We start from the raw sequence: 228,560 nt of genomic DNA, 5'->3' as shown, positions 1-228,560 counted from the left end.
CCGCAATGGGAGGGCCCCGCAGTGTTTTCGTCCTTGGTGGGCGGTTCCGGGGTGTTTGCTGTGACTCCCGTCAACCCGCGGTATGTCTGGGGAGGACACTACGACGACGGCACGCTGATCTGGAACAGCCGCTGGGTCACGACGGACGGAATCGTCGAATGCCGCGAAGCCCTCGCAATGCCCGGCGAGCGTGAAAGGGCTGTGCTGATGCGCCACATCCGGCTCATCTCCGGGACCGCTCCGGTCCGCGTCCTTCTTCAACCCCGGCCCGGCTTCGGCTCGCAGAGGGTGGATTTCTCCAGATCCGACGACGGCGTGTGGTCAGGTGACGGGGGTGGATTGACGCTGCGGGTCAGCGGGATGGGCCACGCAAACGTGCTGGACGGCATGCTGCAGCAGGATATTAGGCCGGAGCCGGGAGGGGAACACCACCTTGTCCTTGAGCTCTCCAGCAAACCGCTACCGGCCGCGCCACCTGCACCGGCCGATCTCTGGGCTGTCACCGAGCGGGCCTGGGCCGCATCGGTCCCTGCCATGGACGCGACTGTCGCGCCGGCCGACGCGCGCCGGGCGTACGCAGTCCTGCGCGCAATGACGAGCTCGACAGGAGCCATGGTCGCTGCCGCCACCCTGGGCCTGCCGGAGCGTGCCGAGGCAAAACGCAACTACGACTACCGTTACGCCTGGATCCGGGACCAGTGCTTTGCGGGCCAGGCTGCGGGAGCAGGCGGAGCCACCGGGATACTTGACAGCTCGGTCCATTTCGTCAGTGAGCGGTTGTTGACCGACGGGATCAGCCTCAAGCCGGCTTACACGGTCGACGGCGGCACGGTACCCGACGAGCACACCATCGACCTGCCGGGATACCCGGGCGGGACCGACACAGTGGGCAACTGGGTGAACAAACAGTTTCAACTCGACAGCTTCGGTGAAGCCCTGTTGCTCTTAGCCGCAGCCGCCCGCCAGGACCACCTCGACAAGGAGCACTGGCTGGCCGCCGAACAGGCGGTGGCGGCCATAGAGGCAAAATGGGACACTCCAGACGCCGGCATCTGGGAACTCGGGAACGAACGATGGACCCATTCCCGGCTGAGCTGCGTCGCCGGCCTCAAAGCGATCTCCCGTTATGCCCCTGCCGCCCAAGCCTCTGCCTGGAGCCAACTGGCCGAGCTCATCCTGCGGCACACTGCGGCCACGTGCACGCACCCCAGCGGCAGGTGGCAACGATCACCCGCCGACGGCAGGATCGACGCCGCACTTCTTCTTCCCGCCATCCGCGGAGCCCTGCCCGCCCGCGACCCCCGCTCCCTCGCCACCGCAGAGGCGGTGCGAAAAGAACTCCTCGACGACGGATACGTCTACAGATTCAGGCACGGGCCCGGCCCCCTGGCGGATTCCGAAGGCGCCTTCCTCTTGTGCGGCTTCAACCTGGCCCTGACGGAACACCAGCAAGGAAACACCACGGAAGCATTCAGGATCTTTGAACGCAACCGCTCCGCTTGTGGCTCCCCGGGACTCTTCACCGAAGAATACGACATCCAACAACGCCAGCTTCGCGGGAACTTCCCGCAGGCTTTCGTCCATGCCGCCATGCTCGAAACAGCCCATCGGCTCGCGGGGCCGCCTACGCCCTGAACACCAAGAGGCAGCAGATAGACCAGGACGGCCCGGGGGCTTGCTTCGGCAATCAGTCCCGCGCCCAACCGCGGAATTCTCCAAGTGCCAGCGGTGCGCCGCCGGGTTGCGGTGGAATTCCCGGTCCAATTCCCCTGCTCCCTCGCCGCGGACGCCGGCGAGACCTACTGTTGAGCTATGGACGCCACAGCAGCTCATGCCTTTGCGACCCCGCCGGTATCAGTCCGCCGCCCCACGACCGCCCTGGAAGATGTCATCACTCTCGTGGCCGGCATCTGGCTCCTCGCCGGAACTTATGTTGACGGCTGGGCGCACAACAACCTCCGCGACCTCGAGACGTTCTTCACTCCATGGCACGCGATCCTCTACTCAGGCTTCGCGGCCTGCGCCCTCTGGATCGCCGCCCTGACCTGGCGCCGGCACGCCCCCGGCATGCGGTGGACCGAAGCGATCCCCTTCGGCTATGGGGCCGCTGCCGCCGGCGTCGTCCTGTTCCTCATCTCCGGTGCGGCCGACCTCGCCTGGCACTCCGTGTTCGGCATCGAGCAGGGCATCAAGGCACTCTTCAGCCCGTCCCATCTCGGGCTCGCCACCGGCGGCTTCCTCATCCTCGGCGCGCCGTTCTCCGCAGCCTGGCACTCACCCGAACGGCCATGGCCGCGGATGACGCCCGCCGTCGTGAGCGCGATGCTCTCGGGCATGGTTGCGGCGTTCATCCTGCAGGAGTTCGCGGTCTTCGCGCGCCACGGACTCATCCAGACATATAGCGGCTCTGCGGGGGCGCAGCCCGCCGTGACGATTCCGACGTCGTCGAGCATCATCGTCTCTTTGGCGTCGTTCGTCGTCTCAACGGCCGCGCTCTTTGTGCCCGTCCTCTTGCTGTCGCTGCGTTGGCGCCTGCACGCCGCCGTGCCCGCGGCCATGGCACTGCTGCCCTCCGTAGCCATGCAAATGATGGTCGGGCTGCGGGACGCCTGGCTCGTGCCCGCGGCCCTCGTCGGTGCGGTCTTCGTTGGGGTGGTGTGGGCGGTGGCGCGACCCGACCCCGACCGTCCCGCAAGGCTCCTCACCGCGGTCTGCCTCTCCCCCGTCGTGTTCTGGGCCCCGTACTTCGCCGCTGTGGCGCTCCACGACGGTGCACTCAGCTTCTCCCCTGAACTTTGGGGCGGGACGCTCGCATGGACCGGACTCGAAATGCTCGCGATCGCCGCGCTCACGCTGCGAACGGGGTCAGAAGGAGGGAACCGTGAAACCCAGGCCCAGCAAGCCGCGGCCCGCCTGCTCGAGAATCGGATCCATGCTGAGGGTCGGGTGGTTGAGGAGGACATTCACGTCGCGTTGGATTCGCTGAAGGGGGTGCGAAAGCCTGTGGACGCTTCCGCCCGATCCTGAGGTGATGAGACGAACCGCTTCTTCCGATGCCTCGCCGCTGAGGGCCAGGGAGAGCCGGTAGCCGGCTCGCTCGTCGTCTGTCAGGGTTGAGGGCCGGCGTTCGTATGACCCGGCGACAACGCGGACCGCTTCTTGCCAGTGCAAGCGTGCCGTGGCGACCATCCCATAGGCCTTCGAGAAGCGGGCTTGCGCGAGCGGAGAATCCGCTTGGCGGTTCTCGACCGTGTTTTTGACCTTTCGTCCCATGATCCGTTCCCGGAATATGTCGACGGCGTACTCGGCGGCTCCCAAGGCGGTGGTGGGTGCCACCAGATTCAGCAGGGCGGCCATGGGAGTGTGGATCATCGGGTCTTGGTGGATCCGGCTGCCGGGGTTGTCCGCTGTGCTGAGGAGCGCCCAGTCCATCGCCCTGTGCTCTGGAACAAACACGCTCTCGGCCCGGAGGTCATTGCTGCCTGTCCCCCGCAATCCGGCTGTTTGCCAAACGTCCAGCAAATCGAGTTCAGCGATCGGGACGAGGCACTGTAGGCGGACGTTGTCGCACTGCACTGCCAGGAGCGCCCAATCGGAATGCATCACTCCGGAAGCAAAGCTCCAATTTCCTGTGATCGAGAACCCTCCCGGGACCTTCCTCGCCATACCCACGGGAGCCCCGGTGGCGGCCGCCAAGGGAGTATGCCCGTTCGCGAAGACTTCTTCCTGGACCCGTTGGGGCCAGCGCGCAAGCATCCAGACATGCTCGATCAGGTGCCCGGCGGTCCAGGCGGTGGACGCGCATCCGCGGGCAAGCCGCCGAATGACGTGAACGTAAGTCTCCACTCCCATGCCGTAGCCGCCAAGGGCTTTCGGAGCCAGGATACGGAAGACCCCGATTTCCTCCAGCTCCGCCATGGTGGAATCCGGAATGCGGCGAAGCCGCTCAGTTTCCTCCGCCCGCTCCCGCAGACGGGGAATCAGCGCATCCACGCGCGCGAGCATGTCCTCGTGGCCGGGTACGGTTCCGGGGGTTGCGGCGATCGGACCGCGCCCGACGACGAGTGGCGGAAGCTCCAGCGTGTGTCCGGTACGGTCACGCTTCGAGGACAGATAGCGATGGTTGTCCGCAGACAGATGGACCCCGGTGGGGACCTGTTCGGTGACGTCGATGCCGAGTGCTGTGAGCTGCGCGGCCTTGTCCGGGTTGTTGCTGAGCAGGCGGATCCTCCTGGCGCCGACGGTCTCCAGCATCTGAGCGGCGGCCGTATAGTTGCGCTCATCCTCCCCATGGCCAAGGGCCAGATTGGCCTCGTACGTATCGAGGCCGGTGTCCTGCAATGCGTAGGCGTCCAGCTTTGAATAAAGACCAATGCCACGGCCTTCCTGACGGAGATAGAGCAGGAAACCGCCGACGGCGGCAATCTGCTCGACTGCTTCACGCAGTTGCGGACCGCAATCGCAGCGCTCGCTTCCGAACACGTCCCCTGTCAGGCATTCGCTGTGCAGCCGGACCAGGGGCGCTCCGTCTCCTGACTCCCGGCCTGGATAAGCATGCTGCCACTGACCCAAGGCGAGCAGCAGGTGTTCCTTGCCGTCGGCCAGGCCACGGAACGTCAGCACCTCGGCTGTTGTGCGGAATCCGTCCGGAAAGCGCAGTGGAACTGTGACCTGGCTGCGCACGGTGGCCGTGGGCACAACCTCGGCCGGCGGGGCGGTCTCAACAACAGCGGTCATTTGAGGTCCTCGACATTCGACGTGAGAGGCGGAATTACTTGAAGATTGAAGTTAACCGTACGGGCGGTTAGTTCAAGATGCAAGTAATGTGACTCCCCGTATAGGTTCATGCATGGATTTCAGGAGCCATGGTTGGCAAGAAAGGGCCCGACGCGGAATTTTGCTCGGGGATCCTGCTGACGTCGAGGCCAGGCTTGGCCAACGCCAAGAAGAAGTCGGAACCGCCCACAGCTTCATATATCGTTTGCGCGCTACAACGATCCGTTGTCCTTGCGTGCCCGGCTCGGCTGAACCCGAGGCGGTTCCCCCGGCATCTTCGGGAAGTCCGGCGGGAAAGGCAGCTCCCCGAGCCCAGAGCCGACGTCGCGCTCCCACCATTCCAGCAGCGTGTCGATGACACCAGGCTCCGCATTCATGTCCGCCCACGGATCACCAACGGTCCTGAGTCGCTCCGGAACCGTGAGGATCGTGAAGTCCTGGGGACGGACGCTTTCCAGTTCGTCCCACGTGATCGGGCAGGAAACGGTGGCGAGCGGCAGGGCGCGCGGACTGTAGGCACCGGCCATCGTGCGGTCGCGGTTGGCCTGGTTGAAGTCCAGGAACACGCGCTTACCGCGCTCCTCCTTCCACCAGTTGGTGGTCACTTTGTCCGGCATACGCCGCTCAAGCTCCCGGGCAGCCGCGATCACGGCGTGGCGCACGTCCAGGAACTCATACGTCGGCTTGATCGGGGCGTAGACGTGCAGCCCCCGGTTGCCGGACGTCTTGATAAAGCCGCTCAGCCCGGCCTCGTCCAGCACCTTTCTCAGCTCCAGGGCGGTGGGGATGGCGTCGTCGAAGTCCGTGCCGGCCTGAGGGTCAAGATCAATGCGCAACTGATCCGGATTGTCCGGGTTTTCCGCGCGCGAAGGCCATGGATGGAAAACCACGGTGTTCATCTGCACAGCCCATACAGCCGCCGCAGGCTCATCAAGAACAAGTTGAGGGTGCGAACGTGCACTCGGATAGATCACCGTCACGGAGCGAACGAAGTCGGGCGTCCCTTTCGGCGGATTCTTGGAAAAGAACTGTTCGCCGTCGATGTTCCCCGAAAAGCGCTGCAGCGAGACCGGCCGGTCACCATTAGCGGAGATAAACGCATCGCCGACTTCGGCGACGTAGCGCGCCAGATCCAGCTTCGTCAGGCCTTGGTCCGGCCAGAGGACCCGGCTCGGGCTCGAGATCCGCACCTCACGGGGGCCGTTAGGTCCGTCAACGGTGAGGGTGGTTGCTTCGCTGACCATGAGGACAAGGTACCCCCGCATGGCCCGATCCGTCAGCAACGCGTTGACTCATAAAAAACCTCCGCGTAGCCGCATACGTTGCCTCATGGGAAAAGGTCCGGGAAGGGTGGCCGCGGAGATCCTTGAGGGATGGGATTGACGATGGGTGAACGCAAAGCCGTGACGAAGCACCTGGCCGAGTCCTACCGGGCCGGTGACCGGGCCAGGAAGGGGCGGATCCTGGATGAGCTTGTCGAGCTGACCGGCTGGCACCGGGACCATGCGCGGGCGGTTTTGCGGCATGCGCTCGATCCGCCGCGGCCACGGCCCGTCAGGCCGGGACGCGCCCCGGTGTATGGGGCCGACCTGCAGGACGGTCTCGTGCTGTGCTGGGCGGTGCTACGGGGCCCTGCGGGCAAGCTGCTGGCCCCCATGCTGCCGGATCTCGTGCCGATGCTGCGGGCAGAGAAGGTCCTGGACATTACCGACGGGCAGGCAGCGATGCTCGCCCGCATGAGTGCGGCGACCATTGACCGGCGGCTGGCCGGTCAGCGGGCGAAGCTCCTGCCGCATGGCCGGTCCCATACCAAGCCCGGATCTTTGCTGAAGTCCCAGATCCCGATCCGCACCTGGGCCCAGTGGGACAACGCTGTGCCGGGTTTCGTCGAGATCGATCTGGTCGGCCACGAGGGCGGCGCCGCGTCCGGGCAGTACTGCTTCACCCTCACGGTCACCGATATCGCTACCGGGTGGACGGTGAACCGGTCCGTGCCGAACAAGGCACAGAAGCACGTCTTCGCGGCCCTGCGGCACGTCCTGGCGGTCTTCCCTTTTCCCGTCATCGGCATCGATTCGGACAACGGCAGTGAGTTCATCAACAACGAACTCTTCGAGTTCTGCCTCGAGCACCGCATCACCTTCACCCGGTCCCGCCCGAGCAACAAGAACGACGGCGCCCACGTCGAACAGAAGAACTGGTCCAGGGTCCGTGAGCTTGTCGGCTACCTGCGCTATGACACCGCCGCGGAACTGGAGCTCCTCAACGAGATCTGGGAGCTGGACCGGATTTTCACCAACTACCTGCTGCCCCAGCAAAAGCTCATCGCCAAGGTCCGCCACGGAGCCAAGGTCAGCAAAACCCACGACCGGGCGACGACCCCGCACAGGCGCGCCGTAGCAGACCCCGCCGTGGCACGGATGCCCGTGATCCGCATGAACGCCCAATACAAGAAGATCAGGCCGGCCGCGCTCTCACGGCAGATACTGGCCCTCACCGGCCGGCTTGAAGCCATCGCCACCGCCAAACAACCGGCACCGATCAAACCCGCTGTGAACGAACGATGGAACCACACCAGCCGGAGGTTTTCACATGAGGCAACGAATCAACCTTCCCGGAGGTATTGACGTGAGGCAACAGGAGCAATTCCAGACGACCAAGGTGCACCAATGACTTTGCTATTTCCACCGGCACGACGCCGCGAGCCAGCCGGGGGGCATCGTTGCGGACTTCCAGAAACGCGGCGTGGCGCAGTCCGGCGGGAAAGGATGCCGCCTCGGTAGGCCGCAAGTCTGCGTGGAAAGTGGAAAATCCGGGTCCCGTCAAGTGTCGGGCGCATGGTATCCCGGACCGTTATTGAGACTTCCCGGGCGTCGATGCCGTGCCTGCCAGATCCTCGTCCTGGCCGTTACATTCACCCGGACGTCGCCGTGATGCTTTGGGCCGTCCGGGCCTGATGTGAAGAAGGCCACGCTCTCATCGTCGTCACGCTCCGCCGTTACGGAACTAACACCTAAATATGAAAAGAACTGCAGCAGCTATCACAGGTATCACCTTGTCCGTCGGCGCCGCTCTTCTATTGAGCGCCTGCAACCCTGGCGTCAACGGCAACGAAAACGACAAGCAAGAAGCCAAGACCTTTGCTACCGCTAAGGACGGCTCAGGGGTACTACCCAGCTGGATTCCAGAACAGGCCACTGACATTAAAGAGGTGCTCCGCAGCACCGGCTTTGAACGAATTATCGTGATGAAGAACGTCACGCTCCCCAATAGCTGCAAAACAATCCCGGCCGGTCAAAAGCCCGCTCCCGTTGACGATGCTGACGGCAAATTCAAGGCCTCGGACTACAACAGCGGCGAGGCAACTTTGAAAGCCGACTGGTGGCCCGCCGGGACAGAGCAGAAGGCGAGCTCGCTCTGCGGCAAGTGGTGGGTGACGGTCGACGGAGAATCCACGTACGCCTACTCCCCCGAGACAAAAGCCGTGCTCAAGACTATCGACGGATCGAAGAAGTAACCCCAACCCGACAACACCTCCGGCGGATACAGGCTGCCTCTACTCCCGCAAACCCTAGTGCCGGATTTTTCACTTTTCGCACATCACCCCCAAGGGCTCGGAATCAGGACTCCGGGGCCTTCTTCGTGAAGCAGATACGGCTCCAGTACGCCGGGGCCGTATCTGGAGCGCGGTGCCGGAGGCAACCAGAGCAGGGGACTTTTAGTCCTCGGCTCGTGGGTTCGAACCCCGCCGGATGCACCATTGCCAGGGCAACAGTCATCCTCTCCTGACCGGGGACCGCGAGGCGCTCGCGGCCTTGAGCTCCCCTTCGAGGCGCCGGTTGTCGGCCTCCAGGAGCAGGACCATCCGGATGCCCGCGAGATTCAATCCCAAGTCCAGAAGCTCGCCGATCCGCCGCAAAGTCACCAGATCGTCCTCGCTGTACTGGCGGGTCCCACCCAGGGTCCTGCCCGGTTCCAGCAGGCCCCTGCGTTCATACAGGCGCAGGTTCTGCTGCCCCGTCCCCACCAGTTCGGCCGCAACGGAAATCGCGTATACACCCCTCCTCCGGTCCTCGGCCTGGCCCATCGGATTCCTCCAAATCTTCCAAAATCAGGCTTGCCCTGACCCCTTTGCAGTGCTATAAGAAATATATACCAGCCACTATAGATCGGCTGGGTTGGCAACAAAAAGCTGCGATCTGCAAGGAGTGACACACCATGCTGATGCGAACGGATCCGTTCCGTGAATTCGACCGACTGGCAGAACAAGTGCTCGGCACCACGGCAAGGCCGGCGGCCATGCCGATGGACGCCTGGCGGGAAGGCGAGGACTTCGTGGTCGCCTTCGACCTCCCCGGAGTCACCGTCGACTCGGTGGACATCGACGTCGAACGCAACGTGCTGACCGTCAAGGCCGAGCGCCCGGACCCCGTGGGCGAGGGCACGGAAATGATTGCCTCCGAACGCCCCCGCGGCGTCTTCAGCCGCCAGCTCATCCTCGGGGATGCGCTGGACACGAACGGCGTCAAGGCAAGCTACGACGCCGGAGTCCTGACCCTGCGGATCCCCGTGGCGGAGAAAGCAAAGCCGCGCCGCATCGAAATTGAAACCGCCGGAAAACAGCGCCAGGAAATCAGCGCCTGACCATCGGCGCGGCCTCCCGGACCGGGAGCACCTCAGCGGCCCATGATGCGAAGAGGGCGGTCGAGTTCACAGACCACGCCACAGCGCAGCCAGCGCAAGGATGATGAGGCCCCGAGGATGACTCCCGCAACGATGGTCCCCGGTTTAACGGACCGGGGACCATCCCCGTCCCCCGCCCAAGAGAACACAGCACGGCCATGACGACGAGCAACGGCCCCGATCCTTACGACATCCTTCATATCGCCACCACCGCCACGGCGCGTGAGGTGGCCCACGCTTACCGCACGCTCATCCGCGGCCGGCACCCGGACACCCGGCCGGCCCGCGAACACCACGCCGGCCCCGGCCCATCGGCGCCGGAGCTGCAGGAAGAGCTCCAGCAGCTCCGGGACATCATGGCCGCCTACGCCATCCTCGGCAACCCGGAAAAGCGGGCGGCCTACGACCGGGAGCACCCGCGTCCGGCCGCACGCTCCAAGTCCCAGCGGCTGGACGACATCCCCACGCTGACACCAGGGCAGCTTCTTCCCGCCGCCTCGCTGCTGATCGGACCGGTCATCTGGGAGCCGCCCGGCGGACGGTCACCTGGAATGCCGGACTGGCAAGGGTCATATCCTCCAACCCGCTACACGCTGATCCGCCGGATCCGGCGATGAGAGCCTAAATCACGCAATCGCAAGGAGCCTCCATGAGTGCCTGGCGCCCGTACGACAACCAATTGATGCCCGCGTTCTACGAACGCTTCGAAAAACGATGGGGCAAAGGAACAGCGCCGTTCCTGGACCCCGAAACCCACGAACAACCCATGCCCCGGGCCCAATGGATCAACGCCGACACCGGCGCCGCCCTGGCGGTCGTGCCCATCTGGACCGAGGACCCCCAGCACCGCTCGTTCGGGGTCTTCTACCTGCCCCCGGCCGGCGACATCTGGGTCCTGCGGCCCGGGTACACAAACTACCTCGAAACCGACCTCAGGAATGCAGAGCAAGCCACCCTGCGCAACGACGCATTCCGAAAAGCCGTCGCTCACGCCAAAGAATTCATCTACGGAACCCAGCCCTGAACACCGGGCCCGGACCAGCCGGACAACTCAGCAAGCCGGGCACGACCCCATCCTCCGGATCCACCGCGGATCCTACCCGTTCCCCCTATGGTCCGCGGACCCGATAGACAATACCGGACTACAAAACCCATTACCGGACTACGCCATGACCTCTCTACAGATTAGCCAGTTCCTCCAGGACAGCATCATCAAAGATGACACGAACGATCCAGGACTCGACGCCGACGCGTTCTACGGGCTCTACGTGAGCTGGTGCTCGCTCAACCGCAAAGTCCCCCTCCCCGACCATGCCTTCCGTACCGCCCTGCGCCTCGCGGGCCTTCGTACGGAAAAGAACGGGAAGGGCAAGAAGGGAGTCTTCCAAGGCCTTCGCATGACGGGACCAGCCGCTGTGGACTACATCCTTAACAGCAGCGACTAAACCCTGGCGCAGCTACCGCCGCGGCCATCTTCCTGGCGGATTCCGAGCTCGAAACAGCCCACCAGCTCGCGGGGCCGTCTACGCCTCGGGAGGAAACGCGCCGGTCCTAGGGCGCTCCGTCGTCTTCATAGTGTGTGGCGTCTGCGAGGTCGCGTCCGGCGATGTAGCCGAAGGTAAGGGCGGGGCCAAGATTGATTCCGCCGGCGGGGTAGTGCCCACCCATCACTGAGGCCTGGTCATTGCCTGCGGCGTAGAGGCCGCTGATCGGGTGGCCGTCGGTATTTAGAACCCGGGCTCGTGAATCGGCCGCAAGTCCAGCAAAGGTACCGAAGGATCCGGGGACAATTTTTACTGCGTAGAACGGCCCCTTTTCCAGGGCGCGCAGTGAGGGATTGGGCGTGTGGGTAGGGTCGCCGCCGTACCTGTTGAACTCAGTGCTGCCGCGGTTGAAGCAGGGGTCGATGCCCTTGCGTGCATTGTCATTGAACTCTGCGACCGTCGCGGCAAGTCCCTGTGGGTCGATGCCGCAGGCTGCGGCCAATTCTTCGAGGGTGTTGCCCTTCTTGAGGTAGCCGGACCGCAAGTACGGGAAGAGCGGCACGGGCAGCGGTTTGGCCATGCCCAGCGGGAATTTCCGCACGAACGCGGCATCGGCAATCTGCCAGGCTTCGACAGGTTCGCCCTCAGGGGTGGCAGCTAGAAGACCTTCGACGTAGTCGTAGTAGCCATTGGCCTCGTTGACAAAGCGCTTTCCGTCCCGGCGGACCCCGATGCTGCCGGGCTTGGCACGGTCCATGATGTGCGGGAACGTTCCGGTGCGTCCGTTCCGGTAAGGGACCAGGGAGACCGGGCACCATGCGGCCGGGGATGCCACATCGGTCTCGAAGCGGGCACCCACGGCCTGCGCCATGGCGATGCCGTCGCCGGTGGTTTCCTTTGGGGCCAGCGTCCAGTGCTCCCGGCCGGTGGGCGTCTTGGGGAACAGCTCCTTCCCGCGGGAGACGTCATGGGGAAAGCCTCCGGCAGCCAGGACGACGCCGCGGGAGGCGTTGATCTGCAGTTCGCCTTCCGGGGAACTCACGACGGCGCCCCTCACCTTCCCGGCCCCGTCGGTCAGCAGGTGCTTGGCCGGTGTGGAGACGAGGATCTGCACGCCCAGGTCATCGGCGGACTTCAGCAGCCTGCCGGTCAGCGCGGTCCCGTTGACCAGCTGCATGTTGCGGCGGTGCGTGAGGAGGTCCAAGAGGTGAAAGCCCACCCGCCAGCCTGCGTGGAAGATGCCCCGGATGTTTCCCTGGGAGGCGGAAAGAAACTTTGTCAGGTCCGGACCGGCCATGATGCCCATACCCAGGAATGAGGTTTCGTAAAGCTGATGGCGCATCTTGGCACGCAGTTCGGGCTTGATCCGGCGGGCGTTCAGCGGCTTTGGTCCTACCGAGCGGTGCCCTGTGCCCGCACCAGGAGTGCCGCCGTAGATGTCCTTGATCTTGGCCCCCGGAACAAACTGGAGGCTGGTTTTGTCCTGGAAGAAGCCCACCATGTGAGGCACCGCTTCGAGGAACGCTTCCACCCTTTCTTCCTGGTAGTTCCTGCCGAGGCAGTGGCGCAGGTAGGTGCGGAACAATTCGCGGTCCTCGTTGACTCCGTCGGCTTTGGCCAGCGGGTTGCCAGGAGTCCATGCCCAGCCGCCGGACCACGACGTGGCACCCCCACAGACTTCTGCTTTTTCAACAACCACTACCTTCAGTCCGTGGTATGCAGCGGTCACGGCGGAGGATAAACCGCCCGCCCCGGAGCCGACCACCAAGACATCGCAGTCCAGGCTCGGGAGGACAGGTGAAGGACTTACTGGTGCAGTCATTTTCGGTGCTTTCTCAGTGGAAGTAGGTGTCGGAGTCCAGGCGTGGCGGTGCGCCGGTTTCGAGTGCATCAATTGCAGCCATCTGCTGCTGGGTCAGGGCGAAACTGAAGACGTCCAGGTTCTCCCGTTGGCGATGGCTGTCCGCAGACTTCGGCACAGCCACACGGCCGTGCTGGACATGCCAGCGCAGCGCGATCTGGGCCTTCGTCTTGCCCAGTTCCCTGGCCGGACCGCTGACCGCCGGATGGTTGAGGAAGCCGCCGTTGCGGCCGAGCGGGCTATAGGCACCGGTCAAGATCCCGTGCTCGCGGTGGTAAGCAAGCTGCCCTGCTTGGCCGTGCTCGGGATCGAGCTGTATCTGGTTCAGTGGGACAGCCAGGCCGGCGTCCTGGACAAGGCGCAGGTGCGCCGGCTTGAAGTTCGAGACACCCCATGCCCTGATGGAGCCGTTGTCAACGAGGTCCTGTAGTCCTTCACAGGCTTCGACGAACCGGCCTTGCTGCGGGTTGGGCCAGTGAACCAGGAACAGATCCAGGTAGTCGGATCCGAGCCGCTTCACCGCTGCACCGAAGGCATCGCGCACTCCGCTGCGGCTGTGCCAACGGGTATTGAACTTGGTGGTGAGGAAAAGGTCCTCCCGGTCGATCCCGCTGCGGCGGATGCCTTCCCGCACCGCGGCCTCGTTGCGGTAGTTCTCGGCCGTGTCGATGTGCCGATACCCATTGTTAATGGCCTGGACCACCGCCGCTGTGGCGTTCTCATCCATGAGGGGCCAGGTTCCCAGGCCAAGGAGCGGAATGCGCACCCCTGGAGTGACTTCTGCTGTCGTGATCTCGTCTGTGATGCCGCTCATCTGGTTCCCATCCCCTGGGGATTTGCTGTGGCCTGGACAGTTCCGGCCGTTGCCAGCACGGCGTCCACGCCGGACTTGAGCAGGCGCGCCCACCCCAGTTCGCCGAGTTCAGCCACCCGCCGGTCCGACGGCGCCTCCGCGCTGACAGGAAGCCCGTCGGGTAGAGCGGCCACCGCATCCGCAAGCCTGAAATCGCCCTCTCCGGGAACTCCCCGCTCAGACCGCGACTCGACGACGAGCGCCTCCCGGGTGACTGGCCGTTCCGCCGGGCCATCGCACAGCTGCAGGAGCGGCACGAGTTCTGCGTTGGCGCGCAGCTCCTCCCACTGGGCGGCTGCACCGGAACCGTTGTAGCGGTTGAAATGCAGGGTATCCACCACGATCCGGCAGCCGGCCTGGCGGGCGATATCTGCGGTCTGGGCGATCGAGGCGACGGGCTGGTAGGAGATCGCTTCAAGGGTGGGAGTGATTCCGAAGCCGCGCCCGTCCTCGGTCATCCGGGCCAACGTGCGGACCAACCGGGCGCTGTCCGGATCAGCTCCTGCGACTGTGAGGGAACTTGCCCCCAGTGCCTGGCCCGCCTCCATCATGCGCAGCCATGCTTCGCGCTGGTCGCTGCCGTCCAGCAGCAGGAATTCGATATCCCGCACGGTGACGCCGGTGTCCCGCATTCGGAGAAGGGTTTCGCGCAGCATCGGTGTCCCTGGCTGGAGGTCGTAAGGCCGTTCCGTTACCGTCACCGGGCGCACGCGGACGCCGATGAAATCAAAGCCTGCCTGGGCTGCGACCCCCACCAGTTCAGGCGGCGCGGTGTTCAACAGGGACAACTGGGCAAGGCCGACAGGCCTGCGCGCGTTTCCGGTCATGACTGTGCTCCGTTCAGGCTCAGTTCGTTGTTTGCAGTGGCGTCGGCCGTCAGGAGAGGGGCGATCCGCTGGGCTGCGTCGTAACCGCTCTTGACGGCGTTGGAGGCAATGGCAGGGGTCTGGTCCACCACGGTTCCGGCAAGGGTCACGGGCACTCCGGTCTGGCGGCTCAGCTCAGCGTCGCGAATCTTCGCAGGGATCGAGCCGTCCAGAGGTACCACGGAGCGTGAGACCAGAAGTGGTCCCGGCGCGTCCAGCCACTCTCCTCCAGGGGCAAGGCCCGGACTACTGATCCGGACCCGGCCGCCGTCGTATTCCTCGATGGTTGATTCGAGGCGGATTCGCACTCGGGGGTTGGCCTCGAGCCGGGGCACGGCCAGAATTTTGGCGCGGCGGCCGGACTCGGGGGCAATCCCCTCCTGCGGCCCGATGAGCAGGACGGCAGTCCCCCGGTCAGCAAGCGTGTCAGCAACGCTCATGGCAACGGAGTCGGCCCCCCAGATTGTCACGGCCTCAGGCGCGACGGCGCGGTCTCGCAAATCGACGTCGAGCACTTCCGGATGATTGGCGAGCCATTCGCGCACATCGACGACGTTCGCGGAGTTTGCCCCACGAAAGCGGACGTCGGGCCGGAGGCCTCCTGTTGCGATCACGACGGCGTCTGCCGCAGTGTCGCGGACCAGGCTGTCGAGGTGCTCAGTGTCCACGTGCGAACCCAGCTGGACGTCAATGCCAAGCCGTGTGTTCTCCCCGGCAGACCATTCGGCGAAGCGGTGGAAGTCCGGGGTGGACTTCATCCGCTCGGCGAAGCCGAACTGACCGCCGGCGCGGGCGCCGTCGTCGATCACTGTCACTTTAGCCCCTGCTTCGGCAAGTTCCCGGGCGGCGGTGAGGCCGGCGGGGCCGGCACCCACCACCACCACGCGGGCACCGTCACGGACGGCTGGTGTCGGGACCGGGACCCGGGAACGGCCCACCGCGGGGTTGACGGTGCAGGTGACTTGGCCGAGTCCGAGGTTGTCGATACAAACATTGCAGGCGATGCAGGGGCGGTAGCTCTCATCACGGAGGACTCCGCCCACAAAAGCAGGATCGGCGTGGATTGCGCGGGCGAGGCTGACGAAATCGCAGGTCCCCTGGCTGAGGACCTCCTCGATGATTTCCGGTGAGTTCAGCCGGCCGGCCATCCCCAGCGGAAGCCCGAACTGGTGGTAGGCCTTGGCATAGTCAGCGAGGATGCCGGGCTTCCATTCGCCAGACTGCACAATCCATTCGCCGGCCTCGTAACTGCCGGCGGAAATGTCCAGGAAGTCCAGCTGGTCCAGGCTGGCTTTGGCGACGATGGCCACCTGTTGCTCGGCGGTGATGCCGTCCGCGGGGCCCTCCACTACGGAGACGCGCATACCCACGATGGTGTCCGGGACGGCAGCCCGGACAGCGTCGATGACCAGGTTCATGAAATGCTCCGGTGCAGCGAACTCGTCGGTGCGGTGGTTGGAGATGGGTGACATGAACTGGTGGATCAGGTAGCCGTGGGCGCCGTGGATGTTGATGACATCGAACCCCGCCTTCACCGCACGGCGGGCGGCCTGGGCGTAGGCCTCCACCAGCTCGTAGCACTCCGCGACGGTGAGTTCACGGGGAACCTCGCCGCCGGCCACTTCGCACGCCACGGGTGACGGCGCCAGGTTTTTGTACCCGGAGACCGCAGACTGCGCGGTTCGCCCGCCGTGGTTAATTTCGACGGCGGCCAGCGCGCCTTCGGCGTGCAAGGCGTCCGTGAGCCTGCGCAGGCCCGGGATCATGGCATCGCTGTGCAGGCCCAACTGATGGCTCCGGCCCTTGCCGTCCGCCCGGACGTAGGTGGCTTCCGTGGTGACCATGCCCAAGCCCGCCTTGGCGCGGGTGACCAGGTAATCGATGTACTGCTCGGTGATGCGGCCGTCCGCGGTCCCGTAGTTACGTTCCATGGGGGCTGAGGCGAGCCGGTTGCGAAGGGTCTTCGGTGTGCGGCCGTTACGGCCCAGCGTCAGTGGTCGGGCGGCGTAGCGTGAGTTCTCTTCCATTGCTGTTCCTTAGCCTGCAATCCGAGCGAGCGGCGATGTGCTTTCAGGCAGCGGGGCGAAGCGGACCGGGAGACCTGTCCGGGACGATTCGTAAACCGCCAGCAGTATCCGCAAAGCCTTCGTCGCGTCTCCGCCTGTGACAGCCGGTTCACCGCCTCCGCGGATACTCCGGACAAAGTCGCGAACCTGGGCCGTGTGGTGCGGGATGAGCTGGCCGTTGATCGTGGACAAGCTCACGTTCGGGTCAACTCCCGCGGGGTAGACAGGCTCGGCACTAATCGAACCGGATACGGCCCATAGGTCCACGCGTCCGTCGCTGCCCTCCGGGAATTCGCTCAGGCAAGCGGAAGCTCCGGTCTCCCCCGTGACGCGGATCTGCACGCCCAGGCTCGGGGACACCGCCGTCGACGCTTCGAGGGTAGCCATGGCGCCGGAGGTGAACGTAATGATGGCCGTTGCTGAGTCCTCCACTTCGATGTGATCGCCGTGTTTGTAGGTGTTGATTTTGCCGTAGACCTCGGCCACCTCGCCCATGAACCACTGGAGCAGGTCGATGTAGTGGATGGCCTGGGTCATGAGGACCCCACCGCCGTCGTTGGCCCATGTCCCGCGCCAGGCGTCGCGGGAGTAATACTCCGCCTCGCGGTGAAGCATCACCGAGCATTGGCCCATGATGGGACGCCCCAGCGTGCCGTCCTCGATCGCAGCGCGGATGCGCTGGGCTGCCGGCCAGAACCGGCGCTGGAAGAGGACACCCAGCTGCACGCCGGCATCCTCGCAGGCCTTCACCATGCGCTCTGCGGAGGCCAAATCAGTGGCGATGGGCTTTTCGCAGAGCACGTGGGCTCCTGCCGCAGCGGCTTGGAGCACCACATCCTCGTGGGTGGGGTGCGGTGTGCAGACCGAGACGATGTCCAATTCAAGGTCCAGGAGTTCCCGGACTGTGTTGACCGCTGCAGGAATTCCCCACGCTTCCGCGGTGTCCTTGGCGCGCTGGAGGTCGATGTCGCAGACGCCCACGATTTCGACGTCTTTAAGGGAGCGGAATGCTTCCAAGTGGTTGGCGGAGATCGCCCCGCACCCTGCGATTCCGATGCGAAGGGAGCGGGCGGTGACAGATGATGGAGTGATCATCAACAGGTGCCATCTTTCTGGTGCTGGTAGGAAAGTGTGATGCGGTGCGGCAGGAGGTTGGGCCCGGTTAGTACGTGGCCCGGCCGCCGGACAGGTCGAAGACCGAACCGGTGGTGTAGGAGGCCGCCGGGGAGATGATGAATTCGATCAGGGCGGCCGCTTCGGCGGGTGTCCCGAACCTGCCCATCGGTATTTTGGCCGCCTGGGCCGCCTGCTGTTCCGCCGGAACTTCCGCGAAAAGCGGGGTCACCACATTGCCCGGGGCGAGGGCATTGACAGTGACGCCGGTGAGCGCGAATTCCTTGGCGAGGGACTTAACAAGGCCTAGAATCCCGGCCTTGCTGGCAGAGTAGGCGGGCATATTGACCACGCCTTCCTTGCCCGCCGTCGAGGAGATATGGAGCAGCCGTCCGTAGCCTGCCTCGGCCATCGTCGGCAGAACAGCCTGCGAGACGATGAAGGCCCCTGTCAGGTTGATCTTCATGATGCGCTCGAAGTCTTCGATCGATGTAGCGGCCGCCGGGGCCACGGGCCCCAGGATGCCGGCGCAGTTCACCACCGCGTCGAGCCCGCCCATCTCCAACGCCGCTGCAGAGACGGCAGCGGCAACCGACGCCGGGTCGGTGACGTCCATGGCGAGTGATGAGGTGCCTGGTTCTGTGGGCCAGGTGTCCGAGGGCAGGTCAGCACCAACCACCGCGGCGCCCGACGCCCTGAGTTGTGTCGCCGTCGCACGACCGATGCCGCTGGCTGCCCCCACCACCAGGCAGCGGGACTCGGCGATGGTGCCGGGTTTCCGAGGAGCCATTCTTAGCTGACCGCCTGTCGAAACGTGGCCAGCATCTTGTCGGCGTCAGCGGGGATTCCGGTGAAGAGTTCGAAGGCCGCGGCGGCCTGACCCACCACCATGCGTCCGCCGTCGAGTACGGCGCAGCCCTTGCCGCGCGCTGCCTTAATCAGTTGGGTTTCGAGCGGCCGGTAGATGACGTCAGCCACCCACAGCCCCGGGTGAATCAGCTCGATATCCACGGGAACACCGGGGTAGCCGACCATGCCGATGGGCGTTGAGTTCACCAATCCATCGGCCTCCCGGATGTCTCCGGAGACAGAGTCCGTCCGGGTCGCCGACACCTCGCTGTCGGGAAAGTGCGGGCTCAGCCTGGCCGCGAGGCTTTCGGCCCGGGCTGGTTCGATGTCTGCAATGACCAGGTGTTTGGTTCCGGCGCGAAGGAGCCCGAAGGCTACCGCCGCGCCGGCTCCTCCGGCACCGATCTGCACGACCGAGTTGGCAGCGGCAGACGGTAGGCCGGCCCGGAATCCGCCTATGAAGCCGGTGTGGTCGGTGTTATGGCCTACTGCTTTGCCATCATGAAAAGTGATGGTATTCACCGCACCGAGGATGCGGGCATCCGGGGAAAGCGCGTCCAGACCGTCCTGCACCAGTTGCTTGCTTGGATAGGTGACGTTGAGCCCGTCGTATCCGAGGTCAGCTGCGCCTTGGACCAGGGCTGCGGACTTGTCAGCCTGCTCGCCTATGGCGTCGAGATCGATGATCCGGTAGGTGTAGGAGAGGCCCAATCTGGCCGCCTCCGCTTCGTGGAGGCGCGGGGTGAGTGACCCGCCGATGCCGGCGCCGAGCAGCCCCACAACAAACCGGTGGTTGGTTTCGGCTCGACGCGGCTGGAACGCCCATGTGCTCGCCAGGGCTTGCTGGTTCACGCCTGCACCCTGGAGATGGCGTCGTTGGGCTCAGTGGCACGCGAAGCCACGGAAGCCGCCGCGTGGAGGCGGGGATCGGTTTTTTTCAGTCCCAGGAGGGCCGTAGGAGTCTTGAACGTCTCAGGTGCTGTAAGCGCCGCGATGGCGGAGATGGCACAGGCCGCGGCGGCAAAAGTTGCGACGGGAACCCAGAGGGCCTTGTCGCCGCCAATCAGCAGCTCGGAAATCACCGGGGCGAATCCGGCCAAAAGCAGGCCGAACATGAGGCTGATGGCCATACCCGAGTAACGGACCTTGACCGGGAACTGCTCCGGGAAATAGGCGGGGTAGATGGCGTTCGAACCGCTGTAGGCGACACCGATCAGCAGAATGCCGGTGAGGAATATCAGCGGAACGTTGCCGGCGGACAGGGCCGCGAAGAACACGTAGATCATCCCGATCTGCAGCACGAGACCGGTCAGGAAGACGGGTTTACGGCCGATCCGGTCGGCTAACATGCCTGCCAGCGGTCCCATGGCGACTGCCGCCAGGTTGGCCACGGCTATGACTGTCAGCATCAGCCCCTTTTCCACGCCCACAACCGATGTGGCATACGAGAGTGCGAAGACATTGATGATGGTGTTGATGATGGTGAACAGCGACATCGCGGTGACACGGATGACCGTGACCCAGTGGTACCGGAACAACGTGGCGAGCGGCACCTTGACTACTGCGTCGTGCTCCTTGACTTCCGCGAACACGGGGGGCTCCTCGAGGAGGCGCCGGAGCACAAAGGCGATGACGGTAACCACTGCGCTGGCGAGGAACGGGATACGCCAGCCCCAGGCAAGGAGTTGATCCTCGGGCATCGACGCCACCGGAATGAAGACGAGGGTGGAAAGCACGATGCCGAACATGATGCCGCTCATCGTCCAGCTGGTGTAGAAAGCGCGCTTCCGTTCGGGCGCGTGCTCAAGGGTGAGAGAGCTGGAACCGGGCGATTCGCCGCCGGCCGACAGTCCCTGAAGAAGCCGAAGTGCCACGATGAGGATCGGCGCTGCCATTCCGATCTGGCCGTAGGTGGGCAGGCAGCCGATCAGGAAGGTCGATGAGCCCATCAGGATCAGGGTGAGGAGCAACACGCGTTTCCGGCCGAATTTGTCCCCGAGGTGACCGCAGATGACCGCCCCGAGCGGGCGGGCGATGTACGCCACGCCGACCGTGGCGAAAGACAATAGCATCGAGGACGGGCCGGAGGCGAAGAACAGCTTGCCGAAGATCAGCGCCGCCGCTGATCCGAAGATGAAAAAGTCGTAGTACTCAAGTGCGCTGCCCACAAACCCCGAAACCGCTGCGATCTTCGCATTGTTCTTGGGCCGTGCTGGCGCCGATGTCGACACTGACATGGTGTTCCCTTCAGGTAACGGGACCGTCTCGGGGGCTCCTGGGGTGGGCCGGCTGCGAAACGGTTTGCCGCGCTATACGGCTTCTCCATCCAGTGTGGCTGTCATCACTTAGTTAGTCCACGACTAAAATGATCTATCACTATGTTGAAATTCAACTATATACGGCAGGGTCAGCTCGGGACCTCAGGAAAGACCTCTTCGACAATGGCGAGCACAGCCGCCAACACGGCGGAGTCATTTTCCTCGGACCACGCGATGGCATGATTCATGAAGTGCTGCGGGTGTTCCAGGGCCACGTATGTTGCGCCGGAGGGTATGATCCCGACTATCCCGCTGCTCATCAGAGTGACTCCCACACCGGCGGCCACGAAGGTCAGCACCATGTAAGGGTCCGATAACTCCTGAACAATGCGCGGGCGGAAGCCGGCTGCCATGCAGGATGCCAGCATCACTTCGGTCATGGAGGACGAGCCGTCGAGCGGCGGAGAGATGAAGTCATCGGCCGCCAGCGCCTGCAAGGGTATGGATCTTTCCTGCGCCAGGGGATGATCCAGCGGCAGCACCGCGCCGATTTCTTCGCTTGCGACCAACCGCGTCCTCACCGAGGGGACCGGGGTCTCGGGAAGACCCACGAAGGCAAGGTCCAGGGTGCCGTTAGCGACACTGGCCAATCCGTCCGCCGTGCGCACGCGGCTGGTGAGGTCCATTTTGATGTCGGGGTGACGACGGCGCACAGCACGGGTTAGCGGCGGCAGGGTCAGGTGGTTCACCGCTCCGGAGAACCCGATTCTGATGTTGCCCCTGACGCCCTCAATCTCGGCTTGTGCCGCCTCGCGGGCCAGCCGCATCTCCTGAAGCACACGATACGCCCGCGGCAGGAGGGCAGCTCCCGCCGGCGTGAGGGCCACACTTCGGGTGTTGCGCTCAAAGAGGCGGGTCCCCAGATCCGCCTCAAGCTTCCGAATGGTCTGGCTCAGAGGGGATTGCGAGGTGTGCAGGCGAAGTGCCGCGCGTCCAAAGTGGAGTTCCTCGGCAACCGCAACGAAAGCTTCAAGCCATCGGATTTCGGTCATTCGCCTGCCCTCGCCGGCACCCCGCCTGCGGGTGCTTACCCGGATCCTTGGGGCGCAAAAAGTGTTAGGAATCAACAATAACTTGCAATTAGCTTTGCTCTAAGACACCAGGCGACCACTGCGTGATCCAGACGCCGCTGTCGAGAAAGACCACCCCTACACGAACCTCCGACTACACCCAGCCTGTTCTCGGACCGAACCGCCACGGAAACGTCCCAGGCATGGACCCAGCTATTTAGAAGTTAGCATTGAGCCGCTCGAATAACGCATCTCGTTGATCCAACATACTGGCGGCCTGGCCAATGGCCACCTGAAAAATATTACTTTCCAGAGCCTTCATCGCTTCATCAATAAATTCATTCACCGACATCCCACCATGCGTTTGATCCTTATCCTTGCGCCGTTCGTGGCCAAGTTCGGTATCCACTGACGGGGGCGCTATCTCATAGACACTGATGCCCGTTCTTTCAAGCTGTTTGCGTAATGAGAGTGACCACGAATGAATGGCAGCTTTGGATGCACAGTAGACCGGCATAAAAGCGATTGGTGTATATGCCAGCCCGGAGGAAATATTTACAATACCCGGCTCCGGCCTGCCTCTTAATTGCTCCACCACAAGCGATGAGAGATGAATCGGCGCAATCAGGTTTGTCGAAATTTCCCGCTCCAGTGCCGATAAATCGATCGGATTGGTCAGGTCACCCGTCAGTTGTATGCCAGCGTTATTAACAAGAATGTTCAGGTCGGGACACTCGTGAATCGCCTGCCGAACCAGGTTCTCCCGAGACGCCGCCGCCGTCAGATCGCACTGGATGGTTACGAGGTCCGGGTACTGCGCTTTGAGTTCCTCTAATCGATCGTTTCGCCTGCCACAGATGATGACTGTATTGCCAAGGCCCAGGAAATGCTGCGCCAAGCCTTTGCCAATACCGGACGTGCCACCCGTTATGAGTATGGTGTTACCGGTCAACTTCATGGCTCCTCCTAAGCAGCAAGGCGGCCTTGCCGCAGTGATCTTCTTATTTTAAGAATCTGTATGCTTCACGAACTTCGGTTGAGGAACACGGCGCGGACTGAAAGCCCGTGGCCACGCTCTTGGAAATATCGCGGGTACCCAGGGTGTCCTGCCTGCATTGTTCCAAAAGCGCAATGGTCCTGCTCAAGCAACGGGCTACTGATGAGCTGAGACAGGGCCGTCAGGAGGACCACGCTGTTTGCTGCCGTTTCCGGTCCCAGACACTCCAGGCGATGAGGGCCGCGAAAACGATCACTGCCAGGGCCGCGGAGACCCCCACCATGACATCAATAGGCAGCAGATAGACCAGAACGGCCCGCGCGCTGGCTTCAGCAATCAGTCCCGCGCCCCAAACCGCGGAAATCTTCAGGTGCCAACGGTGCGCCGCCGGGTTGTGGTGGAATTCCCGATCCATTTCCCCGGCGCGCTCCGGTCTCCACGTCTTGGCTGCGTCCAACGTCAGGGGATGCCCCAGGGCGGCAAAAGCAAGAAAGGAAATGCCCATGTCACCGGTGATGGCCGAATCCTTGAGCAGCAGAAACCGCGGGTCACCAGTGAGGAAAGACAGAACCAAGCCGAGTCCAAAGACGATCACCATCAGCATCGCAAACGGATTGAGGGAATGTCGCCTGAACGCGGTCCACAACAGTCGGCAGCCAGCGGCCCCCGTCGCCGCGAGCAGTGCGGCCCAGTCCGTGGCACCGGCGACGTGAAGGACGTAATAGGCAGCCAGAGGGAGGCCGACGTCCCAAGCCAGCCCGCGGACCAGCGCGCGGGTCATCAACCCAAGACGCTGCTGTCCCGAAGCCTGCTCAGCGTTCATCGGGGTGCTCCACCCCTCTTCCGGATGCGGGCTCATTCAGCAGCTTCAAGCCCCGGCAACGCCATGCTAGGTCCGGGCAGGAAGCCTCGTCAACAGGCACCGCAACCGGGTTGAATCGTCCCGGAATGCTCGTAAATCACTGCCCACCCGCTGGTCAATGCCAAGGCCTCTGCCGCACCCGGGATGACCCTCTCACCGGTAACCCTGGCACCGCGCCGGTCGACGTGCCATCGAAAGCGGATACCGCACGCACCGGCTCTCCCCGGCAGTGTCAGCGGCCAAACACGTGCGCGTCCAGGAGCAGGCCAGGACAGGGAGTTGCTGCTAGTGGAAGACGAAGCGCCGCTGTGCATGACGTGCGCCGATCTCGACCACCTCACTTACCTGCCCGCCGGTAATACCACCCTGACGCGCCGGGCGCGCAAGGCCGGCGGCTTGTCGGCCGTAGCAGTGCGCTTCAGCCGGTCCCGACGGCGTTACGAGCGACAAGGCATCCTCGTCGAGGAGCAGGCCCTGGCGGACGCGGAGGCGCCCACCCGCCGTCGAGCTCGCGATGAGGAGCGGCGCCGCGAGGCTGACAGCCAGCTCGTCTATGCTCTTGTTATACTGGATGATGGATCCATAAAGTAGTCAAGCAAGAGATCGTCAAGCAAGGGATCGTGTTGGGCAGGGAGGCAGGCATGGAAGAGTTCGCGGATTTCCGGGCACCGTTGTACGAGGTGAAGGCCAATCTGTTCAAGGGGCTGGCCCACCCCGTGAGGATCCGGGTGCTGGAGCTGCTGTCCGCGGCCCCCGAGGTGTCCGTGACCGAGCTTCTGGCCGCAACGGGACTGGAGGCCTCGCACCTGTCCCAGCACCTGGCAGTGCTGCGCCGGTATCATCTGGTCAAGGGAGAACGGCGGGCGCTGCAGATGTTCTACACCCTGGCGTACCCGCAGGTCGCGGAACTCCTCTCCGTGGCAAGACTGCTGCTCAAGGACATGCTGCACACCACCCGGGCCCAGCTTGAGTCCTCGGAAGCGACCGCGCCCGCCCCAGCCGCAGCCGCAACGGGCAGCACCCGGTGAAGGCCCTGACCGCGGCCCGGGCCTTGCTGCCCGGCCGGCAGGACTACGCACTCTTGCCCCGTACCTGGAAAGGGGACCTGGTCGCCGGGATCACGGTCGGCATCGTCGCGCTGCCGCTGGCCTTGGCATTCGGTGTCAGCTCCGGCGCGGGCGCGGCCAGCGGACTGATCACCGCGGTGATCGCCGGCGTGATCGCAGCCGTCTTCGGTGGCTCCAACATCCAGGTCTCCGGACCCACCGGAGCCATGGTGGTGGTCCTGGGCCCGGTCATCGCCGCCCACGGGCTCGGCGCACTGGCCGCAGTCTCGGTCCTAGCCGGAGTGATCGTGGCCGCCGCCGGAGTCCTCAAGCTCGGGCGCGTCGTCACCCTCCTGCCCTGGCCGGTGATCGAAGGCTTCACCGTCGGAATCGCGGCGATCATCTTCCTGCAACAAGTCCCCGCCGCGTTCGGCACCAAACCCGGGCCCGCCAGCAACGCCGTCATCTCAGCCATCCAAGCCCTCGGCACCGCGTCCCCGGCCTCGCTCATCGCCCCGCTCGCCCTGGTAGCACTCGTAGCAATAATCATGATTGCCGCGCCGCGGATCCACCCCCGCATCCCGGGCTCCCTCATCGCCATCATCATCGCCAGCATGGCCGCACAACTACTTGACCTACCGGTGACACGGATCGGGACCCTGCCCGATTCCCTACCAGCCCCGACCATGCCCTCCCTGGACCCGGCAACAATCACCACCCTGGCCGGATCCGCAGCCACGATCGCGGCCCTTGCCGCGATCGAATCACTGCTCTCGGCACGCGTCGGCTCTTCAATCTCCGATACCGGCCCCTACGACGCGGACCGCGAACTCCTGGGCCAAGGCCTCGCATCCATCGCATCCGGATTCTTCGGCGGCATGCCCGCCACCGGCGCCATCGCCCGCACCGCAGTGAACATCCGCTCCGGCGGCCAGACCCGCCTGGCCGCCATCACCCACGCACTGGTCCTGCTCGCCGTCGTCTACCTCGCCACCGGCCCGGTCTCCCGCATCCCCCTCGCCGCCCTCGCCGGAGTACTCATGATCACCGCCACACGCATGGTCTCCCTTAAAACCCTACGCAGCGTGATCGGATCAACCCGGGCCGACACCACCGTGTTCTTCGTCACCGCACTCATCACCGTATCCTTCGACCTGATCCAGGCCGTGGAAATCGGAATCGCCGCCGCCGCGTTCTTCGCCCTGCGCGCCCTGGTCCGCTCCAGCGGCGTCCACCGCGAAGAAATCCCCGGCCCCGTCCACGAAGGCGACGAACACATCGCCGTCTTCCGACTCGACGGAGCCCTCTTCTTCGCCGCCGCCGAACGCGTCCTGGAACGAGTCAACGCCATCCGCAACGTCGACGTCGTCATCATCCGCATGTCACAACTACAAATCCTGGACGCCACCGGAGCCAAAACCATCACAGACATCGTCCAAACCCTCGAACGCCGCGGAATCACCGTCCTCATCAAAGGAATCCAGGACCGCCACCTCCGACTCGTCACCCAAGTCGGCGTCCTGGACTCCCTACGCCACCACAAACACCTCTTCACCGAACTAACCCCCGCCATCGAACACGCCCGAAGCCACGTAACCCGCGCCAAGCACGGCCGGAGCACGGAGTCGGCTCCGGCCGTAACCGAGCCCACCGACAAATGAATCCAATGGAAAAACACCTCAAAACCATCCGCACCGCCATCTCAGACGCGGAAAGGCAGCCCACCCGGCAGGATCGCGCCCATGCCGACCTGGTCCAGGCCCTGTGCGAGGCCATGGCAGCACAAGTCCCGCCAGCCGATGCCGCGGCGGCTGCCAACATGAGCCTCAGCGAATTGTTCAACACGCTACGCAAGTGCAGCTGAGAAACGGTTCCTCCCTTCCTCGGATCGACACCATTTCCAACGCCCGCCAGAAGCACAACACTGCCCTATCCCAAGGAGCGACATGACTGCCTCCCAGCAAAACATCGCCGACACCGAATCGGAACCGGACCAGGCCAACCGGGCCGGATCCGCCGAAACGGCCCTGGTCATCGGGGCGGAAAGCACAGCACCTTCACCGACTGGACCGAGCGGAGCACCTGTGTGCTGGTCGGCGACGACGTCGGCGCGTTCGTCCTGCAGGCCTCGGATCCGCCCGGGGTCGGGCCAGTCCACTGGGGCTCGGTTCCAGAGCAGTCCCACGCGGTCAGGATCGAACAACCAAACCTTCAATTCCAGCAAGTTGGGATGTCCGTCTTCCGCTGGGCCATCTCCCAAGCCGCGAAGCCAGCCAGACGTACCTGCGAGATGGCCGGCATTCTTCCGGAAGAGCTGGCCGGCTTCGTCCCGCACCAGGCAAATCTGCGCGTCATCGAACCTCTCGCCGAGCAACTCGGCATCCCCCATCCGCACGCCGAGCACCGCAGACACGTCCCGTTAACCGACTCCCGCCGTTGAAAGAAAACAAATGCCTTCCTTGAACGAAACCAGCGCCCGTGTCCGGGCCGCCCATCTGCTCGTGCGCTCCGCCGAAGAGTGGGACACCCTCTCGGAAAAGTTGCTCCGGGCCTACGACCTCAAAGACAACGACAAAGTCGAAATGCTCCACGAATCTGTCCTTGCCGCCTGGAAATCGGTCACCCGCAACCTCCTTACCGACCCGTTGAACGCAATCGGCATTGCTGTCACCCCGGCCACCACCTACTGGGGCATCGCAACCCTGACCGCCGGCAAACGCAGCCGCCAGCCACAACTCACCCAAACGGACACCCCCGGGACCAGCGGCACCCAGCCCCGCCTACGGAATTTCGAGGAAGTCATGGCCGACTACAACGCCTGCCTTGAGTATCTGGCCGGTAACGAACAGCTGACAACAGCAGTAAACACGCCAAGTCGGAAACTGCAGTAATCCGCAGGCTCCGCCCGATGTTGCGAACTCCGCTTGGATTCTTCCTTGCACCCACAGCCCCGCCCGCCGTCCGTCGTCCGCCGTCGACCTGTTCACGAAAGTCCGCTTGTGTTGAAGCCCCGCTACGTCAAAGACTGGACCACCCTTGCAGGTGCCAGCGTCGAGATCCGGCTGCAAGGACAGCTGGTAGACAGCGGCTGCGTCGATTCTGTCACTGATGACGGCGCCATCCTGTGGCTCGTGAACCCGGCACAGATCCGGAAGCTCTACGAAAAAACCGAATACCACGAAGCCTGGCTGATCGAGGAGCCCGCCGCGTCCCGGGAACTCCCGAAAACCTAGGCAATGGGTGACAGATCTGTATCAGCACATTTTTCAAGGAGACGAATGTCCCCTACGGCAGATGCGGTCTGTCCGACCAACCGGGGAAACGTCTGAATCGATCTGTCCTCCCCCTTGCGACATCCAGTAGTCGTTGATCGCTTGAACGGCCTGCTCTTTCGTCATGCGGGCAACATCTCGCTCATTCATTCCAACGGTGTGGGTGAGTTGCCAGACCAGCGCCAGGGGAATAGCCGAAGCGCGAGGGGCTGCCATCCCGCGGGCAGGCAAGGCTCCGTCATCGACGCATGCCCAAAACTCATCCTCACCGACCTCGAGCTGGTCTTGGAGAACATGGTTCCAGATCGAACTCGAATACGTGGTGCGATCCACCGGGCGGGAAATCCGGGTCCGCAAGATCCGTCCATCTTGCAGACCCAACCGGTAGGTCGCGTAATGGCGCCCTGGTTGCCCGCGGGCATTCGTCACCAGCTCCCAGCGCTCGGTTAGACAGAACTTTTCATGGTCGTCCCGTCCGCCCGCGCGTCGGACGCTCATGCCACCGAGCCGGTGAGCCAGGCGGTCAATTGCTGATCGGTGGACAGGTCAATGAGCTGAACCAAGGCCCAGTTCTCGCGGTGATTGGACGCCGCGTTCAAATGGTCCTCCCAATCCTCCGCGTAGTCCCGCAAAGCATCGACAAAGTCCGCCAAGGCTTCAGCCAGGTCCGTAGCCTCAGCAGCAAAAGGCTGCCCCGGCATGAAGACAGCCCATGCTCCGTCCTCATTCACGACCTGGACATTGGCGACGACCGTCAGCTCCAGATACCGACGCAAGCTCTCTCCGTTGACCACAGCGGCTGTGGCCCGGTCGGGCCGCCGTATCGTGGACAGCCCTCCCCGCTCGCTGAAATCCAGGATCGTCTTCAACGAATCCCGTGCTTGGGTAAACCCGTAGACGTGTCCACCGACTGCCTCATGTGCGGGGGTGCGTCCCCGCGGGGGTGCCGGCCTTGAATACATTCGGCAGTCCCGAAAACCTGAGCAGTACGGGCCAGTCCGGCCGATTTACGGAGCGTAGACCCCTCGAGGGGCCGACCCCTTCGACCGTAATGGCGGGCTTGTTCATGCCGCGAATGCCGCCTTAATGATCCGCACCGTGTCCTCGACGTCCTCCGGTTTGACCAGCACCCCGGGGTCCAAGGTTTCGCCTATGACCGCACCCTGGATGACGCGTTTGAGGGGAATTTCCAGCCGCTTCCCGGAAGGGTTGCGGGGAATGCTAGGGACAAATACGACGTCGTCGGGCACGTGCCGGGGGGACAGCTCTGTCCGCAGTGCGCGGCGGACAGCCGTCTCGAGATGGACAGTATCGGCGCCTTCCTGCGGTTCGATGAGCAGGACGAGCCGGCCCATGCCGCCGGCCGGGTCCTCGAAGTGCAACACCATGCTGTCGCTGACCTGTGGCAGGCCATCGAGGATGGCGTAAAACTCTGCCGTGCCCAGTCGTACGCCGCCACGGTTCAGGGTGGCGTCCGACCGGCCGGAAATCACCCAGGTCCCACGCGCGGTCTCGATAAGCCAGTCGCCGTGTCGCCAGACGCCCGGATATGCACTGAAATAGCTGTCGGTGTAACGCGCGTTGTCTTTATCCCCCCAGAAGAAAACCGGCATCGAGGGCATAGGCTTGGTTGCCACGAGTTCGCCCGCCACGCCGTGCAGCGGGTGTCCGTCGCGGTCCCACGACTCGACTGAGACGCCCAACGGCCGGCAGGACATTTCGCCCGCGTAGACTCCCGTGAGCGGGCTGGCACCCAGGAAGGCGGCACAGATATCAGTACCTCCGGAGGTGGGGGCCAGCACCAGATCCGGACTGACGGCGTCGTACACCCAGGCCGCGACGTCCGCCGCAAGGGGCGAACCCGAGCATTGGATTTCCCGCAGCCGGCTGAGATCCCACGTGGCACCGGGCGCGAGACCGGAGTGCGCGCACGCAGCAAGGTAGGCGGAGCCGGTGCCGAGGTAGGTGGCCTTGGTTTCGGCAGCTACGGCCCACTGGGACCATTCGCCGTCGAGCCTGGGCCAGTTGGGGTCGCCGTCCATGAGAACGACGGCGGCGCCGGTCAACAGGGTTGAAATGCCGAGGGTCCACACCATCCATCCGGTGGTGGTAAACCAGAACGCAGTGTCCTTTGGCCCCATGTCGAAGTGCAGCCCCATGGCCTTGAAGTGCTCCAGCAGCAGCCCGCCGTGGGAGTGCACAATTGCCTTGGGTCTGCCGGTGGTTCCCGAGGAGAACAGGACCGTCAGCGGGTGCGCGAAAGGCACGGCCTCAAAACGGATCTCCGAACCGTCCCCGGTGAAGTCGCTATAAGCAATGGTGTCGGCGGGTAGCGCGCAGTCCTGATTCAGGTACGGCAGCAGTACCACCTGGGTCTCGGGAAGTTCCAGCCGGATCCGGGCGATGTCGTCAGCGCGGGACAGTTCTTTTTTCCCCCAGCGGTAGCCATCGATCGCGATGAGTAGCCTCGGTTCGAGTTGGGTGATCCTGTCCACCACAGACTTCGGTCCCATTTCCGGTGGCACTGAGCACCAGATCGCTCCCAGCGCTGTGGTGGCCAGGTAGGCGGCCAGCGTCTGCGGGATGTTCGGCAGGTATCCGGCCACGCGGTCCCCCATCTTGACGCCCTGCCGGATCAGCCCCTGCTGAATCCGGCCGATTTCGTCCAGCAGCCGGGCGCCGGTCCAGTCGGAACTGCCGGTGGTCTGGCTCCGGGCCTTGACCATGACATCGTCCGGGCGGCCCCGAAGCGCGCGGACGATGTGCTCGGTGTAATTGATCGTCGCACCCGGGAACCACTCGGCCCCGGGCATCTTGTGATCCCGCAGTACGGTTTCGTAGGGGGTGTGCGTGATGATTTCGAAGTGGTCCCAGACTTCCGCCCAGAACTCCTCGAGATTGTCCACGGACCACTGCCAGGCGTCTTCGTACCCGGCGAACGTTCTGCCCGTCTTCCGCTCGATGTCCGCAAGGAAGCGGCCCATCCGGAAGCCGGACCATTCCTCCGGCTGGGGGGCTGCTCGCAGCAGGGTGCCGGTTTCAACAGAACGCATGAGATTTCCTTCTGGATAATTCGGGGGAAGAACGGGGGGACGGACTAGATGGCGGGGGCGCTTCGTGCCACGGATTCGGTGGCAGGAGCCGGTGACTGTGCACGTTTCAGCGATACACCCAGCGCAACAATGCAGAGCGCTGCTGCGGCCAACGGGATCGCGAAGAGGAAGAAGATCTTCTCGGGCTGCCACCCGCCGGAGATGAGGTATCCCACCATGATCGGAGCAATGATGGAGACCAATCGGCCAAGGCCGATCATCCATCCGATGCCGGTAGCGCGGGCCCTGGCGGTGTAGATGTCGGGTGCGACCGCGTAGAAGCCGGCAATCCCGGCGGTGGTGAGGATGCCCAGGAACAACGCGACGACGACGGCGACGCCGATCTGGGTGAAGACCACGCCAAAGAGCAGGTAGGCTACGGCGGCGGCGCCCAGCGCCCAGACAAGCAGAGGGCGGCTGCGGTACTTGATGGCCAGGCCGCTGAAGATGAAACAGCCGAGGATGCCCCCGGCGTTGGCGATGACGCCGATGGTCACCCCGAGGGTGTCATTTCCTGAGGCGGCCGCCACAATCTTCGGCGTCCACGTGTTAGCAAAGTAGTAGGCCGCGACGAGGCAGGCGTAGCCGATCCACAGCGCAACGGTCCTGAAGCAGGTGGCGCGGCTCAGGATCTCTGCGACCGCGCTCTGTTGGCGGACCGCCGCCGGGAGTGCCGGCAGCTCGCTCAGGGACGGGCGGCCGATCTTGGCGAGGATGCCGTTGATCTTCAGCAGAGCCCCCTCCGGTCGCCGGGTCAGGAGGTAGTCGAGGGACTCGGGGAGGAAGCGCCAGGAAATCGTCAGCATCAGGACCGTCAGGGCCGCGCCCACGACGAACACGGAATGCCAGCCGAAGGGCGGAATCAACGGGGCCGCGACCAGACCGCCGACCGTGGCGCCGATGGGATAGCCGGCCGCGTAGATGCCGATGATGGTGCCGCGCCGCTTGTCAGAGGCGTACTCGGAGACGAGCACGTTCAGGTTGGCCATCATGCCACCGACGCCCAGTCCGGTGATGATCCGGAACGCCATGAGCTGCATCGCATCGGCGCTGAAAATCGAAAGCACCATGCCGATGCTGATGATGATCAGCGAAATCAGGGCCAGCCGGCGGCGGCCAATCCGGTCGGCAAGCGGGGTCAGGAATATCGATCCCGCTGCCATGCCGAAAAGGCTGGCGCTGAGCAGGAATCCCAGGGTGACCGGGTCAAGGGCCCAGGCCTTGGAGAGACTCGGTGCCGCGTAGGCCATCACGGCCACATCGAACCCGTCGATCAGGATGAGGGTCAGCGCGATTGCGATCGCCATTACCTGGAACCGGGTCATCCTTGAGTGCCGTATTTGGGCTAAGACGTCCATGTCCACTTTCTTGTTGTGTAAAGCTCAGGGTGCGTCCAGTGATCGTAGTCACACAAAATTGCAAGCGTCCATAACTCTGTTGAACATTTCGCCTAGCGAAATTTGCCTCCGAGTGCCCGTTTAGCGCCTTCCAAAGTCTTGAAGGGAACCTAGCCGTCGGATCGTCCCTAGCCGGAGCGTGTGGGATATGCCAAGATTCTGCTATGCGAAATCAAGAGAATCCTGTGAAGCTGGAATCCGTGGACCGAGCCCTCCAGCTGCTCGTCCTCTTGCGAGAGGGGGAGGTCTTAAGCGTCAAGTCCGCCGGGGAGCGGTTAGGGGTGGCTCCCTCTACGGCGCACCGGCTACTGGGCACGCTAGTGGCCAGGGACTTTGCCACCCAGGACCGGGAACGGCGCTACCGCGCGGGATCCCAACTGGTCCCCCAGGGCGAGAGCCGGTTCTCGGTGAACCAGCTGCGCCAAGTGGCGCGCCCGGCACTGCAGAAGCTCTATGGCGACGTCGCCGATACCGTCCAACTCATGGTCCTGGCCGGTTCGCATGTGCGGTTCATTGACGGCATTGAGTCTGAAGCGGCGCTGCATGTGAAAGCAAGGATGGGGGATCTGATGCCTGCGTACTGCTCCGCCGGGGGCAAGGCGATCCTGGCCGAACTCAGCAATGTGGAACTGGAGCAGCTCTACCGCGGCGGCCTGACGCCGTGGCCAACCGCGAGAGTTCATACTCTCCCCGCACTAAAGCGGCAACTGGCTGCGGTCCGCAAGACCGGGTACGCAGTCAATACTGAAGAGACGGAGCAGGGCGTCAGTGGCCTTGGCGTCTGCATCAGAGACGCCACGGGCAAGCCCATGGCAGCCTTCACCACCGCGATCCCCACAGCCCGATACCAGAAGGGCAAAGTCCCGGATCATGTCAAGGCGCTTAGGGAGGCCGCGTCCGCAACGGAGGCCGAGCTGCTGACGGGGGCAAGCGAGCCTCACTAAGATCACCAAATTACGCACAGCGGAATCTCTTCAGAAATCATTGCGGAGAGCGGTACGCCCTTCGTACGCTCACAATGTGGCACGGACCACATTCCGGCCTGTTCAACAGCGACAGGCATGAACGAAGGAAGTTTCCCGCATATGGACGTCGACCTGGAAGAGCTCGCCGCGATCATCGAGCAGCTCGACAAAACAGAGTTCACTGATTTCTTGTACGAGAAGGGTGCACTGCGCCTGCATGTCCGTCGAGGGGGCCACATTCCGGATGTTGCCGGTCCAGGCAACCCGGTGGCCGTGTCTACGCCGGCTCCCGGCCCCGCACCGGCGCCCGTTCCAGCACCGGCCGCAGTGCCCGTTCCAGTGCCGGCCGCAGCGCCCGTTCCAGTGCCGGCCGCCGTGAACGGGCACTCCCCCGTCGTCAGCCCCGAGTCGCTGCGGGAGGGCCACATCCTGGTCACCGCACCAATGCTGGGAACATACTACGGCGCCCCGAAGCCCGGCGAGCCGGCCTTCGTCCAGGTCGGGGACTCGGTGGCCGCCGACGCCGTGCTGTGCATTGTTGAGGTCATGAAGTTGATGAACTCGGTGACCGCCGGCGCCGCAGGTGAGATCACCGACGTCTTCGTCAAAGACGGGGACCTGGTGGAGTTCGAACAGCCTCTGTTCGCCATCCGGGCCGCCTCATGACCCACCGCATCTTCATAGCAAACCGGGGCGAAATCGCCGTCCGCCTCATTGAGGCCTGCGACCGGCTGGGTTACGACACAGTCCTCGGAGTCTCATCTGCGGATCGGGACACCCTGGCAGCCCGGAGGGCCGGCCGCGTGCTAACCCTCGGCGGGCCCCGTCCTTCTGACAGCTACCTGAACATGAACGCCGTCGTTCAGGCTGCGATTTCCACCGGCTGCACGGCAGTGCACCCGGGTTACGGTTTCCTCTCCGAACGCCCGGCCTTTGCCGAACTGTGTGCAGAGAACGGGCTGACCTTCATTGGCCCGTCTCCGGAGGCGCTGCGCGCCCTGGGCGACAAGCTGACGGCCCGGCGGCTGGCAGAATCCGTGGCAGTCCCGGTCTCCGCCGGCGGCACCGCCCAGACGGCCGAGGAAGTGCAGCAGCTGGCCGAACGCATCGGCTACCCGGTGCTCATCAAGGCAGCGCACGGCGGCGGCGGCCGCGGCATGAAACTCGTCGCGAGCACCACGGAATTGGCCGAGGCCTGGCAGCTGGCCTCCTCCGAGGCGGAAGCTTCCTTCGGTGACGGCACCGTATTCCTGGAACGGTTCGTCCAGGACGCCAAGCACGTGGAGGTCCAGATCCTTGGCGACCGCCACGGCCACCGCGTCCACCTCGGCGAACGGGAGTGTTCGGTACAGTACCGCTACCAGAAGGTCGTGGAGGAGGCACCGTGCACTGTACTCCCCGAAGCTACCCGGGCGCTCCTTTACCAAAGCGCCCTGCGCATCGCCGAGGCCCTGGACTATGTGGGCCTGGGAACCGTGGAGTTCCTCTACGACGTGCAGCGTGATTCGCTGGCCTTTCTCGAGGTGAATCCGCGCGTGCAGGTGGAGCACCCGGTCACCGAGGCGATCACCGGCGTCGACCTTGTCCGTGAACAGCTGCTGGCCGCGCTTGGCGAGCCACTGTCCTTCACCCAGTCAGACATCGCCCTGACTGGCAATGCCATCGAATGCCGCATCACGGCCCAAGACCCGGAGAACGAGCTGCGGCCCTCGCCGGGAACCGTCACGCGCTGGCGCCCGTCCGCCGCCGGAGGGCTCAGGCTCGACACGCATATCTACGAGGGCTACCGCTTCCCGCCGTTCTACGACGCCCTGATGGCCAAACAAATCGCCTGGGCACCGGACCGCGCCGCCGCCATCAAACGCATGGAACAGGCCCTGGCAGCATTCGAGATCGAAGGAGTCACCACCTCGCTGCCTCTGTTGCGCAAGATCCTGGCCCATCCAGACTTCCAGGACAACACGGTCACCACCCACTGGCTGAACGAACTGATGACCGAAAAGGTGAACTCATGACTGACGTCAAACTCGTCGATGTCTCCTTGCGGGACGGCAACCAAAGCATCTGGGGCGCCACCGGCGTCACCACGCGGATGGTCAAGGGCGTCGCTCCGCTGCTGGACCAGGTCGGGTACCACGCCATCGAGCTGGTCTCGAGCACCCTCATGGCCACCGCCGTGCGGTACCACCAGGAGGATCCGTGGGAACGGCTGCGGACCGCCCGCGAGCTGATGCCCAACACGCAACTCGGCTTCCTCACTACCGGCAAACGGTTCATCACCTTCCACCGCACTCCGGACGCCGTCTTCGAACTGGCCTTCCGGCTGCTGGTCCGCAACGGCGTCAAGCGTCTCTGGGTGATCGATCCAATGCATGACATGGACGGCGCCAAGCGCACCGCCGAAATGGCTAAGCGGGTCGGCTTCGAAGAAGTCATCGGCGGAATCTGCTACACCACCAGCCCGGTCCACACCGACGAATACTTCGCCACCAAGGCCAAGGAACTCGACGACTGCGACGCGATCGACAGCGTCTACCTGAAGGACCCGGCAGGGCTGCTGACCCCGGACCGGGTGAAAAGCCTGGTGCCGGTGCTGCGGTCCAGCCTCAACACCACCCGGCTGAACGAAATCCATTCGCACAGCACCACCGGACTGTCCCCCATCACCGTTCTCGACGCCGCGGACCTCGGCATCGAGACCATCCACTGCGCCTTGCCGCCTCTGGCCAACGGAAGCTCACACCCGGAAGCCCAGCGGCTGGTCCATAACCTTCGGGCCCGCGGCCACAGTGTCAACGTCGATCTGGATGCCATGGCCAAGGCGTCGGCCTTCTTGCAGCGTCAGGGTCGGATCAAGAACCTGCCCGCCGGCAGCCCCAACGAGTACGACGAGGCCTACTACCGGCACACCATTCCCGGCGGCGTGCAGTCCACCACTCGCCGGCAGCTAGCTGAAATCCGGCGGGCGGACCTTTTCGACCAAGTGATCGAGGAGTCCGTCCAGGTCCGCGAGGACCTCGGCTGGCCGATCGTCATGACGCCGTTTGCGCAGTACATCGTCACGCAGGCGACCCTCAACGTCATCACCGGAGAGCGCTACAAGCAGATCTCCGACGAAGTCATCGACCTGCTGCGCGGCGACTTCGGCCCCTTGCCCGGTGCCGTCAACCCCGAACTGATGGACCGGGCCATGGCCACCAAACGCGGACAACAGCCGGTCAACGACGGCGGCGACGTCACCATCGCGGATCTGCGGCGGCGCTTCGGCGCCACGATCAGCGAGGAGGAGCTGCTGCTCCGGGCAGTGATGCCGGCCGAGCAGGTGGACACCATGTATGCCGCGAAGAAGAATTCCGCCGCGTCAACGCTGCAACGGCTGCTCGCAGCGGTGAATGGCCGGCCGTCCACCTCGGTTTCCGTCACCGACGGCGGCACCACATTTTCGATCCAACGCGCCCCCGCCGAAGATGGGGTCGCTACCCAGGGGGTTACGGCATGAGCGACGCAGTAAGAAAGTCCCACGGCTGGGTACTGGATGTAGACGGTTGCCTGATGCGCACAAAGCGCGCCGGCGGTGCCGGCGGGGAAGCCATGCCGGGCGCCGCGGAGCTGGTGACAGCGCTCTACGCTGCCGGCCACGCCGTCGTTGTCTGCACGAACGCCTCGGAGAAGACCCCAGCCGAGTATGCCGCCCATCTCCGCTCGCAGGGAATCGATATCCGCGACGAGGATTTCGTTACTGCCGGCAGCGCAGCCGCCGAGTACATTGGACACCGCCACCCGGGGTCCCGGGTGCTGGCCCTCGGCGCGGAGGGTTTGACTGCTCCCCTGCGCAGCCTGGGCGTCGCCCTTGCCGATCCCGGAGAACCTGAACTTCCCGACGTCGTGGTCGTCGGGGCCGCGAAGGGGTACAGCACCGAACAGATCAACGCGGCCAGCCTGGCGGTGGACGCCGGCGCCCCGCTGTACACCACCGTGGACGTGCCATGGTTCCATGGCGGCCTCGGCAAATCGGTCTGCGTGTCGGCAGCCATCGCGAACGCCATCGGCTGGGCTGCCGGCGCCGAGCCGCAGGTCGTTGGAAAACCCTCTGCCGCCCTGGGCGAAACCCTGCTCCGCAGGCTGGGCCTTCCCGCCGCAGAGGTTACCGTGGTCGGCGATGCAACCGTCGAAATCGACCTCGCCCGGTCCATGGGTGCCAACAGTGCCCTGGTCCTCTCCGGCGCAAGCTCTCCCGGCTTGCTTGCCACGCTCGAAGGCGCCGCCCGGCCGGATCTCGCGCTGGCAGACGTCGCGGAACTGCTTAGATTCCTTACCCCCTCCCTTTCACTGTCGCAAGGAGCCACATCATGACCGAAACCACCCCGGGCAGCGCAGCACGCTTCCCCTTCTTCAACGAATCCATCACCCCGGCCGGAGGTGAAGGCTGGGAGTCGATGTACCCCTACTACCTCGTCCCCTCCGAGGAAACCACAGAGCACGAGAACGCCCAGTTCTGGTTCGCAGACACCATGCACTGGTCCCGCGGCTGCCACCCGTTCGACAGCATCGGCGCCGAGGCCGTGTACCTCGGCGTGGGAACGTTCAGCACCCGAATATTCGCCCTGCCCGTTTCCCTAGGCCTGGACGTCCGCGTGGTCAACGGGTACGTCTACATCTCGCCGCTGGGCGTTGAAGACCCGGCGCGGATCCAGGAGCGCGTCGCCATCTTCCAGGAACGCGCCGGCTACTACTACGCCAACTGGGACGAACTCTACGGAAAATGGAAAACCAAGATGGAAGGCGCCATCGATTCCCTGCGCACCATCGAATTCCCCCGCTTGACCGAGTACGACCCCGCAGAAGTCGTCATGGAAGCCCGCGGGCGTTCCTCGGCCATGGCCGTCATTGAGAACTACCACCGGCTGATCGATGAATTCTTCTCCATCTGGCAGTACCACTTCGAGTTCCTCAACCTGGGCTACGGCGGCTACATCACCTTCTTCCAGTTCTGCAAGCAGGCGTTCCCGCTCATCAGCGAACAATCCATCTCCCGCATGGTGGCCGGCGTCGACGTCCTGGCCTTCCGGCCGGACGACGAACTGCGCAAGCTCGCCGCACTCTCCCACGAGCTGGACCTGAACCCCATCATCACCGGCGACGGCGCCCCTGACGCCATCCTGGCTGCCTTGGCCGAGACGAGCAACGGCCGGACCTGGCTTGCCGCGTTCGAAGCGGCCAAGGATCCCTGGTTCAATTACTTTGCCGAATACGGATTCACCCACGACCAGGAGACCTGGGCAAGCGATCTCTCCATCCCCCTGCAGGGCATCTCCCGCTACGCGGTCAAGATTGCCAACGGCGAAGACATCTCCCGGCCCATCGAGCGGCTTCGCGAGGAACGCGACGAGATCGTGGACGAATACCGCGCCCTCCTTACCGGCGATGAGGCACGCCAGTTTGACGAACTGCTCGGCCTCGCCCGGAAGGTCTTCCCGTACATCGAAGAACACAACATCTACGTGGAGCACTGGTCCCACAAAGTGTTCTGGGAAAAGGCCTGGGACCTGGCACGCTTCCTCGTTGATGCCGGCTTCCTCGAGACCGCCGGGGACATGTTCTACCTGAACCGCTTCGAACTGGACACCGCTCTCTTCGACGTGGTGGATTCATGGGCCATCGGCGTCCCTGCCCGGGGAAAGAAGCGTTGGCAGGCCGAAATCGCCCGCCGCCGTCCCATTGTCGCGGCACTTCAGGCCGCCAGCGCCCCGCCTGCCTACGGGATTCCGCCCCAGCAGGTGACGGACCCGTTCGCGGTGATGAACTACGGCGTCACCACCGAACGGGTGCAGGACTGGCTCGGCGCCTCCGACGGCGCCACGGACAAGCTCAACGGCATCCCGGGATCGCTCGGCATCGTCGAAGGCCCCGTCCGGGTTCTGCGCTCCGAAAAGGACCTGCCTCTGCTCCAGCCCGGCGAAATCCTGGTGGCTCCGATCACGGCACCGTCGTGGGCTGCGGCCTTCGCCGTCGCCACCGGCGTCATCACCGACATCGGCGGGATGATGTGCCACGCCGCCATCGTGTGCCGCGAATACGGCATTCCAGCGGTGGTGGGCACGGGCTTTGCCACAGCCCGCCTCACCACAGGCCAAAGGGTCCGGATCGACGGCAAGGCAGGGACCGTCGTCGTCCTCGAACCGGCGCTCGAAACCGAAACCGCAACTGAAGCCGCCCCCGCGGTCCGCTAGGAGAGCCCATGTACATCCACGAATTCAGTGACCCCGGTTGCCAGGACGTCCGCGAAGTCGGCGGCAAAGCCGCCGGGCTCGCCCAGATGACCGCCGCAGGCCTGCCGGTCGCGCCCGGCTTTGCGATTACCGCGGCAGCCTACCGCAGCTATCTCCAGACTGACGGCCTGCAGGAATTCACCCGCGGCGTGCTCGACCAGCTGGGCAGCAACCGCGACCAGACCGCGTTCGACGACGCCGACCGCACCATCAGCGAACGGCTCACCGGAGTGCCCCTTCCCCAAGAGATCGCGAACGCGGTCCGTGCCGCGTACGCCAAGCTCTGCGTCGACACCGGAGTGGACAACATCGCGGTGGCAGTGCGTTCCAGTGCCACCGCGGAAGACTCCGTGGGCGCCAGCTTTGCCGGGGAGTTCGAGACGTGGGTGGACATTGTCGGGGCCGAGGCCGTCCTCGAGTACGTGCACAAATGCTATGTCAGCGTGTTCGCCGGACGGGTCCTCTCCTATCTGGCCGAGAAGGATATAGATCCACATGCCATCGAGATGGCAGTGGTGATCCAGAAGACGGTGCGGGCCCGCGCCGCCGGAGTGATGTTCACGCTCAGCCCCACCAGCGGGGATCGCTCCAAGATCGTCATGGAAGCCAGCTGGGGCCTCGGCCTTTCAGTGGTCGGCGGAGAGGTGACACCGGACCGCTTTGTCGTGGACAAAGTGGGCCTCGGCATCGCAGACCGGACACTGGGAAACAAGATCATCGAGTATCGCCGCGGGGACGCGCCGGTGGAGGTTCCTGCCGAACGCCGCGAGCTATTGTGCCTGCAGGACGATGAAGTCGTCGCCCTGGCCACGCTCGGCAAGAAGCTGGAGCGCATGCACCAGGCGCCACAGGACATCGAGTTCGCGGTGGACGAGGAACTTCCCGCCGGGAGCAACCTGATCCTGCTCCAGTGCCGTCCGGAGACGGTCTGGTCCAATGCCGTCCGGAAGCCGGCCTTCGATGCCGGTGCGGGCATGATGTCCTGGATCACGGGCAGTATCTCCGGGGCGACGGCCGTTCCTGCCCATACGCACGATGCCTCACACCAGCACTGAACGTTTCGCCGCTCCTAAAGCGACAAAAGCTGGCCCGGCCATCCATAGGACGGCCGGACCAGCTTTGTTCAGGGCCGGACGGGCGGGTCATATTCGGCCCGCCCGGATTCATGTGCCCCCGGGACCGAGACGGGCGTGTTTGGAGATCGCCGGCGTCACCTTTGTGGTCTACCGCTCCGCCGCTTCGACGTGAGTCAGGAGGCTGCGGAGCAGCGTGGTCAGGTCGATCCGGTCCTGTGGGGACATGAAGGCGGTGAGCTTTGCTTCAAAGTCGGAGACAGAGCGGAGCACTGGAAGGATGGTTTCCTGGCCCCTCGAGGTCAAACTAATCAAAGCCCCGCGACCGTCCTCCGGGTTGCTTTCCCGGGTCACCAGCCTGGCGTCCACCAGTTTGTTGATCCTTTTAGTGGTGCCCGCCGGAGAGGTGAGGAGATCGGAGGCCAGTTCCGACGGCGTCATGGCCCGGCCCGTCCGGGTCAGCAAAGCGAGGATATCGAACTCCGCCCGGCCGATGCCGCAGCTCATCAGGACGCTATCGCTTTGAAGCTGGATGAGCTGGGCAAGCCTGCGGACCCGGCCGATGATCCCCGCCGGTTCACTGCTGACATCAGGAAAGATACCCTGCCACTGATCCTGTACCCTGTCGATGTAGTCGCCCTGATTGCCGTCTACGTAACCGCCGGGTGCCATCATTTTTCTCCCTCTCTCGACTTCTGGCCGTCGCAACGTGCCCGTTCGACGGCGTAGGCGTCACCGGATTTCCGGGTGGGCCTTTGCCCCGGATCGGCGTTCTATTTCAGCGCGGCCGTTGTTGCGGGCGTGAATTTGTCTTCCAGGAAATGGTTGCGCGGAGTCATCATCCACCCACCGGCCAACATGACCAAACCCGTGAGAGCGAAGATGATCAGGGCCGTGGTCCAGCCACCGGTCGCCGCGAACAGGGTCCCGCCCAGCAGCGGCCCGAGTGTGCCGAAGAGGTAACCGACGCCCATGGCGAATCCAGCCAGGGCAGCGGAGCCGGCGGCGGTGCGGGTGCGGCGGTTGAACATCGTGATGGCCAGCGGGAACGCCCCGCCGCCAAGGCCCATGATGAACGCCCAAAGCATGGGGGTCCCGGGATTGAGGATCAATCCGATATAGCCCACGGGGTAGACGAGGGCGAGGACTGCCGCGAGCGGGTAAACGCGCTTTATCTTCGTGGCCAGGAGCGGGACGATGAAGGCCATCGGCAGTGTCATGAAGGTGAAGACGGAGAATGCCGCGCCTGCGGTGTTCAGGTCCATGCCGTAGCCCTTGAAGATGGTCGGCAGCCACGCGAGCATGCCGTAGGTGTTCAGCGACGCCATCGCGTAGAACAAGGCAGTGCCGACCGCGATCCGGCTGGTGACCAGCTGGGCCAGGCCGAGCCGCGGGCCGGAAGCGCCGGGAGCAGCGGCCACTGTCCCGGGGGTGCCAGCGGTGGAACCCGCCCGGCGCATGCGGACCAGTTGGATGAGCCAGGGCAGCGCGGCAGCCAGTGAAAGGACGGACCAGGATGCGATGGACACCCGCCAGCCGGCGGCGTTATTCAACGGCACCGCGGTCATGGCTGGCAGTGTCGCGCCGGCCTGCATCAGCAGGGCGAACGTGGTCAGCATGGCGGCCTGGCGGTCCGGGAAGTACTTCTTGACCAGCGGCGCCCCGACGACGTTGCCGAAGCCCATACCGAACAGGGCCACCACGCTGAGCAGGAAGAACAACGGGACGCTGTCGGTCAGGGACCTGCCGAAGGTGCCGGCGGCGGCCAGCAGCATGGCTGCGGCCGCAGTCAGCTCGGGTCCGCGGCGGCGGATCAGCACCGGCGCCAGGAAACCGGCGACGCCGAAGCTCAGGGTGGGCAGCATGCCCAGCAGGCTCGCGCCGCTGACGCCGATGCCCAACTGTTCCCGCACCACTGGTAGCAGCGGGGAAAGGCCGGTGACGGCGTGCCGCAGGGTGATCCCCATTAGCACGATGCCCAGGATGAGTATGACGCGCCCGCGCCAGAGGCCCCCGTTACGGGGCGCGGCCGTGGTGCTGCCGGCGGCCGTAGTGGTTGAGGTCGGCTGCGGGGCCATGGTTTCGGCGGCCATCAGACGGCGGCTTTGGAATCGGCGTCGATGGGGAACATCTGGCCGGAGATGGTGCGAGCGTGCGGGCCGGCCAGGAACAGGACCAGGGCGGCAATATCCTCGGGATTGATGAACTTTTTAACGGACTGATTGGCCATAGCGGAATCGATTTCCTCCTGGACCGTGCGGCCGGAGACGGAAGCGCGGCCTTCGAAGACGCTCATGATCCTTGGGCCGTCCACGGCGCCGGGATGGATCGTATTCGAGGTGATGCCGAACGTGCCCAGTTCCATGGCCAGGGTCTTCGCGAAGCCGACCAGGCCCCACTTGGTGGTGGAGTAACCCACGCGGTTTGGGTAGCCGAAGCGTCCGGCCAGCGAGGACATCGTGACGATCGTGGCGGCGTCGGATTCCTTCAGGAGCGGGATGGCCCGCTGGGTGACATTGAAGGTGCCCTGCAGGTTGACGCCGATGACGGCGGCGAAAGCACCGGCGTCGTAGTCTTCGACCGGGGCGGTGGGGCCCGCTATACCGGCATTGTTGATGAGGACGTCGAGGCCCCCGAGCTCGCTCTGGACATCCGCGAAGAGGGCGGCGACGGCGTCGGGGTTGCTCACGTCGGTGACGGAGCCGGTGATGTTGGCGTCGCTGCCGGTCACGGCGCTGACCGCCTCGGCGTTGATGTCCGCGATATGGACCCTGGCCCCACTGGCGGCGAAGGCACGGGCGATGGCCAGGCCGATTCCGTTGGCTCCTGCAGTGATGAGGACGCGTTGTGACATTGCGGTTTTCCTTAGTCGATGCGCCGGGGCAGCGAACTTAGGGCTGTCAGGGCGGAATTTCTTTTACATGCAAAATCATATACCTATTTCGCTAGCGAACTATCTATGATTTCGATCACCGTGGCGCCCTGGTAGCGAGACGCTGCGTCAGCGGCCTGGGGCTCAGGTTCGAGGAGGTCACGCCGAGCATGCGCAGCATGTCTGGGTATTGGGCCTTCCGTCGGAAGGACCACGGCGTTCCGGACCAAGTGAAATGCTCCCTCTTCATCTTCGCCAGTTTCCCTGACGTGCACTACTTGAGGCTAAGCACGTCGTCGATCGAGCGGCCGTTGACGAAAACTCGGGCGTTCGTGGCCCCGGACGCAGCCATGGCGGTGAACTCCAACTGCGCCTTCGCGCGCGGGATATCGCACACGCCCGACAGCATGAACTGCCCGGAGAGGGAGATCGTGATTGTGCTGCCGTCCAACTCCCCACCGAGATAGGTGAGGTTCGATTGGTATAGGACGTTCACGAGCCCGGACATGCCGACGGCGCGGCTCTTGTTCGCGAGCAAGGTCCTGATGCTGGGGCCGACCTGGTCCGTGAAGCGGACCGGGGCCGTGGTCGTGGCGACGAGACTGTCGCCACAGCCGATCATCGGCCCGGAAGTGCCGTTGTCGCCGATCGCGACGTAGTAGACCGTCAACGGCGCGACCTGCTCCGGGAGCCCCGTGGGGGTAGTCGCTGCCGGACTCGTGGGGGTCGGTTCAATCGACGGGCTGCTCGGCGCGGACGGGCTGCTCGGCGCGGACGAGCTGCTCGGCGCGGACGGGCTCGCCGTCGCGCTTGAGGTGGGGACGGGAGTTGCCGTAGCACTCGGCGTGGAAGAGCTACTCGTGGGCGCCGGGGCGGAAGGGCCGAAACAGGCTGAGAGCGCAAAGATGGCACAGCCCCCCAGAATGCTGAATGCCGTAAGCCTGCGTCTGGCCATGATGCCCCCTTTGGTATGGGCTCCCGATTTTCAGGACTCCACGGCCAACCTACGCCGGAGCCGTCCTCCGGAACAGGGACTAAAGTCCGGCGTCGACGTCGACGCCGGCTATTGCAGTGGGTTCGACCCGCTTGGATGTTGCGGGGCCTCGTCCATTGAGTTTCGGGACGTTTCCCAATGGAGGACCAGCATTTTCACCGCCGTGTCCTCGTGTTTGATCTGCCGTTGATGCGGTTGGCCGGGTCCGTCGGGCTGCGGGAGCTGGCTGATGCGTGGTTGTCGGTCTCCACGGACAAGGGAGCGAATGCCGGGTTCAAGATCGCTTCCCTCGTGGCCGGAATGCTCGCCGGGGCGGACTCGATTGTTGACATGGCCCGGTTGCGCCACGGCGGAACCGGCAAACTGTTCGCCAACGCGTATGCGCCCTCGACGCTGGGTTCGTTCCTTACGGGCATTCACGTTCCGGGCATGTCCGCCAGCGCGGTGCTGTGGCGTGCCGCCTGCTGGCCACGGCGTCCACCGCGGACTGCCCGCCGGTGGTTCTGGGCCAGCAGCTGCCCAAGGGTGCGGCGAACACGGCCCGCGCTGCCAACCGGCTGATCACTGACGCGTGCTCCACGCTTAAACGCACCGGCAACACCGCTTGTGTGCTCGTCCGTGCCGAAGTCGCCGAGGTCCCTTCACAGCGTTCAGCTCCCGGGAGAAAGCCGAACAGATGCCGGGCCGGCTCGTGGTGCGCAGGATCCTGGACCTGAACCCGGGAACCGGTGAAGGGCAGTTCCCTGGCTCACCTGCCTTCCGGGAAATTCACCGCCAATCGCACATGGCTGGTGCTCGCAAGCATCGCGTTCAACCTCACCCGCACCGCAGGGATCCTCCGCAAGGGTCCTTCGCGAAAGCCAGGACCGGCAGGATCCGGCGACCCACCGTCGATCGGTGGATCATGGCTTGGCAGCCACCATTCGCCGGGGACCACCCAGTAGTTCCTTGCCTTCTGGGATTGTTCAGTTAGAGACCGAGTGGCAGCATAGTGGAGTCCGAGTGGCGGGTGTGGTAGGCGATACCGCGCGGCGACAGGACTTGTTCTATGCCGGATATCATTCCCCCTACGAGGCCAGCCTCGTTTCCGAGTGTGCTGTGCATCAGAGATAGATTGCGTGTGGCCAGCGGCTGGGCCTGTTGGTAAACGACGCTTCTAATCTGGGCAAGAATGTCTTCCGTGCACTGCGTGATCGCACCCGCCAGAACGATGCGGGCTGGGTTACAGAAATTGACTAGGTCTGCAACTGCCTGGCCCACTATTGTGGCGCTTTCACGCACCACGCTCACGGTGGTGGGATCCCCCCGCACGAGCAGATCAAAGAGTTCGCCTTCACTTACCGGCTTCTTGCGAAGTCCTGAAACCCGTTCCGCCATGGCGCCAAGGGATGCAACCGCTTCCAGGCAGCCATGATTTCCGCAGCGACAAAGGGTGTCGAACATTACGTCCACCTTAGTGTGCCCAATGTCGGCGGCTGCCCCGTCGGCGCCATGGAGCAGAAGCCCGCTCTCGCTGACGAACCCGCCGCCTACCCCGGTGCCGATGCTGATCATTAGCAGGGGAAGGAACTCTCCGCGGTAGGAGCGAGCTTCTCCTAAAGCCATTAGGTTCACGTCATTATCGACGATGACGTCGCAGCCGAAGCGCTGAGCAAAGTAACGGCAGACCCCAACCCCGTCCCACCCCGGCATGAGCGGGGGGCGGACGGCGATGCCGAGTTTGGCGTCGACAGGTCCTGGGAGACCAACGGAAATGACAAGGGCATCTTTTTCGCTCAGCGCGTTGTTGGTTAGCATCGATTCGAAGGACCTGGCGATAGCATCCAGAACCTGGTCCGGGCCGTCGTCGACGGACGCGAAGATCTCATCTCTCGCGACAATCTGCTTGTCAAGCGTCGTAACCGCCAGCCTCGTCGTGCGGCTGGACACGTCTGCGACCAGGATGACGCCTTTGCCTGCACTTATCCTGAACGCCTGCGCCGGGCGCCCCCGGTTGCTTTGGGGCCCAAGTCCTGCGTCTTCGATCAGGTCATGGTCGAGCAGGACATTGAGGTGGTTTTCGATAGTGGAGCGGGCCAGACCTGTTGCTTTCACCAGATCCGTGCGGGTGGTGTCGGTACCGTCCGCGATGAGCCGCGCTACCACGCTTCTGGCTACTACCGCATCAGGAGCCAGATTTTGCTCCTGATGCAGCAACCCGACTTCCGTCCACAACGAACCCATGTGACGCTCCTAGCGCATTCGAAGGCCTTATTTATGTCGAAAAAATAATAAATCAGGCACATTTTGCTTGATTGTTGGCTCTTTTAGAGTAACTGTATTGGCTAATTCAGCGGTAGACACAGAGGTCTACAGATGCCAACTATGCATGGAGGCATGATGGTAGCCCGTCTCGAGGTGAAAAACCTTTCAAAGCACTTCCTGGGTGTTCAAGCGCTGCAGGACGTCAGCTTTGACCTGCACGCGGGGCAGGTCCTGGCGTTGATCGGCGAAAACGGAGCCGGAAAGTCGACGCTGATCCGGATACTGTCTGGAGCGCATCAGCCGGACAGCGGTGAGGTCACGATTAATGGCAACCCGGTTCAGATTCACAGCCCCAAGGACTCCGAAGCCCACGGGATCGCCACGGTCTATCAGGAGTTGAATCTTTTCCCAGACCTCAGCGTCGCGGAAAACCTGGTATTCGGCGCCTACCCTGGCAAGGGTGTGATTGATTGGAAGGCCGCCAAGCGCGAGGCGCGCGATTTTCTAGGAAGCCTTGGTCTCAACGTCGATGTCAACCGCAAGGTCCGTGAGTTGAGCGTGGCCGAAAAGCAGATGCTCGAGATCGCGAAGTCGTTGCACCGCAACGCGCAGGTTCTGATCCTCGACGAGCCGACAGCAGTTCTAGGCGGTGAGGATGTTGATCACCTGCTGGAGCTCGTGCACGGTCTGAAAGAACGAGGCGTTAGCATCATCTTCGTTTCCCACCGGCTCGAGGAGGTCTTCGGTCTCGCCGATCGATACATCGTTCTGAAGGATGGAAAGCTGACGGGCGCTGGCAGGATCTCCGAGACGAGCCACGATGATCTTGTTTCCAAGATGGTGGGAAGGGAATTCACTAGAGGTGAACGTGAAGTCAACGCCACCCTCGGAGAAACGGTTCTTGAAGTCAGACACCTCACGCGCGAGGGCGTGCTCAACGATATTTCATTCGATGTCCGGGCCGGCGAAGTGCTCGGAGTGGCCGGCTTGCGAGGCGCAGGTCGCACCGAACTTGCGCGAGCAATCTACGGAGCAGACACGTACACCAGCGGTGAGGTTCTGTTAAAGGGGAAGAGCCTGAAAGCCGGGAATCCGCTCAAAGCCATCGACGCCGGCCTCGGGCTGGTTCCGGAGGAGCGGAAGACCCAAGGATTATTCACGTCGCTTTCGACGGCCATGAATATCCCCCTGGTCAGCATGTTGAAGGACCGGAGGACGAGTGTATCGCCGGGACGCGATCGCAGGCTGGCCGCCCGGTATGCGCAGACGCTACGCATCAAGCTTTCCGACGTTTCTGCCCCGGTGGCTACCCTCTCGGGTGGCAACCAGCAGAAAGTGGTCCTGGCCAAATGGCTGGAAGCGGGAGTCGATGTCCTGATCCTTGATGAACCCACGCGTGGGATTGACATCGGCGCCAAACAGGAAATCTACGAATTGATCCACGAACTATGCCGACGGGGCCTGGCCATCATCGTGATCTCCTCGGAACTGCCCGAGGTCCTGGCTCTCAGCCACCGAATCCTCGTGATGTACCACGGGGAGGTCGCAGCCGAACTTGAAGGCGCCGTCGCCACTGAAGAAGAAATCATGTTCCACGCCGTTGGAGGTAAGTGAAGTGTCCACTCAGACAACCGGGCAGTCGTCGAACAGCTTGTCCCTGAAGCTACGCAATAACTGGCTACCGATTCTTTCCCTGGTGATTGTGGTAATCGTCGTCGCGGTGGCCGTCCCTTCGTTCTTCCAGCCCAGCAACCTCCTGAATGTCGGGCGGCAGTCAGCGATCGTCGGAGTCATTGCCATCGGCATGACCTTCGTGGTCCTCACCGGAGGCATCGATCTTTCCGTCGGGTCCATCCTTGCTCTTTCCGGAGTCACCACCGCTCTCCTCATTAACAACGGTCTGATCGTTCCCCTGGCAGTTGTGGCCGGTTTGCTCGTGGGCGTGGCCGCTGGAGTGGTCAACGGAATCGGCGTTGCCGTCCTGAAGGTCCAACCGTTCATCATGACGCTGGCCACGATGGTGGCAATCCAAGGTGTTTCCCTCCGTCTTACCGATGGCGGCCCCAAACAGTTCGAAAATCTGAACGCGTTCTTCGACTTCATCGGAAGCGGAAGCGTCTTGGGTATACCGGGGCCATTCCTCGTCTTCCTCCTGGTCGCCGTAATGGGAATCCTTGCCCTGCGATACCTCGCTTTTGGCCGGTTCATCTACGCAATTGGCGGCAGCATGGAAGCAGCCAGACTCTCCGGTGTTCAAACCACCAGAACCGTGATCATTGCCTACTCCATCAGCGGGCTGTGTGCCGCGCTGGCCGGTGTAATGACGGCAGCACGGCTTGGAGTCGGTGATCCAACTGCAGGCAGCCTTTCCAATCTCGACGCCATCACCGCTGTTGTCATCGGAGGCACGAGCCTGATGGGAGGCATCGGCGGGGCCGTCGGAACGGTCTTCGGCGCCATCCTGCTAGCCATCCTCTCGAACATCATGAACCTGCTGGGAATTTCGCCATTCGACCAACAAATAGTCAAAGGCGCAGTCATTGTGATCGCCGTTCTGATCGCCGCACGCGCAGGAGTCCGTCGCTTCCGCGAACGCCGAACGGATGCCCCGAAAGCCGCAACGACTCACGCACCAACAGTGTCAACACCCGTTTCCAAGTAATTCCCGCCGATTCCAACTCACCCCCACACCGAAAAGTGAAGGATGCAATGATGCACACCCAAAAACGCCGGATCAAGCCATTCGCCGGCATAGCCGCAGCAGGATTCGCTGTGACCTTGCTCGCCACAGGCTGCACCGGACAGAGCACCGCCGCTTCCTCAAACGAGGCCGTAGGAACCAAGCTCGCCCCGAGTATCTACTGCGGTTCCACATGCACGGCCCAGCTTCAGCTCAAAGCCGATCCAGCGAGCGTCGACTGCAAGGTAGGAGTCTCCTGGAGCAGCGCCTCCTTCCCCTACGGGGCGAAATCCACCCAGCAGATCCCCGAATTCGCCAAAGCCTTCTTCCCGAAAATGAAGGTCACCGTCAGCGACGGTCGGGGGGACGCCACCACACAGTCCAGCCAGGTTTCCGAAATGATCGCGCAGGGAATCAAGGTCCTGATCATCTCCCCCCAAGATGCGGATGCACTGGCCGGTGTGGTTAAGCAGGCCACCGCAGCCGGTATCAAGGTGATCTCCGCCGACCGTCAGGTAAATGCCGATGTTTCGACCTACATCGGCTCAGACAACACCGAGGCCGGCGTCGCCGACGGCAAAGCCATGGTTGCTGCACTGAACGGCACCGGTGACATTGTCGAGCTTTCCGGCAGCCTCGGTGCTTCCCCGACGATCGCCCGTGCCGCAGGATTCCGCCAGGGAATCCAAGGATCAACCCTTCAGATCATCGCCAGCCAGACCGCCAACTACGACCGCGCAACCGGCCTGAAAGTCATGGAAGACATGTTGCAGCGATTCGGAAAAGGCAAAATCCAAGCTGTCTACGCGCACAATGACGAGATGGCATTCGGCGCCATCCAAGCAATCAAAGAAGCCGGCCGGGAAAGTGAAATCAAGGTCTTCGGAATCGACGGCGAGGCCGACGCGCTCACGATGGTTAAGAACGGAAGCTACGCCGCCACCGTCGGGTACCCGCTAGTCGTCAAGGAATCCACCATCGCCGCTGCAAAGCTGTGCGCAGGAGAACCAGTCGATGCCCGCATAAAGCTCGACTCAACACTGATCGATCAGAAAAGCGTCGACCAGTATCTTGGCAAGGCCCCCCAGTAGACCCTCGACTGACAAAAGGAAACATCATGAAAATCTCTTACAACACCTGGGCCTACTCGAGCTTCTTTGTCTGGGTGCCCTCGTACACGCTTGAGGAGACCATCAAGCGGATCGCCAAGCTGGGGTACGACGGCATCGAGATCGGTGGCGCAGCTCCGCATGCCTACCCGGCCTACCTTGGAGCTGAACGGCGGGCCGAGATCAAGGACCTCCTTGATGAACATGGTCTTTCGCTTTCCAGCATGCTTCCGGCTCCCTCCGGCGGCCCCGGAAACAACCCGGCTTCGCCGTACATTGAAGAGCGCCGAGCGACTATAGAGCATTATGTCGAGTTGGCCGAGCTTACCGCCCAGTGGGGCGGCAAGACACTGATCTACCTGCCCGGATGGATGATCTTCGGCACGAGCCGGCGGCAGGCCTGGGCATGGACCCGTGAATGCCTCACGGAAATCGCAGACCGGATCGCCCACACCGGGGTGACCCTTGTGATCGAGCCCACCTCGCACGACACGAACCTGTGTGAAAGCGCCGACGATGCCATCGAACTTATGGAAGATGTCAACCGCGAGAACGTCAAACTCATGTTCGACACCTTCCACGTTATGTACCGCCGCGAGGTCAACACGGACTATGTCTACAAGATGGGCGAAAACCTGAAGCACATCCACATTTCCGACAACGACCGGCTGCCTCCCGGTAAAGGCATCGGTGACTGGCCGGCCTTGGTGGACGCCATGCTGGACATCAAGTTCGACGGGTACCTGACGATGGAAACCGGCTTCCACCAGCGCGGGATTGAGCCGGACGAGGACGCGCGGTCAGGGATCGAGTTCCTGCGCCCGCTCGTGGAGGAACGCAAGAAGCTGCGCCTGGGCGCGCAGGTATAAGGAGGACGACGTAGATGGCGTCGAAATTTGTGCTCGACTTTCCCCTGATGTTCCTCAACCGCGAGGAAGCCGCAGTCATTGATGCCCTCGTAGGGCAGATCATCCCGTCCGAGCCAGGCTCGCCGGGTGCCAGGGAGGCGGGGGTAACGGAATACATCGATAAGGCTCTGGCGGGATTCCTCCGCGAGCTGCAGCCCGTGTACCGCAGCGGTCTCATCGCGCTGGCCGAGTTCACGGCAGGCATCACCGAGGGACGCTTCCACGATCTGTCGGACGGCCAGCAGGAAGAGGTTGTCCGGCAACTGGCTGAGCTGAGCGAACGGGATCCTTCGGACTTCGCTGGCCAGTTCTTCCGCATCGTCCGCGAACACACGGTGCAGGGTTTCTTCGGGGATCCTGCATATGGCGGAAACCGGGAGCTGGTGGGCTGGGAGCTCGTCGGGTTTCCCGGAGCCCAGTGGGGGTACACGGCCGCGCAGATGGCTCCGGACTTCAATACCCGCACCATTCCGATGCTGACCATAAAGGATCTTTACTCCCGTATTGGAGGAGCACAATGAGCGAAAACTTCGACGCCATCATCGTTGGCATGGGGTCCACCGGCGGAATTCTGGCCGAGCAACTGACCAAAGCCGGTCTGAAGGTGCTTGGCCTGGATAAGGGCCAGGACTACACCGAGGAAGATTTCGCCATCAAGCAGGACGAAATCAGGTACTACCAGCGGGGCGCCATAGTCGCCGGGGTGAACGTCGACCCGGTGACCTGGCGCGCCTCCGACAGCGAAACGGCCCGCATCCTTCCGTGGTCCGCCGGTGCATTGGGCAATGATGAGCCTCTATACGGCCTGCCGTCCATTGGAACCGGAGGCGGCACCCTGCACTGGGGTGCTGCTGCCTACCGGTTTAGGGAAGCCGACTTCCGGATGAAGAGCGCCATCGCTGAACGTTTCGGTGCCGAGGCACTGCCGGAGGGCTCCACCTTGGAGGACTGGCCCATCAGCTACGCTGACCTGGAGCCGTACTACGACCGGGTCGAATACGAGCAGGGCATCTCCGGCTTGGGCAACACCGGCGGGGTGACGCCCGAAGGCGGCAACCCGTTCGAGCCGCCGCGCAGCAGGGACTATCCGATGCCGCCGGTCGCGCAGGGACCCGGGGACGTACCCTTCGTGGCGGCAACTAAGCGGATGGGCCTGCACCCCTTCCGCCAGCCGCTGGCCATCAACTCGCAGGAATACAAGGGCCGGCCCGCCTGCGTGAACTGCGGTTTCTGCCACGGCTACCCGTGCCACGTCAAGGCAAAGTCCACCACCCAGGTCACCTCGGTGCCGGCAGCCAAGGCGACCGGCAATTTGGATCTCCGGCCCCTCAGCCGGGTTTTGAGGATCAACCGGAGCGCGGACGGCAAGCGCGCCACGGGGGTGAGCTACCTGGACAGCACAGGCACGTACCGGGAGGCGACTGCCGACACGGTCATCTTGACGGCCTATTCCCTGGAGAACGTCCGGCTGCTGCTGCTCTCGGACATCAACAGCAACGGCCAAGTGGGCCAACACTTCATGACCCACAATTTCGGCTGGTTCACTTCCATCCTCCCCGAGCCAACCAACCCGTTTCTGGGCACGTTCAACGCCTCCAGCGCGGTGGACGACTTTACGTCCGAACTTGTGCCGAACAACGACCTAGGGGTCCTGTGGGGATCTCCCATCATCAGCGTCGTCGGGGACCTTCAGCCCATCGAGGCGTACCACAACATGGATCCCCGGACCCGCAAGTGGGGCCTGGACCTCAAGCATTGGCTGCGGGACAACTACACGCACATGCACCGCATGTACTCGCAGACCACCAACTTCCCGTACGCGCGCCATTACGCCGATCTGGATCCGACCATCAAAGACCGCTGGGGCCAGCCGGCGCTGCGCATCACCCATGACTGGGACGACCACGACGCGAACTCGGTCACGCTGATGGGCCGCTACAAGGAGAAAATCGCCCGTGAGATGGGGGCGAAGGACTACTGGATGGATTCTCCCCGGCCGCCGTACCACCTCTCAACGCACGACGTCGGGGTTCACCGGATGGGCGAGGACCCCACCAAGTCAGTGACGGACATCTACGGCCAGGTGCACGAGTGCGAGGGCTTGTATGCCATTGGCGGCGGCCAGTTCGTCAGCTACGGCGGCTACAACCCGAACCAGACCATCCAGGCATTGGCCTACTTCAGCGCGGAACACCTGCTCAAGAAGCTGGGCGTAGACGGCGCTCACATGGGGGTCCTCCGTGCCTCATGACTTCTCTACCGGGCCATTGGATCCATCGACTCCACCCAGATTCGCCCACAAGGTGGCGTTTGTCACTGGCGGGGCACGCGGACAGGGTCGCAGCCATGCACTGCGCCTTGCACGTGAGGGAGCGGATATCGCCCTGGTGGATCTAGGGTCCGCGGGCCATGTGGACGATCCGCGCTACAACACCGCCACCAGCGCCGACCTTAAACAGACCCGGGAAGACGTACTTGCCCTCGGCCGGCGTTGTGTGTCCTACGAAGTCGACGTGCGCGACTACGACGGTCTCGCACGCGCCGCGGCAGACACCGCCGCCCGGCTGGGCGGAATTGATTTTGTCATTGCCAACGCGGGCATCACTGACGGGTTCCACCGCACGTGGGAACTGCCTGTCAAGAACTGGCAAACGATGATCGATATCAACCTCACCGGCGTTTTCTACACCTGCAAGGCAACCGTGCCGCACCTGATTGACCGCGGAGCGGGTTCTGCCATGGTGCTTATCAGCTCCGGGGTAGGTTTGAAGGCCGTGCCGCGGCTTCCCCACTACGTAGCCGCGAAGATGGCTCTCCGAGGCCTGGGCACCTCACTGGCCCAGGAACTGGGGGAATACGGCATTCGATGCAACATCGTCCTTCCCGGCGGCATCAACACGGAAATGACGACCGCCATGGTGGAACTGAACAACGTCCCTCGGGAGCAACTGCTGGCAGGCTTCCGCGCCGGGCAATTGATCAACGCCGACCTAGAAGTCGCGGACACCACTGCCGCCGTCCTGTGGCTGCTGTCCGACGAAGCACGCCTGGTCACCGGTCTTGAAATGCCCGTTGACGCCGGCGAGAGCAAGAAATAACTACTCGTACCATCAGAAAGGGGCACCCTGTGCCATCCTCAAAGGTCCTCAAGGTCGGCATCGTCGGACTGGAATTCGGCGCTGAATTCATCCCTATTTACCAGCAGCACCCGAACGCCGAAATGTACGCGATCTGCCAGCGGACGGAATCCAAGCTGAACGAGGTCGGTGACCAGTACGGCGTCGAGATCAGATACACCGACTACGACAAGATGCTGGCCGATCCCAACATCGACGTCATCCATATCAACACACCTCTGCAGCTGCACGCCGATCAGGTTGTGGCGGCCCTCGACGCCGGCAAGCATGTTGGCTGCACCATACCAATGGCGACTTCGGTCGAAGACTGCAAACGCATCGTCGATGCCCAGCAACGGACCGGGCTCACGTACATGATGATGGAGACCACCCTCTACAGCAGGGAATTCCTCTACCTCCAGGAGCTCTACCGGGATGGCGCCCTCGGAAAAGTCCAGTTCTTGCGTGCGTCCCACCATCAGGACATGACGGGCTGGCCCTCGTACTGGGATGGCATGCCGCCCATGTATAACGGCACCCACGCCATCGGGCCCACTCTCGGGCTGGCCGGAAACCAGGCCGAGTATGTCCAGTGCCTTGGTTCGGGCAGCGTCTTCGAACGGATGAAGGGCCAGTACGGCTCCCCATTCGCTATTGAATCCACCCATATCAAGTTCCTTGACAGTGATACAGGTGCGGAAGTGACCAGGCACCTGTGGGCCGTGGCACGCGAATACCGCGAAAGTTTCGATGTATACGGGTCCATCCGGTCTTTCGAATGGGCACAGACCGAGGACGCGGCCCACGTTCTCTATCTTGGCGAGACTCCGGAACGGATTCAGGTCCCGGACTTCGCCGACCGTCTGCCCGAACCAATCCGACACTTCACAGCTGCAGGGGTCTACACTGCGGGAGGCGAATCGGAACACCGCTCCTTCGTTCAAGGAGGGGGGCATGGCGGTTCTCACCCGCACCTGGCCCACCGTCTTTTGCAAGCCGTCCTCGGCGATGCCGAGCCGTTCCCGAACGCCGTCCAGGCAGCGAACATTACCTGTTCGGGCATCCTCTCCCACGAATCGGCCATGCGTGGCGGGGAACGGGTCTATCTCCCGGAGTGGACCCTAACGGACAAGAAACCAATAGTCGTCGAACTTGACCAGGACGTCCAGCCCCCGTGGGCCAAGGAATACGCGCGGACCCCCTAGCGGGCGGCTGCCGCAACTGCCGGCAGATCTGAAGCCTAGGCGCCTTTTCCTTCGGATCTGCCGACCACCGGTTATCCACGATTCGACGGATGGTGGCGGCAGCGACGTGATCGTTTCGGGGAGGTGCAGGGCACCACGGGGCGGGATAGGAGAACAGTAATGATGAATTTGGCCGGCGACGCGGTGATTCCACAGCTTGTGACAAACAGCGAATTCCGCGTCGGGGAGCACTTTCCGGGAGGCCGTCAACCCCCGCGGGCGGGACTGAACGATCCGGCTGCTGGCAACGACGGACGGGCACCGACATTCAGACCCCTTCCGCTGTGCATGGAGCTGAACTTGGGCGCAGTGGCCATGCTCAGGCACCACGTCGAGAATCTGTTGTCGTTCTGGTGCTCCGCCGCCGACGCTGGTGACTGCGGTTTGCTCGGTGTGCTACTCGGAGACGCTTCACTGTATATGGATGACGAATGCTTCACATCCGGTTCACCAGGCATGTCGGAATTCCTCCGGCTCTATACGCAGGAAAAGGCCCAGGCCACGCGGGTCTTTACGAATCTCAGCGTGTGGTGCGACAGCGATTTTGGATACTACTCGTGCTCTGTCCAAACATGGACGCTCGATTCCGAATGGACCTGCAAGGAGGTTAGCTCCTGTGAGGGGCGCCTCAAATCCGGCCCGCAAGTCTGGAAGTGGGACCAACATCGGGTCAGAACACTCGGAAAAGGAGAGGATGCTCCACTGTGACCCCACGGATAACGCGACTGCAGCAGAACGATGGGCGGACAATACCGCAAATCGGCCTCGGCATTGACGGTCCCGGAAACGAGGAGACGACCGAAGCTGTAATGACCGCATTAGAACTCGGATACAGAAGCATCGATACCGCCGCATTTTACGGCAACGAATCCGGAGTCGGTGAAGGCATTCGACGCTCAGGTGTGGCTCGAGAGGATGTCCACGTCACGACCAAGATTTGGGGTGATGACCATGGCTCCGAAAGTGCGGTGGCAGCTTTTGAAAGGAGTATGGCCACCCTAGGGCTCGACTACGTGGATCTGTATCTCATTCACTGGCCCCATCCCGGGAAAGACAAGTACGTAGAGACGTGGCTGGCATTGGAAGAGCTTCTTGCCGAGGGCCGGGTGAAGTCGATTGGCGTGTCGAATTTCCAGCCACATCACCTGTCCCGCCTTTTCAGGGAGACGACCGTCCGTCCCGTGGTCAACCAGATTGAGCTCCACCCCGGATTCCAAAACGAGCAGACGCGCCAGTTCAATACCGAACACAACATCCTCACGCAGGCTTGGTCACCTCTCGGCCGGGGCAGAGTCTTTGGAAACTCCAAACTAGAGGCAATCGCGCGGAAACACTCCAGAAGTCCGGCCCAGGTGGTTCTCCGGTGGCACGTGGAACTTGGCAACGTAGTGATCCCGAAATCCATCACGCCGGAAAGAATGAAGGAAAACCTGGACGTTTATGACTTCAGACTCGACGCTGAGGATTACTCCGCGATCCGGTCTCTCGAGGATGGGAAACGCACCGGCGACAACCCCGACGACTTCGGCTAGCCTCTTCGAGGTTTGCGAAGTATCGTGCACTGCTGCTTCCCGGCAATCCCCTCCGGATCAGGTTGATCGGGGCAAGGAAATGCGTCAATGCCCGGTGTCACCCGATGCCGGGCATTGACGCAGCTACCGTCGAGAGCAGTTTCCAGGAAACGCCCTCGTCCAGATCGTACGCCGCGGAAGCGGCCCGCAGCCTGAGTACCGGCTACCTGTTCTAAGGGCCGGTACGAGGATGAGGTGTCCGAGGTGCTTGGCGCCGGTCCCCGGAACTCGGCCCCGCTCCCGGGGAACGGGAACGGCACGCGGCTTGTCCATAGCTTCGATGCCATCTACCGCTGAACGCTTGTCCGGAAAATCCTTGAAGCGGGCCATCCCGGCTCAGGAGACGTTGCACCAGTTCCTCATCGTCGGCACTTGGCTGCAGGACCATGTGGGAGAGGCGTTCTGAAATCGGCTGCGCCTGCGTTCCTCTTCCCGAGCCGGAGGTCCATTAACCGGCATTCTCGTCATCGCAAAGCCCTTCGTGGTGAGCTTGTGAAAATATGTAGTGTTCAGTGCGCAAATTGCTTCCGTAGCTCCCCCTTGAGGATTTTTCCGCTTGCTGTCCGTGGCATGTCGTCCATGAAGGTCACTGACTTTGGAATCTTGTAGCGGGCGAGCCGGCCGTCCAAGTGGGCACGAAGCTGGGCTACGGTAAGACGGGCCCCCGCACGGAGCGTGACGATAGCGCGCGGAACTTCACCCCACTTCTCGTCTTCGACGCCGATGACGGCTACCGAAGCTACCTCGCTCAGCTCCGAGATGACCGCTTCTATTTCTGCGGGGTAGACGTTCTCGCCACCGGAAATGATCATGTCTTTGATCCGGTCCGAGACGAACAGGAACCCGTCCTCGTCCAGATGGCCCACGTCGCCCGAACGGAACCAGATAGAGTCGGCGTAGCTTGCGGCGGTGGCGTCGGATCGGTTCCAGTATTCCTTGATGACGTTCGGACCGGAGATCTGGATTTCGCCGGTCTCCCCCATCCCACCCTTCTCCCCTGATTCACTCACGATGCGGATGTCGGTGAAGAAGTGTGAAAGGCCGGCCGAGCCTGTCTTCTCCCGGGACCTGTCCGAGGGCAGCATCGTGGCGCCGGGAGCTGTTTCGGTCATCCCGTAACAGTTGGAGAAGCCGATACCGCGCGCCTCGTAGGCGTCGAGGACCCGGATCGGCACTACCGATCCGCCGCAGGTGAGTTTCGCGAGGGATGTGAGGTCGGCCGCTGCCCAGCCCGGGTCTTCAGAGAGCATCTGGAAGGTGGTTGGCACTCCGCTGAGCGTAGTGACCTTGTATCGTCCGATCAGCTCAAGAACCCTGCCGGGAACGAACTTGGCCTCCAAGACGGCGGTTCCGCCCTTGAGGATGATCGGGAGCAGTCCCATGTCCAAGGCAGCCACATGGAACAGGGGCGCGATGAGCAGCACCACGTCATTGCGGCTCGTGTCCATGTCAATTATTGCGTTAATGCAGTTCCATGTGATGTTGCCGTGCGTGAGTAGGGCGCCCTTGGGTTGGCCTGTGGTGCCTGAGGTGTAGAGGATCATCGCGCCATCGTCGAGACTTACTGCCTCATCGATTGGTGTAGCAGCCGCCGCGTCGATCACCGCATCATAATGTTCGACGCCGGTTGGCAACTTTTGAGCCGGCGCTTCAGGACCACCGTTGTCGTCCACTATTAGCCGGGTGCCGACGGAGGTGCCGTCGACGGCGGCCGCAGCCAATGGCTCCAGGCTGTCTGCGTTGATGAGGTAACGAGCGCCCGAGTCCTGCAGCTGGAACCGCAGCTCAGGGGCGGCCAGCCTTGTATTCAGGGGGACGAAGATGGCGCCAAGCAGACCGCAGGCAAAGAAAGTCTCGACAAAAGAAGGATCGTTCTCGCCGAGGTACGCCACACGGTCCCGCTTGGCTACGCCACGGGTCCGAAGGGCGTTGGCCAGCCGGTCAGCGCGTTCGGAGAGCCCGTCATAGCTCAATACACGGTCTGCGCAGATGAGTGCGGGCTTCGGTCCTGACTTCGGGCGGCGGCGTTGCAGCCAGGATCCAACACCGTTGTTGTCCATGTGTACGGCTCTCCTATCGGAGCGAAACTGAGGCGAATGAGTGGATTGCCGCGCCGAGGCGGCTCGTCTTCCGGATAGGAGCGGCTGGACGGTCGCCAGCCGCCGCTCACCCGGAGACGGTCTATTTGTAGAAGCGGGCGAGGAATTCGGCGACGACGGCGGGGCGTTCCTGGTCTTCGATGTTGATGGTGGCGTTGACTTTGATCTGGGCGCCGCCTTTGACTTCGGTGACCTCAGCGATGGTGGCTTGCATGCGGACTTTGGAGCCGGCCTTGACTGGTGAGGTGAAGCGGACTTTGTCCAGTCCGTAGTTGACTTTGGTGGTGACGCCCTCGACGTCGAAGAGCTCGCCCCAGAAGGGGATGATGAGGGAGAGGGTGAGGAAGCCGTGGGCGATGGGGGCTCCGAAGGGGCCGTCCTTGGCGCGTTCGGGGTCGGTGTGGATCCATTGTTGGTCGTCGGTGGCGTCGGCGAACAGGTTGATTTGTTCCTGGGTGATTTGGCGGTAGTCGGTGGTGCCGAGGTCCTTGCCGGTCAGGGTGAGCAGGGTGTCGAAGTCGACGACGAGACGGGGCATGGCGGTCTCCTGTGGTTGGTGGTGGGTGAAGGGGGGGTGGTTTAGCGGGTGAAGGCGCTGTTGCCGGTGAGGGCGCGGCCGATGATGAGGGCGTTGATGTCGTGGGTTCCTTCGTAGGAGTACACGGCTTCGGCGTCGGCGTGGAAGCGGGCGACGTCGGTGGCCAGGGTGATGCCGTTGCCGCCGGCCACTTCGCGGGCGAGGGCGACGGTTTCGCGCATCAGCAGGGACGTCTGCATTTTGGCCAGGGCGGAGTCCTGGTCGCGGTAGGTGCCGCTGGCTTGCTGTTCGGTCAGCCGGATTACGAGGGAGAGGGAGGCGGTGAGGTTGCCGAGCATGCGGGCGAGTTTTTCCTGGACGAGCTGGAAGGATCCCAGCGGGCGGCCGAATTGCTGACGCTCGGTGACATAGGACAGGGCGGCTTCGAAGGCGCCGGCCTGGATGCCGGTGGCGATCCAGGCGACGTCCGAGCGCATGGCCCGCAGCATCGCGGCGACGTCTTTGAAGGAGTTCACGTTGTGCAGGCGCATGGATTCGGGGACGCGGACGCCGGTGAGGGTGATGTGCGCGTTCTGCATCATCCGCAGGGCGGTTTTGCCGTGGATCTTCTCCAGGCTCACCCCGGCCGCCTGACGGTCCACGAGGAATGCTTTGACCTGGCCGTCGGCGGTGTCGCGGGCGAACACGGCCAGCACGTCGGCGGTGGAGGCGCCGCCGATCCAGCGTTTGGCGCCGTCCAGGACCCAGGTGCCGCCGTCGGGGTCTGCTTCGAAGCGTGCTGTCGTGGAGAGGCCGCCGGCGATGTCCGAGCCGTGTTCGGGTTCGGTCAGGGAGAAGACGCCTTTGAGGGAGAAATCGATGACGCGCGGCATCCACCGGGCCTGCTGTTCGGCCGAGGCACCGACGCGGATGGCGGTGCGGAAGAGGCCTGCCTGGGCGGTGTACCAGGTGGCCAGGGAGGCGTCCGTGCGGGCGAGTTCGAAGACCCGGAAGCCCTGGTAGATCCCGCGGGCCGGGGTACGTTCTGCACCTTCGGCGCCGGGTCCGGTGAGTTCGGCCGGTTCCATGAGGTCCAGGTCGATCAGGGGCCGGGCGAGTTGTTCGGGGAATTCGCCCCGTTCCCAGTACTCGGCCAGCAGCGGCTTGGCCTCGGCGTCCAGGAAGTCCCGGAGCCGGGCCAGGACCCGGCGCTCGTCCGTGGTGAGGAGGGACTCGGCGTCGTACCAGTCCGCAACGGAGTAGAGCCGCTCCTGGACGGTGGTTTCCCTGGCGGTGTCCGTGCCCATTTCAGGCTCCCAGTCCGAGGAGGCGGACGGCGTTGTGCTTGAGGATCTTGGGCCGGACCTCGTCCTTCAGGGGCAGCTCGGCGAAGGCTCCGAGCCATTTCTGCGGGGTGATGAGCGGGAAGTCCGTGCCGAACAGGACTTTGTCCTGCAGGACCGAGTTGGACATGCGCACCAGGGACTCGGGGAAGTATTTCGGGGACCAGCCGGAGAGGTCGATGAACACGTTGGCTTTGTGGGTCGCGATGGAGTTCGCTTCGTCCTGCCAGGGCACCGAGGGGTGGGCCATGATGATCTGCAGGCCCGGGAAGTCCGCGGCCACCGCGTCCAGCAGCAGCGGGTTGGAGTAGCCCAGCTTGATCCCGTACCCGCCGGGCAGCCCGGCGCCCATGCCGTTTTGGCCGGTGTGGAAGATCGCGGGGAGTCCGAGTTCCTGCAGGGTGTCCCAGAGCGGGTAGAACGCCTCGTTGGAGGGATCGAAGCCCTGCAGGGAGGGGTGGAACTTGAAACCGCGGGCACCGAGTTCGACGGCCTGGTGCTTGGCGCCCGCGATGGCCTCTTCCCCGGTGCGGGGGTCCACGCTGCCGAAGGGGATCAACACGTCGTTGTTCCTCGCGGCTCCGGCGATCAGCTCCGGGATGCTGTTGGGTTCGTGCTTGAGCTGGGTGCGGGCGTCCACGGTGAAGACGACCGCGGCCATGTTCAGCCCGCGGTAGATCTCGGCGATCCGGTCCAGCGAGGGTGTGCGGTCCCCGGCTTTGAAGTACTTCGCCGAGGCTTCCGTGAGGGCCTCCGGGAGGGATCCGTGGCCGTGGCCGTCCACTTCGAGGTGGACGTGCATGTCGATCGCATCGAGTTTGGCGGCATCGATGCCCGGTTCATAACGCATATCGATTTCCTTAGCAGTCAGTGGCCAGAGCGCGGTGGGCTAGCGGGCGGGCGTTGCCGAGGCGCCGGCAGCTTCGGGCTTGAGCTCGGCCGGCAGCGGCAGGAATTCCTCGCCGTAGCCCTGGAGTGTGTCCTGGTTGAACAGTTCACCGGCGTTCCCGCGCAGGGCCTCGTAGTCCCAGCCTCCCTCGCGGTATTCGGTGGTGGCCGGTTCCGGGTGCGTCCAGACCTGCAGGCGGTCCCCGCCCGCGCCGATCGCCTGGCCGGTAATGTTCGCGGCTTCGTCGGAGGCGAGGAACGCGACCAGGCCCGCGACGTCCTCTGCCGTGCCGAATCCGAGCTCGTGGCGGAAGAAGGACGGCATGGCCTCCCCGCGCTCCTCGGCTTCCACGGCCTTCTGGAAGTACGGGACGGTCTTGGTCATTGCCGTGGCCGCCACCGGGATGACCGCATTGACGGTGACCCCGGCCTTCTTCATCTCCAAAGCCCAGGTCCGGACCATGCCCACAATGCCGGCCTTGGCCGCGGCGTAGTTGCTCTGGCCGAAGTTCCCGCGCTGGCCCGTCGGGGAACCGATCGTGATGATCCGGCCCGGGATGCTGTTTTCCTTGAAGTACCCGAACACCTCCCGGACGCAGGTGAAGGTGCCCTTCAGGTGCACGTTGATCACCAGGTCGAAATCCTCATCAGTCATCTTCAACAGCGACTTATCGCGCAGGATCCCCGCGTTGGTCACCAGGATATCCAAACGGCCGAACGCCTCGAGAGCACCGGACACGAGCGCCTTCGCGGCCTCCGTGGCGCCCACCGGAACCACGACGGCGGTGGCCTTGCCGCCGTCGGCCTCGATCCGCGCGACGGCCTGCGCCGCGGTCCCGGCGTTCACGTCATTGATCACGACGGCGGCACCCCGGCGGGCGAGTTCCCTCGCGTAAGCCAGGCCCAGACCCTGCCCGCTGCCGGTGACGATTGCTACTTTGCCGTTCAAGCTCATGCCGCGCTCCTTTGCCCGTTCCCTGTGCATCCGGCCGTTCGGCATGGGATGCTGTTCTTCTTCCATGAGAATACGTATAGTTGAAAATGTCAACGATTGATTTTGAGGATTATTGGAGTTTGTTATGACGATCGAAGCGAAGGCCGAGCAGCACCCGGCCGCGAAGGACCGGCTGGCAGACGCTCCGATCAGCCAGGACGCGGGTTTCCTGCTGGCCAAACTCCACGCGGGCGGCTCGGTCGTGAACAACCGGGCGCTTGCGGAGTTCGACCTCAAGGAACGCTCGTACTCGGTGCTGATCCTTGCCGACAGCGGACTGGAGCCCACCCAGCGGGAGCTCGCGGACTTCCTCAGCCTCGATCCCAGCCAGATCGTTGCCCTGGTGGACGAACTGGAAAAACGCAAGCTCGTGACCAGGGCGCCGGGCAAACAGGACCGCCGCGCCAAGACCGTGACAGCCACCGCCAAAGGCAACCAGCTCCTGGCCCAAGCCGCCATCGCTGCCCGCCACGCCGAGTCCGAAGTCCTCTCCGCACTGGACACCAACGAAACCGCGCAACTCAAAGCCCTCCTGCGAAAAGCACTATGGGGCTGAATCCTCCGGGCCCGAGCCGTAATATGAGACCTGCGAGCCGCCGTCCCGCACTTTAGTGTCCAGCGAGACCCTTGACAGTTTGAGCTGCCATCGGATGTATTCTGTATTGCATGGTCATGCCAAAGAAGGTCCAGAACGAGCTCTCCCGGCTAACCGAAGCAGAGCCGGGTCCGTTCGCCAGGGACCTCATGGTCACATTGTTCGGATTTGTATGGCGCAACCCGGGCGCCTTTCTTCCCTCAGCAGCCCTCGTCGAGATGATGGGTGGCTTTGAAGTTGGACCGGCTAACGCCCGGGCAACGTTGAGTCGCATGGCCCGGGATGGGATTTTGGAACTACGCCGGACCGGGCGCTATACCCTCTATCGAATTGGCGATGAGACAGTTGCCCGTGTTGAACCCGGCACCAAGCGGGTGCTGTCGTTCGGAGCCTCGGACTCCTGGGATGGCAATTGGACCATGGTGGCGTTTTCCATACCCGAGGAGCACCGCGAGATCCGGGCAGCCTTCCGCACGCAACTAAGGTTTGAAGGTTTTGCCCCTTACTACGATGGCATGTGGATAACCCCCGGCTGCCGCACCGAGGGAATTTTGGGGCAAATTCGAGCCCTCAACGTGGACCATGCAGCCGTCTTCACAGTCCCACACGCGGGCATCGAGATCATCGGCAGGCAGCCCCTGGATGCATGGGACTTGGATCCCGTGCGCGAGAGGTACCTCGACCTCAAGGAACGTTCTGATGCTCTTTACGCGCTGTCAATGCAGGGTGACATGAATCCCGCCTCCGCGCTCAGGCGAAGGACTGAGCTCCTTATCAGCTTCAGAAGGACTGTCCGCATGGATCCCGAACTACCGCTGAGCATGATGCCCTCCGGCTGGCCGAGAACCGTTGCACGGGACGCGTTTATGCAGGCTTTCGATGAGCTCGCCGTCCTTGCCGCCATCCGGGTTCGCCAGGTATTCAGCCGCTATGATTCCGAACTCGGCGAGCACATGGCGGCTCTTACCGCAGTCCCCTTCGCTGAGCTTGGTCGAGCGAACCCCGCGCGGGAGACCGTCAGCGCTTAGTGCCGACCCCGACCACGCCCCGGGAGCAATTGTTTGGTACCCTTCAAGGGATATAAGGCTTTTTTTAGTGCTGTCGCATCAAATAATGTCTCATATTCATTGCGGATGGCTGCCCCACAATTTAGGTGTCATTACATGGACGAAATCTCCCTCATCAACGACCATGCGCACGCTCTCGGCGTCGCTGTCCCCACAGTCGAAAGACGCTTGGTGCCCGACGAGCCGGCGAACGTGAGCGGCGTGTACTGGGGAACGGATCCGGGGCTCGTAGTCCTTCACGGCGCCCGCCTGGACGCGCACACCTGGAACGGGGTCCTGCTCCGCCTCGGCGTGCCCGCCGTGGCTTACGACCTGCCAGGCCACGGCCATTCCCGGCATTTAGCGCCGGATGAATACACCGTTTCCACCATGGCCGGTATCCTCGCTCATGCCATCCGCCATGATGTGCTGCAGGATTTCACACTCGTCGGGCACTCACTTGGCGCCATGGTCTCCATAGCCTTGGCGGCTCGACACCAGCTTCCCGTCAAGCGCCTGGTATTGCTGGATGCAACACCCCATGGGTTAGGTGGCTTGCCAGGAGATCCGGTCATCCCGATTCAGCACGTCGGAACCCTCGACGAATTGGTAGACGCTGTGCACGCCGAGGCCCCGGGACGGGATCGGCAGTCGTTGCTCAGAGGCGTCTCACGGAACGTGCGGGAACGCAGCGACGGCTTGGTGGAGTGGCGGTGGGATCCAAGGTTCCGCGACTCAGCGCAACTGCGCCGGACAGAGAAATTTGAGGTATGGAAGTCGCTGGCTTCGCTTGACGTACCCATTACGTTGATTCGGGGGGACCGTTCAAAGCTGGTTACCAACGCGATGACCGAAGAATTCCTGCAATTCGTGCCGCAAGCAACTGTTGAAGTGGCCCCGCAGAGTGGACACAACGTTCACACGGACGCTGCGGCTTGGATGGCAGCTTGGCTCTCGGCGCTCCCCGAAATGTAGCGCCAGTGCCCGCATTGCGCGGATTCCTCGGCTGTTATCGGAAGCCCCGTTCTACTCAGACCGCGGTAAGCCCACCATCGGCCGCGATAGCCTGCCCGGTGATGAAGGATGCCCTCTCGGAGAGCAGGAATGTGACTGGCCCCGCGATTTCCGCTGGATCAGCCCGCCGCCCAATGGGTGCGGTGATCGGTTGGTGTCCTATGGCCTGTTCCCCAAGGATGCTTTCGCCGAAATTCGTTATCGTGGATCCGGGGTGGACGCAATTGGCGCGCACACCCTCACTGCCATACCTGGCCGCGACATGCCGGGTTAACTGGGCCAATCCCGCCTTGGAAGCACCGTATACCGCTGCGGAGCCTGCATGGCGTGACATGATCGCGCCAGTTGAACCGATGGTCACAATCGACCCGCCACCGGCTTCCACCATGGGCCGGATGAAATGCTTAAGGAAGAGAAAATTTCCGTCCAAATTAACCGACATGACCTTGCGCCACGTTGTCAGGTCCATGTCTTCGATTGAGCCGCTGGCCCCGATGCCGGCAGCCAGGCACATGGCCGTAACGGGACCGCGCCAGGCCCTTGCTTCCTGAGCGCAAGCCAGCACGTGCTCCTCGTTCGACGCGTCGCAGGGGATCCCGCGGGCAGATCCACCCGCTTCTTCGATCGCCTTCGCCGTAGCTTCGGCACGTACCGGATCTATGTCTACGACAATGACATGCGCGCCCTCGCCGGCGAGCTCAAGGGCGACCGCGCGGCCGATGCCGCTGCCGGCTCCGGAGACAAGAGCCACACGATCTTTAAGTCCGAGATCCATTTTTTCTCATTCCTTCTTCGTTCTGGGTTGTGCCCGCGGTCTGCAGGGCTGAATGCGGGCCTGGATTTCAGTACCGGCCGGGTCGACGAAGGCCCCGCACTTCCGTCAGGCCACGTGCTCCCGCAGCAAGTCGCGTACAGAAAGCCGCAGCAGCTTGCCGGTCTCGTTGTAGGGCAGCTGCTCCACCTCTATGATGCGTCCGGGTACGCGCGAGGACCGAAGCTTGCTGCGGACCAACGCCTTGAGCGCCTCGTGGTCAATGGCAGATCCCTCAGCGACCACGATCACTGCAACGGGCACCTCACCCCAGGTCTCGTCCGGTTCGGCGACGATCGCGACGTCGGCAACTCGTGGGTCTGTGCGGAGCACGTCCTCGATTTCGCCCGGAGAAATGTTCTCTCCACCGCGGACGATGACGTCGTCGACGCGTCCCAGCAGGAACAAGTAGCCTTCTTCGTCAAGCCAGCCCTCGTCCCGGGTGCAGAACCAGCCATCCAGCAGCTGCGAACCCTTGCCCCTGTATTCGCCGGAAACCTGCGGGCCGCGGACCCAAATCTCGCCCTGAACCCGGGCTCCGACCGGCAACCCGTCGGCGCCGCGAACTTCAAGCTCCAGTCCCGGAATCGGACGTCCCACGGACCCAAGCCTGGCCCGGACGGCGGGATCGTCGCTCTCCAGTGCAGCCCGGTGATCGTCGGGCCCTAGCAAAGTAATCGTCGAGCTGGTCTCAGTCAGTCCATACGCGTTCGTGAATCCAACATGTGGCAGCTGCGCCAAGGCGGACTCAATGAGTTCGAGGGGCATGCGTCCGCCACCGTAGGAAAGATTACGCAGCCGGGGCAAGGTCGCCCCTTCATCGGAGAGCACGGAAAGGATCCGCTGAAGCATGGTGGGAACCACCATTGCCTGGGTGACTCCCTCGCGGGTTGCAGCAGCAACCCAGCCGGCGGCGTCGAAGGATTCCAGGTAGACCATCCGCCGTCCAGCGAACATGGACGTCAGGACCGATGCGAGCCCGGCGATGTGATACGGGGGAACGCTGACCAGCACGGCTTCGGTTTCATCGGCAGAAACGGCGTCTACGGTGCCGAGCACGTAGGACGCAAGGCTGTCATGCTTGAGGACAACGATTTTCGGTTCGCCGGTGGTGCCACTGGTGAAGAGCCAGGACGCGGCGGTCCCGCTCTGGTCATCGTCGCTGTCCACGACCGGTTCCTCGGCGGGATGCAGCGCGGATTCCAGGACGTCGGAGCGAAGGCGGATGGTCGGATTCGTTAGGCCCTCAAGGCGGCTTGCGCCGGTGGCGTCCGTTACCAGCAGGGTGTTTTCGAGCCGCTCCACTTGGCGCCGCAACTGCTCATCCGCGAGCCGGTAGTTCAGCGGCACAAAGGGGATTCCGGCCTTGGCGGCCGCGAAGAACAGCAGCGGGAAGACCACCGAGTTGGTGTCCACCATGGACACGTTCCCGTAGCCGGCCGCCTTGAGCTGCGCTCCGAGGACGGACGAGGCACGGTTCAGCCCCTCGTAACTCAGCGCGGTGGTGGCGTCGCGCACCGCCAGGCGATCCGGCACGGTTTCGGCGACGATGGAGAGGAGGACGGAAATATTCATGGCATTCAGTCCGAAGAGGGAAGAGCTTGGGTCTGGAGTTCGTTCATCACGCGACCGTCCGCCAGCAAGGGCCCGGCGCCCCCTTTGGTGCATAGAACCAGCAGGCCGCTCTCCTCATCCGTGTAGCGCTTTCCCACCAATACTGGAGCTTCGGTCCCGGATGCAGGCGCGGTCTCCGGACGGGTGGCCAGCATGGACTCGCCTGCGCAGGCCAGGTCAACGGATGCAGCTTTGACGACGATGACCTCAGCGGTTGACGCTGCGCTGTACAGCCGCTGTCCGGGGGTGATGGTGGACATGATGTTCTCCTTGCTTAATTCTTTGGCGGAAAGAGGCTGGTTAATTGCGGAACTGCTCTGCCCGGAGACGGAGGGCGCCGCCGTCGACGAGCATCATGTCGGATGTGACGTACTTCGATTCATCCGATGCGAGGTAGAGCGCCGCGTAGGCAATGTCCTCCGGCTGGCCCTTGCGGTCAATGGCGAGGTCCACGATGCCAGTCGGTTTGTAGATACCGCTTGCCCTTGAGGCGCGGCTCATCGGGGTATCAACCGGGCCCGGGCAAATTGCATTGGCGCGGATGTTGTACTCGCCGTATTGGAACGCGATGCTGCGGGTCAGCGAAGCCACGCCGCCCTTCGACGCCGCGTACGCGGCGCGGGGTCCCATGCCGACCGCAGCTGCGGACGCAATGTTGACGATGGACCCGCCACCACGCTCCAACATTGCTGGCAGGACGTACTTGCAGCAGAAAAAGACGCCCTTGAGGTTCACATTCATGATGCGATCCCAGTTTTCTTCGGTCACTTCGTGGATCCGAAGGGTGTCTCCCGAGGAAATCCCGGCATTGTTCACCAAGACAGATATTTCTCCGTGGCGCTCCACCGTGTCTTTGGCAAGCCGCTCAACGTCCGCGGCATTGGTGACGTCAACCTGCTGGAAGTTGGCCGTACCGCCTGCTTGCCGGATCAATTCCACCGTTTCTTCGCCGCCGGCCGGGAACGCGTCAGCAACAACGACGGCGGAACCCTCCTCAGCGAATTTCTGCGCGATGCCGCGACCGATGCCGCTGCCGGCACCGGTGATGATGCTGACTTTGCCCTGGAGCCTGTTCATTCAATCCCTCACTTAGCTTTCTTGCTGCACAAACTATGGATGTGGCGACGACGCTAGTCTGTGCGCGTCCGGGTGGTACCGCCGTCGACGGGGAGGACGGTGGCAGTGACGTAGGCCGATTCATCGGATGCCAGGTACACCGCGGCGTAGGCGATGTCATCCGGTTCCCCGAAGCCGGGCAGGACGCGGTTGATGATCTCCACGCTGCCGGCGGCCTCATCTTCGGAGGTATGGGCCAGGAAGTCGTTCTTGTACTGGGCAGATTTCGCCAACTCGGTACGGCGATCCGTTTCAATCGTGCTCGGAGTGATCACGTTCGCGCGGATGTTGAACTCGGCCACCTGGGCGGCGATGCCTTTGGTGAAGGCGTTCACCGCGCCTTTTGAAGCCGCGTACGCAGGCTGCGCGGACTTCGCCAGCGCCGCAATCGAGGAGATATTGACGATCGACCCGCCGCCTGCCGCACGCATGGCCGGTACGGCGTATTTGGTGGTGAGGAACACGCCTTTGGCGTTCGTGTCCATCATGAGGTCCCAGTCCGCTTCGGGCAGGTCGGTAATTTCTCGTGTATCCAGGCCGTAGACGCCGTGGTTGTTGCAGAGCACGTCGAGTTTGCCGTAGGTGGCGACCGTCTGTTCGATCAGCCGCTTCACATCCTCCGTATCGGTGACATCCGTGCGGATGAAGGTGGCCTCACCGCCCGCGTCCTTGATCAGCTCTACGGTCTCTTTGCCCTTCGTCTCGTTGCGGTTAGCGACAACAACTTGTGCTCCTTCGCGGGCGAACATCCGGGCGATGGCGCGGCCGATACCCTCGCCGGCTCCGGTGACGATGCTGGTTTTTCCAGTCAGACGATCCATGGTCTTGTTTCCCTTCATTAAAAGTTCAGTGGGTTCCGTGTCAGCGGAAGACGTCCTCGAGCAGCAGATCGATGTACTCGGAATCGGACACGCCGAGCAGTTCGGTGCAGATGTACTCGTTGTGCTCGCCCATGTTCGGAGCCGGTCGTAGCTGAGCCGGCGTCGCACTGAGCCTGAACGGGGGCACTTGGTGACCGAAGGGGCCAAGGACCGAGTGCTCGACGGTCTGCAGGAATCCCCGCTCCCGAAGCTGCGGATCGTTGTCGATAATGTCCGCCGGCCCTTGCACGGCGGACGCGCGGACACCGTACTGCTGCAGGTACCTCATCACTTCGTGCGGATCGCGGGCGGACGTCCATTCCGCCACGAGCCGCTCAAGCTCGTCCTCATTTGCCTTCCTGGCCTCCAAAGTGGCGAACCGGCTATCGGCGGCCCAGTCGGGCTTGCCGAGGGCGGCTACGAAGTCTGCCCACTCCTGATCGGAGAAAACGGCGATCGCGCACCAGCGGTCTTCGCCGGAGCACGGGAACACGCCGTGCGGGGAAGCGTTTGCCACGCGGTTGCCGGTCCGTCCCTCAAGCCGGCCGTTGGACTGCCAATCGAGCACGGCCGGGGTGATCTCCTGTGCCGTGACTTCGAACATGCTCGCTTCCATGTACTGGCCCAACCCCGTCTTCTCGCGGTGTGCCAGCGCCGCGACCACGGCCGTGGCATTCATCAGCGGAACGATGTAGTCCCCATAGATGCCCGAACTTGGTGTGACGGGGGTGCGGTCCGGCCAGCCTGTCAGGTTGAGGCGGCCCGAAATGGCGGCGCCCGTCCCGTCGATACCCCATTCCTCAGCAAGGGGGCCGGTCTGTCCGAAGAGGCTGCCACTGATGAAGATGATGTCTGGATTGATGGTGGTCATGTAGTCGTAGTCCAGTCCGAGGCGTTGCAACGTCCCCGGTGTGAAGTTCTCGTTGACCACATCGGCCCAGGCGATCAGGCGGTCGAGCACGTCGCGCGATCGGGGGTTTTTCAGGTCGAGCGACAGGCTGTACTTGGACGTGTTGAAGTGGGCGAACCAGGGCTTGTCGTCGAGATTGGACTGCGATGACTTGGAGTATCGACGGTCGACCCGTGTCATGTCCGGTCGGGAGGCCGATTCGACGCGGATTACCTCGGCGCCGTGATCGGCCAGGAATTTTCCGGTCAGCGAACCCACGATGGCCCAGCCGAAGTCGAGCACCTTGACGCCGGCTAAGGCACCCTTGGGTGCCGGTGGCTGGGTTGGAGCTTCAGATGGCATGGGATTTCCTTAGTTCGTCGATCTTCTCGGACGTCAGGCCGAGTTCGTTCAGGTAGATGTCCTCGTTGTGCTCGCCGAGCTGCGGTGCGGCCGTGCGGCTGAAGTTCTCGGTGTCGCGGGATTGGAAGAAGTATTTGGGGAATTTCAGGTCGCCCAGGACAGGGTCGTCCAGATCGGTCCAGTAACCGCGTGACCTCAGTTGCTCGCTCTCAAGCAGATCGTGAGGATCGTTGGCAACGGTGGCGTTGGTACCGCGTTTCAGGCTCTGTTCCCGGATTTCGTCCTTGGTGAAACGCAGGAAGAAGGGACGGATTGCCGCGGCGAAGCGATCCCATTGCTCTTGGGAGATTCCGGCCTTGTCAAACTTCATCCATTCCTGCACTTCTCGTAGCGGGTTGTCCTCGAGGTACTCGTCCATCCAGTCCGAGAGGGCCTTGTTGGCGGGGGCACCGAACGCGCCGCCGAGCATGTGCCAGAACAGGTGGCCGTCCTTGCAGGCCCAGAACCAGTCGGTGGATGTTGGTCCCATCTGCGACTTGTGACCGTCGCGGACCAACGTCACGCGTTCCAGGTCCCATGCGAGGATGGAGGAGGTGAGCCGGCTTGCGGCGACTTCCTGAACGGAGACGTCAACCTGCTGGCCTTCGCCGGCAAGCATGGCGTGGTAGTAGGCGGTGACGGCTCCCATGGCTCCCGCGACCCCTGCATGGAAGAGCCCGGAGTCCAGCGACTCCTTTACGGGTGCCCGGTCCGGGTCCCCGGTGTTGTTCAGCACGCCGCTCATGGCGATAGCGATCAGTTCCGAGCCCTTGTACTGGCTGTAAGGGCCGGTCTGCCCGAAGGGGGTGATGGAGACAAGGACGATCTTCGGGTTGATGGCACGGAGGACCTCAAATCCCAGGCCAATCCGCTCGAGATAGCCAGGTTCAAAGGACTCGATGACAAAATCGACCCGGCGGACCAATTCGCGGAAGATCTCCTGGCCCCGGGGGTTCTCGATGTCGAGTGTCACCCCGCGCTTTCCGGTGTTGAAAGCTTTCCAGTAGAGGCTGCGTTCCACGCCTGGAATGTCCTGGTGGAACGGCGGGATGAGTCGTGAAGGGTCACCGCCAGGCCGCTCCACCTTGACGACGTCAACGCCGAGCTCGCCGAGTACCTTGCCGCAGACAAACCCGGTCTCGTCCGTCAAGTCGAGAGCCCGAGCTCCGTTCAGGAGTCCCTTATTCATGCCAAAACCTTCTTAGTGATGTTGTGTTCTTCCTTGGACTGGGAGAAGAAGTCCGCCAGCTTGTCCGAAACGGCCTGAGCATCGTCCAAGACATAGTCCTGGTCAGCGAGTGCAATGACGGGAATGCCGTGTTCCTGGAGTGAGTTCCGTTGATCGGGGAAGTCCCATCCGACGGATGTGTCGTTCGCCAGATGCAGGAAGACCTCGACGTCGGCGCGCGCGGCGACTGCGGCATCCACCTTCATCCCGATGCGGCGTTTCATGCCGAACGCCCAAGGCTCCGGGGCCTTGAACGTGTAGCGGTCTGCGATCGCCTCCATCGGATCGATGGACTCGTTGATGGGGGTTTCGGCATACCGTGCACCGAACTCGGTGTCCTCCCCTACCACCACCGCTGGAAGCGATTCCACGATTTCATGCAGGCGGTGGTGGTCCAGCGAGCTGCCGGACGCGAAGACCCGTGCGGTTCCCTTGGCCACCACCGATGCCGTTGGTACTTCATGGGCAAGGAAGTGACGCAATTCCGAGTTGAAGGCCTTCTTCGGCATCAGCATCGAGGCCATGGTGATCGTGTGTGAATCCACGCCGGAGATCCGCGGCTCATCACCTGTCCGTAAGGCTGTGACTTCGCGAAGGAGTGAGCGCGTCTCGTTGGTGAGCCTGATCGCGGCAGCCAGGTCGCCGTCGTCGATCACCTTACCGGAGCGGTCCTCCAGGTAGGACCGGAAGTCCCGCTGCAACCGCAGGTTGTACTCCCGGTGCTCCCGGTAGGTGCCTCGCGGTCGCTCCAGGTAGTAGACATCACCGAAATCGGGAGTGGCAGAGATTTGCCGGTAAGCCTCCAGGAACCCGTGGGTATTGGCGAGCCAACGGTCGCCACCGGTTACACACAGGACATCGACCGAATTGTACCGGCCAGTAACCATCGCTTCGGTGAGATGCCGCACGCGGGCGGGAGCCGAGAGGTCGAGGTAGGGGTCGGCGGTACCTGTGCCCGACGTCGGGTCCCCGGTCAGGAGCATGGGCTGGTAGCCGGCCGCGATGGCCAACTCCTCGGGGAAACCGGTATCCAGGAAACCAATCACAGGACGACCGTCAAAAGAGGAGAGCGCGTCCACGGCACGGGGATCGAAGCGGTTCGCCACGACCTCGCGGAAATGACTGAGGACGCTCATCGGGCCAGGTCCAATCCGGGAACAGTGAAAGCTTGATTCATCGGGATCCCTCGATTTGTTCAATGAATTCGGTGACTTGGGCGCGCATGGCTTCTTCGTCCCAGGCCGCGTTGTCGAAAGGTGAATAGTCCACCAGCAGGACAGGAATCCCCTCGCGGCGAAGGGTATCGGCCATGAACCTTGAGCTTGCTGCCGCTTCGCGGGTGGCTCCCCTTGCGGGCAGGACAACGCCGTCGATGCGGTATTCGCGCGATTGCGCGACGACGAGTTCTGCCGCCGACCGCGGGCTGGGCCCCGTGTACTTCATGTGCCGGCGCAAGTAGGCCGCCCGGAGCGCGTTGCTCCGGTCGGGCTGGATCATGCGCTGGGCCCGGGGAAGGTACATTGTCTCCACGAAGATCGCTCCATGGCTTTCTTCCCAGGCGTTGTAGAAGCCCAGGTTGAACCAGAGCGGGGTGCCGGCCCAGAGCAGCCGCATCTTCTCACCCTCGACGGCCGCGTCGCGGTTCTCGACCTTTTCCTTGACCTCGCGATACATGCCCTTGACATGGTCCAGAGCCCACTCGTGCCCGAAGTGGGTCTCATAGATGCCCACCTCCGTATAGGCATCCGTTGCGGTGTAAGGCGCCGGCCCAGGCGACTTGTAGGCCAGGTCCGTGATCTTCCAGTAGTACTCGGCCATCTCGTCCGCACGCTGCAGATATTCGCGCAGCCGCGTCTCGCTGTAGGGCTTTCCGGTAACGGATTCAAGGAACCGGACGCAACCCTCAAACTCGCGAACGTTGAAATCGATCATGTCCTCGTTGCGCCACTCGGGGCCCTCCCACCAACGGGGAGGAACGGACGCCTGTCGGTGGGGGTCATCCATCAAGTAGAGGGGAGAGCCGAATTCGTGCGCGTACAACTCATAGATGGCCGGTTCCGTCATGTAGCCGCCCACAATTGCCGCGGGCTTTGGCAAGCCGCCATAGGGGGCCGTCTCGGGATCCGGGCTGAAGCAGTACCCCAGGGGAAGGCTCTCGTAGTTTGCCAAGGACCGGAAATAGCCCCTGTCATCGATCGCACCCTGGTAGTGCTCGAAGAGCTGCTTTGCTGCCATGACCGAGCCGTACTGGACGGGCAGCACCAGGTACAGATCCATGGCGTTGAAGAGCTCCATGGGGCCGTAGCCGAACACAAAGGACTCACCTTTTGCGATGTCTTCCCACATGCGGGTGGTGTAGGCGCGGTTCAGGGCGGTGGCCTCGGCCGAAGACGCGAGGCGCTTCTTGCTGCGGGCACCCTTCCACGCCGGTGCGGCTTTGGTCTCGGTGATGGGATTCTCCTTCAGGCGGGTCATAGTGAGGACTCCGGGGTGCCGGACACGATGGCGGCGGGCAGTGCTGATTCGGGGGTCCCGTCGTCGGCGCCGGTTCCGGTTCCGGTCCCGGCTGCCGTCAAGGAGCTGATCGGGCGTCCGGCCAACACCGGTCCGCTCGTGTGAAGGTGGCATTTGGCGACGCCGCCACCCGGGATCTCCACCTTGGGCGGCGCTTTCTGCGCGCAGATCTCCATGGCGAACGGGCACCTTTGGTGGAAGGCACAACCGCTGGGCGGGTTCGTGGGATCGGGAATGTCGCCGCGCAGCAGGAGCTTCGTCGTGGCCCGCTGCGCCACCGGATCCGGTACCGGTACAGCATTCAGGAGGACCTGCGTGTAAGGGTGGGCCGCGGCGCCAAAGATCCGGTCCACCGGTCCTTCCTCGACGATCTCGCCAAGGTACATGACCGCGACGTAGTCCGAGATGTGGCGGACCACTGCAAGATCGTGCGAAATGAAGAGGTAGGACAAACCGATCTTGTCGCGGAGTTCCTCGAGAAGGTTGATGACCTGGTTCTGGGTCGATACGTCCAGGGCACTGACTGCTTCATCACACACCAAAACCTCGGGGTTGAGCACGATCGCCCGGGCGATCGCCACCCGCTGCCGCTGGCCGCCGGAGAACTCGTCCGGGTAGCGGTCCGCGTAATCGGCGTTCAGGCCCACGAGGGTGAGCACCTCGCCGACGCGCTCTGCGCGCTCTGCGGCGTTCAGCTTCGTGTGGACCTTCAGCGGTTCAGCGATGCTCGCCCCCACCGTGAGCGATGGGTTCAATGAAGAGTACGGGTCCTGGAAGACCATCTGAATCCTCTTACGCTCCTTCCGGAACGCGGCGGGCTTCAGACCCGAGACGTCCCGGCCGTCCAGCCTGACGATCCCCTCAGAGGGGATGAGCCGCATCAGGGCCCGTGCCAGCGTCGACTTCCCGGAGCCGGACTCCCCTACCAGCCCCAGTGTCTCACCGGCGCGAAGAGTAATATCGACGCCGCGGACCGCCTGCACGATGGTCGCGTGTCCGGCCCGCCGGACGGGAAAGGAGACCCTGAGGTCTTCGGTCTGCATCACGACAATATCGGTGCTCATGACTCGCTCTCCTGCATCCAAGTATTTCCGAGCAAACAACGATTCGAACGCCCCGGCGAGATCTCCAGCAGCGTCGTAGGCTGTTCGCACGAGTCCAGACGGTGCCGGCAGCGCGGCGCAAACCTGCACCCGGCAGGGAAGTCCGTGGGCCGTGGCGGGGATCCCGGAATCCATTCAAGGCTCCCCCGCCGGCTGGCGATACTCGGCATGGCTGCCAGCAGGCGCTCCGTGTACGGATGTTGGGGGGCCTGGAACGTTTCGAAGACGTCCCCTTCCTCGACGATCTGGCCCGCATACATCACGGCCAGGCGGTCGCAAATGTCCGCGACCACGCCCATGTTGTGGGTAATGAAGATCATCGCCAGCCCCAGATCCTCCTTCATCTCGGTCAGGAGGGCCAGGATTTGCGCCTGAACACTGACATCCAGGGCAGTCGTGGGTTCATCGGCAATGAGCATTGACGGGTTGTTCGCTATCGCCATGGCGATCAGCACACGCTGGCGCATGCCCCCGGAGAACTCGTGCGGGTAACTGTCAGCCCGGACGCGCGCACTGGGGATACGCACCTTGTCCATGGCCTCGATGGCCATCTCCTTGGCCCGGGCCGCGGTCACGTCCTGGTGAACCCGGATGCCGGCCGCGATCTGGTGGCCCACCTTGAAAGCAGGATCCAGGCTGGTCATGGGTTCCTGGAACACCATGGCGATCTCATTCCCGCGCATGCTCTCCAGTTCGCGGTCATTGAGGCGAAGCAGGTCCCTGCCTTGGAAGTGGGCGCTTCCGGAAAGCCGCTGGCCACGCTGGCGCCCAATGAACCCCATGAGCGACATCGCAGAGACACTCTTCCCGGAACCGGACTCCCCCACCAGGCCCAGGGTCTCCCCGGGCTTGACCGAAAAGGACACATCGTCCACCAAGGGCACCCACGCGCCGTTAAAGTCGATTTCAACACGGAGGTTCTCGACGCTCAGCAGCGCTTCTTTGGCGTCGCTCATCGACGCACCTTCTTTCCAATCGAATCCCGGACGCCGTCACCCAGGACATTCAGGGCCAAAACGCTGACTGCGATGCAGATGCCGGGGAATACCGCCAACCACGGAGAACGGGAGATGTAAGTGAACGCGCTGCCAAGCATCGCTCCCCAACTCGCTTCCGGCGGCTGGACTCCGAGGCCGATGAAGCTCAGCCCGGCCTCGATCAGCATGACGGTGCCTGCCAGGATCGCAGCGAAGACCACCAGCGGTGCCAGGACATTCGGCAGGATATGCCGGAACACGATTTGGTAGGAGGGAGTGCCGATGCTCCTTGCGGCCTCAATATAGGTCTCTTCGCGGATACCCAAAACGGATCCACGCACGAGCCTGATGGCCCTGGGTGCGGTGCTGAGGCCGATGGCTGTCATCGCGTTCGTGAGGTTTGGACCGAGAATTCCTGCGATCGCCATGGCCAGCAACAGGGCCGGGAAACTCATGACGGCGTCTGTGACGAACATGATTACTTTGTCGACCCAGGCGCCGAAGAATCCTGACACCAATCCCAGCGGTACCCCGATGACCAAGGCAATACCGGTTCCTTGGAGCGCCGCTACCAGGGACACCCGCCCTCCCACCAGGAGCCGGCTTGCCACGTCACGCCCAAGTTCATCGGTTCCCAACAGATGCCCTGGTGCTCCGGGCTGTAGCAACACCGAGTTGAGGTCCGTTGCATTGGGGTCGTAAGGGGTAATCCACGGGGCCACAATGGCTACGACCGCCAAAATGCACAGGACGGCCAGACCAGCCATTGCCATCGGTTGCTTCTTCAGCCGGGCTGAGAAGCGGTTGGGATTCACGCCGCGCGGCGCCTTCCGCGCTGATTGTTTCGCCGGGACGCTCACTAGACACGCACCTTTGGGTTGAGGACGGTGTAAATGAGGTCCGTCGCGAAGTTGATGATGATCACGAAGCAGGCGTTGAGAAGCACCACGGCCTGGAGAATGGGCAGGTCCTTCAGGGTGACGGAATCGATGGCCAAGGTTCCAAGGCCCGGCAAGCTGAATACTTTCTCCACGACCACGCTGCCGCCAAGGAGGACAGCCGTCTGGAACCCCACCACGGTGGCCAGCGGCGGCGCGCCGTTCTTGAGAGCCCTCTGCCAGAGGACCTTCCGCCGGGTCAGCCCTTGGGCCCTTGCCGTCCGGATGTAGTCCTGCGAAAGAATTTCGGAAACGCTGCTTCGGGTCTGGCGTTGCAGCTCAGCGCCGGCGGCCGCCGCCAGGGCGATGGCGGGAAGAACGAGGTGCATGAACCATGACCCCGCGTTCTTGGTGATAGGGGTATATCCGACCGCCGGGAATATGTGCCAGTTCAGGGAGAACAGGATCAGCAGGATCATTCCGACCCAGAAGTTCGGAGTGGCGATCCCCACAGTGGAGATGACCGTGGTGATCTTGTCCGTGAGACGGCCGCGCCTGGTGGCTGACAGCAGTCCCATGAGGATGCCGAAGACGACGGCGGCGATGATCGCGAAGAGAGCAAGGGACAAGGTCACAGGGAGCCTGCTCATCACAAGGTCCGAGACCGGCGTGTGGTAGAAGAAGGAGGTTCCCAGATCGCCGTGGAGCACGCCGTTTATCCACGAGAAGTACTGCTCGTACCACGGCTTGCCGAGCCCCAGCTGGGTACGGATGGCCGCAATTGCTTCAGGCGTGGCGCCTTCCCCGGCCAGGGAAACGGCCGGATCGCCCGGGATCAGTGCGGACAACCCGAAGACCGTAACGGTGACGGCCACGAACAGCAGCAGGGACCTTAGAACGCGGGAGCCCACGCTGCGCAGCAGGCCCGAGACCGGACTGCGGCGTTTGGCCGGTGCCGGACGTTTCTTCGGCTCCTGTAGGGCCGGGCTTACGGATATGCCTGTCGGTGTCATGGCGTCAGCACCACTTCTCGATCTCGAACACGGTAGTCTCTCTTCATTGATGCGGTGTGCCGGCCCGGGAACCTTGGGAACTCTCGTTTCCAAAGGGGTTTCCGGGCCGGGCGCCGTTACTTATTCGCTGCTACGCCCACACCGGTGAGGATGGGGTACCCGCTCTCCGACGGCTTCACGCCGACCAGGGATTTGGAGTAAGCCACTACCTGGTACACCCAGGCCACGGGCGTGTTCGCTTGCGTGGATGCCGACGTGATCTCGGCAAGCTGGTCAAAGACCTTCGCGCGGGCTGCCGGATCTGCCGTCGCGGCGGACTGCTTGATCAGATCGGTCACCTTCGGGTCGGCGACCTTGCCCGGGTTGTAAGCGGCGCTCGGAAGCAGCATCTGCTGGTAGGCGTTGGACAGATCGTTCCGTCCATCGAAGGACCAGAACCCGACTGCTACAGAGGGCTTGTACCACAGGGCATCGGCGGGTCCCGAACCGGGAGGGGTGGTGACCTTGACATTGACTCCGATCGCAGCCCAGTTGGCCTGGACCGCTTCGGCCTCCTTCGCGAACTTCACCGGGGCTACCATCGAGAAGGACAGCCCGTTCGCGTATCCCGCCTCGGCGAGCAACTTCTTGGCCTGCTCCGGGTCATACGGAATAGGCTTCGCCGTGCTGCTGAAGCCGGATGCGCCTTCGGCGCGGAACTGGGAAGCCGCCTCGCCTTGGCCAAGGAACACGCCCTTGACGATGCCCTGACGATCGATCGCCATGTTGAGCGCATCGCGGACCCGCTGGTCCGCTAGCGGCTTGTAGAGATCCGGGTTCCAGGTGATGCCGCTGAGCTGCCGCCCCTTGATGGGGTAGGTACCCAGGGTGTCGCCAGCGGCCTGAAGATCCGAGGCCTGGGCTGCACCCACAACACCCATGTCAACGCTGCCCGATCGGATCGCGTTCGCCATGGCAACCGGGTCCTGGATCTGGGAGATGGTCACGCCCGCGACCCGTACGGTGTCCGGCGACCAGTATTTCGGCTGCTTCGTCAGGGTGATGGACACACCCGCCTGGGCACTCTGGAGCGTGAAGGGTCCGGTGCCCACCGGCTTCGTGAAGTCACCAGCGGCAATCACCTTGGCATCCATCATGATGCCGGCACGGTCGCTCAGGACCGCAGGGAGCGAGACATCCGCCTGCTTCTGCAGGAACCGCAGCTTGCTCGGACTGACGATCTCCACCTCCTGAAGATTCGCCAACTGACCCGCTACGGTCGACCCCGGAGCCGTGAGGTAGTGGTCAATGGTTGCCTTGGCACTGCTCGCATCGAAGGCGTCGCCGTTGCTGAAGGTGACCCCCGTACGAAGTGTGAAATCGTAGCTCTTGCCGCCGTCGGGGGTGCTCCACGACTCGGCGAGGCCCGGAACGACGTTGTTCTTCTCATCCAGTCCGGTAAGTCCGTCATAGACCATCTTCTGAATGGGAACTTCCAGTGATCCGGCGGTCTTCGCGATGTCCCACGAGGACTGGAGGTTGGTGACACCGACTTTGAGGGTGGCATCGGGATTTACCTGAACGTCCGCGGACGTCGAGTTCCCTGACGAAGCGCTGCAACCGGCCAGCAACACTGCCGTGATCCCTGCTGCTGCGCCGCCGAGCAATATACGAGCTCTCATTTCACTCCTTCGTGATTGGCTTCCTGGCGATCAGGGTCGCACCCTTGTCGACTGATTTTTGACGATCGCTCGATCAACTGTCGCATGTTGGATGAATCACGTCAAGTGGCTCACTTCACAGCTCGGGCATCATGAGTGCGAAGTCCCCGGATAACGCGAATAGTAGCCACCAATCCAGCGTACCGCTGGATTGGTGGGGCTAATGGTGTGCCTGAGATCAGCCCAAACCGGCGCAGCAGTTCACGCGACTTCGCGTTGTAAGAATGCATATAATCAGTAATCACACATCTTTTTGCATTCTATTCTGCCGATCACCCACCACGGGAAGCTTCGGCGCATCCACCACAGACACCGGAGTCCAAACATGCGAACGTCCAGCGCCGGGCACGCCATTCAAGAGGCCGAGAACCACATGCCTGGCTTTCCGAGATGGCAGTCCGGCAAGAATCCCCAGCACCTGGCCGTCACCCTCTTTGGAGACTTTTGGCTTGCCCGGCCGGAGTTCCTTCCTTCCGCCGCGCTCATCCGTTTACTGGGAGATCTCAACGTCAGCCTGCCGAGTGCACGCGCCTCCCTGGGACGGCTTTCACGGAGGGGGGTCACCGAATCACGTAGACAAGGAAGGCACACCTATTACCGCCTCACTCCGCTCGTAGCCCGCGACGCTGTGGAGGTGGGTTCAGGCATCATGAACTTGGGGTCTTCACAGCCATGGACCGGGCAATGGACCATGTGTATGTTCTCGTTGCCAGCAAGCCGCCGCGACACTCGCAACCAGCTGCGGGCACGCCTCAGAATGCTCGGGTTTGCGGCTATCCATGACGGCGTGTGGGCATCTCCAGTTCAACAGGTCGAGAGGGCCTCTTCGGTCCTGGATGAACTCGAAGTGGATGGAGGGTCCGTCTTCACATCCATTGAGCATCCTGCGCCAGGGCGCATCGAGGTAAGCTCCGCATGGGATCTCGACGAGCTCCGGGAGCACTACTCAGGGTTTCTCCGAGAGTGGGCATGGGTCACCGACGTCCTTGACGGCGGTCTGCTCTCAACCAAGGAAGCCTTCGTGATCCGGACGCTCATGACCGACAGCTACCGCAGGTTCCTGAAACTCGACCCGGGGCTGCCCGACGAAACTCTGCCGGAAGGATGGCCGCGGGCAAGAGCCCGCGACCTTTTCTGGTCATGCTATGACGGCTTGGCTGGCTTGGCAGCCCTTCGTGTTCAGCAAGTAGTCGCAGATCAATCGCAGGAACTTGCGGCCTTGGTGCACACGCACACAACGGAGCAGTTCGTGCTCGGTGACGAAACCGTACGTACTTGCACGAGATGCGTTCACTTCGACCACTGGAATTTTCCCTGTCCGCCCGTTTCAGATCGGTAGTATTTCGAGATGACATCCCCGTTAGTGGGCCGCACCGCAGACAGCGCTCCACTCCCGGTTCCGGCCCTCTCGGTGTCCGAACTCGCATTGCGCGCCGCGGCGCGGGACCCCGAGCTGGTTGCACCCGGCGCGCACGTCCTCGTCGAACTCATTCCCGACGAAAACAGTGACCGCGACACGGTGGACCACGACCTGCCGTTCATAACCTTCGTGCGGGAATCCCGGGCGCCCGCCGGGCGGCATATCCGTGGCCGTGCAGCCGACAACGCTTTTCCCTGCGCTGACCTTGTGGTTCCCGATGCCCTCCTGCCGGACGTCATCCGCGGCGTTCGCTCCAACCCCGAGGCCTCGCTGGTTCTCGCGCAATTGATGCGGGCTACCCACAGCGTGCCCATCCCTGATGCCATAAGAGCCGAATCGCTCGCCTACTCCCTCCTGCAAACGGGCTCGGAGTTTACCCGATGGCTGGCGGACCAGCCTGCACGTACCCCCGGCGTAGACGTCGAACCGACCGTCCTGGTCCATCAAGGCGCGCAAGCCTCGGAGATCCAGCTCAACCGACCCTCCTCGGCCAACGCCGTCAATACACGGATGCGGACCGAACTCGTCGGAATCCTTTCGGCCTTAGCCCTCACCACGGGGCCATTGGAGCTCACAGGAAACGGCCGGCATTTCTGCGCCGGTGGCGATCTCCGGGAATTCGGGATGGCGCCATACCCCCTGGGCGCCCATGTGGAACGCATCAGCCAGAACGTGCCCGGCTGCGTTGCTCGGGTCGCCGGCCGGCTTACGGCCCGCGTGCACGGAGCATGCGTGGGAGCCGGCATGGAAATCGCCTCTTTCGCAGGACACGTCACAGCTGCGCCCGACACGTCCTGGCGTTTACCCGAGGTGTCCATGGGCCTGCTCCCAGGCTGCGGCGGAACAGTCAGCATCCCCCGCCGGATCGGCCGCCAACGCACACTCCTCATGGCTGTCACCGGGATGACAATCGACGCCGCAGCCGCCTTGGAGTGGGGACTCATCGATGAGGTCTCCGAATGACACCGACTACCCCGGACTCCCAACTGGCTGCAGCCCACCGGCTACTCGCCGGGCTGGGACTGGAGAATGACGCCGTCGAGCTCCACGAGGCCATCGAGCTCGGAAAGCCCGCTCTCACGGCACAGTCCCCCGCGGAAGGTTGGAAAACATCCGGTGCCGCTGCGCTGACTGCCTACGACACCACACCCCCAGGCGACATCGCCGCGAGCCTGCGCGGCGCCGCGCTGCTCGCTCAAATCACCAGCCGCCGAATTGGCAACGAACTCGTCATCGACGGGCCCGCGCTGCTGTCCGAACGCGAAAACCTGTGCCTCCAACCGCACGAGGCACAGCCGGGGATGACGCTTCGCGGCGGCGGGCGGATACTGAAGGCTGCCGACGGATGGCTCGCGGTAAACCTCCCGCGGGACAGCGATTGGGAACTCGTCCCTGCCCTAAGCATGGGCGCTGTGGGGCCAGGAGACGAGGGCGCACTGGCCGAATGGACGGCGCAACAAACTCGTAGAGACGTCGTGGAACGATCCGCCTTGCTGGGACTCGCAGTCGGAGCCATTCCCCGCGCAGGAACAACGCGTAGCCATCCTTCACCCTATGATTTCCGGGCCGACAAACAGACCGCCCAGCCGGCCCGTCCGCTGCCTTCACTTACCGTCATGGACCTGTCACGGCTCTGGGCAGGCCCGCTGGCGGGTGCCCTCATGGCCTCCGCCGGAGCGAATGTGGTCAAAGTGGAGAGCCTGACTCAACCTGAGCTGAGCGTCCCGGAAGATGCCGCCTTCGCACACCGGCTCAATGGTGGCAAGGAACTGCTGCAGCTGGACTTCAGAGACCGTGCGGCATTGGGCCAGACACTCGCCCAGGCCGACGTCGTGATCGCTTCCACGCGTCAGCGCGCCTTCAACTCCTTGGGGTTGCGGCAACGCCCAGGCCAGCTCTGGATCTCCATCTCAGCGTACGGAGGACACGAAGATCCCAACCAGCGGGTGGGGTATGGTGACGACGCCGCGGCCGAAGCGGGCGTCGTATGCTGGCACCAGGATATTCCGCATTTCGCTGGCGATGCGTTGGCGGACCCAGTCACGGGCCTGCTGGCAGCCGTCGGAGGCTTTGGACTCTTGAATGCCGGACGGTCCGGCATCCTCCGGCTTGATCTCGCAGGGGCGGCCCGCTGGGCCATCGGGAAACATGGCTGGGAAGCCGAAAGCGTTGCATCGTGAGCCGGTCTCTCTTGATCGTCAACGCCACTGTCGGCTGGCGCACGGGAACGAGCGTGCTGATCAGGGACGGCCTTGTTTCCGAGGTCGGTTCCCGCCGTGCCTGTCCAGGCACACGTGTCATTGATGCCCGCGGCGGTTCTGTCGTCCCGGGCCTGTGGGACCACCACCTGCATTTGCGCTCATGGGCCGCCCGCCGCCGATCGGTGGACGTCAGCGCCGTCACCGACCCGGTCCGCTTCCAGGCCGTGGTGCGGACGGCTGCCGGGAACAAACCGCCAGGTGCCTGGCTGAGGATCGTCGGGTACGACGACGATGCCTTGGGTGATCTCGACGCGCACCGCTTGGACGAGCTGCTTCCCTTGCCGACGCCGCTGCGGGTACAGCACCGAAGCGGTCACCAATGGGTCCTCAACCGGAGGGCCATAGAGCTTCTCCACGAAGCGACGGGCCACTCAATGCCGGATGACGGGGTCCTTCTTGACGACGATTCGATACTGGCCCGGCTGCCCGGTGAACTAGAAGATGACTCTGGCATTGTGCGTGAGGCACGGCTACTGGCCGCGCAAGGCTGCATCGGCGCTACTGATATGACGGCCACCACTGATCCGGTGTCCGCCCGGAAACTGGCTGGCACCGTCCGGCGGTGGCTGCAGCTCGGCGTCTTCGGGAAGGTCAGGCCCTACCCTTGGGAGACCCGGGGCACGGTCCACGGAACCAAGCTCATTGTCGCCGATCACAATCTGCCTGAGTTGGACGGGCTAATACGAATGATCAGTGAGAGCAGGCCCGGTCCCGTCGCTCTACATGCCGTCACATACGAGGCGTTGGTGCTTGCCATGTGCGCCCTGGAAACCGCCGGCCGGGCTGGGGACAGGATCGAACACGCCTTCCTGGCGAGCGGTGACTACCCCAAGAGCAATGCCTCGCGCGCAGGGAACCACGAGCTGCCATGCGTCGGTGCACATCCGGGATTTATCTGGTCCCAAGGCAACCGTCTGGCGCGGGTGCTTACGGAAAGCGAGCACGAAGATTATCAGCGGCTGCGGTCTTGGCACGAGGCCGGATATACCCTCCTCGGCGGAACGGATGCCCCGTTCGGGACCTCCCGACTGTGGCGGGCGATGCAGTGCGCCGTCGATCGTCGAACTCCCGATGGCAGGCCTCTCAACCGTTCTGAAGCATTGACACCGGAGGAAGCCTTCACCATGTTCACTCCCGGCGGTTTAAGGGGAACGGCCTATACGCCGGCACCCAGCCTGGGAAAAACAGCAGACCTCTGTATCCTGGCCCAGCCCTGGTCTGTGGTCCGCAGTAGCCTTTCCTCGGCCCGGGTGACCGCAACGCTGAGGGCCGGAGTGGTCACAGCGGGTAGCCGGCACTGAAGCCCGGCCGGCTACCCGCTGCGGGTGATGGGTTTGGTCGAGCCTCTCCGGCGAGACCCGGGAGTAGGGGGCAAGCACGAAAAATGCGGTCATCGTCGCCACTGTGAGATGGCCGCATCTTCGGTCGGTGCGTTCCCGGCACTGGCCCAGCTGGTAATGGTCAGCCCACGCGAGAGCCAGCGGCCAGCTGGACGGCGACGTCGATGATCATGTCTTCCTGGCCGCCGACGTAGCCGGCCTTGCCGATTTCTTCGAGGATGCGGTAGGCCGGAACCCCGTAGCGTTCAGCGGCGCGTTCGGCGTGGATGAGGAACGAGGAGTAGACCCCGGCATAACCCTGCATGATGGAGGCCCGGTCCAGGACCGGCATGCGGGTGATGAAGGGTTTGACCACGTCCTCGGCGGCGGCCATGACGCCTTGGACATCCACGCCGGTCTTGATCCCGAGGCGGTCAAAGGCCGCGGCGAGGACCTCGGTGGGTGAGTTGCCGGCGCCTGCGCCGAGGGCGAGGAGGGTGCCGTCGATCTGCTGAGCGCCGGCGCGGACGGCGAACACGGAGTTCGCGACGCCGAAACTGAGGTTTTGGTGGCCGTGGAAGCCGACCTGCGCGTCATCGCCCAGCTCGGCGAGCAACGCCGAGACGCGGTCGGAGACGTCATCCAGGATCAACGCCCCGGCCGAGTCGACGACATAGACGCATTGGCAGCCGGCGTCGGCCATGATGCGGGCTTGCCTGGCCAGCTCCCCGGGCCCGACCCGGTGGCTGAGCATCAGGAAGCCGACCGTTTCCATGCCCAGCTTGCGCGCGTGCTGGAAATGCTGGATGGAAATGTCCGCCTCGGTGCAGTGCGTGGCGATGCGGGCAACCGATGCCCCGGCCCCGTGTGCCCGGTCCAGGTCATGGATCGTGCCCAGTCCCGGGAGCAGGGTCTTCGGTGAACCGGTGGCTCATGGCGTGGGAGCCGTCACGCAGGGTGGTGTCGGTGAGGCGGATGTCGAAGGTGGTGTTCATGGGTGCAGTCATGGTGTGTTTGCCCTTTTCCTAGTTCACCAGCGCGGTGGAACGCGCGGCATCGATCTTCTCGGAGATGCCGATTCGCCGCGCTTGAGTTACAAACGCCACAGCGGTTGCCTCTGCATGCAGCCGGCATCCCATTGGCATGCAGAGGCAACCGCTGTAGCGACTTATCTAGACTCCGGCGTTTTCCAAGGCTTCCTCACCACGGCGGGTGGCGCCCTTGGAGCGGTTCACCATCAGCCCCAGGAGGTCAAAGACCAAGGTTGCGGCAGCGAGGGTGGTGATGTCCGCGTGGTCGTAGGCAGGTGCGACTTCGACGACGTCCGCTCCGATGATATTGATGCCGTTCAGTCCCCGCAAAAGGGCCAGCAGTTCGCGTGAGTGCAGGCCGCCCATTTCGGGGGTGCCGGTGCCGGGCGCATAAGACGGGTCAAGGACATCGATGTCAATGGAGACGTAGACCGGGGTGGTGCCGAGGCGATTTTTGATTCTCTGGATTGCGGCCGGAACGCCGATGACATCCAAATCCGAGCACCGGATGACCTGGAATCCGAACTCGTGGTCCCGCAGGAAGTCGTCACGGTCGTAGACGGGCCCGCGAATACCCACATGCATGGATTTGTCTTCAACGAGCAGTCCTTCTTCAAAGGCCCGGCGAAAGATCGTTCCGTGAGTGATCGGCTGGTCGAAATAGGTGTCCCAGGTGTCCAGATGAGCATCGAAGTGCAGCAGGGCAACGGGTCCGTGCACTTGGTTCAGAGCGCGCAGCATAGGAAGGGCGATGGTGTGGTCACCGCCGATGGCAATGAGTCGCTTGTCCTCGCCGATGAGGGGCCGTACCTGCTCTTCGATTTCGCGGACTGCCCTGGTGATGTCGTACGGTGTGCAGGCGATGTCGCCGGCGTCTACAACCTGAGCTTCGTACACGGGCTCGACGTCGAGCTCGGGATGATAGCCGGGACGCAGCAGCCGTGAGGCTTCGCGGACGGCAGCAGGTCCGAAGCGCGCGCCCGGCCGGAAAGAGGTGCCGCCGTCGAACGGTACACCGAGGATTGCGATGTCGTAGTCCGGTACCCTGTCGATTTGAGGGAGCCGGGCGAAGGTTCCGAGGCCGGCATAGCGGGGTACTTTCGTTGCGTCGACGGGTCCGATTGGCTTATGGGTGGTCATACCAGAGTTCCTTCTGTAATGGTCGCCGGGGCTGCCGGCCTTTGGTCAGTGGTGAGTTCAGCGAGGGATTTATTGGCGGTTTCCGGTGCGAGCAGTAAGGTCGCCACCAGACCCACCAGGGAGATGGCGGCACCGATGAGCAGTGAGCCTGCTGCGCCGAAGCTGAGGATGGCGACTGGCATCAGGTAGGTGCTGGCTGCCGAGCCAATCCTGCTGATCGCCGTGCCGAAACCGACTGCAGTGGCACGGACCTCCGTAGGGAAGAGTTCGTTGGGGTAGACGACTTCGAGGAAGCTGGACGCGCCGGAAGCAAGGGCAAAAATCGCCAGGGCGATGAATAGCGGGCCGGCTTGGACATTCGGGATGAAGGCGGGGATCGCCAGGGCCACCACGATAATGCCAAAGCTGCACAGGAGCAGCTTCCGGCGACCGATCTTCTCGACGAGCCACAAACCGGGAATGCCGCCCACCACAAACAGCATGGAGACCAGGAAGGATCCACCGTAAAGGTTGGCGTCCCCGGTTATGCCCATGGAGGCCAACAGGTCCGGCGCGAACGTGTAGACAGCAAAAAGCGGGATCACCTGGGCAGTCCAGAAAATCGAGACAAAGAGTGTTCGCTTCCACGCTTGGCCCTTGAAGATGTCCAGGAACTTTCCTTGTCTGGCAGGACCTTCGCTGTCCGAGGCAATATCGGCAAGGCCGTACTGCCGGCCATACACTTTCTTGATAACGGATTCCGCCTCATCACGGCGGCCGCGGGAAAGCAGCCAGCGCGGAGACTCAGGAGTACCGAGCCGGCACAGCAAGGTGACGACGGCGAAGATCGCGGGGCTGCCGACCATGATCCGCCAGACGTCCGGACCGGCGTCTCGGAGAATGTAGCCGACGGCGTAGGCGGTAGCTGCGCCGATCGCCCAGACCACGAAGGTGGCACCCAGGAGACGTCCACGGTGTTTCTTCGGGAGGAACTCGGCCAGGAGCGAGGTGGCGATCGGGTAGTCGGCGCCAATGGCAGCGCCTAGGAGGAACCGGCAGAGAACAACTTGCCAGACTTCCGTGGCGAAGGAATTCAGCCCGGAGAACAGTGCCAGGGCGATGAGGTCGGCGATGTACATCTTGTGCCGGCCGATCCTGTCAGTCAGCCAACCGAAGATGGCCCCGCCGAAGAAGATACCAACCAGGCTCGCGGCCCCGATAAGGCCGGTTTCCACCATACTCAGGTGCAGCCCGGGGACCATCGTGATCAGGGCGATTCCGATGATTGACAGCGCATAACCATCAATGAAGGGACCCCCCGAAGCGAAGAACGTCAGCTTCTTGTGGAAATTTGTAAGCGGGGCGTCATCAATGAGATTGCTCGTTGCGCTCATTGCAAACCCTCTCTGTTGGTGGCTCGTCGTCGAGCCGGAGTAAGTGACTTAATCTTGGGTGACCGTCGTCACCCCGCCTATCCGTCAATCAACTACAAACGGCGAACAGGCCTAGACGTTTGTATAAACTCGAGGTGACTGTCGCACGCATCCACCAAAGGACCACCGTTAGTGATTACCGTCTCCGAACTGATCGCTGAGCCTCAGCTGGGCTTGAGCCTGCTTGCGGGCTCCGATGGCCTCGGGAACCCCATCACGTGGGCGCACACGTCGGATCTGCCCCGACTGTGGGAGTGGGTCACCGGCGGCGAGATCATGATGACCAACGGACTGTCGATTCCCGCCGATGCCGCCGGACAGGTTGAACTTGCCCGGTCCCTCGTTGGGGCGGGTGCGAGCGCTTTGGCTATCGGTGAGAAAATGCATGCCCCGACGCTGCTGCCCGAATTTCTGGAAGCGTGCAACGCGCTCCCCCTGCCTCTGATCAACGTTCCATATCCCCTGCCGTTCATCGCTATTGCCCGATCCGTCGCCGAGTCCTCGCTGCTGGAGGAATCCCGCAGACTGCGACAGACGGCCCGAATTTATGATCTTCTCCGTCTCGCCGGTGTGGACAATCAGTGGCAGACGCTGATGAACAAGCTGGCAGCTGAGCTGAATTCCCGGCTGTTTGTGGTAGATCGGCGGTGCCAACACCCCTGGCACCCGGACAGCGAAGCATTGCCGGCACCTCTGGCTGGGGAGCTAAGGATTCTCATGGGACCACTATCGGGAACAGCGAAGAATTTCCAATGGCACCGGCTCGTGGACCAAGACGTCCTCCTCATGGAGATTCCTACGCATGCCAACGCGCTGCTGGTGGTCCTGCCCGCGTCCGCCCCGCACCCCGATGCAGTGGTTTTGCTCCATGCGGCAACAGTCCTTGGCCTGGAACTGTCGCGTACCGTGCTTGGGCTGGAGAACAGGCTCCGACTGGGATCCGAGTTCCTCCTTCAAGCATTTGACGGCCGATACGGCATCAACGATCTCGAAAGTCGGCTGTCCGAATTCGGCATTCCGGCGCACGATTTTATGCTCGTCTCCATCTCCGCTGATGCGGGAAATTACCTTGCCAACGCACACTCGAATCTATGGCGTCACGGGTTCCCTGCCGCATGTCTCCAACGAAACAACAAGCTCCATGTGCTCGTGTCCAAGGAGTGTTCCGACGAACAGCTACTCCATACACTGCCTCCCGGCATCAAGATCGGGGTCAGCACGCCGGCGACCCCTGCCGGCATTCAAAGCGCACTTCAGGAATCACTGTGGGCGCTAGGAACGGCAGGCAGCAGTAATGAGCAGCTGGTGCGATACGCCGAAGGCCCTTCGTGGTTGGGGTTGACCAGCCACGAAGAAGGACAGGCCCTCGTCCAACGTCTCCTAGGCCCGATTTTCGAATATGAACGCGGACGCCAGCCCGATCTCATCCTCACCCTGAAAACGTATCTGGACCTGCAACGCTCCTGGCAGAAGACGGCAGCGACCCTGTTCACCCACCGGCAAACCATCATTTACCGGATCCGGAAGATCGGTGAGCTGACAGGGCTGGACATGAGCGCAACCTCAGCCCTAGCCCAGCTCTGGTTCGCCCTGCAGATCCACGAGGCCATGGAAACGCGCGAGTAATGGCGTCCCGGCACCGGCATTTCGAGGCATAACTCATGGTACGAAATCAGTACCAAGGAATCTTGATGTCGAGAGTAGGACGGTCCCTTTGCGTTTTGTCCGGGGCGCTGTCCGAGACCAACAAGGTCATTCTGTCCCCCTCGGGGCGCCCAGGTAAGAATCGACGGCGTCGAGCACCGCTTGCGTTGCCGGGCGCCCGCCGATGGTTACGCGCACGCCGTCGCCGTCGAAAGCACGTACGGAAACACGGTGGCGCACACACGCCTGTTCCAGTTCCCCGGCCCGTTCCATCGCGATCCACACGAAATTGCCACCACTTTCAGGCACATCCAGGCCCCGGATCCGTAGCTCCCGGGTAAGGAACTGCCGCTCCGCTACGACGGCTGCGACTGTGGCTGAGAGAAGTTCCTCCTCTGCCCAGGCAGCCACGGCGCCGGCCTCGGCCACCCTGCTGAGTCCGAACGGCGGCGCTGAGGCCCTCAGGTTCCTGATGATTTCCGGGGCCGCCGTCAGGTAACCGGCACGCGCACCGGCGAGCCCATAGGCCTTGGAGAATGTCCGCAGGATGACCAGGTTCGGAAACGTTGGTAGCAGGGAAGTTTCGTCCCGCTCGGGCTGGCTAAATTCCCGATATGCCTCATCGAGCACGACGAGGACGTCCCTCGGTACGCGGCTGAGGAATCGGAGCAGCTCATCGTGCGTGACGGTTGTGCCAGTGGGGTTGTTGGGGTTGCAGACGATGACGGCTTTGGTCCGTTCGGTGATGGCGGCGGCCATGGCGTCCAGTCGGTGCCGATGTCCGGAATCAAGTGCGACGCCTACGCTCGACGCTCCTGCCACGCCTATCAGGATGGGGTATGCCTCGTAGCTGCGCCATGCGTGCACCACCTCGGTACCAGGGCCGGTGTATGCCGTGAGTAGCTGCTGGAGTAGGGGCAACGAACCCGCGCCCGCCGTCACTTGCTCGTCCGAGAGTCCCAGTCGCCGCCCGATCGCGTCCACCAGTTCGTCGCCATAAAGGCTGGGATAGCGATTAAGGCCCGCGGCAGATGCCGCCATGGCATCCTGGACAACTTTCGACGGCGGCACGGAGGACTCGTTGGACGACGCCACCCATGTGGTGGTCCCCAACCCCAAAGCCCGGGAATAAAGCGGGAGCGCCGCGATTTCAGGTCGAGGCACTGGAAGCCGCGGCCTCGGCGGCAGCAGCGAGCCGTCCGGGATACCCGTTGTTGTACTCATATCCTGTCCTTTCTTGTCCAAATTCGAGGACCTTGCCGGGGTTCATCAAGTTGCGCGGGTCCAGTGCCGCCTTGATGGCGGCCATGACGCCCACACCGGCGGGATGTTCAGCACGGAGTGAGTCCATTTTGCCGGCGCCGATGCCGTGCTCGCCGGTGCAGGTGCCTCCCATCGAGAGCGCCCTGGCTACGAGCCGTTGATTCAAGGCCGAGGCAGCAGCCAAAGCATCGTCGTCCCCGGGCTTGAGGACAATGGCCAGGTGGAAATTGCCGTCGCCGGCGTGGCCGGCGATCGGCGCCACCAATCCTGAAGCAACAATGTCTTCCTTTGTGGCAGCGATACATTCGGCCAGCCGTGAAATGGGGACGCATACGTCGGTCGACCAGGTGCGTGCGCCCTCCATAAGCGCCTGGCAGGCGGGGAGGACATCGTGCCGGGCCTTCCACAACCGGTGCCGCTCGGCCTCGTCTGTGGCAAATTCGAAGCCGCTGCCCCCATGCAGGGCGGCAAGGACGCGGATCTGTTCCGTCTGTTCCTCCACCGCCCTGGCCGTCCCGTGGAACTCGAACAGCAGGCTGGCGGTTCCCGGCAGCTCCAGCGAGGAGTACCCACTGATGGCCCTGATGGCGGTGTCGTCCAACAACTCCACGCGGGCCACGGGAATCCCGGCTTGGATGGCTTCCTGCACTACCAGGGAAGCTGCTTCCAGCGAAGGGAACCCGCACACCGCGGCCGAGATCGCCAGCGGTTTCCCATAGACACGTAGCGTCACCTCGGTAATGATCCCTAACGTGCCCTCCGCACCGACGAAAAGATGCGTGAGGTCGTAGCCAGCCGCGGATTTCCTCGCCCGCCCACCCGTGCGAACAATTTCGCCGTTCGCAAGGACCACCGTCATGCCCAGGACGCTTTCCCGCATGGTCCCATAGCGGACGGCCGTGGTGCCGCTGGCACGGGTGGAGCACATCCCGCCAACGCTCGCGTCCACGCCTGGGCCTACCGGGAAGAACAGGCCATAGGCGTCCAGTTCAGCGTTGAGGGCGCTTTTCATCACCCCGGCTTGCACCGTGACATCCAGATCCGCCGGGCTGAGGCGCAGGATGTTTGTCATGCCGGAAAGATCCATCGTGACCACCCCTGCCCGGGCGTTGGCTCCTCCTTCGAGTCCTGTTCCGGCCCCGATCGGGACCACCGCCACGCCGTGCGAGGCGCAGATCCGTACTGCGGAAGCAACATCTTCCGTGGAGGACGGACGCACGACGGCGTCGGGAAGTCCGAACGGCAGATGCGAACGGTCACGCGAGCGGTCCAACCGGGTGAGGGGATCAACGGCTACTTTGCCGTCCAGCATCCGCTGTAGTTCGACGACGGCGCCCGGGACTGCCGTGGGGCCTTCGGTTTCGGCGCCTTTGAACCGCGCTCTTAGCGGGGCCGGACTGCTCACGCGAGGACCTTGGACAGGAATGCCTGGGTGCGCGGCTCGCGCGGGTCTTCGAGGACCTGGTGCGGATCGCCGCTTTCCACGAGTTGCCCGTCGGCCATGAAGTGGATCACGTTGCCCACTTCCTTGGCGAAGCCCATCTCGTGGGTGACGACAATCATCGTCATGCCCGAGTCCGCCAGCGAGCGCATCACGTCCAGCACCTCACCCACGAGCTCGGGATCCAGCGCCGAGGTTGGTTCGTCGAAAAGCATGACCGAGGGTTTGAGGGCCAGCGAGCGGGCGATCGCAACCCGTTGCTGCTGGCCGCCCGAGAGCTGCCCTGGGTAGTGGTCGGCCTTATCCGCCAGGCCTACGCGCGCCAATAGCTGTCTGCCTTCCTCGACGGCCCGCTCCTTGGGGATGCGCTGTACCACCGTGGGACCCTCGATCACGTTTTCCAGGGCAGTGCGGTGCGGAAAAAGGTTGAACTGCTGGAAGACCATTCCGATCGATGCGCGTTGCTTCGCGGTCTCGTGCTCCTTGAGTTCGTGGAGCTTGTTGCCGGAGCGGCGATACCCGATCCGCTCCCCTTGGACCCACAGCTGGCCGCCGTCGATCTTTTCCAGGTGGTTCATACAGCGGAGGAAGGTGCTCTTTCCTGAGCCTGACGGTCCCAGGAGGCACGCGACCTCGCCCGCATTGATATCCAGGCTGATGCCTTTGAGGACCTCCAGATCGCCGAATGACTTGCGGATGTCCCGGGCCCGAACGATTGGTTCCTTCATTTGACCTTCTCCAGTTCTACTGCGGGTCCGCCGGCCGTCGCCAAAGGGCTGTTCGACGCCGGTGGGAGACCGGACTTCGAGAGGGCGTTCGCTGCCGCCCTCGGGAGTACCTTGGCGGACTTCATCGGGGTGAATCCCCGTTCAAAGTGCCGTTCCACGTAGTGCTGACCCACCGACAGGACTGCTGTGACGGCCAAATACCACAGGGCTGCCACGATCAGCAGTGGAATGGTCTGGAACGTGCGCGAGTAAATTATCGAAACCGACGTCAAGAGCTCGCTGTAGCCGATGACGATCACCAAGGAGGTGTACTTGAGCATGCCGATGGTCTCGTTGCCGGTGGGCGGGATGATGACGCGCATGGCCTGCGGTAGGATCACGCGCCGCATAGACTGCAGCCGCGTCATTCCCATTGCCTTGGCGGCCTCGGTCTGGCCTACCGGTATGGCCCGAATGCCGGAGCGGACAATCTCACCCATGTACGCGCCTTCGTTGAGGCTCAGACCAAGGATGGCCGCGGTGAACGGGGAGATCAGCGTGTTGGTGGAGATCTCGAAGAAACTGGGACCGAAGGGAATTCCCAGCACCAGCTTCGGTACGAGCGCCGCCATGAAGAACCAGAACAGGAGTTGGACCATGAGCGGCGTCCCGCGGAAGAACCAGGAATAGGCCCACGCAGCGGAGGACAGGATCGGGTTCGGGGACAAACGGCACACAGCCACTGCGACCCCGAGGACGATTCCGATGGCCATGGAAACGGCAGTCAACAACAGCGTGTTCCCCAGACCGGCCAGCACCGGCGCGGCAAACAGGTATTCCCCCACCGTGGCCCACTGGAACCGCTGATTAGTGACCATGCCATAGGCCATGAGCGCTGCGCCAAGGACCACCACTCCTGCCATCACCCAGCGCCCGCGGTAGCGGGCAGGGACGATCGAGAGGTTCTGCTCCTCTTCCGCGGCCGAGTGCACGGTCATTTGGTGGCTCCGTTGACGGTGAACTTCTCGATGACGTGGTCATCCATCTTGTACTTGCTAAGGATGGCCTCATAGGTACCGTCTGCCTTGATCTGCTCCATGGCCTTCTGCACCACGTTGATCAGGTCCGTGCTGTCTTTGGGGAACACGACGCCGAAGAATCCCTCCTGGTACGGCTTGCCCATCACCAAGTCACCGTTGCTCTCGGCGGCGACCACCGAACCTGAGGTCGTATCAAGCAGGAAGGCGTCCACCCGTCCGCTCTGCAACGCCAGTACTGCCTGGTTCTGCCCGGCGTAGATGGTGATGGCGAGCTGGTCCTTCCCGGCGGCTTGGCATTTGCCGGATTGTGCCGTCGCGTCGGCATCTTCGGTGGTGCCCTTGACGATTCCCACCTTTGCGCCGCACAGATCATCAAGCGACTTCACATTGTGCGGGTTGGCTTTGGTGGTCATGATGCCCCCGCCTGCCGTGAAGTAGTCCAGGAAACTGACCTGCTTCTGGCGCTCGGGGGTGTCCGACATTGCGGACATTCCCATGTCATAGCGGCCGGACGCCAGCCCCGGGATGATCGCGTCAAAAGCGATGTTGTCGAAGGAGAGGGTGACGCCAAGCTTCTTCTCGATGGCATCCGCCAGCTCACGGTCGATCCCGACGATGGTTTTTCCGTCCTTGTCGATGGACTCGAACGGAGGGTACTCGACGTTGCTGGCCACCTTGATGGTGCCCGCGCCCTGGACCTCTTTGGGCAACTGGCTGAACAGCGGCGCCTTTGCCGCATTTGCATCGTCACCCGCGCTGGCCGGACCGCCGCAAGCGGTCAACCCGACGACGGCGACGAGTGCCATGGCCGCGAGGGCCGGCTTACGAAGGGAAAAATCGGAAATATTCAATGTGCACTCCTTGGGTTATTTCGGCTCCATGCGAACCACCGGACGTCTACTGCTTCCGGATTGGAAATTCAGAAAGAATACGCGCGATCTTGGATCATCATAGAGACGAATATCACGGGTCACAATAGATAATAAACGCGAATTCCAATGTCTCGTATGACGAATGTCGATCACAAAAGAAGATCGGATTCGATGATCGAAAAGAAAGCATGACATATTGCGGGACGTAGAAATACGCGCCCCCACACGAGCCTCCGGATCCGCTTGCGGGAGGGCGGGTCCGCCGCACGCGCTCCTTGCAAAGACCTGGAATGGATGGACCTTTCGGTCTAGATGTCCAGCACGAGCCTCTCTCCGCGGCAGCGTGAAACACAAATCATCATTGTTTCATTCGCAGCCCGTTCCTCGTCGCTGAGAATTTCATCCCGATGATCGGGAATGCCAGCTAGAACCGTCGTTTCACAGGTACCGCATGTTCCTTTTCGACAGGAATTCAACGCAGGAATTCCGGATCGTTGCAAAGCTTCGAGAATTGTCTCGCCTTCTGCTACATCGATTTCCACGCCGTCGATGGTTTCCACCACGAAAGGCAAGTTATCTCGGGGGCTCTTCCCGATTTCCCGACGGGGATCGGCCGCGGAAGAACCACTGGAACCGGTATCGGCGAGGGGCCCGTCTCGACCGAAATCCTCAAAGACCAGGTGCGGAACCACGCCGGCCTCATGTGCCGAGCGGAGCTCGCTGAGCAACCGTCGCGGGCCGCAGGCGTAAACCGTGGACCCGCCGTCGAGCCCGTGCTCGCGGAGGTACTCAGCCAAGTCCAAGGCGCCGGAGTCCTTTTTTGCATGGAATCTGGCCTTGTTACCGGCCGGGTCAAGACCGGCGATCTCGTCCCGAAAAGCCATGGACCGGAGATCGGATCCCAGATACAGCAATCGCCACGCTTCCCCGGTCGACTGCGCGGCGCGGATCATCGGCAGCAGGGGCGTGATTCCAATCCCGCCTGCGATGAAAACCTTTTCCCCGGAACCCGGCGTTCCACGGAAATTGTTCTTGGGACCGCGGACATCGACGAAATCCGCCGCTTGCAACACCTCATGGACAAAAATCGAGCCACCCCGGCTGGTCTGCTCGCGCAATACTGCGATGCGCCAGGCGGACCGGTCCTCAGGATCCGAGCACAGGGAGTATTGGCGCAGAACGCCGTTGGAAAACAACACATCTATGTGGGCACCCGGCTCCCACGCCGGCAGCGCAACGCCGTCGGCATCGCTGAGTATCACCGAAACGACGCCGTCCGCCTCCCTCCGGAGCGCGCTAACCGCCAGCCTGAAGAAGCCTTTTGCGGCGTACACCGCGGTGCCCGGCTGGTCGGCATCAGTGGCTTGGATCGTCATCGTTGCCTCCACTGATCGCGGCGTTCACGGCTGCCACGACGGCCCCGGAGTGGACCAGTTCCCCCGCTTTGCGTAGCCGCGGATACAGGACCAGGTCCTGCTTGATGTGACCGATGGGCCGGCCGTCGGCTGCAGCGGCGGAACGAAGGAACGCCAGTGCTGCCAGGCTTGCTGCGGCAGGTTTTGCCCCGGCCGTGGCGGACATGTCCATCCGCAGTTCCAAGGCCTGCGCGGCCATCAGCAGCTCTACGGCCACCACTGACTCGATATTGGCGACTATCTGGCGCGCGTGCCGGCCGGCGTTGTTGGCCATGGACACGTGATCTTCCTGATTGGCACACGTCGGGATGGAATCCACGCTGTCCGGGTGCGCAAGGGTCTTGCAGTCGGACACCAACGCAGCAGCAAGATACTGGGGCAGCATGTAACCGCAGTCCATGCCGACCTGCTCGCTCGCGACGAGCATGTCCGGAAGGCCCCGGTTGAGGGAGCCGTCGTCGAGCCTGAAGAGCCGGCGCTCCGTGATGTTGCCGATTTCAGTGACCACGATCGAGATGAAGTCGGCCGCGAACGCCACGTATTCGGCGTGGAAGTTGCCGCCCGAGACCGCCTTGAGCGTGCGGGTGGAAGGAAGCGAAGGAAAGATCAAGGGGTTGTCCGTGGCGGCATTGATTTCGTTCTCGATGATCCCCGCGGCGAATTCCAAGGTGTCCTTGACCGGTCCGAAAACCTGCGGAATGCAGCGAAGCGAGTATGCGTCTTGCGGTGGCTGGCGCACGGGGTCCCGACCGGCGTCGCCATCCACTAATCCGCTGCCGCCGAGGAGCTCGCGCAGCCGCGCCGCCACCTCGATCTGGCCGCGCTGGCCACGGGCTAGGTGGAGCTCGTCAATGAAGGCATCTCCGAAGCCCAAGAGTGCCTCGATGGTCATGGCCGCGGTGATCTGAGCTGTTTCGAGGAGGTTTTGGGCGTCGTACAGAGCCAGCGCAGCCTGAGCGCAGGAGAACGAGGTACCGTTCAAAAGAGCCAGTCCATCCTTGGCACCCAGCGGCAACCGCTTGATTCCCGCATGAGCCATGGCCACCATCCCGGACACCACGGCACCGTCCAGAAAGGCCTCACCGGAGTCGAGCTCCTCGTCCTCGCCGGAGTGGGAGCGCGACATGACGATCGCGACGTGGGCCAGCGGAATAAGGTCGCCCGAAGCTCCCAGTGAACCGTATTCCGGGATAGCAGGGTAAACGCCACGGTTGAGCATGTCGGCGAGGGTCGTCACGATGTCCCCCCGGACACCGGAGTGACCCTGTGTCAGGCTGACGATCCGAATGAACATGGTTGCCCGCACCACTTCTTCGTCCACATAGCGGCCGACGCCGGCTGCATTCGAAAGGACCAGGCGGCGGGAGAGCTCGGCGGCATCGGACGGCTCATCGAAGGCCTTGCGGCCGGCGAGGGAACCAAAGCCGGTGTTGATGCTGTATATCGGCGCCGTTTCCTTCCCGGCACGCATGTCATCCATGACGCCGTCCAGCCAGTCCTGACTGGGCTTCATCCGCGCCAAAGCTTGCTCATCCACCACAACGGGACGCCGGTGACGTGCAACCTGGATCAGATCCTGCAGGGTTGCACGGTGCGTCCCCAGGACCACGGGTTCTGTATCAAGCAGAGTTTCGAGCGTCATCGCTTACCTCTCGGGTTGTTCTGCGGCTTGCGAGGGAACCTAGCGACGCCGCCAGGTTCTCCGCTGCCGCGTTCATTGTCTTCAAAGTCGAATTCAGCCAGGTGCGGGAGCCGCAGCGGTTCTCCGGACCGGCCACGTTTAGCGCGCATACAGCCTCGCCGTCGAGCATCACTGGTACGGCCACCGAGACGGCGCCCGGATCCAGCTCGCCCCGAGAGACTGCCCAGCCGGAAGATCGGATCTGCGCCAGACTGGGCAGAATCTGCTCAGCGGACGGCGAGTTTTCGGTGAAGCGAGGAAGGTCGCCACCGAGCACTTGGTGTACGACGTCGGACGGCGCCCAAGCGAGCAGCGTCCGGGGGCCGGCGCCAGCCGTCAGCGGTAAGAGCTCATTGACGGCAAACGTGTACTTGAAGGCCTTGTCCGGTTCCGCGCGACGCAGGCACATGGCCTGTGTGCCCACCCGGATCACCATGACGGCGGTTTCGCCCACGGAATCAACAATGCCTTTCAGCACGGCATTTCCAACCTCCGCGAGGTGGCTCTGCGTCAGATGGCGACCGGACAAAGCCAGGAGTGCGCGGCCCGGCCTGTAGATGCCCGCGTCTTCCTGGACGAATCCGTTTTCGCGGAGCTGGCGGAAGTACCGGTATGTAGTACTAACAGGGATGCCTAGTTTGAGGGCCACGCTCTCCACCGTGGTATCTCCACTGTCCGCGATTTCCGCGAGAATCATGAGGCCCCGCTCAAAAGACGTGTGGGTCGCCATGGCATGTCTCCTTTCCGAATCGATCACCCTGTGTCGCGGATCACGAATTGATCCTGCAGGGCGCAGAAGTTACGCGGCAAACGAGATTCCCACAAAGTGAGAATGATGTTTAACTGTTACTCTCTGAGACCGATAGTTTGATGCCACGTATTCGCCTTGCAGTCCCACAGACCCGGGCAGGCTCCCAGCAAAAATCAACGGTAACGAGGCCCACGATGTCACTATCGACTCCCCCGCAAACCTTTCCCGTCTTGGCAGATGTATCGACATTTTCGGATGATCCGTACACGGACGAAAATCTCACCAACCCGTATCCCCTGTTCGAACGCATGCGGGCGGCCGGACCTGCAGTGTGGCTCGAAAAGTACGGTGTCCTGGCCTTTGCCGGATTCGAAGAATGCAAGGAAATTCTGGAGGACCACCGCACCTTCATCTCAAGCGCCGGTGTTGGACCCAAGAACCTGCACCACGAGCCGGCCTGGCGTCCGCAGGGCATCCTGGAATCGGATCCCCCCATCCACGGACCCATGCGCGCGGCGATGGCGGGTGTCATTTCTCCCCGCGGAGTACGCTCCCTGAGGTCCGGCTTCGAATCGTTCGCCGAGGAGCTGGTGGACAGCCTCATCGAACGCGAAACCTTCGACGGGGTCGCGGACCTCGCCGAGTTGTTTCCCATCCGCGTCTTCGGCGACGCAGTCGGAATCCCCCGTGAGGGCCGGGAAGCCAACCTGCTGCCACACGGAGCGATGAATTTCAGTTCGTTCGGACCCGACAACGAACGGTCACGCGGGTTCTTCGAAAAAGGCGAAGCTACCCACCGCTGGGTCATGGACAACTGCGCCCGGGAGAACCTCTCCCCGGATGGGATGGGAGCCCAGATCTGGGAATATGCAGACCGTGGCGACATCACTCCCGAAGAGGCTGCGCTGCTGGTCCGGGCCATGCTCTCCGCCGGCTTGGATACTACCGTCTTCTCCATCGGAAATACCCTGCAGGCCCTGGCGGCCCACCCCGAGCAATGGGCCACCTTGCATGCAAATCCCCGGATGGCAAAGTTCGCCATCGACGAAGCACTCCGGTACGAATCACCATTCCAATCCTTCTATCGCACGGTTGCAATGCCCACCGTGTTCCGGGGCATCGCGCTTCCGGCCGGAGCCAAAGTACTGCTATTCATGGGCTCGGCAAACCGGGACGGCGCTCACTGGGGCGACACTGCCGACGAGTTTATTATTGACCGCAACGCCGGTGGCCACCTCGCCTTCGGCATGGGCATTCACCAATGCGTGGGCCAACCGATCTCCCGCCTTGAGATGGACGTGCTATTCACCGTCATGGCCCAACGGATCCGGAACCTCGAACTCGTCGGCGATCCCGTCCCGTACCTGCATAACACCCTCCGCGGCTGGCGCTCCATCCCGCTGAAGATCACACCCGCCTAGTGTCACGGTGACGTTTACCGGCTGTCTGCCTCCTAAAACACTGCCCTGTTCATGCGCCGGATTCACTGAGCGAAAATCTACGCCCCGCGGCTGGTCCGCCCTGGAAACCGCTACCACCGAGAACACCAACTATCGAACCGTCGCCTGGACCGGCAAGTACCTCCAGGTCACTCTGATGTCCATCCCGGCAGGGGAATCGATCGGGCTTCGTCGATTTCGTGTCAGCGATGGTCGAAACACAGGAATCGGGACGCTGTCCTTCGATAGCTTGGTTCAGTAAGGCCGTCCACGCAACTCAACTCATGGAGAAGATGTGAAAGCGATCGTGTTCGAAGAGACAGGTTCGTCCGCAGTGCTGAAGCTTCAGGACAAGCCGTTGACTGATCCAGGCGCGGGCGAGGTGCGCGTGCGGGTCGTGGTCTCCGGGGTGAATCCCACTGACTGGAAGTCCCGAGCCGGCGGAGCAAGCACCAAGCTGGAAGCACCAAAGGTTCCCAACCAGGACGGTGCCGGGGTAATCGATGAGATCGGATCCGGAGTGACAGGATTCAGCATCGGAGACCGCGTCTGGCTCTGGGACGTTGCCTGGGGCGGCAATGAAGGCACCGCTCAGGAGTATGTAGTTGTACCGGCGGTCAAAGCGGTGTCACTTCCGGGTACCGAATCCTTCGATACGGGCGCATCCATCGGGATCCCCGCCCTGACAGCACATCGGGCGCTGACCTCGGCCGAGGAGGGCCCGGCCAGACTCTCACCCGGAGCCCTGTCGGGACGTACCGTGCTCGTCACCGGCGGCGCAGGCGCAGTGGGACACGCGGCTATTCAGCTCGCTCAATGGGCTGGAGCAACAGTCATTACGACCGTCAGCGGAGACCGGAAAGCTGAACTCGCACGCCTCGCGGGAGCCCATTCAGTTATCAACTACCGGACGGGCGACGTCATCGCTGCCATCCGCCAAGCCGCCCCGGACGGAGTAGACACCATCGTCGATGTTAACGCTCCAGCCAATATCGACTCCGACGTACGGGTGCTCAAGCCAAGCGGAACCATCGCCATTTACGCGGCGAATCCCGGGGAATCGCTGACGGTTCCCATCCGCGAAAGCATGACGAAAAACATCCGCTACCAGTTCATCCTCACTTACACCGTGACCGACGAACAGAAACAGCACGCCGTGGCCGCCGTCTCCGAGGCACTTAATGCCGGCGCGTTGCGCGTCGGTGCAGAACACGGCCTGCCGCTGACCCGCTTCCCGCTCCACGCGACCGCCGCGGCACATGACGCCGTGGAGCAGGGCACCATCGGTAAAGTGCTCATCGACGTTGCAACCTCATCGTGAGCTGCCTATCGCCTTCCAGCTTCGGTGGCCAAGGTCTATCAACTGGTCCATGGCCTCGCCGAGTTGATCGCTCACCTTGACAAAGTACAGGCCGTGAGCATGGAACTGATCCGCGAATTCGGAAAGGGCTGCTGCTAGGCCAGCTCCTACCCACCGCGTTATTATAGCCCGATCAACTTTCTGAGTTCAGCTGCTCGAATTCGCAGTACTTCCGGGTTCTCCTGCACATCTCTAAGAGAGATACCGGTGGACTCTTTGACAGCGCGCCGCATGGCTGGGAGGCTTGTGAATCCGCTGGCGTTCGCTATGTCCGTCAGGGAGCGGTTCCACGTGCTTGCGTCGCTGAGGAGTTCAAGGGCTTCCAGCGTCCTCAGCGCGCGGATGTGTCTGTTGACCTGGAACACTTCGTCTTCGAAGAGGTAGTAAAGGGCGCGGCGTGAAAGAAACGAGTAGGCCACAACCGCGTCCACATCAAGGTCCCGGTTCCGGTAATTCTTGCGTATGAACTTCTTGATCGCCACGACGCGGGCCATTTTCAGGTCACGGGGTTCGGCGGGGGCTTCGAGCAGCGAGCTGACCAGGGCCGTCATCATGGACCGGAAGACGGGCTGGAGACGCGGCGCCTCGTGGCCGATTCCCGTCCGCTGCCAGCCGGACAGTGCCGGAAGAATCAGTCCTCGCACCAGAGGGTTTTCCCTGATGTCGGCCAATCCCTGCAACCGTTTCACTGTCCTATCATCCAGCCCCAGAAGGCTCCGATCGAGTTGGAGCCGCACCGCGCTTAACCCGGCCGGCGCATGGAAGTTACCGGGGGAAGAAAGATCAAGAAACCTGACGGTGCCGGCAGAAATTTCTTCGGAACATCCCGAGAAGCTGAACTCGGGGCACGGACTTCGGAAATGTACTAGCCAGTCCCCGGCAGACGTATCGCCGTTCCAGTAGCAACTGACGGGTTCATTCGTGACGTCAACAAGGCTGAATCCGGGACCGTCCAGGCTTAAAGCGGAGGGATTGAAACTCGGACGCACTAGTTTTTCGGTTTTTTCCAACCGCACGGGAGTGTCGATGGCGCTGCCGTACCAGGTGCGCCAGTGTTCGAATTTTTCCTCCGGGCTCAGCCCGGAGGGAACGCTGTAGCGTGTTGTCTGGTCATGCGGGAAAGCATCCGGAGCGTCGGCGCTGGCGGGAGGCGTAAATTTCATGGGTTTGGGACCTTTCGGCCGGATGAAAAGAGATTCAATGTGCCGTATAGATGCGACCGAAGAGTCTTCTACGTTATACGGAAGCTAGTTTAAGTGCTCGACAGGGGCCCACTTGTTTCCTGCAGCCGTGCATCTTTGGAGGGGGACCATGGCGGAGGCAGCGCAAGTTCAGCCGGAACATATGTAGCCCACCGTCTTCCAGGATCTAGGTGCTTCGGACGTTTGCCCGGCCATCCACGGGCGACCAGTTATTCCACTGGGCCCAGTCTTCGGACCGGACGGAGGGCCTGCCGAGGAGATAGCCTTGGCCAACGTTCATGCCGAGCTCGGTGACGGTGGTGAGTTCCGTGTCTGTCTCGATTCCTTCGGCGATCAGGGCCGCGCCGATTCCTTTTGCAAAACTGACCATGGCCATGCCCAGAGTCCTCTGGCCGGGGTCGGTGTCGATACCGGCGATGATGGTCCGGTCAAGTTTGATCAGCTCGGGCCTGATTTGAAGGATGTGGCGCATTGAGGCAAAGCCGGCGCCTGCATCGTCGACGGCGACGCGCAGCCCGGAGTGTCGAAGGCGTACCAGCGCTGCAGCGAGGGGTTCGTAGTCAGCGACAGCCGAGCGTTCGGTCACCTCCACCACTACGCGTCCGGCGGGCACGCGGGAGCGTTGCAGGATCTCGCCTAGCCGGGAGTCGAGGCACGCAGTGGGCGAAAGGTTGATGGCAATGTAAAGGTTGGCCGGGAGCTTGGCCGCGGCCATTAGCGCAGTTTCCATCGCTAGGAATTCGAGATCTGGACCACGTCCGATGGAGGCCGCGTCGGCGAACCATGTCTCCGGCGATCTGACCGGTAAAGTGACAAAACGCGTGAGGGCTTCAGCCCCGATGACGGCGCCCGTGCCCAGGCAACAGATCGGTTGGAACGCCGTCATCAAGGTCCGGTCCGTGAGTACGCCTTCGACGCGCGCCCTGGCTTCATCGGCCGCGAGGTTGCCTGGTGCACAGCCGTCCCCTGGGCGGCCCATTCCCGCCTGCGTCCGGTCATAATGTTGTTCCCGCAGAAAACGCCAAACAGCGTGCAGGACCACGGGAACCAGCAGTACTGTCCCAAGCGTGGGGACAGTGGCCGGTCCGTCGACACCCTCCCAGGGTTCTTGGCCGAACACCATCGGCAGCAGCCAAATGGACAGAGTGAACGCAGCGTCGACGCTCACGACAACGAGCAACCACAAAGCGGCCGGAGACAATGGACAGCGATTGACATGATCCGATGAAGCCCGGCATACCCCCTTCGGATGCCGTCGGGCAAATCTTCTCCTTGCGCCGTCTGGCTTCCGCATCAACGCGCCGTCCGGGCGACTCCGTGGCCGACTGATGACGGCATGTCAGCGCTCCTTCCGGAGTTGATTCCTGATTCGGCCATAATGTGTCGTACCGCGGCGATGTCCGACGTCAAGCGCGCTCTCGTTCCTGGGTTATTCCGTAAGGGACCTCGGCGCTCACAGCCACGGTGAAGCACGCGGGCCCATGCCGCGTGACGAGGACACCATGCTCGCCCTCCCCTATCGCGTCTTGTTGGGCTAAATCGACGGCCGCGTTCAGGTCCGCGTTTACGATAGGTACCTTGTCTCCGGTGACGCAATAAGTGCGCCCTGCCTCGGTCGTCGTGATCACTCTGCCGCTCCTGCTCTCTGTGGAACTTGGGATCCGGTCGTCATACCGCTCTCCTGACGGGGTCCGGGCACCCAAGTTGGCTTCAACAAATTTGCGTGGCTTCGAGGGCTCTTCGTATCCAGGACGGTGCCGCCCGGAAGGGGCCGATGAGACCTAACAATTGTTATCGGTCGAGCCTGCATTCAGAACACTCATAGATCGGATTCCAAGTGAACCCGAGGAATTGCGACGATTCCCGTTTCCATCTCTCGGAGGCTCTGAAGATCAGCTTCGTAGCAAATCCTACGACCGGCTACGTTCGTTGAAGATGGCCGGGAGGTCCATTCCGTGCAGACTTAGGCGATAAGTCGACCAATTCGTGCACAAAGGAGCGAATTGGGTGGGGCTGGGGTCCAAAAATAATCCTGGGTTTGAATAGTGACATGAACGCCAGCCCACGCCGACCGGCTCTTCGACCCTCGCTCAAGCGCACCCTCCCGGCCCAGGGAGCGACGTCGTTCACGGCGACTGCGGACCGGAACCGGAACGTTCAAGTGCCAGTGGACAGCGCCTCCCGGAGCTGTTCCAGCGCAACACGAACTACGGTCTCGGATCGGTGGATCTCCCTCACGTTCATCCCGGTGAACTCTTTCACCGCACGGCGCATGCTTTGCACGTTGGTGAATCCGCAGGATGCCGCAATTTCTGAATACGCGATCCTTTTCCGGGCCTCTATGTCGACCGCCGTTTCAAGCAGGGAGCTCATCAGGGTCGCCATCACGGATCGGAAGATGTCGCCGGTTCCCGACACCTCCCGGTTGATGCCCGGTCTCTTCCAACTCAACAGCGCAGGAATCACGAAAGTGCCGACAATTGGATGCTTTGCAAGGTCAAGCAGGCGAAGCAGGGAGCCTAGTGCGGCCTCGTTCACATCCAGGCCGCCGCGGTCGATATTGATCTGCAAGGCGTGAAAGCCCTCGGGCGCATCCCCGGCCGTGATTCCGCGCCCGACGGGACCTGCCTCCGCGACTATATCGACGTCAGCGACGTCGCCCAGGCCCACGCTGCAGCCGCTCAGTCTCTCGAGACCGGCTGCCATCTGGAAGCCATCTACAACCTCGGCTCGCGAGCCGGAGTCTCCGTACGGGAAATCATGGACACCATGGCTGCCGTCACCGGCAAGGAGTTCCAACCGGAAATCTGCCCACGCCGCCTCGGCGACCCTCCCCGGATCGTAGCCATGGGCGACCTCGCAGCCAGAGACCTCGGCTGGAAAATGCGCCACAGGAGGCGAATGGGAATGCCCCGATCTGGTCCCGTTCCCCGTCGACGGAACGGATGCAGATGGGACCACGAATCTCAGAAACTGTCTCTGGCTCGGCTGGGGACGCCACTACTACGCCGCCGTTGCCTTCAGCAATTCCGCGGAGAACCGCCGCATCATGATCGGGTGGATGAACAACTGGGACTATGCCAACTCCTTGCCCACGTCTCCGTGGCGGAGCCGACCCGCACCATCCGGAACATGGAAGTTCACAACTCAGTGGTCAGACTGCCCGACGCGGTGCCCGGATCAGCCCAACTGACGAGGCTGAAATCCTGCCCGGCACGGCACGGACCGTTGTTTCAGGCTTCGCGGCGCATCGAGGGGGAACGCCGCAACGCTTCTCAGCTTCGACACCGTCACAAGCCGGCTCACCCTGGATCGCCGCGACTCCGGAAACACCCCCTCCCACCACAAGTTCGCGTCGGCCGAGTCGGCACCCGTGAAGCTCGACGACGGCGTGCTACGGCTGAGGATAATGGTCGACCAGTGCTCCGTGGAGGTCTTCGCCCAAGACGGCAGGGTCGACCTGAGCGATCTAGTCTTTCCCCTGTCCGGGAGCCTGTGCACCGACGCGCGGTGCGCTAGGTGCGAGCATCAACTCGCCGCAATGGGCGATGCGCCCAGCGGCAGCAGGGCCTGAAATTCGTAGTCCGTGCTGCCGTTGGGCGTCCCCTAGACTTCCCCGGCGCGGTGCTGTGAGTTCGCCGTGGCGCCCACCCCGGCCTCGGCGGCCGTGCGAGCGAGCCGGAGCCAGGTATCCACCACGGTGTCAGGGTTTAGGGAGACCGAATCGATCCCTTCCTCGACCAGCCACTCGGCGAAGTCCGTGTGGTCACTGGGGCCCTGGCCGCAGATGCCCACATATTTGCCGCGCGCCTTGCAGGCTTTGATGGCCATGCTCAGGAGCTTCTTGATGGCAGGGTCGCGTTCATCGAATCCGCCCGCGACAATCGCGGAATCCCGGTCCAGGCCCAGGCCCAGCTGGGTCATGTCATTGGATCCGATGGAGAACCCGTCAAAGTAGTCCAGGAACTCGTCAGCGAGCAGCGCATTGGACGGAATCTCACACATCATGATCACCTCCAGGCCGTTCTCACCACGGGTGAGGCCGTTCTCCGCCAGCAGTTCGATCACGCCGCGGGCCTCGTCCAGGGTCCGCACAAACGGAATCATCAGCTTGACGTTGGTCAACCCCATCTCGTTGCGGACGAAGGACAGGGCCTCGCACTCAAGGTCGAAGCAGTCCCGGAAGGACGGCTCCAGGTAGCGCGAGGCGCCGCGGAAGCCGATCATCGGGTTCTCTTCGTGCGGCTCGTAAGCCGGTCCACCAATCAGGTTGGCGTACTCGTTGGACTTGAAGTCGGACATGCGCACAATCACCGGCCGCGGCGCGAACGCCGCGGCGATCGTGGACACCCCTTCTGCGAGCCGCTTGATGTAGTAGTCGCGCGGGCTGCTGTACGCGGCAATCCGTTGCCGGATGTCCGCCGCCACGTCCGCCGGCTGGCTGTCCAGGTTCAGCAGTGCCTTCGGATGGATGCCGATCTGGCGATTAATGATGAATTCCAGCCTGGCCAAGCCGACGCCGTGGTTGGGCAGCTGCGCGAAGGTGAACGCCTGCTCCGGCGTCCCGACATTCATCATGACCTTGACCGGGGCCTCGGGCAGCTGGGTGATCTCGGTTTCCTCGACACTGAAGTCCAGAAGGCCCTCGTAGATGACACCCGTCTCGCCGTCGGCACAGGAGACGGTCACCTCGAGGCCGTCGGAGAGCACGTCGGTCGCCGCGCCGGTGCCGACGACGGCGGGAATCCCCAGTTCCCGGGCAATGATGGCCGCGTGGCAGGTGCGTCCGCCGCGATTGGTCACAATGGCCGAGGCCCGCTTCATTATCGGTTCCCAGTCCGGGTCCGTCATGTCGGCGACGAGGACGTCGCCGGTCTTGAACGCGGCCATCTGGTCGATCGAGGTAAGAATTCGGACGCTGCCGGCGCCGATGCGCTGGCCGATGGCGCGGCCCTCGACCAGCACCCGGCCGGTCCCGTTGAGCCGGAAACGGCTCAGGTTGCCGGAGGCCCGACGGGACTGCACGGTCTCCGGGCGTGCCTGCAGAATGTACAAGCCGCCGTCGATTCCGTCCTTGCCCCATTCGATGTCCATCGGCCGGCCGTAGTGTTTCTCGATCGCGACGGCGTGCCTGGCGAGCTGTTCGACGTCGTCGTCGCTGAGGCTGAAGCGGTTCCGCAAGGCGGCCTCAACCGGTACGAAGTCGATGGTGCGGCCGATTTCGCGGCTGGTCGTGTAGGTCATCTGGAGGGCCTTCTCGCCCAGTCCGCGCTTGAGGATTGCAGGCCGGCCAGCCTGCAGTGCGGGCTTGTATACATAGAACTCATCGGGGTTGACCGCGCCTTGAACAACAGCCTCGCCGAGGCCGTAAGAGGACGTGACGAACACTGCGTCCTGGAACCCGGACTCAGTGTCCATGGTGAACATGACGCCCGAGGCCCCGACATCGGAGCGCACCATGCGCTGGATGCCGGCGGAGAGCGCCACCTCGGCGTGTTCGAATTTGTGGTGCACGCGGTAGGCGATCGCTCTGTCGTTATAGAGGGAAGCGAAGACGTCCTTGATGGCGAGCAGGATGTTCTCGATGCCGCGGACATTCAGGAAGGTTTCCTGCTGCCCGGCGAAGGAGGCATCGGGAAGGTCTTCCGCGGTCGCGCTGGAACGCACGGCCCAGGACAGGTCCTCAGAACCGCCGTGCTTGTCCACCAACTGCTGGTAGGAGTTCCGGATCTGCGCTTCAAAGTCCGGCAGGAACGGCGTCTCGCGCATCAAAGACCGGATCTCTTGCCCGGCCAAGGCGAGCGCCGTCACGTCATCTGTATCCAGGCCGACCAGCCGGTCGGCAATCTTCTGGTCCAGGCCTGAGTCGGCCAGGAAGTTGCGGTAGGCATCCGCGGTCGTGGCGAAACCGTCCGGGACATGGACCCCGGCAGAAGTCAGATTCTGCACCATCTCCCCGAGGGACGCGTTCTTTCCGCCCACCCGGTCCAGGTCCTTGAGTCCGAGCTCTGAGAACCACAGGATGTCTGTCGTCATAATTACTGCTCCTTTGCAGGTGATGGCGTGCAAGTGCGCCGCCTCGCTCGCCGCGGTGGCCGGTTGATGGGCACAAGCCCTGTCCACATTGACAGGTCTCCCGCGCACTTTCCACATGACGTGCGCCACACAGGCTTGTGAAACTAATGTTTGAGGTTCATCCGCTGCAGGATGGTGGCCGCCATTTCCTCAACGGACACTGTGGCTGAATTCAGGTACGGAATCCTATGGGACACGTATAACTGCTCGGCGCTGCGCAACTCGAAGCCACACTGCCGCAGCGAGGCGTATGGCGAGCCGCGGCGTCGTTCGGTGCGGATCTGGCTCAGGCGCAGGGGGTTGGAGGAGAGGCCGAAACACTTCTCAGTGAAAGGCCTGAGCGGTTTGGGGAGCCCTTCCCGCTCAAAGTCCTCGTCCACGAGCGGGAAGTTTGCTGCGAAGATGCCGTGCTGCAGTGCCAAGTACATCGTGGTAGGCGTTTTCCCACAGCGGGACGGCGCCACCAAGATGACCTGGGCCTTCTCGAGCGCCCGCAGGCTCTGGCCGTCGTCGTGTTCCATGGCATACTCCACGGCGGCCATCCGGGACTGATACCGCTCCGCGTTGCCCAGGCCATGGGCCCTCCCGGGTTCGCCGCTGGCCGGGGAACCGAGGGCCTGCTCCAGCTGTCCGAGATGCGTTCCGATGAGATCCACAATGATCCCCCCGCACGTCGCCAGAACCTCGCGGATATCACTGCTGACGGCGGTGGAAAAGACGATCGGTCGCTGGCCGGTGATTGCCAGCTGGTCGATGGTTCGGACCACGGTCTTGGCCTGTTCGACAGTCGTGATGAACGGGACCGTGATGCGGTCAAAATTATTGGCAGGGAACTGCGTCAACAAAGTGTTGCCGAGCGTTTCCGCGGTGATGCCGGTGCTGTCCGAGAGGAAGTACACAGGCCGAAGATCGTCATTGGTCATGATGCATTGTCCACCAGGACGGCCCCGGTCCGGTATCGGGCCCGGCGACTTGCGGGAAGATGCAGCACGGGCCCATGGGGCTGTTTTCAACACCCTGGCCGAGCGGTCCCCACAAGGCCCCGCAGCGTCGCTTCGCGGACAGCCGTCACCCATCAGCAAGTTCCACGAGTTGTTGCATTCTGCATTCACGAATCATGACCGGCCGGTTTCGTCCGGAGACGCTTCCCGGGCACCCCTATGGAGGGAGCTCCATCTCCGGCAGGCGTTCGATGCCGGCGACGCGGCACCGCTCACCTCAGCCGACACGAAGGGTAACCTCCCGCCATTGTCAGAAGAACCTGCAGGTCCCGGCGCATATTCTGAGATCAGCCGTATCCGATCCTGAAGGAAGCCATGCCCGACATCTCACGTCCCTTACGCAAACTTGGATTCCTCACTATCGGCCTGTTCGATCCGGCGGATCCCGCTTCGGGCCACGAATCCACTTTGCAGATCATCGAACTTGGCGAACAGCTTGGGTTCGACAGCGCGTGGCTGCGGCACCGTCATCTGCAGTTCGGAATCTCCTCGCCCATCGCGATGATGGCCGCCGCCAGCCAACGCACCTCACGGATCGAGCTTGGAACCGCTGTAACCCCGCTGGGCTGGGAAAACCCCTTGCGCCTTGCCGAAGACCTGGCCACGGTGGATCTGCTCGCGGGGGGACGCATCAATCCGGGGCTGAGCGTGGGTGAACCGATGCACTACGACACAGTGAAGCATGAGCTGTACCCGGATTCCTCGGAGCTGGAGGATTTCAGCTACGGGCGCCTGAACCGATTTGCCCGTCTGATCGCGGGGGAAAAGGTGCGGGACTTTTCCGGCAGGCAGGGTGTAGTCGAGGAATTCTCCAACCGCGTCGAGCCGCACTCTGCCGGGCTCCGGGATCGCCTTTGGTATGGGGCCGCCAGCAGGAAGTCGGCCGTCTGGGCCGGGGCAAACGGCTTCAATCTGCTCTCCAGCAGCGTCATCTTTCCGGAAGCGGATCAGGAACCGGACTTTGCCCGAATCCAGCAGTCGCAGATTCGTGCCTTCCGTGAAGCCGCTGAAACGTCAGCCCAGGCGCACGGACAGGCCCGCGTGTCGCAGGGCCTGGTGGTGATCCCAACTGATTCGGCTTCGCCGGGTCAGCGGGAGAAATACCAGCGGTATGTTGATGAACGCACTCCCCGCACACGGGTGCCGCAGGGGGCAAGGGGCATGCTGTTCGCCGCGGACCTGATCGGTACCAGCGACGAGATCGCAGAACAGCTATACGCACACGCAGGGTTTCAGGAAGTCGACGAGGTGGCGTTTGCGCTGCCATTTAGCTTCGACCACGAGGATTACATCCAGATCCTCACCGACATCGCCAGCAAACTCGGTCCAGCCCTGGGATGGACTCCAGCTGAAGTCCGGCGCGAGCCGCAGTAGGCGTCACGGCCTTCAATCGACCACACGTTGGGCATTCCTGGGCGGCTGTGCGCTGCCGAGTCGCGTCGCCATCTCCCACTGCTCAAGGAAGAAGACGACGCGCAGGGACGCACCGCAGGGGTGGATATGAAACCACCCTTGCCCGACACCGGATCCCAAACACCGACACCCCCCGCCGGATTTTAGGCACGACGGACCCGAACTACGACAACCAGCCTAGGAGCTCAACTGTGCGGTAGCCTTTCGTCCCATGGTCGATGCGAAGCGGTTCCGAGTACTCCTTGAGGAGGAACGTGACCGCAAGGTTGCGCTCTTGAAAGCCCTCCTTGGGGACATCACTTCGGTAACCGTCGCCAGGCAGGACGCGAACGTCGACGACGAACACGATCCGGAAGGGAGCACGATCGCCTTCGAACTTTCCCAGGCTTCCGCACTCATGGAGCAGAGCCGGGTGGGCCTGGAACAGATCGAGGCCGCGTTGCTGCGGATTGCCAACGGGAGTTACGGACTGTGCGCCGTGTGCGGCAAGCCCATCGCGGAGGGCCGCCTGGAGGCAAGGCCTTGGACTCCGTATTGCATAGAGCACGCATCCGGTCGGAGCTAAGCCAAGGCAAATACCCCTCCCGCCACTCGTTGCCAACGATGTACGATCCGGCGTGAGGGCCCATCTGAAGCATCCCTCCGCCGACGACGCCGGCAAAGGCGATCACCGCTGCGACCTCGCCGGCATCCCCGGCCGACCCAACGGCACCCCGGACGCTCAATGGATGTGGGGTCCTTGTCGCTGTTGCCCGTCATCGGCGTCGCAATTTCACCCGGAGCAACGCTGTGGGTAGCGCGCGTGCACAACGGACTGTGGAAGCACTAGCGCGGCCAGTGGCCTGTCACTTCTGCCTCCTCGGATGGCCTGTTTCCCTGTCCACAGCCGGCAATGGTTCGCAAGGCGATCATGGTGGACAAGGCGGCCCGCATGGCCATCGTGTTGACTACGCGGCTTCGGCTGTCTCCCCAGCGCCGCTTCGTGGACGCCCCTGCCCCATCGGCCACCTGACAACCTCTGGAAATAGCCTTGTACCCATTGAAGTGACCCTGACCGCGGGCACCGATCAATGCCCTGGGAGGGCCCTCAGGAACAGGCCAGCCGCTTGATGGCGGAGGCAAAGGCGCGCAGCCGATGGTTGCGGTCGAGGACCCCGAGGGTCGACGCCGGACACCCACGGCGATCAAGCCCATCGTCACGCAGCAATCGTTCGAGTATGTGAAGTTCTGACTCGAAACGGTCTCGAAGCAGACTTCCCCGACTTCGCTGCGGGACCGTGACCGGCTTAACTCCTGAGCTCCGATAGTGTGGGCCCATGCCAATCGAAATCCCTGCCGCTGAAGGCACTGCTGAGGCCCTCGTGGCCCGCCCTTCCACCGCAATCGGCCCTCTTCCCGGCGTCCTCCTCTACATGGACGCCTTCGGCCTGCGTCCCCGAATCCAGGAGATGGCCCAGCGCATCGCCGACTGGGGCTACGTGGTGCTGGCGCCGAACGTTTTCTACCGTGAAGGATCAATGGCCGAGCTCGCCCCGGCCGTGGACATGTCCACCCAGGAAGGCAGGGAAGCGGCAGGCAAGGCTGCCTTCCCCCGGGTTGGTCGCCTCACACCGGAAAAGGCGCTCCAGGACATCAATGCGTGGGTGTCCGCACTTGCCGGGCTCAACGGCGTAGCACCCGGCCCCATCGGGACCACCGGTTACTGTATGGGCGCCCGGCTGGCCGTCCGCACCGCCACGTCCCACCCGGAAGTGGTGGCAGCGTGCGGCGGCTTCCACGGCGGCGGCCTCGCCACCGACGAGCCAGACAGCCCGCACCTGAAGCTTGGCAATGCACGGGCCCGGTTCGTATTCGGCCACGCGGACAATGACCGCAGCATGGCACCGGACGCCGTCGCTCGGCTCGGCGAAGCCTTACAGGCCGCAGGGCTTGAGGCGTCCAACGAAATCTATGCAGGGGCGCCGCACGGCTACACCATGGCGGACACCTCCGCATTCAACCCGGCGGCCACCGAGCGGCACTTCCAGGAGCTGCAGGCTCTACTCGACACAACGCTGAAAGGCTGACCCCGGTCACCGCCCGAAGCCGGATTGCCACTTCGATTCGCCTGCCGGTCAGGCGACAGACACGGCAGCCAGCCGCCCAATGAACAAGCGTGAAAAACGACCAAGCAGCACGCGTCCCGGCGCAGGACAGGGCGCGAAGATTTACAGCACTACGCAGTCGACGCTGACAGCAACCATGGACAGCTGCTTACAGAACGATCCCTGGGTTCGGACGGAAATGGCACTGGGCATCGTGGGCCGCACGGTGGGACAGCCTGCGGACGTTCGGCGGCACAAGTTTTCCACCGATTGGGCACAAGTCACGGCGCCTTCCGGACCAACCATCATCAAGCAGGACAGCCAACCAAGAGCCGAACAGCACTAAGAACCTGATGAGCACCCAACGATGCACTAAGGAAACTTCCGCCGAATTTTCCCGAATTCATGTTGCTAAGGCCATAAGCATCCATGAACAGGTACCGAACGCCAACCGGTCGATCAGCGAAGCACGCAAGGAGGCAACCGGCCACACCCCACCTATGAAGAAGGGCCCCTGAGCTGCTAAAACACTGTGCCCGAGGTGAGACTCGAACCGTCTTCCAGCCCTCGGGAACACTGGGAAGTCCAGAAAAACTGCCGAGTACGGGCCAGTCCGGCCGATGTGTGGCCCAGACCGACGGCAAAAGTGTTGACACGCCGGGAATGCCAACTTATGGACTAGGGAGATCCGACCTTCTGCCGGCCGCGCGGCTTATTTCCTGGCCGGACCGGCGGTCATGTATTCGCGCAGCCCTGGGATTGCGAACTCCACGAGCCCGTAACCTGCAGGTTCGATCAGACCCGCATCCATCAAACGCGTCCGGTAGTTACCGACGGCATTCGGCCGCATCCCGGTACGCCTGCCGATGTCCGCGGTCGACGACGGCCCGGGATCCTCGGCCATGGCCTGCAGGAAATCACGGTCACGCCCGGACGTCGTGGACAGCGCCGCTTCAATGACCACCCGCTCGTTCCGACGCCGGCCCGCCGTCACCGCGCGGCCGACGGCGGCGGCATCCAGACCGCCCGCGACCTTTTCTGCTTCTTGCCAAAGGTAGTATCCGATCAACTGGATCAGAAACGGATAACCGCCCGTGCCCTCCGCCGCGACCCTGGCCAGCTCACCGTCCAGGGCCACGCCCGCCGCGGCGAAGGTTTCCGCGAACGAACGCTCCACCTCAGCGATCGAGGCCGCATGCAGATCGATTCGGTCAGCGCGCCGCAGGAACGTGGCCACTCCCTCGTTCAGCAAATCGGAAACAGCCGCAGGTAAACCCGCGAAAATCAGCCCTATCGGCAGGCCCTCGCGAATGAAATGCTGGACATCCGCGGCAAGCTGGGACAACTCCACCCGGTCCGCCGCATGAATCTCATCAACCGTGATGACCAACCCCGTCCCCCGTTCCGCCAGCAAACGCAAAAGCACCGCTCCGCGCGCCCGCCAATCGACCTGCTCCTCCGGGGCAAGCTGGGTTGTGACCGAGAACCCGGCCACCGACACCCCCGTCACCCGGCGGCCCGTCGGCCCATCCCCCAGTTCATTCGTCAGCCTGCGCATCGCCTCCCCGATACGGCCCAGGAACCCGCCGGTCGCGGTCTCGGACACCACCGCCCAGCCACCCGCGACGGCCAAGTCCTCGGCGGCACCGAGCATGACGGTCTTGCCGATCCCCCTCGCCCCGGTAAAGATCGTCAGAAGCCCCGGCGCCCCCGACCCGATCCGCAGACCATAAGCGAATTCGTCCAGCACTCCGCCGCGCCCGATAAGATCCGGCGGCGTCGCCCCAGCCGTCGGCCGAAAAGGGTTCTCCACACATACTCCTGTGAATGTCGATGAATCTTATGAATCCTGTGAATCTCACCCTACCAACCCGCCCGCAGATTACAGGACACAAAGCCCAATCCCGTTGGCCAGGTGGGGTCCGATCGGAGGGTTGCATGCGGCCGCAGTTGCGGATGGTCTTGCAAGGGCCGACAAAGACTAGGCTACTTGCTCGTCGGTAGGCCTCCCATTTTCCGCGTCTGTCGCGGAGATTGCGCTTCTCCAGTACGCGGCCATGGCTGCCTAGAAGGCGCAATTGCTAGCGAGGTCTTGGATTGGACGGGTCCGGCGACCGGCTAGATGAATACGGGATAGCTGCTTTTTCGTCAGCCCATGCAAACGAGACCTTATTCGATTTGGTTCTGTTGCATCGCCAGCACAAGGTCTGCAGATTGTCTGGCGTCGACAAAACGCATCTAGCAGCGCTACCTCTACCAGTTGAAAAACTGTGTCGTCCCCGCGTGAGTCGGCCATTTCACTGTACTGCTCGCCGTTGGTCGAAGCCCGGGCAGGGGACCTTGTCCCGGTCAGCGATCTCCAAGGCAAGCAGTTTCGCCGCCGTTTCGCCGTACCCGTACCCAGCCTGGGTATTGACCCCCCACTCAACAACCAACCGGCCAACCAGAGGAGACGCGAGTGACGCCCACTGTCGGCAACCAGTATCACCCAATACCACGGCAGCTTCTTGGCGAACTGCCCAGGGCCACTGGACCCGGGGTGTATTCGAGGACGCCCTCCCGGGTCAGAGCCTCCGGCGCGTGGAGGTGGACCGGATTGCCCGGCTTGACGGGGTGGCGGACAACGAGGATGTCCTTCAGCTGGAGCGGCCCCACACGATCTGCACCCATTCTCGCCAGAACATAGCCAAGGGTGAGGGGCGGGCTCGTGGCAAGTGCGGTTCCCTCGGGTACGTCGAGGACAAGGGATTGGAGATCAGCCGTGGAGTCGTCGGCGTCCTGCTCGGGCAAGCCATGGGCCTCTCAAAATCCTTTCACGAGCATCCGCTCGCTTGGTCAAGTAGCCAACTGAACCCCGGGCCAGCCCCCTTGTGGCACCTGGATAGACCACTGCCTGAAGGCAAGTCATGCAGCCCCGCCCGCGCCGCACCATGAAGAAACAAGAACACAGACCTACCGCCCAACACAATGGAAGAGGCACCCGGCCACACCAACGGCCACCAACAAAAAGGCCCCGAAGGGCCTCCAAAAACCTGATTTGTGCACAGTCAGAGGGCCAAAGGCCCCTGACCGCGGAAACACCGTGCCCGAGGTGGGACTCGAACCGGCTTCCAGGCCCCGGAAACACAGGGAACTCCCGAAAACATAGCGAATACGAGCCAGTCCGGCTGATGTACGACCCGATCCGAAGCCAAATCTGTTGACGCTGTCGACACCCCCTACCTGACAGAATTTGAATAACACAGAGCGACTGCCGCCCCCCGTTTGAGGAGTAGCGGCAGTCGCTCTATCTTCGGCTGCAACGGCAGCAGGCCAACTCGTCCTGGATGCATCCGTTCGCGACAGATGTGTCGGCTCGAATCTGGTCGCAGCGGTCCCCCTTCATGTATCCCATGAGCCGAAATGCAGGAACTCCCATGAGCTTGCGACGTTCACGTCACGTCACCGCGGAGCCGTGGCGAATGGGTTGGAGCTGAAACGGCGGGGTGCTCTGCCGCAGGCTGCCGTCGGGGGTTCGGAGGGCGTGGTTGCCGGACTATCGGCGACTGGCGGAACTCCGAACCCATGCCAGGGCCCGGTCCCGTCGGATGTCGTCATTACGGACGGTTTCAAGTCGCACGGCAATCGTGTCCACGTCGACCAGCCCATGCTCAAGGAGGGCGTTCACGAACGCGCGATCCTTGGCCCGGCCGGCGATGAGCTTGGCGGCACACAGATCGTGCGGTTCCAGGCAGAGCCCTGTCCGGCCCCTGGTGTTGGCGTTGTTGACCCTCACAAGCCGGTCCGTCCAACCCTCTGGGAGCACCGCGGTGTCCATGCCGACGCCTTGGACATAAAACCCGTGTGTTTCGTGAAAGAAGGACATCTCACCGATGGCCGCGTCCAGCTCGGTCGCCAACGACTGGGCATCATCGTCCTCCATCGGAGCGACGTCGACTTCCTCGGACATCGTCGCCTCGAGCGGCAACTCGTCCTCCGTGAATGACCCCAGAATCGCCTGGCTGCCGATAATCACGACGGTGTCATGCCGGATGATTTCCGTCGCCGCCCGAATGGCGTGCTCCAACTGGCTACGATCCATGCCGCGTAGCCTTGTGAATGGCCAAAAGCCTCTCCTCATCCGTCAGCACTCCGGCGAATGGCGTCATCTGGCGCAGGTCAATGGACCGCTCGTCCGGGCCGAGCATCACCTCAATAAGGTTCTCTACCGGACCGGCAAGCAACGCCGACCACTCGCCCACCCACCCCTCGGCAAAGGAGCCACGGGACCTCGCCGCAAGACGGGCGAGGTTCACCTTCGCCTTGCTCAGTACAGTCTGAGGATCGACACGCAACTTCTCGGCAACGGCCCGGTGGAGCTCATAGGACACCCGTTCCTCCCGCCGTTCAAACGCCGGCCGGCTGGCCCGGGCCTTCTCCAGCAGGCGCTGACTCACCGAAGGACTGACTGCCGTGGCCTTGGCGATCCCCCGAACCGTCATGCCCTCGACCCACAAAGAAAAGACAGCTTCCGCGCGGCTATCCGAAGCCTCGACCATTTCCCGGCGCGCCTTATTGGCCGCGTCGCCAGCAACTTTCACCTTCTGGATGAGCACATCCGTCAACAGTGTGGACATGGTTGTATCCTACCCGGGTACAGCCATTGGAGAAAGTTGGCAATGTGCGGGCTCTTCGGCGTTTTCCTCAAGTGAGGCGGCAGGCGCTCCTGCTTGACCGGCATAGGGTCGATTCCACGACTGCTCGGCCGAGTTATGGGCGGAACCAATGTGGCGCCGCTCGCCAAATCGACGTTTGCGCGCGGCAGCTCCCCTAAAAGGTACCAAGCCAGTACCCGATGGTTCTTGGATACTGCGACGGCACCCGAGCCTAAAGCGGTCGGCCCACCGAACAGCCCATGTCGGCAGGTCGGGCGGCAATCCCTTTCCGGGCCCCAAGCGCGCTAGGCCTGTCGGCACATTGCCGCCGGCGCGGTATGGATGGGCATGGTCTGCCCGGCCGGGTAACTGAACGCGGCGCAGATCGGAACACGAAGAGCGATTAACGCGCAGACGCGCGAGTCAGGGCGGGGCCAACATGCTCACCGACAAGCTGCAAAGCACCAAGGCGCGAGTGGGGTGCGATAGGCGAGGAACGCCTCGGGGCTCGGCTGGACTCCCTGGCCACGGGCGGCATCGCGGTCCTTCACGACCGCCGCGTCCCGGGTCGAAGGCGAACATCGACCATATCGCCATAACCCGCAAAGGGATCTGGGTTATCGAGGCCAAGCGGTACAGGGCGACCCGAGCTCAAGATCGAGGGCGGCATCCTTCGGCCACGCGCCGAGAAGCTCCTCGTGGGCAGGCTCGACTACACGAAACTGCCGAACGGGGTACCCAACCAGGTCGACCTCGTACGCGACACTGTCGGGGATGTGCCGGTCACCGGGGCGCTGTGCTTCGTCGAAGCCGACTGGCCCCTGATCGCGGGCGCGTTCGCGACCCGCGGCATTTCCGTACTCTGGCCGAAACGACTCTCCAAGATGCTCACAGCGCAGACACGGGGCCACGTCGATATCCGCCGCCATGCGCGGAAAGTAGCATCGCGGCACCGCGCGCATCCTTGCTGAACCTGGCCGACATGCCAGGGGGCAGGACCAGACATGTCGGATTCTCCAGAAGCCAAGTACGGGTCCCGGAATCGAGCCGGTCCCACTCGTCCTTGAGGCTCACGCTCGCGAATACCGCATTCCTCCCGAATGTGAATTCCTTCCAAATTACCCCTGACCTCAAGCGGACGACTGGACCTCTTGAGCCGCAGCCACGGCGCGAGGTACGCCGGACCTGGTAGCTTCGCCGGCGCCCAGCAATCCACTGGAACAGACAAGCATCTGCAAGGGTCAGCATGCGAAGGTCCCGTCTGGTCCCCCATTAGGCGGGGCCTTTCGTTCCCGTGGAGCGGTTCCGCGCACCGGGACACGCTGCTCCGCCGGCGTGCGGCCCGTCAGCCACGACAGGGAAGCCTGCAAGGACACGGAATCCTGCAAGCGGCGCAATGTCGTTGATCGCAGCTTCAACACCCTCATGCATCGGCGGCCACTGGTCACCTGGTACGCCGCTAGCCCTCTTGGTCATTGGCCGACATATCGCCGACGCCAGGCCTGCCATCGGCGAGAGCATAGCGCTGGAGCACCGCTCCCTTCGGTGAGGCCACAACCGGCTCGATGAGTCTGAGGTTCGTTGGAACCACCCCGTCGGCGAAGACCTTCTTTCCACCGCCAAGGAGGATCGGATACACCCAGAGCGTGAGCCGGTCGAAGAGCCGCTCGGCGAACAGGGTCTGTACGAAGTCGAGGCTGCCGATGACGTGGATGTTCGCGTGCCGGTCACGTAGTTCGCGCACGGCGGCGACGATATCAGGACCGAGCAGTGTGGAGTCGGCCCACTCGAGGGCCGGCGTCTGGCGCGAGGCCACGTATTTCGGGAGGCGGTTGAACAGCCGCGCGATGTCCCCGTCCGCGTGCGGCCAGTATGCGGCGAAAATGTCGTAGGTCCGGCGCCCCAGCAGCAGCGCATCCATCCCTGCCATCCCGGAGTCGACCTGTTCGTCGACGACCTCGTCCCAGAGAGGCGCCTGCCAGCCGCCAAACGCGAAACCGTCGCCAGCGTCCTCCTCCGGCCCGCCGGGCGCCTGCGCGACGCCATCGAGCGTGGTGAACAGGTCGATATGGATGAGTCCCATGCCGTGCTCTTTCTCTGCCGCCCGTCGTCGCCCCGGCGACAGGATCACTTCGAGGCTGCCACACAATCCCCCCGCGGGGCAACGGGTATCAACTCCTCGACACAAGCCCACTGCGCATCCAAAGCACCTCCGCCAAGCCACCAGATCAACGACGACGCCGTCTTTTCGCCGATCCCGGCAACGCCCGGCAGCCCGTCGGAGGCGTCGCCGCGCAGCCTGTCGTCGTCGTCGGAGTAATGCTCGGGCAAGCCATGGCCTCTCAGAATCCTTCCGGGAGCCTCCGCTCGCTAGTCAAAGAAGTCAACAAAACCCGAGGCAGTCTCTTATGTCGCTACGTAGCTCCGAGCCCGCATCTGCGTTGGAGGCACTTACGTCGAAGGCTCAGGGGCGGACCGCCATAGGCACTTCCATAAATCAGACTTAAGTGTGGACATTATCCACACCCCCTTTGGCAGGACAAAGCGGACACGCACAGCTCCCACTGACGACCGGGAGCGGCTTTCCAAGAAGCTTCGGCGTCAAAGTCGCTTTCATCATGTTGTACCCCGGACGCTGAACCATGAACGGGTGTTGGCCATCCACGACCAACCAGACAGAACCGGAACGAGGAACCACATAACCTCACCCCAGAGCAGGAGGAGGGCCCACCAGCCAGGACCCTGAACCCGCCACCCACACACCTTCATAGGGCCACCGCGGCGCCAGCCACAGACCGCGGCCAATGTCAGAGGGACCCGCGGAGGGTCGATGTCCACACATTAAAGCAAAAACCCCTCTGACGAGGGGTCATGCGTGCCCGAGGTGGGACTCGAACTGCCTTCTAGGCCTTGAAAACACTGGGAAGCCGCGAGAACGTGCGGAATCCGGGGCAGTCCGAGGGCTGTATGAGCCCGAGGGAGGCGCAAAGTGTGGGCACTTTCCACACCCCCTTTCAGGGGCCGCTGGAGGACTACCGGGGCACCAGATGCCTGGAAATCTCGGCGGCAGAGTCCAGCAAGTCGACAGTGCCCGCGGCGACTCCGACGACGAGGTCGAAGCCTTCATCCGTCGTGAAGGCATGCCGGTAACCGTTGATCCAGAGCAGCAGCACCATCAGCGTCCACGCCGTCCGTTTGTTGCCATCAATGAGTGGATGGAACCGTGCGACGGACTCCAACAACGCTGCCGCCTTCACCGCCAGTTCCGGATAAGCCTCCGCGCCCATGACAGTCGTAGCTGGCCTGGCCAAAGCCGAGGCCAACAACCCGACATCACGAATATGGAAGCCGTACCGATCAACTACCTGAAGTGCATCCTCAATATCCAGGTACGCTGTCACGCGTCCTCAAGGCGCTTCAGCAGCTCAGCGTCATGACTCATAACAAAATCGAGGCCCTCGCTGATTTCACGCCGGCGCGCGTGGCGCTGCAGAACCAACTCCGCGCCCTGCAACAGAAGCGCGGACTTGGACGTGTGTTCCTCGGCAGCCAACCTTTCCAGCCGTCGATCGAGGTCTTCAGGGACACGGAGATTCATAGCCATGTCACTATGGTACCAAAACGGTACCGGTTCTTGACTGGACTGCACGCCCCGCTAATTGGACCAGACGCACCCGAGCAGGGCCGCGGTGTCGTGGAAAGCTTTTCAAGAAGCTAGGCTGCTGGACCCAGAAGTGTGTTTACTTCCGGCCTCGCTCTAGTCCCCCTTGAGCCGACGCGCGCTCACCTGCCTCATAACCAGGGATGAGTACCAGATTTTGGCTACGAAGTTATGAAACATAGTTACGAGAATCATCCTTGCCCTCGTGCATGCAAGATTCCGCAGAAAATCTGCAACTGTGCAGGTCAGACGACTATTCGCTCGTCGAGGCGTCTCGTTTCCCAAGAGTTTCGAGACTATGTGTTGTGTAGCGTTTAGGGGCACCGCGCGGCAGTTTTGCGGCGAGTCTTGCGGCGGCCCGGAACTGCAACGACTTCGATAACCGCTGTATGGGAGTGACTAGTGGAGTGGAACCCCACTGACGAAAACACTTACTATGCGAGTATCGCCGGCCGGCTCGAATGACCTTGCATGCAGAATGACACGTCTGCTGAGACGGCCAAGTTGTACCCTGCCGCTTTAAGGCTGTTCCCACCCGGGAAGACGGGGAGACCCAAATTCGCGCTAACAGACTCGCAGACTCCCAGACGACCAGTGAGTTTCAACCCTTGGCAGAGGGCCTGGGCAACGTACCTCTATGCGCCCAAGGCATTGTCCGGACTGCGTAAGGTCTATCCTCCCTGCCGGGGGCGTGATTCCATTGACCGATCGGCGTACTAAAGGGGTGTGCACGTGGAATCTCGACCGAACCGTGCCTTGTCTGCGATCAGCGCTGCCTTCCTTCAAGCGGCCAGGGACACAGCGCCCACTGATGCCGGGCCTGCCGGGTACCTGAGCGCCTACCTTCCCGCCCACCTCGCTCAGTCCGGCGGCTGGGAGCGCCTGGAGGACACGGATGATGTGGTGATCGACGCATTGAATTTGGATGCCTTCGTCTCCGAGTCCTTCCGTGCCTGGCTCGCAGGTTCGTTCCTGCCCCCCGTCGCGTTGGCCACAACGCTGGCCCGGCCCTATCTGCAGGACCAGGACGCGACTCGACGCAGCCTCTCCCGGGCCATTGCCGCCGAGCTCCTTGGAGTGGGTTCGCCGGCGGCGAGCCGAAGCGAGCTGGTGATGGCCAACCTCCGGCGGCAAGTGCTTTCCTTGGCACTGATCGGCCACGCCGCTCCGGTGTACGGGGTGTGCGCCTTTACTGGCCCGGAGGGCACGCCGCGGCTCGCCACCGGTGACGGCAACGGCACCGTGCGAGTCTGGGACCCCGCCACCGGCACCCAGATCGGGCAGCCCCTCACGGGCCACAGCGGTCGGGTTAACGCAGTGTGTGCCTTCTACGGCAAGGAGGGCACGCCACGGCTCGCTACGGCTGGCGTCGAGGACAGGACTGTGCGGGTCTGGGACCCCGTCACACGCACCCAGATCGGGCAGCCCCTGACGGGCCATACCGGTCGGGTTAACGCACTGTCTGCCTACAGGGGCCCGGACGGTACACCACGGCTCGCCAGCGTCGGCGATGACGGAACCGTGCGAGTCTGGGATCCCGCCACCGGCACCCAGATCGGGCAGCCCCTCACAGGACACGACGGCGGGGTAAACGCGATATGTGCATTCAACGACCCGGACGGCACACCCAGACTCGCCACCGCCGGCGGTGACGGCACCGTGCGGGTCTGGGACCCCGCCACCGGCACCGGCACTCAGATCGGGCAGCCCCTCACAGGACACGACAGCGGGGTATACGCGATATGTGCATTCAACGACCCGGACGGCACACCCAGACTCGCCAGCGCCGGCGGTGACGGCACCGTGCGGGTCTGGGACCCCGTCACCGGCACCCAAACCGGACCCCTCACCGGGATCACTAGCGGGATATTCGGCGTGTCCGCCTTCACAGACACGGACGGCAGACCCCGGCTTGCCACTGCCGGCGATGACGGCAGCGTGCGAGTCTGGGACCCCGCCACCGGCACCCAGATCGGGCAGCCCCTCACGGGCCACATCGGACGGGTTAACGCACTATGTGCCTTCACTGGCCCGGATGGCAGGCCACGGCTCGCCAGCGCCGGCCTTGACGGGGCCGTGCGACTTTGGGATCCCGCCACCAGCACGCAGATTAAGGATGTGGAACTCCTCACCTACCGCGACGGCTGGGTATACGACATGTGCCACTTCACGGGCCCGAATGGCGTACCCCGGCTTGCCACTGCCGGGGGTGACAGCACCGTGCAGGTCTGGGACCCCGTCACCGGTACCCAGATCGGGCAGACCCTTACCGGCCACACCGGCGGGGTAACCGCCATATGTGCCTTCACCGGCCAGGACGGCACACCCAGACTCGCCACCGGCGGCAGTGACAGCACCGTGCGGGTCTGGGACCCCGTCACCGATACCCAGATCGGGCAGACTCTTACCGGCCACACCGGCGGGGTAAACGGGATATGTGCCTTCACCGGCCAGGACGGCACACCCAGACTCGCCACTGCCGGCGGTGACGGCACCGTGCGGGTCTGGGATCTCGTCACCGGTACCCAGATCGGACGACCCCTCACCCGCATAATTGGCTGGATGTTCGGGGTGTGCACCTTCGCAGGCCCGGATGGCTCCCCCCGGCTCGCCAGTGCCGGCGGTGATGACACCGTGCGGGTCTGGGACCCCGTCACCGGTACCCAGATCGGGCAGCCTCTCACGGGCCACAACGGCGGGGTGACCGCCATATGTGCCTTCACCGGCCAGGACGGCACACCCAGACTCGCCACCGCCGGCGGTGACGGCACCGTGCGGGTCTGGGACCCCGCCACCGGCACCGGCACTCAGATCGGGCAGCCCCTCACCGGCCACGCCCCCTGGTTGTTGAGCGTGTGCCCCTTGACGGGCCCGGGGGGCTCAGCCCGTTTTGCCACAGTGGACGAGGACAGGACCTTACGGGTCTGGGATCTAGACACTCGCACATGCCTAGCTGCGCGGGACCTCTCGCCCCTGATACCGTCATCGGTGCTCGCTTTCGGAAACGAACTGATCGTCGGCTGTGACCGCGGTGTCCTATGGCTGCGTCTGGCTGTCGACACGCCGTCTCGGGCAAAAGAGGCGGGCGATGCTTGACGCAGTCATCGTTATCCCCGGGATCATGGGTTCCGAACTGAGGGACCGTCAGGGAAAGCTCCTATGGGGCACGAACCCCAGCGTGCTCGGCAGGGCATGGGTGACAGGAGGTCTGCCCCAGCTACATGTCACACTCGACGAGCTTGAGCACGGCTCCCACCTCACGGCAACCCGGCTCCTCCACACGCCTGTCTGGGCGCCGTTCCTGCACGGTCTCCTTCCGTACTCACGACTCCTACGCAAGCTGGCCAGCCTGTGCGGCGACGCGCGTGCGGTCGGCCAGTTCCCCTACGACTGGCGCATGGACATCAACACGCATACCCCTTCCCTCACGGACGCCTGCCAGAGGCATCTGGAAGCCTGGAAGTCCATCGTTCGCAAAGAACGACTTGGGGATCCAGCACAGGTGCGGTTGGTTATTGTGGCCCATTCCATGGGTGGCCTCCTCGCACGCTTGGTTTTGCAGGATTCATCCCTGGCGGCCGAGGTGCGGATGCTGATCACCCTTGGAACCCCGTTCTACGGCTCGATCAACGCGGTTGAGATGCTCGCCCACGGCCGAGCCGGCGCCCCGGTCCCCGAGATCGGGGCACGAGACTTGGCCCGTAGCTGCCCGGGCGTCTACGACTTGCTGCCCCGGTACGCGTGTGTGACGGCCACGTCGCAGCCGGACCGGGTCTTGACCGACAGCGACGTCTGCGGGATCGGCGGCAACGTCGACCTCGCCCGGGCCGCCCGCCAGCGCTGGGAAAGTCTTGGACTCCGCACCGGGAAACCTTCACCGTCCACCGTCCCGCTCCTGGCGGGGGTCGGTGCCAGGCAACCAACGTCTGCTTCGATGCGCCTGGACGGCGGCACCGTCGAGACTAGCCCCCTTTTAGACGGCAAGGTCGACTTCGGGGACTCGACGGTCTGGCGCAGGTCCGGAGCTCCCGCCGGGGCAGTGTCCCACGCAATCACGCAGAAACACATGGCCCTCGCTGTCACTACTCAGGCCTTGGTATTCATCGAGGACAAAGTCATGGACCGAGACTCGGGGCCACCCCTAGGCACCCGTCCGATCGGCGTCCACCTCCCCGACCTCGCAACCGCCGGGCAGCGGGTTTCCCTGACCGTCATCGAGCAGCCCGGCGACAAGGGAGCCCGCCCCGGAGACCCAGTGGGAATCGACGTTGCCAGCACGAATCTCACCACGGGCACCATAACCAGGTGGGGGCCTGGGCGGTGCCAGGACAGGACTGTCGTCTTCTCCCATCCAGGTTTACCGGTGGGCCTGCATGAGATCTCAGTCAAGGCCGGAGGCTTCGAACCCATCACCGAAATTATCCTGATCGGGAGGCCGGAATGAGCCCCGACATCCTCCCCTCCAGCATCCCGGTCGATTTGGTCACCGTCGGCATCGCAGAGTACCCGAAGCTGAACAGCATCGAATTGCTGCCGGCCCGCGAGTGCTGTACAGCTGTCGCGGACGTGCTAACTGCCTACGGAGTGAGTGCACGCGACTGGTCGTCGAAGACCTCAACGAAGGGAGCGAAACAGGCCATCGAAAAAAAGCTAGGGCAATGGTCCCAGGAGCGAGGTGTGGGCAGCATCCTCTACTGGGTTGGGCACGGTGAGCAGGCGGGCAACCACTACCACGTCCTGCTAGGGAATGCCGAGGCACCGATTCTGCCCAACCATGTTCTCAGTGAAGACGACTTCGTCGAATACCTTCGCCGCAAGAGCTCACAGGACTTCGATCACCCCGACGACTGGGTGCTGCTCATACTCGACACTTGCTCGTCGGGCGTGGGGGCATGGAACATCTATAAAAAGCTCGCCGTAGGGGGGACGCCCGCCAAGAACGTTGGAATCGTCGGCACGTCCAATGGACCGGCCCCGACCAGCGCCGGCCATTTCCCTGAGCTCTTCAAGGCGAAGATCGCAGGGTTCACCCCGAGCGATGACCACGTTAGTCTCCGCGAGCTGATGCGCCGCCTAGAGGACGCCTACGAGGACGGCATTGAGGCCGAAAAGCGCATTCATGCCAACTTCTCCCCGGATGCCCGGATCGCCCACCCCCACGGAGGTGCTGGCATTCAGGCACCCCAGGATGTCTACGCCGAGCTGGACCGCGTTTTGCGCGACGCGCCGTCCCATATACGCAATCACTTCTACGCCAAAGCCCAGGGCGCGGAAGCAGGCCAAATCGAGTGGCACTTCAGCGGCCGTCGGAGCGAACGCAAACAAATCGTCGAATGGGTCACGAACGCTAGATCCGGGATGTTAGTTCTCACGGGATCTGCTGGATCCGGGAAGTCGGCTGTCCTGGGTATGGTCCTCGCCGCTTCTGACCCCAGACTCGTCGATGCCTTGGAAGAACTCGGGGGGCCCCCGGTCATGGACTTCCTGTGCCCTCCGCCTGGGATCTTTACCGCTGTCACGCATCTCAGCGGGCGAACGATCGGCGATGCCACCGCCCAGCTCTCCTCCCAACTCGGCCAGTCCCCGACCACGAGCCCCGGAAACCTCATCCAGAATCTCAGGGCCACGTCCCCCGTGACCATCCTCGCCGACGCCCTCGACGAAGCCCGAGATCCCTACCCCATCGCCAGCCTGCTCCGTGGCCTCGCAGCACTGGAAAACGTCAAAGTCCTCGTCGGCACCCGTCAGTCCCTCCACGAAGACCCCGATCACCCCGTTCCCCCCGACCAAACGGTTCTCGAGGTCCTGGGAGCCTCTCGTGACTCAAACACCCGAGTGCTCCACCTCGCACGCGATGCCGGGGACATCGCGGATTACGTCTATGACCGGCTGCGCCAGAACCTGCCTGAAGGCATACCCAATCGGAATGCCACCATCAACCGTCTCACGAGAGCCATCGCTGCCGCCGATCAGCCCTTTCTCTTCGCCCGTCTCGCCGCTTACGAGGCAGTCATTGAGCCCAAATGGCAAGACCCCGACACGGACCTGGCCGAATTACTTTCCCACGGTCACACCGGTATCTTCGACAGAGCCGTCGCACGCATCCGGGCAGCGAGCCCACGCGTTGAGGCCCTCCTGCGTTCCCTCGCTTACGCCCAGGGCAACGGGTATCCGAGAACTGGAGGGATCTGGGCCATCGCAGCCAACGCACTCCTGCACGACAGGTCCAGGCTTACTGACGACGACATAGACCAGGCTCTGAGAACCGCCGCCCCCTACATAATGCTGGACTCCGAATTTGGCGTTAGCACATACCGCCTGGCCCACCGCACATACGCCGAACGCTACTTCCAACTCGACGGACGGGAGGCAGGCTAACAGCGCTCCCGTGACGATCGGTGATCGGTCCTTTCGCAGCCTTCCACTACCCAATCTGTGTGCTCTCCAAGTTCAATGTGAGTGACGAGTTGTGCCAGTTCTTCGTTGTCTCATATCCCACCTGTCTCGAAACCCTAGGGATGTGAGACGCACCGGCCGGAAGCGGCTAGCCCTTCTCCCCCCGTGATTGTGGGAAACCCGAGGAGTCCGGCCGGTGTGAGGGTCGGAGATCTCGACCACCGTCATGGAGGTTGCCCGGTCGCCTGTCTTAGCCCAGTTCACCGCGTCCTTGGTCCACTCAATCACAAGGCGGTCCGACAGGGCAGCGAACACCGGGGCGGGCTGCAGGTCAAAGAAACGGCGATCCTCAGTGCGCTCCGCGAGCACTTCACCATGGTTCTCGTGCGCGATGATGAACCGGGCCCGCAGGCCTGTGGTGGCGAGGAAGTTCAGCCAGAACCGGGGTGGAGTTGCCGGGATCCTACTGTTTTGGATGCCCCGTTCTCGCACGTACGGCAGCAGGTTAGGTCCAATCGCATCTGCCCGGGTTCGCAGACCGTCGGGCTTGAGCGTGTGCCGAATGACCAGCAGCTCCTGCGGTGCCAACCCGGTGGCCTGGAAGAGATCTGCGAGACTCAGCCCACCGGAGATGTCATTCATGCATTGCCTTCTATCCTGCCTTCCACCGGCCCCCAGCCTATGGCAGGGTCTGTTGATGGCAGCATAGCGTCCGACGTCCACGCAACACCGGGCGGTTTGTGAATAGCGCTTCGGGGCGCACGGTGGCCGGGGCAATATCACCGGGAACTGCAAAAGCGAATCTCCGCAGCCTATTTTGGCTGGCTCTGCTTCCCTCGAGACCGGGCTTTGGCTAGAGCCAATTCGTGGGCCTCTTCGGTGACGCTGACTCTACAGAGCGTACTTTCGCATGATCCAGTGCATACAACTTTTAGTACGAAAAGGCATGTCGGCGGGCTCCGCATCCGGTGATCGATCGGCGGACAGGTGACGCGGCCGCAGGCAGTCCTTCGTCCAGCTTCCGCCGCATCGAAATCCACGGATCCCCCACCAACCCATAATTTCGTCGTTCCTAGGAGAATGCCGGGCGGACACATTTCGCTAGCAGCGGCGCAATATCGTTGGTGCCCATCTCCGAACAAGACGGGATAGCCGTAAGCGGCAAAATCGACAGCTACGGCGTCTCGGGGTCTCAAAACCCGAGCGTCTCGTAACCCATGCGATGAAAGACACTAGAAGCCCGGTTGAGTGACACTGCGAACGCAGTCATAGCCCGCGACGTAGGAGCGCGAGAACCGTTGTGAGCCGATGGCTTGGGATGGGCCCCTAGGACAGCCCCGATGCCGTCGAAGGCAGATCGGTGCCAGAATATCCCAATGACCGCTCGCCTTTTCGACCTCAGCTCCTCCTGGCGCCTCCGGCGACCCCCAGAGGAAGCATGGGCGCTCATCGCCGACGTCGACATGAGCTGGCCCAATTGGTGGCCGCGTTGCAGTTTCGCCGCGCCGCTGGTTCGCACCGGGCCGGCCAGCAGTAACCAAGAAGACATCCTCAAGGCAACAACCGCCTACCTCAACTTCAAGGCCTCCTTGGGGTACAGCCTCACCATCGGCGCCGGGCTCCTGGAATCTTCCGATTCGTCAAGGGTTGTCGGCCTCTCCACAGAGCGTACAAGCGGCCGCCGAAGCCTTTTCCGCGAGCCTGGGGCGAGAAGGTCTGTCCGTGTATTGACCGGCCAATGTGGTCACTTGGGCTTAGTCATGTCAATTCCTGCATCCAGGGGCATGAACTGCCAACACCACTCACGAAATCAGGGCAGAGAAATGGACCTTGAGTTCTTCGAGCCGGCCGAGGCGGCTGCCATCATGCGATGCACTGAGGCCTGGCTTCGCGACGGCGCCGCCGCTGGGCGTTTCCCGCATACCTGCTGGGGCAAGGGAAAGATCATCTTTACGTCCGAGCACATCATGGAAATCGCTCGCCTGAGTGAGGTGCCAGTGCAAGCAGCACCTACGTCGGAGCCACGGCTCATCGGAACCCGTGCGAAGGGCCGTCTGTCTCCAGTGAATTAAGGTGGGGTCAGCGCGGCCTCACCGGTGCGCCCAAATGCCCCGATCTTGAGGCTGTCGCGTCGAGCGGGGTGTGCAAAGCTACGCGACCTTCAGACGCTGTGGTGTCCGGAACGTGTAGGCGGGGACGACAGAGAACCCGGCGCCTTGGTAAACCAGGGTCCTCACGCGTCCGGTGCTTCTAGTGGTTCGTTCGTCAAAGTTTGCTTCTTCTTCGTGACCACCACCAGAAGACCAGGATCGCTGGTTGACCGGTCATGACGGAATCCGAATCCGGCGCAGCAGCAAAGTCGCCTCCAGCGCCCATTCAGCGGCCTCCCTGCCTCGGTCTTCCTTGGAGTGCTTCAGGCCGGCTCGGTCGAGTCCTTGAGCTTCGTCGTCCACCATGAGAAGGCCAAAGCCGACAGGTTTCTTCGTCCTTAACGCCACGTCGCTCAAGCCACTGGTTACCGCGTGCGATAGACGGTCGAAGTGTGCGCTCTTTCCACGAATGATTACTCCCAAGACAACTGCGGCGTCCCAATTTGTCTCAAGAACGGCCTGAGTCACAACTGGCAGGTCAAAAGAGCTGGCCACATGGAATGCTTCAAAGTGACAACCCGTCTCCTGAAGGACCGAGGTAGCTCCTGCCAACAAGCCTTCCGAGATCGCCGCGTGCCATACACCGGTAACGATGGCGATCCTGGCCGCTTCGCTGTTGCTCCGTTTCGAAGCGCCTTCTGAAACCGCTGTCATGAGTGTTTGCCTCGCGATCTGTTGACTCAGGCCTCAATAATTCCAATGAATCGAGTGGCGGCGGGAAGATCCTGCTCCCTTTGTCTAAGATAAGTCCACTTCGAGAAACGAGTGTAATGAGTAAAGTATCGGAATGGACGCAGATACAGCCTAAAGTAGTCGTTGCGATCGCGACCTACCGCAGGCCAGAATCTCTTGCGGCACTCATTGAATCCCTACGGGCGCAAGACCCTGGCCTTCTCCACAAAATGGTTATCGTGGATAACGATGTCCACGAATCGGCACGAGAGGTTGCGACCCGGCTGGCACCCGACGCCGCATATATCGTCGAGCCGCGTCGCGGCATATCCGCTGCAAGAAACGCCGGAGTGTCGGCCGCTCTGCGGTACGAGCCCTGGGCAATAGCCTTCGTAGACGACGATGAGACCGCCACCCCCGATTGGATCCGTGAGCTGGTCAGGTCCATGCAGCGCCATCACGCGGACGTAGTAACAGGCCCGGTGGAGTATCGGCTGACGAATAGGCCGGCGGACTACAAGTACTTTCAAAAGCTCGAGCGTCCGGAGGGATCGCTCGTAAAGTATGTCGCTACGAACAATGCTTTGGTTCTTGCCTCTTGGTTTCGCGACGATGCAAGTCTGAGGTTCGACGAAGATTTCGGACTCACCGGGGGCGAAGACCTCGAATTCTTTTTGAGGCTTCAGCTGCGAGGTGGACTATGTGTTTGGGCGAATAGTGCAGTAGTTTCTACGCAGGTCCCCCGAGAACGCACTCAACGAGCCTGGCTACTTCGCAGGGAGTTAAGGAACGGGCAGATGATCGCCCGGTTGCGCCACCGTTTCGACGGCCACTCACGCTTCAAACTGCTCGCGGTGGGCGCTGGGAAAGTTTGGCGTTCGTTGGGACCGGCCGCTAGGGAGGCTGTGCGCGGCCCAGTCAGCATGACGGTCAAATTTGAGATTGTTGCGGGTGTCGGCTGGATTACCGCCGCACTCGGTTGGTACTACCTTGAGTACAAACGCCTCGCACCTTCCGCCGTCCCACGGCTTCCAAGCACAGAGCGTTTCAGCGAGTTCGGGAGGATAGATGGAGATTGATTTTAATTCCTTGGTTTGCACCTCCTCCGCGTCCTGCATTTGGCCGCCTAATTGGTCGCAATTCGTGCCAGATGTCCTCGTCGCATTGATCACAGGAGCGGCCGTTGGCCTTGCACTTGATCTCGTGCAAAGACGCCGGTCAAGGCGAGATCAAATAAAGGATGCTCAACGGTCCTGGGACAGGCTTCAATCGTCTCTGCGGACTTTCTTTGAAAGCACTCCCGAGGACACCGTCGATTCTTGGGTGAACGATAAGAAACTGGACGCAATATCGCGCAGCATCAGCGGTCACCCGATCCAGGATTGGAACAGGTTACTGAAAGACCGTGCCTTAGCTGCACTGGTGCGCCTAGAACGCAACGCGACAAGACTGCTCCACCAATCACAACTTCTTGAGGAGAGCCTGAAACGGGCAGTCATTTCCCACCGGCCACCGAACGTACCAAAGTCAAACTTGACCGAACGCCATCGAGAGGCCGAACGCGCCGTGCGAGCCCTCACCTTTGGCCTTGAGATTTCCGCAGCGAGAATCAGAGTTCAAGACAGCATTTCTGACGACGATCTGCTTTACTGGGCCCAGTCCGTTTGCGATGACAATGAAGTCAAAGACGTCCTTCGGCAGTACATCGAAGCTCGCGGAAGCATGACGAAAGAATTTCACGCGATCGCGCGCGAATTCGCCAAAGCTGGAGTCGTGCGTCAAAGGTAGCGACGACGCATCAGGTCTATCCATGTCTCGATTCGTCCAGCACGCCCGCACGCCCGCACGCCCGCACGCCCGTTCCTGGTTTGTGGTGGGCATTCTGAGGCAAACATTGCGGTCGGTACCGGAACTGGCGTCGGGCTGGAATGGGGATGGCGGCCTCAGGGCCGGTAAAACGTAGTGCCCGAAAGCCAAATGTGATCCCCCGCACGTAGGCTCAACACTCAAGATCGGTCAACGGGTGTGCCAAATCGGGTGCTTAGCTTGTGCCTAGCTCATTCTTGGTCGATTCAGATCTATTGCTCCGCAAGGAATCTCGCCACTTAGAAATAACTCCAGCTTCAGTGAACGAATCCGGTGATCGAACGCTCTCTGGCGTCAGCGCCTGCCTGCAGCGCCTGTGGCATCAGATGGCCGTACACCTGTTCCGTTGTCCGGGTTGAAGCGTGGCCGAGGCGCCGCGAAATGGTAAATAGCGAAACTCCGTCCTGGATCAGCCAAGACGCATGCGTGTGCCGGAGATCATGCATACGTGGCGTCTTCGTCAGCCCAATCGCCTGCGCCGTCCGGACGGCTGGCACCCAGCAGTGATGCCAATACAGCTTGTGGACGATTCGCTGACCCTTTGGGGTGCTGAACAGAAGTTCCTTCCCGGGGCGGCTGGCCACCAGCGGGATCAATAGCTCGACAAGTGCCGGGTTGAGCCCTATGGTGCGCTTGCCGGCGCCGGTCTTCGTGGCTCCAATGTAAAACTGCGACTGCCCGTCGCGTTTCCAGGCTTTGTTGATCCGCACTGTGGGCGGCTTGGACATAAGATCGACATCCCCCACGGTTAGCGCTGTAGCTTCGCCGAATCTTGTACCAGTCATGACAAGGAAGCTCGTAAACGCCTATACCTCTCCCCCATGCCTTCCATGATCAGGCTGAATTCGGCGTGAGTGAGAAACATCGCTTCATCCTCTGCCCGGTCAAGGCTAGGCAGTTGCACGCCTCGACAAGGGTTCCGGGGGATGTATTGCAGCATCTCGGCAGTGTTCATCGCTGCAGAGATGAGACCATGGACATTGTGGATGGTCTTCGGTGAACGGCCTTTGGCCATCATCGACTTCACCCAGTGATTCATGTGCCGATAATTGAGCTTGTCCACCGGGATGTGACCTATGACGTCCCGCACATGAAGGTCCAGCATCGTCTGGTAAGTCCGGGTGGTTCCACTTGAGGGCCGAATCAGGAGGTCAATATGCTCCTGAATCACTTCGGCCGCAGTCGGTACTTTCAACTGGTTCGCGAGGATTGCTTGCTGGGCGATTTCGAAGGATTGTCCGTTCGCGTCGAACAGCCGTTTGAGGGTCTCGGCCTCGCGGCTCTTCGGGTCTCGCCAAAGCAGCATGAAGGACGATGTTGCGTCACTTTTCACGCGTTTGCGGATGCTGGCCACACAAAAAAGCTAGACCCTTGTCAACACCTTTAGGGTTTTTGTCAACAGCCAGGGGCCAAATAGGCCCCTGACCTGCGAAAACACTGTGCCCGAGGTGGGACTCGAACCCACACACCTTTCGATACCGCATTTTGAGTGCGGCGCGTCTGCCAATTCCGCCACTCGGGCGCGGAAACACCAAAACAAGACTAACCGACGTCGAGGTCTTCTCAGATCCCAACGCTCCCTGTTGCAGTGCGCGAAACTACTCTACATGCAGATGGGCTATTTTCCAGAACCGGCTCGCCCGGGCAACAAATCAGAAGCAGGGACCGGGTGCAACTAAGATAGTTGAGAACCCGCCGTACGTCTTGAAGGAGATCCTGTGTCAGAACAGACGGAGTCCAAGCCCGCATCCCAGCCGGCACGCCGCGTAGTTGTCGCAGAAGATGAGACCCTTATCCGCCTGGACATTATCGAGATCCTGAAGGGCGAAGGCTACGACGTCGTCGGCGAGGCCGACAACGGTGAGAAGGCTGTTCAGCTGGCTGAGGAGCTGAAGCCGGACCTGGTCCTCATGGACGTCAAGATGCCCGTGATGGACGGCATCTCGGCGGCGGAGAAAATCGTCAAAGCAAGGATCGCGCCTGTGGTCCTCTTGACGGCCTTCAGCCAGAAGGAACTCGTGGAGCGCGCGCGCGACGCCGGGGCCATGGCCTATGTCGTCAAGCCTTTTACTCCGGCGGACCTGATCCCGGCCATCGAGATCGCGCTGTCCCGCCACGAGGAGATCAAGGCCCTCGAAAACGAGGTTTCCGATCTGCAGGAGCAGTTCGCCACCCGCAAGCTCGTAGAGCGCGCTAAGAGCCTCCTGACCACCAAGATGGGACTCACTGAGCCGGAAGCGTTCCGGTGGATCCAGAAGACATCCATGGACCGCCGCCTCAGTATGCGCGAGGTCGCCGAGACCATCATCAACCAGGTCAACTAGCACTCCCCCACGAAGGGCGCCGTCGCCCCCGGACCCGGCGCCCGTCGTCGTACCCCACGAAGGGCGCCGTCGCCGCCGGACCCGGCGCCCGTCGTCGCCCCCGGACGCGGCTCCGCGGCACGGATTCAGGCCACGACAAAGCAAGGGAGGCCCTGCCAACGGCAGGGCCTCCCTTGCTGATCCAAGTAGTTGATGCGTAAAAGATCAGATCTTGGACTTGATCTTCTTCTTCTTTTCCGGCCACGGTCCGAGCTTTTCCTTGCGGGATGCGGCCTCTTCCAACTGGGACGTGTCTGCGAGGTCGCCCACCCTGTGGACCTTGAGCGAGTTCGTGGAGCCGGCTTGTCCGGGAGGGGACCCTGCCGCGATGACCACGAGGTCGCCGTTCTCGACGATCTTCATCTCGAGGAGGCTGCGGTCCACCTGTGCCGTCATGGCGTCAGTGTGGCCAACCATGGGAACCAGAACGGGCTGGATGCCCCAAGTGAGCGCCAACTGGTTCCAGACGTGCTCCAGCGGAGTAAAGGCGAATACCGGCTTGACCGGCCGCAGACGGGATAGACGGCGGGCCGAGTCACCGGACTGGGTGAACGTACAGATGTACTTCGCATCCAGCTGATCGGCGATTTCGACGGCGGCACGCGTGATGGCGCCACCGCGGGTCTTGGGCTTGGTCCCCAGCGGAGGAACGCGTTCGAGACCGTGTTCTTCCGTGGACTCGATGATCCGGGCCATCGTCTTGACCGTCTCGATCGGGAACTTGCCCACGCTGGTTTCGCCGGACAGCATGACTGCGTCGGCGCCGTCCAGCACTGCGTTGGCGCAGTCCGAAGCCTCCGCGCGGGTGGGGCGCGGGTTGTCGATCATGGACTCGAGGACCTGGGTAGCCACGATGACAGGCTTTGCCCAGCGGCGGGCCAGTTCAATGGCGCGCTTCTGGACGATCGGTACTTCCTCGAGCGGGAGTTCCACGCCGAGGTCGCCGCGGGCAACCATGATGGCGTCGAAGGCGTCGATGATTTCGTGGAGCTGCTCCACGGCCTGCGGCTTCTCGATCTTGGCGATGACCGGCACGCGGCGGCCTTCTTCGTCCATGATTTCGTGGACGCGTTTGATGTCGGAGGCGTCACGAACGAAGGACAGGGCGACAAGGTCGACACCGCGCTTCATGGCCCAGCGGAGATCGTCCTCGTCCTTTTCGCTCAGTGCGGGAACGTTGACAGCAACACCAGGCAGGTTGATGCCCTTGTTGTTGGAGACCCAGCCGCCAACGGTCACGGTGGCGACCACCTTGACGTCGTCGACTTCAATGGCACGCAAGGCAACCTTGCCGTCGTCGATCAGCAGTGCGTCGCCGACGTTGACGTCTCCGGTAAGGCTTTTGAGCGTGGTGGAGCAGATGTCCTTGGTGCCCGGAACATCCTCGGTGGTGATGGTGAAGGTGTCGCCGACAGCGAGTTCGTGGGGGCCGTCGACAAAGCGGCCCAAGCGGATCTTGGGCCCCTGCAGGTCAGCCATGATGGCGACCGGCTTGTGCAGGTGGGCAGCAGCTTTGCGGACGTTCTCGTACGTGTTGTCGTGTACCGAGTAGTCGCCGTGGCTCATGTTCATGCGGGCGACGTCGACGCCGGCTTCCAGCACCGCGAGGGTGTTGTCAAAGCTGGAAATTGCCGGTCCGAACGTTGCCACGATTTTTGCGCGTCTCATATACCTACCCTAGTAGTGTGCTGCAGTTGGAGTTGGGAAAGCGTCGTTCGCCGGTCCTTACAGGACCGCCATAGCCCGGTCGGTGGGAGCCACCGGCGCGGGAAGAATGGTGCTGCCCATGAGGTATTTGTCCACGGCGGCAGCGCAGGCGCGGCCTTCGGCGATGGCCCAGACAATCAAGGACTGCCCACGGCCGGCATCGCCTGCCACGAAAACGCCCTCGGTGTTGGTCATGTAGTACCCGTCCCGAGCCACGTTGCCGCGACCGTCGAATTCTGCACTGACCTGTTCTGTGATACCGGCGGGTTCTGCGCCCGTAAAGCCAAGTGACAGGAAGACCAAGTCGGCCGGAATGATGTGTTCCGTGCCGGCCTTAGGCAGTCGCTTGCCGTCCACGAACTCGGTCTCGGCAACCTTGACGCCCGTGAGCTTGCCGTTTTCCCCGACAAATTCAACGGTGGAGGCGAGGTAGGTACGTTCGCCGCCCTCTTCGTGCGCACTGGCAACCTCAAAGAGCGTGGGGAACGTCGGCCACGGCTGGTGCGAGGCACGCTCCAGCGGCGGCTGCTTGCCGATCGCGAGGGTAGTGACGGATGCGGCTCCGTGTCGGTGTGCCGTGCCGAGGCAGTCAGCGCCGGTGTCGCCACCGCCGAGGATCACCACATGCTTGCCCTTCGCATTGATCTGGTCTTCCACAATTTCACCGGCAACCACGCGGTTGGCGGGAACCAAGTAATCCATGGCGTAGTGGATACCTTCGAGCCCGCGGCCGGGGATGGGAAGGTCGCGCGGGACCGTAGCACCGGTGGCGATCACCACAGAGTCGTAACGGCGGCGCAGCTGCTCCCAGGTCACGTCACTTCCGACCGCAACACCGGTACGGAAACGGGTACCCTCAGCTTTCATCTGCTCGACGCGGCGGTCGACCTGTTCCTTCTCCATCTTGAAGTCGGGGATACCGTAACGCAGCAGGCCACCGATCTTGTCGTCGCGCTCGTAGACGGCCACCGTATGTCCAACGCGGGTCAATTGCTGCGCAACCGCAAGCCCTGCCGGGCCGGAGCCGACGACGGCGACCGTCTTACCGGAGAGGCGCACCGGCGGAAGCGGCTGCACCCAGCCGTTTTCGAAGGCATCGTCGATGATGGAAACTTCCACCTGCTTGATGGTCACGGCGGGCTGGTTGATGCCCAGGACGCAGGACGCTTCACACGGCGCAGGACACAACCGTCCGGTGAACTCCGGGAAGTTGTTGGTCGCGTGCAGGCGCTCAATCGCTTCCTCGCCTTTTCCGCGCCACATGAGGTCGTTCCACTCGGGAATGAGGTTGCCCAAGGGGCAGCCTTGGTGGCAGAACGGAACGCCACAATCCATGCAGCGGCCGGCCTGGCTCTTGAGCACGTCCTTGTCCTGGGCTTCGTAGACTTCCTTCCAGTCCATGATGCGGACGGGAACAGGACGGCGTGGCTGCGTCTCGCGCTGCCGGACTTTCAGAAATCCGCGTGGATCAGCCACCGGTTACCTCCAGGATTCGAGACCATACTTCTTCGCCGTCGGGGTCAAGGCCCTCTTCGATGGCGTCGAGACGGGTTTGCAGGACCGCCGCGTAGTCACGTGGCAGTACTTTGGTGATGCGGGCGGCGGTGTCGTCGAAGTTTTCGAGCAGGCGGCCCGCGAGGACGGATTCGGTTTCTTCCAGGTGCTTGACCAGGAGGCCGTGGACAATGTCGCGGTCCTCCGCGTCGAGCTCAAGCAACTGGAGTTCCCCGGAATCCAGGGCTTCCTTGTTGACCCGGGCGGGCTGGAGGTCCAGAACATAGGCCGTGCCACCGGACATGCCGGCACCGAAGTTGCGGCCGGTGCGGCCGATGATCAGTGTCTGGCCGCCGGTCATGTATTCGCAGCCGTGGTCACCGATGCCCTCGACGACGGCGGTGGCACCGGAGTTGCGTACCAGGAAGCGTTCGCCCACCTGGCCGCGCAGGAACATTTCACCACTCGTGGCGCCGTAGCCGATCACGTTGCCGGCGATGACGTTCCGTTCGGCCTGGAAAACGTTGGTGCGGTCCGGGCGGACGATGATGCGCCCACCCGAGAGGCCCTTGCCGACGTAGTCGTTGGAGTCACCGTACATGCGCAGTGTGATGCCCGCCGGGAGGAAAGCACCCAGCGATTGCCCGGCCGTGCCCTTCAACGTGATGTCGATCGTGTCGGTGGCGAGCACGTCAATGCCAAAGGTCTTGGTCACGACGTGGCCGAGCATAGTGCCGACGGAACGGTCCGTATTGATGACGTCGACGGCGATCTTCACCGGTGTGCGGTCACTCAATGCTTCGGCGGCCATGCCAATGAGGCGCTGGTCGAAGTGCTTGTCCAGCTCGTGGTTCTGGCCCGTGAGGTTTCGCAGGGGAACGTCGTCGTCGAATTCGAGGCCGTGCAGGATCGGGTCGAGGTCCAGGCCCTCGGCCTTCCAGTGGTCGATGGCTTCGCGGGTGTCGAGGACCTCGGCGTGGCCGATGGCCTCCACGAGACTGCGGAAACCGAGCTCGGCCAGCAGTTCACGGACTTCCTCGGCAAGGAATTCGAAGAAGTTGACCACGAATTCGGGCTTGCCGTTGAAGCGCGCACGAAGCTCCGGGTTCTGGGTAGCGACGCCGACCGGGCAGGTGTCGAGGTGACAGACACGCATCATGATGCAGCCGGAGACCACGAGCGGGGCGGTGGCGAAGCCGTACTCTTCAGCACCCAGCAGTGCGGCGATGACCACGTCGCGACCGGTCTTGAGCTGGCCATCCACCTGCACCACTACGCGGTCGCGGAGCCCGTTGAGCATGAGCGTCTGCTGGGTTTCGGCGAGACCGAGCTCCCACGGAACACCCGCATGCTTGAGCGAGTTCAGCGGCGAGGCGCCGGTTCCGCCGTCGTGCCCGGAGACGAGCACGACGTCGGCTTTCGCCTTGGTGACGCCGGACGCCACAGTGCCGATCCCGACTTCGGAAACCAGCTTGACGTGCACGCGTGCCGAAGGGTTGGCCCGCTTGGCATCGTAGATGAGCTGCGCGAGGTCCTCGATCGAGTAGATGTCGTGATGCGGGGGCGGGGAAATGAGCCCGACGCCGGGGGTTGAGTGCCGGGTCCGGGCTACCCAGGGGTAGACCTTCTGCGCCATCAGCTGGCCACCTTCACCGGGCTTCGCGCCCTGTGCCATCTTGATCTGGATGTCCTCGGCGTTGGTCAGGTACAGGCTGGTCACGCCGAAACGGCCGGAAGCAATCTGCTTGATGGCCGAGCGCCGCTCGGGGTCCAGCAGGCGGTCCACGTCTTCGCCGCCTTCGCCGGTGTTGGACTTGGCGCCCAGCCGGTTCATGGCAATCGCCAGGGTTTCGTGGGCTTCCTTGGAGATGGAGCCGTAGCTCATCGCTCCGGTGGAGAAGCGCTTCACGATGCTGGAGACCGGCTCGACTTCTTCGAGCGGCACGGGAGCGCGCAGGGTGTCCTTGAACTTCAAGAGTCCGCGGAGGGTCATGAGGTTCTCGGATTGATCGTCAATGCCCTTGGTGTAGGACTTGAAGATGTCGTAGCGGCGTTCGCGGGTGGCGTGCTGCAGGCGGAAGATGGTCTCCGGGTTGAACAGGTGCGGTTCGCCGTCGCGCCGCCACTGGTATTCGCCACCGCCGAGCAGCGGCCGGTGCGGCTGCTCGATGCCGCCTTCCGGGTAGGCCATCTCGTGGCGCGCTGAAACTTCCGCGGCGATGACGTCCAGGCCGACACCCCCGAGCTGGGAGTGCGTGCCGGAGAAGAATTCGTCCACGAGGTCCTGGGACAGTCCCAAGGCTTCGAATGTTTGCGCGCCGGTGTACGAGGCCACCGTGGAAATGCCCATCTTGGACATGATCTTCAGCAGGCCCTTGCCGAGGCCTTTGATGAGGTTGTAGACGCCGTCTTCCGGAGTTACACCAACCACCTCGCCGGTGCTGATCAGCTGCTCCACGGATTCCATGGCCAAGTATGGGTTCACGGCAGAAGCACCGAAGCCCACCAACACAGCCACATGGTGCGTTTCGCGAACGTCGCCCGCCTCGACCACCAAGGCGGTCTTCGTGCGGTTGGCGCTGCGGAGCAAGTGATGGTGCACAGCGCTGACCAGCAGAAGCGACGGGATCGGCGCCCACTGCGCGTTGGAGTCGCGGTCGGACAGGACAATGTACTGCACGCCGCGGTTGATCGCGCCGGAGACCTGTTCGCAGATTTCGGTCAAGCGACCGCGGAGGGCCGCTTCACCGCCCTCCGGACGGTAGAGTCCCCGGACCTTCATGGCGACCTTGTCACCGCTAGCATTCTCGATGTTCGCGATCTTGGCGAGCTGGTCGTTGTTGATTACCGGGAACGGCAGGGAAACCTGCGGCTGGCGCACCTGCCCGACGTCGAGAAGGTTGCCGTTGGGACCGATGGCGCACTTCAGCGAGGTGACCAGCTCTTCGCGGATGGCGTCAAGGGGCGGGTTGGTGACCTGGGCAAAGGACTGCACGAAGTAGTCGAACAGCAAGCGCGGACGCTTGGACAGCACGGCGACAGGCGTGTCGGAGCCCATGGCGCCCAGCGGTTCGGCGCCAGTGCGGGCCATGGGTCCGAGGAGGATTTTCAGCTCCTCTGTGGTGTACCCAAAAGTCCGCTGGCGAATGTTGACGGACGCTGCAGTGTGCAGCACGTGCTCGCGCTCGGGCAGATCGTTGAGGTCGATCAGGTTGTCCTTGACCCATTCGGCCCAAGGGTTGGCGGCGGCAACCTCGGCTTTGACCTCAGCGTCGTCGATGATTCGGCCGGCCTCGGTGTCAACCAGGAACATCTTGCCGGGCGAGACGCGGCCCTTCTTGACCACCTTGGCGGGCTCGACGTTGATCACGCCGACCTCGGAGGCAAAAACGATCAGTCCGTCTTCGGTGATCCAGTAGCGGCCAGGGCGCAGGCCGTTGCGGTCCAGGGTGGCACCAACCAGGTTCCCGTCGGTGAAGGACACTGCTGCGGGCCCATCCCACGGCTCCATGAGCATGGAGTGGTACTCGTAGAAGGCGCGGCGTGCCGGATCCATCGTGGCATGGTTCTCCCATGCCTCGGGGATCATCATCATGATCGAGTGCGTGATGGGACGGCCGGAGAGCCAGAGCAGCTCGGCAACCTCGTCGAAGGACGCAGAGTCCGATGCCCCCGGAGTGCAAATGGGGTAGAGCTCCTCGGGGGAATCACCCAGAAGGGGATTCGCGAGCTGGGACTGACGCGCCCGCATCCAGTTCCGGTTGCCCTTGACAGTGTTGATTTCGCCGTTGTGGGCGATGGTACGGAACGGCTGGGCCAGCGGCCACGACGGGAAAGTGTTCGTGGAGAAGCGGGAGTGCACGATGGCCAGCTTGGTCTTGAAGCGCTTGTCCGAGAGGTCCGGGTAAAACGGTTCGAGCTGGGCGGTGGTCAGCATGCCCTTGTACACGATGGTGCGCGAAGACAGCGAGGGGAAGTAGACGCCGAACTTGTTCTGGGCACGTTTGCGGATACGCCAGGCCCGGGAGTCCAATTCATTCCGGTCCAGTACTTCACCTGTGGCCGAAGCGAAGAAGGGCTGGGCGAAGTAAGGCATGCAGGCGCGGGCCATGGCACCGACCAGGTCGCCGACTACCGGAACTTCACGCCAGCCAAGAACCGTCAGACCCTCGTCGACGGCAAGTGCTTCAATCCCATGCTTTGCCGTCTCGGCTTCGCGGGTTTCGGCCGGCAGGAAGGCTGTACCAACCACATACTGGCCGGGTGCGGGCAGCTCGAACTCGGTGACGGCCCGGAAGAACTCGTCCGGAACCTGCATCAGGAGGCCGGCACCGTCGCCGGTGCCTTCGTCGGCGCCCACGGCCCCGCGGTGTTCGAGGTTGCGCAGGGCAGTCAGGGCCGCTTCCACGATGTCATAGCCGGGTTCACCACGCAGGGTGGCGATAATGGCCAGACCGCAAGCGTCCTTCTCCAGCTCCGGGTTGTAGAGACCCTGGGCTTCCGGGAGCGCAGCGAAACGCTTGAAGGGCGACAAGGCACCCTGCGGTTCGACTGCTTCGGACCAACTTGGGTTATGAAGATGGGTCATTGAAGACGTCCTTCCTCGAGATCGTGCGAATGGAAGGGACAACGCTGGCCCCACCTTGCCTGCCGTGTGACGGGCATAACAAAGCGCTAGTTACTTGAAATTGTAGGCCACCGAACAAGACGCAACGAACAGTTACGAATGTCTCTGGCCCAAGCTTGACCGCGGGAGCAACTGTGTGCTGCCGGGTTATCGCAAGGCTGCCACGACGCTGTGGCCGGGGGCCTCTGGGCGGTAGCCCGGTGCCCCTGTGCCGTAGCACTGGCTACTTGGTGCTGCCAGCTTCCGGCCCGGATCCGCGGACGCTGCTGGCAGTGGTTCCGGTGGACTCGGAGCCAGCATCCGACGTGACGCCGACGTGTGACTCCTCGGCCGATCCCGATGGCTCAACAGTATGGCCCAGATCGCTTTGGTTATTCCGGAGATTATCATGAGCACCGGTCTCTGAGACAGATACGTCCGTATCATAGCCCGTCGGCTCGGTCACAATTGTGCTGTTTGTCTCATCATCCGCGGGCCTGGAGTCGGCGGTAACGGAGTCATCGGCTTCGTTGGCCACCACCGCAGGCTCCTTGCCGGGAAGGTATGCCGTATCCGGTACCGGCCTGCCGCGGAAGCTCAAAGCAATGAAGATGATGAGCGCCGCGACGAAGACGAAAATACTGGTCCACACGTTCAGCCGTGTGGTCACACCGAAGAGGCTGATCTGTTCGGCATCGTCAATCCGCAACGCTTCGATCCAGACGCGACCAAGGGTGTAGTAGATCGCGTAGAGCCAGAAAAGCCTGCCCCGTCGGAAGTGGAAGCGGCGGTCCAGGACGAGCAGGATCGCGACGCCGAGGAGGTTCCAGAGGGATTCATAAAGGAACGTCGGATGGAACAGTGTGTCGCTAGGCATTCCGGCCGGAAAATTCGGGCTGTTTGGATCAATCTGCAGGCCCCATGGCAAGGTGGTGGGTCCGCCGAAAAGCTCCTGGTTGAACCAGTTCCCCCAACGACCTATCGCTTGGGCCAGCAGGAGGCCGGGGGCCGCTGCGTCGAGGAAAGCGGTGAGCTTGACCCCGGAGCGCCGGCAGCCCAGCCAGGCACCGACGACACCGAGAACCACGGCACCCCAGATGCCCAAGCCGCCCCGCCAGATTTGCGGAATCAGGGAAAGGTCTCCCGTGCCGTTGAAGCCCGGGCCGAAGTACGCATCCGGAGAGGAGATCACATGGTAAAGCCGACCGCCCACGATGCCGAAGGGGATCGCCCAGATCGCGATGTCCCACAGGCTGCCTTCGGGGGTGCCGCGCCGCTTCCAGCGCACGGCAGTGACCCACAGGCCCAGGATGATTCCCAGCAGAATGCACAAGGCGTAAGCGTGAATGCGGAGGGTCCCCCACGGCAGCGGTATATCAAATCCGGACCATGAGGGGCTCGGAATGCTCATGGGAGCCATTGCCGCGACGTGGAGGAGACTCTGCATTGTCTACGCTTTTCCTTTTTCTAGGCCTGCGCTGTAGCCCGGCCGAGGCCGGCGCTGAGGTTCTTGGTGAGCTGCGCGACAGCGTCAACGCCGCCGTCGCGGATCGCCGCAACCAGCGCAGTACCGACGATCACACCGTCTGCGTATGCCGCAATCTCCCGCACCTGGTCCGCGTTGGAGACTCCCAGCCCGACGCAGACGCGTTCGGCACCGGCCGCATGCGCATCGGCCACCACTTTTTCCGCGCTGCTGCTGACGGACTGCCGTGTTCCGGTGACGCCCATGATGGAGACTGCGTAAACAAAGCCACGGCTCGCTTCCACGGTCATGGCCACGCGTTCCGGCGTGGACGAGGGCGCCACGAGGAAGACCCGATCGAGTCCGTATTTGTCGGAGGCGGCAAACCATTCGGCGGCCTCGTCCGGAATGAGGTCCGGAGTAATGAGCCCGGCTCCCCCGGCTTCGGCCAGCCTGCGGGAGAATTCGTCGACGCCCATGCGCATCACCGGGTTCCAGTAGGTCATGACCAGCACGGCGACGTCGGTGGCGGCGGTGATGCCGGCCACGACGTCGAAGACACTGGCCACGCGGAAACCGTTGGCGATGGCTTCTGTGGTGGCAGCCTGAATGACCGAGCCGTCCATGACGGGGTCCGAATACGGGATACCGATCTCTATGAGGTCTGCGCCGTTGCGGGCCATGGCGATTCCCGCGTCGATGCTTGTCTGCACGTCAGGGTAGCCTGCGGGCAGGTATCCGATCAAAGCGGCCCGGCCCTGTGCCTTGGCGCGGTCGATGGCGGCTGCGGACTTGCTCGTGATCTGCTCAGTCATCAGTTCTGGTCCTTGTTTGCTTCTTCAGTGCTGATCTCGAGGTTGCTCCGTCCAGCCGGGCCCTTGGGCTTGCGTGTGGAGAGCGTGGTGCCCTTGACGTTGCCGTCTTCATCCAGCATGTCGAACCACTCCGCTGCCGTTTCCACGTCCTTGTCACCGCGCCCGGACAGGTTCACGATGATGATCGTGTCGGACGGGTTTTCCTTTCCTTCGGTGAGCTTCTTGCCCACCTTGATGGCACCGGCCAAGGCGTGCGCGGACTCGATGGCCGGAATAATGCCTTCTGTCCGGCACAGCAAGCGGAAGGCGTCCATGGCCTCGGTGTCCGTGATGGGCTCGTAGGTGACCCGGCCGATGTCCGCGAGGTAGGAGTGCTCGGGACCAACGCTCGGGTAATCCAAACCGGCGGAAATCGAGTGCGATTCGATGGTCTGGCCGTCTTCGTCCTGCATGAGGTAGGACCGGGCACCGTGCAGCACGCCGGGGCGTCCCAGGGTAATAGCGGCCGCGTGACGGCCGGTTTCCACGCCGTCGCCACCGGCTTCAAAGCCGTAGATCTTCACCGACGCGTCGTCCAGGAAGCTGTGGAAGATTCCGATGGCATTGGAACCGCCGCCGACGCAGGCACAGACGGCGTCGGGCAGCCTGCCGGTCTGCTCCAGGATCTGGGCGCGCGCTTCCTCTCCGATGACCTCGTGGAAGAAGCGGACCATGGCCGGAAACGGGTGCGCGCCAGCCGCGGTGCCGAGCAGGTAGTGGGTGGTGTCCACATTGGAAACCCAGTCGCGAAGGGCGTCGTTAATGGCGTCCTTGAGGGTCTGTGAGCCGTTGGTCACGGGAACCACCGTGGCGCCCAGGAGCTGCATGCGGGCCACGTTGAGTGCCTGGCGCCGGCAATCCTCAGCGCCCATGTAGACAACGCATTCCAGCCCGAGCAAGGCCGCAGCAGTAGCACTGGCGACACCATGCTGGCCGGCGCCAGTCTCCGCAATGACCCGGGTCTTGCCCATCCGCTTCGCGAGCAACGCTTGGCCGAGCACGTTGTTGATCTTGTGGGATCCGGTGTGGTTCAGGTCTTCGCGCTTGAGGAAGATGCGCGCCCCGCCGGCGTGTTCGGAGAAACGCTTGGCCTCCGTGAGCAGTGACGGCCGGCCCGAGTAGTTCTTGTTGAGGTCCTTCAACTGGGCCAGGAACTCGGGATCGGCTTTGGCTTTCTCGAACGTGTCCTGGACTTCATCCAGGGCGGCGATGAGGGACTCGGGCATCCAGCGCCCGCCATAAGAGCCGAAGTACGGCCCCGTGGCGTTGCGGAGCGATGCTCCGCCTTGCAGGAATGCGTCGGCCGCATTCTGTTCCGAGTTGGCTGTTGATGCGTCCACCATCAGTCTCACCGTCCTGTTCAGTTGGTAGTTGAGTTTTTCCAGGAGCCGCAGGACAGCAACCAGCCGCGTTGTCCGCTACTGTCCGGGTCCACGCCGCGAATCAGGCCTGTCTCAGGTCCTGACGGCGATGGCGGCAGCTCCGGCCGCCTTGAATTCATTGATTCGCTCCCGCGGGGTGGAGTCGCTCACAAGAGCCTCGCCCACCAGAATCGCGTGGGCACCGTTCCCTGCGTAATGCGCGACGTCGGCAGCGTTCCGTACGCCGGATTCCGCCACCACAACTGCTCCCGGGGGAATGCTTCCGGCGAGGGAGGCAAACAGCGAGCGGTCGACGTCGAGCGTCTTGAGGTTGCGCACGTTCACGCCGATGATCCGCGCCCCGGCAGCAGCCGCACGCTCGATCTCCTCCGGTGTGTGGGTTTCCACCAGGACGTTCATGCCAAGCTCGTGGCTCAACGCACTGAATTCCCGCAGCTCTGCGTCGGAAAGCGCGGCGACGATCAGCAGGATGAGGTCCGCACCATGGGCACGGGCTTCCCAGATCTGGTACTCGTCCACCGTGAAATCCTTGCGAAGCAACGGGATGCTTACGGCGGCACGGACGGCGTCCAAGTCCGCCAGGGAACCGCTGAAGCGCCGCTGTTCGGTGAGGACGCTGATAACGGAGGCACCCCCGTCGGCGTATTGCCGTGCAAGTGCCGCCGGGTCGAGGATGCTCGCGAGGTCACCCTTGGAGGGGCTGCGGCGCTTGATTTCCGCGATGACCTTCAGTTCGTCACGGCTGTCCGACGGACCACCCAGGGCAGCCCACGCGTCGAGCGCCGGCGCAGCGACAGCGGCGCGCTCCTTCAGCTCCTCAAGACCGACGAGACGACGGCGGGCCTCCATGTCCTCCCTGACACCGACGATGATGTCATCAAGAACCGTCACCGTCAGTGGCCGGCGTTCTTCAGTTTGCTGCCATCGACGCCGTAGCCCGCCTTGCGCATGGCCCAACCCGCAATCAAGCCGACCACCATCACGACGATGCCGGCAATGAAGATGGGGGTGCTGGCAATTACAAAGGCGACGGAGGACACGAGTGCCCCGACCAGCATGACAATCACGCATGTCCACGCGGCCGGGCTGTTGCCGTGGCCGATGGCATCGCTGTGGCTCGCAGCGGTCACAGGGGCCTTGCTAGCGGACACTGTGGTTTTGCTCATGTGAAAATCTCCTCAGGATGAATACTGCTTACATTCTGCCATTTATTGGCGGCGCCCGGGACATCGTCCGAGCTCCGGACAGCCGGCCCTACGTGGGGTCTTCTCCGCGTGAGAGGCTGTCCCAGCTGTCGATCTCATCAACGGGTCCGGAACCCGCACTGGCCGCACTGCTGGCGACCTCGTACTTGGTGCGCGCCTTCCAGCGACGGCCTGCGAGTGGCAGCAAAGCGCCACACAATGCCAGCAGGCCGGCAGCCACGACGGCGAGGACGGGAAATACGGTGGACGACGCAGCCGCGCGTCCGCCGGAAATACCGGTGGTAGCCGCAATGGTTCCTTGCGCCGCGCCGAGGGGGTCGGCGAGGACCGTCACAGCGGCGATAATGATGCCTGCCGAGGCAGACACAAGAATGGTCGCAATAATCCAGCGCGAAATCCTGCCGGCGATAGACGACGCAAGCCCCCCGGCGAGGGCGACGAGGGCGAGTGCGGTCACCGCAGTTGCCGCTTTGCTTCCCTGAACGTGAAGATCGGCATTCGCCGCCGCAGCGGGATCGAGCCGGACGTTGATCCAGCTCTGGGTCGTCGTCCCGAAAACGGCCAGCGCGAGGATTGCCATGGCGAGAACGACGTTGGCCTTGCGCGCCCACACGGGAGTCTTTGTGGTGGCCGTCTGCGGCTTGGCGGCGCTCACGGGGTAGGCGTCACGTCGTCGACGGTCCCTGCGGAAACCGCATCCGGGGAAATGTTGTGGAGCGATCCGGCGGTGTGCACGGCACGCAGCGGGGCGGCGGCCTTGTTGACCGTCTCCAGCGCTTCGGACGGCTTGTGGGAATCGGCCACGATCCCTCCGCCGGCCTGGACGTAGGCCCGGCCCTCGCGCAGCAAAGCCGAGCGGATAGCAATCGCCATGTCCATGTCTCCTGCGAAATCCAGGTAACCCACGACGCCCCCGTAGATGCCCCGGCGGTGCGGTTCAAGTTCGTCCAGTAGCCTGAGTGCGCGCGGCTTCGGAGCACCGGAAAGCGTGCCGGCGGGGAAAGTCGCCTTCAGCACGTCGTAAGCCTTGGCGCCGGGAGCCAATTCGCCAACCACGGTGGACACCAGATGCATGATGTGGCTGAAGCGTTCAACTTCCATGAACTGCGTGACGTCGACGGTTCCTGCGACGCAGACCTTGGAAAGGTCGTTGCGGGACAGATCCACAAGCATCAAGTGTTCGGCGCGTTCCTTCTGGTCCGCGAGCAGCTCGGCGGCCAAGGCCTTGTCCGCCTCAACGGTCTTGCCGCGGGGCCTCGAACCGGCAATCGGGTGCGTGATGACCTCGCTGCCCGTCACTGTCACCAGTGCCTCCGGGGAAGAGCCGACGATCGTGTATTCGCGGCCGTCGGGATCCTCGAGGCTGAAGAGATACATGTACGGGCTCGGGTTGGTGTTGCGCAGCACGCGGTATACGTCCAGCGGGTCAGCAGCGCACTCCATTTCAAATCGGCGCGAGATGACCACCTGGAACACCTCACCGTCGACGATCGCTTCCTTGCCGCGATCGATGGCGCTCAGGTACTCCTGCTCGTCCCAGCGTTCCTGAACGCTTGAGGCAAAGTCGAGTGCTTCGGAATGCAGCACGGACACGGGCTGCTTCACGGGCGTGCTGATCTGGTCGAGCAGTCGCTTCACGCGGGCGACGGCGTCGTGCCAGGCTTCGTCGACGCGTTCGGAGCTGTTGTCGAAGTTGATCGCGTTGGCAATCAGGAGGACCGTGCCGTCCATGTTGTCGTGGACAGCCATGTCCGTGACGAGGTTCAGGGCCAGTTCGGGCAGGTGGAGGTCATCCTCCGGGGGGCTGGTCAGCTTCTCCCAGTGCCGAACGGTTTCCCAACCGAGGAAGCCGACAAGACCAGAGGTGAACGGAGGAAGGTCCGGGAAGCGGTCGGTTTGCAGGGCCGCAATGGTGTCTCGGACGGCGTCGACGGGGCTGCCGTCGACCGGCACGCCGACGGGAGGCTCGCCGATCCAGTAGGCCTGCCCGTCTTTGCTCGTCAAAGTGGCCCGTGAACGGGAACCAATGAAGGAATAACGTGACCATGCTCCGCCGACGGCTGCCGACTCAAGGAGGAACGTGCCGGGCTGGCCTTGGGCCAGCTTCCGGTAAAGCCCGATGGGGGTCTCGGCGTCGGCCAGTACCCTGAGCCGGACCGGGATGACCCGGTTGTGCGCGGCGAGTTCGCGGAACTCCTCCAGGCCCGGGCTGATGATTCCAAGGTCCTGCATGGTTTGTGTTCTCCGCCTTTTCTTGTGATTCCTCAACTGGATGGTGTGTGGTGGGCTAGTCCCGCTCGCCCGTCACGGCAGCGAGACTCCGGTCATCGAAGCATGTGCGCGTACCGGTGTGGCATGCCGCCCCTACTTGGTCGACGCGGACCAGGAGGGCATCGCCGTCGCAGTCCAGGGCCACCGATTTCACGAACTGGACGTGCCCGGAGGTGTCTCCCTTGCGCCAGTATTCCTGGCGGGAGCGGGAGAAGAAGGTCACGCGTCCCGTGGTCAAGGTACGATGCAATGCTTCATCGTCCATCCAGCCGAGCATCAGCACTTCGTCGGTGTCGAACTGCTGGATGATGGCCGCCACCAGGCCGGCTGAGTCGCGCTTGAGCGCGGCTGCCAGCTCTTGCGGGAGCGGACTTCCGGGTTCGACGGCGGGCTCCGCGGCGAAGGCTGCCGTGGACGTGGCTGGGGGTGTTGACTGCTCGGACATCAGATCAAGTCTAGTGCCTCCTGGAGAGCCAAAATTCAGCGGCGCTCCCACTGCGCAACAAAGGGCGTCTCGTGCTAGTTTCACAAGTGATGCATTTCGTCGATCCCTCCCGCGAAGTACTGGCCGAAACCCTCCTGGCGGCCGGACCTGACTCCCCCACGCTCTGCGAAGGGTGGCTGACGAGAGACCTCGCGGCGCACCTGTACTTGAGGGAGCGCAAAGCGGCCGTCGGCATCGGCCTGCTCCTCAAGAGCCTTGCCAAGGCCTCGGACAAAGCCACCGCCAAACTGGCCTCCAAGCTCAAGACCACGGAAGATTACGCCGAGTTGGTGAACACTTTCCGCGCTGGACCGCCGGCCTTGTCTCCCCTGAAGATCAAGGCCCTCGACGAATCCTCCAACCTCATTGAATATTTTGTGCACACGGAAGACATTCGCCGGGCCGGAGACCGTTGGGCCCCCCGCGCGCTGGACGAGGAATACTCGGACGCTTTGTGGGACGAATTGATCAAGCGCGCGGCCATTCTCTATCGCGGCGTGGACCTCGGAATCGTCTTGGTGCGCCCGACAGGTCCCCGCCATGTTGCCAAGCGCGCCCCCGTGTCAGTCGCGATTGTCGGCGAGCCTGGTGAATTGCTGATGCACGCCCACGGCCGCACGCATCACGCCCTCGTCACCTTTGAAGGGCAACCGGACGCCGTCGCACTGCTCCAGTCAGCCGAAGTCGGCCTCTAACCCGCTCTTAAGCCCAACTAGCTCGCACTTGTTGTCGCTCTGAGCCCTCAAAACGACAACAAATGCGAGCTAGTTGGGCTGGAGCCAGCTACCGGACCAGGAAGCCTGCTTCGCGGATCGCCGCCTTGACCTGGGCAATCATGTCATCCGGGCCGAAATGGAACACCGAGGCTGCCAACACGGCGTCGGCACCTGCTTCAACTGCCGGCGGGAAATGCGCCGGTTCTCCCGCGCCTCCGGAAGCGATGATCGGGATGCGGACCGCAGCGCGGACCAGGCGGATGAGTTCGAGGTCGAAGCCGTCCTTGGTGCCGTCGGCGTCGATGGAATTGAGGAGGATCTCCCCCACGCCACGGTCGGCAGCTTCCTTGGCCCAGACGATGGCGTCGATTCCGGTCCCCTGGCGTCCACCGTGGGTGGTCACCTCGAAGCCGGAAGCCGTGGGCTCCGAGCCTGGCCTCGTCCGTCGGGCGTCCACGGACAGCACCAGCACTTGCGATCCGAAGTGGCGCGTGATCTCGTCAATCACGTCCGGACGTGCGACGGCGGCCGTGTTGATGGAGGCCTTGTCCGCGCCGAAACGCAGGAGCTTGTCCACTTCGGCCACGCCTCGGACACCACCGCCCACAGTCAACGGAATGAAGACTTCCTCGGCGGTGCGGCGAACGACGTCGAACGTGGTTTCCCGATTGCCGGAGGACGCCGTGACATCAAGGAACGTCAGTTCGTCCGCCCCGGCGTTGTCATAGCGGTGCGCCAACTCAACGGGGTCACCGGCATCGCGAAGGCCTTCGAAGTTGACGCCCTTCACCACACGTCCGGCGTCGACATCTAGGCAGGGGATGACCCGAACTGCTACAGCCATTGCTACTCCCTGGAATTGTCTCTTGTCAGATGCGGCAGGCGTGGATGCTGCTGACCAGGATGGCGCGGGCGCCAAGGTCGTACAGCTCGTCCATGATCCGGTTGGTTTCCTTCTTCGGAACCATGGAACGGACAGCCACCCAATCGGAGTCGCGCAGCGGAGACACCGTGGGCGATTCGAGGCCCGGTGTGAGGGTGGCAGCTTCTTCGACGAGGTCCTTGCGGATGTCGTAGTCCATGAGCACGTACTGACGTGCGACGAGCACGCCCTGCAGGCGACGGATGAGGACCTCGATCTCCTTCACCGTGCCGTTTGCGGCGCCGCCTTCGCCTGTGCGGCGGATCAGGACGGCTTCGGACTTAAGGATCGGCTCGCCGAAGATCTCCATGCCGGCGGCCTTGAGCGTGTTGCCGGTTTCCACGACGTCGGCAATAGCGTCCGCGACGCCGAGACGCACGGAGGACTCCACTGCGCCATCGAGACGGACGACTTTGGCCTTGACGCCGCGCTCGGCGAGGTAAACGCGCAGGAGGCCGTCGTAGCTGGTCGCCAGGCGCTTGCCTTCAAGCTGCTCGACGCCGGAGAAGTCACCGACGGGGCCGGCGAATCGGAAGGTCGAGGCGGCGAAGCCAAGGGGAAGCAGCTCTTCCGCTTCGACTTGTGCGTCCAAGAGGAGATCGCGGCCGGTGATTCCGACGTCGAGCGTTCCCTGGCCGACATACACGGCGATGTCGCGTGGGCGGAGGAAGAAGAACTCAATGTCGTTGTCAGGATCGATCATGACCAGTTCGCGGGTATCGCGGCGCTGGCGGTATCCCGCCTCGGACAACATCGCGGAGGCGGCTTCGGACAAGGATCCCTTGTTGGGGACGGCTACTCGCAGCATGAGGGGACTTTCTTGAGGTATGGAGGGGGAAGTTTCAGGCATTGTGCTTCAGCACGGGGGCCACGCTTGGGCTCCGGCAAGACCTCTTCGGGTCCCGCAGACGGAGCGGACGTGGCTAGAGATGCTTGTAAACGTCTTCCAGGCTCAGACCCTTGGCGAGCATCAAGACCTGCAGGTGGTAGAGCAACTGGGAGATTTCCTCGGCCGCAGCTTCATCGGACTCATACTCTGCAGCCATCCAGACCTCGGCTGCTTCCTCCACGACCTTCTTGCCGATGCCGTGGATTCCGGAGTCCAATTCGGCGACGGTGCGGGAGCCTGCCGGACGGGTCGCTGCCTTTTCGCTCAGTTCTGCGAACAGCGTCTCGAAATTCTTCACGCCCTACAGCCTACTTGCTCCGAGCCGGAGACCGCCTGTCGAGGCATTGCATGACGAAAGGGATGTGAGCGAACGCACAATGCGCTTTGGTACGCTCACATCCCTTTCCTTGGTTTGCTAGAACTGCTTCAGGGTCAGTGCCGCGGCGAGCGCTGCGGTCACCGCTTCGTGGCCTTTGTCCTCGGACGAGCCTTCCAGCCCGGCGCGGTCCAGCCCCTGCTGTTCCGTGTCGCAGGTGAGCACACCAAAGCCCACCGGCACGCCGGTGCGGACACTGACGTCGGTCAGGCCCGCGGTGGCAGCCTGGCACACGTAGTCAAAGTGCGGGGTACCCCCGCGAATCACGACGCCGAGGGCCACGACCGCGTCAAAATGCGGGGCGAGCCGTGCCGCCGCGACGGGAAGCTCAAAGCAGCCAGGAACGCGCAGCACGGTGGGCTCGACGACGCCGGATTCCTTTGCGGCGCGCAGCGCCCCGTCGAGGAGCCCGTCCGTGATCTGGGTGTGCCAGCTAGCAGCCACGATGGCGAGTTTCAGCTGATGGGTTTCCTCCGGATTGAAGGTAGTGAGGTCGATGGTGGGGGCGCCGTATCCGCTCATGAGTGTGTGGTGATCCGTTCAGTCTTGGTCGAGTTCGAAAGTGCTGGAAGAAGTATGGGTACCCGCTGGCTCAGTATCGCCCAAGGTGAGGCGGTGATCCATGCGGTCCTTCTTGGTTTGCAGGTACCGGAGGTTTTCCTCACGAGACGGGACCTCGGTAGGCACCATCTCGACAACCTTCACGCCAGCCGCGGCAAGTCGGTTTTGCTTATCCGGGTTGTTGCTCAGGAGGCGGATTTCGTGAAGGCCCAATTCCGCAAGGATCTGGGCGGCGGCCTTGTAGCAGCGGGCGTCAATCGGGAGGCCCAGTTGTTCATTGGCCTCAACCGTGTCGAATCCGGCTTCCTGGAGTGCATAGGCCCTGATCTTGTTGGCCAAGCCAATGCCACGGCCCTCCTGTCCACGGAGGTAGAGCAGCGTACCGCCTTCTTCCTGGATCAGCTCAAGGGCGTAGGCAAGCTGCTCGCCGCAATCGCAGCGGTACGAAGCAAAGACGTCACCTGTCAGGCACTCGGAGTGCAGGCGCACCAGCGGCGCTTTGCCCGCCCGCGGCGTGTTCGGCGAACTGACCGCCAAGTGCTCAGCACCGGTCTCGTGGTCGGTCCAGGCCTGTGCCACGAACACACCGAACGCAGTGGGTAGCTGGACAACCGGGCCGCCGCTCACCGGGTGCGGCGTGCGTGCGGCCGTGCCGCCGTCGTGCGTTGTCGCTGTAGTCATCGCTGCTCCTCGTTTCCTGCCGGAAGTACGACCTGGTCTTCACTCTCCGTCGCTGCCAGATAGGCCACAAGGTCCTCGATCGAAATCAGAGGGCACCCCTGCTCTGCCGCGAACTCCCGGAGGCTGTCCAAGCGCATCATTTCGCCATCGTCATGTACCAACTCCGCGATCACACCCACTGGGGCCAGGCCCGCAAGCCGGCAAAGATCAACTGCCGCTTCCGTGTGTCCCGGGCGTTCACGCACTCCCCCCTTAACGGCCCGGAGCGGAAAAATATGCCCGGGACGGGTGATGGATGAGGGTGTGCTGCTGGAATCGGCCAGAATCCGGGCCGTCAATGCCCGGTCCGTAGCCGAAATACCGGTGCTCACGCCCACAGCGGCATCACAAGAAACCGTGTAGGCCGTGCCTTTCGCGTCTTCGTTGACCATGACCATTGGCGGCAATGCCAGCGCGGCAGCCCGCGACTCCTCAAGGGGAACGCAGATGACTCCCGAGCTGTAGCGGATAGTCCAGCCCATGAGGGCGGGCGTCGCGTGCTCGGCGGCGAAGATGATGTCGCCTTCGTTTTCCCGGTCCTCGTTATCCACTACGATGACGGGACGTCCGGCCGCCATGGCCTGCACGGCCTTCTCAACCGGATCGAGTCCCTGGCGCACCGCCGTGGCACTGCTGTTGTGCTCGGCGCTCACAGTGCAACCTCCCCGGCAGTTGCGGGGGCACGGAAAGACAACAGCCGCTCCGTGTACTTCGCGAGAACGTCCACTTCGAGATTGACGCGGCCGCCGGTGGCCTTGGCCCCGAGTCCCGTTTCGTCCAGGGTGGTGGGAATGAGGCCCACCTCAAACCAGGGGTTCTCTTCGTCAGCCGGGCTGACGGCGGTGACGGTGAGCGAAACGCCGTCGACGGCGATCGATCCCTTTTCGGCGATATACCGGGCCAGCGGAACCGGCACTCCGAAGCGGAGGCGGTCCCAATTGCCCTGCGACTCGCGTTCAAGAAGCCGCCCGACGCCGTCGACGTGCCCCTGCACGACGTGGCCGTCCAAGCGGCCCCCGGCCTGTACGCAACGTTCCAGGTTCACCGTGTCGCCAGCGGCCAGTTCACCGATGGTGGTCCGGTCAAGGGTTTCGCCCATCACATCGACGCTGAACTCCTGGCCGTCCAGCTCCGTAGCGGTGAGGCATACGCCGTTGACGGCAATCGAGCCGCCCAAGGCGAGCCCTTCGGTGGTGCTGGGGGCCGTCAGGCGCAACGTGGCGCTAGCGTCGCCCTCGCGCTCGACAGACAGGACCGTGCCTTGTTCAGCAACGATTCCGGTAAACATCAGTGTCCTCCTGTGGTGTTGTCCGGGGCATCCTTGCCCTGGAATGGTTCATGGTGTTCGTCGTGGGATTTCCACGCAGCTTTGTTTCCGTCGCTCGGTCCGGACCTTAGATGCAGCCGGAGGTCGCGGCCCAACGCATGGACTGCACCCCCGGCGGCATCGTCCCAGTTCCATTGCTGGGCATCCGCCAGGGTGGAGATGCCCAGATCACCCAAGGCCGGTGTACCCGCACCCAAAAGGGTGGGCGCAAGATAGACAATCAATTCGTCCACGAGGCCCGCGGCCAGGAAAGCACTCAGGATCCTGGAACCGCCTTCCACCATGACATGCCGCACGCCTTCGGCGAACAGCAGTCCCAAAGCTTCGGCAGGATCCCGGGTTGGCAACTGGATGAACTTGCCGTCGGTCCCCCGCACCGCGGCGTCCGGCGGGACCTCCCGCAATCCCATCACGGCCCGGATCGGCTGGCTGGCCGACTCCTGGCCATCCACTTCCCGGGCCGTCAGCCGCGGATTGTCGACGAGGACAGTTTCGGTGCCAACCAGGATCGCATCGATCAAGCGGCGCAATCCGTGGTTATCGGCCAGCGACTCGGGGCTGGAGATCCATTGGCTCGTCCCGTCCGTGGCCGCAATCCGGCTGTCCAAGGTCTGCGCGATGTGGAGTGTGACGAACGGACGCGTGGCGTCCACCGCATGGAACCACTCACGGTTTAGATTCAAGGACTCCGTCGCGGCCAACCCGGACTGCACGTCCACACCCGCAGCGCGCAAAGTACCGGCGCCTCCGGCAGCGGGATCATGGGGATCGTCCACGGCATAGACCACCCGCGAAATCCCGGTATCAATAATCGCTTGCGCACAGGGTCCGGTGCGCCCGGAGTGGTTGCAGGGCTCCAAGGTCACCACCATGGTGGTCCCGGTCAGGTCCAGCCCCTTCGCCTTCGCCTTCGCAATCGCATCGGCTTCGGCGTGGGCGCTCCCCGCTCCGCGGTGGTAGCCCGTGACCAGCTGCTCTCCGCCGGACCCGAGCACAACCGCTCCCACCAAAGGATTGGCCCCGCGGTGCCCCCGGAGAGCAACGTGCAGCGCAACGTCCATGGCTGCGGACTCGGCGTCCGAGAAGTTCCGGTTCAGCTCCTCGCTCATGAGAAGGCTCCTGCGATCCGAGCCTTGGAGATCGCCCGGTCGGGCTCGATGGCGCGGCCTCGGGGACCGGCTTGAAGGTTTTGGTGCCAGCGATACCAGCCATTGCCTGCGATGCCGAGAGGCCATGGCCAGACCTTGCGGGGTTTGCCGCCCAGGGCGCTGGCGAGCCCGAAAATATTGCCTGGCACTTCGCGAAGCACAATGACAGATCCAGCTACGGGAATCTGTGCTTCGAAGAGCCATCGCAGAATGCCCATGTCGTTCCTTCCCTCGAATGCCGCGATGGCTCCGGGGTGTACGACAGCGCTGTGCCGGGCGCACTGGACGCCCGAAGCATGACTGTACGTGCTTCTCCCATCCAGACTTTAACTGTCGGTACCGGAATTTCACCGGTTCAACCGTCCGCCGTCGTGATTCCTGAAAGGAAACTCGATGGCTCGCGGGTCGCGGACTATAACCGCCGGTTCGGAATTACACCGACCCCGGAGCACGTATGTGTGTTGTTATTGTGACACAACCGGGGCCTTGGCCGATGTATTCCCGGCCGAAGATGCAAACATTTTCGTCATTGTTGTCACATTGCCGCCAACCCCGCGGCCCGCAACCGCTCAATAGCGGATGCGGGGTCCTCATGGCCGTAGACGGCGGATCCGGCAACGAACACATTCGCACCGGCCTCTGCCGCCCGGACAATGGTCTCCTCGGTGACGCCGCCGTCAACCTGCAGGGCGACGCCAATGCCGGAACCGTCGATCGCGGCACGCGCCCGGCGGATCTTGGGCAATGTGACATCCAGGAAGGACTGCCCGCCGAAGCCCGGTTCCACAGTCATGATGAGGAGCATGTCCAGCTCTGAAAGCATGTCCAGATACGGTTCCACCGGCGTCGCCGGACGAAGCGCCATGCCAGCCTTGGCACCGCGAGCACGGAGCTCACGCGCAAGCTTGATGGGGGCCATCGCGGCCTCTGCATGGAACGTCACGGAAGCGACGCCCGCGTCGGCGTAGGCCGGCGCCCAGCGGTCGGGGTCGGCGATCATCAAATGGGCGTCGAGCGGGACCGGGCTCACTGCCTGGATCCTCTCCACAATCGGCAGTCCGAGCGTCAGGTTTGGCACAAAGTGGTTGTCCATGACATCGACATGGACGGCGTCGGCATTGTTGATCCTCTTCAGCTCGGCTTCCAGGTTCACGAAGTCCGCGGACAGGATGCTCGGGTTGATGCAGCACTCGGTCAAGACAGTCCCCTCAGGGTTGGTGGCGATCGTAGTTGTGGGAAATCCCCAGCTTAGGCAGGTGGGGCCTTCGGACGGGGAAGGTCGCTGAAGGTTAAGGCTTCTTCCGGATGAGCGCCAGGAACATCGCATCCGTTTGATGCACGTGCGGCCAAAGTTGTGCCGTCAACTCGTGCCCGGCGCCCAAGTTGCCCGTCAGGCTGACAGCGTCCAACGCCGCTCCGGCGTCGATCTGCTCCAGGTCAGTCCTCTTGCGCAGGACGTCGCTGACGACTGCGGTGGTTTCCGCCGGGTGCGGCGAGCAGGTCACGTAAGCCACTACGCCGCCCGGTTTGACGGCGTCGATGGCCGACTTGAGCAAATCACGCTGCAAGGGACCAAGATCGGCGAGGTCTTTGGGAGTCCTGCGCCAGCGCGACTCAGGACGGCGACGCAGTGCACCAAGGCCGCTGCAGGGAACGTCAACCAGCACCCGGTCGAAAGTCTCCGGCTGTTCCTTGCCGACGTCGCGCCCGTCGCCCACCCGCACGGTCCAGGCATTCGCGGGAACTGCCGCGAGCGCTTGGCTCACGAGCTTTGCCCGGTGTTCCGCGGGTTCGTTGGCCAAAAGAGTTGCACCTTCTTGATGAGCGAGGGCGGCCAGCAGCGCAGCTTTGCCGCCGGGACCGGCGCAGAGGTCCAGCCACTTCTCACCGTCCTTGGCGAGCTGTCCAAGGTCCACCGCCGCGACGGCCCGGGCCACCAATTGGGACCCAACGTCCTGGACGCGCGTAGTGCCTTCACGGATGGAGGACATGCGGCCGAGGTCGCCGCCGCTGGACAGTGCTGAGTCGATCACGAGTTCGCCGGGAGTGGCCCCGTTCCCGAGGGCTTCATCAAGAGTGCCGATGCCGGGCAGCGCCACCAAGTTCACCACGGGGGCTGCATTGTCGGCTTCGAGGAGTTCCGTGATTTCGCTCGCGGGACGGCCATGCATGACGAGCGACTGGCGCAACGCCCTGACAATCCATTCAGGGTGCGCATAGCGTACGGAGGCGATCTTGGTTTCGTCGGTCTCGTTTTCCAGCAAGTGGTCGAGCCACTCCGGCAGCGTCCTCGCGGTGACTCGTCGGAGCACTGCATTGATAAGCGACGACGGGCCAGCTCCGATGACTGCCCGGGCCAGCCCTACCGTCTGGTCGAGTGCGGCGTGGGCAGGAACGCGCATGGCGAGCAACTGGTGGGCGCCGAGGCGCAACGCATCAAGCACTGCCGGATCGAGTTGGGCGAGCGGGCGGTCGACGCACTCGGCGAGGACGGCGTCGTACGTTCCCTGGCCGCGGAGAGCCCCGTAGGCCAGCTCGGTGGCGAATCCGGCGTCGCGCTTGTCGAGGTGATGGTGCCGGATCCGTGACGGCAGCACAAGGTTTGCGTAGGCGTCTTCTGAAGCGACGGCACGTAATACTTCGAAGGCTACCAATCGTGCCGGATCCGCTCGCCGGGTGCGCTGCGACGGTGCATTGGTGGAGAAGCCCCGCTGCGGACCCCTGTTGCGTTCGCGACCTTGGGCGTTGCGGTTGCTTTCGCCGCGGGCCCCGCGGTTTCCGTGGCCGCCGCCGTCCCGGTTCCCGCTGTTGTTGGGGCCGCGCCGGCCGGACTCACTCATTCGAATTCCACGCTTTCTGGTGTTGCCAAACCACGGGCCCAATCGGCCGGCGGCATCATCTTCTTGCCCGCAGGCTGGATCCGTCCGAGCTGCACTGCATGCGAGCCGGTCCCCACAAGGACGTTCTTGCCATCCACCCGGACTTGGCCAGGTGCCAGGTCGCGGGTATCCGGGCGCAAGGCGACGGGTTCGAGCTTGACCCGTTGCCCGTCGAGCATGGTCCAGGCGCCGGGTTCGGGCGTGACGCCGCGGGACCTGCGGTTGAGGGCCAGGGCCGGCTGGGTCCAGTCGAGCCGGCCATCGTCGAGTGTCAGTTTGGGAGCAAGCGAGACGTCTCCCTGCTGCGGCTGGGGAGCGGCTTGGCCGGCGCCGACGGCGGAAAGCGTTTGGGTGAGCAGGATGGCGCCGCTGCGCGAGAGCCGTTCCAGCAGATCCCCCGCAGTGTCGTCGGGCCGAACGGTTTCAGTCAAAGTCCCGAAGACGGGGCCGGTGTCGAGTCCTTCTTCCAGGAGGAAGGTCGCAGCTCCGGTGATGTCGTCACCTGCGATGACGGATCGCTGCACAGGTGCGGCGCCGCGCCACGCAGGGAGGAGGGAGAAGTGGAGGTTGATCCAGCCGTAACGTGGTATGCCGAGGGCGGCTTGGGGGACGAGGCCTCCGTAGGCCACGATCGCCGCGACGTCGGGCGCGTATGAAGCGATCCGCCCCGTGGTCTCTTGGTCCACCTTGGATGCATGGATGATGTCGATGCCCAGTTCCGCTGCGCGGGCTGCCACCGGCGACGGCGTCAGGATCCGTTTGCGGCCGGTAGGCGCATCCGGCCTGGTCAGCACCGCGACGATGTCGAAGCCTGCATCGATCAGCGCGTCCAGAGAAGGCACGGCGACGGCTGGGGTGCCCGCAAAAAGCACCCTCATTGGGCAGCCCCGAAACTGCCGAAGCTGGATCCGACCGTGTTGGCACGCTTGGCGGTGGTCCGATCAGTTACGGAGTGGTAATTTGCCGCGCGGATGGCGCGGAGAGCGGCTTTGCGGTCCTCGCCTTCGAGGCGGTCAGTGAAAAGGACCCCGTCCAAATGGTCGGTCTCGTGTTGGAAACAGCGGGCGAGCATGCCCTCCGCCTCGACCGACACGGGGTTGCCGTTGATATCCACTCCGGTGGCCCGGGTGGTCCTGCGGCGGCGAACCGGGAAAGCGAGTCCCGGAATGGAGAGGCAGCCTTCCACTTCGTCCGGCTGGAAGTCATCGCTGTTCTCCAGCACGGGGTTGATGATGTGGCCTTCCACGCCGCCGATCCGGTACGTGAATACCCTTTGGCTCACGCCAACCTGCGGGGCGGCGAGCCCGGCACCGTCCACGTCTTCCATGGTCTCCGTCATGTCCGACACAAGTTTGGCGAGCTCAGGACCGAATTCCGTGACTGGATCAGCAACCGTGCGGAGCACGGGATCGCCGATGATACGGATACTCAAAATGGCCATGTGCTGTCTTTCCTCACGATCGGCAAAACTTCGGGGCCCGGAAAGGGCGCCTAGTTCAGTTTAGTTGAGCCTGCGGACGCCGCTGTGGCGGTGTACGACGGCGGAGCTACAGCAAGCAGCGCCGTACCCGCCGCAGCAACATCAGCAGACATCTCCCACACCCGCTTCAAGGCGCAGAATTTCCACCAATGGTGCTTGAGGACGTCCGGATTGGCCCGCTGGGGACGGACTTCCGTCTCGCCGATGGCCACGGCAAGGAGGACGGGGTTCTCGCCGTATTTCCACGGTTCCCACTCCCCTGCCACCGGATCCACCAGGCTTTCCTCGGCCTTCATGCCGGCTACGAGTTGCATCACCACCTTGTCGTCAAGGGGTTTCACCGTTCCATCACGAGCGGTGCCTTTGGTCTTGTAGTCGATCAAACAGACCCTCCCGTTGATTTTGGCCACGAGGTCCAGCGTTCCGGCGTACCCGACGCTTGAGTTCCATACGGTGATCTCGGGCGCAATGGGCTCCACCCGGTATAACTCCCACCATTCATCGAAGCGGTCCGCGAAAGCTTCTTCGCCGTTTGACGCTAGCTCTTCGCGCGTTTCCTTCATTCGGTGTGGGCGTCCCAGGGCATGGATGGCCACTTGTTCGCAGTAGTTATGGACTCGATCGCCGCGGCGTGCGGCGTCGTCCCGGTAAACCTCCGCTGCCTTGGCGGCTTTGTTGACAGCCTGCCGCATCTTCGCGGGGCTGGAGAGATGCTGGGGAAGCTCCGGATCTTTTGCCAAGCTGCTGGCCCCCATGTAACCGAACCAGCCGTCCAGGGAGTGGGCCTGCTGGCCAATCACCGTGGTGATGGAAGGGACCGAAAAGGACTCGGCCGTGGACCGGGCATACATCCGGCCATATTCGGTGGCGTGGGCAAGCAATGGATCTGTCATGGGAAAACTCTTTCACACACCACTGACAAGAAGGCGCGTCGGCTCGGTCTCGTCCAGCGCAATGAGGGCGCGCTCACGCCGTCCCCTTCGTAACTAATCGGGCACTCGAGCATGGCGATCCTGCTTTCTCGACCCGCGATGCCATAATTGGTCACGTCCTCGGCTACGGGAGCGGATAATGGTCCTCGATATATCAACACTGCGCGTGGTTCTTGGCGTGGTCGCTCTCACCCTGCTTCTTTTGTTTTATGCATCGTTCAGGCGCACACGCTCGCCGTACAGCGGATGGTGGTGCATCGCCCTCCTTTTCTTTCTTTCCGGGAACCTGGCTTTTCTTTTCAATGGGACGCCGCAGCAATTCTGGGCAAATCCGACGGGGAATGTCCTCTTGGTGGGTGGGGCGTTCAGTGTCTGGTCCGGCGCCCGCTCGCTAAGAATGTTGCCGCCGCCAAAATGGCAGTTTGCGGCGGCGTGTGGCGTCACGGCGTGCGCCTCGATATTGGAAAGCCCTGCTCACAACACGTGGTCCGGGGGCCTGGTTTATCTGGGCTTCATGACGTTGGGCATCGGGTTGGCGTCGTGCGATCTTTGGCGCCTGGATTCCAGCTACTCCCATGTGCACAAATCGATGGCCCTGGCCGCGGCATTCCTGTCCGCTTACTATTTCTGCCGCCTGTCCGTGTATTTCGTCGAAGGGCCGACAGGTCCGGAATTCCGCCTGTACTTTGGCCCGTCCATGGCCAGCCTGGTCACGTTGATACTGCTGGTTGCCGTGTCTTTCAGCATGACAGCCCTCAGTAACGATCAGTTGATCAACCGGCTCAGTGAACGCGCTGCGCACGACACCCTGACCGGCCTCCTCAATCGTGGCACTTTCATGGACCTTGCCACCAAGGAACTCCAGCGACTACACACTACAAACTCCGTCGCCTCCCTGGTCTTGGCCGACCTGGACCACTTCAAAGGGATCAACGACGAGTACGGCCACGCCGCCGGTGACGCCGCGCTACAAGCCTTCGCTGCCGCCTGCACTGAGTCGGTACGGTCCACCGACCTGGTTGGACGCTACGGCGGTGAAGAATTCATCCTGCTCCTACCAGGAGCCAATCAGGAGCGGGCCGAAAGCATCGCGGCCGACATCAGCCGCGCCTTGGCAGCAACCGGGAGCCTCGACCATCTCCAGATTCCGACGGTGAGTTACGGAGTGACTTCCAGCCAGCACGGCGCCGTCGGCCTCACCGCAATGATTGCTGCCGCCGACGCAGCCCTCTACCAAGCCAAATCGCTCGGGCGGAACCGCGTGGTCAGCGCCGCTCCGCTGTCTTCTTGAGAATCAATATGTGATTTGCGTCACAGTATATTGTGATTTGAGTCACGGCCCTTTTCAATATCGACTTGCACACTCAGGTGTACTCTGATATAAGTCACCGGCAGTGGAGCTGGTGCCGACCAAGGAGTCGTACCATGAGTGTCGAATCTAGTTCTGCCGCGGGAACCGTCCCGGCCGACAGTGGTCACCGGGCTGCAAATCCCCTATCAGCCCAAGGCCCTGTAATTTCTCCACAGGCGAGCCCCAGTCCCCCATTTGCCGATCCGGCTGCTTTGGGTTTGGGCGCTTTCGCAATGACGACGTTCGTCTTGAGTGCCATTAATGCCGGCCTGATCGTCAAAGCCGACGAACCCGTTGTCTTGGGACTGGCACTTTTTTATGGCGGCCTCGCACAATTCGCCGCAGGGATCTGGGAGTTTGCCAACCGGAATGTCTTCGGCGCGACCGCGTTTTGCTCGTACGGAGCGTTCTGGCTCTCGTTCTGGTTCTTGAGCCAGTTCAGTGCAGCCGGCCTTCCCGCCGCGGACGCCGGCAAGGCGGTGGGCCTTTACCTGCTGGCGTGGGCAATCTTTACGGCCTACATGACCATTGCCTCGTGGCGCGTCAGCCTGGGCGTCTTTGCCGTCTTCGTGTTCCTGACCCTCACCTTCATTGCCTTGTTCATCGGCGCCTTCGCGGGGGCAAGCGGAATGACGATGCTGGGCGGCTGGCTGGGCCTCGTGACGGCGCTCATTGCCTGGTACTGTTCCCTCGCGGTCGTCGCGAACTCCACCTTCAAGCGGACCGTGCTCCCGGTGGGGCGACGGTGACCGGTGATGGCCGACTATCCCACAGAATCGGATGAAACCCTCGCGAACCTGCTGCACGAACAACGGCGATTCCCGCCGGACGCCGGCTTTTCGGCCCAAGCCAACGCTACGTCGTCGGACTATGACAAGGCCGACGACGACAGGCTGGCGTTCTGGGCCAGCCAGGCAGGGCGGCTGGATTGGTCGCAAAAATGGACCGAAGTCCTGGACTGGTCCAATCCGCCATTCGCCAAATGGTTCGTCGGGGGCAAACTCAATGCCGCCTACAACTGCCTGGACCGGCACGTAGCCGCCGGTCGCGGAGACAAAGTCGCATACTACTTCGAAGGAGAAGGCGGAGACACCCGTACCATCACCTACGCCGAGCTCACGCACATGGTCTGCCAAGCGGCCAACACCCTGAGCGATTTGGGCGTCAGGGCCGGAGACCGGGTGGCCATCTACATGCCGATGATTCCGGAAACCGTGGTGTCAATGCTGGCTTGCGCCCGGATAGGAGCCCCCCACACAGTCGTGTTCGGCGGCTTTTCCGCGGACGCCCTCCGGACCCGGATCCACGACTGCGATGCCCGGATTGTCATAACCTCCGATGGCGCCTACCGCCGCGGCAAGGAGATCGGGCTGAAGTCCGCCGTTGACGAGGCCCTGCTGGACTGTCCCGACGTCCGCAACGTCCTGGTGGTCCGCCGCACCGGCCAGGAAGTCGACTGGACGCCGGGGCGGGATATCTGGTGGCACGAATCAGTCGAGCTGGCTTCCGCCGATCACCAAGCCGAGGCGTTCGACGCCGAACATCCGCTGTACGTGATGTACACCTCGGGAACCACGGGCAAGCCCAAGGGCATTCTGCACACCACCGGCGGCTACTTGACCGCCTGCGCCTATACCCACTGGGCAGTGTTCGATCTCAAAGCCGAGTCCGATATCTTTTGGACAGCCGCGGACATCGGCTGGGTGACCGGGCACAGCTACATCGTGTACGGGCCCCTGGCCAACGGCGCCACCTCCGTGCTCTACGAAGGCACTCCTGACACCCCGCACCAAGGCCGCTGGTGGGAAATCATCGACAAGTACAAGGTCTCGATTCTCTACTGCGCGCCGACCGCTATCCGGACGTTCATGAAGTGGGGCGCCCAGATACCGGCCAAGTACAGCCTCGGGAGCCTGCGCGTCATCGGCACGGTGGGCGAGCCGATCAACCCTGCCGCATACATGTGGTATCGGGAGAACATCGGGCACAGCCGGACGCCTGTGGTGGACACCTGGTGGCAGACCGAGACCGGGTCGATCATGATCAGTCCTCTCCCTGGAGTCACGGCAGGCAAGCCCGGCGCCGCGATGAAGGCCCTCCCGGGGGTCGTCGCCGACGTCGTGGATGACTCGGGTGCATCGGTCGCCAACGGTTCCGGCGGCTACCTGGTGCTGAGGGAACCCTGGCCGTCCATGTTGCGCACCATTTGGGGCGACGACGACCGCTACGTCGAGACGTATTGGTCGCGGTTCCCGGGGCTCTACTTTACGGGCGACGGCTCGAAAAGGGACGAGGACGGGGATATTTGGCTCATGGGCCGGGTGGACGATGTGATGAACGTGGCAGGGCACCGCCTTTCGACCACGGAAATCGAATCGGCCCTCGTCTCCCATGCGAAAGTCGCCGAAGCCGCCGTCGTCGGCGCTACGGACGAAACCACTGGGCAAGGCATCGTCGCCTTCGTCATCCTCCGCAGCGAGGCGGGCGACGGCGGTCCGGAGGTCGTGCAGGAGCTTCGTGAACATGTGGCCAAGGAAATCGGCAAGATCGCTCGGCCCCGACAAATCATGGTGGTGGCAGAGCTTCCCAAGACCCGGTCCGGCAAGATCATGCGGCGGCTGCTCAAAGACGTCGCACAGGACCGGCCGATTGGGGATGTCACTACCCTGGCGGACTCGTCGGTGATGGACCTGATCAAGGCCGGCATGCCGGGCGGCGCGGGAGGCTCGCACTAGCCGAAAGCATCCGGACCGACAGCATCCAGGCAGCGCAAAGGAGCCCTTCCGGCCGGAAATTTCTGCGGCCGGAAGGGCTCCTTCCTGGTGGGCGATACTGGGTTCGAACCAGTGACCTCTTCGGTGTGAACGAAGCGCGCTACCACTGCGCCAATCGCCCGTGCACAAGAAGACTAACCGACCCATGCCGGAATTCAAAAATCGGGATGCCATACGGAATGATGCCATACGGAATAGCGACCAGGAGACCCGGCGAACTCCGTAATACCGCAAGCGAATCACATGGGTGTAACTCGCAAAATCCGCGCCAATTCAAGGAACTTACGCCCATTGCCGACCATTCGGACAGATCGATTTGGAGTTTCCCCGAACCTCCTATAGAGTTTTTACTCGTCGGAAAGCGACGGAATGTCCCTTGCGGGCAGGCCGTCGAATAAGGCTATGCGGACGTAGCTCAGCTGGTAGAGCACCACCTTGCCAAGGTGGATGTCGCGAGTTCGAATCTCGTCGTCCGCTCGCAGGACACTGTCACGGCATGAACTTCTTGGAACTCCAGGAATCGTGCTTACACGGTGGGTTGGCCGAGAGGCGAGGCAGCGGCCTGCAAAGCCGTATACACGGGTTCGAATCCCGTACCCACCTCGGTGAAAACCTTGGTTTCCGGTCCAGGCCGGATTGCATTTGGGCGATTGGCGCAGCGGTAGCGCGCTTCCCTGACACGGAAGAGGTCACTGGTTCGATCCCAGTATCGCCCACCAGAGCAAGGCAACTTGCTTGATGATGAAAGTCCGGTTCGGCCGGTACGGCCATCATGTGCGGACGTAGCTCAGCTGGTAGAGCACCACCTTGCCAAGGTGGATGTCGCGAGTTCGAATCTCGTCGTCCGCTCTTGTTTTCCACGTCCCGGCAACGGGCCGGTCGGCTCACGCCGATCCGGGCGATTGGCGCAGCGGTAGCGCGCTTCCCTGACACGGAAGAGGTCACTGGTTCGATCCCAGTATCGCCCACCAGAGCAAGGCAACTTGCTTGATGGTGAAAGTCCGGCTTCGAGCGGAACAGTCATCATGTGCGGACGTAGCTCAGCTGGTAGAGCACCACCTTGCCAAGGTGGATGTCGCGAGTTCGAATCTCGTCGTCCGCTCCACGTATCCCCGTCCGGCAAGCACCGGCGTTCACAGCCGTATCACCCTCCAAAGCAGCTCCCAGGGAGCTGCTTTTTTTGTGCCCTCGTCTGGCGCGCCGCCCGCAGGCGGAATGCGCGATTCTGCTGGATCATCGGCGTTCCCACCTTCCGGCGCCCCGGAATCACGCGGCCGACACCGTTGGCAAGTGGAATGATCCAGCAGAATCGACCTCTTTGGCACGCGACTCTACGGCTCACATCAGGACGCTCAAGGACTGCTGGACCCGCAACCAAGGCACTGAAGCCCCTTTGCTTGCCCGCCAACACTGGGAAGCAAGCCCTCCCAGACCCATAATTTGTCCTTTTACGCGCATGTGGCTCGCACGAAGATTCAGCGGGGCTAATGAATACTGCTCAGCAAAAATCACTTTATCCAATGTGATTTGGATCGCATACTTTTCTTCAGGTCTCATTCGTCCACGCCAACCGGCAGGAGCAAACGGTGAATCAAGAAACGCTTGTCCGATCAATCATGCGGAAGAAACCCATTGATGACATCGAGGAGGAGAGCAAGCACAGCGGGCTCTTCAAGAGCCTGGGCCTCTGGCAACTGACGGCCATCGGCGTCGGCGGCATCATCGGCGTCGGGATCTTCTCCCTCGCCGGACTCGTGGCGCATGGAAGCAAGGACAGCCCGGGCGTAGGCCCGGCTGTGCTGATTTCATTCCTGGTTGCTGGCCTTGCGTCCGCCGCTGCCGCCCTGTCCTACGCGGAATTCGCCGGAATGATCCCCCGCGCCGGTTCGGCCTACACCTATGGGTACGTTGCCTTGGGCGAGGTCATCGGATGGTTCATAGGCTGGGACCTCCTGTTGGAATACATCGCCATTGTCGCCGTCGTCGCGATCGGCATTTCCGGTTACTTTGATGCGTTCCTTTCCGGGATCGGCCTCCACATGCCCGCCTGGATGACTTCGACGGTGGACGAAGGGAAGGGCGGTGTCATCAACCTGCCGGCTATCCTGGTCTGCCTGCTGGTCACCTGGATCCTCAGCCGCGGAACCAAGGCATTTGGCCGCTTCGAACTCGTTGCAGTGGCCATCAAGGTAGTACTCATCCTGTTCATCATTGGCCTGGGGATCTTCTACATCAACACCAACAACTACAACCCGTTCATGCCCAGCGGCTTCGGGCCCGTGCTGGCGGGCTCGGCCACGGTCTTCTTCGCCGTGTTCGGCTACGACGCAATGAGTACAGCCGCCGAGGAAGCTACGGATGGCAAGAAGCACATGCCGAAAGCGATTGTGCTGTCCCTCGTCATCGCCATGCTCCTTTACGTTGCGGCGACCTTGGTGCTCACCGGGATGCAGAACTACAAGGACATCAACCCCACCGCCGGCTTCGCCTCCGCATTCACCGGCGTCGGTCTGCCCGTCATTGCCACCATCATTTCCGTATTCGCGGTCCTGTCCATTCTGACCGTGATGCTGACCTTCCTCCTGGGCGTCACCCGCGTCTGGTTCTCGATGAGCCGCGACGGCCTGCTTCCCGGATGGTTTGCCGGAACCGACAAGCACGGCACCCCGCAGCGCGTCACATGGATCGCCGGCATTGCCTCGGCCTTGCTCGCCGGAGTCTTCCCCATCAAGGCCGTTGCCGATCTGACCAACATCGGCATCCTCGCAGCGTTCGTGGTGGTGTGCTTGGCGGTGATCGTCTTCCGCTACAAGAAGCCCGACGCTCCGCGCACCTTCAGGCTGCCCCTCATGCCTTTGGTGCCTGCCTTCGGCGTCCTCGCCTCGGCCTTCCTCATGATCCAGTTGCACTGGGAAACCTGGCTCCGCTTTGTGGTCTGGCTGGTGGTCGGGCTGGTGATCTACTTCACCTATGGTCGCAAGCACTCGCTCATGAATCCGGAAAGCCCGCGTCACCAACAAGCGTGACTGCTCGGGAAAACCATTTGACATCCCAGTCACGCTAACTCTTGGCACCTCCGGAGTCTCGGGTTAGGATCGAGAACGGAGGAGCGAACTGGCTCCGCGATTGAAGGGAGGTGCCCGTGGGATTACTTGACGATCTGAAGGGCAAAGCTCAGGACCTCATTGGTGGCAATGGAGAAGCCATCAAGTGCGGCATCGAGAAAGCCGGTGACGCTGGCAGGGCTCCGGCCTAGACAGCTCCCTCCACGGATGAGGCTCCGTAACCGGTCTTTCCGGCCAGAGCTCCCGATTACAGTTACGTCAACGGGGCACCGGTCCCGCCGCGAGGCGCCGCCGGTGCCCTAGGCGTTTAATCGCCTGGGCTTTGCTTCGCCCGCCCACTGGCTGCGCGCCGGTTCGGCTAACATGAAGGACTATGCCAGCGTGACCTCTCCACACCGGACAGCTACGTCCTATTCCCGCTTCCCGGCAACTGTCCCGCCCCCTTGTGGCTGGGATCGTGACGGCGTTGCTCGGTATCACTTCATCCTTCGCCGTCGTGCTCGCGGGCCTCAAGGCGGTCGGGGCCACACAGGAGGAGCCGGAGTGCCCGACGGCGGGTGGCCGCCGCCGTCGGCGCCTTCCTTATCGCTGGAGTACTGACCGCCCTGACCAGTCCCTGCCGGGCTCCTGGTGGCCCTCGCGGTCAACGGCGTCAGCATCCCTTCCAACGGGCTCTTGCCCGAATTGCGCTGGGGCTCCGTTCGGCGGACATGCGATCACCCTGGCCGCACTGAGTGCCGACCTGGCTGCCGGGGAAGAAGCTGGCGAGGACAGGTGCAGGCGCTGGATCGCGGCCTCGGCCAGGTGCTGAAAGACCGGGAACGCCAAAAGCAGAGCGGGGCAGCAGAGTCCCTAGGAGGGTTCGTGGTTCTGGCCCTCGCGCGCCAAGGCGGTCAGTCGGGACACAGCTCGGAAGTATTTCTTCATGTAGCCGCCGGTCATCATTTCCTCGGTGAAGAGCTTGTCGAACGGCACGCCGCTGGCGAGGATCGGGACGTCCTTGTCGTACAAACGGTCGGCAAGCACCACGAAGCGGAGGGCTACGGCTTGCTCCGTAATGGTTTCCACATCCCGCCAGACGACCGCGTCGATTCCAGCGATCAGCTTTCGATAACGGCTGGGGTGGACACCGGCGAGATGTTCGATCAGGCCGCGGAAGTCATCCATGGCCACGGTCTGGCCATCGAACTCGGCGTACATTTGCCGTTTGAGGTCTTCCGTCTTCAAGGGAGCCGGGGCAGCAGGCAATCCACGGTGGCGGAAGTCTTCGCCGTCGATCCTGACGACATCGAACTGGTCGGCGAGGACCTGGATCTCCCGCTGGAAGTCGACGGCTGCGAAGCGGCCATCTCCCAGTGAACCAGGCAAGGTGTTGGAGGTTGCGGCGAGCTTCACGCCGGCGTCGGCCAGCTCACGCATGAGGCGGGACATCAATACCGTGTCGCCCGGATCGTCGAGCTCGAATTCGTCAATGCAGACAAGCTTGTAGCTGCTCAAAGCGTCCACGGTCTTGCGAAATGACAGGGCGCCCACCAAGTTGGTGTACTCCACGAATGTTCCGAAGGCCTTCGGCCCCGGCGCGGAGTGCCACAAAGAAGCCAGCAGGTGGGTCTTTCCGACCCCGAACCCGCCATCGAGGTAAATGCCTGCCCTGCCGTTGACCTTCTTGCCGAAAAAGCGTTTGAAGAGGCCGTCTCCGTCACCGGCGCCTACCGTCGCCCCAAACGCTTCCAGGGACTTGACTGCCGCCGCTTGGCTCGGTTGGTTCGGATCGGGCCGGTAGCTGTTGAAGGACACTTCTCCGAACCGTGGCGAAGGGTAGAAACCCTTGAGAATCTCGTCCGCTGAGACCGCCGGTGTGCGTGCGGCGAGCTGTTCGATCTGTACCAATGCGGTCCGTTCTTCGTGTCGTAAGTCCCCAGCAAGAATACCGGCAATGGCGTGGCCCCGGCGGACACGTGATGAAGGCCATATTTCACCATATGAACGGAAGGGAGCTTTAGTCCCCGGGCATCGATACTGTGGGATCAATGCCGGGTAGGTCCCATCGTCCGGCGCCGCCCGGTGTCAGTGAAAGTGTCAGTGAAAGGCCATAGCTATGTCCTACCCCGTTGAACAGAACGAGAAGTTCGCCGCATACGCCCACCCCGAACGCCTGGTATCCACCGAATGGCTTGCCGCGGCCATTGAAGGCGGCGCCCTCGGCGACGGCAAGCTGGTTGTCGTCGAATCCGACGAGGACGTTCTTCTGTACGAGACCGGCCACATTCCGGGAGCAGTCAAGATCGACTGGCACACGGACTTGAACGATGAAGTCACCAGGGACTACGTGGACGGTGCGGCTTTCGCGTCCTTGGCAGCCGCCAAGGGTATCTCCCGCGACACCACCGTGGTGATCTACGGTGACAAGTCCAATTGGTGGGCCGCCTACGCTCTCTGGGTGTTCACGCTCTTCGGCCACGAAGACGTCCGGCTCCTGGACGGTGGCCGCGACAAGTGGATTGCCGAAGGCCGCGATATCACCACTGAAGTGCCGCAGCCTGCCCCGGGCGAATACCCCGTTGTCGAACGCAACGATGCACCGATCCGTGCCTTCAAAGACGACGTCCTGGCTCACTTCGGCAAGCCGCTCATCGATGTCCGCTCCCCCGAGGAATACACGGGCCAGCGCACGCACATGCCGGCCTACCCCGAAGAGGGCGCCCTGCGCGGCGGCCACATTCCCACTGCTGCCTCCATCCCATGGGCACGCGCTGCCGCCGAGGACGGCACCTACCGCAACCGCACTGAACTTGAGGACCTCTACCTCGGCGAAGCCGGCCTCACAGCAGGCGACGACGTCGTGGCGTATTGCCGCATCGGCGAACGTTCCAGCCACACCTGGTTCGCCCTGAAGTACCTGCTCGGTTTCGAAACGGTCCGCAATTACGACGGTTCCTGGACTGAGTGGGGCAATGCCGTGCGCGTACCGATCACCAAGGGCGCTGAGCGAGGATCCGTCCCCGCACTCGCCGGAAAGTAGTCCGGAACCTCTGTGCCCGGCCATTTTGAGCGATCCAGAGCCAAAGCTGCCCGGACGTGCGTAAGCTGGAAGCGATGAGTACCAATACTTTGCCCGCCGCATTAGCGGAAATTGTCGATGACTTCCAGGCACTGACCGAGCCGGACCGACTTCAGCTCTTGCTTGAGTTCTCGCGCGGACTCCCGGCGTTGCCGGAACGGCTTCTGGACCACCCTGAACTGCTGGAGCAGGTGGTGGAGTGCCAGTCACCCCTGTTCCTGACCATTGAACAGGAAAAGAAGCCCGACGGCGTGGCCTACCGATTGTTCTTCAAGGCACCGCCCGAGGCCCCCACTACGCGCGGCTTTGCGGGTGTCCTGCACGAAGGCCTGGACGGATTGACTGCCGCGGAGATTCTGGCTGTTCCTGATGACATGCCGGAATTGCTGGGCCTTACGCGGGCCATCACGCCGTTGCGCATGCGTGGCATGACCGCCATGCTGGGGCGCATCAAGCGCAAGGTCGCCGCGGCGGACCGTTTGGCGTCCTGAGCAGGAATACACCGCGAATGGCCAAGAAACAGGCTTCTCAGGGAACGCCGGCCACAGCCATATTGGCTGCGGCCGGCGTTCCCTTCACTCTGCACCCATATGCACACGATCCTTCGGCGGCCAGCTACGGGCTCGAGGCGGCGGAAGTCCTCGGAATCGAGCCTGGCCGCGTCTTCAAGACTCTGATAGTCGACGTCGAAGGCAAACTTGCCGTGGGAATCGTTCCGGTCAGTGGAACCTTGGATCTCAAAGCAATCGCCGCGGCCCTGGGATCGAAGAAGGCCACCATGGCCGATCCCCAAGCGGCCGAGCGACGGACCGGCTATGTTCTCGGTGGCATTTCGCCCCTGGGCCAACGCCAACCGTCACCCACGGTGCTCGACGAATCGGCGCTGGCGTTCGGCACCGTCCTTGTTTCCGGCGGACGCCGCGGCCTGGACATTGAGCTGGATCCTGCGGACCTTATCCGGCTGACCGGCGCCCGTACCGCTCCGATCGGCAGCCACTAGCGGTCGCTGGGTAGGGCAGCTAGCGGTACGCTCAAGCCGACGCCGGGCCGACGCGGGGAGTGAGCCGCGGAGCGAGCCATGAGTGCACCAGCCGCTCCCACTTCTGCGGATCCACGTTCCACTCTTTGGTGTGCCGTGCGCCTTCGAAGGGTTCGAAAGTGACCATGTCCGGGTTCTTTTCGGCGAGGCTGGCGGAGGGTTCGTACGGTACGTACTCATCGTCCACGCTGTGGATCACCAGCGTCGGAGTACGGAGTTCGACGGCGCGTGTGTCCCAGTCCATGGCCTTCAAGTCGACAGGTGCGGCCAGGCCGGTGAGTCGGCGGCCCAAGGGGTGCCCCAACATCAGCTGCCCGTAGCGACCCACCGCGTACGGGATCCTGTTGAGCTGCGCGTGGTGCGCAAGGACGTTGACCCAGTCGATCACCGGCGCGTCCAGGACCATGGCCCGGATGACATGGCGGTGGTGCGAGAGGTCGGCCGTCTGGAGGCAGATCGCACCACCCATCGACCATCCGAACAAGACCACCTCGTGGGCACCATGGGCCAGTGCGTATTCAATCGCCGCATCGACGTCGCGCCACTCCGTGGATCCCAAACCGTAACGCCGGTCGGGGGCGGACGGCGCCAAGCCGTCGTTCCGGTACGAAACCAACAGGCTGTCGAGGCCCAGATCGCGAGCGCTGCGCACTGCGCGCAAGCCTTCGACGCGGGTAGCCCCGCGGCCATGGACCATGATCGCCCACACTTTCGCGGGCTTGCCTGCGCCCGACGGGATCAACCATGCCGGCGCCTGGCCACCCTCGACGTCGATCTGCACTTCTTCCGAATCCAGGCCAAGCACCGCCGGGGAGTCATAGACGGCACCACTCCACCACCCACGCCGGGCTTTTGCCAAGTCTCCGCTGTACACTTCTTCGACTTCGCGCTGCACCGTACGTTCCGCGGGCGAATAGGACACGATCCGCCCGATTCGCGCGAACCCCGTGCCCCCTGCGAAGTAGAGGCTGAACACGCCGTCGACGATGCTGTCCGGGGTGGCTGCGAGGATGACCTCGAGTCCATGGTCTCCGCGCACCACCGCCAGCACTTCCTGGTCAGCCTCGCGTTCGGATGGGGTGATGACGCGCCGGGCGAAATAGGCTGCGAGCGCCGAGGAACCTGCGCCCAGCACGCCGGCGATGCTGCTGCCGGCAATGATTCCTGCAACAGCCCATTTGGCGCGGGTGGACATTTTCGCACCGTTCTCAGCGGTTGGTGCGGCTCGGGTCATTGATGCCATGTGACCATTGTCCCGGTTGCGGAGCCGTCCTTTGGACAGCACCGTTCACCGGCGTTGCCTCCCGAACGGGCCAGCTACGCCGAGAACATAATTGCCGGACCAATCATGCTCCCGGCGCGCCTCCGGTCTACGCTGTAGCCATGAGTGATCCAATCGTCATCCTTACTGAAGAGCCTCTCGGCCCGGAAGACCGTGTCAATATTGCCAAACTGCTCGACGGCGGCGACTCGCCCCTGGTGGTGTTGGTGCCGGCGAACACCGAAAGGCACTTGCTGGTCGACTTCCTCGAAAACCTTTCGATGCTCGAAGTAGCCAAGGCATTTCGGGACCTTGTCGGCGAGGCGCCGAGTCCCCAATCGGAGCGTGCGCAGGCCGCGGAAGCCTTGTCTGCCTCCCTGATGGCACTGGAGGGGCTCGGTGGCGGAGTTACCGGCGAAATCGTCGACGGCGGTGCCGTGGCCGGCTTGGTGTCCAAAGTCAAAGCGCTCAATGCGGCGCAGGCAGTGGTGATCACGCGTCCCCACGCGATCACCGATACCTTCCATACGGACTGGGCGAACAAGGCCCAGGACCAATTGGGGTTGCCGGTGCTGCATCTCTATGCGGGATCGGGATTTATCGGCGACTCGTAAGCGTTGAGAGATCATGAGCACTGCAGATAACAGGAAGTACTTCCAAGCCGCAGACCCTTTGGCCGGGGTCCCCTTCCAAGAGGTTCCGAAGGACGGGCAATGCGTGGAGAAGACGGATGCGCAGTGGCGCGAGGAGCTTACCCCGGAAGAGTTCAGGGTGCTGCGCCAGGCAGGAACGGAACGGCCCTACACGGGAGAGTATTGGGACACCCATACCGCCGGTGTCTACCAGTGCAGGGCCTGCGGCGCGGAGCTTTTCACGAGCAACGAAAAATTCGATTCCCATTGCGGTTGGCCGTCTTTCTGGGCGCCGCTCGCCGAAGGCACCGTCCGGTACATTCATGACCGTACTTTGGGAATGGAACGGGTGGAGGTCCGCTGTGCTAATTGCGATTCACACTTGGGACACGTTTTCGAGGGTGAGGGCTACGGGACGCCCACTGACCAGCGGTATTGCATCAACTCGGTTTCGCTCAAGCTTGTCGAGTCCCCCGCCGGACAATAGCTCCAGCGCCCGGCAGTCCCGGGGCCCAGCCCTCGCCGGGCTGGATCTCCGGGTGCCGGCGGAGCCACTTTCAACAGATTTTCTTATGCTCGAGCCACTTTTGAATTAGTTACTCTGACCGATTGCTACGCTCGCCTCAGAACAATATTTCTTGAGGAAGGCACCGTCGTCGATGACAACTACCGCTAGCATCGCCCGCCCGCGCATCACGTCCGATAACCGGGACTGGGTCTCGCTGAAGGCCGCAGCCACTGCCCTGCAACCCCTGCAGAGCCGGGATGGTTCCATTCAGGAACCGGCACACCACGGCGCTGCGCAAGATTACACAGCCACCATTATCGAATCCATCAAGCGTCTGGGCCCGGCGTTCCCCCACGATGCCGCCTACCTTGAACTCCTGGTCGAAGATTTCGCCCGGTGGGCCGATTCCGGATTCGGAGTCCCGGACTTCCTCGACTCGCTGCTGGCCTTCCAGCCCCAGGAACACCGCGAAGACGGACTCCAGCACCTCGTGGTATTCCCCATGTACACCCAGAACGGCAGCACAAGCCGCCTCGTGGAAGCCGTCCTGATCGAGGTCATCTGGCCCGAGTTCATCGGCGACTTGGAGTCCGGCGACTACTCAAACAAGCTCTTCGTGCCCATCCGCTTCCTGGACTTCACTCCGGGGTATGACACCAATTCCGCCGTGCTCTTTCCAGAGACAGTCGCAGTGAGGGAAACGCCCGCCTTTACGTGGGGCGCCATCTTCGCCGACCGTGAAGCCGCCCGCTTCCGGCGTGTGCTCAAAGCAGCCGCGGCAACAACATCCCTGCAGCTCCCCCCGGATGCGGCAGAGCTTTTGGATGACCAGGAACTCACGCAGCGGACCTTCGTCATGTGGGACCTGATCCATGACCGTACCCACATGCGCGGCGATCTTCCCTTCGACCCGTTCATGATCAAGCAGCGGATGCCGTTCTTCCTTTATTCGCTCGAAGAGCTCCGCTGCGACCTGACAGCCTTCCGGGAATCCGTCCGCATCGAGAAGGACGAGGATGCTTCGCCCGACGCCCGACGCCACGCGAAGCTCGTCCAGTACGCCGTCATCTTCGACCGGATCTTCCGCTTCGCCATCACGGGAAACCGGGTGCGCAACTACGACGGCCTCGGCGGCCAGCTCCTCTTCGCGTGGATGCATCAGCACCACGTCCTGCACTGGACCGATAGCAAGCTCAGCATCGACTGGGACGAGGCCGCCGACGTCGTCGTCGAACTCGGTGCCCGGATCGAGGAACTTTATTGGCGCTCCATCGACCGTCCGAAAGCTGCCCACTGGCTCGCGGCGTATAAGCTCATTTCCGGTACGGTCACTCCGCATCCGGCTTCGGTTTGGGCGAAGGGCCCGGAGGCACTGCCGCTCGACGGGCCGCCCCGCGGCCTCACCGACCAGGTCCTCGACGATGAATTCCCCCTGTCCATGTTCTACGAAGCCTTGGAGAAGAAAATGCGCCCCATCATCGAATCAACCACGGGCATCACCGGCACCAGCGGACCGGCCGCAGCCTGATGCTTGGCAACCAGCTGACCATCCTCGTTACAGGTGGCAGCAACTCCTCCGGCATTGCCGTTGCCCGCGCCTTCACTCTGGCCGGGCACCGGGTCTTCACGGTCGGCTCGGACGAGTCCCGCATCAAGGCTGCCGCTTCCCAAGCGGGCGCCGACGTCACTCCCCTGGTGTGCGATCTTTCCCAGCTCGAGGCAGTGCGGGAACTCGCCTCGGCGATCCACGGGAGCGCTAAAAGGGTCGACGGCGTGATCCACTTGGTAGGTGGGTGGCGCGGCGCCAAGGGAATCGAAGATCAACCGGACGAAGACTGGACCGCCCTCGAACAAAGTGCCATCACCACACTGAGAAACGTCTCCCGGGTCTTCTACCAGGATCTAGAGTCCTCCCCCGTGGGACGTTTCGCGATGGTGAGTTCGACGGCGGTCGCAGCACCCACCGCCGGAGCCGCGACTTACGCGGCGGCCAAAGCTGCTGCGGAGACTTGGACCTTGGCCTTGGCCGATGGGTTCCGACGTGATCAATCAGGCAACCCAAGCAACCCAAGCAACAACGACGAACCCCCGGAGCAGCACAGCGCCGCCGTCGTCTTCGTCGTCAAGTCATTGCTGGACGCCGCGATGCGGAAGGCACATCCCGAGCGGAAATTCCCTGGGTACACCGACGTCGACGATTTGGCGACAGCCGCCGTCGGGCTTTTCGACAAGCCAGCGGCGGAACTGAACGGACAGCGCCTCCTTTTGGCCAAATAGACTGAAAGCGTGAACGAACAAGTGACGAGCATTACTGAAGAGAACCCGGTCGCCCTGCCTTCGGAAGCCACGGGGCGCCTCCATGATCCCTCAGTCCGGGGATTCGCCTCGGACAACTACTCCGGCGTCCACCCTGAGATCCTGGCGGCCCTGGCCGCAGCCAACGGCGGCCACCAGGTTTCCTACGGCGAGGACCAGTACACGGAACGGCTCCACGAAGTCATGGAACAACATTTCGGCGAAGGCATCGAGTGCTTCCCGGTCTTCAACGGCACGGGCGCCAATGTGTTGTCCTTGCAGTCTTTGCTGCCGCGCTGGGGTGCCGTCATCTGCGCCTCGACCGCCCACATCAACATGGACGAGAACGGCGCCCCGGAGCGGATCGGCGGGATCAAGCTCCTGCAGGTCCCCACCCCGGACGGCAAGCTGACTCCCGAACTGATCGACCGCGAGGCCTGGGGTTGGGGCGACGAGCACCGTGCGCAGCCGTTGGCCGTGTCCATCACGCAAACCACGGAACTCGGCACCTGCTACACACCGGAAGAAATCCGGGCGATCGCCGACCACATCCACGCCAAGGGCATGAAACTGCACATGGACGGCGCCCGGCTCGCCAATGCTGCCGCCCACCTTGGCGTGCCATTGCGGACGTTCACCCGCGACGCCGGCGTGGACATCCTCTCCTTCGGGGGCACCAAGAACGGACTCTTGTTCGGCGAGGTCGTCGTCGCGCTGAATCCCGAGGCCGCCCACGGACTCAAGTTCCTGCGCAAGATGAACATGCAACTGGCCTCCAAGATGCGATTCATCTCGGTCCAGTTCATCGCGCTTCTGGAGTCCGGATTGTGGCTTCGCTCTGCGGAACACGCAAACGCCATGGCTGCACGGCTGCGTGCCGCCGTCGACTCCATTGAGGGCGTGGAGCCTACCCAGGCTACTGAGTCGAACGGAGTTTTCGCGGTGCTGCCCGCCGGCGTCGCCGATCGCCTCCGTTCCTCCTTCAAGTTCTACGACTGGAACGAAGCGAACCGCGAGGTGCGCTGGATGTGCTCCTTCGACACCACGGAAGAGGACATCGATTCTTTCGTTGCCGCCATCAAGCGCGAGCTGGCCCCGGCATAGGCCTGCGTGCGGGGCGGCGTGGCTTCAGGGTTTCGCCGCCCCGGGCACATAATCTGCGAAGGTGAACGCACTCGCACAGGTTCCCGCGGATTTTTTGCATGCGTTGGGAACGCTACGAAAAGCACAGTGCCGGAGCGAGCTGCGGCTCGCGGAGATTCCGGCACCCTCCCGCCTGGCCCCCTACGCTGTAGCCCTGGGGGCCGAGGTCTTCAGCCGTTCGACGCGTCCGGTCCGGACTCCTGTCCATGGCCCTGCAGCCATGGCGTTTACCCACGAGAACCCCTCCGGACCCGCCAGTACGGCCGATGATGATGACGAGCTTGCCACGGGCAGGTTCATCCTCCTCCATGACCCGGACGGCTCCGCCGTGTGGGATGGGGAATTCCGGATCGTGACCTACATCCGGGCACAGCTCGACGCCGAGATGGGCAACGACGCGATGCTCGGTTCCGTGGCCTGGACGTGGCTCGTGGACGCCCTCGAAAGCCATTCCGCGCAGTACCGGGCGGCAGGAGGTACAGCCACACGCATCCTGTCGGAGAGCTTCGGTACCTTGGCTGAAAGACCGGAAACCATCGACATCGAACTTCGCGCCTCGTGGACGCCGGCGTCTTCCGATGCCCAGGCACATCTGGAGGCCTGGTGCGACATGGTCTGCACCTTCGCCGGGCTTCCTCCCCTGCCTCCCGGCGTCACACCCCTGCCACGTCGGCGGCTCACGTGAACGCCGTCGGGGTGCTCTGGAATGCGTGGCCGGACCGGCCACGCACAGAGTCGGTAAACTGAAGGCACCATGACCCCTGAAAATCTGGAACCCACCACAGCCGGCGCTCCGGCTGCTGATCCCACACCACACATCACGGTAGACGGCTTTGAGGGCCGGATACCCGAAATCATCGACCTGGATGCCCCGCGTGAGGGCGTACCCCTCGTCATCGACACCTTGTCCGGCCTGGAGCGGTGCGCCGCTGCGATCGCCGCGGGAACCGGCCCCGCCGGGGTCGACGCCGAACGCGCCTCGGGTTTCCGCTACGGTCAACGCGCCTTCCTGGTGCAGATCAGACGCGACGGCGCAGGCACCTGGCTGATCGACCCTGAGCCCTTCGATGACCTGAAGATCATTAACGAAGCGTTGCGCGGTGTCGAATGGATCCTGCACGCCGCGACTCAGGATCTTCCGTGCCTGGCCGAGCTGGGCATGTGGCCCGACAAGCTTTTCGACACCGAGCTCGCTGCTCGGCTTGCCGGGCTGCCGCGCGTTGGCCTCGCCGCCGTCATTGAGCAGCTCCTTGGTTTCGGCCTCGCCAAGGAGCACTCCGCCGCCGACTGGTCCACCCGCCCCCTTCCCGAACCATGGCTGCGTTACGCAGCCCTCGACGTCGAAGTCCTCGCCGAACTGCGCGAAGAACTCATGGAACTCCTGGAAGCGGACGGAAAGCTTGAATTCGCCGAACAGGAATTCGCCGGCATCCTTGGAGCCGGACTCCCGGCACCGAGGATTGACCCGTGGCGCAAGACCTCGGGCCTGCACCAAATCCGTGACCGCCGTCAATTAGCCGCCGTGCGCGAGCTGTGGTACGAACGGGACCAGCTGGCGCGCAAACGCGATGTTGCTCCCAGCCGCCTCATTCCGGATTCCGCTTTGGTAGCCGCCGCCAAGGCCATGCCGACTACCGTTCCGCAGCTCCTCGCCACCAAGGGTTTCCACGGGCGGGCCGCGCAGCGGGAAGCGCCGCGCTGGTTGCGCTGCGTTACCGCCGCAAGGAGCACCGAGGACCTTCCTCCATTGCATTTGCCGACCAATGCTCCGCCGCCCCCGCGTGTCTGGACAGACCGCGATCCGGAAGCCGCAGCGCGCTTGGGAACTGCCCGGCCCAAGCTTCAAGCGGCTGCCGACGAGCTCAAACTTCCCGTGGAAAACCTCCTCACTCCGGACTACATGAGGCGCGTGCTGTGGCGGCCGCCGTCGGACCTCACCGTCGAGTCAGTAGCGGAAGAGCTGCGCGCCCTCGGCGCGCGGGAGTGGCAAATCGCCATCACGGCACCGATCCTCACCGAGGCGTCACTGAATCCGCAACCGCTGGCGCCCAAGGAGCCTAAAGAGCCGAGGAGCGCGGCTCCCGGCAACTGAATCATGCACGGCCGGTTGGGCCGGAGTGCCCCAAGCCCAACGCTCGCTCACATCTAACGCCCCCAAGCCCAACGCTCGCTCACATCCGACCGCGGTTCCTGCGGGATGTGAGCGAGGAACCGGCGAGGGGACGTCATATGTGAGCGAGGATCGGAATTTGTCCTCCTTGCGCGCTAAGTTACCGGTGAGTAACATGGCGGTAAATGATGCCGACTCCCTCTCAGGTCTGTCCGGCATCCCTGTCTCAACGAGGAGCCACCCATGAGCCACAGCGGGAACAGCGCCAAGCCCCGGATTGTCCGCGACGTCGTCTTCGTGGACGGTGTCCGGACGCCTTTCGGCAAAGCAGGCGAAAAAGGCATCTATGCGGGAACCCGCGCCGACGACCTGATCGTCAAGTGCATCCGAGAACTCATGCGCCGCAACCCTGCTTTGCCCGCCGAGCGCGTCGACGAAGTCGCCATCGCTGCCACGACGCAAACCGGCGACCAAGGCCTGACGATCGGGCGTACCGCCGCTCTCCTGGCCGGTCTCCCCCGCAGCGTGCCGGGCTTTGCCATCGACCGCATGTGTGCCGGCGCGATGACGGCGGTCACGACGACGGCAAGCGGCATTGGTTTCGGCGCATACGACGTCGTGATTGCCGGCGGTGTTGAGCACATGGGCAACCACCCCATGGGCGCCGGCGCGGATCCGAACCCGCGGTTCATGTCCGAACGGATCGTGGATCCAGCTGCGCTGAACATGGGCAATACTGCCGAAAACCTGCACGACCGCTTCCCGGCAATCACCAAAGAGCGCACGGACACCTACGCAGCGGCATCCCAGGCAAAACTAGCTGCGGCCTACGGCAAGGGCCAGATCCAGCCGGACTTGGTCCCGGTCGCCACAATGAAGCCCGGGGAAGGCTGGACGGTCAACACCACGGACGAGCCGCCGCGCCCCGGAACCACGGTGGACGACCTCGCGGAACTGCGCACGCCGTTCCGCGCACACGGCCGCGTCACGGCGGGCAATGCCGCCGGATTGAACGACGGCGCGACGGCGGCAGTCCTCGCCTCCGCCGAAGCTGCCGAGGAGCTCGGCCTGTCCGTGAAAATGCGTCTGGTCTCCTATGCCTTCGCCGGTGTCGAGCCGGAAGTCATGGGAATCGGACCGGTCCCGGCCACCGAGAAGGCGCTCAAGAACGCCGGACTTGGCATCGAAGACATCGGCCTGTTCGAGATCAACGAAGCCTTCGCCGTGCAAGTCCTGAGCTTCCTGGACCACTTCGGAATCGCCGACGACGACCCGCGCGTCAACCGCTACGGCGGGGCGATCGCCGTCGGGCATCCGTTGGCATCCTCAGGCGTACGGCTCATGAACCAACTCGCCCGCCAGTTCGAGGAAGACCCGTCAGTCCGTTACGGCATGACCACCATGTGCATAGGCTTGGGCATGGGTGCCACTGTTATATGGGAGAACCCGCGTCACCCCGACTATAACAACAGCTACTACAACAGCTTTGACAGCGCGACAGAGAACTCCGCAGACAACGCTACCCAGGGAGCCACAGCATGAGCGCCGCCCAATTCCAGCAACTGGCCGAACTGTTCCCGGACGAGACAGTGACCCATTCCTATGTGCAGGACATCGAACTCCCCGGCAATGCCGGAACATTCGCCCTGATTACCCTGGACAACGGCCTGGACCACACCAAGCCCACCACCCTCGGTCCCAATACCCTCGTCGAGCTCGGTACGGTACTTGAGGGCCTCAAGGATCGCGCGGCGCGCGGCGAGATCGTTGGCGTCGGTGTCACGGGCAAGCCGTACTTCCTGGTGGCCGGAGCGGACCTCTCGGCGGTCAAGCGGCTCGAGGAACGGGAGCATGGCTTGTGGATGGCGCAGCTGGGCCATGACGTCTACGGAACGCTCGCAAACCTGGGTGTTCCCAGCTTCGCCTTCATCAACGGCCTTGCCCTTGGTGGCGGCCTCGAAATCGCACTACAGTCCACGTACCGCACCGTCTCGACTGGCGCCGGCGCCCTCGCTTTGCCTGAAGCATTCATCGGACTCGTCCCGGGCTGGGGCGGCGTCTACATCCTGCCGCGCCTCATCGGTCCGGAAAACGCCGTCAAGGTCATGATCGAGAACCCGCTGAGCAACAACCGCACGCTCACCGGCCCCCAGGCCTTCCAGCTCGGCATTGCCGACGCCATCTTCGAGCCTGCGGACTTCGTGGAACAGTCCATTGACTGGGCAGCGAAAATAATTGCCGGCGAGATCATCCCGAACCGGGAGAACGCCGTGGACCCGGAAGATCCTGCCGTTGCCGAACGCTGGGCCGGCGCCGTGGCAGCGGGCCGCGCGTTCGTGGAAGCCAAGACTTCCAACGCTTCGCCGGCTCCGGCAAAGGTGCTGGATCTTCTCGAGGCCAACCGGACCATGGGCAAAGCGGCATCGGCGGCCTTGGAGTGCGAGACGCTCGCCGAGTTGATGCAGACGGACGAGTTCCGTTCCACGGTGTATGCCTTCCTGGACCTCGTGCAGAAAAGGTCCAAACGGCCGGCGGGTGCGCCCGACCGCAAGCTCGCACGTCCGGTGACGAAGATCGGCGTCGTAGGCGCCGGACTCATGGCGAGCCAGCTCGCCCTGCTGTTCGCACGCCAGCTCAAGGTGCCCGTCGTCCTGACGGACATCGACCAGGAGAGGGTGGACAAAGGCGTCTCCTACGTCCATGCGGAGGTGGACAAGCTCCTCGGCAAAAACCGGATCAGCTCCGACGCCGCCAACCGGACCAAGGCCCTCGTCAGCGGCTCGGTCTCGAAGGAGGCATTCGCCGACGCAGACTTTGTCATTGAAGCCGTCTTCGAAGAACTCAATGTCAAGAAGCAGGTCTTCGCCGAAGTGGAGGCCATCGTCTCCCCCGAATGCATCCTCGCAACCAACACTTCCTCACTGTCCGTGACCGCGATGGCCGAAGACCTGGAGCACCCGGAGCGCCTGGTCGGCTTCCACTTCTTCAACCCGGTGGCGGTGATGCCGCTCCTGGAGATCGTGCGTGCCCCGAAGACTGACGACGCCGTGCTGGCTACCGCGTTCGAGCTCGCCAAGGGCTTGAAGAAGACGGCAGTGCTGGTCAAGGACGCCGCCGCGTTCGTCGTCAATAGGATCCTGCTGCGCCTCATGGGCGAAGTCATTGCCGCGTTCGACGAAGGGACACCGGCGGAAGTAGCCGACACGGCGCTGCGACCCATGGGCCTGCCGGTGAGTCCGTTCACCCTCAGTGCGATGGTGGGCCTTCCAGTAGCCCAGCACGTCCAGGAATCGCTCCACGCAGCTTTCGGCGAGCGTTTTCCGTTATCCCAGAACCTGCAGAAGCTGGTTGACAACGGCGTGACGTCGCTCTGGGCGCCTGGTCCTGACGGAACGCCGGTGATCCCCGCGGACACCTTGGCGCTCATGTCCTTCGGCACCACCCCGTCCACGGCCGAGGAAGTCCTGCGCCGTACCCAGGACGCATTGGCCGAGGAGATCGGGCTCATGCTGTCCGAAGGCGTGGTGGCAGGGCCGGAAGACATCGATCTCTGTGTCATCCTCGGAGCCGGCTGGCCGATGTTCCTGGGCGGCATCACCCCGTATCTGGACCGTGTGGGCGCCTCAGCGCGGGTCAACGGCAAACGCTTCCTGGCACCGGGGATCGCTTCTAAGCCGACCGCGGGCTAGCTGCCCCTTTCCAGGGATTGCCTTGGCCGTCGGGGTCTCCCAGCCGCCGGCCAAGGCCACCCAGTGACCGCACCAATTCGCTAAAGGTCTCGCTGGGGTAGTTTTCAGAAACGATGCGCGCGTTGGGCGGTTCACCCCATAGGCCACGGAAGTCCGCCACCGTCGTACCGATGAGCCTGGGAGCTGCTGTTTCGACGTGCACGGTTGCGGCCCGCGCCCGGTACCTTGCGGTTCCGGCGGCGACGGACGCGGCGAAGTAGTCGTGGATGTGCGCCACGTAGCCCTGGTCGTAGCGGCGATGGAACTCGAAATAGAAGCGCAGCATATCGCTGACGTGCCTCACGAGCACATTTGAGGCGGTGCTGCGGCTCCCCTCCGGCTGATCCGGCAGGACGAGTTCCGGCTCCGTACAGCCTGCTTCAGCAGCCAGGGCGGTCACATGTTCGGGTTTGAGTTCGATCCGCTCCGTGGTCTCCAGGGCGCACACCACCGGAAGGCGCTCTTCGGGAAGGCCGGAGAATGCCGCGAACACCTCGACGGCTGCGTGCGGATCAACGTGCGTGTTCCACTCGGCGGTGGGCGTCGTGTTGCCTTGGTAATAGTAACTGCCGCCCATGATCACGACGCCGCGCAGCAGCTCAGGTAGCCGGGGTTCGTCGCGCAGCGCGAGGGCGAAGTTGGTGAGTGGAGCGGTCAGCAGGGCAACCAGTTCTCCCGGCCGAGATCGGGCCGCTTCGACCCAGAGCTCGACGGCGTCGATCCCGCTCACGCTCCCCTGCGGTTCCGGCAACTCGGCGTAACCGACGCCTCGCGGCCCGTGGGTTTCCGGCGTGGTGACCAGCGGGATCCGCAGCGGCGCCCGGGCACCGATGGCAACGGGCACCCCGGGACGGCCACACAACTCGAGCAAGGATAGGTTGTTGCGTGCCACCTGTTCCGCGGCGACGTTGCCCGGAGTACAGCTGACGGCCACAAGCTCTACCTGTGCCAGGCTACACAAGTAGGCCAGGGCGATGGCGTCGTCGATTCCCGTGTCGCAATCCACCAGCAAGCTCACGGGCTCCCGAAGACCGGCTACCGGCGCGTGTTCCCCGCTCATGGCGTACTCCTTAGAAAAGAGCTACCTTCGGCGTGCGCGGGAAGATGTCGTCCAATTCCGCGCGCTCCTCTGTGCTCGGTACCCACCGCACGGCCTGGGCGTTTTCTTCAATTTGCTCGGGACGGGTGGCTCCGGCAATGACACTGCTGACTGCGGGCTGTGCGGCCAGCCAGGAAAAAGCCAGCTGAAGTTCGCTCAGGTCCCGGGCCTTGGCGAATTGGCTGAACCGGCCCAACTGGACCCAGTCGGCGTCGTTGACCATGTTGGTCCGTGTGTGGCTGAGCCGCGATCCTTCCGGGGCGCTCCCAGGCGCATACTTGCCGGTCAGGAGGCCGTTCGCCAGCGGGAAATACGGCAAGACGCCGAGCCCGAAAGCTTCGGCGGCCGGCAGCACTTCGAGTTCCGCCCGGCGGTCCAGTAGGTTGTAGTGGTTTTGCGTCGAAATGAAGCGGGGGCCTCCGTGCATTCGGGCGACGTATTCGGCCTCGGCAATCTGCCAGCCGGCACGGTTGGAGTGGCCGAGGTACCGGACCTTGCCGCTTGTGACGAGGTCCTCGAGGGCGGCGAGTGTCTCGTCAACAGGGGTGAGGGGATCCGGGGTGTGGTACTGATACAAGTCGATCCATTCGGTGCCAAGGCGACGCAGCGATGCCTCGACAGCCTGGATGATGTAGCGGCGCGAACCCCGGGCACCAAAATCGTTGCCGTTGGCGCCGCGCATGTCCATGCCGAATTTCGTTGCCACGATCGCGTCGTCCCGGCGGCCCTTGAGTGCAAGGCCCAACATTGTTTCGCTGAGCCCGGGTTCCCTGCCGTAGACGTCTGCCACATCGAAAAGGGTGACGCCGGCATCCAACGCGGCGTGCACCACCGCGTTGGTGCCCTCTTGCGATTCGGTCGCAGTATTGGGCCGGCCGAGATTGTTGCACCCCAAGCCGACTACTGAGACGGTCAATCCGGAATGTCCAAGACGGCGATATTCAGTCATGATTTCACCCTACAATGCCTGCCGGACCCCTGGGGTCACTCAGGAACCGAAGGCGATTCCTGCTTCTTCCATCGCGTCATGCAGCTGGGCCATGACCTTCGGCCCCATACCGTGCAGGGCCGCCACGCGCCCTTCCCCGAACTCGGCGAGCTGTTCCAAGGTTTCCAGCCCTTCGTGGGCGAGGGCCCTGCGTGCCGGGGCGGACAAGCCCTTCGGCAGCGGCGTATGGCCGGGCCAGTTGCTCTTGGGAGCCATGGTTGTCCCTTCGAAGCTGGGGTGTGGTCCTTAGAGGGTAAAGCCCGCACCGGTTTTCGGCGAGTGTTTTACCTTGAATGCCGCAGGTTCGGAGTGGGGCGCAGCGGCAATGCTCAACTTGGTGAAGTCCAGGTCTTCTCCCCGGATGCACACCTTGATGGCGTTGACGGCCTTGTTGACGTCCGGGCACAGGCAGAAGATGTTGAGTTTTGAATCGCCGATTTCGGAACGCTCCACGGTACCGAGGCCGCGCCAAGCCAGTTCGCTCGTCAGCGCCGCCTTGGCCTTGCGTTCGAGGTACCGGTCGCGGTCCGTCCCGTCTTTAGTCTTAAGCGCAATCTGTGCGACTACCCAGAACTGCTCCGCCTCGGGGATCTCCGCGTAGCCATCCTCTTCGCATTGCGCGGCGAAGGCCGTCATGAGTCCGTCGACGGCGGCCTCATCCTCGACGTCGGTTTCATCAGTGCTGCTCTGGTGTCCTACGACTCCATGGTTGATGACGAACTGCTTGAATTCCTCGTCGTACCAAGCCTCGCGAAAATGCAGGACTGCCTCTTCATCGCGCTTGTAGGTGCGGATAATGCCGCTCATGCTTGTCCTTTTCTGAACCATTCGGCGCAGGTACTGCTGGGGCCTGTGCCGTCGAAGGGTGCTTCTTGCTTGGATACCGCGTGGAAAAGCTCCCCGCACTCGCGCCGCATGGACTCGACCACGTCATCGGGATAGCCCATGCTCACACGGCGCTCGTCGAATTCGTCCTCGTCGTCAATGAAAACATCCCTCCGGACGGAGCGGATGACGTCGAGATCCATATCGATCACATGGAACTCGGACACACCGGGCTTGATGGCCTTCCACTCATGGGCCGTGGCGAGATCGACGTAGATCCGAAAATCCCCGGGGTAGCTGTCATTGTAGAACGTCGCTACGTACTCGCCGGCGCGTGGTATCAAGAGCACAGCATCCGACGCGGTGTAGAAAGCCGCCCCTGGCCGCGAGCAGAACTCGTTCCGGCCTTGGAAAATCCACCAGCCGTGGATGTCTTCGCCGAGGTAGCGTCCCGGGACAACCCAATGTGCGGTACCGTCCCATTTCCGGTTCCGGGCCACCACCAAATCCCCTGGCTGCAGACTCCCCGGCAACCGCGATGCGTCCTCGCTCACAGCTTGGGAAGACTGCCGGTGGTGGGGTGTTCCTGTCCCGGCAGGGGCCGCGCGAAAGGCACCTTTGTCCCCAGAACCTGCGCCACGACGTCGTGCGTTATCTGTTGGGCGGTAAGCCCTACACGCTCAAGCACTTGGCTTCTTGTTCCGTGATCGAGGAACTCGACCGGAAGTCCCACTTCGTTGAGGGCAGTGTCCACACCGGCCGCGCGCATCTCCTGGCGGATCCGGGATCCAACGCCACCCGCGCGGACGCCGTCCTCGATGCAGATCACCAAGCGGTGCCTGGCAGCGAGGGCAATGATGGACTTGCGCACCGGCAGGACCCACCGCGGATCCACCACGGTGGAACTGATGCCTTGGGAACCGAGGCGGCCTGCGACGTCGAGGGCGAGCTCGGACATGGCACCGACGCTCACAATCAGGACGTCGTTCTCCGTGGAGCCTTCGGGGCGACGCGCCAGCACATCGACGCCGTCGGAAAGCCGTTCGATCGCCTCGATTTCGCTTCCTACGCTGCCTTTGGAGAAGCGCACCACGCTGGGCGCGTCGTTGATGGCGACGGCCTCGCGGAGTTCTTCACGCAAACGGCTGGCATCGCGTGGAGCAGCGAGATGAAGTCCCGGAACGATCTGGACCATGGCCATGTCCCACATGCCGTGGTGGCTGGCACCATCCGGGCCCGTCACGCCGGCGCGGTCCAAGACAATCGTTACACCGGCCTTGTGGAGGGCAACGTCCATGAGGAGCTGGTCGAAGGCGCGGTTCAGGAACGTAGCGTAGACGGCCACTACCGGATGCAGGCCACCGAAAGCCATGCCCGCCGCGGAGGTGAGCGCGTGTTGCTCCGCGATGCCGACATCGATCACTCTCTTCGGGTGTCGTTCCGCGAACTTATGCAGCCCGACGGGGATCAGCATCGCGCCGGTAATTCCCACGATATCTTCGCGTTCGTCGGCAATATCCGCGATTTCCTCGGCGAACACGGACGTCCAGGAGCGGGCTCCGCCGGCCTCCGTGGGTTCCCCGGTCTCGGGGTCGATGATTCCGACGGCGTGGAACTGGTCTGCCTCATTGGCAAGGGCCGGCGCATAACCATGGCCCTTTTCGGTTATGGCATGGACGATCACGGGACCGCCATAGTTGCGGGCTGCGGTGAGCGCGTGCTCGAGGGCACGCATGTTGTGGCCGTCGACGGGACCGATGTACTTCATGCCGAGATCTTCGAACATGCCCTGCGGAGCCCACCAGTCCTTGATGCCCTTCTTCATGGCATGCAGGCTCTTATAGGTGAACTGGCCGATCGGTCCGCCGTTCTGCAGCTTCTTCTTCCACCAATCCAACACGACCTCGTAGGCGGGCGCAGCGCGGAGCGAATCGATCGTGGGGCGCAAGGAAGCGAGGTAGTCTGCCACGCCGCCGACCGTGGGGGCGTAGGATCGGCCGTTGTCGTTGACAACAATCACTACGCGGCGCCGCTTGTCTGCGGCAATGTTGTTGATCGCTTCCCACGCCATGCCACCGGTCAAGGCACCATCCCCGACGACGGCAACGACGCAGCGATCTCCCTGGCCCGTCAGCTGCCTGGCCCGGGAGATACCGTCGGCCCACGACAGCGATGAGGAGGCGTGTGAACTTTCCACGATGTCGTGCTCCGACTCGGCACGATCGGGGTAACCGGACATGCCCCCTTGCTGTCGCAGCGTACTGAAGTCCTGGCGTCCCGTCAGCAATTTATGAACATAGGACTGGTGGCCGGTATCGAAGACGATGCTGTCGCGCGGCGAATCGAAGATCTTGTGGATGGCCATGGTGAGTTCCACGACGCCAAGGTTCGGCCCGAGATGTCCACCGGTTTGAGCGACGTTGGTGATGAGGAAAGTCCTGATCTCGCCGGCAAGCTGCTCCAACTGCTGGCCGGTGAGCTTACTCAGGTCCTGCGGGTTCCGGATTGTCTCCAAAAGTCCCAACGGCCCCTCCTTAGGGTGATTGACGTGCCATACAACTCTACCGCCTTGGGCCCAACGAAGCCGTCAGAAATGCTGCAGCCCCGGATGGTCGATGACCATCCGGGGCTGCAGCAATTGCCTTCAGCTCAGGCCGAGCCTGTGCTGTCTTCCGCTAGTGTGCGGAGATCTGGCGCAGCACGTACTGCAGGATTCCGCCGTTGCGGTAGTAGTCTGCTTCGCCCGGGGTATCGATGCGCAGCACGGCGTCGAAGGACTTGGTGGTGCCGTCCTCGGCCGTTGCCGTGACCTTGAGCGTCCGCGGCGTGGTGCCGTTGTTCAGCTCGGTGACGCCCTCGACAGCGAACGTTTCCGTGCCCACCAAACCAAGGGACGCGGCGGATTCGCCGGCCGCGTACTGCAGCGGAAGGACGCCCATGCCAATGAGGTTGGAGCGGTGGATACGCTCGTAGCTTTCGGCGATGACAGCCTTCACGCCCAGGAGCGCGGTGCCCTTGGCAGCCCAGTCGCGGGAAGAGCCCGAGCCGTACTCCTTGCCAGCCAGGACCACCAGCGGGGTGCCGGCAGCCTGGTAGTTCTGGGCTGCATCGTAGACGTAGGCCTGCGGGCCGTCCGCCTGAGTGAAGTCGCGGGTGAAGCCGCCCTCGACGCCGTCAAGCAGCTGGTTCTTGATGCGGATGTTCGCGAAGGTACCGCGGATCATGACCTCGTGGTTGCCGCGGCGTGAGCCGTAGGAGTTGAAGTCCTTGCGCTCAACGCCGTTGGCCAGAAGGTACTGGCCCGCCGGGGTGTCCGACTTGAAGGAACCGGCCGGGGAGATGTGGTCGGTGGTGACGGAGTCGCCCAACTTAAGCAGGACGCGGGCACCGGCGATGTCCGTTACCGGATCAGGTTGTGCCTTCATGCCTTCGAAGTACGGGGGCTTCCGCACGTACGTGGACTTGGCGTCCCAGGCGAATGTGTCGCCTGCCGGGGTGTCGAGGGCCTTCCAGCGGTCGTCGCCGTCGAAGACGCCCTCGTAGCCGCGGGCGAACATTTCCTTGTCGATCGAGGAGTCGATGACCTTCTGGACCTCGACCGGGTTCGGCCAGATGTCCTTCAAAAAGACATCGTTGCCGTCCTGGTCCTGGCCCAACGGGTCGGCGTCGAAGTCGAAGTCCATGGTTCCGGCCAAGGCGTAGGCGATGACCAATGGCGGGGAAGCCAGGTAGTTCATCTTGACGTCCGGGTTGATGCGGCCTTCGAAGTTACGGTTGCCGGAGAGGACAGCCGTGACGGAAAGGTCGTTGGCCTGGATGGCCTCGGAGATTTCGGCGTCGAGCGGGCCGGAGTTGCCGATGCACGTGGCGCAGCCATAGCCGACGATGTAGAAGCCGAGCTTCTCCAGGTAGGGGGTCAGGCCGGACTTCTCGTAGTAGTCGGTGACAACCTTTGAACCGGGGGCGACCGAGGTCTTCACCCACGGCTTGGATGCGAGGCCCTTGTCCACGGCGTTGCGGGCAAGAAGCGCGGCAGCCAGCATCACGGACGGGTTGGACGTGTTGGTGCAGGACGTGATCGAAGCAATCGAAACGGCACCGTGGTCCAGTTCGAATTCGCGGCCGTCAGCAGTCGTGACGCCCACCTTGTTCGACGGGCGGCCATTCGACTTGGGTCCGTGTGCGTGCGGCGCAACATCGGCCAGGTGGGTTGCAGATGCGGTGAACGACGGCGAGTCCGAGGCCGGGAAGCTCTCGTCAATCGCCTCGTCCAGGCTTCCGTCAGCCAGGTCTTCCTTCACGTAGTTGCGCAGGTCCTCACGGAACTGTGCCTTGGACTCCGTGAGGATGATGCGGTCCTGGGGCCGCTTCGGGCCGGAGATGGACGGAACAACCGTCGACAGGTCCAGCTCGAGGTACTCGGAGAACTTGATCTCATGGGAGGGATCGTGCCAGAGGCCCTGTTCCTTCGCGTAGGCCTCCACCAGGGCAACGTTCTGCTCTGAGCGGCCGGTGAGGCGCAAGTAGTCGAGCGTGACGTCGTCGATCGGGAACATCGCTGCAGTGGAGCCGAATTCCGGGCTCATGTTGCCGATGGTTGCGCGGTTGGCGAGCGGCACGGCAGCGACGCCTTCACCGTAGAACTCCACGAACTTACCGACCACGCCGTGGTTGCGCAGCTGCTCGGTGATCGTCAGGACGACGTCGGTGGCGGTGGCGCCCGCAGGAATCGAGCCCGTGAGCTTGAAACCGACAACGCGAGGGATCAGCATGGAGACGGGCTGTCCGAGCATCGCGGCCTCGGCTTCGATGCCGCCGACGCCCCAGCCCAGTACGCCCAGGCCGTTGACCATGGTGGTGTGGGAGTCCGTGCCGACGCAAGTGTCGGGGTAGGCGCGGAGAACGCCGTCAATTTCGCGGGTCATGACGGTGCGTGCCAGGTATTCGATGTTTACCTGGTGGACGATGCCGGTTCCCGGGGGAACAACCTTGAAGTCGTCAAAAGCAGTCTGGCCCCAGCGCAGGAACTGGTAACGCTCGCCGTTGCGCTGGTATTCGATCTCCATGTTGCGCTCGAGGGCACCGGAATTGCCGAAGGCGTCGATCTGCACGGAGTGGTCGATGACCATCTCGGCCGGAGCCAGCGGGTTGACACGCTTGGGGTCGCCGCCGAGGTCCTTGATCGCTTCGCGCATGGTGGCGAGGTCGACTACGCAGGGAACCCCGGTGAAGTCCTGCATGATGACTCGAGCAGGGGTGAACTGGATTTCGGTGTCCGGCTGGGCGTCCGGATCCCAACCGGCCAGTGCGCGGACGTGGTCGGCCGTGATATTAGCGCCGTCTTCCGTCCGCAGGAGGTTTTCAAGCAATACCTTAAGGCTGAACGGAAGGCTGTCTGCGCCTTCAACGGAGTTCAACCGGAAAATTTCATAATCGGTGCCGGCTACATTCAGTACGCCTTTGGAACCGAAGCTGTCCACAGTGCTCATGGCAGGACTCCTCTCGCAACAGCTTTCATCTTTGTCGCGCGGTTGACCACTAGCTAGTTAGGCAAGCCTAATCTAAGCATCGTGCGGCCGGTAGTGGAGAAGTGAAGCGCGACGCTGGACCTCTCCACCATCGTAGTGGCCGCTACGCCGCGGGCACCAGCAATGCAACGGTCTCCAGGTGATGGGTGTGCGGGTAAAGGTCAAAGGCACGGAGCGATTCGAGCCGCCAGCCGCGGTTCCGGAAGTAGCCCAGATCACGTGCGAAAGAGGCCGGATCACACGACACATAGGCAATTGCCCGCGGCCTGGACTCGATGAGCTGGCTCACGACCGCTTTGCCGGCACCGGCCCGCGGCGGGTCGATCACCAAGGAATCGAAGTTTCGGGGCCGCTGGCGTAGTACTCGTTCCACCCGGCCCTGGACTATTTCCACGTGGGACTCGCCATGTAGGTTCTTGCGGGCATCCCGGCTGGTGCCTGGCGATCCTTCGACGGACAGCACGGAACCGGTGATCCCCACCGCGTCGGCCAAGGGCGCCGTGAACAGTCCGGCGCCCGCGTAAAGATCCGCCACGGCAGATCCCGGAACGAGGTAGCCGCCGTCGTGCAGGAAGCCGGTCACCGCGCCCACCAACGTGTCCGGAGCGTCCTTGTGGATTTGCCAGAAGCCCTCCCCCGTTACCCGGTATTCGTGGCCGGCGGCCGATTCCTGGACCCAGGTCCTTCCGCGCAACTGCAGCACTTCTCCGCGGACGGGGTCGAAGCTTGCCACGGACGCCTCATGCGGAAGCTGGTCAAGGATCCGGTGGAGGCGCCGCGCGTCAGTTCCTTCTCCCGGGGCAAGGAGGATGAGCGGTCGCGATCCGTTGGCCGGCGCAGCTACTTCCACCCTGGAGATGCCCCGCAGGTCTATATCCCACAGCCGCAACTCGTTGATGCCTGTCATCGCCAAGGGCATCTCGTGAACGGGAATCACGACGTCGGAGCGGTGGGCATGCATTCCGAGCCGCCCGCCCGGGGTGACGGCAAAGCTGGCACGGGTGCGCCAGCCGAGTCCTGTCTCGCCGTCGGGCCCCATGGCACCGGCAGCTGCGGGCTCGACCTCGACAGTGAGTTCAACACCGGCGAGCCGTTTCAATTGCTCGGCAAGAACCTCGGATTTGAGCGAGCGTTGCCGTTCCAAGGTGACGTGCCCGAGTTCGGCGCCGCCCACGGGCGGACCGCCTTTCCGCCAAGCGGCCAGGGAATCGGCGAGTGGCCAGAAATGGCGCGTCCGGTCCGCCGACGCTTCCAGGACGTCGACGACGTCGGCACGCCAGAATCGGGACGCCTCTACCGAGTCGGTCAGCCGGATCCGGACCTTCTCCCCCGGGATGCCATGCCGGACAAATATGACCCTGCCTTCGTGCCGTGCGACAAAGTGGCCCCCATGGGCGATGGGACCGACGTCCACCACCAGCTCCATGGCGGCTCCGTCCTGGGCCGTGGGCGAGCTGGATTCGGTTTCGCTGGGGTGGGTCATTAGGTATCCTGCAATGCCTTTGCTTCTTCGGACGACTTCAATTGCCATGGAACGCTGGCCACCATGACCCCGGGTTCAAAGTGAAGCCGGGCCTTGATTCGCAGCGCGGTCTGATTGTGGACGAGTTGTTCCCACCACTTGCCAACGACATATTCGGGGATGTAGACCACGATGAGGTCGCGTGGAGAATCGCGCCGCATGTTCTTGACGTAGTCCAGGATCGGCGTGACGGTTTCCCGATAGGGGCTCGCCAAGACGGTCAACGGGACCGGGATGTCCAGCTTGTCCCAGGCCTCCACCGTGTGGGCCGTTTCCTCGTGGTTGATGTCAACAATGATGGCATCCAGGCGGGACGGCCGCGAAGCCCTCGCATAGGCGAGTGCGCGCAGCACCGGCTTGCGGACGTGGGACACCAGCAGGACTGCGTGGACCCGGGTAGGCAAGGCGCGCGGCGAAGAATCCTCGTCAACGGCCAGTTCCTTGGCGACGTTGTCGTAGTGGGCGCGGATGCTCCACATGATGAGGAACAGCACGAACATGGCCAGGAGGGCGATCCAGGCGCCCTGTTCGAACTTGGTGATCAGCACGATGGTCAGTACCAGTGCCGTCATTGCGAAGCCGAGCATGTTGATGGTGCGGGACTTCAGGATCCTGCGGCGGACGGCTTTGTCGCGGGCAAGTTTGAGTTCCCTTCCCCAGTGCCGCACCATGCCCAACTGGCTCATCGTGAAGGAAATAAAGACACCCACGATGTAGAGCTGGATCAGCTTGGTGACATCGGCGTTGAAGGAAATGATCAGGACGAGGGCCCCGGCAGCAAGGGCCAGTACGCCGTTGCTGAAGGCGAGGCGGTCCCCGCGCGTTCGCAACTGCCGGGGCAGGTATCCGTCTTGGGCGAGGATGGACCCCAGGACAGGGAACCCGTTGAAAGCCGTGTTGGAAGCGAAGACAAGGATGACTCCCGTGGCAGCGACGACGATATAGAACGGGATGGAGCCCGCCCCGAAGATGGTCTCCGCAATCTGGCTGATGGCCGGGTTCTGCAGGTAGTCGCCCGCCAGCGGTTGGCCGTTGAGGAGGAACTCCTTGGCTGGATCCAGCACGATATGGACCTTGGTGGCGTTGGCGAGGTAGATGATGCCGGCCAGCATGGACGAGGCGATGACTCCAAGCAGGAGCAGCGTGGTTGCCGCATTCTTGCTCTTGGGCTTCTTGAAGTTCGGCACACCATTGCTGATGGCCTCGACGCCGGTCAGCGCGGCAGCTCCGGAGGAGAAGGCCCGCAGGAGAAGGAACGCCCCGGCGAGGCCGACGAGACCTTGGTCGAATCCTTCTTGCGGGACGATGGTAAATGCCGCCGACGGCGCTTGGCCCAGTTGGCCGGTGACCGCCTGGAAGATGCCCACCGCCGTCATGCCGAGGATCGAGAACATGAAAATGTACGTGGGCACGGCAAAAACACTCCCGGCTTCCTTGATGCCGCGAAGGTTCACCAAGGCCAGGATGACGACGCCGATCGTGGCGATGAGCGCTTGCTGTCCGTGCAACGACGGGATCGCGGTGGTCATGTACGCGGCTGCGGACGACATGGACACGGCGACCGTGAGGACGTAGTCCACCAACAAAGCGGCCGCGACGGTCAGGCCAGCGTACTTCCCCAGATTAACGTTGGCGATTTCGTAGTCTCCGCCACCGGAGGGATAGGCGTGGACGTTTTGCCGGTACGAGGCCACCACCGTGAGGAGGACCACCATTACTGCGAGGCCTACCAGCGGCGAGATGGCCACGGCGCTCACTCCCGCAAGGGCAAGCGTCAGGAGGATTTCGTCGGGAGCGTACGCCACCGAAGACAGGGCATCCGAAGCGAAAATCGGCAGCGCAATGCGCTTGGGAAGCAGGGTGTGGGCCAAACGGTCGTTACGGAAGGGCCGCCCCACCAACACCCGCTTCGCGGCATTGAGAATTGTCAGCACTCCGCAAAGCTACTCTGAATCGAACGCGATGTCATGACGGCGGTCAGGCTTCGCCGACTTGCCCCGGTAGAGTCTTACCGAGCGGCACGCTTAAGAGTGAAGGAGAGACCGTGGCTCACTTTGTGATCATGGGTTGCGGACGAGTGGGCGCAACCTTGGCGCACACCTTGGAAGACGCGGGCCATTCCGTGGCGATCATCGACCAGGACGACCGTGCCTTCCGCCGCCTGCGCAGCGGATTCACCGGCAGGAAAGTCACCGGTGTCGGCTTTGACCGCGACACCCTCAAACAGGCCGGCTGTGAAGAGGCGTACGCCTTCGCCGCCGTCTCCAGCGGTGATAATTCCAATATCCTCGCAACCCGGGTAGCCCGTGAAACTTTCCATGTTTCGCACGTTGTTGCCCGCATCTACGATCCCGGCCGCGCCGAAATCTATCAACGCCTGGGCATTCCCACGGTTGCGGCCGTGCGTTGGAGCGCGGACCAGGTTCTGCGACGCATCCTGCCCGAACAACACTTGGCGGGCGACTACCGCGAGCCTTCCGGCCGGCTGGTGCTGTCCGAAGTTGACCTCAACGAAGGCTGGATCGGCCGTCCGTTGACTGCCATCGAAGCAGCTTCCGGAATCCGCATCGCTTTCCTGACCCGCTTCGGGGAGGGCGTCCTGCCCCAGACCGGAACGGCGTACCAGGAGGGTGACACTGTGCACGCCATGTTGAATCTGGACCGCAGCGCCGAGGTAGCCCGCGTCCTCGCCAGCGCACCCGCCAAGGAGTCTGAGTGAAAGTCGTTATTGTCGGCGCCGGCAGCGTCGGTTCATCCATCGCGCGGGAATTGCTCGCCCACAAACACGAGATCATGTTGATCGACCTCAAGCCGGAGGTCATTGGGCGCAGCGGCCTCCGCGGGGCCCGCTGGCTGGTGGGCGATGCGTGTGAACTGAGCACGCTGCAGGAAGCGAAATTGGAAGGGGCCGACGTCGTCGTGTCCGCGACCGGCGACGACAAGGTCAACTTGGTGGTGTCCTTGCTCGCCAAGACCGAGTTCGGTGTTGGACGCACGGTGGGTCGCGTGAACAACCCCAAGAACGATTGGATGTTCAACGATTCGTGGGGCGTCGACGTCGCCGTCAATACCCCGCAGCTCATGACGGCGCTTGTCGAAGAAGCCGTGGAAATCGGTGACCTTGTCCGCCTGCTGACCTTGCAGACGGGCGTGTCCTCGCTCGTCGAATTCACCGTCCCCCACGACTCACACATCATCGGCAGCACGGTGGGGGGCATCGATTGGCCCGACGACACCACCCTGGTGGCGATCCTCCGGGACCATGCGCCCATCACTCCGAGCCGCGACGACGTGATCGACGGCGGAGACGAGCTGTTCTTCGTCACGACCATCGTGGCCGAAGACGGTCTCAGGACCTTGCTCTCCCCGTCCGCCGCGGACCACGGTTCTGTGGAGGTTGAGGAAGATTTTTCGGATCAGTCAGACGACGACGGCTTCGACGGCTGAGGATCCGTTCCCGGCTTCTGGCTTGGCGCCGGCCGGGTCAGGAGCCAGGCAATCCAGAGACCGAGAATGTACAACGGGGCGCCCATGATCAGCCTCATGGTGGCGAGGGCGGCCAGTCCGGGCTCGCCCATGAAGTACAGGGGAACCTGGACCACGAGCCGCAGAGCCAACACAGCGATAACCACCCACGTGCCGATGGCGTATGCCCGCAAGCGCTCCGGGTCCTTCCGCCATTCGAAGCCTTCGTTGCGGACAAATCCGAACAGCAGGCCGGCGATCGGCCACTTGAGCAAGATGGACAAGAGCATTCCGGCGATGTAGGCGCTGTTCGTGTAGAAGCCCAGGACGTAGAAATCCTCGGCCTTTCCGGTGGTGTTCGCGAGCCAGGCGGAGACTGCGACGCCGGCGATCCCGGCAAGCGCCTGGGTCAACGGGCGCCGCTGGACCAAGCGGACGACGGTAAAGGCGGCGGCAGCCGCGAGGGACGCAAGCAGGGAAGCGGCGAGGTCCTTGGTAATCATGAACGCGATCAGGAACACCAAGCCCGGCACGATGCTCTCGGCTATCCCTTGAAAACCCCCGGCCGACTTGAGGATATCCACGTGCCCATGACTGTTGCGTTGGAGTCCGGCCTTTTCCGCGTAGCCGGCGGCAATGTCGGCGATGCTTGGGCCAGGGGTCTCCTGAGCGAAATCTCCTGCCAAGCCGGGTTCTTCCTGAGCTGGTTTCTCATGGGGACCGGGTCCCTTGGCGACTGTCATTGGTGCTCCTGCCGGGAGAGGATTTCATAGCGCGGATTGAACATGGTGGGCATCCCGTCCCGCACGGTCACCATGCCTTCGAGCCGCAGGAGGGTCCCGGGTTCGATCCCAGTCACTTTTCGCCGCCCCAACCAGATGACCCGTAGGCGGACCAACGGCTCGTTTTCCCCCCTGCGGGCAATCCGGTCGACGACGATTGCCGAAAAATGCGCTTGCTCGTTGGCGGGCTGGTAGGTCACCGATTCGATGAAACCCGTGCAATCGACTCTGCCCCGTGCAGGGAGCTCAGCGAGGGAGCGGGATGGCGGGCTGCCATGGGCGCCAGCAGCGCGAGGCGCTTTGTCAGCCAATCTGGGTGATCTCCGGGCCACGTTCGGGCTGCTGAAACTGCGGTGTTTCGTGCGGAGCACCGTGCTCGCCGGGGACTGCTGCGTCCTTGGGCAGCTTCAGCTGGAGCAATTCGCGGGGCGGCATGGGGTTGTCTCCGCGAATGACCACAACCTTCCGGAAGAGGTTCTCCAGCCCTTCGGCAGCTGCCCTGTCCAAAGCGGCCTCACCACCGATGACCCCCCGGAGGAACCAACGGGGCCCGTCCACCCCCATGAACCTGGCAGCTCGGAAGCCGCGTCCGCCGTCGGCAGATTCGCTCGGAAGTTTGGCGATGAGTTCCGTGCCGAAGGTGCCGTCGATCTCCTCGACTTCGCCTCCTTGACTGGACACGGACTGGCCGATCTGCTCGCGGATCTCGTCCCAGAGACCTTCGGACCGGGGCGCGGCAAAAGCCTGGAGCTGAAGGCTCGAGCCACCCAAGTCCATGGTGACGGCCACGACCCGTTGGGTTGCTTCTTCCACCTCGAGACGCAGTTGGAGTCCCTCGGTAGGTTCGATGAGCAGGGAGCCAAGGTCCACGTAGCCGTCCTGGCTATCAATTTCGCTGGCATCCAATGGCCCCTTGGACAGACGGAAGTCGCCTTTGGGGGCACCGCTGGCTACTGTCCCGGCGTCCTGCCGCGGAGTCGCGGCGTCGGCCTGCTCGGTACCGTTGTCTTTCGGCTGCTCAGCCTTGGACTTCTTTCCGCGCCCAAAAAGCATCGGGTTGTCTCCTTAGTAGTGGTCTATCCCCAGTAAACCGCAGACTGCCCGTCAACTCGCGGGCAGCATCTCACTCGGCGCCGGACGGCATCGATTATCGAGGGTTTTGCTAGCTCACAGCCGCTGCGAAGCCCCCGGTCGATCCAAAGCCTCCGGTGCCGCGCGACGTGTCGGACAGCTCATCCACCGCAACGAACTGCGCATACTCGACGCGCTGGATCACCATTTGAGCAATTCTATCGCCGCGCTTGAGCTCTATTGCCTGGTTTTTGTCCGTGTTCAAAAGCGTCACGGAAATTTCACCTCGGTAGCCGGCATCGACCGTTCCTGGCGCGTTGACCACTGTGAGTCCGTGTTTGGTGGCCAGCCCCGAGCGCGGGTGGATCAGCGCGACAAAGCCGTTGGGCAGCCCGATGGAGACCCCCGTGGGAACGAGCTTCCGTTCCCCCGGGGCGAGCGATACGTCCACCCGGGCACGCAGATCCGCACCGGCATCTCCGGGATGGGCGTACGACGGTGCTTCCAAACCGGCGTCGAGCATCTTCAGCTGAATCTGGAGGGTTGGCGCGCCATATTCGGCGGCGGTGTCTGCTGGGTTGGCTACTGCGGTCTCGTGGCTCACAGTCACATATTCTATCGTCCGCGCGATACTGCCGCGGTTGCGGTCGCACATTCCTGCGCGTTCAATCAGAGGGTCCGAGTCCCGATAAGCTGGTTGCATGCCTGAATCGACTGCTTCCGTACCCGCTCCGGACCGTTCTTCGAGTGAAACGGGCGTCCTGTTTAGGGAAAAGCTCTGGCCGTCACCCTGGATTTGGATTGTGGTGGTCGGCTTGTCCGCCGCAGGCATCCTGATGTTTGCTCCTATCAGCATTACCGCGGGCATCATCGCCGCTGTGGTCCTCTTCGCGGTCATGACCATCATGCTGTTGTTGTCGACTCCGGCGATCGTGGTGGACCGCGACACTCTTCAAGTGGGCCGCGCCACGATCCAGCGCGAATTCGTCGGAGCAGTCAGCGCGTTCCGCAAGGACGAAGCCACAGCAGAGCGCGGTACGCGCCTCCATGGCCTGGCGTTCCTGTGCCTCCGCGGTTGGATCGACCCTGTGGTGCGCATTGAAATCACCGACCCGGCGGACCGCACTCCGTACTGGCTGACGTCCACCCGTCGCCCTGAAGAACTGCTGGCGGCGCTCTCCAAGCAGGGCTAGCTTTCGCACTCCTTGCAGTAAAGGTGCCCGTCCTTCTCCCGTGCAATCTGGGAACGGTGCTTGACGAGGAAACAATTGAAGCACGTGAATTCATCTGCCTGCGGAGGCAGGACGCGGACCAGTAGCTCTTCGCCCGACAAGTCCGCGCCCGGGAGCTCGTAAGCGTCAGCGAGATCAGTCTCATCAATGTCAACAGCTGATGACTGCTTCTCTGTACGACGCGATTTGAGTTCCTCGATCGAGTCCTCGCTGGCGTCTTCTTCCGTCTTCCGAGGGGCATCGTAATCCGTTGCCATGGTCCCTTCTTCGTTCTCCCTTGTGCTTCACGCGGGGCGCGCGGTCCTGCCGACCAGAACCTGCTCCGGTCTAAGGATGTAACGCAGCAAGCAGCATTTTTGTGCCCGATATCGGGCAGATTTTCCTCCCGACAGCCTCAAATGTCCATAGCCCCCCAGCAAACGTTCGGCGCAGCAGAATGCCGGAAAATCGCGGAATATCGCGGCGCGCCCTTTGTCCTAGTAGGAAAAGCCTCCACCGGGTGGCAGAGTTTCGAATGTCAGATAGGCCATGGTGGAGGATTTTATGCGGGATCTACGGCTGGTTGGCGTCCACGACGACGGCGGACATCTCCTGTTGAGCGGTACCGGCGGCGAGATGTTCCAGCTTCCGATTGACGAGGCGTTGCGTGTTGCAGCGAGCCGGACACCGGCCCAGGTGGCCGCCCGTGCCGCCATTACGCCCGTCTCCATGTCCCCCCGTGACATTCAGTCGCGTATCCGCAGCGGCGCGACGGCCGAAGAAGTGGCAGAGCTGTCCGGGTTGCCACTTGCCAACGTGCAGCGGTACGAGGGCCCCGTCCTGGCTGAGCGCGAGTACATCGCCCAACAGGCCCGCAAAGTCGAAGTCGCTGCCCCTGCCCCGGGCCACGATGCCTACCGTGCGGCGTTCGGCGACGAACCTGCAAGCTTGGGCGAAATGGTGGCGCACCGGCTCGCGGCCCACGGGATCGATTCCGCCGCGGTGGAATGGGACTCCTGGCGCCGGACCGACGGCGCGTGGACCGTCGTCGCACGCTTCGAAACCAAGCCAGGCAGCCTGGAGAGCATCGGCGAAGAGCCGCCCGCGATGTGGACTTTCAATCCCGCCCGCAAATCCCTCCAGAATGCCAACCGGTGGGCCCAGCAACTGAGCGAGCTGGAACCTCTTGATGGTCCCGTGCCGGCCCGACGGCTCGCAGCCGTCTCCGACAGGCCCTTCGACTTTGAGGTCGACGGCGGGACCGCCGCCCGTGCGGCCGCCGCCGCTGCCACCAAGGAAGCCGATGGACTTCTGGACATGCTGCGCTCACGCCGGGGACAACGGCTCGGTCTCGACGAAGACAGTGACGACGCTTTGGCACTGCTTCTGAGCAGCGGGGTTCCTGCTGCTCATCCCCGACCCGGCGATATCGAAGACGACGAGCTTTCGGGCAAGTCATCAAGCGAAACAGCGACGGACGAGCCGGCACAAGACGAGCCCGCCCCGAGCCGCCGGGACGCGCGCGCATCCATGCTGGCGAGGCTGAGCTTGGCGCCGCGGCATGAGGACAAGGAAGACGATTCCCTCCGCCTTCACGATGGAGTCAGCACCGATACGCGCGAAATCACGGTGATTCCCAGTCCCTTGCGCCCCGTGACCCTGCTGCGGGGCAATACCGACGATACCCAGGCCGGCAAGGATGAAGCGCAATCCCCGGCCGAGGCGTCTTCCCAAGACGGACCGGCATCAACGCGGGCCGGGCTCGACGAATTGCTCGGCGGAGCGCCCCGACGTGACCGCGAGGAGCTGAAGCCCAACCGTGCCGGGTTGAAGGATTCCTGGCACAAAGTCACTCCGGCTGCCCCGTCTGCGGGGGTCCACCCGGAAGCAGACAGCCAGTCCCACGGTGAAGAGTCCGACGCAGCAGCGCCAGCCGAGCGCCAACCGTCACGGCCCAAGCGCTCCAGTATCCCAAGCTGGGATGACATCCTCTTCGGAACCCGCGGCGACTAGGTAACCTTCACTCGCGGCGGACGCTCAGCTCGCGCCGTGCCAAAGGCAGGCGTCGACGTCGAACGGCAGCAATTGGTCCCGGCTCGCCATCAGATTTGCGCCATGTGCCGTCACCCGGCGCATGTAGTGCCGGCGGCATAAGGTCTCGTACCCGACGACAGGGAGCAAGGTCTCAAGGGGCAACATTTCGGCTTGCGCACTGTCAGCCGTTGCCCGGTCGTTCTCCCTTGCGACGTCACCCACCACGACCTGCTCGCCTTCGACAACCATGATGCCATCCACGGTCCGCGCATTGTGCGTTGCCCGGCGGCCGCACCAACACAGCGCTTCGACCTGCAGGACCTGCACCCTGTCCGCAAGTTCCACGAACCGCTGGGATCCAGGGAACAGCCGGGTGCGGAAGTCAGAGGTGATCCCGAAGGCGAAGACGTCTACATCCATCTCGTCGACAATACGCGCCAGTTGTTCTACTTGCTCCGGCGAGTAGAACTGGGCTTCGTCGCAGATGAGGTAGTCAACCCGGAGGCCCGTCGTCCGGCGCAGGATAACTTCGTCCCAGAAGTCAGTGGCGTCAACGACCTCCACGGCATCCGTCCGGAGCCCGAGCCTGCTGGAGATGACGGAACCGCCAGCGCGGTCGTTACGGCTGAATAGAATCCCGCCGCGACCACGGGCCCTGTGGTTGTAGTCCATCTGCAGAGCGAGGGTGGACTTGCCGCAATCCATGGTCCCGGAAAAGAAAATGAGCTCAGCCACGGCGGCCTTTGGCTCCTCCGGCCTGGAAGCAAAGCAATGGCACTTCGCGCTCGGCCTTGGTCAGCGAACCGTGTTGCCCGATGACTTCCATGGCGGTGGGGCGGACGCGGCGGACGTCGTAGAGCGCCAAAGCGTCCCGGGCGGCAATCATGACGTCGCCGATCCGGGGTGATACCTCCGGGCGGACGGCTCCGAAAAGACCGGCCGTAAGCGCTTGTTCCCGGGTGAAAGCCCAGATCCGCTCGCCGAAGCGGTCGCGCCAGGCATCCAGCAAGGCCTGCCGGTGATGCTCGCCGGCATCGGCTTCAAGGTACAGGTGAACCATGCGCGGCTCGCCTGCCGTGTGCCGGACACCTGCAACAAGAGCAGCATCGGCTGAATAGTCGAGACGCTGCGATTCCGGGACGTCAAGCATCCCATGGTCGCCAGTGAGCAGGATCGTGGTGCCTGCGGGAAGGGACGTGGAGAGCCTTTTCACGGTCGAATCGATCTCTTCGAGCTGGTGCTCCCAGCGCTCCGACTGGCAGCCGTAGCGGTGCCCGGCCTTGTCCAGCTCGTTGACGTAGAAGTACATGAGTGAAGGCGTTCCTGCGGTCATGGCCTCCCCCGCGGCTGCCGTTCGGGCGTGCAGCGAGCCGCCTCCCACGAAACGGCTCCCGCGGAGCGCAGCCCGGGTCATGGGTGAACCGCCGAACTGGGGCAGGCTCACCGTGACGACGTCGGCCTCGGCGGCCACCCGTTCGAAAATTGTGGGGAAAGGCTGCCAGTTCACGGGGTCCACGCCGGCGTCCCAATTGCCGAGCAGGTTGACCACCTTGTCCTGGGCCGGGTCCAGGACGTCATAACCCACCATGCCGTGCTCGCCGGGCGTACGGCCGGTGCCAAGGCTGGCCAGGGACGAGGCCGTAGTGGAAGGAAAAGCCGAATCGAGCCAGACGGGGACAACGCCTTGCCCCACGTTCGTGATGGACCTGAGGAACGGGGTGTGTGCGGCCTTCTGCTTGAGGAGGCTCCGCCCCAAGCCGTCGGCGAGCACCACGCACACGCGTTGCGATGCTGGTAATTGCAGCTTGTTCACGAACCCGGGCAGGCCCATGCTCGCGGCGGCGCTCGTGAAGACCTCGGCGATTGATTTGCTTCCGTACAACGGCGCGTTGGGAAGCTCCGGACCTGAGTCGGCGACGGGTGAGGCTTCCCGGGTGACGGGTTCCGACGTCGGCATCAGCGCTGGTGTCCGCGGCTCAGCCGGTTGCCGAAGACGCCCGAACGGAGTCGTGGTGCGGGAAGGCTGCCCGTGTGTACCGAAGGCCCAGGAACGCCTGTGTTCACCGCTCGCAGCGCGCGGGCAAAGATCTTCGCGTCTTGCACCGCCCTGGGGCCGTCGGCCTCCGCGCTGATCCGAAGCACGATGTCCTCTTGGGAGATGGTGCCGGTGTACCCATGGTCTGCTTCGCACTGCGGATCGCCGCAGCTGGCAGGTCCCACGTCCAGGCGTTGACCACCGGACCATGCAATGGACAAGGTCAGTTCCCTGACGGGGTCGCTGGGAGCGTAGTTCTGCGGTTGCGCATACATGTAGCTGAGGACTACCGAGCGGATCTGTGCCACGGGCACCGACTCCGTGGAAATCTGGGCGACGATCTGCTCGCCGGCCTCGTCAAGCTGCTGGTCGTCGACGTGGGTGATCACCAGCATGTCCTCCGTGAGGACAAGGACCGTAATGTGCCGCCGGACCTCGGCACGGTCGAAATGCGTTTCCAGATGCACGAGATGCGCAAGGCAATCGCGCCCGTCCAAGGCATCGGCCACAACATCGGCAACGAGGACAGGGTAGAAACCTGCCCGCTGAAGTGCCTGGTCCAGGCTCTGCCCCTGCGAGCTGTGGTCGTGTGCTGCATGGTGCCCGTTGTTGGCCGGACTGGACGGAGGCGTCGGGGACTTCGAGCTCATTCCCCCATTTTCACAGATCGGCAGGGGACTTCATAACTGCCCGATTACTTCACGGTCAGCCGAGCATCGCACGGCGGGCGCTGTCCGTACGCTGCGCGGCGTTTCCGATCCAGACCTCGGCGGCCAGGATTTTGGCTCCCTGCGCCCCGGCGAGGACGGGATTGAATTCCACCAAGGCAATCTCGGGGTGTTCATCCTTGAGGCGCACCAACCGCGCTCCCAGGTCCTCGAGAGCGGCCACGTCAACTGCGGGAAGTCCTTGGTAGCCGAACAGTTTCAGGGAAGCCCGGGGGGCCCGGATGAAATCGTGGAGATCGGCTGCGTACAAGGGAGGCACGCGGTGTGCCCAATCGTCGAGGAGGTTCACGGCATCTCCCGCCAATCCGAAGGACACCACCGGCCCCAGGAGCGGATCTTCGATGGCGCGGAAAGTGCATGCCTGCCCCACCGGAACCATGGCCTGTACCTCGATCGCGGATGAACCGTATGGCTCGAGGACCCGGCGCATCTGTGCGATGTTGCGCCGCAGCGAATCCGCGTCCTCGATGTCCAGCCGCACGCCTCCCAGGTCCAGGCGGTGCCGGAGGGCAGGGTCCGTCGTCTTGAGAACCACGGGCCAGCCGAGGCGTTCCGCAGCCGCTACGGCTTCGTCGTCGCTCTCAAAAACCGCCGATGGCACCACCTGGATGCCATAGCGGGACAGCAGCGCCGCGGCTTCGCCGGCGTCGAGGTGGACCAGTTGCTCCCCGGTGACGGAAGACAAGAGCCGTTCGATGTGTTCTCGGGTACCCTCGCGGTCGCAACCTGTTGGTTCCACGACCATGCCCTGGTCCCGATCCAGCCATTTCGCGTAACGGACCACTGCCGCCAGCGCCGCCACCGCGGTCCCGGCGCTGGAGAAGCAAGGAAGGGACGGCCCGGACGCTCCGCCTGGAGTAAGCAGACCATCCAGTTGCACGGAAGCGTCCAAGACCCCCGTGAAAGCCGCCACCACGGGCTTCCCGGCCTCCGCCCCGCACTCGGCGAGGATTCCGGCGATCACTTCCATGGTGAGGCTGCGTGAGGGCACCATAGCTGCCACCACCGCATGGACGGCGTCGTCCGCTAGATTCTGCGTGAGACTTTTCCGCATTTCATCCCGGGCCGCGGACATCCCCGCATCCAGGTCGACGTCCGTGACGATCCTGTCGACGACGAGTCCTTGGGGCGCCGCGTTGTCCGCCACAACCTTCCCAAGAGCTGCGGAGTTGCTGTAGACGGCGAGCGCCGGGCCCTTGGGCAATGGCTGGCTGGACACGATCTGGGCCACGTCCATGAGTTGCTCAATGGTTTCGACGGCGATGACCCCTGCTTGGCGCATCATGGCATCCAAAGCTGCTGCCGGAGCCAACGTTGTCCTGACCACGTGGCCCGGCGGAAGGCGCAGCCCGGTGACATCGGATTTGGCGACGATGACCGGCTTGGAGCGCGACAAGCGACGGGCCAGTCGGGAGAATTTGCGGGGGTTGCCGATCGACTCCAGGTAGAGCCCGACGGCGGAGGTGTCGGGATCGTCTTCCCAGAACTGCATGACATCGTTGCCGGAAACGTCGGCGCGGTTCCCGGCGGACAGGAACGAGGAAAGGCCCAGGCCCCGGCGGCTCGCGGCGGCGTAGACGGAAATGCCAATAGCCGCTGATTGCGTAAACAGCCCCAATCCCCCGCGCCGCGGCAGCTTCGGAGCCATCGAGGCGTTGAGGGAAACGTCGGGATTCGTGTTCACGATCCCCAGCGACTCGGGACCGATGACGCGCATCCCGTAGGACCTGGCGCGGCGCACGAGGTCTTTTTGCCGCCGCAACCCTTGCTCGCCGTCCTCGCCATAACCCGCGGTGGCGACCACGAGGCCTTTGACGCCGGCTGCACCGCATTCGTCCACGACTTTCGGTACTTCTTCGTATGGCACGGCGATGATGGCAAGCTGCACGGGACCCGGGACCTCGGCGATCCGGGCGAAGGACTTCATTCCGGCCAGCTCGAAGGCTTCAGGGTTGACCGCATAGACCGCGCCGGTGAAACCGCCCTCCAGGATGTGGTCAAGCAGCTGGTGCCCGACAGCACCCCACCGGCGGCTTGCGCCCACCACGGCGATCGACGACGGCGCCAAGAGGTCCCGCACGCTCCGTGCCTCGGCGCGGTGTTCCCGCGATTCCATGACGGCGAGGGATTTTTCTGTGGGGTCGATGTTGAATTCCACGCTGACGACGCCGTCGTCGAACTTGCGCGCAAGCTCGTAGCCGGCGTCGGCGAAGACCCTGAGCATCTTCCGGTTCTCCGGGAGCACCTCGGCGGTGAACCGGCGGATGCCGTTTTCGCGGGCGGCCGCCGCCAGGTGTTCGAGCAGGATGGAACCGATGCCGCGGCCCTGCTGGACGTCGGAAATGTTGAAGGCCACTTCAGCCTCGGTGGGGTCCCCGAGCCTGTCGTAGCGGCCGACGCCCATGATCTCGCCGCCGATGGTAATGACGAACGCCACCCGGTCCTTGTGGTCCACTTCGGTGAATCGACGCAGTTCCTTGCTGGAGAGCCTCGGCTTGAACGAGAAGAACCGCATGTAGGTGGACGTCTCGGACTGCGAAGTGTGGAAGGCCTGCAGTGCCTCGGCATCTTCGGGCGAGATGGGTCTCAAGTGGGCAGTGCCGCCGTCGCGAAGAACGACATCGGCCTCCCAATATTCCGGATATACGCCGGCGCCGGGCTGATCCACCATAGGCTTAGCCTAGCTAAGTCTTCCGCAGTACACGTTTAAGGATCCACCGACTCCATGGCACGCAGCCAACGTCCCCCCCGTGCAAACGCAGCCACGGCCGCCGTCGACGGGGACTTCACAGAGAACATCATCGATATCGACGTCACTTCCGAGATGGAAGGCTCCTTCCTGGAGTACGCGTATTCGGTGATTTATTCCCGTGCGCTCCCCGATGCGCGCGACGGCCTCAAACCCGTCCAGCGACGCATCTTGTACATGATGAGCGACATGGGCCTGCGCCCGGACCGCGGGCATGTGAAGAGCGCCCGCGTCGTGGGCGAAGTCATGGGAAAGCTGCACCCCCACGGTGATGCCGCCATCTATGACGCCATGGTGCGCATGGCCCAGGACTTCTCGCTGCGCTTGCCCCTGATTGACGGGCACGGCAACTTCGGTTCGCTCGACGACGGCCCGGCCGCGCCGCGTTACACGGAAGCCCGGCTCGCCGCGGCTGCGATGACGATGACCGAGAACCTCGACGAAGACGTCGTGGACTTCGTCCCCAACTACGACAACCAGCTCACGCAGCCGGATGTCCTGCCCGCAGCTTTCCCCAACTTGCTGGTCAACGGCACCACGGGCATCGCCGTCGGCATGGCCACGAACATGGCTCCCCACAACCTCGTAGAGGTCATCGCGGCCGCCCGTCACCTCATCGCTCATCCGGATGCCACGTTGGAAGACGTCATGCGTTTCGTGCCCGGCCCCGATTTGCCCACGGGCGGCAGAATCGTGGGCCTCGACGGAATCCGTGACGCGTACGCCACGGGGCGCGGTTCGTTCAAGACCCGCGCCAAGGTGGAGATCGAGCAGCTGACCGCGCGCCGCACCGGTCTTGTGGTGACCGAACTCCCCTACATGGTGGGCCCGGAGAAGGTCATCGAAAAGATCAAGGATGCCGTCAACGCCAAAAAGCTGAGCGGCGTCAGCGACGTCATGGACCTGACAGACCGCAAGCACGGGCTCCGGCTCGTGGTCGAGATCAAGAACGGCTTCAACCCCAACGCGGTTCTCCAGCAGCTCTACCGCTTCACGCCGATGGAAGACTCCTTCGGCATCAACAACGTGACCTTGGTGGACGGGCAGCCGCAGACTTTGGGCTTGCTCCAGCTTCTCCAGGTCTACGTTGGCCACCGGCTGTCCGTCGTGAGCCGCCGTACGGCCTTCCGCTTGGGCAAGAAGAAGGACCGTCTCCACTTGGTTGAGGGCCTGCTGATTGCGATCGTGGACATCGACGAGGTCATCCAGATCATCCGGTCCTCGGACGAGGCCGCGGCGGCCCGCGAACGGCTCATGTCCATCTATGACCTGTCCGAGATCCAGGCCAACTACATCCTGGAACTCCGTCTGCGCCAGCTGACCAAGTACTCGCGCATCGAACTTGAAAAGGAACAGGAAGAGCTACGTCGCGAAATTGCCGAGCTTGAGGCGATCCTCGCGTCCGACGTCCTGCTGCGCGAGCTGGTGTCCGGTGAACTGGCCGAAGTGTCCGAGAAATACGGCACCCCGCGACGCACTGTTCTCCTCGAGTCGGAAGCAGTCTCCCCCACCGTCGCCGCGGCGCTCGCGGCCGCCGTCCCTGCCGGCAAAGGCAAGGCAGCAGCACTCCCCCTCGAAATCCCCGACGATCCCTGCTGGGCGCTCCTGAGCACCTCCGGCCAGATCGCACGGACGTCCAACCAGGAACCATTGGCCGAATCCGGCCCCCGGAGCAAGCACGATGTCTACCGGTCCGTGGTCAGAACGACCGCGCGCGGCGAAATCGGCGCTGTCACCTCACAGGGCCGCATGCTCCGTGTCCAGGTCATGGACATGCCGGCCCTCCCGCCCGTGTCCGGCTTGCCTAATCTTGCAGGCGGCGTGGCGGCAAAGGACTTCATTACCCTGCTCAAGGGCGAAACGCTCGTGGCGTTCGTGCCGCTCGATGCCGTGTTGGCCATCGGAACGGTCCAAGGCGTGGTCAAGCGTGTCCAGCCGGACTACCCGCTGAACCGTGAAGACTGGGAGATCATTGCGCTCAAGGACAAGGACAGTGTGGTGGGCGTGGAGCCTGCCCCGGACGACGACGTCGAACTCGTCTTCGTGACCCGGCTTGCCCAGCTATTGCGCTTCAGCGCCTCCTCCGTCCGGCCGCAGGGACGCACCGCCGGCGGCATGGCGGGCATCAAACTTGCAGATGGCGACGACGTCATCCACTTCGGCACAGTGCGCGCCGACGACCCTGCTGCGGTTGTCGTAACGATCGCGGGTACCAACGGTGCGCTGCCGGGGACTGCTCCCGGCACCGCAAAAGTCACCCCGTTCGGGGAGTACCCGGCCAAAGGCCGCGCCACGGGAGGCGTCCGGGCCCACCGGTTCCTCAAGGGTGAAGACACGCTCCTCCTCGGGTGGGCCGGTCACGGTCCGGCGAAGGCATCATCGAGCGCCGGAGTTGCCCGCGCCCTCCCACAGGAGCACGGCCGCCGCGACGGTTCCGGGGTTCCCCTCTCCCAGCCTGTTGACGCTCTTGGCGCGAGCATGGCGTGGGAGGAAGGAATCGTGCCGGAAACCGTCGTGCAGGGCTAATACTCGAAGGTGCCGGGTTACATCGTGGCGAGGCTGATGATGTTTCCTTCCGAGTCCAGGAACCAGGCTCCCCGTTCGCCGCCCGGCATGGTGGCGACGCCGTTCTCGGTTTTCAGGCCCGGGAAGTCGTATTCTTCGAAAACGACTCCCCGTGACCTGAGATCGGCCATGTCCTGGTCCAGGTCGGTGCTCTGGAATCCCAGCTGGGTGTTCTTGGCGGTCCCGGCGTTGGGCGTTTCATACAGGAGGAAGGCAGTGCCGTTGGCGCACTTGTACATCAGGTTGTCCGTGGCATCCGGGTTGTCCGGTTCGAGGCCGAGCTTGTCGCGGTAGAAGTCGCGGGCGCGGGCGAGATCGCTGGCCGGAAGTACGCCGGCGACGTTTAGATCCTTAAGCATGGCAATTTCACTTTCCAGGCTTCCCCAGCACCTAACTTTACTCCTGATCGGGCGCTGGGTGCCGTGGACCCGATGGGATTCCGCACAGATCCCGGATCACGAATTCGGGCCCTAGACTACTGCCATGCCGATCATTCCTGATGAGAAGGACTGGACCTGGGTTCTGTCCACACCGTGCCCCGAATGCGGCTTCGACGCCGCCACCGTGACTCCCTCCACCGTTCCAGGAACGGTGCTGAACATGTTGCCGCGCTGGCGCGCCGTGCTGCGCCGGGAAGGCGCTTCGGTCCGCCCCGACGAACACACCTGGTCGCCGTTGGAATATGCGTGCCACGTGCGGGACGTGTTCAGCCTCTTCGACCAGCGCCTGAACCTGATGCTGCGCGAGGACGATGCCCACTTCGCCAATTGGGACCAGGACAATGCCGCGATCGACGGCGGCTACGCCAACTCGGATCCCGCCGAAGTGGCCGCACAACTGGCAGCCGAGGGAGAACAAATTGCGAATTCCTTTGCCGCCGTCCGCGAAGAAGAATGGCCGCGGACTGGTGTTCGCAGCAACGGCTCCACCTTCACCGTGCTGACATTTGCGCAGTATTTCCTGCATGACGTGGTCCATCACCTCCACGACGTGGACGGCTAGGCGTTGTGATGCCGTGGAAGGATACGCGGGCAACTCGTCTCTTCGATGTTGAGCTCCCTATCGTCCTTGGCCCTTTCGGTGGCCTGTCCTCGGTGGAGCTTGCCGCCACGGTCAGCGACGCCGGGGGACTGGGTTCGTATGGACTCTACGGATTTGATCCGGAACGGATTGCGGCCACGGCCCGCGAGCTCAAGGAGGCCAGCGGGAAGCCGTTTGCCCTGAACCTCTGGCTTCCCATCGAGGGCGAAGAGGCGCCACGCGTGGATGCCGAGCAATTCGCCGCCTATGTGGACATCCTCCGGCCCTATTTCGAACGGGTGGGCGTGGACCCGCCTGAGCAGCCCGAGCACTACCTGCCGGATCTTGAGAGTCAGATCCACGCGGCCATCGACGCCCGTCCGGCCGTGCTGAGCTTCGTGTTCGGGGTTCCGTCGGAATCCGTTATTGAACAAGCCCACCGGAACAACGTTGTTGTAGTAGGCACGGCGACCACTGTGGACGAAGCCGTGGCCCTCGCCGCCGGCGGAGTGGACGCCATCGTTGCCACGGGGATGGAAGCCGGCGGCCACCGGGTATCTTTCCTCCGTGCTCCGGAAGATTCGCTGGTCGGAACCATGGCCCTTGTCCCGCAAGTGGTGGATGCGGTCTCCGTTCCGGTCATCGCCGCGGGAGGTATCGCAGATGGCCGCGGAGTCGCTGCCGCTCTGGCCCTCGGTGCGGACGCGGTCCAGATCGGTTCGGCTTTCCTTGGCACGCGCCAGTCTGCGGCCAGCCCGGCCCACGTGGCTGCGCTGCACGGTCCCGACGCCGCCCATACAGTCCTGACACGTGCCCTCAGCGGCCGCTTGGCACGCGGTATCCCCAACCTGATCATCGCGGAGCTTGCCGACCCCTCGGCCCATGCCCCGTTCCCCATCCAGAACTGGCTGACCGGCAAGTTTCGGCCTGCAGCGGCAGCCCAAGGAGTCCCTGGCCTGATGTCCCTGTGGGCAGGCCAATCGACGCCGCTCATCCGGGAGGACGACGCGCGGAAACTCGTGGAGACCATCGTCGAGTCGGTGGACGCCATCTTCGGGCGGTTCGCCGGCTAGCCTCCCGGTACCAGCGCCGGGCTGTCCTTCGGGGCTTCGAGGTCGAGCCGGGCGTCCGCCTGGCCGATCTCGACCGGGTTGTGGGTCACGAGGACCACCGTGACATCCTTCAGCCCGCTGCGGAGTTCCGCCATCATGAGGTGCCCGGCTTCGGCATCGAGGTGGGCGGTCGGCTCGTCGAGGAGGAGGACTGTCGCTCCGGTCAGCAGCGTTCTGGCCATGGCGAGCCGTTGGCGTTCGCCGCCGCTCAGGAACGACCCCGAGGGGCCGATGCGGCTATCGAGTCCGCCGGGAAGGCCGGCTACCAGTCCGGAAAGGCCGACGGCGCGCAAGGCCTTATACATGTCCGTTTCGGAAGGCTTGCCGGTGGCGGGGCGGGCGAGCAGCAGGTTGCCGCGGATGGTGGAGTCGAAAAGGTGGGCTTCTTGGGGACACCATGCGGCATTCCCGCTCAGGTACGCCCTGCCGGACGAGGCAGGCAGGAAGCCGAGCAGCACGGAGAGCAGCGTGGATTTTCCGGAACCGGAGGGGCCGGTGACCGCGAGCCAGCGGCCGGGGACCGCCTCGGCGCTAAGCCCGGTGAAGACGGGCGCGCCACCGGGCCAAGACGCTCCGAGGCCGTCCAACAGCAGCCCCGGGGAACTGTCGGGTCGCTCCGCCAAGGCCAGCACGCCGCCGTCGGATTCCGGCATGTCAAAAGCCCCGGACCGGGCGATACGCTGCAGCACTGCGGTCAAAGCGGGGGCTTGCCGCACGGCGGACACTACTGCTGCGTAAGGTTCGGCGAGCGCCAATTGGAGAAGGACAACGACGGCCAGCACAGCGGGCGCAAGGGTTCCGGACTGCACCGAGGGCGCAGCGAGAATTCCCGCCGCGAGCGCTCCCAGGGTGCAAGCGAGCACCGCAGCCCCCTGGCCTATGCCGTCGGCCCACGCGGAACGCTGTGCCGCAGCGGTGGCTGCGTTGTCCCGCCTGGTCAAGGAGCTCAGAACAGCCCCGGCCACGCCATTGGCGCTGAGTTCGGCACGGGCGTCGAGGGCGGCGGCAACGTCGCGCAGCACCAGCGAGCGCAATTGTTGTTCGCCGCGGGCGGCATTGCGGTCCGCCATCAGGGCGAGGAGAGGCGCGAGGACAACGCCAACTACGGCGGTTGCGATGACAGCCGGGACCGTGGCGGGCGCCAGGAGGGCCGCGGCGACCACCGCCGATACCGCGACGGCAAGTGCGGAAAGGGGCGGCAGCACGACGCGCGGCAGCACGTCGCGCAAGGTATCGACGTCGTCGACCATTGCGCCCAGGACATTCCCGCCTTGCAGAAGCCTGCGGAGGGACAGCGCCCGCGCGCTGAGCGCTGCCCAAAGCGTACCCCGGAGCCTTGTCATCGCGGCGAAGACGGTGTCGTGGACGAGGAGCCGCTCGGCATAGCGCAGCACTGCCCGGCCAATACCAAAGAACCGCACCCCCACGATGGCGCCCAGCAGGTACAGGATGGGAGGCTGCTGGCTGGCCCGGATGATGAGCCAGCCGGACAGCCCGGACAAGGCCACGGCAAACAAGGCGGCGAGCGCCGCAATCAGTACAGCCAGGGCAAACTTGTAACGGACAGGAGCAAGGATCCGCGCCAGGGTCTTGGCCGTGGAGAGGGTCGTGGGGGGTTCAATTCCCTGGTCCGGCGTGGCTGCGGGATTCGTGTCCCGCTGGACCGGAGCTGCCGCCGATACGGCGGAGTCCTGGTGCACGGAGCCGACGCGCTCCTGTGCCGCCCCGCCGTCGACCTTCACTGGGTCTATCTCAACTGGGTCTATCTGAACTACGTTGTGCGCCAGCTTCCGGGTGGCGGCGTCGTGGGCAACCAGGATGACCGTCACTGTCCCGCGCAGTCCCGCGATCACCGTGCGGATGGCGTCGGCGGAGGCGACATCGAGGTGGGCAGTGGGTTCGTCGAGCAGCAGTACAGTGGCTCCCGCGTTAAGGCGCGCCAAGCCGCGGGCCACAGCGGCCCGCCGCACTTCGCCGGGGCTCAACTCGGCAGGATGTTTGAGGGCGAGGTGCTCCGCCGCAGCCTGTTCCAGGCAGCGCATTGCCGTCGCAATGTCCGCGTCTGGCGCGGAATCCTGGCTTCCGTTGTTCAGGTAGAGGAGGATCTCGTCCAGCACCGTCCCGGCCACCATGACGGGATGCTGCGGCACCCACGCCACCGTACCGGCCTTCAGGCCGGTGACGGATCCAGTGATCGAGGCCTGCGGACCGTCGCCGATCGTCCCGGCAAGGACGCCGAGGAGAGTGCTTTTGCCCGAACCGCTGCGGCCGTCGAGGGCCGTGATTTGCCCTTCGGGTGCATGGAAATCGATAGGCCCGACGGCGGCCGCGTCCCTTCCCGCATATCGCACCGTCAATCCGGTTACCCCGACGCCGGGCTCACTGCCGGAAACCGGCTCGCTGCCCGAAAGGCAGTCAAGCGGACGGCCTCCCGGCGACTCCAACACTGCGTTGCTTGCAGACAATGCCTCCCGGCCGTCGTCGCTGGCGTGGTGGGCCGTCCCCAGCTCTCGCAGAGGAAGGTAGCAATCGGGGGCGAGGATGAGTGCCAGCAAGCCCGCTTCAAGGCCCATGTCACCGGCCACGAGTCGCACCCCGATGAAGACGGCCACGACGGCCACCGAAATGGTGGCTATGAGCTCCAGGGCAAGGGCGGACAAGAAGGCAATCCGCAGGGTTCCCATGGTCCGTGAGCGGTATTCCTCCGAGAGGTCCTCAAGGGCCGCACGCTGTTCGCCCGCGCGGCCCAGTCCCACGAGCACGGGAAGCCCCTTGGCCAGTTCGAGGATGTGCCCTGAGAGCCTCCTCAACGTGGATTGGGCTTCGTGAACCTGGTCCTCGGTGTGGCGGCCGATCAGCACCATGAAGAGCGGCACCAAGGGTAGGGTCACCACCACAACGACGGCACTGACCCAGTCCGCCAAGAAGATCCGGACTCCAAGGAGCAGAGGTATTGCTGCGCAGTTGACCAAGGCGGGCAGGAACTGGGTGTAGTAGTTGTCGAGAGCATCAAGTCCGCGGGTCGCGAGCACCGCCAGCCCGCCGTCGTTGACGTCCCCGACCCTTCCCGCAGCCCCCGTACCGAGGGCACGCCCCAAGAGCCGGGACCGCAGTTCTTCCTTGACCCCCAGTGCGGCCCGGCGGGCCGCAACAGCCTGGCCCCAGACGGTCAGGGAGCGCAGCACTGCTCCGGTGGCGCCCCAGAGAAGTCCTTCCCGCCAGCCGGTGCCGCCCGCTGCAAGTCCGGACAGCATTCCTGCGATGGACTGCGCAATCAGGACCAGGGACAAGGCCTTGAGCGAAGACAGCAGGCCAAGGACGTACAGGGCGGATCGCGTGGCCGGCCCGGCGGGCAGCTGGGGCTTCATCCGCTACTCGCTGGCGTTGTGGCGGGCGTGGTTGGCAGCAGTGCCGCCTGATGACTCGTTGTTGCCCACGAGCACTTTGGCGGCGATGGCCGGCAGGAATCCATGCGCCGCCGGAATGTGTGCCGCGCTCACCCGCCGGCGGAACACCCAATAGGTCCACGCCTGGTATGCGATGACGAGAGGCAGCCCGACGGCCGCCACGATGCTCATCAAGCCCAGCGTGTAGGCGGAGGACGAGGCGTTGGAGACCGTGAGGTTGAAGGCGGGGTCCAAGGTCGAGGGAATGACCACGGGGAAGGCAGCTCCGAAGATTGATCCGGTAGCGCACACCAGGAACGCACCCAAGGCTCCGAAGGCCTTGCCTTCAGCACCCTTGCGCGCGAGAACCCAGGCCACTGCGGCCGCCACCACTGCCAGGATCACGAGCAACCACGTCCACGGCTTGCCGCTCAGGAGCTGGACAGCCACCGCCCATGCCAGCAGCGGCAGTAGCGCAACGGGGGCAAGCCGCACAAACCAGCGGCGCGCACGGTGCCGCACGTCGCCGTCGGTCTTCAATGCCAGGAAGGCCAAAGCGTGCACCAGGGCAAAGGCGGCGACCGCGAGGCCGCCCAGCACGGCGTACCCGCTGAACCAGGCGAAAGCTCCGCCTTGGCGGTCGCCGTTCGAGTCGAGCGGGAGCCCGGTGGTGGTCAGGGCCAGGGCCGCGCCGATGCCGAAGGAGGCCGTGAACGAGCCCACGGCAATCGCCCAGTCCCAGACCGTGCGCCAGCGCGCATTGTCCACCTTGCCGCGGTACTCGAAAGCCACCGCCCGGAAGATCAGGGCCACCAGGACGATCAACAAGGGCAGGTAGAGCGCCGAGAACAACGCGGCATACCAGAGCGGGAAAGCCGCGAATGTAGCCCCGGCCGCGGTCAGCAGCCACACTTCGTTTCCGTCCCATACCGGACCGACCGTGTTGAGCAATACGCGGCGTTCTGTATTGTTCCGGGCGAAGAGTTTCATGAGCATTCCGACGCCGAGGTCGAAGCCCTCCAGGAAGAGATATCCCGTCCACAGCACGGCGATGGCCACGAACCAGACGGTAGGCAACAGTTCCATTCGAAGATCCTCTGCTTCCTAGTAGGCGAATGCCAGGACGTCGTCTGGCGTGCCGGGCTCCCCCGGCGCGCCCGGGGTCCCGCCGTCGCCGTCCTTCTTCTTTTCGTTCTTTTCGCCGTGGCTGGCCTCGGCGAGCTCGGGCATGGCAGAGGCCACGCCACCGCGGACATATTTGACCAGAAGGCGGACTTCCACCACCAACAGCACGGCGTAGATGGAAGACAACGCCACCAGTGAGGTGATGAGCTCGGCCGCGGAAACCCCGGGCGACACGGCCGCAGCGGTGAACATGAACACTTGGTCAATACCGCTCGCGTCCGGATTGGGCGCGACGACGAAAGGCTGCCGGCCCATCTCAGTGAAGATCCAGCCGGCGGCGTTGGCCCCGAAAGGTGCCAGGATGCCGAAGACAGCCAGCCGCATGATCCAGCGGGATTGGGGCACCACGCCCTTGCGCGTCACCCACAGGGCCAGCAAAGCGGCGAAAGCGGCGATGCCGCCGAAACCGATCATCATGCGGAATCCCCAGTACGTCACTTCCATGACGGGCACGTATTGGATTTGCTGCCCGGCGCGGTCCCCGTACAGGGGATCGTTCGGCAGGTTCGTGCCGTACTTGGCTTTGTATACGTCCAGGAGGCCGTTGACGCCTTTCACTTCCGTGGTGAAATCGCCCTTGGCCAGGAAGGAGAGGATGCCGGGAACTTCGATCACGGCGACGATGTCGTTGCAGTTCTTGGAGCCGAGGTTGCCAACGCTCAGGACGGAGAATCCGGTGCCGTCGTGGCAAGCGGCTTCGGCCGCGGCCATCTTCATGGGCTGTTGTTCGAACATCAACTTGCCCTGCATATCACCCGTGAAAGCGGTGCCGGCAAAAGAGATCATGGCGACGACCGCACCGATCCGCAAGGAGCGGATCCACACTTTGTAGTCGGCCTTGTCCCGCCCCGGGATGTTGGTCTCGCCCGCAATGGCACGACCGTCGGCTCCGACCGTGTCAATGCCGTCGTGGCGGCGGCGCCAAAGGTGGTACCAGGCAATACCCAGGAGGAAGGCCCCGGCGACCCCCAGTGCGCCGAAGAGCGTGTGCGGCACGGCCACGAGTGCCGTGTTGTTGGTGAAAACCGCCCAAGCGTCCGTCATGACGGGCCGTCCGTTGACCATCTGGACGCCGACCGGGTGCTGCATCCAGGAGTTGGCAACGATGATGAAGTAGGCCGAGAAGACCGAGCCGATCACCGCGATCCAGAGGCATGCGAGGTGGACACCGCGCTTAAGCTGCTTCCAGCCGAAGATCCACAGCCCGAGGAAGGTGGATTCAACAAAGAACGCGAGAAGCGCTTCGAGGGCCAACGGCGCGCCGAAGATGTCTCCCACAAAGCGGCTGTATTCGCTCCAGGCCATGCCGAATTGGAATTCCTGCACGATGCCCGTGGCCACGCCCATGATGAAGTTGATGAGGAAGAGCTTGCCCCAGAACTTGGTCATCCGAAGGTATTCCACCTTGCCGGTGCGGTACCAAAGAGTCTGGATGACGGCTACAACGAGACCCAGCCCAATGGTCAGCGGCACCATCATGAAGTGGTAGACCGTGGTGATTCCAAATTGCCAGCGTGCGATTTCCAAGGCGTCCATTGCTGTCCTTATTATCCGGCCGTCCGCTTGCGGCATTCGTTTTCTACGCTGCGTAGAACTTTCTTCTTCTACACAGTGTAGAACAAGCCCCTGCGATATTTTCCCCACTCTTCCAGTGGCGCCGCAGCGCCGCAAGGACACGCCGGGCAGCATGTTCTACCTCACGTAGAATCGCGAGCCGAAAAGCTGTAGATTGAAGGTGGAATGTTGGATTTATCGCACTCCCCACCCGTACAACGGAGCAGGGAAGGTGCGGAAAGTAGGGATGCATTGATGGCAAGTCTTGGCGAACTGGAACGGGCGGTCATGGATCTGCTCTGGGCGGGCCAGCAGGCTGCGACAGCCAACAAACTTCGTGATCTGCTGGCGCAGGATTCCGCCGCAGCGGATGGCAACGCGGGACATCAGGGCAAGGACCTCGCAGTCACCACAGTGCTGACAGTCCTGTCCCGTCTTGAGAAGAAAGGCCTCGTGGAGCGCGAACGCGGGACCCGCCCGCACCGCTATCAGGCAGTGTCGAGCCGCGCCGACCACACGGCAGACCTCATGCACGAGGCACTGGGTTCCGCCCCGGACCGGGAAGCCGTGCTGGCCCGGTTCATTGGTTCCGTGAGCGAGAGTGAAGCCGCCACGCTGCGCAAGCTGCTCGGCAAAAACTAACCACCCATGTTCTGGACCTCATATTCTCTGGCGGTCCTTGCTTTGGTGCTGGCATGGCCGGTTCCTGTACTTTTGTCGCGCGCCGAATGGCCGGCTCGCGCACCGTTCATGGCCATGGTCCTCTGGCAGGCCATCGCGCTTGCCGGTGGCCTCTCGATGATCGGGGCCATGCTTGTCTACGGACTTGAGCCGATCGGCGACAACCTCATCGCCGGGCTGCGTTCCCTGGCCGGCATGGTGCTTCACAACGAGCCCACCACGGCGCTGGGGTTCTGGCATTTGTTCGCCTTGTCCGCGGCAGCCCTGCTGAGCGCCCACCTCGTGTTCACCCTCCTGCTCACCTACATCAAGATCGAAAGGCAGCGACGGAGGCACCGCGAACTTCTCGCCCTTCTGGCGTCGCCCTCCGACGACGGGCCCGGCACCGTGGTCATCAACCACGACTCCCCCGTCGCCTACTGCCTGCCCGGCGGCGCGCGGTCCGTCACAGTACTCTCGGACGGCCTGATGGCGGCCTTGGAGCCTGCCGAGCTCAGGGCAGTCCTGATCCACGAGAACGCGCATCTTTCGCAGCGGCACGACCTTCTTCTATGGGCCTTCGCCGCTTGGCGCCAGGCACTGCCTTGGTTCCCCACCACGCGACTCGCCCAGGTTGCAGTCAACTCCTTGATCGAGATGCTCGCCGATGACGTGGCGCTGCGCACCGAGAGCAAGGGAACGCTCATCAAGGCGATCGCGATCGTGGCCGGCGGTTCCGCCCGTCCGCTTGAGCAATTCGCGTCTCCTGCACCAAACACCGGGGCACCTTCCCCGGATGACAGCGCCTTCAGCGGGACCGGCGGCGCCGATTCCCCGCGTACGACGGCGTCGCGCGTCAGCCGGCTGCTCTCACCGAAGCCGCCACTTCCGCTTGGTCAATGCGCCTTGGTCCTTGCTGCGTCTACCATGTTGCTCGCAGTTCCGACAGGCCTGCTGATTGTGCCGGGTTTGCTGGGCTGAACAGGCCCTCCCGGGCTGAACCAGCCCTGCTGTAGCGAGCGCCCCGCCGAATCAGGCGTCGATGCGTTCCCGATCCAGGTCCGCGGCGCCGGCAATAATGAAGTCCTTGCGCGGGGCAACATCCGAACCCATCAGCAGGTCGAAGGTGTCCTCGGCCATCTTTGCATTCTCGATCCCTACCTTGCGGAGGGTTCGATGGCGTGGATCCATGGTTGTCTCGGCGAGCTGCTCGGCGTCCATCTCGCCCAAGCCCTTGTACCGCTGGATCGGCTCTTTGTAGCGCTTGCCTTCCTTGGCGAGCCGGGCCAGCAACACGTGTAGTTCAGCCTCCGAGTATGTGTAGATCATCTCGTTGGCCTTCTGGCCGGCGTTGATGACTTCCACCCGGTGGAGCGGCGGTACGGCCGCGTACACCCGGCCTTCATCGATCATCGGGCGCATGTACCGGAAGAACAGGGTGAGCAGGAGAGTACGGATGTGTGCGCCGTCGACGTCCGCGTCGGTCATCAGAATCACCTTGCCGTAACGGGCGGCGTCAATGTCGAAGCTGCGGCCCGAACCGGCTCCGACCACCTGGATGAGGGCGGCGCACTCTGCGTTGGAGAGCATGTCTCCCACCGAGGCTTTCTGCACGTTCAGGATCTTGCCACGAATTGGCAAGAGCGCTTGGAAGTCCGAGGACCGCGCCAGCTTGGCCGTGCCCAGGGCCGAATCGCCTTCCACGATGAACAACTCTGAGCGTCCGACGTCGTCCGTGCGGCAGTCTGCCAGCTTGGTGGGCATCGATGATGTTTCCAGAGCATTTTTCCGGCGCTGCGTCTCCTTGTGGACGCGGGCGGAGATGCGCGACTTCATCTCGCTGACGATCTTCTCGAGCAGCAGGGCGGACTGTGCCTTGTCGTTGCGGTTTGCCGAGTTCAGCCTCCCGGTGATCTCTTCCTCGACCACCTTGGCGACGATCGCCTTGACGGCCGAGGTGCCCAGGATTTCCTTGGTCTGGCCCTCGAACTGCGGCTCTGCCAAGCGGACCGTCAGGACTGCCGTCAGGCCGGCGAGCACGTCGTCCTTCTCGATCTTGTCGTTGCCGGCTTTTAGTCTGCGTGCATTCGTTTCCACGGCCTTGCGGAAGGTCTTCAGAAGGGCCTGTTCGAAGCCGGCCTGGTGCGTCCCGCCCTTGGGCGTTGCGATGATGTTGACGAAGCTCCGCATGGTGGTTTCGTAGCCGATCCCCCAGCGCAACGCGATGTCCACTTCGCAATCGCGCTCCACTTCAGCGATCTTGCTGTGGCCATTGTCGTCAAGGACCGGAACGGTTTCCTTGAACTTACCGGCACCATGGAGCCGCCAAATGTCAGTGACACCCGAATCCGCGGCGAGGAAGTCGACAAACTCGGAAATACCGCCGTCGTGGTGGAAGACCTCTTCGTGCGGGCCGTTCTCGCCGGGCGTACCGGGAAGCCGGCGCTCGTCGCGCACAGTCAGCTTGAGGCCCGGAACAAGGAACGAGGTTTGGCGGGCACGCGCAGCAAGGTCCTCGAGGGAGAATTTCGCGTCAGGCGTGAAGATCTGGCGGTCTGCCCAGTAACGGATTCGCGTACCGGTCACGCCCCGCTTGGCCTTGCCGACGACGTCGAGCACCGAGTCTTCGACGAAAGGCGCAAATACCGACGTCGGGCTGGGCTTGGAGCCGATGTCCTTGAACCGGCCGGGCTCGCCGCGGCGGAAAGACATCTGGTAGGTCTTGCCCCCACGGTCCACCTGGACGTCCAGACGGGAAGAGAGCGCGTTCACCACTGATGCGCCGACGCCGTGCAGGCCGCCGGAGGCCGTGTATGAGCCGCCGCCGAACTTACCGCCGGCGTGCAGTTTGGTGAAGACGACTTCGACGCCGCTCAGCCCGGTCTTGGGCTCCAGGTCCACGGGGATGCCGCGGCCGTCGTCGTGTATTTCCACTGAATTGTCCGCGTGGAGGATGATCTGGATGTCGTGGCCGAAACCAGCCAGCGCTTCGTCGACCGAGTTGTCGATGATCTCCCACAGGCAGTGCATGAGACCGCGTGAGTCGGTGGAACCGATGTACATGCCCGGACGTTTGCGGACCGCTTCCAGGCCTTCCAGGACTGAAAGGTGCCGGGCGTTGTATTCAGAACTCGGTGCCACGGGCTGGGCGCTCCTTCGGGGTGTAACAGAGGCAAAATAACACTCCTCCTAGGCTAGCCGCCCCGGAGCCAAGACGAGCGCTGCCACTCCCAATCGTGCTGGACGCCACTTCTTCCTGTTACGCATATGTGATACGCGTACAGCGAACGTGACCCATCCTTGCCATGGTTTTGCTCCGAATGCTGGTTATATGGATACACAGAACTACTAAGGAGGCCGAATATGACAACAGCAGTTGCAGACCGCACACTCAACGCAGTTGACCGGTGCGATCGTTGCGGGGCACAGGCATATGTCCGCGTTGTACTTGAGTCCTCCGGCGGTGAGCTGCTTTTCTGCGGCCACCATGCACGTGCAGTAGAGGCCACGCTGCGGCCAATGACCTCGGACTGGCATGACGAAACGGGCCGCCTTCAGGAGAAGGAACCGGCCCTGGCCGACTAGCCATCCATGGGTGGCCCCATTGGCCGCCCGGCTGACAAAATTTCCCCGGCTGACAAAATTTCACAGAGACGGCAAGGCCCCCTCCGAGCGGAGGGGGCCTTGCCGCTTTGGCGGAAGAGTCGGCTATGAGGCGGCGTCCCGCTGCGGCTTTTCCTGCCTCGCTCGCGCGACGTCGGCGGCGATCTCCGATTGCCCGCGAGCTTCAAGTCCGGCCACGACTCCGTCAATGTCCTTGTCCGGCCGATTCTGGCTCAGTTTGGCCTTCCCTTCGATCCGGGCAATGACCAGCTCGACGCCGACTATGGCACGCAATTGGCCGGAAATATAGCGCTCCGGGGCATCGTCCACGGACCACGGCCGCTCGGACTGGCCTTCGTTGAGATCGGTCAACCGCCTGACCTGGTTCCCGAGCCATGCCACATCGTCGTGGATGGTGAGCTTGCCGTAGACATGGACTGTCGAATAGTTCCAGGTGGGGACGACGCGCCCATGCTCTGCCTTCGATGCATACCAGGAAGGCGAGACGTAGGCGTCCGCGCCCTGGATGATGACGAGTGATTCTCCGATCGCGGGCTCGGACCATTGGGGGTTGGTTCGGGCGAGGTGCCCGTGGAGCGCCCCGTGCTCACCAATGGACGGATCGTAACGGAGGGGCAGGAAGGTGGCGAGCAGGCCTTGCGACGTCATCGTGACCAGGTTCGCTGCGCCTGGCCGCGTCAGGAGGCCGTCGATGACCTCAGGACCGGCGGTGAAATGCGCTGGGATGTACATGGTTTCATTCTTCCTGTTTTTGGAAAGGCAAGCGTTGTGTTCTGCTCGTCCTCAGCGGTCCTGTTGCGCAGGCGTGGGATTGAGCCGGATCCGAACCGCGATTCCAGCACTGACAATGACGGCGATGCCACCGGCGATTGTGATCCAGCTCAGGGTTTCACCGAGCAGCAGCCCGGCCCAGCAAATGCTCAGCACGGGCTGGACAAGTTGAATCTGGCTGACTCTGGCCATGGGGCCGAGGGCAAGGCCCCTGTACCAGGCGAAGAAACCCAGGAACATGCTGACGATGCCGAGGTATCCGAAAGCCGCCCACTGGACCGGTGTGGCTGACGGCGGCTGCTGAGCCAAGGAGAGGGCGGCCAGGCCGGCCATCAACGGAAGGGCGAGAACCAGCGCCCAGGATACGGTCTGCCATGCGCCGAGTTCGCGCGCGAGCAGTCCGCCTTCCGCATACCCCATGGCCGCTGCCAGGACGGAACCGAGGAGCAGGAGGTCCGCCGAGTCAAGCTGCCCGAAACCACCCGACTGCGAGGACGCAAAAGCAATCGCGGCAATGGCCCCCACCGCAGTGACCACCCGGAAGGCTCTCGGCGGATGTTCCCGCCCGCGCAGGACGGCGGCTGTAGCGGTGGCGGCAGGGAGCAGAGCGATGACGACGGCACCGTGGCTGGCGGCCGCCGTCGTGAGCGCGAACGAGGTGAGCAACGGGAAGCCGACAACAATCCCGGCGGCAACGACAGCCAGCCGCGCCCATTGGGTACCTTGAGGAAGGCGCTGTCTGGTGAGCAGGAGCGCACTTCCGGCGAGTATCGATGCGACGACGGCGCGGCCCGAACCAATAAACAGGGGCGACAGGCCCCCGACGGCCACCTTGGTGAAGGGAACAGTGAACGAGAAGGCCGCTACTCCCAGAAGGCCCCACCAGAGGCCTGTGACGGAAGTGGAGGGTATCGCTGGGCGAATTAATGTAGTAGCGCTACTATAGTCTCTCATGAGTAACGATAGCAGTTCCCGGATTGCGACGCGACTACGGGAATGGATTTCGAAAGCCGTTCCGGGCTCCCGGCTGCCGTCCACGCGATCATTGGTTGCCGAGTACAAGGCAAGCCCGGTGACCGTGCAGAAAGCACTGCAGGCACTCACCGCCCAGGGACTGATCGAGAGCCGGCCCGGCGTCGGGACCTTCGTGCGGGCCGTCCGTTCAGCGCGCCCGTCAGACTATGGCTGGCAGACTGCAGCGCTGCGGGCGCCACAAGCGCCTGCCCGCTCGGCGTCCACGACGATGCGCGACACCTCGAACGACATCATTGCGTTCCACTCCGGCTACCCGGACCGGGAACTCCTGCCGGAGCGCCTGGTGCGTGCGGCGTTCGCCCGCGCGGCCCGGGGCGACGCA

At 63.3% G+C, this 228,560-nt stretch carries 205 protein-coding genes, 8 tRNA genes, 4 pseudogenes and 1 riboswitch (2 of these 218 cut by a window edge); of the genes and pseudogenes, 91 read left to right on the top strand and 126 right to left on the bottom strand.

Going from position 1 to position 228,560, the window contains the following annotated elements; genetic code table 11:
* On the top strand, positions 1 to 1,635 hold the 3' portion of the coding sequence (locus tag A3M3_RS0114420; RefSeq protein WP_028266923.1) for a glycoside hydrolase family 15 protein. Its footprint begins 135 nt before the window's first position; only the last 1,635 of its 1,770 coding nucleotides appear in the window; its start codon lies off the left edge, out of view; it ends in the stop codon at positions 1,633 to 1,635.
* Between the two features lie 1,230 nt (positions 1,636 to 2,865).
* Here the strand turns inward: A3M3_RS0114420 and ribA (A3M3_RS29390) are convergent.
* Both ribA (A3M3_RS29390) and ligD read right to left on the bottom strand, forming a co-directional pair.
* Entirely contained in the window at positions 2,866 to 4,737 is a 1,872-nt protein-coding gene (gene ribA / locus A3M3_RS29390) for a GTP cyclohydrolase II RibA (RefSeq protein WP_028266921.1), read from the bottom strand.
* Positions 4,738 to 4,988: 251 nt separating this feature from the next.
* Entirely contained in the window at positions 4,989 to 6,020 is a 1,032-nt protein-coding gene (ligD, locus tag A3M3_RS0114400; RefSeq protein WP_035742921.1) for a non-homologous end-joining DNA ligase, read from the bottom strand.
* Between the two features lie 141 nt (positions 6,021 to 6,161).
* Between ligD and A3M3_RS0114395 the strand changes: the two genes are divergently transcribed.
* Both A3M3_RS0114395 and A3M3_RS0114390 read left to right on the top strand, forming a co-directional pair.
* The gene (locus A3M3_RS0114395) at positions 6,162 to 7,403 is read left to right on the top strand and encodes an integrase catalytic domain-containing protein (RefSeq protein WP_081736879.1); all 1,242 of its coding nucleotides are present in this window, start codon (positions 6,162 to 6,164) and stop codon (positions 7,401 to 7,403) included.
* A 392-nt stretch (positions 7,404 to 7,795) separates the two neighbouring features.
* Entirely contained in the window at positions 7,796 to 8,293 is a 498-nt protein-coding gene (locus tag A3M3_RS0114390) for a hypothetical protein (protein ID WP_028266919.1), read from the top strand.
* Positions 8,294 to 8,551: 258 nt separating this feature from the next.
* Here A3M3_RS0114390 and A3M3_RS0114380 read toward each other — a convergent pair whose 3' ends face one another.
* Positions 8,552 to 8,863, bottom strand: coding sequence for a MerR family transcriptional regulator (locus tag A3M3_RS0114380; protein WP_028266918.1), 312 nt, complete (start codon positions 8,861 to 8,863; stop codon positions 8,552 to 8,554).
* Between the two features lie 131 nt (positions 8,864 to 8,994).
* Between A3M3_RS0114380 and A3M3_RS0114375 the strand changes: the two genes are divergently transcribed.
* The 4 genes from A3M3_RS0114375 to A3M3_RS25200 all read left to right on the top strand — a co-directional run bounded on the left by A3M3_RS0114375 (position 8,995) and on the right by A3M3_RS25200 (position 10,904).
* The gene (locus tag A3M3_RS0114375) at positions 8,995 to 9,420 is read left to right on the top strand and encodes an Hsp20/alpha crystallin family protein (RefSeq protein ID WP_028266917.1); all 426 of its coding nucleotides are present in this window, start codon (positions 8,995 to 8,997) and stop codon (positions 9,418 to 9,420) included.
* Positions 9,421 to 9,617: 197 nt separating this feature from the next.
* Positions 9,618 to 10,076 (top strand): J domain-containing protein, encoded by a 459-nt coding sequence (locus tag A3M3_RS27015; RefSeq protein WP_051423192.1) that lies wholly within the window; start codon positions 9,618 to 9,620, stop codon positions 10,074 to 10,076.
* Positions 10,077 to 10,108: 32 nt separating this feature from the next.
* Positions 10,109 to 10,483, top strand: a complete 375-nt coding sequence (locus A3M3_RS0114365) for a hypothetical protein (RefSeq protein ID WP_028266916.1) — start codon at positions 10,109 to 10,111, stop codon at positions 10,481 to 10,483.
* Between the two features lie 145 nt (positions 10,484 to 10,628).
* Positions 10,629 to 10,904 (top strand): hypothetical protein, encoded by a 276-nt coding sequence (locus tag A3M3_RS25200; protein ID WP_035741805.1) that lies wholly within the window; start codon positions 10,629 to 10,631, stop codon positions 10,902 to 10,904.
* 106 nt (positions 10,905 to 11,010) lie between these two features.
* Here A3M3_RS25200 and A3M3_RS0114355 read toward each other — a convergent pair whose 3' ends face one another.
* From A3M3_RS0114355 to A3M3_RS25195, 11 genes are all read right to left on the bottom strand, one after another.
* Positions 11,011 to 12,765 (bottom strand): FAD-dependent oxidoreductase, encoded by a 1,755-nt coding sequence (locus A3M3_RS0114355; RefSeq protein ID WP_051423191.1) that lies wholly within the window; start codon positions 12,763 to 12,765, stop codon positions 11,011 to 11,013.
* A 13-nt stretch (positions 12,766 to 12,778) separates the two neighbouring features.
* On the bottom strand, positions 12,779 to 13,618 hold the full coding sequence (locus A3M3_RS0114350) for an aldo/keto reductase (RefSeq protein ID WP_051423190.1): 840 nt from the start codon (positions 13,616 to 13,618) through the stop codon (positions 12,779 to 12,781).
* Entirely contained in the window at positions 13,615 to 14,484 is an 870-nt protein-coding gene (locus A3M3_RS0114345) for a sugar phosphate isomerase/epimerase family protein (RefSeq protein WP_028266913.1), read from the bottom strand. The genes A3M3_RS0114350 and A3M3_RS0114345 overlap by 4 nt, the downstream gene beginning before the upstream one ends.
* The gene (locus tag A3M3_RS0114340) at positions 14,481 to 16,550 is read right to left on the bottom strand and encodes an FAD-dependent oxidoreductase (RefSeq protein WP_028266912.1); all 2,070 of its coding nucleotides are present in this window, start codon (positions 16,548 to 16,550) and stop codon (positions 14,481 to 14,483) included. Before A3M3_RS0114340 ends, A3M3_RS0114345 begins: the two co-directional genes overlap by 4 nt.
* A 9-nt stretch (positions 16,551 to 16,559) precedes the next feature.
* Positions 16,560 to 17,684: a Gfo/Idh/MocA family protein gene (locus A3M3_RS0114335; protein WP_028266911.1), complete on the bottom strand. Its 1,125-nt coding sequence runs from the start codon at positions 17,682 to 17,684 to the stop codon at positions 16,560 to 16,562.
* 67 nt (positions 17,685 to 17,751) lie between these two features.
* Entirely contained in the window at positions 17,752 to 18,492 is a 741-nt protein-coding gene (locus A3M3_RS0114330; protein ID WP_081736811.1) for an SDR family NAD(P)-dependent oxidoreductase, read from the bottom strand.
* Between the two features lie 2 nt (positions 18,493 to 18,494).
* A complete protein-coding gene (locus A3M3_RS0114325; RefSeq protein ID WP_081736810.1) occupies positions 18,495 to 19,403 on the bottom strand; it encodes a shikimate dehydrogenase in 909 nt (302 codons plus the stop codon).
* Complete coding sequence (locus A3M3_RS0114320) at positions 19,400 to 20,788, bottom strand: MFS transporter (protein WP_028266908.1); 1,389 nt, start codon at positions 20,786 to 20,788, stop codon at positions 19,400 to 19,402. Before A3M3_RS0114320 ends, A3M3_RS0114325 begins: the two co-directional genes overlap by 4 nt.
* 170 nt (positions 20,789 to 20,958) lie before the next feature.
* Positions 20,959 to 21,861 (bottom strand): LysR family transcriptional regulator, encoded by a 903-nt coding sequence (locus A3M3_RS0114315; protein WP_028266907.1) that lies wholly within the window; start codon positions 21,859 to 21,861, stop codon positions 20,959 to 20,961.
* A gap of 235 nt (positions 21,862 to 22,096) precedes the next feature.
* Positions 22,097 to 22,837: an SDR family oxidoreductase gene (locus tag A3M3_RS0114310; RefSeq protein WP_028266906.1), complete on the bottom strand. Its 741-nt coding sequence runs from the start codon at positions 22,835 to 22,837 to the stop codon at positions 22,097 to 22,099.
* 220 nt (positions 22,838 to 23,057) lie between these two features.
* A complete protein-coding gene (locus A3M3_RS25195) occupies positions 23,058 to 23,699 on the bottom strand; it encodes a VC0807 family protein (RefSeq protein WP_051423189.1) in 642 nt (213 codons plus the stop codon).
* Between the two features lie 327 nt (positions 23,700 to 24,026).
* Between A3M3_RS25195 and A3M3_RS25190 the strand changes: the two genes are divergently transcribed.
* The 7 genes from A3M3_RS25190 to A3M3_RS25170 all read left to right on the top strand — a co-directional run bounded on the left by A3M3_RS25190 (position 24,027) and on the right by A3M3_RS25170 (position 28,017).
* On the top strand, positions 24,027 to 24,329 hold the full coding sequence (locus A3M3_RS25190) for a hypothetical protein (RefSeq protein ID WP_051423188.1): 303 nt from the start codon (positions 24,027 to 24,029) through the stop codon (positions 24,327 to 24,329).
* A gap of 50 nt (positions 24,330 to 24,379) precedes the next feature.
* Positions 24,380 to 24,766 carry an ArsR/SmtB family transcription factor gene (locus tag A3M3_RS0114295; protein ID WP_028266905.1) on the top strand — a complete coding sequence of 129 codons (387 nt, stop codon included), beginning with the start codon at positions 24,380 to 24,382 and terminating at the stop codon, positions 24,764 to 24,766.
* Positions 24,763 to 26,445, top strand: coding sequence for a SulP family inorganic anion transporter (locus A3M3_RS25185; RefSeq protein ID WP_051423187.1), 1,683 nt, complete (start codon positions 24,763 to 24,765; stop codon positions 26,443 to 26,445). Before A3M3_RS0114295 ends, A3M3_RS25185 begins: the two co-directional genes overlap by 4 nt.
* Positions 26,446 to 26,450: 5 nt before the next feature.
* The gene (locus A3M3_RS0114285; protein ID WP_028266904.1) at positions 26,451 to 26,648 is read left to right on the top strand and encodes a hypothetical protein; all 198 of its coding nucleotides are present in this window, start codon (positions 26,451 to 26,453) and stop codon (positions 26,646 to 26,648) included.
* Between the two features lie 222 nt (positions 26,649 to 26,870).
* The gene (locus tag A3M3_RS25180; RefSeq protein WP_028266903.1) at positions 26,871 to 27,224 is read left to right on the top strand and encodes a 3-oxoacyl-[acyl-carrier-protein] synthase III C-terminal domain-containing protein; all 354 of its coding nucleotides are present in this window, start codon (positions 26,871 to 26,873) and stop codon (positions 27,222 to 27,224) included.
* Positions 27,225 to 27,234: 10 nt separating this feature from the next.
* Positions 27,235 to 27,675, top strand: a complete 441-nt coding sequence (locus tag A3M3_RS25175) for a hypothetical protein (protein ID WP_051423186.1) — start codon at positions 27,235 to 27,237, stop codon at positions 27,673 to 27,675.
* Positions 27,676 to 27,783: 108 nt separating this feature from the next.
* A complete protein-coding gene (locus A3M3_RS25170; protein WP_035741803.1) occupies positions 27,784 to 28,017 on the top strand; it encodes a hypothetical protein in 234 nt (77 codons plus the stop codon).
* A 33-nt stretch (positions 28,018 to 28,050) separates the two neighbouring features.
* On the opposite strand, the gene A3M3_RS28965 is transcribed toward A3M3_RS25170, so the two are convergent.
* The 4 genes from A3M3_RS28965 to A3M3_RS25155 all read right to left on the bottom strand — a co-directional run bounded on the left by A3M3_RS28965 (position 28,051) and on the right by A3M3_RS25155 (position 32,455).
* A complete protein-coding gene (locus tag A3M3_RS28965) occupies positions 28,051 to 28,554 on the bottom strand; it encodes a cytotoxic translational repressor of toxin-antitoxin stability system (RefSeq protein ID WP_231497266.1) in 504 nt (167 codons plus the stop codon).
* Positions 28,551 to 29,018 (bottom strand): hypothetical protein, encoded by a 468-nt coding sequence (locus A3M3_RS25160; protein WP_197023234.1) that lies wholly within the window; start codon positions 29,016 to 29,018, stop codon positions 28,551 to 28,553. Before A3M3_RS25160 ends, A3M3_RS28965 begins: the two co-directional genes overlap by 4 nt.
* A 102-nt stretch (positions 29,019 to 29,120) precedes the next feature.
* Complete coding sequence (locus A3M3_RS0114250) at positions 29,121 to 31,109, bottom strand: acetoacetate--CoA ligase (RefSeq protein ID WP_028266902.1); 1,989 nt, start codon at positions 31,107 to 31,109, stop codon at positions 29,121 to 29,123.
* 44 nt (positions 31,110 to 31,153) lie between these two features.
* Positions 31,154 to 32,455: an MFS transporter gene (locus A3M3_RS25155; RefSeq protein WP_231497265.1), complete on the bottom strand. Its 1,302-nt coding sequence runs from the start codon at positions 32,453 to 32,455 to the stop codon at positions 31,154 to 31,156.
* A gap of 254 nt (positions 32,456 to 32,709) precedes the next feature.
* Here A3M3_RS25155 and A3M3_RS0114240 point away from each other — a divergent pair, with 254 nt between their 5' ends.
* The 7 genes from A3M3_RS0114240 to A3M3_RS0114210 all read left to right on the top strand — a co-directional run bounded on the left by A3M3_RS0114240 (position 32,710) and on the right by A3M3_RS0114210 (position 40,834).
* Positions 32,710 to 33,489, top strand: coding sequence for an IclR family transcriptional regulator (locus A3M3_RS0114240; protein WP_028266901.1), 780 nt, complete (start codon positions 32,710 to 32,712; stop codon positions 33,487 to 33,489).
* A gap of 141 nt (positions 33,490 to 33,630) precedes the next feature.
* Complete coding sequence (locus A3M3_RS0114235; protein ID WP_028266900.1) at positions 33,631 to 34,176, top strand: acetyl-CoA carboxylase biotin carboxyl carrier protein; 546 nt, start codon at positions 33,631 to 33,633, stop codon at positions 34,174 to 34,176.
* Entirely contained in the window at positions 34,173 to 35,525 is a 1,353-nt protein-coding gene (locus A3M3_RS0114230) for an acetyl-CoA carboxylase biotin carboxylase subunit (RefSeq protein ID WP_028266899.1), read from the top strand. Before A3M3_RS0114235 ends, A3M3_RS0114230 begins: the two co-directional genes overlap by 4 nt.
* Positions 35,522 to 37,009 (top strand): acetyl-CoA carboxylase, encoded by a 1,488-nt coding sequence (locus A3M3_RS0114225; RefSeq protein ID WP_028266898.1) that lies wholly within the window; start codon positions 35,522 to 35,524, stop codon positions 37,007 to 37,009. Before A3M3_RS0114230 ends, A3M3_RS0114225 begins: the two co-directional genes overlap by 4 nt.
* On the top strand, positions 37,006 to 37,863 hold the full coding sequence (locus tag A3M3_RS0114220) for an HAD-IIA family hydrolase (RefSeq protein ID WP_028266897.1): 858 nt from the start codon (positions 37,006 to 37,008) through the stop codon (positions 37,861 to 37,863). The genes A3M3_RS0114225 and A3M3_RS0114220 overlap by 4 nt, the downstream gene beginning before the upstream one ends.
* Entirely contained in the window at positions 37,860 to 39,740 is a 1,881-nt protein-coding gene (locus A3M3_RS0114215) for a PEP-utilizing enzyme (protein WP_028266896.1), read from the top strand. Before A3M3_RS0114220 ends, A3M3_RS0114215 begins: the two co-directional genes overlap by 4 nt.
* A gap of 8 nt (positions 39,741 to 39,748) precedes the next feature.
* A complete protein-coding gene (locus A3M3_RS0114210) occupies positions 39,749 to 40,834 on the top strand; it encodes a PEP/pyruvate-binding domain-containing protein (protein ID WP_028266895.1) in 1,086 nt (361 codons plus the stop codon).
* A gap of 168 nt (positions 40,835 to 41,002) precedes the next feature.
* Here the strand turns inward: A3M3_RS0114210 and A3M3_RS25150 are convergent, their stop codons facing one another.
* The 4 genes from A3M3_RS25150 to A3M3_RS28960 form a co-directional block, all read right to left on the bottom strand.
* Complete coding sequence (locus A3M3_RS25150; RefSeq protein ID WP_051423184.1) at positions 41,003 to 41,527, bottom strand: MarR family winged helix-turn-helix transcriptional regulator; 525 nt, start codon at positions 41,525 to 41,527, stop codon at positions 41,003 to 41,005.
* Between the two features lie 98 nt (positions 41,528 to 41,625).
* Entirely contained in the window at positions 41,626 to 42,945 is a 1,320-nt protein-coding gene (locus A3M3_RS0114200; protein WP_051423183.1) for an MFS transporter, read from the bottom strand.
* Positions 42,945 to 43,706 (bottom strand): SDR family oxidoreductase, encoded by a 762-nt coding sequence (locus A3M3_RS0114195; protein ID WP_028266893.1) that lies wholly within the window; start codon positions 43,704 to 43,706, stop codon positions 42,945 to 42,947. The genes A3M3_RS0114200 and A3M3_RS0114195 overlap by 1 nt, the downstream gene beginning before the upstream one ends.
* 292 nt (positions 43,707 to 43,998) lie before the next feature.
* Entirely contained in the window at positions 43,999 to 44,394 is a 396-nt protein-coding gene (locus tag A3M3_RS28960) for a hypothetical protein (RefSeq protein WP_231497264.1), read from the bottom strand.
* Positions 44,395 to 44,419: 25 nt separating this feature from the next.
* On the opposite strand from A3M3_RS28960, the gene A3M3_RS28955 reads away from it, so the two are divergent.
* Positions 44,420 to 44,908, top strand: a complete 489-nt coding sequence (locus tag A3M3_RS28955) for a hypothetical protein (protein ID WP_081736809.1) — start codon at positions 44,420 to 44,422, stop codon at positions 44,906 to 44,908.
* Positions 44,857 to 45,610: pseudogene (locus A3M3_RS29560) on the top strand (hypothetical protein); the annotation flags it as partial. The gene A3M3_RS28955 and the pseudogene A3M3_RS29560, both read left to right, overlap by 52 nt.
* Before the next feature lie 77 nt (positions 45,611 to 45,687).
* Here A3M3_RS29560 and A3M3_RS25145 read toward each other — a convergent pair.
* Positions 45,688 to 46,941 carry an ROK family transcriptional regulator gene (locus A3M3_RS25145; protein WP_051423182.1) on the bottom strand — a complete coding sequence of 418 codons (1,254 nt, stop codon included), beginning with the start codon at positions 46,939 to 46,941 and terminating at the stop codon, positions 45,688 to 45,690.
* Positions 46,942 to 47,094: 153 nt separating this feature from the next.
* On the opposite strand from A3M3_RS25145, the gene A3M3_RS0114170 reads away from it, so the two are divergent.
* From A3M3_RS0114170 to A3M3_RS29290, 10 genes are all read left to right on the top strand, one after another.
* The gene (locus A3M3_RS0114170) at positions 47,095 to 48,576 is read left to right on the top strand and encodes a sugar ABC transporter ATP-binding protein (protein WP_028266889.1); all 1,482 of its coding nucleotides are present in this window, start codon (positions 47,095 to 47,097) and stop codon (positions 48,574 to 48,576) included.
* Between the two features lies 1 nt (position 48,577).
* The gene (locus A3M3_RS25140) at positions 48,578 to 49,624 is read left to right on the top strand and encodes an ABC transporter permease (RefSeq protein ID WP_197023230.1); all 1,047 of its coding nucleotides are present in this window, start codon (positions 48,578 to 48,580) and stop codon (positions 49,622 to 49,624) included.
* 47 nt (positions 49,625 to 49,671) lie between these two features.
* The gene (locus A3M3_RS0114160) at positions 49,672 to 50,733 is read left to right on the top strand and encodes a substrate-binding domain-containing protein (protein ID WP_081736807.1); all 1,062 of its coding nucleotides are present in this window, start codon (positions 49,672 to 49,674) and stop codon (positions 50,731 to 50,733) included.
* A gap of 26 nt (positions 50,734 to 50,759) precedes the next feature.
* Entirely contained in the window at positions 50,760 to 51,620 is an 861-nt protein-coding gene (locus A3M3_RS0114155; protein WP_028266887.1) for a sugar phosphate isomerase/epimerase family protein, read from the top strand.
* Between the two features lie 14 nt (positions 51,621 to 51,634).
* Complete coding sequence (locus A3M3_RS0114150; RefSeq protein WP_028266886.1) at positions 51,635 to 52,180, top strand: gluconate 2-dehydrogenase subunit 3 family protein; 546 nt, start codon at positions 51,635 to 51,637, stop codon at positions 52,178 to 52,180.
* Positions 52,177 to 53,910, top strand: coding sequence for a GMC family oxidoreductase (locus A3M3_RS25135; protein ID WP_051423180.1), 1,734 nt, complete (start codon positions 52,177 to 52,179; stop codon positions 53,908 to 53,910). Before A3M3_RS0114150 ends, A3M3_RS25135 begins: the two co-directional genes overlap by 4 nt.
* Positions 53,911 to 53,962: 52 nt before the next feature.
* A complete protein-coding gene (locus A3M3_RS0114140; protein WP_051423179.1) occupies positions 53,963 to 54,757 on the top strand; it encodes an SDR family oxidoreductase in 795 nt (264 codons plus the stop codon).
* Positions 54,758 to 54,786: 29 nt separating this feature from the next.
* On the top strand, positions 54,787 to 55,980 hold the full coding sequence (locus A3M3_RS25130; protein WP_081736805.1) for a Gfo/Idh/MocA family protein: 1,194 nt from the start codon (positions 54,787 to 54,789) through the stop codon (positions 55,978 to 55,980).
* A gap of 692 nt (positions 55,981 to 56,672) precedes the next feature.
* Positions 56,673 to 57,551, top strand: coding sequence for an aldo/keto reductase (locus A3M3_RS0114125; protein WP_231497263.1), 879 nt, complete (start codon positions 56,673 to 56,675; stop codon positions 57,549 to 57,551).
* Positions 57,552 to 57,870: 319 nt separating this feature from the next.
* The gene (locus tag A3M3_RS29290) at positions 57,871 to 57,996 is read left to right on the top strand and encodes a hypothetical protein (RefSeq protein ID WP_269317302.1); all 126 of its coding nucleotides are present in this window, start codon (positions 57,871 to 57,873) and stop codon (positions 57,994 to 57,996) included.
* Between the two features lie 103 nt (positions 57,997 to 58,099).
* Here A3M3_RS29290 and A3M3_RS0114105 read toward each other — a convergent pair whose 3' ends face one another.
* The 5 genes from A3M3_RS0114105 to A3M3_RS0114085 all read right to left on the bottom strand — a co-directional run bounded on the left by A3M3_RS0114105 (position 58,100) and on the right by A3M3_RS0114085 (position 63,392).
* Complete coding sequence (locus A3M3_RS0114105) at positions 58,100 to 59,650, bottom strand: acyl-CoA synthetase (protein ID WP_028266882.1); 1,551 nt, start codon at positions 59,648 to 59,650, stop codon at positions 58,100 to 58,102.
* Positions 59,651 to 59,771: 121 nt separating this feature from the next.
* Complete coding sequence (locus tag A3M3_RS0114100) at positions 59,772 to 60,227, bottom strand: MaoC family dehydratase (protein WP_028266881.1); 456 nt, start codon at positions 60,225 to 60,227, stop codon at positions 59,772 to 59,774.
* Positions 60,228 to 60,268: 41 nt separating this feature from the next.
* Positions 60,269 to 61,513, bottom strand: coding sequence for an acyl-CoA dehydrogenase family protein (locus tag A3M3_RS0114095; protein WP_028264804.1), 1,245 nt, complete (start codon positions 61,511 to 61,513; stop codon positions 60,269 to 60,271).
* Position 61,514: 1 nt separating this feature from the next.
* A complete protein-coding gene (locus tag A3M3_RS0114090) occupies positions 61,515 to 62,399 on the bottom strand; it encodes an amidohydrolase family protein (protein WP_035741191.1) in 885 nt (294 codons plus the stop codon).
* A gap of 39 nt (positions 62,400 to 62,438) precedes the next feature.
* Complete coding sequence (locus A3M3_RS0114085; protein ID WP_028266880.1) at positions 62,439 to 63,392, bottom strand: SDR family NAD(P)-dependent oxidoreductase; 954 nt, start codon at positions 63,390 to 63,392, stop codon at positions 62,439 to 62,441.
* A gap of 124 nt (positions 63,393 to 63,516) precedes the next feature.
* Between A3M3_RS0114085 and A3M3_RS0114080 the strand changes: the two genes are divergently transcribed.
* The 3 genes from A3M3_RS0114080 (at position 63,517) to A3M3_RS25120 (ending at position 66,047) form a co-directional block, all read left to right on the top strand.
* Positions 63,517 to 63,987, top strand: coding sequence for a MarR family winged helix-turn-helix transcriptional regulator (locus A3M3_RS0114080; protein ID WP_028266879.1), 471 nt, complete (start codon positions 63,517 to 63,519; stop codon positions 63,985 to 63,987).
* A gap of 110 nt (positions 63,988 to 64,097) precedes the next feature.
* On the top strand, positions 64,098 to 65,054 hold the full coding sequence (locus A3M3_RS25125; protein WP_051423178.1) for a PaaX family transcriptional regulator: 957 nt from the start codon (positions 64,098 to 64,100) through the stop codon (positions 65,052 to 65,054).
* A gap of 135 nt (positions 65,055 to 65,189) precedes the next feature.
* A complete protein-coding gene (locus A3M3_RS25120) occupies positions 65,190 to 66,047 on the top strand; it encodes an alpha/beta fold hydrolase (protein WP_051423177.1) in 858 nt (285 codons plus the stop codon).
* A 55-nt stretch (positions 66,048 to 66,102) separates the two neighbouring features.
* On the opposite strand, the gene A3M3_RS0114065 is transcribed toward A3M3_RS25120, so the two are convergent.
* The 14 genes from A3M3_RS0114065 to A3M3_RS0114000 form a co-directional block, all read right to left on the bottom strand.
* Entirely contained in the window at positions 66,103 to 66,861 is a 759-nt protein-coding gene (locus A3M3_RS0114065; RefSeq protein WP_028266878.1) for an SDR family NAD(P)-dependent oxidoreductase, read from the bottom strand.
* Positions 66,862 to 66,966: 105 nt separating this feature from the next.
* Positions 66,967 to 68,472, bottom strand: coding sequence for a class I adenylate-forming enzyme family protein (locus tag A3M3_RS0114060; RefSeq protein WP_028266877.1), 1,506 nt, complete (start codon positions 68,470 to 68,472; stop codon positions 66,967 to 66,969).
* Positions 68,473 to 68,477: 5 nt separating this feature from the next.
* Positions 68,478 to 68,771, bottom strand: a complete 294-nt coding sequence (locus A3M3_RS0114055; protein ID WP_028266876.1) for a hypothetical protein — start codon at positions 68,769 to 68,771, stop codon at positions 68,478 to 68,480.
* A gap of 40 nt (positions 68,772 to 68,811) precedes the next feature.
* Positions 68,812 to 69,588 carry an SDR family NAD(P)-dependent oxidoreductase gene (locus tag A3M3_RS0114050; protein WP_028266875.1) on the bottom strand — a complete coding sequence of 259 codons (777 nt, stop codon included), beginning with the start codon at positions 69,586 to 69,588 and terminating at the stop codon, positions 68,812 to 68,814.
* A gap of 53 nt (positions 69,589 to 69,641) precedes the next feature.
* Positions 69,642 to 70,448, bottom strand: coding sequence for an SDR family NAD(P)-dependent oxidoreductase (locus A3M3_RS0114045; RefSeq protein ID WP_028266874.1), 807 nt, complete (start codon positions 70,446 to 70,448; stop codon positions 69,642 to 69,644).
* 40 nt (positions 70,449 to 70,488) lie between these two features.
* A complete protein-coding gene (locus tag A3M3_RS0114040; RefSeq protein WP_051423175.1) occupies positions 70,489 to 71,739 on the bottom strand; it encodes a CaiB/BaiF CoA transferase family protein in 1,251 nt (416 codons plus the stop codon).
* Positions 71,729 to 72,967, bottom strand: coding sequence for a CaiB/BaiF CoA transferase family protein (locus tag A3M3_RS0114035; protein ID WP_028266872.1), 1,239 nt, complete (start codon positions 72,965 to 72,967; stop codon positions 71,729 to 71,731). Before A3M3_RS0114035 ends, A3M3_RS0114040 begins: the two co-directional genes overlap by 11 nt.
* Positions 72,964 to 74,142 (bottom strand): 2-hydroxyacyl-CoA dehydratase subunit D, encoded by a 1,179-nt coding sequence (locus A3M3_RS0114030; protein WP_028266871.1) that lies wholly within the window; start codon positions 74,140 to 74,142, stop codon positions 72,964 to 72,966. Before A3M3_RS0114030 ends, A3M3_RS0114035 begins: the two co-directional genes overlap by 4 nt.
* Positions 74,143 to 74,179: 37 nt before the next feature.
* The gene (locus A3M3_RS27010) at positions 74,180 to 75,481 is read right to left on the bottom strand and encodes a 2-hydroxyacyl-CoA dehydratase family protein (protein ID WP_028266870.1); all 1,302 of its coding nucleotides are present in this window, start codon (positions 75,479 to 75,481) and stop codon (positions 74,180 to 74,182) included.
* The gene (locus A3M3_RS25110; protein ID WP_081736803.1) at positions 75,478 to 76,584 is read right to left on the bottom strand and encodes an ABC transporter ATP-binding protein; all 1,107 of its coding nucleotides are present in this window, start codon (positions 76,582 to 76,584) and stop codon (positions 75,478 to 75,480) included. The genes A3M3_RS27010 and A3M3_RS25110 overlap by 4 nt, the downstream gene beginning before the upstream one ends.
* Positions 76,581 to 77,579, bottom strand: a complete 999-nt coding sequence (locus A3M3_RS0114015; RefSeq protein WP_028266869.1) for an ABC transporter ATP-binding protein — start codon at positions 77,577 to 77,579, stop codon at positions 76,581 to 76,583. Before A3M3_RS0114015 ends, A3M3_RS25110 begins: the two co-directional genes overlap by 4 nt.
* The gene (locus A3M3_RS25105) at positions 77,576 to 78,415 is read right to left on the bottom strand and encodes an ABC transporter permease (protein WP_081736802.1); all 840 of its coding nucleotides are present in this window, start codon (positions 78,413 to 78,415) and stop codon (positions 77,576 to 77,578) included. Before A3M3_RS25105 ends, A3M3_RS0114015 begins: the two co-directional genes overlap by 4 nt.
* Positions 78,416 to 78,459: 44 nt before the next feature.
* The gene (locus tag A3M3_RS0114005) at positions 78,460 to 79,491 is read right to left on the bottom strand and encodes an ABC transporter permease (protein WP_081736801.1); all 1,032 of its coding nucleotides are present in this window, start codon (positions 79,489 to 79,491) and stop codon (positions 78,460 to 78,462) included.
* Positions 79,492 to 79,607: 116 nt separating this feature from the next.
* Positions 79,608 to 81,152, bottom strand: coding sequence for an ABC transporter substrate-binding protein (locus A3M3_RS0114000; RefSeq protein WP_081736800.1), 1,545 nt, complete (start codon positions 81,150 to 81,152; stop codon positions 79,608 to 79,610).
* 364 nt (positions 81,153 to 81,516) lie between these two features.
* Here A3M3_RS0114000 and A3M3_RS25100 point away from each other — a divergent pair, with 364 nt between their 5' ends.
* The 4 genes from A3M3_RS25100 to A3M3_RS0113980 are packed head-to-tail and all read left to right on the top strand — an operon-like array spanning position 81,517 to position 86,173.
* On the top strand, positions 81,517 to 82,530 hold the full coding sequence (locus A3M3_RS25100) for a PaaX family transcriptional regulator (RefSeq protein ID WP_051423174.1): 1,014 nt from the start codon (positions 81,517 to 81,519) through the stop codon (positions 82,528 to 82,530).
* Positions 82,531 to 82,539: 9 nt separating this feature from the next.
* Positions 82,540 to 83,574: an enoyl-CoA hydratase/isomerase family protein gene (locus tag A3M3_RS25095; RefSeq protein WP_035741787.1), complete on the top strand. Its 1,035-nt coding sequence runs from the start codon at positions 82,540 to 82,542 to the stop codon at positions 83,572 to 83,574.
* Positions 83,571 to 84,791 (top strand): CoA transferase, encoded by a 1,221-nt coding sequence (locus A3M3_RS25090; protein ID WP_051423172.1) that lies wholly within the window; start codon positions 83,571 to 83,573, stop codon positions 84,789 to 84,791. Before A3M3_RS25095 ends, A3M3_RS25090 begins: the two co-directional genes overlap by 4 nt.
* Positions 84,788 to 86,173 (top strand): amidohydrolase family protein, encoded by a 1,386-nt coding sequence (locus A3M3_RS0113980; RefSeq protein ID WP_028266866.1) that lies wholly within the window; start codon positions 84,788 to 84,790, stop codon positions 86,171 to 86,173. Before A3M3_RS25090 ends, A3M3_RS0113980 begins: the two co-directional genes overlap by 4 nt.
* 160 nt (positions 86,174 to 86,333) lie before the next feature.
* On the opposite strand, the gene dmpG is transcribed toward A3M3_RS0113980, so the two are convergent.
* From dmpG to A3M3_RS25080, 4 genes are all read right to left on the bottom strand, one after another.
* On the bottom strand, positions 86,334 to 87,071 hold the full coding sequence (dmpG, locus tag A3M3_RS25085; protein ID WP_231497340.1) for a 4-hydroxy-2-oxovalerate aldolase: 738 nt from the start codon (positions 87,069 to 87,071) through the stop codon (positions 86,334 to 86,336).
* Between the two features lies 1 nt (position 87,072).
* Entirely contained in the window at positions 87,073 to 87,198 is a 126-nt protein-coding gene (locus tag A3M3_RS29285; protein WP_269317301.1) for a hypothetical protein, read from the bottom strand.
* 165 nt (positions 87,199 to 87,363) lie between these two features.
* The gene (gene speB, locus A3M3_RS0113970; protein WP_028266865.1) at positions 87,364 to 88,362 is read right to left on the bottom strand and encodes an agmatinase; all 999 of its coding nucleotides are present in this window, start codon (positions 88,360 to 88,362) and stop codon (positions 87,364 to 87,366) included.
* Positions 88,359 to 89,735, bottom strand: a complete 1,377-nt coding sequence (locus A3M3_RS25080) for an MFS transporter (RefSeq protein WP_035741785.1) — start codon at positions 89,733 to 89,735, stop codon at positions 88,359 to 88,361. The genes speB and A3M3_RS25080 overlap by 4 nt, the downstream gene beginning before the upstream one ends.
* Before the next feature lie 171 nt (positions 89,736 to 89,906).
* Here A3M3_RS25080 and A3M3_RS0113960 point away from each other — a divergent pair, with 171 nt between their 5' ends.
* On the top strand, positions 89,907 to 91,400 hold the full coding sequence (locus A3M3_RS0113960) for a PucR family transcriptional regulator (RefSeq protein WP_231497262.1): 1,494 nt from the start codon (positions 89,907 to 89,909) through the stop codon (positions 91,398 to 91,400).
* 126 nt (positions 91,401 to 91,526) lie between these two features.
* Here A3M3_RS0113960 and A3M3_RS0113955 read toward each other — a convergent pair whose 3' ends face one another.
* From A3M3_RS0113955 to A3M3_RS0113920, 8 genes are all read right to left on the bottom strand, one after another.
* Entirely contained in the window at positions 91,527 to 92,642 is a 1,116-nt protein-coding gene (locus A3M3_RS0113955; RefSeq protein WP_051423171.1) for a histidinol-phosphate transaminase, read from the bottom strand.
* Positions 92,569 to 94,086: an FAD-binding oxidoreductase gene (locus A3M3_RS25075; RefSeq protein ID WP_197023229.1), complete on the bottom strand. Its 1,518-nt coding sequence runs from the start codon at positions 94,084 to 94,086 to the stop codon at positions 92,569 to 92,571. Before A3M3_RS25075 ends, A3M3_RS0113955 begins: the two co-directional genes overlap by 74 nt.
* Entirely contained in the window at positions 94,083 to 94,850 is a 768-nt protein-coding gene (locus A3M3_RS0113945; protein ID WP_028266862.1) for an amino acid ABC transporter ATP-binding protein, read from the bottom strand. Before A3M3_RS0113945 ends, A3M3_RS25075 begins: the two co-directional genes overlap by 4 nt.
* Positions 94,847 to 95,827: an amino acid ABC transporter permease gene (locus A3M3_RS25070; RefSeq protein ID WP_081736798.1), complete on the bottom strand. Its 981-nt coding sequence runs from the start codon at positions 95,825 to 95,827 to the stop codon at positions 94,847 to 94,849. Before A3M3_RS25070 ends, A3M3_RS0113945 begins: the two co-directional genes overlap by 4 nt.
* Positions 95,824 to 96,720 (bottom strand): ABC transporter substrate-binding protein, encoded by an 897-nt coding sequence (locus tag A3M3_RS25065; RefSeq protein WP_051423170.1) that lies wholly within the window; start codon positions 96,718 to 96,720, stop codon positions 95,824 to 95,826. Before A3M3_RS25065 ends, A3M3_RS25070 begins: the two co-directional genes overlap by 4 nt.
* Before the next feature lie 329 nt (positions 96,721 to 97,049).
* Entirely contained in the window at positions 97,050 to 98,117 is a 1,068-nt protein-coding gene (locus tag A3M3_RS0113930; RefSeq protein ID WP_051423169.1) for a PDR/VanB family oxidoreductase, read from the bottom strand.
* A complete protein-coding gene (locus A3M3_RS0113925; protein WP_028266860.1) occupies positions 98,098 to 99,798 on the bottom strand; it encodes an HAL/PAL/TAL family ammonia-lyase in 1,701 nt (566 codons plus the stop codon). The genes A3M3_RS0113930 and A3M3_RS0113925 overlap by 20 nt, the downstream gene beginning before the upstream one ends.
* The gene (locus A3M3_RS0113920) at positions 99,776 to 100,567 is read right to left on the bottom strand and encodes an IclR family transcriptional regulator (protein ID WP_028266859.1); all 792 of its coding nucleotides are present in this window, start codon (positions 100,565 to 100,567) and stop codon (positions 99,776 to 99,778) included. Before A3M3_RS0113920 ends, A3M3_RS0113925 begins: the two co-directional genes overlap by 23 nt.
* Before the next feature lie 251 nt (positions 100,568 to 100,818).
* Between A3M3_RS0113920 and A3M3_RS0113915 the strand changes: the two genes are divergently transcribed.
* Complete coding sequence (locus A3M3_RS0113915; RefSeq protein ID WP_028266858.1) at positions 100,819 to 102,009, top strand: cytochrome P450; 1,191 nt, start codon at positions 100,819 to 100,821, stop codon at positions 102,007 to 102,009.
* Positions 102,010 to 102,322: 313 nt separating this feature from the next.
* The gene (locus tag A3M3_RS0113910) at positions 102,323 to 103,348 is read left to right on the top strand and encodes an NADPH:quinone reductase (RefSeq protein ID WP_028266857.1); all 1,026 of its coding nucleotides are present in this window, start codon (positions 102,323 to 102,325) and stop codon (positions 103,346 to 103,348) included.
* A gap of 161 nt (positions 103,349 to 103,509) precedes the next feature.
* On the opposite strand, the gene A3M3_RS0113900 is transcribed toward A3M3_RS0113910, so the two are convergent.
* From A3M3_RS0113900 to A3M3_RS29555, 4 genes are all read right to left on the bottom strand, one after another.
* Entirely contained in the window at positions 103,510 to 104,550 is a 1,041-nt protein-coding gene (locus A3M3_RS0113900) for a helix-turn-helix transcriptional regulator (RefSeq protein ID WP_028266856.1), read from the bottom strand.
* A 205-nt stretch (positions 104,551 to 104,755) separates the two neighbouring features.
* On the bottom strand, positions 104,756 to 105,757 hold the full coding sequence (locus tag A3M3_RS25060; RefSeq protein ID WP_197023227.1) for an EAL domain-containing protein: 1,002 nt from the start codon (positions 105,755 to 105,757) through the stop codon (positions 104,756 to 104,758).
* Between the two features lie 238 nt (positions 105,758 to 105,995).
* Positions 105,996 to 106,217 (bottom strand): hypothetical protein, encoded by a 222-nt coding sequence (locus A3M3_RS0113890; protein WP_028266855.1) that lies wholly within the window; start codon positions 106,215 to 106,217, stop codon positions 105,996 to 105,998.
* A gap of 529 nt (positions 106,218 to 106,746) precedes the next feature.
* A complete protein-coding gene (locus tag A3M3_RS29555; RefSeq protein WP_051423167.1) occupies positions 106,747 to 107,481 on the bottom strand; it encodes a hypothetical protein in 735 nt (244 codons plus the stop codon).
* Positions 107,482 to 107,506: 25 nt separating this feature from the next.
* Between A3M3_RS29555 and A3M3_RS29550 the strand changes: the two genes are divergently transcribed.
* Both A3M3_RS29550 and A3M3_RS29545 read left to right on the top strand, forming a co-directional pair.
* Complete coding sequence (locus A3M3_RS29550) at positions 107,507 to 107,782, top strand: hypothetical protein (RefSeq protein WP_442853118.1); 276 nt, start codon at positions 107,507 to 107,509, stop codon at positions 107,780 to 107,782.
* 51 nt (positions 107,783 to 107,833) lie between these two features.
* A pseudogene (locus tag A3M3_RS29545) lies at positions 107,834 to 108,163 on the top strand (GH32 C-terminal domain-containing protein); the annotation flags it as partial.
* Between the two features lie 32 nt (positions 108,164 to 108,195).
* On the opposite strand, the gene ppsA reads toward A3M3_RS29545, so the two are convergent.
* Both ppsA and A3M3_RS0113870 read right to left on the bottom strand, forming a co-directional pair.
* The gene (ppsA, locus tag A3M3_RS0113875) at positions 108,196 to 110,625 is read right to left on the bottom strand and encodes a phosphoenolpyruvate synthase (RefSeq protein WP_028266853.1); all 2,430 of its coding nucleotides are present in this window, start codon (positions 110,623 to 110,625) and stop codon (positions 108,196 to 108,198) included.
* 143 nt (positions 110,626 to 110,768) lie between these two features.
* A complete protein-coding gene (locus tag A3M3_RS0113870; RefSeq protein ID WP_028266852.1) occupies positions 110,769 to 111,587 on the bottom strand; it encodes a pyruvate, water dikinase regulatory protein in 819 nt (272 codons plus the stop codon).
* 393 nt (positions 111,588 to 111,980) lie between these two features.
* Here A3M3_RS0113870 and A3M3_RS0113865 point away from each other — a divergent pair, with 393 nt between their 5' ends.
* From A3M3_RS0113865 to A3M3_RS0113845, 3 genes are all read left to right on the top strand, one after another.
* Positions 111,981 to 113,039, top strand: coding sequence for an LLM class flavin-dependent oxidoreductase (locus A3M3_RS0113865; protein WP_028266851.1), 1,059 nt, complete (start codon positions 111,981 to 111,983; stop codon positions 113,037 to 113,039).
* Between the two features lie 250 nt (positions 113,040 to 113,289).
* A complete protein-coding gene (locus tag A3M3_RS0113860; protein ID WP_028266850.1) occupies positions 113,290 to 113,643 on the top strand; it encodes a TraR/DksA family transcriptional regulator in 354 nt (117 codons plus the stop codon).
* Positions 113,644 to 114,394: 751 nt separating this feature from the next.
* Complete coding sequence (locus A3M3_RS0113845) at positions 114,395 to 115,144, top strand: dienelactone hydrolase family protein (RefSeq protein ID WP_028266849.1); 750 nt, start codon at positions 114,395 to 114,397, stop codon at positions 115,142 to 115,144.
* Between the two features lie 730 nt (positions 115,145 to 115,874).
* Here A3M3_RS0113845 and A3M3_RS0113835 read toward each other — a convergent pair.
* From A3M3_RS0113835 to A3M3_RS26995, 5 genes are all read right to left on the bottom strand, one after another.
* The gene (locus A3M3_RS0113835) at positions 115,875 to 116,975 is read right to left on the bottom strand and encodes an ATP-binding protein (RefSeq protein ID WP_028266848.1); all 1,101 of its coding nucleotides are present in this window, start codon (positions 116,973 to 116,975) and stop codon (positions 115,875 to 115,877) included.
* A gap of 268 nt (positions 116,976 to 117,243) precedes the next feature.
* Complete coding sequence (locus A3M3_RS29540) at positions 117,244 to 117,393, bottom strand: HNH endonuclease (RefSeq protein WP_197023225.1); 150 nt, start codon at positions 117,391 to 117,393, stop codon at positions 117,244 to 117,246.
* Positions 117,394 to 117,646: 253 nt separating this feature from the next.
* On the bottom strand, positions 117,647 to 117,952 hold the full coding sequence (locus A3M3_RS0113830) for a hypothetical protein (protein ID WP_028266847.1): 306 nt from the start codon (positions 117,950 to 117,952) through the stop codon (positions 117,647 to 117,649).
* A 745-nt stretch (positions 117,953 to 118,697) separates the two neighbouring features.
* Positions 118,698 to 119,243 (bottom strand): DUF6036 family nucleotidyltransferase, encoded by a 546-nt coding sequence (locus A3M3_RS0113825; RefSeq protein WP_028266846.1) that lies wholly within the window; start codon positions 119,241 to 119,243, stop codon positions 118,698 to 118,700.
* Entirely contained in the window at positions 119,233 to 119,778 is a 546-nt protein-coding gene (locus A3M3_RS26995; protein WP_051423166.1) for a hypothetical protein, read from the bottom strand. The genes A3M3_RS0113825 and A3M3_RS26995 overlap by 11 nt, the downstream gene beginning before the upstream one ends.
* Positions 119,779 to 120,235: 457 nt before the next feature.
* Here A3M3_RS26995 and A3M3_RS29385 point away from each other — a divergent pair.
* Positions 120,236 to 120,418, top strand: a pseudogene (locus A3M3_RS29385) (nuclease-related domain-containing protein); the annotation flags it as partial.
* 76 nt (positions 120,419 to 120,494) lie between these two features.
* Positions 120,495 to 120,767: a hypothetical protein gene (locus tag A3M3_RS28930; RefSeq protein ID WP_231497260.1), complete on the top strand. Its 273-nt coding sequence runs from the start codon at positions 120,495 to 120,497 to the stop codon at positions 120,765 to 120,767.
* Positions 120,768 to 121,255: 488 nt separating this feature from the next.
* Here the strand turns inward: A3M3_RS28930 and A3M3_RS0113805 are convergent, their stop codons facing one another.
* From A3M3_RS0113805 to A3M3_RS0113790, 4 genes and pseudogenes are all read right to left on the bottom strand, one after another.
* The gene (locus tag A3M3_RS0113805; RefSeq protein WP_028266844.1) at positions 121,256 to 121,879 is read right to left on the bottom strand and encodes a dihydrofolate reductase family protein; all 624 of its coding nucleotides are present in this window, start codon (positions 121,877 to 121,879) and stop codon (positions 121,256 to 121,258) included.
* 143 nt (positions 121,880 to 122,022) lie between these two features.
* Positions 122,023 to 122,127: pseudogene (locus A3M3_RS28105) on the bottom strand (flap endonuclease); the annotation flags it as partial.
* A gap of 701 nt (positions 122,128 to 122,828) precedes the next feature.
* Complete coding sequence (locus tag A3M3_RS0113795; RefSeq protein ID WP_028266842.1) at positions 122,829 to 123,197, bottom strand: type II toxin-antitoxin system death-on-curing family toxin; 369 nt, start codon at positions 123,195 to 123,197, stop codon at positions 122,829 to 122,831.
* On the bottom strand, positions 123,194 to 123,400 hold the full coding sequence (locus A3M3_RS0113790) for a ribbon-helix-helix protein, CopG family (protein WP_231497259.1): 207 nt from the start codon (positions 123,398 to 123,400) through the stop codon (positions 123,194 to 123,196). Before A3M3_RS0113790 ends, A3M3_RS0113795 begins: the two co-directional genes overlap by 4 nt.
* Before the next feature lie 789 nt (positions 123,401 to 124,189).
* Here A3M3_RS0113790 and A3M3_RS25040 point away from each other — a divergent pair.
* The 4 genes from A3M3_RS25040 (at position 124,190) to A3M3_RS0113765 (ending at position 131,925) form a co-directional block, all read left to right on the top strand.
* Positions 124,190 to 126,553: a WD40 repeat domain-containing protein gene (locus A3M3_RS25040; RefSeq protein ID WP_155854378.1), complete on the top strand. Its 2,364-nt coding sequence runs from the start codon at positions 124,190 to 124,192 to the stop codon at positions 126,551 to 126,553.
* On the top strand, positions 126,546 to 127,901 hold the full coding sequence (locus tag A3M3_RS26990) for an esterase/lipase family protein (protein WP_028266840.1): 1,356 nt from the start codon (positions 126,546 to 126,548) through the stop codon (positions 127,899 to 127,901). Before A3M3_RS25040 ends, A3M3_RS26990 begins: the two co-directional genes overlap by 8 nt.
* On the top strand, positions 127,898 to 129,835 hold the full coding sequence (locus A3M3_RS0113775) for an ATP-binding protein (protein WP_028266839.1): 1,938 nt from the start codon (positions 127,898 to 127,900) through the stop codon (positions 129,833 to 129,835). The genes A3M3_RS26990 and A3M3_RS0113775 overlap by 4 nt, the downstream gene beginning before the upstream one ends.
* Before the next feature lie 1,394 nt (positions 129,836 to 131,229).
* Positions 131,230 to 131,925, top strand: coding sequence for a hypothetical protein (locus A3M3_RS0113765; RefSeq protein ID WP_028266838.1), 696 nt, complete (start codon positions 131,230 to 131,232; stop codon positions 131,923 to 131,925).
* 252 nt (positions 131,926 to 132,177) lie between these two features.
* Here A3M3_RS0113765 and ribH (A3M3_RS0113760) read toward each other — a convergent pair whose 3' ends face one another.
* Positions 132,178 to 132,657 carry a 6,7-dimethyl-8-ribityllumazine synthase gene (gene ribH, locus A3M3_RS0113760; RefSeq protein WP_035741771.1) on the bottom strand — a complete coding sequence of 160 codons (480 nt, stop codon included), beginning with the start codon at positions 132,655 to 132,657 and terminating at the stop codon, positions 132,178 to 132,180.
* Between the two features lie 116 nt (positions 132,658 to 132,773).
* On the opposite strand from ribH (A3M3_RS0113760), the gene A3M3_RS0113755 reads away from it, so the two are divergent.
* Both A3M3_RS0113755 and A3M3_RS28925 read left to right on the top strand, forming a co-directional pair.
* Complete coding sequence (locus tag A3M3_RS0113755; RefSeq protein WP_028266836.1) at positions 132,774 to 133,754, top strand: glycosyltransferase family 2 protein; 981 nt, start codon at positions 132,774 to 132,776, stop codon at positions 133,752 to 133,754.
* Entirely contained in the window at positions 133,744 to 134,463 is a 720-nt protein-coding gene (locus A3M3_RS28925; protein ID WP_155854377.1) for a hypothetical protein, read from the top strand. The genes A3M3_RS0113755 and A3M3_RS28925 overlap by 11 nt, the downstream gene beginning before the upstream one ends.
* 335 nt (positions 134,464 to 134,798) lie before the next feature.
* Here A3M3_RS28925 and A3M3_RS28920 read toward each other — a convergent pair whose 3' ends face one another.
* The 3 genes from A3M3_RS28920 to A3M3_RS0113740 form a co-directional block, all read right to left on the bottom strand.
* Positions 134,799 to 135,326, bottom strand: a complete 528-nt coding sequence (locus A3M3_RS28920) for a site-specific integrase (protein ID WP_231497258.1) — start codon at positions 135,324 to 135,326, stop codon at positions 134,799 to 134,801.
* Positions 135,323 to 135,895, bottom strand: coding sequence for a hypothetical protein (locus A3M3_RS28915; protein ID WP_231497257.1), 573 nt, complete (start codon positions 135,893 to 135,895; stop codon positions 135,323 to 135,325). Before A3M3_RS28915 ends, A3M3_RS28920 begins: the two co-directional genes overlap by 4 nt.
* Before the next feature lie 86 nt (positions 135,896 to 135,981).
* Positions 135,982 to 136,063 (bottom strand) — tRNA-Leu (locus A3M3_RS0113740).
* 196 nt (positions 136,064 to 136,259) lie between these two features.
* Here A3M3_RS0113740 and A3M3_RS0113735 point away from each other — a divergent pair.
* The gene (locus A3M3_RS0113735) at positions 136,260 to 136,865 is read left to right on the top strand and encodes an ANTAR domain-containing response regulator (RefSeq protein WP_028266834.1); all 606 of its coding nucleotides are present in this window, start codon (positions 136,260 to 136,262) and stop codon (positions 136,863 to 136,865) included.
* 204 nt (positions 136,866 to 137,069) lie between these two features.
* On the opposite strand, the gene pyk is transcribed toward A3M3_RS0113735, so the two are convergent.
* From pyk to hisI, 11 genes are all read right to left on the bottom strand, one after another.
* Positions 137,070 to 138,572, bottom strand: a complete 1,503-nt coding sequence (pyk, locus tag A3M3_RS0113730; protein WP_035741768.1) for a pyruvate kinase — start codon at positions 138,570 to 138,572, stop codon at positions 137,070 to 137,072.
* A 57-nt stretch (positions 138,573 to 138,629) separates the two neighbouring features.
* Positions 138,630 to 140,087 carry a glutamate synthase subunit beta gene (locus tag A3M3_RS0113725; protein WP_028266832.1) on the bottom strand — a complete coding sequence of 486 codons (1,458 nt, stop codon included), beginning with the start codon at positions 140,085 to 140,087 and terminating at the stop codon, positions 138,630 to 138,632.
* Complete coding sequence (gene gltB / locus A3M3_RS0113720) at positions 140,080 to 144,693, bottom strand: glutamate synthase large subunit (RefSeq protein ID WP_028266831.1); 4,614 nt, start codon at positions 144,691 to 144,693, stop codon at positions 140,080 to 140,082. Before gltB ends, A3M3_RS0113725 begins: the two co-directional genes overlap by 8 nt.
* Positions 144,694 to 144,955: 262 nt before the next feature.
* A complete protein-coding gene (gene lgt, locus A3M3_RS0113715; RefSeq protein ID WP_028266830.1) occupies positions 144,956 to 146,158 on the bottom strand; it encodes a prolipoprotein diacylglyceryl transferase in 1,203 nt (400 codons plus the stop codon).
* Between the two features lie 20 nt (positions 146,159 to 146,178).
* Positions 146,179 to 146,991 (bottom strand): tryptophan synthase subunit alpha, encoded by an 813-nt coding sequence (gene trpA / locus A3M3_RS0113710; protein ID WP_028266829.1) that lies wholly within the window; start codon positions 146,989 to 146,991, stop codon positions 146,179 to 146,181.
* Positions 146,991 to 148,373, bottom strand: a complete 1,383-nt coding sequence (gene trpB, locus A3M3_RS0113705) for a tryptophan synthase subunit beta (RefSeq protein WP_028266828.1) — start codon at positions 148,371 to 148,373, stop codon at positions 146,991 to 146,993. Before trpB ends, trpA begins: the two co-directional genes overlap by 1 nt.
* Before the next feature lie 111 nt (positions 148,374 to 148,484).
* A complete protein-coding gene (gene trpC, locus A3M3_RS0113700) occupies positions 148,485 to 149,303 on the bottom strand; it encodes an indole-3-glycerol phosphate synthase TrpC (protein WP_028266827.1) in 819 nt (272 codons plus the stop codon).
* 2 nt (positions 149,304 to 149,305) lie between these two features.
* Positions 149,306 to 149,578: an HGxxPAAW family protein gene (locus A3M3_RS0113695; protein ID WP_028266826.1), complete on the bottom strand. Its 273-nt coding sequence runs from the start codon at positions 149,576 to 149,578 to the stop codon at positions 149,306 to 149,308.
* A gap of 88 nt (positions 149,579 to 149,666) precedes the next feature.
* Positions 149,667 to 150,272, bottom strand: a complete 606-nt coding sequence (locus tag A3M3_RS0113690; protein WP_028266825.1) for a Trp biosynthesis-associated membrane protein — start codon at positions 150,270 to 150,272, stop codon at positions 149,667 to 149,669.
* On the bottom strand, positions 150,269 to 151,849 hold the full coding sequence (locus tag A3M3_RS0113685) for an anthranilate synthase component I (RefSeq protein ID WP_028266824.1): 1,581 nt from the start codon (positions 151,847 to 151,849) through the stop codon (positions 150,269 to 150,271). The genes A3M3_RS0113690 and A3M3_RS0113685 overlap by 4 nt, the downstream gene beginning before the upstream one ends.
* A gap of 55 nt (positions 151,850 to 151,904) precedes the next feature.
* Positions 151,905 to 152,333 (bottom strand): phosphoribosyl-AMP cyclohydrolase, encoded by a 429-nt coding sequence (gene hisI / locus A3M3_RS0113680; RefSeq protein ID WP_028266823.1) that lies wholly within the window; start codon positions 152,331 to 152,333, stop codon positions 151,905 to 151,907.
* Positions 152,334 to 152,422: 89 nt separating this feature from the next.
* Between hisI and A3M3_RS0113675 the strand changes: the two genes are divergently transcribed.
* A complete protein-coding gene (locus tag A3M3_RS0113675; RefSeq protein ID WP_028266822.1) occupies positions 152,423 to 153,067 on the top strand; it encodes a TIGR03085 family metal-binding protein in 645 nt (214 codons plus the stop codon).
* 88 nt (positions 153,068 to 153,155) lie between these two features.
* Here A3M3_RS0113675 and hisF read toward each other — a convergent pair whose 3' ends face one another.
* The 14 genes from hisF to A3M3_RS0113605 all read right to left on the bottom strand — a co-directional run bounded on the left by hisF (position 153,156) and on the right by A3M3_RS0113605 (position 164,283).
* Positions 153,156 to 153,932, bottom strand: coding sequence for an imidazole glycerol phosphate synthase subunit HisF (hisF, locus tag A3M3_RS0113670; RefSeq protein WP_028266821.1), 777 nt, complete (start codon positions 153,930 to 153,932; stop codon positions 153,156 to 153,158).
* A 25-nt stretch (positions 153,933 to 153,957) separates the two neighbouring features.
* Positions 153,958 to 154,818 (bottom strand): ATP phosphoribosyltransferase, encoded by an 861-nt coding sequence (gene hisG, locus A3M3_RS0113665; RefSeq protein WP_028266820.1) that lies wholly within the window; start codon positions 154,816 to 154,818, stop codon positions 153,958 to 153,960.
* Between the two features lie 115 nt (positions 154,819 to 154,933).
* The gene (locus A3M3_RS0113660; protein ID WP_018778638.1) at positions 154,934 to 155,197 is read right to left on the bottom strand and encodes a phosphoribosyl-ATP diphosphatase; all 264 of its coding nucleotides are present in this window, start codon (positions 155,195 to 155,197) and stop codon (positions 154,934 to 154,936) included.
* A gap of 117 nt (positions 155,198 to 155,314) precedes the next feature.
* Complete coding sequence (ribH, locus tag A3M3_RS0113655; protein ID WP_028266819.1) at positions 155,315 to 155,797, bottom strand: 6,7-dimethyl-8-ribityllumazine synthase; 483 nt, start codon at positions 155,795 to 155,797, stop codon at positions 155,315 to 155,317.
* An 18-nt stretch (positions 155,798 to 155,815) separates the two neighbouring features.
* Positions 155,816 to 156,517 carry a GTP cyclohydrolase II gene (gene ribA / locus A3M3_RS0113650; RefSeq protein ID WP_028266818.1) on the bottom strand — a complete coding sequence of 234 codons (702 nt, stop codon included), beginning with the start codon at positions 156,515 to 156,517 and terminating at the stop codon, positions 155,816 to 155,818.
* Positions 156,514 to 157,209: a 3,4-dihydroxy-2-butanone-4-phosphate synthase gene (gene ribB, locus A3M3_RS0113645; RefSeq protein WP_028266817.1), complete on the bottom strand. Its 696-nt coding sequence runs from the start codon at positions 157,207 to 157,209 to the stop codon at positions 156,514 to 156,516. The genes ribA (A3M3_RS0113650) and ribB overlap by 4 nt, the downstream gene beginning before the upstream one ends.
* Complete coding sequence (locus tag A3M3_RS0113640) at positions 157,206 to 157,844, bottom strand: riboflavin synthase (protein ID WP_028266816.1); 639 nt, start codon at positions 157,842 to 157,844, stop codon at positions 157,206 to 157,208. Before A3M3_RS0113640 ends, ribB begins: the two co-directional genes overlap by 4 nt.
* On the bottom strand, positions 157,844 to 158,992 hold the full coding sequence (gene ribD / locus A3M3_RS25010) for a bifunctional diaminohydroxyphosphoribosylaminopyrimidine deaminase/5-amino-6-(5-phosphoribosylamino)uracil reductase RibD (protein ID WP_081736795.1): 1,149 nt from the start codon (positions 158,990 to 158,992) through the stop codon (positions 157,844 to 157,846). The genes A3M3_RS0113640 and ribD overlap by 1 nt, the downstream gene beginning before the upstream one ends.
* Positions 158,989 to 159,249: a hypothetical protein gene (locus A3M3_RS29535; protein ID WP_028266815.1), complete on the bottom strand. Its 261-nt coding sequence runs from the start codon at positions 159,247 to 159,249 to the stop codon at positions 158,989 to 158,991. Before A3M3_RS29535 ends, ribD begins: the two co-directional genes overlap by 4 nt.
* 84 nt (positions 159,250 to 159,333) lie before the next feature.
* Positions 159,334 to 159,487, bottom strand: a riboswitch (FMN riboswitch).
* 79 nt (positions 159,488 to 159,566) lie between these two features.
* Positions 159,567 to 160,229 (bottom strand): ribulose-phosphate 3-epimerase, encoded by a 663-nt coding sequence (gene rpe / locus A3M3_RS0113625; protein WP_028266814.1) that lies wholly within the window; start codon positions 160,227 to 160,229, stop codon positions 159,567 to 159,569.
* A gap of 91 nt (positions 160,230 to 160,320) precedes the next feature.
* Positions 160,321 to 161,871 (bottom strand): RsmB/NOP family class I SAM-dependent RNA methyltransferase, encoded by a 1,551-nt coding sequence (locus A3M3_RS0113620; RefSeq protein ID WP_028266813.1) that lies wholly within the window; start codon positions 161,869 to 161,871, stop codon positions 160,321 to 160,323.
* Complete coding sequence (gene fmt / locus A3M3_RS0113615) at positions 161,868 to 162,788, bottom strand: methionyl-tRNA formyltransferase (protein WP_028266812.1); 921 nt, start codon at positions 162,786 to 162,788, stop codon at positions 161,868 to 161,870. Before fmt ends, A3M3_RS0113620 begins: the two co-directional genes overlap by 4 nt.
* Positions 162,785 to 163,351: a peptide deformylase gene (gene def, locus A3M3_RS0113610; RefSeq protein WP_028266811.1), complete on the bottom strand. Its 567-nt coding sequence runs from the start codon at positions 163,349 to 163,351 to the stop codon at positions 162,785 to 162,787. Before def ends, fmt begins: the two co-directional genes overlap by 4 nt.
* A gap of 50 nt (positions 163,352 to 163,401) precedes the next feature.
* Entirely contained in the window at positions 163,402 to 164,283 is an 882-nt protein-coding gene (locus A3M3_RS0113605) for a hypothetical protein (RefSeq protein ID WP_028266810.1), read from the bottom strand.
* Between the two features lie 178 nt (positions 164,284 to 164,461).
* On the opposite strand from A3M3_RS0113605, the gene A3M3_RS0113600 reads away from it, so the two are divergent.
* The 3 genes from A3M3_RS0113600 (at position 164,462) to acs (ending at position 168,408) form a co-directional block, all read left to right on the top strand.
* On the top strand, positions 164,462 to 165,613 hold the full coding sequence (locus A3M3_RS0113600; protein WP_028266809.1) for a GGDEF domain-containing protein: 1,152 nt from the start codon (positions 164,462 to 164,464) through the stop codon (positions 165,611 to 165,613).
* A 134-nt stretch (positions 165,614 to 165,747) separates the two neighbouring features.
* Complete coding sequence (locus tag A3M3_RS0113595; protein ID WP_081736794.1) at positions 165,748 to 166,422, top strand: acetate uptake transporter; 675 nt, start codon at positions 165,748 to 165,750, stop codon at positions 166,420 to 166,422.
* Between the two features lie 6 nt (positions 166,423 to 166,428).
* Positions 166,429 to 168,408 (top strand): acetate--CoA ligase, encoded by a 1,980-nt coding sequence (acs, locus tag A3M3_RS0113590; protein WP_028266807.1) that lies wholly within the window; start codon positions 166,429 to 166,431, stop codon positions 168,406 to 168,408.
* An 85-nt stretch (positions 168,409 to 168,493) separates the two neighbouring features.
* Here the strand turns inward: acs and A3M3_RS0113585 are convergent.
* Positions 168,494 to 168,568 (bottom strand) — tRNA-Val (locus A3M3_RS0113585).
* A gap of 283 nt (positions 168,569 to 168,851) precedes the next feature.
* Here A3M3_RS0113585 and A3M3_RS0113580 point away from each other — a divergent pair.
* The 7 genes from A3M3_RS0113580 to A3M3_RS0113550 all read left to right on the top strand — a co-directional run bounded on the left by A3M3_RS0113580 (position 168,852) and on the right by A3M3_RS0113550 (position 171,473).
* Positions 168,852 to 168,924 (top strand) — tRNA-Gly (locus A3M3_RS0113580).
* Positions 168,925 to 168,979: 55 nt separating this feature from the next.
* Positions 168,980 to 169,050 (top strand) — tRNA-Cys (locus tag A3M3_RS0113575).
* 41 nt (positions 169,051 to 169,091) lie between these two features.
* Positions 169,092 to 169,166: transfer RNA gene (locus A3M3_RS0113570), tRNA-Val, on the top strand.
* A 57-nt stretch (positions 169,167 to 169,223) separates the two neighbouring features.
* Positions 169,224 to 169,296 (top strand) — tRNA-Gly (locus tag A3M3_RS0113565).
* A gap of 47 nt (positions 169,297 to 169,343) precedes the next feature.
* A tRNA-Val gene (locus tag A3M3_RS0113560) sits at positions 169,344 to 169,418 on the top strand.
* A 58-nt stretch (positions 169,419 to 169,476) separates the two neighbouring features.
* Positions 169,477 to 169,552, top strand: a tRNA-Gly gene (locus A3M3_RS0113555).
* Between the two features lie 511 nt (positions 169,553 to 170,063).
* On the top strand, positions 170,064 to 171,473 hold the full coding sequence (locus A3M3_RS0113550) for an amino acid permease (protein ID WP_155854376.1): 1,410 nt from the start codon (positions 170,064 to 170,066) through the stop codon (positions 171,471 to 171,473).
* Positions 171,474 to 172,364: 891 nt separating this feature from the next.
* On the opposite strand, the gene zapE is transcribed toward A3M3_RS0113550, so the two are convergent.
* The gene (zapE, locus tag A3M3_RS0113540; RefSeq protein WP_028266805.1) at positions 172,365 to 173,402 is read right to left on the bottom strand and encodes a cell division protein ZapE; all 1,038 of its coding nucleotides are present in this window, start codon (positions 173,400 to 173,402) and stop codon (positions 172,365 to 172,367) included.
* A gap of 208 nt (positions 173,403 to 173,610) precedes the next feature.
* Between zapE and A3M3_RS0113535 the strand changes: the two genes are divergently transcribed.
* The 3 genes from A3M3_RS0113535 to ybaK all read left to right on the top strand — a co-directional run bounded on the left by A3M3_RS0113535 (position 173,611) and on the right by ybaK (position 175,573).
* A complete protein-coding gene (locus tag A3M3_RS0113535; RefSeq protein ID WP_028266804.1) occupies positions 173,611 to 174,534 on the top strand; it encodes a sulfurtransferase in 924 nt (307 codons plus the stop codon).
* Positions 174,535 to 174,608: 74 nt separating this feature from the next.
* Positions 174,609 to 175,064, top strand: coding sequence for a SufE family protein (locus A3M3_RS0113530; RefSeq protein ID WP_197023221.1), 456 nt, complete (start codon positions 174,609 to 174,611; stop codon positions 175,062 to 175,064).
* A gap of 17 nt (positions 175,065 to 175,081) precedes the next feature.
* The gene (ybaK, locus tag A3M3_RS0113525; RefSeq protein WP_028266802.1) at positions 175,082 to 175,573 is read left to right on the top strand and encodes a Cys-tRNA(Pro) deacylase; all 492 of its coding nucleotides are present in this window, start codon (positions 175,082 to 175,084) and stop codon (positions 175,571 to 175,573) included.
* 31 nt (positions 175,574 to 175,604) lie between these two features.
* Here the strand turns inward: ybaK and A3M3_RS0113520 are convergent, their stop codons facing one another.
* Positions 175,605 to 176,855: an alpha/beta hydrolase family protein gene (locus A3M3_RS0113520; RefSeq protein ID WP_028266801.1), complete on the bottom strand. Its 1,251-nt coding sequence runs from the start codon at positions 176,853 to 176,855 to the stop codon at positions 175,605 to 175,607.
* A gap of 140 nt (positions 176,856 to 176,995) precedes the next feature.
* Between A3M3_RS0113520 and A3M3_RS0113515 the strand changes: the two genes are divergently transcribed.
* From A3M3_RS0113515 to A3M3_RS0113475, 9 genes are all read left to right on the top strand, one after another.
* Positions 176,996 to 177,487, top strand: coding sequence for a hypothetical protein (locus A3M3_RS0113515; protein ID WP_028266800.1), 492 nt, complete (start codon positions 176,996 to 176,998; stop codon positions 177,485 to 177,487).
* Positions 177,488 to 177,500: 13 nt separating this feature from the next.
* Positions 177,501 to 177,992, top strand: coding sequence for a peptide-methionine (R)-S-oxide reductase MsrB (gene msrB, locus A3M3_RS25005; RefSeq protein WP_231497256.1), 492 nt, complete (start codon positions 177,501 to 177,503; stop codon positions 177,990 to 177,992).
* Positions 177,993 to 178,164: 172 nt separating this feature from the next.
* The gene (locus A3M3_RS0113505) at positions 178,165 to 179,541 is read left to right on the top strand and encodes a DUF6421 family protein (RefSeq protein ID WP_028266799.1); all 1,377 of its coding nucleotides are present in this window, start codon (positions 178,165 to 178,167) and stop codon (positions 179,539 to 179,541) included.
* Positions 179,541 to 180,290 (top strand): SDR family oxidoreductase, encoded by a 750-nt coding sequence (locus tag A3M3_RS0113500; protein ID WP_035741759.1) that lies wholly within the window; start codon positions 179,541 to 179,543, stop codon positions 180,288 to 180,290. Before A3M3_RS0113505 ends, A3M3_RS0113500 begins: the two co-directional genes overlap by 1 nt.
* A gap of 9 nt (positions 180,291 to 180,299) precedes the next feature.
* Positions 180,300 to 181,412, top strand: a complete 1,113-nt coding sequence (locus A3M3_RS0113495; protein ID WP_442853104.1) for a threonine aldolase family protein — start codon at positions 180,300 to 180,302, stop codon at positions 181,410 to 181,412.
* A gap of 61 nt (positions 181,413 to 181,473) precedes the next feature.
* On the top strand, positions 181,474 to 182,136 hold the full coding sequence (locus A3M3_RS0113490) for a DUF3000 domain-containing protein (protein ID WP_028266796.1): 663 nt from the start codon (positions 181,474 to 181,476) through the stop codon (positions 182,134 to 182,136).
* A gap of 69 nt (positions 182,137 to 182,205) precedes the next feature.
* Complete coding sequence (locus A3M3_RS0113485) at positions 182,206 to 183,543, top strand: HRDC domain-containing protein (protein WP_028266795.1); 1,338 nt, start codon at positions 182,206 to 182,208, stop codon at positions 183,541 to 183,543.
* 261 nt (positions 183,544 to 183,804) lie between these two features.
* The gene (locus tag A3M3_RS0113480) at positions 183,805 to 185,103 is read left to right on the top strand and encodes a thiolase family protein (protein ID WP_028266794.1); all 1,299 of its coding nucleotides are present in this window, start codon (positions 183,805 to 183,807) and stop codon (positions 185,101 to 185,103) included.
* Positions 185,100 to 187,250 (top strand): 3-hydroxyacyl-CoA dehydrogenase NAD-binding domain-containing protein, encoded by a 2,151-nt coding sequence (locus A3M3_RS0113475; protein ID WP_028266793.1) that lies wholly within the window; start codon positions 185,100 to 185,102, stop codon positions 187,248 to 187,250. The genes A3M3_RS0113480 and A3M3_RS0113475 overlap by 4 nt, the downstream gene beginning before the upstream one ends.
* On the opposite strand, the gene A3M3_RS25000 is transcribed toward A3M3_RS0113475, so the two are convergent.
* The 9 genes from A3M3_RS25000 to A3M3_RS0113430 form a co-directional block, all read right to left on the bottom strand.
* The gene (locus tag A3M3_RS25000) at positions 187,231 to 188,349 is read right to left on the bottom strand and encodes a nucleoside hydrolase (RefSeq protein ID WP_051423161.1); all 1,119 of its coding nucleotides are present in this window, start codon (positions 188,347 to 188,349) and stop codon (positions 187,231 to 187,233) included. The genes A3M3_RS0113475 and A3M3_RS25000 overlap by 20 nt on opposite strands.
* Positions 188,350 to 188,359: 10 nt before the next feature.
* Positions 188,360 to 189,337 carry an aldo/keto reductase gene (locus A3M3_RS0113465; protein ID WP_028266792.1) on the bottom strand — a complete coding sequence of 326 codons (978 nt, stop codon included), beginning with the start codon at positions 189,335 to 189,337 and terminating at the stop codon, positions 188,360 to 188,362.
* 39 nt (positions 189,338 to 189,376) lie between these two features.
* Complete coding sequence (locus A3M3_RS0113460) at positions 189,377 to 189,592, bottom strand: hypothetical protein (RefSeq protein ID WP_028266791.1); 216 nt, start codon at positions 189,590 to 189,592, stop codon at positions 189,377 to 189,379.
* A 30-nt stretch (positions 189,593 to 189,622) separates the two neighbouring features.
* Positions 189,623 to 190,183: a hypothetical protein gene (locus A3M3_RS0113455; RefSeq protein WP_028266790.1), complete on the bottom strand. Its 561-nt coding sequence runs from the start codon at positions 190,181 to 190,183 to the stop codon at positions 189,623 to 189,625.
* Complete coding sequence (locus A3M3_RS0113450) at positions 190,180 to 190,755, bottom strand: DUF402 domain-containing protein (RefSeq protein WP_028266789.1); 576 nt, start codon at positions 190,753 to 190,755, stop codon at positions 190,180 to 190,182. Before A3M3_RS0113450 ends, A3M3_RS0113455 begins: the two co-directional genes overlap by 4 nt.
* Entirely contained in the window at positions 190,752 to 192,725 is a 1,974-nt protein-coding gene (dxs, locus tag A3M3_RS0113445) for a 1-deoxy-D-xylulose-5-phosphate synthase (protein ID WP_028266788.1), read from the bottom strand. Before dxs ends, A3M3_RS0113450 begins: the two co-directional genes overlap by 4 nt.
* Before the next feature lie 151 nt (positions 192,726 to 192,876).
* Positions 192,877 to 195,690 (bottom strand): aconitate hydratase, encoded by a 2,814-nt coding sequence (locus A3M3_RS0113440; protein WP_028266787.1) that lies wholly within the window; start codon positions 195,688 to 195,690, stop codon positions 192,877 to 192,879.
* 142 nt (positions 195,691 to 195,832) lie between these two features.
* Positions 195,833 to 197,212: a class I SAM-dependent RNA methyltransferase gene (locus A3M3_RS0113435; RefSeq protein ID WP_028266786.1), complete on the bottom strand. Its 1,380-nt coding sequence runs from the start codon at positions 197,210 to 197,212 to the stop codon at positions 195,833 to 195,835.
* On the bottom strand, positions 197,212 to 199,185 hold the full coding sequence (locus A3M3_RS0113430) for an APC family permease (RefSeq protein WP_035741755.1): 1,974 nt from the start codon (positions 199,183 to 199,185) through the stop codon (positions 197,212 to 197,214). The genes A3M3_RS0113435 and A3M3_RS0113430 overlap by 1 nt, the downstream gene beginning before the upstream one ends.
* Positions 199,186 to 199,295: 110 nt before the next feature.
* On the opposite strand from A3M3_RS0113430, the gene A3M3_RS0113425 reads away from it, so the two are divergent.
* Both A3M3_RS0113425 and A3M3_RS0113420 read left to right on the top strand, forming a co-directional pair.
* Positions 199,296 to 199,970 carry a potassium channel family protein gene (locus A3M3_RS0113425; protein ID WP_028266784.1) on the top strand — a complete coding sequence of 225 codons (675 nt, stop codon included), beginning with the start codon at positions 199,296 to 199,298 and terminating at the stop codon, positions 199,968 to 199,970.
* The gene (locus A3M3_RS0113420) at positions 199,967 to 200,698 is read left to right on the top strand and encodes a potassium channel family protein (RefSeq protein ID WP_028266783.1); all 732 of its coding nucleotides are present in this window, start codon (positions 199,967 to 199,969) and stop codon (positions 200,696 to 200,698) included. The genes A3M3_RS0113425 and A3M3_RS0113420 overlap by 4 nt, the downstream gene beginning before the upstream one ends.
* Here the strand turns inward: A3M3_RS0113420 and A3M3_RS0113415 are convergent.
* The 4 genes from A3M3_RS0113415 to dut form a co-directional block, all read right to left on the bottom strand.
* The gene (locus A3M3_RS0113415; protein ID WP_028266782.1) at positions 200,668 to 201,459 is read right to left on the bottom strand and encodes a DUF3159 domain-containing protein; all 792 of its coding nucleotides are present in this window, start codon (positions 201,457 to 201,459) and stop codon (positions 200,668 to 200,670) included. The genes A3M3_RS0113420 and A3M3_RS0113415 overlap by 31 nt on opposite strands.
* Positions 201,456 to 201,698 (bottom strand): hypothetical protein, encoded by a 243-nt coding sequence (locus A3M3_RS0113410; protein WP_331280365.1) that lies wholly within the window; start codon positions 201,696 to 201,698, stop codon positions 201,456 to 201,458. The genes A3M3_RS0113415 and A3M3_RS0113410 overlap by 4 nt, the downstream gene beginning before the upstream one ends.
* A 103-nt stretch (positions 201,699 to 201,801) precedes the next feature.
* Positions 201,802 to 202,551 carry a DUF3710 domain-containing protein gene (locus A3M3_RS0113405; RefSeq protein WP_028266780.1) on the bottom strand — a complete coding sequence of 250 codons (750 nt, stop codon included), beginning with the start codon at positions 202,549 to 202,551 and terminating at the stop codon, positions 201,802 to 201,804.
* Positions 202,552 to 202,660: 109 nt separating this feature from the next.
* Positions 202,661 to 203,173, bottom strand: a complete 513-nt coding sequence (gene dut, locus A3M3_RS0113400) for a dUTP diphosphatase (RefSeq protein ID WP_035742838.1) — start codon at positions 203,171 to 203,173, stop codon at positions 202,661 to 202,663.
* A 97-nt stretch (positions 203,174 to 203,270) separates the two neighbouring features.
* Here dut and A3M3_RS0113395 point away from each other — a divergent pair, with 97 nt between their 5' ends.
* The gene (locus A3M3_RS0113395) at positions 203,271 to 203,762 is read left to right on the top strand and encodes a DUF3093 domain-containing protein (protein WP_028266778.1); all 492 of its coding nucleotides are present in this window, start codon (positions 203,271 to 203,273) and stop codon (positions 203,760 to 203,762) included.
* Here A3M3_RS0113395 and A3M3_RS0113390 read toward each other — a convergent pair.
* Positions 203,759 to 204,058: a DUF4193 domain-containing protein gene (locus A3M3_RS0113390; RefSeq protein WP_028266777.1), complete on the bottom strand. Its 300-nt coding sequence runs from the start codon at positions 204,056 to 204,058 to the stop codon at positions 203,759 to 203,761. The two genes, A3M3_RS0113395 and A3M3_RS0113390, sit on opposite strands and share 4 nt — an antisense overlap.
* A 286-nt stretch (positions 204,059 to 204,344) precedes the next feature.
* Here A3M3_RS0113390 and sepH point away from each other — a divergent pair, with 286 nt between their 5' ends.
* The gene (sepH, locus tag A3M3_RS0113385; RefSeq protein WP_028266776.1) at positions 204,345 to 205,793 is read left to right on the top strand and encodes a septation protein SepH; all 1,449 of its coding nucleotides are present in this window, start codon (positions 204,345 to 204,347) and stop codon (positions 205,791 to 205,793) included.
* Between the two features lie 24 nt (positions 205,794 to 205,817).
* On the opposite strand, the gene A3M3_RS0113380 is transcribed toward sepH, so the two are convergent.
* From A3M3_RS0113380 to A3M3_RS0113365, 4 genes are read right to left on the bottom strand one after another with little or no spacing between them, the layout of a single operon-like run.
* Entirely contained in the window at positions 205,818 to 206,549 is a 732-nt protein-coding gene (locus A3M3_RS0113380) for a thymidine kinase (protein ID WP_028266775.1), read from the bottom strand.
* The gene (locus A3M3_RS0113375) at positions 206,542 to 207,771 is read right to left on the bottom strand and encodes an alkaline phosphatase family protein (RefSeq protein ID WP_028266774.1); all 1,230 of its coding nucleotides are present in this window, start codon (positions 207,769 to 207,771) and stop codon (positions 206,542 to 206,544) included. The genes A3M3_RS0113380 and A3M3_RS0113375 overlap by 8 nt, the downstream gene beginning before the upstream one ends.
* Positions 207,771 to 208,499, bottom strand: a complete 729-nt coding sequence (locus tag A3M3_RS0113370) for a DUF5998 family protein (RefSeq protein ID WP_028266773.1) — start codon at positions 208,497 to 208,499, stop codon at positions 207,771 to 207,773. The genes A3M3_RS0113375 and A3M3_RS0113370 overlap by 1 nt, the downstream gene beginning before the upstream one ends.
* A 55-nt stretch (positions 208,500 to 208,554) precedes the next feature.
* Entirely contained in the window at positions 208,555 to 211,248 is a 2,694-nt protein-coding gene (locus A3M3_RS0113365) for a bifunctional acetate--CoA ligase family protein/GNAT family N-acetyltransferase (protein ID WP_028266772.1), read from the bottom strand.
* A 54-nt stretch (positions 211,249 to 211,302) separates the two neighbouring features.
* Between A3M3_RS0113365 and A3M3_RS0113360 the strand changes: the two genes are divergently transcribed.
* Entirely contained in the window at positions 211,303 to 213,852 is a 2,550-nt protein-coding gene (locus A3M3_RS0113360) for a DNA gyrase/topoisomerase IV subunit A (protein WP_028266771.1), read from the top strand.
* A 17-nt stretch (positions 213,853 to 213,869) separates the two neighbouring features.
* Here the strand turns inward: A3M3_RS0113360 and A3M3_RS0113355 are convergent, their stop codons facing one another.
* Positions 213,870 to 214,250 (bottom strand): VOC family protein, encoded by a 381-nt coding sequence (locus A3M3_RS0113355; protein WP_028266770.1) that lies wholly within the window; start codon positions 214,248 to 214,250, stop codon positions 213,870 to 213,872.
* A 124-nt stretch (positions 214,251 to 214,374) separates the two neighbouring features.
* Here A3M3_RS0113355 and A3M3_RS0113350 point away from each other — a divergent pair, with 124 nt between their 5' ends.
* Complete coding sequence (locus A3M3_RS0113350) at positions 214,375 to 214,893, top strand: DinB family protein (protein WP_028266769.1); 519 nt, start codon at positions 214,375 to 214,377, stop codon at positions 214,891 to 214,893.
* A gap of 8 nt (positions 214,894 to 214,901) precedes the next feature.
* Positions 214,902 to 215,984, top strand: coding sequence for an NAD(P)H-dependent flavin oxidoreductase (locus A3M3_RS0113345; RefSeq protein WP_028266768.1), 1,083 nt, complete (start codon positions 214,902 to 214,904; stop codon positions 215,982 to 215,984).
* On the opposite strand, the gene cydD is transcribed toward A3M3_RS0113345, so the two are convergent.
* Genes cydD through A3M3_RS0113330 form a run of 3 tightly spaced genes read right to left on the bottom strand, consistent with a single transcriptional unit; the run spans position 215,981 to position 222,130 of the window.
* Positions 215,981 to 219,391 (bottom strand): thiol reductant ABC exporter subunit CydD, encoded by a 3,411-nt coding sequence (gene cydD / locus A3M3_RS0113340; protein ID WP_028266767.1) that lies wholly within the window; start codon positions 219,389 to 219,391, stop codon positions 215,981 to 215,983. The genes A3M3_RS0113345 and cydD overlap by 4 nt on opposite strands.
* A gap of 3 nt (positions 219,392 to 219,394) precedes the next feature.
* The gene (cydB, locus tag A3M3_RS0113335) at positions 219,395 to 220,495 is read right to left on the bottom strand and encodes a cytochrome d ubiquinol oxidase subunit II (RefSeq protein ID WP_028266766.1); all 1,101 of its coding nucleotides are present in this window, start codon (positions 220,493 to 220,495) and stop codon (positions 219,395 to 219,397) included.
* Positions 220,496 to 220,513: 18 nt separating this feature from the next.
* Complete coding sequence (locus A3M3_RS0113330) at positions 220,514 to 222,130, bottom strand: cytochrome ubiquinol oxidase subunit I (protein ID WP_028266765.1); 1,617 nt, start codon at positions 222,128 to 222,130, stop codon at positions 220,514 to 220,516.
* A gap of 273 nt (positions 222,131 to 222,403) precedes the next feature.
* Between A3M3_RS0113330 and A3M3_RS0113325 the strand changes: the two genes are divergently transcribed.
* Both A3M3_RS0113325 and A3M3_RS0113320 read left to right on the top strand, forming a co-directional pair.
* Positions 222,404 to 222,790: a BlaI/MecI/CopY family transcriptional regulator gene (locus A3M3_RS0113325; RefSeq protein ID WP_028266764.1), complete on the top strand. Its 387-nt coding sequence runs from the start codon at positions 222,404 to 222,406 to the stop codon at positions 222,788 to 222,790.
* A gap of 6 nt (positions 222,791 to 222,796) precedes the next feature.
* A complete protein-coding gene (locus A3M3_RS0113320; protein WP_028266763.1) occupies positions 222,797 to 223,789 on the top strand; it encodes a M56 family metallopeptidase in 993 nt (330 codons plus the stop codon).
* Positions 223,790 to 223,840: 51 nt separating this feature from the next.
* Here the strand turns inward: A3M3_RS0113320 and A3M3_RS0113315 are convergent, their stop codons facing one another.
* Positions 223,841 to 225,949, bottom strand: a complete 2,109-nt coding sequence (locus A3M3_RS0113315) for a DNA gyrase/topoisomerase IV subunit B (protein ID WP_028266762.1) — start codon at positions 225,947 to 225,949, stop codon at positions 223,841 to 223,843.
* Between the two features lie 222 nt (positions 225,950 to 226,171).
* On the opposite strand from A3M3_RS0113315, the gene A3M3_RS0113310 reads away from it, so the two are divergent.
* Positions 226,172 to 226,393: a DUF7455 domain-containing protein gene (locus tag A3M3_RS0113310; protein ID WP_028266761.1), complete on the top strand. Its 222-nt coding sequence runs from the start codon at positions 226,172 to 226,174 to the stop codon at positions 226,391 to 226,393.
* Positions 226,394 to 226,516: 123 nt separating this feature from the next.
* Here A3M3_RS0113310 and A3M3_RS0113305 read toward each other — a convergent pair whose 3' ends face one another.
* Positions 226,517 to 227,164, bottom strand: a complete 648-nt coding sequence (locus A3M3_RS0113305) for an FMN-binding negative transcriptional regulator (RefSeq protein ID WP_028266760.1) — start codon at positions 227,162 to 227,164, stop codon at positions 226,517 to 226,519.
* Positions 227,165 to 227,215: 51 nt separating this feature from the next.
* Positions 227,216 to 228,157, bottom strand: coding sequence for a DMT family transporter (locus tag A3M3_RS0113300; RefSeq protein ID WP_028266759.1), 942 nt, complete (start codon positions 228,155 to 228,157; stop codon positions 227,216 to 227,218).
* Here A3M3_RS0113300 and A3M3_RS0113295 point away from each other — a divergent pair.
* Positions 228,156 to 228,560, top strand: the beginning of a protein-coding gene (locus A3M3_RS0113295) for an aminotransferase-like domain-containing protein (protein WP_028266758.1). Its footprint extends 1,008 nt past the window's final position; the window shows 405 of its 1,413 coding nt (coding positions 1–405); it begins with the start codon at positions 228,156 to 228,158; its stop codon lies off the right edge, out of view. The genes A3M3_RS0113300 and A3M3_RS0113295 overlap by 2 nt on opposite strands.

Origin of the sequence: Arthrobacter sp. MA-N2, from assembly GCF_000517125.1 — a bacterium.
GTDB lineage: Bacteria > Actinomycetota > Actinomycetes > Actinomycetales > Micrococcaceae > Arthrobacter > Arthrobacter methylotrophus.
This window is presented reverse-complemented; position numbering and strand designations above follow the sequence as displayed.

Excerpts from the sequence above, each read along its gene's own strand:
- A3M3_RS0114095 (WP_028264804.1), bottom strand. The coding sequence starts at position 61,513 with ATGGGCACGGACACCGCCAGGGAAACCACCGTCCAGGAGCGGCTCTAC.
- A3M3_RS0113550 (WP_155854376.1), top strand. The coding sequence starts at position 170,064 with ATGCGGAAGAAACCCATTGATGACATCGAGGAGGAGAGCAAGCACAGC.
- A3M3_RS0113325 (WP_028266764.1), top strand. The coding sequence starts at position 222,404 with ATGGCAAGTCTTGGCGAACTGGAACGGGCGGTCATGGATCTGCTCTGG.
- A3M3_RS0114250 (WP_028266902.1), bottom strand. The coding sequence starts at position 31,109 with ATGCGTTCTGTTGAAACCGGCACCCTGCTGCGAGCAGCCCCCCAGCCG.
- A3M3_RS25125 (WP_051423178.1), top strand. The coding sequence starts at position 64,098 with ATGGTCATGCCAAAGAAGGTCCAGAACGAGCTCTCCCGGCTAACCGAA.
- A3M3_RS28920 (WP_231497258.1), bottom strand. The coding sequence starts at position 135,326 with ATGACTGGTACAAGATTCGGCGAAGCTACAGCGCTAACCGTGGGGGAT.
- A3M3_RS0114060 (WP_028266877.1), bottom strand. The coding sequence starts at position 68,472 with ATGAATATTTCCGTCCTCCTCTCCATCGTCGCCGAAACCGTGCCGGAT.
- A3M3_RS0114380 (WP_028266918.1), bottom strand. The coding sequence starts at position 8,863 with ATGGGCCAGGCCGAGGACCGGAGGAGGGGTGTATACGCGATTTCCGTT.
- A3M3_RS0113825 (WP_028266846.1), bottom strand. The coding sequence starts at position 119,243 with ATGGATCGTAGCCAGTTGGAGCACGCCATTCGGGCGGCGACGGAAATC.
- A3M3_RS0114105 (WP_028266882.1), bottom strand. The coding sequence starts at position 59,650 with ATGGACAACAACGGTGTTGGATCCTGGCTGCAACGCCGCCGCCCGAAG.
- A3M3_RS28925 (WP_155854377.1), top strand. The coding sequence starts at position 133,744 with ATGGAGATTGATTTTAATTCCTTGGTTTGCACCTCCTCCGCGTCCTGC.
- A3M3_RS0113695 (WP_028266826.1), bottom strand. The coding sequence starts at position 149,578 with ATGAGCAAAACCACAGTGTCCGCTAGCAAGGCCCCTGTGACCGCTGCG.
- A3M3_RS25070 (WP_081736798.1), bottom strand. The coding sequence starts at position 95,827 with ATGACCGTGCACTCGGCCGCGGAAGAGGAGCAGAACCTCTCGATCGTC.
- A3M3_RS0114160 (WP_081736807.1), top strand. The coding sequence starts at position 49,672 with ATGATGCACACCCAAAAACGCCGGATCAAGCCATTCGCCGGCATAGCC.
- A3M3_RS0113845 (WP_028266849.1), top strand. The coding sequence starts at position 114,395 with ATGCCAATCGAAATCCCTGCCGCTGAAGGCACTGCTGAGGCCCTCGTG.
- A3M3_RS0113455 (WP_028266790.1), bottom strand. The coding sequence starts at position 190,183 with ATGAGCGGCATTATCCGCACCTACAAGCGCGATGAAGAGGCAGTCCTG.
- A3M3_RS0114035 (WP_028266872.1), bottom strand. The coding sequence starts at position 72,967 with ATGAATAAGGGACTCCTGAACGGAGCTCGGGCTCTCGACTTGACGGAC.
- A3M3_RS0114000 (WP_081736800.1), bottom strand. The coding sequence starts at position 81,152 with ATGAGAGCTCGTATATTGCTCGGCGGCGCAGCAGCAGGGATCACGGCA.
- A3M3_RS0113330 (WP_028266765.1), bottom strand. The coding sequence starts at position 222,130 with ATGGACGCCTTGGAAATCGCACGCTGGCAATTTGGAATCACCACGGTC.
- A3M3_RS0113515 (WP_028266800.1), top strand. The coding sequence starts at position 176,996 with ATGAGTGATCCAATCGTCATCCTTACTGAAGAGCCTCTCGGCCCGGAA.
- A3M3_RS0114100 (WP_028266881.1), bottom strand. The coding sequence starts at position 60,227 with ATGCCCCGTCTCGTCGTCGACTTCGACACCCTGCTCACCCTGACCGGC.
- A3M3_RS0114055 (WP_028266876.1), bottom strand. The coding sequence starts at position 68,771 with ATGTCCACCATCACCCCCGGACAGCGGCTGTACAGCGCAGCGTCAACC.
- A3M3_RS25000 (WP_051423161.1), bottom strand. The coding sequence starts at position 188,349 with ATGAGCGGGGAACACGCGCCGGTAGCCGGTCTTCGGGAGCCCGTGAGC.
- ribD (WP_081736795.1), bottom strand. The coding sequence starts at position 158,992 with ATGAGCGAGGAGCTGAACCGGAACTTCTCGGACGCCGAGTCCGCAGCC.
- A3M3_RS25200 (WP_035741805.1), top strand. The coding sequence starts at position 10,629 with ATGACCTCTCTACAGATTAGCCAGTTCCTCCAGGACAGCATCATCAAA.
- A3M3_RS0113375 (WP_028266774.1), bottom strand. The coding sequence starts at position 207,771 with ATGCCGACGTCGGAACCCGTCACCCGGGAAGCCTCACCCGTCGCCGAC.
- A3M3_RS0114090 (WP_035741191.1), bottom strand. The coding sequence starts at position 62,399 with ATGCGTTATGAACCGGGCATCGATGCCGCCAAACTCGATGCGATCGAC.
- A3M3_RS0113405 (WP_028266780.1), bottom strand. The coding sequence starts at position 202,551 with ATGCTTTTTGGGCGCGGAAAGAAGTCCAAGGCTGAGCAGCCGAAAGAC.
- A3M3_RS26990 (WP_028266840.1), top strand. The coding sequence starts at position 126,546 with ATGCTTGACGCAGTCATCGTTATCCCCGGGATCATGGGTTCCGAACTG.
- hisI (WP_028266823.1), bottom strand. The coding sequence starts at position 152,333 with ATGTCCGAGCAGTCAACACCCCCAGCCACGTCCACGGCAGCCTTCGCC.
- A3M3_RS0114150 (WP_028266886.1), top strand. The coding sequence starts at position 51,635 with ATGGCGTCGAAATTTGTGCTCGACTTTCCCCTGATGTTCCTCAACCGC.
- A3M3_RS0114320 (WP_028266908.1), bottom strand. The coding sequence starts at position 20,788 with ATGTCAGTGTCGACATCGGCGCCAGCACGGCCCAAGAACAATGCGAAG.
- A3M3_RS0114330 (WP_081736811.1), bottom strand. The coding sequence starts at position 18,492 with ATGGCTCCTCGGAAACCCGGCACCATCGCCGAGTCCCGCTGCCTGGTG.
- A3M3_RS0113775 (WP_028266839.1), top strand. The coding sequence starts at position 127,898 with ATGAGCCCCGACATCCTCCCCTCCAGCATCCCGGTCGATTTGGTCACC.
- A3M3_RS25120 (WP_051423177.1), top strand. The coding sequence starts at position 65,190 with ATGGACGAAATCTCCCTCATCAACGACCATGCGCACGCTCTCGGCGTC.
- A3M3_RS0113435 (WP_028266786.1), bottom strand. The coding sequence starts at position 197,212 with ATGACCCACCCCAGCGAAACCGAATCCAGCTCGCCCACGGCCCAGGAC.
- lgt (WP_028266830.1), bottom strand. The coding sequence starts at position 146,158 with ATGCAGAGTCTCCTCCACGTCGCGGCAATGGCTCCCATGAGCATTCCG.
- A3M3_RS0114030 (WP_028266871.1), bottom strand. The coding sequence starts at position 74,142 with ATGAGCGTCCTCAGTCATTTCCGCGAGGTCGTGGCGAACCGCTTCGAT.
- A3M3_RS0113930 (WP_051423169.1), bottom strand. The coding sequence starts at position 98,117 with ATGACGATCCAAGCCACTGATGCCGACCAGCCGGGCACCGCGGTGTAC.
- A3M3_RS0114045 (WP_028266874.1), bottom strand. The coding sequence starts at position 70,448 with ATGGATCGTCTGACTGGAAAAACCAGCATCGTCACCGGAGCCGGCGAG.
- A3M3_RS0114080 (WP_028266879.1), top strand. The coding sequence starts at position 63,517 with ATGACGATCGAAGCGAAGGCCGAGCAGCACCCGGCCGCGAAGGACCGG.
- A3M3_RS0113765 (WP_028266838.1), top strand. The coding sequence starts at position 131,230 with ATGACCGCTCGCCTTTTCGACCTCAGCTCCTCCTGGCGCCTCCGGCGA.
- A3M3_RS0113535 (WP_028266804.1), top strand. The coding sequence starts at position 173,611 with ATGTCCTACCCCGTTGAACAGAACGAGAAGTTCGCCGCATACGCCCAC.
- speB (WP_028266865.1), bottom strand. The coding sequence starts at position 88,362 with ATGACCACCCATAAGCCAATCGGACCCGTCGACGCAACGAAAGTACCC.
- A3M3_RS0113360 (WP_028266771.1), top strand. The coding sequence starts at position 211,303 with ATGGCACGCAGCCAACGTCCCCCCCGTGCAAACGCAGCCACGGCCGCC.
- trpA (WP_028266829.1), bottom strand. The coding sequence starts at position 146,991 with ATGACTGAGCAGATCACGAGCAAGTCCGCAGCCGCCATCGACCGCGCC.
- A3M3_RS0114235 (WP_028266900.1), top strand. The coding sequence starts at position 33,631 with ATGGACGTCGACCTGGAAGAGCTCGCCGCGATCATCGAGCAGCTCGAC.
- ybaK (WP_028266802.1), top strand. The coding sequence starts at position 175,082 with ATGGCCAAGAAACAGGCTTCTCAGGGAACGCCGGCCACAGCCATATTG.
- A3M3_RS25080 (WP_035741785.1), bottom strand. The coding sequence starts at position 89,735 with ATGAGCGCAACGAGCAATCTCATTGATGACGCCCCGCTTACAAATTTC.
- A3M3_RS0113440 (WP_028266787.1), bottom strand. The coding sequence starts at position 195,690 with ATGAGCACTGTGGACAGCTTCGGTTCCAAAGGCGTACTGAATGTAGCC.
- A3M3_RS0114200 (WP_051423183.1), bottom strand. The coding sequence starts at position 42,945 with ATGGCCGCCGAAACCATGGCCCCGCAGCCGACCTCAACCACTACGGCC.
- ppsA (WP_028266853.1), bottom strand. The coding sequence starts at position 110,625 with ATGACGACAGACATCCTGTGGTTCTCAGAGCTCGGACTCAAGGACCTG.
- cydD (WP_028266767.1), bottom strand. The coding sequence starts at position 219,391 with ATGAAGCCCCAGCTGCCCGCCGGGCCGGCCACGCGATCCGCCCTGTAC.
- A3M3_RS0114240 (WP_028266901.1), top strand. The coding sequence starts at position 32,710 with ATGCGAAATCAAGAGAATCCTGTGAAGCTGGAATCCGTGGACCGAGCC.
- A3M3_RS0113925 (WP_028266860.1), bottom strand. The coding sequence starts at position 99,798 with ATGACGCTCGAAACTCTGCTTGATACAGAACCCGTGGTCCTGGGGACG.
- A3M3_RS25110 (WP_081736803.1), bottom strand. The coding sequence starts at position 76,584 with ATGAGCACCGATATTGTCGTGATGCAGACCGAAGACCTCAGGGTCTCC.
- A3M3_RS0113350 (WP_028266769.1), top strand. The coding sequence starts at position 214,375 with ATGCCGATCATTCCTGATGAGAAGGACTGGACCTGGGTTCTGTCCACA.
- A3M3_RS0113475 (WP_028266793.1), top strand. The coding sequence starts at position 185,100 with ATGAGCGCCGCCCAATTCCAGCAACTGGCCGAACTGTTCCCGGACGAG.
- A3M3_RS0114350 (WP_051423190.1), bottom strand. The coding sequence starts at position 13,618 with ATGAGCGGCATCACAGACGAGATCACGACAGCAGAAGTCACTCCAGGG.
- A3M3_RS0114395 (WP_081736879.1), top strand. The coding sequence starts at position 6,162 with ATGGGTGAACGCAAAGCCGTGACGAAGCACCTGGCCGAGTCCTACCGG.
- A3M3_RS25090 (WP_051423172.1), top strand. The coding sequence starts at position 83,571 with ATGACACCGACTACCCCGGACTCCCAACTGGCTGCAGCCCACCGGCTA.
- A3M3_RS0114210 (WP_028266895.1), top strand. The coding sequence starts at position 39,749 with ATGTACATCCACGAATTCAGTGACCCCGGTTGCCAGGACGTCCGCGAA.
- A3M3_RS0114340 (WP_028266912.1), bottom strand. The coding sequence starts at position 16,550 with ATGGAAGAGAACTCACGCTACGCCGCCCGACCACTGACGCTGGGCCGT.
- A3M3_RS0113790 (WP_231497259.1), bottom strand. The coding sequence starts at position 123,400 with ATGGCTATGAATCTCCGTGTCCCTGAAGACCTCGATCGACGGCTGGAA.
- msrB (WP_231497256.1), top strand. The coding sequence starts at position 177,501 with ATGAGCACTGCAGATAACAGGAAGTACTTCCAAGCCGCAGACCCTTTG.
- sepH (WP_028266776.1), top strand. The coding sequence starts at position 204,345 with ATGCGGGATCTACGGCTGGTTGGCGTCCACGACGACGGCGGACATCTC.
- A3M3_RS0114375 (WP_028266917.1), top strand. The coding sequence starts at position 8,995 with ATGCTGATGCGAACGGATCCGTTCCGTGAATTCGACCGACTGGCAGAA.
- A3M3_RS0113310 (WP_028266761.1), top strand. The coding sequence starts at position 226,172 with ATGACAACAGCAGTTGCAGACCGCACACTCAACGCAGTTGACCGGTGC.
- A3M3_RS0113900 (WP_028266856.1), bottom strand. The coding sequence starts at position 104,550 with ATGAAATTTACGCCTCCCGCCAGCGCCGACGCTCCGGATGCTTTCCCG.
- ribA (WP_028266818.1), bottom strand. The coding sequence starts at position 156,517 with ATGACTACAGCGACAACGCACGACGGCGGCACGGCCGCACGCACGCCG.
- cydB (WP_028266766.1), bottom strand. The coding sequence starts at position 220,495 with ATGGAACTGTTGCCTACCGTCTGGTTCGTGGCCATCGCCGTGCTGTGG.
- A3M3_RS0113685 (WP_028266824.1), bottom strand. The coding sequence starts at position 151,849 with ATGCAGGACCTTGGAATCATCAGCCCGGGCCTGGAGGAGTTCCGCGAA.
- A3M3_RS0113300 (WP_028266759.1), bottom strand. The coding sequence starts at position 228,157 with ATGAGAGACTATAGTAGCGCTACTACATTAATTCGCCCAGCGATACCC.
- acs (WP_028266807.1), top strand. The coding sequence starts at position 166,429 with ATGGCCGACTATCCCACAGAATCGGATGAAACCCTCGCGAACCTGCTG.
- A3M3_RS0113675 (WP_028266822.1), top strand. The coding sequence starts at position 152,423 with ATGCATTTCGTCGATCCCTCCCGCGAAGTACTGGCCGAAACCCTCCTG.
- A3M3_RS0113345 (WP_028266768.1), top strand. The coding sequence starts at position 214,902 with ATGCCGTGGAAGGATACGCGGGCAACTCGTCTCTTCGATGTTGAGCTC.
- A3M3_RS25135 (WP_051423180.1), top strand. The coding sequence starts at position 52,177 with ATGAGCGAAAACTTCGACGCCATCATCGTTGGCATGGGGTCCACCGGC.
- A3M3_RS0114335 (WP_028266911.1), bottom strand. The coding sequence starts at position 17,684 with ATGATCACTCCATCATCTGTCACCGCCCGCTCCCTTCGCATCGGAATC.
- ribH (WP_028266819.1), bottom strand. The coding sequence starts at position 155,797 with ATGAGCGGATACGGCGCCCCCACCATCGACCTCACTACCTTCAATCCG.
- A3M3_RS25095 (WP_035741787.1), top strand. The coding sequence starts at position 82,540 with ATGACATCCCCGTTAGTGGGCCGCACCGCAGACAGCGCTCCACTCCCG.
- A3M3_RS0113530 (WP_197023221.1), top strand. The coding sequence starts at position 174,609 with ATGAGTACCAATACTTTGCCCGCCGCATTAGCGGAAATTGTCGATGAC.
- A3M3_RS0114345 (WP_028266913.1), bottom strand. The coding sequence starts at position 14,484 with ATGACCGGAAACGCGCGCAGGCCTGTCGGCCTTGCCCAGTTGTCCCTG.
- A3M3_RS0113305 (WP_028266760.1), bottom strand. The coding sequence starts at position 227,164 with ATGTACATCCCAGCGCATTTCACCGCCGGTCCTGAGGTCATCGACGGC.
- A3M3_RS26995 (WP_051423166.1), bottom strand. The coding sequence starts at position 119,778 with ATGTCCACACTGTTGACGGATGTGCTCATCCAGAAGGTGAAAGTTGCT.
- A3M3_RS0114310 (WP_028266906.1), bottom strand. The coding sequence starts at position 22,837 with ATGAAGTTGACCGGTAACACCATACTCATAACGGGTGGCACGTCCGGT.
- A3M3_RS0113920 (WP_028266859.1), bottom strand. The coding sequence starts at position 100,567 with ATGGCGACCCACACGTCTTTTGAGCGGGGCCTCATGATTCTCGCGGAA.
- A3M3_RS0113415 (WP_028266782.1), bottom strand. The coding sequence starts at position 201,459 with ATGACAGTCGCCAAGGGACCCGGTCCCCATGAGAAACCAGCTCAGGAA.
- A3M3_RS0113505 (WP_028266799.1), top strand. The coding sequence starts at position 178,165 with ATGACAACTACCGCTAGCATCGCCCGCCCGCGCATCACGTCCGATAAC.
- A3M3_RS0113365 (WP_028266772.1), bottom strand. The coding sequence starts at position 211,248 with ATGGTGGATCAGCCCGGCGCCGGCGTATATCCGGAATATTGGGAGGCC.
- A3M3_RS0114365 (WP_028266916.1), top strand. The coding sequence starts at position 10,109 with ATGAGTGCCTGGCGCCCGTACGACAACCAATTGATGCCCGCGTTCTAC.
- A3M3_RS0114050 (WP_028266875.1), bottom strand. The coding sequence starts at position 69,588 with ATGAACAGGCTCCAGGGCAAAGTCAGCATCATCACCGGTGCCGGCAGC.
- ribA (WP_028266921.1), bottom strand. The coding sequence starts at position 4,737 with ATGACCGCTGTTGTTGAGACCGCCCCGCCGGCCGAGGTTGTGCCCACG.
- trpB (WP_028266828.1), bottom strand. The coding sequence starts at position 148,373 with ATGGTGGACGCATCAACAGCCAACTCGGAACAGAATGCGGCCGACGCA.
- A3M3_RS0113520 (WP_028266801.1), bottom strand. The coding sequence starts at position 176,855 with ATGGCATCAATGACCCGAGCCGCACCAACCGCTGAGAACGGTGCGAAA.
- A3M3_RS25100 (WP_051423174.1), top strand. The coding sequence starts at position 81,517 with ATGCGAACGTCCAGCGCCGGGCACGCCATTCAAGAGGCCGAGAACCAC.
- hisF (WP_028266821.1), bottom strand. The coding sequence starts at position 153,932 with ATGGCTGTAGCAGTTCGGGTCATCCCCTGCCTAGATGTCGACGCCGGA.
- A3M3_RS0114155 (WP_028266887.1), top strand. The coding sequence starts at position 50,760 with ATGAAAATCTCTTACAACACCTGGGCCTACTCGAGCTTCTTTGTCTGG.
- A3M3_RS0114225 (WP_028266898.1), top strand. The coding sequence starts at position 35,522 with ATGACTGACGTCAAACTCGTCGATGTCTCCTTGCGGGACGGCAACCAA.
- A3M3_RS0113485 (WP_028266795.1), top strand. The coding sequence starts at position 182,206 with ATGACCCCTGAAAATCTGGAACCCACCACAGCCGGCGCTCCGGCTGCT.
- A3M3_RS25195 (WP_051423189.1), bottom strand. The coding sequence starts at position 23,699 with ATGAACGCTGAGCAGGCTTCGGGACAGCAGCGTCTTGGGTTGATGACC.
- A3M3_RS25160 (WP_197023234.1), bottom strand. The coding sequence starts at position 29,018 with ATGTATTCAAGGCCGGCACCCCCGCGGGGACGCACCCCCGCACATGAG.
- A3M3_RS0113620 (WP_028266813.1), bottom strand. The coding sequence starts at position 161,871 with ATGAGTGAGTCCGGCCGGCGCGGCCCCAACAACAGCGGGAACCGGGAC.
- A3M3_RS0113640 (WP_028266816.1), bottom strand. The coding sequence starts at position 157,844 with ATGTTTACCGGAATCGTTGCTGAACAAGGCACGGTCCTGTCTGTCGAG.
- A3M3_RS0114355 (WP_051423191.1), bottom strand. The coding sequence starts at position 12,765 with ATGACTGCACCAGTAAGTCCTTCACCTGTCCTCCCGAGCCTGGACTGC.
- A3M3_RS0113955 (WP_051423171.1), bottom strand. The coding sequence starts at position 92,642 with ATGAGTACAACAACGGGTATCCCGGACGGCTCGCTGCTGCCGCCGAGG.
- A3M3_RS0113390 (WP_028266777.1), bottom strand. The coding sequence starts at position 204,058 with ATGGCAACGGATTACGATGCCCCTCGGAAGACGGAAGAAGACGCCAGC.
- A3M3_RS0114015 (WP_028266869.1), bottom strand. The coding sequence starts at position 77,579 with ATGAGCGACGCCAAAGAAGCGCTGCTGAGCGTCGAGAACCTCCGTGTT.
- A3M3_RS0113605 (WP_028266810.1), bottom strand. The coding sequence starts at position 164,283 with ATGACAGATCCATTGCTTGCCCACGCCACCGAATATGGCCGGATGTAT.
- A3M3_RS0113600 (WP_028266809.1), top strand. The coding sequence starts at position 164,462 with ATGGTCCTCGATATATCAACACTGCGCGTGGTTCTTGGCGTGGTCGCT.
- A3M3_RS0113870 (WP_028266852.1), bottom strand. The coding sequence starts at position 111,587 with ATGACCAATGACGATCTTCGGCCTGTGTACTTCCTCTCGGACAGCACC.
- A3M3_RS0114040 (WP_051423175.1), bottom strand. The coding sequence starts at position 71,739 with ATGCCATCTGAAGCTCCAACCCAGCCACCGGCACCCAAGGGTGCCTTA.
- A3M3_RS0114295 (WP_028266905.1), top strand. The coding sequence starts at position 24,380 with ATGGAAGAGTTCGCGGATTTCCGGGCACCGTTGTACGAGGTGAAGGCC.
- A3M3_RS0113460 (WP_028266791.1), bottom strand. The coding sequence starts at position 189,592 with ATGGCTCCCAAGAGCAACTGGCCCGGCCATACGCCGCTGCCGAAGGGC.
- A3M3_RS0113805 (WP_028266844.1), bottom strand. The coding sequence starts at position 121,879 with ATGGGACTCATCCATATCGACCTGTTCACCACGCTCGATGGCGTCGCG.
- A3M3_RS0114315 (WP_028266907.1), bottom strand. The coding sequence starts at position 21,861 with ATGACCGAAATCCGATGGCTTGAAGCTTTCGTTGCGGTTGCCGAGGAA.
- A3M3_RS25145 (WP_051423182.1), bottom strand. The coding sequence starts at position 46,941 with ATGGGTTCGTTGTGGACGGAAGTCGGGTTGCTGCATCAGGAGCAAAAT.
- A3M3_RS0114215 (WP_028266896.1), top strand. The coding sequence starts at position 37,860 with ATGACCGAAACCACCCCGGGCAGCGCAGCACGCTTCCCCTTCTTCAAC.
- hisG (WP_028266820.1), bottom strand. The coding sequence starts at position 154,818 with ATGCTGCGAGTAGCCGTCCCCAACAAGGGATCCTTGTCCGAAGCCGCC.
- A3M3_RS0114390 (WP_028266919.1), top strand. The coding sequence starts at position 7,796 with ATGAAAAGAACTGCAGCAGCTATCACAGGTATCACCTTGTCCGTCGGC.
- A3M3_RS0114005 (WP_081736801.1), bottom strand. The coding sequence starts at position 79,491 with ATGACACCGACAGGCATATCCGTAAGCCCGGCCCTACAGGAGCCGAAG.
- A3M3_RS0113595 (WP_081736794.1), top strand. The coding sequence starts at position 165,748 with ATGAGTGTCGAATCTAGTTCTGCCGCGGGAACCGTCCCGGCCGACAGT.
- A3M3_RS0114230 (WP_028266899.1), top strand. The coding sequence starts at position 34,173 with ATGACCCACCGCATCTTCATAGCAAACCGGGGCGAAATCGCCGTCCGC.
- A3M3_RS0113480 (WP_028266794.1), top strand. The coding sequence starts at position 183,805 with ATGAGCCACAGCGGGAACAGCGCCAAGCCCCGGATTGTCCGCGACGTC.
- A3M3_RS0114065 (WP_028266878.1), bottom strand. The coding sequence starts at position 66,861 with ATGGATCTCGGACTTAAAGATCGTGTGGCTCTTGTCTCCGGAGCCGGC.
- A3M3_RS0114220 (WP_028266897.1), top strand. The coding sequence starts at position 37,006 with ATGAGCGACGCAGTAAGAAAGTCCCACGGCTGGGTACTGGATGTAGAC.
- A3M3_RS0113945 (WP_028266862.1), bottom strand. The coding sequence starts at position 94,850 with ATGAAGGAACCAATCGTTCGGGCCCGGGACATCCGCAAGTCATTCGGC.
- A3M3_RS27015 (WP_051423192.1), top strand. The coding sequence starts at position 9,618 with ATGACGACGAGCAACGGCCCCGATCCTTACGACATCCTTCATATCGCC.
- A3M3_RS0114285 (WP_028266904.1), top strand. The coding sequence starts at position 26,451 with ATGGAAAAACACCTCAAAACCATCCGCACCGCCATCTCAGACGCGGAA.
- fmt (WP_028266812.1), bottom strand. The coding sequence starts at position 162,788 with ATGAGGGTGCTTTTTGCGGGCACCCCAGCCGTCGCCGTGCCTTCTCTG.
- def (WP_028266811.1), bottom strand. The coding sequence starts at position 163,351 with ATGGCCATTTTGAGTATCCGTATCATCGGCGATCCCGTGCTCCGCACG.
- A3M3_RS0113370 (WP_028266773.1), bottom strand. The coding sequence starts at position 208,499 with ATGAGCTCGAAGTCCCCGACGCCTCCGTCCAGTCCGGCCAACAACGGG.
- A3M3_RS28965 (WP_231497266.1), bottom strand. The coding sequence starts at position 28,554 with ATGAGCGTCCGACGCGCGGGCGGACGGGACGACCATGAAAAGTTCTGT.
- A3M3_RS29285 (WP_269317301.1), bottom strand. The coding sequence starts at position 87,198 with ATGACTGCACCCATGAACACCACCTTCGACATCCGCCTCACCGACACC.
- ligD (WP_035742921.1), bottom strand. The coding sequence starts at position 6,020 with ATGGTCAGCGAAGCAACCACCCTCACCGTTGACGGACCTAACGGCCCC.
- A3M3_RS0114085 (WP_028266880.1), bottom strand. The coding sequence starts at position 63,392 with ATGAGCTTGAACGGCAAAGTAGCAATCGTCACCGGCAGCGGGCAGGGT.
- A3M3_RS25150 (WP_051423184.1), bottom strand. The coding sequence starts at position 41,527 with ATGATGGCACCCGGCGGTTACGTAGACGGCAATCAGGGCGACTACATC.
- gltB (WP_028266831.1), bottom strand. The coding sequence starts at position 144,693 with ATGACCCATCTTCATAACCCAAGTTGGTCCGAAGCAGTCGAACCGCAG.
- A3M3_RS29290 (WP_269317302.1), top strand. The coding sequence starts at position 57,871 with ATGCCATCTACCGCTGAACGCTTGTCCGGAAAATCCTTGAAGCGGGCC.
- A3M3_RS0113755 (WP_028266836.1), top strand. The coding sequence starts at position 132,774 with ATGAGTAAAGTATCGGAATGGACGCAGATACAGCCTAAAGTAGTCGTT.
- A3M3_RS0113860 (WP_028266850.1), top strand. The coding sequence starts at position 113,290 with ATGGTCGATGCGAAGCGGTTCCGAGTACTCCTTGAGGAGGAACGTGAC.
- A3M3_RS0114195 (WP_028266893.1), bottom strand. The coding sequence starts at position 43,706 with ATGTCACAACGCGTCCTCATCACTGCAGGAGCCAACGGAATCGGCCTG.
- A3M3_RS25175 (WP_051423186.1), top strand. The coding sequence starts at position 27,235 with ATGCCTTCCTTGAACGAAACCAGCGCCCGTGTCCGGGCCGCCCATCTG.
- A3M3_RS29535 (WP_028266815.1), bottom strand. The coding sequence starts at position 159,249 with ATGGGCATTCTGCGATGGCTCTTCGAAGCACAGATTCCCGTAGCTGGA.
- pyk (WP_035741768.1), bottom strand. The coding sequence starts at position 138,572 with ATGAGACGCGCAAAAATCGTGGCAACGTTCGGACCGGCAATTTCCAGC.
- A3M3_RS25155 (WP_231497265.1), bottom strand. The coding sequence starts at position 32,455 with ATGGCGATCGCAATCGCGCTGACCCTCATCCTGATCGACGGGTTCGAT.
- A3M3_RS0113865 (WP_028266851.1), top strand. The coding sequence starts at position 111,981 with ATGCCCGACATCTCACGTCCCTTACGCAAACTTGGATTCCTCACTATC.
- A3M3_RS0113500 (WP_035741759.1), top strand. The coding sequence starts at position 179,541 with ATGCTTGGCAACCAGCTGACCATCCTCGTTACAGGTGGCAGCAACTCC.
- A3M3_RS0113320 (WP_028266763.1), top strand. The coding sequence starts at position 222,797 with ATGTTCTGGACCTCATATTCTCTGGCGGTCCTTGCTTTGGTGCTGGCA.
- A3M3_RS0113355 (WP_028266770.1), bottom strand. The coding sequence starts at position 214,250 with ATGCTTAAGGATCTAAACGTCGCCGGCGTACTTCCGGCCAGCGATCTC.
- A3M3_RS0113395 (WP_028266778.1), top strand. The coding sequence starts at position 203,271 with ATGCCTGAATCGACTGCTTCCGTACCCGCTCCGGACCGTTCTTCGAGT.
- A3M3_RS0113465 (WP_028266792.1), bottom strand. The coding sequence starts at position 189,337 with ATGACTGAATATCGCCGTCTTGGACATTCCGGATTGACCGTCTCAGTA.
- A3M3_RS27010 (WP_028266870.1), bottom strand. The coding sequence starts at position 75,481 with ATGACCCGCCTGAAGGAGAATCCCATCACCGAGACCAAAGCCGCACCG.
- ribH (WP_035741771.1), bottom strand. The coding sequence starts at position 132,657 with ATGACAGCGGTTTCAGAAGGCGCTTCGAAACGGAGCAACAGCGAAGCG.
- A3M3_RS0114170 (WP_028266889.1), top strand. The coding sequence starts at position 47,095 with ATGATGGTAGCCCGTCTCGAGGTGAAAAACCTTTCAAAGCACTTCCTG.